The following is a 230,686-nucleotide window of genomic DNA, read 5'->3' on the forward strand; positions in this document are numbered from 1 at the left end:
CAGCAAACAGACGAACCTGCACCTGAGCAAAACCGCGAAGAATCGCAACCAGCAGAAGACGATCCGAAGAAAGCGGCCGTCGCTGCGGCGATTGCTCGTGCCAAAGCGCGTAAAGCTCAACAAGCAGAACAAAAACAAAATACTGAGGAGAACGAGTAATGTCGTTTTTTATTGCGAGCTCACCACACGCCCACAGTCGCAAAAGCACCCCAGATTTAATGAAATGGGTAGCACTATGTGCGTTACCCGGATTGTTGGCGCAAACCTACTTTTTTGGTTGGGGCACATTAGTTCAACTCATTTTGGCAATCACCATCGCGTTATCTTTAGAAGCACTCGTGATGCTATTAAGAAAACGTCCACCAATGCGAGCGCTACGCGATCATAGTGCTCTGGTCACCGCTTGGTTACTGGCCGTCGCCATCCCCCCAATGGCCCCTTGGTGGATCATCACAATTGGCCTTTTGTTTGCGATCGTGATTGCAAAGCATCTCTATGGTGGTCTAGGGCAAAACCCGTTCAACCCTGCCATGATAGCTTATGTGGTACTGCTGATTTCCTTCCCAGTGCAAATGACCAGTTGGAGTGCTCCTCTACCTCTGATTGAAGCAGGACACGAAGTGGCCAAAGATCCAGTGACATTCGGAGATCTTCTTTCCCTGATCTTTACCGGACTCACTATCGATGGTTCTTCTCTGCAACAAGTTCGTGCAGGCATCGATGGCATTACCACGGCAACGCCGCTTGATGCTTTCAAAACTGGTCTGCACAGCGGAGCGACATCGTCAGAAATTCTCAGCCAACCTATTTTTGAAGGTTTTGCCGGTGTGGGCTGGCAATGGGTTAACCTTGCCTACTTGGCGGGTGGTCTGATTTTGCTCAAGCAACGCGTTATCCAATGGCATATTCCTGTCGGATTTTTAGGTGCGTTGCTTGTGATGAGCAGCTTTTTCTCCCTGTTCTTCCCTGGTGAAACGGCATCACCACTGTTTCATCTCCTTTCCGGTGCGACGATGCTTGGCGCATTCTTTATTGCAACGGATCCCGTATCCGCTTCAACAACAATAAAGGGGCGTATCCTCTTTGGGGCGATCATCGGTACTCTCGTCTTTATCATACGTAGCTGGGGAGGCTTCCCAGACGGTGTGGCATTTGCAGTGTTATTGGCCAACATGTGTGTACCTTTGATCGATTACTACACCAAACCAAGAACTTACGGGCACTAAAAGGCAGGAAATGAAATGTTAAACGCAATACGAAAGAACGGTTTAACACTAGCAATATTTGCCTGTGCTACCACAGGGCTAGTGGCCATGACGCAATATTTAACTAAGGACCAAATCACACTTCAGGAGCAAAAGCAGCTCTCTTCGGTCCTTAATCAAGTCATCCCGGAAAGTGCACATGACAACTTATTGTTTGAATCTTGTACATTGGTGAGCGATTCCGCGCTAGGCTCCGATAAGGCGATGACAGCCTATATTGCTACACGTAATGGCCAAGCCACCGCCATTGCTATTGAGTCCATAGCACCAGATGGCTACAACGGTGCCATTAAGATCATTACGGGTATCGATACCAGCGGTACCGTGCTTGGCACGCGCGTACTTAGCCACCAAGAAACTCCAGGGTTAGGCGACAAGATTGACCTTAGAGTGACAGATTGGATCACCAGTTTCACCGGAAAACAGTTAAATGATGGCAACTATAACAGTTGGAAAGTGCGTAAAGATGGTGGAGAATTTGACCAGTTTACCGGCGCGACCATTACACCTCGTGCGGTTGTTAAAGCGGTGCGCAACACCGTTGAGTTCGTCAATACCCATCGTGAACAGATTCTGAATCAACCACTTAACTGTGGAGGCCACTATGAGTGAGCATAAAAAATTACTTAAAAATGGCATGTGGGACAACAACCCTGCACTGGTCCAGCTACTTGGTCTGTGTCCGCTACTGGCGGTATCGTCAACCGTCACCAACGCACTTGGTCTCGGCATAGCAACATTATTGGTTCTCGTTGGCTCCAACGTCACTGTTTCTCTGATTCGTAACTACGTACCAAAAGAAATTCGTATTCCGGTATTCGTTATGATCATTGCCTCACTGGTCACGTGCGTTCAATTACTGATGAACGCCTACGCCTATGGCTTATACCTATCATTGGGCATTTTCATTCCTTTGATTGTGACCAACTGCATCATCATCGGCCGTGCTGAAGCGTACGCATCAAAAAATGATCCTTTGCCTGCGGCATTAGATGGCTTTTGGATGGGCATGGGTATGACCACCGTGCTTGTCGTTTTGGGCGCAATGCGCGAAATCATCGGCAACGGAACCCTTTTCGATGGCGCAGATCTTCTGCTGGGTGAATGGGCGAGCGCACTGCGGATTCAGGTATTCCAATTTGACAGTAGCTTCCTACTGGCACTGTTACCGCCCGGGGCATTTATTGGTGTCGGCCTGCTCATCGCGTTGAAAAATGTCATCGATACACAGTTGAAAGCTCGCCAACCTAAACAGGAAAAACCCGCGATTGAACGCGCACGCGTGACTAACGCGTAAGTCACTGTCTAGGCTCATCAAAATATGCACCGCTAGAGTGCCCATGAGCCTAGAACAACTGGAAGTCAGCAATGAATAAAGACAAACGCATACAAATTCTCGAACGATTACGAGAAAACAACCCCAACCCACAAACCGAACTCAATTGGAACTCCCCTTTTGAGCTGCTGATAGCGGTTTTGTTATCAGCACAAGCAACGGACGTCAGTGTCAATAAAGCCACCGACAAACTGTTCCCAGTCGCCAACACCCCTCAAGCGATGTTGGATCTTGGGGTGGAAGGTCTGAAAGAGTACATTAAGACCATTGGCCTGTTTAATTCCAAAGCGGAAAACACCATCAAAACGTGTCGCATTCTGCTCGAAAAACACAACGGTGAAGTCCCTGAAGACCGAGACGCTCTTGAAGCACTGCCCGGGGTTGGGCGCAAAACCGCCAATGTAGTGCTCAACACCGCCTTTGGCTGGCCAACCATCGCTGTCGATACCCATATTTACCGCGTTTCCAATCGCACAAAGTTTGCCCCAGGCAAAAACGTGGATGAAGTCGAGCAAAAGTTACTTAAAGTGGTACCAAAAGAGTTTAAACTCGATGTCCACCACTGGTTGATTTTGCATGGACGCTACACCTGTATTGCACGCAAGCCTCGCTGTGGCAGTTGCATCATTGAAGACCTGTGCGAATTTAAAGAAAAAGTCTACCCAGAGAATTAATCTCTATCTGTAAGGAGCATAACAATGTCAAATGGTCGCATTCTTCACACTATGTTGCGTGTGGGTAATTTAGATAAATCGATTCAGTTCTACACCGAAGTTATGGGCATGCAATTGCTTCGTACCAATGAAAACAAAGAGTATGAATATACTTTGGCGTTTCTAGGTTACGGTGACGAATCACAAGGCGCAGTCATCGAGTTAACTTACAACTGGGGAAAAACGGAGTACGACCTCGGCAGTGCATTTGGTCACATCGCGATTGGCGTCGACGACATTTATGTCACTTGCGATGCCATTAAAGCTGCTGGCGGCAACGTCACTCGCGAACCTGGCCCAGTAAAAGGCGGCACGACCCACATAGCTTTTGTGAAAGATCCTGATGGCTATATGATTGAGTTGATCCAAAACAAACAAGCATCAGCAGGTTTAGAAGGCTAATCGCCACGTCAATATGGCGGAATAGCAACGAGGAGGCTAAAGCCTCCTCTTTTGATCTTAATCATGAAACTTTACATGATAATAATTTTCATTTAGATTAATCTCAATTTTGCTAACTGGGATAAGCACATGATCAGTGAATGGGAAAAACACACGTTGCTCGCCGATACCGCGCTGCAACTTGACGATCCAATTCGTAGTATTTTGCACTATCAACAAGCCTACAATTTGAGCGAAGACATCATTGCTTCCTCAACGGTAGAAGCCGACGACAAATTACTGATATCCGTGATCTCGTGCCACAACTTGGCACAATTTTGGCGTTGGGCGGGTGACACCGACTATGAGCTAAAATATCTGCAACTGGCCTCGGAAAAGGTGCTGACCTTAATTCCTCAGTGCCCTCACCACCAATGTGAAAGTTTTATCGAGTCTATTGGCTGCTGCAAAAAAGCGTTGTTCGATTTTTTAAAGCGCCACCCAAACCCAAAGATCGCGCAACTGGTAGAGAAGATTGACACGGCTACCCATTGCGAAATCATCGCAAAGTTCAAACTCAACTAAACTTCACTTCGCCCCAGTGAAATGACAACGCGGCGGTTTTTATCTTTACCAATAGGCGTTGCGTTGTCTGCAATTGGGCGGCGTTTACCATAACCTTGAACTTGGATGCGATCTTCCGTCAATCCTAGTGCTTTGAAATAATCTCTCAACGATTCCGCTCTACGTTCTGATAAGTTTTGGCTCACGCTAGTACCATCAGTGGAATCGGTGTAAGTCGAAACCAACACCAAATCAATATCAGAGTTGTAGCGCACGTATTCAGCAATCTGCGACAAGCGCTTTTGCGATGCCTTGGTGAGTTTATCCCCATTGCGTTCATAATGCAGAATAGTGAACGAAATATCTTCAAAGCTGTAAGGCAACAGATTGGCGACACAATCGCTAAATACGTTGTATTTTTGCTGGAACAGAACGGCAGATAGCGCAACTTCAATTCTTTGGTCACGGCTTTGCCAATCTTGATAACTAAACGTCGGATAACGTCCTTTCTCTAACTCAGACAGAATGCCCCATGCCGTTTGTCCACCAACATAACCATTAAACTGTTGAAAGAACTTAATATTAGTAATGCGGTCGGCATTTTCTCCTGGTCGCCATGGAGGCGGCATCGAAATCAAACTCACATTGCGCGTTTCGCCCATAGGTCGACGCATTTTTAGCTCAAAATCCAACACAATTTTTTTACTTGCGCGTGAAGAGAATTCCGCATCACCGTAGTTAGGGATCGGATGCACCAAACGGCATTCCAGCGGTGAATTCATCACCATTTCCCATTGTGATTGCTGCGGGGTGGCAATATAACGCTTCGTCATCGCTGCCGATGGCAATGATGCAAAGGTAGTTAGTACTAAACCACTGGTTATTAGCCACTTTTTCATTATCACTACTTCTCTTACTCGCTCACGGTTGCGTGGCAGACATTTGCCACTACCGGATGAATTCTATCTGACTTACACATTTATGCAAAAACCTCGCCAAATAGGAGCAAAACTTTTGCGGTTTTCTCCTTTTGTAACGTTTTTTTCATAAGGATAATCTGTAATAATGCAGCCTTTGTCACACAAAAATATAGAAACATGACTGTAGAAAACACAGCACTGACCCTGAAAAAACGCTTTCGCGGCTATTTTCCTGTTGTCGTCGATGTTGAAACCGCCGGGTTCAATGCCCAAACGGATGCCCTCTTAGAAATTTGCGCCGTCACACTATCCATGGATGAAAACGGTGATCTTCACCCGGCATCGACCATTCACTTTCATGTTGAGCCCTTTGAGGGGGCAAATCTCGAAAAAGAAGCACTTGAGTTCAACGGCATTCGTGACCCGTTTAGCCCATTACGCGGCGCCGTGACGGAACAAGAAGCGCTAAAAGAGATCTATAAACTCATCCGTAGAGAACAAAAAGCCGCTGATTGTAGCCGCGCCATTATGGTGGCACACAACGCAGCGTTTGACTTAAGTTTCGTTAACGCCGCTAATGAGCGTTGCAAACTTAAACGAGTCCCGTTTCATCCCTTTGCCACTTTCGATACCGCAACGCTCAGTGGCTTAGCTTATGGCCAAACTGTACTGGCGAAAGCGTGTAAAACCGCAGGGATGGAATTTGACAATCGTGAGGCCCACTCGGCGCTTTACGATACCGAAAAAACCGCAGAGCTGTTCTGTGGCATCGTCAATAAATGGAAAGCGCTTGGAGGCTGGCCATTAATTGAAGATGAAAACGAAAAATAATAAGTAAACACAACTACCTGAGAAAACTATGAATCCTGTCGTTATATCTGTTTGCGTCATGCTAATTTTAGCCTTGATGCGAGTGAACGTGGTGGTCGCCCTCACGTTCAGTGCCATCGTTGGTGGCCTTGTTGCTGGAATGGGCCTAGGCGATACCATCGCTGCTTTTGAAAGTGGCCTTGGTGGCGGTGCAACCATCGCACTGAGCTACGCCATGTTGGGTACCTTCGCGGTTGCTATTTCAAAATCGGGCATTACTGACCTACTTGCCAGAAGCGTTATTAAGCGCCTTAACGGCAAAGAAAGTGACGCTTCAACCACCGGCTTAAAATACGCTGTTTTGGTCGCGCTCGTACTGGTGACCATGTCATCCCAAAACGTCATTCCTGTCCATATCGCCTTTATTCCCATTTTAATTCCACCTCTATTGGGCGTATTTGCAAAACTCAAACTCGATCGTCGATTGGTTGCGTGTGTGCTGACATTTGGCCTGATTACGCCATACATGGTCTTGCCTGTCGGCTTTGGCGGTATTTTCCTCAATAACATCCTATTGAAGAACCTGCACGATAACGGTTTAGAAAGCGTTGTCGCCAGCCAAGTACCGACCGCAATGCTCCTACCAGGTGCGGGTATGGTGTTTGGTCTTTTGACTGCTATTTTCTTTAGCTACCGCAAACCTCGCGAATACCGTGAAACCGAGCTGACCGTGGTGCATGAAGAAAGCGAAGGCATCAACAAAAAGCACATTCTGGTTGCAGCCCTAGGTATCATCGCAGCTCTTAGTGTTCAGCTATACACGGGTTCAATGATCATTGGTGCACTGGCTGGCTTTATGGTCTTCACCTTTGGTGGTGTCATTGCTTGGAAAGAGACTCATGATGTGTTCACTAAAGGTGTTCATATGATGGCAATGATCGGCTTCATCATGATCGCCGCCGCTGGTTTTGCTGCGGTAATGAAACAAACGGGTGGCGTTGAAACACTGGTAGAATCGCTGTCAACCAGCATCGGTGACAACAAAGGCCTCGCTGCTCTTCTTATGCTTGTGGTCGGTCTGCTTGTTACGATGGGGATTGGTTCTTCTTTCTCTACCATTCCAATCTTAGCAACCATCTACGTTCCGCTTTCCATCGCTTTTGGTTTTTCACCGATGGCAACCATCGCTCTTGTGGGTACCGCTGCAGCGCTTGGTGACGCAGGTTCACCCGCTTCTGATTCAACGTTAGGCCCAACTTCTGGTTTGAATGCCGACGGGCAACACGAGCACATTTGGGAAACGGTTGTTCCAACCTTTATCCACTACAATATCCCGCTCATTATTTTTGGTTGGATCGCAGCTATGGTGCTGTAAGCGCTTTAATACGTTGTACGATCGACAATCATAAAGAAGCCGCTCTGTTGAGCGGCTTTCTCTTTCAATAAAAATAGGTTGGTCTTTTTCAGCGTGTCTCGCTGGCCTATTTCATCGCGTTATTTTCATCACACTATTGAGCGGGCATATTCTCGACAATGCGCTCACGGATCAACTTTAACGTCGGTTCGGTGGAGAGGTAATCGATCTCGATTGGAAAATACGCATCGTTAATTTGCAATACTAAACTTGGGTAAGCGTTGACGCCTAAGCTTCGAGCTAAACTCAGTTGATCTTCAAAGACACCTTCCAATAAACGCCCCGTCACATCGTTTTCAAACTGTTGAACATTGAGTCCAATTTCTTGCGCAAGCTGGCGATGTGTCGCTTCATCATGTGGTGGCATGGCGCGCAAATAATACGCGTGTTGGATAGCCTCTAGCATTTGCTCATAAGAATCTTGAAAACCTGCGGCAATCACCGCACGACACGCCTGATAGGTACTACGAACTGGTGTACAACGTGTCCAAAACTCATAATTAAATTGAGTACCTAGACGCTGTTCAATTTGATGCCAAATGCTTTCAATTTTTTGCTGCATTTCAGGTGGCATCGGCAATGTTGAATCTGGCGCTAAGCCGCCAACCACATACTCAAACTGAATGACTCCAGGTAACTGTTGCTTCAATTTTTCCAAGGTAGGTTTGTATCCCCAGCACCAGCTGCACATAGGATCATGGACGTAATATAGTTTGATTTTCATGGTAGTAACTCAAAAACAAAAAGGAGCCAAACAGCTCCTTCGTATTCTATCTTCGTTTGACGATAACCACTACCGAAACTCTTTCAAGCTCCATAGTGGTTGGCCAAATTATTCCGCGTCGCTGCCCGCTGCGCGTGCTGCCGCTTCTTTGATCAATGGTTGAAGTTCGCCTTTTTGGAACATCTCAATCACGATATCACAACCGCCAATCAACTCACCTTCAACCCATAGTTGTGGGAAAGTAGGCCACTCCGCGTATTTTGGCAACTCAGCACGAATATCTGGGTTTTGTAAGATGTCTACATAAGCAAATTTTTCACCACATGCCATCAATGCTTGAGCTGCTTGAGAAGAAAAACCACAGCTTGGTAGCTTTGGAGAACCTTTCATGTAGAGAAGGATTGGGTTTTCTGCGATTTGTTGTTTGATTTTGTCGATAGTTTCCATTGCTTCCTCGTTCACGGAATGACTGCAAATTTTTCGCACATTCTACCTTATTAGTGCAGAATAAAAAGCACATAAAATTAAGGGCTATTGTCCGTACTAGATCCGCATTAGAATGACAAAGAAATTTCATATCAAAAAGCGGATTTTTCCTTTTAATAAAGTAAAAACTTGCTAAACTATAGCGCAAGTCAGTCATATTGACAGTCGATTCGTTGATGAATAATCAAACGGATTGATTTAATTATAAATTCACTGGAAGCAACCGAAGGTAATCCCTTCATATAAATGGAGAATCGAGCAATGGCATTTGAACTACCAGCTCTTCCTTACGCAAAAGACGCGCTTGAGCCACACATCTCTGCAGAAACTCTTGAGTTCCACCACGGCAAACACCACAACACTTACGTTGTGAAACTGAACGGCCTAATTCCTGGTACTGAATTCGAAGGTAAAACCCTAGAAGAGATCATCAAGACTTCTACTGGCGGTATCTTCAACAACGCAGCGCAAGTGTGGAACCACACTTTCTACTGGCACTGTCTTGCTCCAAATGCAGGCGGCGAGCCAACAGGTGCAGTTGCAGAAGCGATCAACGCAGCATTCGGTTCATTCGAAGAGTTCAAAGCAAAATTCACCGATTCAGCAATCAACAACTTTGGTTCATCTTGGACTTGGTTGGTGAAGAAAGCAGACGGTTCTCTAGCAATCGTTAACACTTCAAATGCGGCAACACCAATCACTGAAGAAGGCGTAACTCCACTACTGACTGTAGACCTATGGGAACACGCTTACTACATCGATTACCGCAACCTACGTCCTGACTACATGAACGGTTTCTGGGCACTGGTTAACTGGGATTTCGTTGCAGAGAACCTAGCGAAATAATTTTCGCCCCTTAAGTTCCAATTTAGTCATACTTGAAAGCCCGCATTCGCGGGCTTTTTGTTTATTTTCCCTAAAGTTATCTGCCGACGTGCCGCTAATAAAGCATCACACGGAGAGCCGCATGCAGATACACACATTAGACAAAGCAAGCATCATTAACGAGCTGAGCTTCGGTAATGGCATTAGCCAAGCCGTTCAGCAAGGACGTCGTGCCGACTTTGCACTGCTGCTTTCGATGTTTTCTGAAGACGCTCGTCACATCACCCCCGTAGAACAAATTGAAACGCAGGAAATGACGGATGCCGTGTTGCGTAAGCAATTTGGTTTGTCTGAACCTCAAAAATTGAGAAGCGATCAATCAAGTTACGCGATTTCTGCAGAACAAGCGAAACAGTTCCACAATGCAGGGCTTCCTTCTGCCAAACTGAGTCACTATCTCAACGCAGAGCCATTAGCTTATATGCCAGAAGAGACGTTTGATCTACCAGAAGAGGTTTATCAAAACCTTTCTGGGCACGAGCGAACAAAACTCGCAACCCCTGAAGTTAAATTGCTACCAGAAGCCGGGTTGTACAACCACCTATCCACTGCACTGGTCAAAGCGAAATTTGCCACCTACGCGTAACACGCTGTTTATCGTTGTATTTACTGGCATGGCACGGATCAACTTTGCTAGACGCTATGCGACAATTTTTCATCCCTCAGAACACCAAACTGTGACTGTTTACAAATATCTCATCATCTCTTTTGCACGATTAACCGTTGTTTGAAGTTATTCACACAGCGTACCCAATTTCTCACCCAAGATGAAAGTACGGTCTGAATGCTTGAGGGAGAGCAACGAGATGGATATCAAGAACGCTTTGATTTTAGTGACGAGTGCGGGCTCATTATTGGGCAGAACAGTGGCAGCGCACTTTGCGCGTCTCGGTGCCATTGTTATTCTCTGCGACCAAGACCAAGCTGCATTGAGTGATACACACAAAGAGCTCTATGCCATCACTCAAGATGTTTATCCGATCACTTTGCAAGACTACAGCCAATCTTCCATTCAATCCTTGTTTGACCACATTCAGGCACAATTTAACCGCGTCCCCAATGTACTCGTGAACTGTTGGACCAGCTCTCCTCTGCCACTTTTGAATACTGAAGCAACCTCAGAAGGCTTCATAGAAAAACTATCAAGTACCGCAGGCGCACTATACGGCTATGTGCAAGTGTGCGCGGAACGAATGCGACGCACAGAAACGAAAGGCGTGATCGTCAATGTTATTTCGCACGATGATCATCTAAATTTTACCGGTGTTGAGAGTGTGACTTCCCTCGTTTCGGGTTTTACTCACAGTTGGGCAAAAGAGCTCACCCCTTTTAATATTCGCGTTGGTGGTGTGATTCCATCGGTATCACACCATCACGGACAGATAGACGCGACACATTGGGCTCAAGTACAGGATGAACTCATTCGCAACGCTGAGTACATCGTGGCGAATGAGTATTTCAGTGGCAGAGTGGTGACCACCGAAATCTAACCGAACTCAAAAAATCAAACTGATAAAAAAAGCCCCGGTCTTTCGACTGGGGCTTTGATCTTTTTCCCGATTTTTTTAGGTTTCGTGCTAGCGAAAACCTACCTCATTCCTGAGTCTTACTTCTTGCTGACACTTAGTGACTAAGTATCAGACTTATTTTTTCGCTTTTGGCGCTACTTGGTCTGCTTTCTTCTTGATTACAGTCGTACCTTCGAAAGTTTCACCTTCAACGAAAGCTTTACCGTAGTAAGAAGCCAGTAGAACTTCTTTTAGCTCAGCGATTAGTGGGTAGCGTGGGTTCGCACCAGTACACTGGTCATCGAACGCTTCTACTGCTAGTTCATCAACTTTCGCTAGGAAGTCAGCTTCAGCAACACCTGCCGCTTGGATAGACATTGGGATGTCTAGGTTACCTTTTAGCTCATCCAACCATGCTAGTAGACGTTCAATCTTCTGAGCAGTGCGGTCACCAGCTTGGCTTAGGCCTAGGTGGTCAGCAACTTCAGCGTAACGACGACGTGCTTGTGGACGGTCGTATTGAGAGAACGCAGTTTGCTTAGTTGGGTTATCGTTCGCGTTGTAACGTACCACGTTAGAGATAAGTAGAGCGTTCGCCAAACCGTGTGGTAGGTGGAACTCTGCACCGATCTTGTGCGCCATAGAGTGACATACACCTAGGAACGCGTTCGCGAATGCGATACCAGCGATGGTCGCTGCGTTGTGTACTTTCTCACGAGCGATTGGGTCTTTTGCACCGTTCGCGTAGCTTGAAGGTAGGTACTCTTTTAGCATCTTAAGTGCTTGTAGAGCCTGACCATCTGAGTATTCGTTCGCAAGAACAGATACGTAAGCTTCTAGAGCGTGAGTCACTGCATCGTAACCACCGAATGCGGTTAGAGACTTAGGCATGTTCATCACTAGGTTCGCATCTACGATTGCCATTTGAGGAGTCAATTCGTAGTCTGCTAGTGGGTACTTAGCACCAGTTTTGTCGTCAGTAACAACCGCGAATGGTGTTACTTCTGAACCTGTACCTGAAGTGGTAGTGATACATACAAGCTCAGCTTTTTGACCCATTTTAGGGAACTTGTAGATACGTTTACGGATATCCATAAAGCGCATTGCAAGTTCTTCGAAGTGAGTTTCTGGGTGCTCGTACATTACCCACATGATCTTCGCAGCATCCATTGGTGAACCACCACCTAGTGCTAGAATCACATCAGGTTGGAAGCTTTGCATTGCTGCTGCGCCTTTCTGTACTACTGATAGCGTTGGGTCAGCTTCAACATCAAAGAATGTTTGAACTTCCATGCCTTGAGCTTTAAGCAGTTGTACTACGTCATCTGCGTAACCGTTGTTGAATAGGAAACGGTCAGTTACTAGGAATGCGCGTTTCTTACCTTCTAGGTCGCTTAGTGCGATTGGAAGGCTACCACGACGGAAGTAGATTGACTTAGGTAGTTTGTGCCACAACATGTTTTCAGCTCGCTTCGCAACAGTTTTCTTGTTGATTAGGTGCTTAGGACCTACGTTCTCAGAGATAGAGTTACCACCCCATGAACCACAACCAAGAGTTAGAGATGGTGCAACGTTAAAGTTGTAAAGGTCACCGATACCACCGTGAGTAGTTGGGATGTTTACAAGGATACGTGCAGTCTTCAGTTTGTCACCGAAGTAACGGATACGGTCTGCATTTACGTCTTGGTTAGTGTATAGACCAGATGTGTGACCGATACCGCCGATTTCAACCATGGTTACTGCTTGTGCAACTGCGTCTTCGAAGTTGTCTGCGCGGAATAGACCTAGAGTTGGAGATAGCTTCTCGTGAGCAAATGCATCGTCGTAAGACACTTTGCCTAGGCCTTCACCAACAAGAACTTTAGTATCAGCAGGAACTTTAACGCCTGCCATTTCAGCGATCGCTGCAGCTGGTTGACCAACGATTTTCGCGTTTAGTGCGCCATCGATGAGCAGTACTTTACGAACTTTGTCTGCTTCAGCTTTGCTTAGTACGTACGCTTTGTGAGAAGCAAAACGCTCTTTCACTTCGTCGTATACAGCATCAACAACGATTGCAGCTTGCTCAGAAGCACATACTACGCCGTTATCGAACGTCTTAGACATTAGGATAGATGCAACTGCACGTTTGATGTCCGCTGTTTCATCGATAACAACAGGAACGTTACCTGCACCTACACCGATTGCTGGCTTACCAGAAGAGTAAGCGGCTTTAACCATGCCTGGACCACCAGTTGCAAGGATAAGTGCGATGTCATCGTGCTTCATCAGCGCGTTAGAAAGCTCAACCGATGGCTGGTCGATCCAACCGATGATGTCTTTTGGCGCACCAGCTGCTACTGCAGCTTCTAGAACCAGTTTCGCTGCATCGTTAGTCGAGTTTTTCGCACGTGGGTGTGGCGAGAAGATGATACCGTTACGAGTCTTCAAAGAGATAAGAGATTTGAAGATTGCAGTAGATGTTGGGTTAGTGGTTGGAACGATACCGCAGATGATACCTACTGGCTCAGCAATAGTCATCGTACCTAGGTTGTCATCCTCTTCAAGGATGCCACATGTTTTTTCGTCCTTGTATTTGTTGTAGATGAACTCAGACGCAAAGTGGTTCTTGATTACTTTATCTTCAACAATACCCATACCAGATTCTTCAACCGCCATTTGTGCTAGCGGGATACGAGCTTGGTTAGCCGCTAGAGAAGCTGCACGGAAGATTTTGTCTACTTGCTCTTGAGAGTAAGTAGCGAACTCTTCTTGCGCTTTCTTAACGCGTGCAACCATCGCATCTAGTTCAGCCATATTAGTAACAGGCATAGGGAATCTCCTAAAATTAACAAATATTAAAAACTTTTTAGTAAGGCTGTTTGTCTATCACTCTTACTGTGAATCAGTAAGTTACTTAGCAACCGACTTAGTAAATCGCTTTCAGGGCTGAGTATAATATTTCAGAGTATGAAAAAAATTGACTTGGATCAGATCCAACACTCTAAATACCCCAAAAGTGGTGCATGAACGCAATAATTTCACTCAAATCATTGATAAATAGATAAATAAATTTTCAATTTATATCGAACAAAAAGCATGCAAACAAACAAATCGTACAAATAAGCAACGCAACCTTGTAAAAAAGTTTCATTATAAATCTACAAAATTACATAAAATTACATGTAGACGTGAAACTTTGTGCTACTGAGAGTATATCCAATTCCCCCTCCTCCTAAAGACGACGACTCAGTTTTTATCAAAAATGTGCGAATGTTAACGTTTATGTAAACTTATTGAATGAGCAAGGCAAATTATACGCAACAAAGTATGACAAATTACTTCACACGCATTTCAATAATTAGTTTTTCTCAACAATCAAACACACCACACGTTAGTTTTTTTCATTCGTGAACTATGCTTTTTTCGACTATATTTCGCGGTCAAGCCGTTCACCTAATTTCCATGTGGTTTCTCTGATGCAAACGTTCGAAGTCGCTATCTTTCTGCAGTTTTTTCTTGGCCTTGTCGCCGCAGTAAACCCCGTCGGTATCATGCCGGTATTTGTGTCACTCACTGGCCACATGACACCGGAAGAAAAACACAAAACCGCCCTTACCGCCAATGTGGCGGTGGCGATTATTCTGACCGTTTCATTACTAGCTGGTCAGATGCTACTCGACATGTTTAGCATTTCTCTCGACTCCTTCCGTGTTGCCGGTGGTTTGCTACTACTTAGCATCGCCTTTTCGATGATGAGCGGTAAGTTGGGTGAAGATAAACAAAACAAACAAGAGCAATCGGAATACGTGAGCCGCGAGCAAATTGGTGTTGTGCCTTTGGCAATGCCTTTGATGGCAGGCCCTGGTGCGATTAGCTCGACCATCGTTTATGGCTCTCGCTACCCAAGCATGTTCGATACCATGGGTATTGTGATCACCATTGCTGCCTTTAGTTTTTGTTCATGGCTGCTCTTTCGCTCAGCGCCAATTATCGTTCGCTTTTTAGGACAAACCGGCATCAACGTGATCACCCGTATTATGGGTCTGATCTTGGGTGCACTCGGCATAGAGTTCATCGCCAATGGTCTACGCAATCTCTTCCCCGGATTAGCCTGATTCCAGAATTAAAGGTATGATGTTGCAACGTTTCAACTATGTCGCAACATCATGTCACGCCAGTCACTCAAGCATCATCTTTACGTTATCATTTTCGGTACGCACACGCCTGCAGGCAGAGCCTTTGACATTGGCTTGATCGTCGCGATTTTTACCTCGCTGCTGGTGCTTTTACTCGAATCTATCCCGTCGATTCGCGCTCAGTGGGCAAGCGAACTCAAATACCTTGAGTACGGTTTTACCGCCCTATTTACGCTCGAGTATTTGCTACGTTTATATTGCTCACCAAAACCTACCGCCTACGCACGGAGTTTTTATGGTGTGGTGGACTTACTGGCGATACTGCCGACCTACCTTGCTTTCTTATTCCCATCAGCGGCTTTTATGGGCGTCATTCGACTGCTGCGTGTGATGCGTATCTTCCGCATTCTGAAACTCGTTCGTTATTTGCAAGACTCAAATTTGTTGATGCGCTCCTTGCTGATGGCTCGAAGAAAAATACTGATATTTTTCAGCGCGGTGGCTATTTTGGTGACCATATTTGGCGCCCTGATCTACGTAATTGAGGGTCCACACAATGGCTTTACCAGTATTCCCAAAAGTATCTACTGGGCCATTGTGACCATTACGACCGTAGGCTATGGTGACCTCGTGCCACAAACCGATCTAGGCAAAGCCATCGCATCTCTGACAATGTTACTCGGTTACTCAATTTTGGCGGTGCCGACGGGGATCATTACCGCCGAACTCAATCAAGAGATGAACTCACACCGACAATTGGTCAAGTGCCCTAACTGCTCACGTGCTGGACATGAATCCGATGCACTCTTTTGCAAACACTGCGGCAGTGAACTGGCGGATCCCGATAAACGAGTGGTCGCAGTACAAAGCACAGAAGCCGACAAAAAATAAGCGCTCGTATGAGCGCTTGATTGCCTTGTTGCATGAGCCGTAGCAGCTTCAACATCCGTCTGTGATGGTTTCCACTGCAAAGTCCGCACCCGGTTCCATCGCGGCGGTATATTTGACGTAGCAACGGCTCTCTTCGATGGCTTTATTGAAATCCACAATGTTGTCATCGGCCAACCATTGTGACTGCGTAATGATCCACCAATCGGGATCTGAGACTGAACCATTATTGTGTGCAGCCCAAACCCATTCACGTTCTAAATCATGGTAGCCCGTGTCAATTTGTAAGAAGCTTTCCATTCCACCACGCGAGACACTCGGATAACCATATTGCACAGCCCCGTAGTTTGGCACGTGGTAGAATTCAAGTGCTTCCATCCCTTCCACAGCGGCTTTTCCATACGCCATCTCCGCCGCATTCGTTACGGCGCCAGCTAAACCTTCAACGACGGAACGCCGTGCATCGGATTGTAAATTCAGGAATCTTGGCGCAGCGACCACCGCTAACACGGCAACAAGCACAATCACTACGATCAATTCTATTAGCGTAAAACCTCGAAATTTCTTATACATACAGCACACCACTCTCAAAACCCACGCTAAATTAGGTCATCAATGTCAACGAACTGTCATTGAAAAAATAAAAAAGCGCCTTTTAGGCGCTTTTTAGAATGATGTCTCATATTTGAGTTATTGCTTCTCAGCAAGGATGATTCTTAGCGTACGACGCAAAGGTTCTGCCGCGCCCCAAAGAAGTTGGTCACCCACGGTAAATGCGTTAAGGAAATCATCACCCATCGACATTTTGCGTAAACGGCCAACAGGAATTGAAAGCGTTCCTGTCACTTTAGCTGGCGTTAGCTCTTGCGCGGTAATGTCACGCTCGTTTGGAATCACTTTAACCCACTCGTTGTCGCTCGCAATGATCTCTTCAATTTCATCAAGAGGGACATTTTGCTTAAGCTTGATAGTCAGCGCTTGTGAATGACAACGCATTGCACCGATACGAACACAAGTTCCATCGATAGGAATTGGAGAATTTTGTAAACCAAGGATCTTGTTCGCTTCTACGCCACCTTTCCATTCTTCTTTACTTTGACCGTTTTCGCGTTTCACGTCGATCCATGGAATCAATGAGCCAGCCAGAGGCGCGCCAAAGTTGTCAACTGGGAACGAGCTGCTGCGCATCGTTTCCGCAACCTTACGATCGATATCAAGAATAGAGCTTGATGGGTTGGCCAATTCTGAGCTTACGGCATCATTGATCACGCCCATTTGAGAAATCAGTTCACGCATATTCTGCGCGCCTGCACCAGAAGCGGCTTGGTAAGTCATTGCACTCATCCACTCAACCATACCTTGTTTGTATAGTCCACCTAACGCCATCAGCATTAGCGAAACGGTACAGTTACCACCAACAAAGGTGTTTGTGCCACTATGGATGCCTTGTTGAATCTGAGCTAAGTTCACAGGATCAAGAGTGATAATCGAATCTGGAGCCATACGCAGTGTAGAAGCTGCATCAATCCAGTAGCCTTTCCAACCCGCTTCACGCAGTGCTGGGTATACCTTTTCTGTATAACCACCACCTTGACAAGTGATGACTGCGTCGAGCTGTTTCAACGCATCAATATTGAATGCATCTTGTAGTAAACCAGCATCTTTACCAAAATTTGGCGCTGGAATACCAATTTGAGAGGTACTGAAAAAGACTGGTTCAATCAGATCAAAGTCTTTTTCTTCAACCATGCGCTGCATCAGCACCGAGCCAACCATGCCACGCCAACCAACTAAACCCACTCTCATCACATTAACTCTCCGTGTATTCAAATAACAAAATAAATTTGCATTAATAGTTCTATTTTCTAGGCAAAATCTCAAGCACTAATTGACGAAAACGTCCAACTTTTTCGTTTTGATTTGTTAAGGTCGCAAAACTTCATGATTTAGCTTTGGTAAGAGCTCTGACCGAGCAGGATTTCCTACCCGGCCGCCACGTTCACATATGAAGCACATTTATTTCACATTACACAACACTTAAAACTAATTATTTTAAACTTTAGTAGTTTATTATTTCACAAAATACGTATTACACCGATCCAAATCAAAACAAACGACTAAATAAATCGAATTATCCACTACGTTAATGTAATGTAAGCATCCTAAACATACGGGGGCGTAATCCCTCTAACGCTCCGACATTTATCAGAGGAATATATGAAGCAGGAAATTACTCGCTTACCAAGTCTTCCCCAAGTGCTCATTTCACTGGGATTGTTTTTACTTTTGGCTTTTTCGTTTACCGCGAAATTAGATCTACCTATTCAGCTAGCACTTTATATCGGCTGGTTCATTATTATGGTGTTGGGCTTACGTCTAGGTCATCAGTATAAAGACCTGGAAAAAGCGGCATTAAACGGAATTTCGAATGGTTTAGGCGCTGTTCTTATTCTATTAGCCGTTGGCGCATTGGTTGGTACCTGGATCTCCGGCGGTATCGTACCCACTATTATTTACTATGGTCTGAAGGCAATACATCCTTCTATCTTCCTTTTAGCCACTATGATCATTTGCTCCCTAACAGCACTTGCAACAGGCACCTCTTGGGGCGCAGCAGGTACCGCAGGTATCGCAATGATGGGGATTGGCCAAGGCCTTGGCGTACCAGCACCGATCACAGCAGGTGCGGTACTATCAGGCTGTTACTTCGGTGACAAAATGTCTCCGCTTTCAGATTCTGTGATCCTTGCTTCTTCAATGTCGAACGTTGAGGTTATGGAGCACATTAAAGGCATGCTGCCTATCGCTCTGATCAGCTACATCATTACCGGCATTATGTTCACAGCATTTGGCTTCCATTACGCAGGTAATGTTGACATGAGCCAAGTGGAATCGGTGATTAAAGCGATGGATCAGCAGTTCTACATCACGCCTTACTCGTTTGTTCCTGTCATTATCGTATTGGCACTGCTTGCCATGCGCATGCCTTCATTCCCAGTCATCAGCTTTGGTTCTCTACTGGGTATTATTTGGGCCGTGATGATCCAAGATGTGGATTTCCTAACCGCGTTCAATACTGCTTGGGCACCGTTTGCGATTTCTTCAGGCGTTGATTTCATTGATTCCATCCTAAACCGTGGTGGTATGTCCTCCATGTTGGGCTCGGTGGCCGTGATCGTGTTTGGTCTTGGTTTTGGTGGTCTACTGGATAAAGTTGGCGTGCTAGAAACCATCGCGAAACTGTTTGAACGTCGCGTGCAAAATGCGGGCTCTCTCGCAACCAGCACGATTGGTACAGCGTTTATGGGTAACGTGTTCGGTTCAGCGATGTACGTTTCACTGATTCTGACACCAAAGATTTGTGCGAAAAACTACGACCGCCTAGGTTACAAACGTAAGAATCTATCACGAAATGCCGAGTTTGGCGGCACGCTAACATCCGGTATGGTGCCTTGGAGTGATAACGGCATTTACATGGCGAGTATTCTTGGTGTCGCTACCCTGTCGTATGCACCGTTTATGTGGTTGAGCTTTGTTTGTATCGCAGTGACGATTTTCACCTCCTACATGGGTTGGTTTGTCGACAAGTGCGAGCCTACCGCCGAAGTCAGTGACAAAGAGCAAGGCGTCACGGTACAAAAAATGGCTTAGTCGTCTAGTTCAAAAAGCGTCCTCGAGACGCTTTTTGTCTACTGTTTTAAAGGAAGTACTTTTAGTGGGCCCACACTTCTTTAAAAAATAATCTTTCAACTAAGATGCATTAGCCTTACTCTGTTACGCTTTCTATCGTTAACTGTAACGTGATCGCCCAAATGAATTTAGCATGATACACCCTAAGATCTTCTGCTTATTGGCACTCTCAACTCATTGTGCCTTTGCTTCGATAAAGTCAACCACAGCCTTTAGCTTGGACAACGATGGAATTTTTGGCGTAGACCAAGACTACACCAATGGTATTTTCTTCGCTTATGCGTCACCCGCTTTAAGTTCAGAGCACCAAATCCGTCGTCTAAGTTTGGCGGATAAACTGGGCGGTTCTGTTGATAAATGGGAATTTTCAATAGGCCACAAAATGTGGACGCCTGCTGATATTTCCCAGACGACTCCCGTTTTGAATGATCGTCCTTATGCGGGCTACTTTCACGCCGAGCTCAACTACCTTTCTCTCCACCCACAGCAAGCTGTGCGTTATAACCTAACGCTAGGTACCACGGGCGAAAATGCGCTATCCGAAAAAGCACAAAAGCTGGTGCACAGCATTACTGGCTCGACGGATCCCAATGGTTGGGAATATCAAGTGGATGACTATGTTGCTGGTAGTATTGGTTACCAACGCCATGACCTGCTGATACGTTCCGCAAATCTCACTGAGTCAAATTGGGAAATGAGCCATATTTTTGAAGCCAATGCAGGCAATTTCCGCAGTGATGTCGCATCTGGTGTGATGTTTCGCTACGGTTCAGATTTGGCCAATACACTTGGCGCAGCGAGTATTTCAACCGAAAATCCTTTTCACGCAAGCATGATGGGAAATTCCTCATACGGATGGTTTGTTTACAGTGGGCTTTCAAACCGTTATCGCTTTAATGACATCACATTGGAAGGTGAGCGCTCCGGATTACCAGAGCCATCTGACTTATATGATGTGACCCTACAGAACTGGCAAAGTACCGCTGTCGCGGGTGTGGCGCTGTATAATCGTCGTATTGGCATGAGCTTCGCGCTGTCGGCTAAAACCCCTGAATACAAAGAAGCACCAGAACGAATCTACGGTAATGGCGCACTTTCTCTGTACGCCTTTTTCTAACGGCAGGCTTTTCAACGCCAAAAGTTCTAGTGAAAAAAGCGGGATCATTGAGTTATCCCGCTTTTGCTTTTCAAAATCAGATCAAATCGTGAATTTTTGACATTCGTTACTCAACTGACGAGAACTGTCATCAACAAGCTGGCTGACGTCTCGTAACTCACCATTGTTACTTTCCAGTTCTCGCATCGCTTGAGAGATTTGCGTCATGCTATCAGCCATGGATTGACTGGTGGTGGCCAGTTCTTTGATCGATGAGAGAATAATCTCTGTTTGATGGTTAGCTTCATCCGCTTTGGCAGTAATGTGTTTGAGCGCATCCATCGCTTCATGCCCTTTTTGTTGCCCTTTTTCAATCGTTTGACCCGAGCTACTGATGTATTGAATCACCTCGGCACTTTCATTTTTCATGGTTTGAATGGTGCCAGTGATTTCACTCACCGCATCGACAGTGCGGACCGCGAGGCTACGAACTTCATCGGCCACAACAGCAAAACCACGTCCTTGCTCCCCAGCGCGGGCCGCTTCTATGGCTGCGTTGAGTGCCAGTAGGTTGGTCTGTTCGGCGATGCCGTTGATAATGTCCATCACCGAGTCAATTTTTGAGGACGCTTCTTCTAATTGACTGATGTGCCCAGCCGCCGAGTTGAGAATTTGTGCGACCTGCTCAAGTGAGCCGATCGCTTCTGAAATGATTTTGCCGCCATCTTCTGCTGCTTGGTTTGATGCGCGACTAATTTGGGTCACGAATTCCAGTGAATTAGACACCTCTTGCGTTGTTACACTCACCTCTTCAGTTGCCGAGGCAAGCAATTGGGTTTGGCCAAGGATCTCGCCTTGGTGATGAGCGAATTTGTCAAGCCCGACTCGCAGTTCTCCTGCATGCCCAGCCAGTGAATGACTGCTTTCTTGTACTTCAGAAACAAGCTTACCAAGATTTTCACAGCTTTCATTGACCGACTGAGACAACTGATTGAACTCATCATTGGCGTTGTCGCTTAGTGTCAAACGGCAAGACAAGTCACCATTAGAAATCGCTTTAATCACTTGGCTGATACGGTCAAGCGAGCGGGTCAACGACACACTGATGCTCAAAAAAATCACAATAGTGAACACGGCCAGTGCCGCTAATGCAATCAATACTGACCACTGTGTTTTACCCGCTGAAGATGCGGCTCGCTGTTGCTGATCATCCGCGACTGCATTCAACTGCTCTGAAGCTTGCTGAATTAAGTTGATCGCTTCACGTTGGTTGTTTTTCAACTGCTGTTCAAGCGCGCCCAATTGCTGAGAGAGCTCACTGACTCGAACAAACGTTTGTTTAAACTGTTCGATCTCTTTCTCATAAATATCCAACATGCCATAGCTGTTTGAGACGTTAACAAACATCGTCATCGCACGATTAAACAGTTTCATGTTCTGTTCATTTGGCAGCAACAAGTAGTTTTGCTGGGTTTTGATCATGGCTTGAAAATCGGAGTTAATCGTCACCATGCCCGTTTCTTCGATCTTTTGTTCAATGACCTTCGCCAGATCTTTTAACTGACCTAATTTGCCTTCATCAACATTAAAACCAAGTTCTGATTTAACGCTGAGCCACGGAGCCAACGATTTTGCAAGCGCGTCAACCGCTTGCTGCATGCTGTCGGCTTGTGTAGTGAGGTCAAACTGAACGAGAGTTTCACCCGCTTGACGAACGTTTTGCTCTAAATGCGTAACGTCCGCTTTAACGGCATTCACATTAGCAGCGGTCAGTTGGCCTAGTTTTCCCGTTAACTGCAACAGCTCGACTTGGGTTTGAGCGATCTGCCCTGCTCCAGTCGATACTCGACTACTTTGCGAATACTGTTCAGTCAATGAGGTGAGTTGGTTCGAGGTGTAAGCGGCAAGTGCAACAAAACCCAAAGTCAAAATACTCAAAAACAGCTGAATTTTACGTTTCTGAGAAAGCGCAAGCATATCCATGGTCTAATTCCCTACAGCACATTTTCTTATTGTAATAATTAACGTTATGTTTACATTTATAACAATAATCACAATCAACACAAATGTCATTAGCCTGCTATTAGGTTTTTCTCATCATGCGGAGTCAGTTTTCTCGCTTAGAGACTCATTCCAGTGTTTTGCATACTGTTTTAACCCCAGTTTTTGTAATAAAATAACAGCCGAAATTTGATAAGAATTGAGAGCTAGACATGACAACAACGGGTCGTATTCACTCTTTTGAATCCTGCGGAACGGTTGACGGACCAGGTATTCGTTTTATTGTTTTTATGCAGGGCTGTCTAATGCGTTGTATGTATTGCCACAATCGCGATACATGGGACACGCACGACGGTAAAGAGGTCACCGTCGAAGAGATCATCAAGGAAGCGAAATCTTATCGTCATTTTATGAACGCCTCTGGTGGTGGTATCACGTGCTCCGGTGGCGAAGCGATGCTGCAACCTGAATTTGTGCGTGATCTGTTCCGTGCAGCAAAAGCAGAAGGCATTCATACCTGCCTAGACACCAATGGTTATATCCGAAAGCACACTGACGTTGTTGACGAAGTATTAGAAGCAACCGATTTGGTGATGCTCGATATCAAGCACATGAAAGATGAAATTCATCATGATTTCATCGGTGTTTCCAACCGTCGTACTCTCGATTTTGCTCGCTACTTGCATAAAATTGGGCAAACAACCTGGATTCGTTACGTGGTCGTTCCTGGGTATACCGATGATCCTGAAGCGGCTCATATGCTTGGTGAGTTCATCAAAGACATGGACAACATCGAGAAGGTCGAACTGCTTCCTTACCACAAGCTTGGCGCTCACAAATGGGAAGCGTTGGGTCTAGAGTATCCACTGGAAGGGGTGAATCCACCACCAAAAGAGACGATGGATAATATTGTTTCTATCCTTTCGCAATACCATAGCAATGTGAAATACTAAGCATCGTATTCGTTATTCAATACCCACTTTACGTGGGTATTGTTTTATCTACAGGTATGAATGACATGGATGTATTTGCCTTTCTTTGCTTAGGCGTTATTTTGCTGGTGATTGGGTTTGGTTGCAAAGATGACTTCCTCAAAACCTTTCTCCCGAAGCTAGTGGCAGACAAGCCTTTCCAACACATGACATTTGCGGTGATGTTGCTGCTATTTTTGCTTTGGAATGCTCAAGCAGGAGTCAAAGAAGGGCTATACATCCATTTTCTGGCACTGACCACGCTCACCATGATGTTTGGCTGGAGAATGGCATTTTTGCTCACACTTCCAGTCTACGCGTTACTCACCGCGTTTGGTGATCTAACGATTCAGCAGTTGCCAAGTACGATTCTCCTCTCTTCCCTCGCCCCGATTCTGTTTTCTTACGCGGTTTTCGTACTCAGCTATCACTATTTGCCGAGAAACATCTTTGTGTTTATTTTCATTGCTGGTTTTTTCAACGCAGGACTGACTGGCAGCGTTCACCTTCTCATTAATGCCCTTTATCATCTCTATGTTGGCCATTACGACTGGCAAACCATATGGCACAACTATTTCATTTTTATGCCTCTGCTCGCCTTTCCTGAAGCGCTACTCAATGGGATGTCTTTGGCTGCGCTCTGCGTCTTTAAACCAGAGTGGCTACGTGTCTTTTCAGACCGTGATTACATTTACAACCACTACCGAAAATAGTGCTCAGATCAACAAACAAATTTTCCATTTTTCCCATTAAAACTGTGTTGAGATCATGTTTCATCGTGTGATGTTCCGCTAACCTAACGTCAACAACACAATTAGAGAATATATAGTGAGGTCACCATGGAAATGTCGAATGCACAACGATTGATCCTATCCAACCAGTACAAGTTGATGTCTCAGCTCGACCCTGAAAATGCCGAAAAATATCAACGTTTTCAGACCATCGTTGAGCGTGGCTATGAGCTGCAAATGCGTGAGTTGAACAAAGATTACGGCTGCATCACTGAAGCACTCTGCAAAGAAATTATCGATGTGATGGAAATGTACCATGCAATGCAAGAGTCTTTCCGCATGCTCGATGCGGATGAATCTACCCAGGTTGATCAGCGTCGCCTTCAGTTCCTTGGTTTTGATATTGCCTCTGAAGCACAATTGGTTCACTACGTTCGATTCTTAACCGAATCTGAAGGTCTCTACCCTCAATTCGATAAAGGTGACCACCACTTCAACAGCCAAATGCCGATGCTGGAAAAATACCGCCGTATGTTGGCGACTTGGCGCAAGTGCCCTCGTCAATACCACTTATGTGCGACAGAACTGCGCCAAATTTTTAATGCCTAGTTTTAGAACGTAGCGTTTCGCAGACGAACAGACAAGATTTCAAATAAAAGGTTGACCAGTGTCAGCCTTTTTTGTTCGTGCAAGACAAAAAAATCCCAATCTACACGACAAAAAACTTCAACATTAATTTAACAATTCCCATTCTTTCAATCATCTAGCTTCCCTTGTCTCACCTTGGTTCGAGCTCTTTAACTGGGAAAAAAACCTGCCAAATCTGCAAGCAACAAACTCTCGCCTATCTTAAATAAATGCATAATTTATTGGGCAAAATTGAAAATCCCCGTCTAGGCTTATCAATGAGAAGGGACGATATTTGCCAACGTTCGTCAGCAGACCGAATAAGAAGGGGAATGTGACATGAGTATTTTTGACCACTATCAAGCGCGCTATGAAGCAGCAAAAGATGAAGAGATGTCGATACAGGACTTTCTTGCACTATGTAAAGATGACAAAAGTGCCTATGCGAATGCCGCTGAACGACTTCTTATGGCCATCGGAGAACCTGAGTTAGTCGATACGTCGATGCATCCACGATTAAGCCGTATTTTCTCTAACCGTGTGATTTCACGCTATAAAACCTTTAAAGATTTCTATGGAATGGAAGAAGCGATTGAACAGATCGTCTCCTACCTAAAACACGCCGCTCAAGGGCTGGAAGAACGCAAGCAGATTCTTTACCTACTGGGCCCTGTGGGCGGTGGTAAATCGTCGCTGGCAGAAAAGCTCAAAGCACTAATGCAACAAATGCCGATTTACGTGCTCACCGCCAACGGGAAACGCAGCCCTGTAAACGACCACCCTTTCTGCTTATTTGACGTCAATGAAGATGGCGAAATATTGCAAAAAGAATATGGCATCGAAAAACGTTATTTACGCTCCATCATGTCACCTTGGGCAGCTAAACGTCTGCATGAGTTTGGTGGGGATATCAGTCAGTTTAAAGTCGTGAAAGTTCGCCCTTCCATACTCGATCAAGTGGGTATCGCAAAAACCGAACCAGGTGATGACAACAACCAAGACATCTCATCACTGGTCGGCAAAGTCGACATCCGCAAACTGGAACATTATTCGCAAGACGATCCCGATGCCTACAGCTACTCTGGTGCGTTATGTAAAGCAAACCAAGGTTTGATGGAGTTTGTAGAGATGTTTAAAGCACCCATCAAGGTGCTCCACCCTCTCTTGACGGCGACTCAAGAAGGCAACTTTAATGGTACTGAGGGACTCTCTGCGATTCCATTTGAAGGCATGATATTGGCTCACTCCAATGAATCCGAGTGGCAGACTTTCCGTAACAACAAAAACAACGAAGCGTTTTTGGATCGCGTCTATATCGTCAAAGTCCCTTACTGCTTACGCGTTTCTGAAGAAGTGAAAATTTACCAGAAATTGCTAGAGCACTCTGAGCTTTCCAAAGCGCCATGTTCACCCAGTACGCTAGAACTGTTGGCTCAGTTCAGTATTCTTTCCCGCCTCAAAGAGCCAGAAAATTCGTCCATTTTCTCTAAAATGCGGGTATACGATGGCGAAACGTTGAAAGATACCGATCCAAAAGCCAAGAGCTATCAAGAATACCGCGATTATGCGGGCGTGGACGAAGGCATGAAGGGGCTATCAACGCGCTTTGCGTTCAAGATTCTTTCTCGTGTGTTTAACTTCGACCAAACTGAAGTGGCCGCTAACCCTGTCCACCTCTTTTATGTCATCGAACAGCAAGTTGAGCGTGAGCAGTTCCCGCAAGAAACGGCTGAACGTTATTTGGAATTCTTGAAAGGTTACTTGGTGCCTCGCTACGTCGAGTTCATCGGTAAAGAAATTCAAACCGCTTATCTTGAGTCTTATTCTGAATATGGTCAGAACATCTTTGATCGCTATGTTACGTACGCAGACTTCTGGATTCAGGATCAAGAATACCGCGATCCAGAAACAGGTCAGTTGTTTGACCGCTCAGCATTAAACGGTGAGTTGGAGAAAATTGAGAAAACAGCGGGCATCTCTAATCCAAAAGATTTCCGTAATGAAATCGTTAACTTTGTGCTTCGTGCGAAAGCCAGCAACAACGGTCAAAACCCTGTGTGGACCAGCTATGAAAAACTTCGCACTGTGATCGAGAAGAAAATGTTCTCCAACACCGAAGATCTTCTTCCTGTTATCTCCTTTAACGCAAAAACCTCTTCTGAAGACCAGAAGAAACACGATGACTTTGTCGCTCGTATGATGGAAAAAGGCTACACCGAGAAACAAGTTCGCTTGCTTTCTGAGTGGTACCTGCGCGTACGTAAATCGTCCTAACCCGGATGTGAGTTAGGTCTGTGGAACATGAGAGGGGAATTTCATGGCGCAATTTATAGACCGTAGGCTCAATGGCAAGAACAAGAGCGCTGTCAACCGACAGCGCTTCATGAGACGCTATAAAGAGCAGATAAAAGAGTCGGTAGCGGACGCGGTGAATCGTCGCTCGATCACCAATACGGAGACGGGTGAGGACGTTGCTATTCCGCACAAAGACATCAAAGAGCCTCTTTTCCATCAAGGCAAAGGGGGGTTACGAGAACGTGTCCATCCTGGCAATGACCAGTTCATTACCGGCGATAAAATTGAAAGACCCAAAGGTGGCCAAGGAGGCGGTGGCGCTGGAGACGGTGATGCCAGTGCTGATGGCGAAGGACAAGACGATTTTGTTTTCCAAATTTCAAAAGATGAGTACTTAGACCTGTTATTTGAGGACTTGGCTTTGCCAAATCTAAAGAAAAACCAGGTGAACAAAATTACCGAGTGGAAGAAACACCGCGCGGGCTATCAAACCGCCGGGATGCCTTCCAACATTTCCATTGTGCGCTCTTTGCAGCAATCCCTTGCGCGTCGGACCGCAATGTCTGCGGGCAAAAAGCGTTTATTGCACGAGCTAGAGCTGGAGCTGGAACGCATCCAGAATCAAGAACCCGCACAAAAGCTGGAGGAAATGAAACTTAAACAAGAAATCGCAGAGCTACGTAAAGCGATTGAAAGCGTGCCGTTTATCGATACGTTTGACTTACGTTTCAAAAACTATGAGCGCAAACCGGTTCCTTCAAGCCAAGCCGTCATGTTTTGTCTGATGGACGTTTCAGGCTCCATGGATCAAGCGACCAAAGACATCGCTAAGCGCTTTTATGTGCTGCTCTATCTGTTCCTTAATCGCACGTATGAAAACGTGGAAGTGGTGTTTATACGTCACCATACGCAAGCAAAAGAGGTCGATGAGCACGAGTTTTTCTACTCACAAGAAACTGGCGGCACCATCGTTTCCAGTGCTCTCAAATTGATGGATGAAATTGTTAAAGCTCGCTATCCCGTTGGTGAATGGAATGTCTATGCAGCACAAGCCTCAGATGGGGATAATTGGGCAGACGATTCCCCTCGCTGTAAAGATCTATTAACCAACAAGTTGTTACCTAACTGCCAATACTACGCCTATATCGAAATTACCCGACGTTCACACCAAACGCTGTGGCATGAATATGAAAAGCTTGAGGAGAGCTTTGATAATTTTGCGATGAAGAACATTCGCAGCGTTGAAGACATCTTCCCGGTATTCAGAGAGCTGTTTCACAAGGAAACGGCATAGGAGGCCTGTATGACAACCAAGACAAAGAAAAAAAGCAAGATGTTGCCAGATGGGCCAGACTGGACCTTTGATCTGTTGGAAAAATACCATACCGAGATCAAACGTGTTGCTGAGCATTACCGCCTAGATACCTATCCTAATCAGATCGAAGTCATTACCTCTGAGCAGATGATGGATGCGTATTCAAGTATCGGTATGCCGATTAACTATAGCCACTGGTCTTTTGGTAAAAAATTCATTCAGACCGAACAAAATTACAAGCATGGTCAAATGGGGCTCGCATACGAAATCGTCATAAACTCCAACCCCTGTATTGCCTACTTAATGGAAGAAAACACCGTGACGATGCAAGCGTTAGTCATTGCTCACGCCTGCTATGGTCACAACTCTTTCTTTAAAGGCAATTATCTGTTTCAAACTTGGACTGATGCCAGCTCGATTATCGACTATTTGCTGTTTGCTAAAAAGTACATTGCTGAATGTGAAACCAAATATGGTGACACAGAGGTAGAGAAGCTACTCGACTCCTGCCATGCACTGATGAACTATGGGGTTGACCGTTATAAACGCCCAGAGAAGATCTCAATCACTGAAGAGAAGGCCCGACAAGAGGAGCGGGAGGCCTATCTGCAATCACAGGTCAATGAGCTTTGGAGAACGGTGCCTAAGGCCAAATCCAAGGAAGAGCAAAGTATTGTCCATTTTCCAAGCGAGCCACAAGAAAACATTCTCTATTTCATTGAGAAGCACGCGCCGCTGCTCGAACCTTGGCAGCGTGAAATCGTGCGTATTGTGCGAAAAATTAGCCAATACTTTTACCCACAAAAGCAGACGCAAGTGATGAACGAAGGATGGGCAACGTTTTGGCACTACACCATTCTCAACCATCTTTATGATGAAGGGATGGTCTCTGACAAATTTATCTTAGAGTTTCTGCACAGCCACACCAGTGTGGTTGCTCAGCCGCCCTATAACAGCCCTTACTTTAGCGGCATCAACCCTTATGCGTTAGGTTTTGCGATGTTCCGTGACATCAAGCGCATCTGTGAAGAACCGACAGATGAAGACAAAGAGTGGTTCCCTGATTTGGCAGGCAGCGATTGGCTCGATGCGGTACATTTCGCCATGCGCAACTTTAAAGATGAGAGTTTTATAAGCCAGTATCTATCCCCAAAACTCATCCGCGATTTTAAACTGTTTGCGATTCAAGATGATGACCGAAGAAACTTCATCGAAGTGAACGCTATTCATGATGATATGGGCTATCGAAAAATTCGGGAAACCTTGGCAGCGCAATACAACCTAGCCAACCTGGAGCCCAATATTCAAGTCTACAAAGTTGATGTGCGTGGCGATCGCTCTTTAACCCTGCAATACGTCCCGCATAACCGCATTCCTCTGGATAAGAGCTACAACGAGGTGATGAAGCACTTATATCGTTTGTGGGGGTTTGACGTTATTTTGGAAGAAGTAAAAGAAACCGGCCACAAAGAAATCTTGGCAACCTGTCCTCAACGAGGCGACTGAGGCAACAAAACAAAAGTTTGATCGAATAAAAAACCGCCGCAAACTCTCAAAGTTTGGGCGGTTTAATTGTCAAGGTCTCAAACATGAACGGAGTGACACTGAGACCAAAGCGCTGTTTAGCCTTGAATACCCACGATCATCCACGGCGCATTTGGCGCTGTTAGATCACGCTCAAGGTGCCAGATATCGGTGATATCTTCTTCAATGCCTTCAACTGCATCGCGGTAACGACCACTGAACTGTAAGCTCAAGTGCGCGGTTGATGCGTCGTAATCAGCACGAACGATTTGTGCATCCACATACATGACATCCGTATGCTGCTCACCGTCGAGTTTCGCTCGCTCCGCTTTTAGGTCTTCCCACAAGCTTGGAGAAACATACTCTTCAATCGTTTCCAGTTGATTATGGTTCCAAGCGCCTTGCAGGATACGGTAGTGTTCACGCGCGCCATTCACAAACGCGACTTGGTCGAAACCTGGAGGGTAGTTGTGTGGTACATCAGATTGCGCGCCAAAGCCAAAACCACCAGTTGGCGTATTTGGTGACTGCTCGAAGTTATGAACATTTGATTGCTCAAACTTAGGTGCTTGGCCGCCAAATGCCGGCTGCTGGCGATGCTGATTCATGCTGCCTTGCTTAGAAGCCAGCAAACCACGCATTAATTTAAAGATCACGAAAGCAATTAAGCCGATGATGAGGATATCCATAAACTGAATACCTTCAAACGCGCCCCCAAAGAACGCAGCAAGCAAACCACCCGCCAACAAGCCACCAAGAATACCGCCCATCAGGCCTTTCTTAGAGCTCTGTTTTGCTGTCTGCTCTTTACCAATATTGTTCGTATTTTGCTGCTGTTGTTTTGGTGCAGGTGCCGTTTTGTAGCTTTTACCAAACGACTTACCACCACCCATTTTTTTCGCTTCGGCGATTGGAGTAGCAATCACAGAAACCATCAGCAGGGCAACAATCGATAATAAACGTTTCATCTTTATCCTTTTGTAGTCTGATTGAAACTTTACTTACTAGTCCCCTTCGTGTGACAAAGCGTTTTGAAGAACACCAGCTAATATGCATCATACAAGCATCCTTTCGTCATTGAAACGGAAACAATAGTTAGACATGTATCAGAATATTGCCGCTGTACTATGCTTAATTTGGATGTCTTGTTGACGTATATAATTGACAAATTTAGAATATTGAACGTTGTTCAATTTGTAGTACGAAAAAATGGCCCGTAGAAACGATCACACCAGAGAAGAACTTATCGCATTAACGCTTGAAACTGTTAAAGAGTTTCTGGCAGATCACTCGTATCACGAGTTAAGTTTGCGTAAGCTGGCAAACATGATCGGTTATGTTCCAAGCACCCTAGTCAATGTGTTTGGCAGTTACAACTTGTTGCTGTTGCACGCCGTCGCGCAAACCTTGGATGAGCTTTCCCAAGAAGCCATGCAAGTGGTCAAAACATCACAAGACAAAAAACAGGCACTATTTAACCTTGCCTATTGCTACCATGACTTTGCCCAGCAACACCCTCACCGCTGGCGCTTAATTTTTGAGCACAACATGAATGGTGCAGAGTTACCAGAATGGCAAGCAAAGCGCATCGACAACATGACCGGTATGCTAGAAGCGCTATTGCAACAACTTGCACCATCTCGCACACCAACCGAAGTGTTGCAAGCGAGCCGCGTGTTGTGGTCTGGCGTACATGGTATTACGCTACTGAGTGTGGATGACAAATTTTTCTCCAGTGAGCCAATTGATGGCAAAGAGTTGATAGACAGTCTTTTGACCAACTATCTGACCAACTGGTAATACAAGGAACTTTCATGGCCGCGAATAGCCAAAGCTCGCTGTTAACACAGCGTAAGTTTCTGCCGTACTTCATTACTCAATTTTTCGGTGCCTTTAACGACAACATATTCAAAAATGTGCTGTTGCTGCTTGTCGCGTTTGCAGGTACTGGTGCCCTGTCAATCTCCAGTGATCTTTTCATCAACCTTGCCGCAGGCTTATTCATTCTGCCATTTTTCCTTTTTTCCGCGTCAGCGGGTGTGCTGGCAGACAAATACGAAAAGTCTTGGTTTATTCGCAAGGTCAAACTGTTTGAAGTTGCCATTATGTTGCTCGGCGCTATCGGTTTTATTACCGAAAGCTACACCATCTTATTGCTGCTGTTGTTTTTGATGGGCACACAGTCGGCATTTTTTGGTCCAGTCAAATATGCGCTACTTCCGCAGCAACTGAAACAAGAAGAGCTCGTTCCCGGTAACGCTTTGGTTGAAGCGGGGACTTTTATTGCTATTCTAGTGGGCACATTAGGCGCGGGTATTATTGCCTCACACGAGCAAGCAAAATACGTTGCCGCTTTTTGTGTCGTTATCTTCGCTGTATTTGGCTATCTCGCGAGCCGCGCGATTCCTGTCGCGCACGCATGCGCGCCAGAGCTAAAATTTCGCTGGCAACCTTATCGTCAAACGAAACACACAATTGCCATCGCGAAATCGGACCGTGTGGTATATCAATGTATTATGGCGATCAGCTGGTTTTGGTTCCTTGGTGCTGCGTACCTCACTCAATTTCCCAACTTCACCAAGATTTATCTCAATGGCACAGAAAGTGCGGTCTCTTTCTTGTTGGCACTCTTTTCTGTTGGTATCGCGCTCGGTTCACTGGCGTGCAACAAACTGTCTAAAGGCCGCATTGATGTGGGTATCGTCCCAATTGGTGCGTTAGGTATTACGGTATTTGGCTACTTGATGGCCACATCGATACCCAGCGAGCTACCTCGCTTTCATACCTTCGCACAGTTTGTGCAGTATCAGCCATTTTGGCCACTGTTTAGCTACTTACTCATGATCGGCGTTTCAGGTGGATTGTTTATCGTCCCTCTGTATGCCCTGATGCAACATCGTGCCAAGGAAAGTGAACGTGCGCAGGTGATTGCGGGCCTCAATATTTACAACTCACTGTTTATGGTGGGCAGTGCAGTATTGGGCATCGTCTGTCTTGCCGCGATCGGCATATCGATTCCACAATTTTTTGTGCTACTTTCGATACTCAACTTTTTAGTGGCTGCGTATCTCTTTTTGCAAGCACCCATGTTTGTCGTGCGTTTCCTCGTGTGGGTGCTTACTCACACACTCTATCGTGTGACACATAAGAATCTACACCACTTACCGAAAGAAGGTGGTGCGCTTATTGTTTGTAATCACGTGAGTTACATGGATGCCTTACTGCTGAGTGCCGTCTGCCCTCGATTGATTCGTTTTGTCATGGAAGAAGAATACGCAAGGCTGCCGGTTTTGCGTCGCTTCTTACGCACTGCCGGGGTCATTCCTATCTCCGCCAGCAACAGAACCTCTATCCGCCGTGCATTTAACGATGTTGAACAAGCTTTGAGTGAAGGGCATATTGTCTGTATTTTCCCTGAGGGCAGATTAACGGAAAATGGCGACATAAATCCATTTATGCGCGGAATTGACATCATCCTTCGTCGCAGCCCGGTGCCCGTTATCCCAATGGCGCTAAAAGGCTTGTGGGGTAGCTATTTCAGCCGCCACAAAGGCCGAGCCTGTAAAGGGTTACCTAGCCGTTTCTGGTCTCGACTAGAAATTGAAGCAGGGTTGCCTATTGAGCCTAAAGCCGCCTCTGCGGAAGTTATGCAGCAAAAAGTGGCAGAGTTACGAGGCGATTGGCGCTAAGCGTTCAGTTTATCTGAACGCTTGTTCAAATCATTAAGACTTTCTGATCTCATCGACTCAGCTATACTCGCGCTTTCACTTAATAAAACGCAATCACTTTGAATCGTAAGCATCTTCCTTTTATTTTCGCTTTACTGCTCTGTCTGAGTCCTTGGGTCTCTTCCCCCACAGCATTGGTTTTGGGTTTTCTGCTCGCAAGCACGGGGTTGGTGCCATCCCAACTGCCCCTTCCGACTTACACTAAAAAGCTCTTGTCTTACTCTATTATTGGTTTGGGGTTTGGTATCCAATTTCAACAAGCCATTGCTGTAACCTCTGATGGTATCGGCCTGATTGTGGTCACCATCGCTGGTACCCTGCTACTCGGCTTTTTAGTGGCTAAAGTGATTAAGCTCGAAACCACAACCGCCTACCTTATTTCAGCAGGCACTGCGATTTGTGGGGGGAGTGCGATTGCGGCAGTTGCGCCAGCGATCAAAGCCAAAGATCAGCAGATTGCCCTCGCACTGGCGACCGTCTTCGTTCTTAACTCCCTTGCATTGTTTATTTTTCCGGTGATTGGACATGCATTAGCATTGGATCAACAAACTTTTGGGACATGGGCAGCAATCGCCATTCATGACACCTCCTCTGTCGTTGGAGCTGCATCCGCGTACGGTGAGCAAGCACTTACCACCGCGACGACATTAAAACTTGCCCGTGCATTATGGATTATTCCCGTTGCCCTACTCAGTGCAATTCTCTTTGCTCGCGGAAATGGTGAGGAAGGTAAGCGCAAGTTAGTGCTTCCATACTTCATTTTTTGGTATTGCGCGGCCATCGCCTTTAGCGATCTCTTCCCTCAATTTGAGAGCGTCTATCAGGGTATTTTCTCGGTAGCGAAACAGGCACTGGTGGTGTGTTTATTTTTGATTGGTTGCAGTATTTCTGTTGAGAAGCTGAAAAGTGCGGGTGCAAAACCTCTGATCTTTGGCTTAAGCCTATGGGTGGTCATCTCCACCACTTCGCTCAGTTGGTTGTTACTCACACGTTAAACTGACTCAATTAAGCTGAGTGATGGGAATTAGGCAAGGTGGTGGTTGCTTGGCGTCGATAGTCAAAAACGATGGCGACAACAATCAAAAAGGCCGTCAATTCGGCCAAAGAGCGATAGAGGCCATCACTCAGCAAAGCAATACCGAGCTGCAAAACTGCCGTTGCTATTAAGATCCCTCTTACCATCTTCAACCTTATGCCTTTTCTTTGTCATATGATGCGCAATTATGATTGAGGGTTATAAGGTTGAGAAATTCTCTTTTTGACTAATTCATGTCGAAATCAACTAAGTTGATTTTCCAGCCATGCTTTAACGGCTTGCCGCGAGACTTTAATCCCTTCCTTCAGTAACGCCTCAGGCATTAAGTAATAGGCGACTGGCCACTTAAACTTTTGCAGTTTCTCTTTTAAGAGTTGCTCATACTGCGCTCTGTTTGCTAGCAATGGCGCTTGGATGACAGCAACCGGCCGATAGCCAAATTCCGCATCGGGCATGGGAACCACAATACTCTGTTCCACGCCTTCAATCTCGTTTAGCACCGCTTCAATCTCTTCGCAGTGGATGTTTTCCCCGCCAGAGATAAACTGATTGTCCGCACGGCCGATGATCTTAAGTTCCTCACCTTGCCAGACGCCTAAATCTTTACTGTCAAACCACCCATGCTCATCCACCAGTGTCGTTAAGCTACCCTGAAAGAAATAGCCTTCTGCCAAGGTTTCACCACCGATATAAATGCGCTGACCAATCAGTTGCAGTGCTCGATTTTTCAATAGATGCCCAGCGTTGCTCACGCTGTCGATCTGCTTGGCGGTCACGGTTGAAGCGGCCTCTGTCATGCCATAGCCTAGCCAGGTCTCTATTCCTTTACGCTGCGCCGCTCGGACCAAGGCATGCTCCACATGGCTCCCCCCCAGCAAAACATGGCTCAGTTGCAAAGGCGTGTTGTCATCAAGCAGGCGCTTCAACTGAGTCGCGACGAGAGACGCGTGTGTCACTCCTTGAATGTCTTCAGCCAGAGCGCCATGTCCCACTTTCAAACATGCGCCGGCCAACAACCAGCGATAAACAATGGCCATGCCAGAAACATGATACAGCGGCAGGGAGAGCAACCACGTATCCTGCTGAGTAAAACCGAACTCTTCTAACAATCCTTGTGCTGACGCGAAATGCTGCCGATGAGTATGAGCCACCGCTTTGGGATTGCCCGTGGAACCAGAGGTAAAAATGATGGTAGCAAGTTGATCGGCGCGATAATCGCAAACGTAGTTGCTAGGCACCGAGTTAAGATGATCCGAAGCGAGTGAGATTTCTAGCAGCACATTACGACGATCGTGAGAGCAAGCCGAGCGGGTCTGCCCATCAACGTTAGGATCAAGCCAAATAAAGCGCGTTTGCTGCTCACGGTAAAGCGTATCAAGCTTTGCTGAGAACATTGCAATTGATTGCGGCATGGTGATCGCCACCACAGCCCCCAGTTGATACGCAGCGAGCAAGATAAGCACCATATCAACATGGTTTTTACCCAGCAGAGTGATGACATCTCCACGAGTCACCCCTTGCGCGCCAAGAACCTTGGCTAAGCGTTCAATCTCGTCGTTCAGTTGTTGCCAGTTGAATTGATAACGCGATGAATTGAGCGCCATAGAAAATGGGCTCTGCTGAGCCCAATATTTCCACAATGGTTGTTTACTGACCAATGCCGTTTCACCCATTATGAATGCCACACCAATTGCTGTTCTTCTAACGAGGCGATCGGCAGCAAGCATTTCGGCCATCCCACCATTAACTGCGATTGGAACAAACCGATGGTGTCCAAACCCGGCGTCACATCTGGCAACTGCCATTTGGCAAAACGCGCTAACTGGGTAAGCCCTAAACTTGATTCGATACTTGAGCTGATGACCGCTTTGATGCCCAAAGAGTGCGCTTTTTTGATCAGCGCAATACAACGAGGCAACGAACCGATCAACGTTGGTTTGATGACGATCGCTTTCACGCCCGTGAGATCGTCAAGCGCAAAGTCAGGTCGGTGCAGCGCATGTTGTAAGGTTTCATCCCATGCAATCGCAATCCCGGTGTTGATAGCAAAAGAGAGGCTATCTCCGGGCTTTTGGCAGGGCTCTTCGATAAACACGATCCGCTGACGCAAAGAGGGGGTGATGTACTTGGCAAATTGCTGCGCTTTTTCTGGCGTCCAAGCACGATTGGCATCCAGTCTCAGTGTGAGATCTGGGATGCTTTCCAAGAACAAGTTGACCAGCATGCCATCACGAATTGGTTCGTACAAACCCACTTTGACTTTGGCGACTTTCTCACCTTGCATCGCATTCAATACCGGAATGAGTTCATCGGGATCGCCAGTACAAAGTGGCGCAGGCAAATAGTGCCCATCGCGAGGCAACTTCCCTTCCAACTCATACATCGCGGTGGAAAGACCAAACGCAACGGAAGGCAGTAAGGCGTCGTAATCGATGGGATGATCGGTGTTCATCCACAACTCAAGCTGTGCTTGCGCTTCAATGCCCGCTTCTTCTATGGTCTCTAAGCTAAATCCTGGTAATGGTGCAACTTCGCCATACCCTTTTTGACCGTTCATGTTCAGCTCAATAATGTAGCCAACACGCTCCGTCAGTTTCTCATCTCTTAGCACAACACCGCTGTCCATTGGCAAGGTGTAGCGGTACAGTTTGGCTGATTTCATAGCTGTCCCTTAATACTTCATCGACAAATTGCTTTACTGAAAGTCAGACTCTTTATGAATGAGACCGTCAATCGCAAAGAAAAGTCCCTAAACGATGCAGATTCTGTGCCTCTGCATCGCTCTCACATTGGGAAGAAAATTAAGGGTTGCGTGGAAACTTATTGAAGTCTGGACGACGTTTTTCGTTGAACGCATTGCGCCCTTCTTGCCCTTCATCCGTCATATAGAACATCATTGTGGCGTTGCCCGCCAGCTCTTGAAGTCCCGCTTGACCATCGCAATCGGCGTTCAATGCCGCTTTCAAGCAACGTAGTGCCATCGGGCTGTGCTGAAGTACTTCACGACACCAACGTACGGTTTCCTTTTCTAGATCATCAATTGGCACAACGGTGTTTACTAGCCCCATATCCAACGCTTCTTGAGCGTCATAAAAACGACATAGGAACCAAATCTCACGTGCTTTTTTCTGTCCGACAATACGTGCCATGTACGACGCACCCCAACCGCCATCAAACGAGCCCACTTTTGGTCCAGTTTGACCAAATTGCGCGTTTTCAGCCGCGATGGTTAAGTCACACATCATATGAAGAACGTGGCCACCGCCAACAGCCCAACCAGCGACTGACGCAATAACAGGTTTTGGGCAAGTACGAATATCACGTTGGAAATCAAGAACATTCAGGTGATGAACACCAGAGTCATCTTTATAGCCGCCGTAATCGCCGCGGATCTTTTGGTCACCGCCAGAGCAGAACGCGTCTTCGCCGAGACCGGTCAAAATGATCACGCCCACGTTAGAGTCATAGCGAGCATCCGCCAGTGCTTGGATCATTTCTTTGACGGTTTGCGGGCGAAATGCATTACGCACTTGAGGGCGTGCAATGGTGATTTTTGCAATGCCGTCTTCCGACTTGTGGTACTGAATATCTTCATAGGGCGCACTACAGTCATTCCAATTAACTGGTGCGTAAAGTTCTGCTTCAGTGATGCCTACTGTTTTAGCCATGGTGGTTCCCATTGTTCTAATGTGTTTATCGTTGATAAACCGAATGAATAAACGCACGGACGATGTCAGCAAAAGCGTTAGGCTGCTCTTGATGGACATTGTGGCCCGCATTGTCAACTATCGAGCAGGACAAGCCACTCTGCCTCGCTAGTTCTTGAAATTTTGTGTCTTTTTCGCCGCATACATAGTGCAAAGGCACGCTAGAGCGTTGCAACTGAGGCAAAAGATTCGGTTGCTTCGCCAAAGAAGTGGCTAATAGCATCTCCGCGACTGACGCACCAAGATTAGCACTTCGTTTTGCTATCAAGGTTTGTTTTTGCGCATGGTTTAGTGAAGAAAATACCCCTTGCTGATACCAATCGGCTAATACCTGTTCAATGGGCTCTTCACGAAATCGCTTCGCCCAATGGCTATCACTGATCCAGCGTTGCTGCTTTTCTTGCTCACTGACTAAACCAAAATTGCCGCCTTCAATCAAAGCTCCGCGTAGATTCAGTGCGGCAAAGGCGTGCTCAACAAGCCCCTGCATGGTAATTCGGCCTCCCATTGAATAACCAATGAGAATACATGGGCGTTGGGCCAATTGCTGCTCAATCACCGTCGCTACTTGCTCTGCACTCTCCGCAGCACAACTTGGGGCAATGCCAACACTTTGGCCATGCCCTGCAAGGTCAATCGTTAGGGTTGGATACGCTTTGAGTGAACATCGCGTGGCACGCCAATCTTCCGCGCAGCCCAATAATCCGTGCAGAAATACCAACACGGGCGAACGGTCATCACCATTGCCTTGCTGATAATTAAACGAGAGCACGGACATGATCAGCCAATTGTTTTATGTGCTGTGACGCTTGGTTTGGCGGCGTAATCACTTCCACCAACAGTGTCCCACTACCCGACTCAAAGTGAGTATTGACGATAGAATGCAGTGCAGACCAGCTATCAGGTTGCTGGTAAGCAAGTCCAAACTGTTTGGCGGCATATTCAAACTGGTATCCATGCGGCATCTGATAAAGCGCTTGTTTCTGCTGTTCAGGGACAGGTAACAAATCGAAAATCGCGCCACCATCGTTGTTGGTAACAATAATGACGACCGGTGTTGTTAAATGCGTATAGAGTGCTAGAGAATTAAGATCGTAGAGCGCAGAGGTATCGCCAATCGTCAGTAGCATTGGCTTTTTCCTCGCACGTTGCACGCCACAAGCGGTGGCAAACAAACCATCGATACCTGATGCGCCTCGGTTGGAAAAAACTTCAACTTTATGCAACTGGGCCACCATATCGACCAAGCGAACAAAGAGGCTATTGCCCAAAAACAGGTCTGCCGACCCGAGCATTTTCGCGAGTTGGTGAGCAATCGCTAACTCGGAGAGCGACTGCATCGAAATGTCGTTTGCACAAGCCATCACGCCAGAACTAAATCTCGTTAGCTCATCACCCCATCCTGAAAACAAGGATGCCGGGACCCCATCACTTAGTAGCGTGCAAACCCAAAGATCGGCTCGACAAACATAGTGTCGCTGAGGCAAATGCGCTTGGTTGTTGCGATCTCGTTGTTCAGAGACATACCAATAGTCACACTCAGGCGAAATTTGTTTCTCTAGCCAATGGTTCAAGCGTTTGGAAACAATTCTGCTACCAAATTGCACCACCAAATCGGTTTGCGATAACCATGACGCCGCGCTGGCATTCTGTAGCCAAATATCGAAACCACTCCATGAGGATGTCAGCCCCGATTGAGGGTCACAAAGCACTGGCCATCCCATTAACTGAGCAAATCGATAGGCGTGTAGAGCTTGATCGCGTGGCACACTACCAATAATCACAAGCCCTTTGCGATTTTCCACTTCTTGCGCAGCAATTGTTACCGCGCTTGGCATCGTCACTTGTTGGCAGTAGGTTTCTTCGTTCATTCTCCACGCTGCAACAGTATCCAGATACGATTGGTAAATCGATTTCTCCTGTGAAGAATAGAGTGGCTCAGGGAACGGACAATTAATGTGCACAGCGTGACCGGAACTCGCCTGCTGCTGCATCAATTGATCCACCGAGGTGAGTAGCCAGCTCAAAGGTGTTTGCAACGTTGGGCTTGGGAGGTTTAACGAACCACTCACGTGTGACGAAAAAATACCTTGTTGTGCGATAGCTTGATTGGCCCCGCATCCCACACGTTCTATCGGTCGGTCTGCGGTGAGCAGCACCAGTTTCTCTCCCGTCAAACCCGCCTCGGCAACGGCAGGTAACAAGTTTGCGACAGCAGTGCCAGAAGTCACCACCACCGCGACTGGACGTTCACTGGCTTTCGCTAAACCCAACGCCAGAAAACCGAGCCCTCTTTCGTCAAAATGTGTATGCAGTTTGAGATCAGGATGCGCATTGGCCTCTAAGGTTAATGGGGTGGAACGCGAACCCGGCGCAACACACACATCTCGAACACCGTGACGATAGAGCTCCTCAAGCAGTGTTTCACACCAAATCCGATTTAATACGGCTTGATCGTGACTCATGAAGCCACTCCTAATGGCGGGTTTTCCGAAATGAGGGAGAGTAAAGTCGACATCTTTTTATCTAACTCACTCCACTCGTGTTCTGCAATCGAGCCCGGCACAATACCGGCGCCAGCAAAGAGCTGAAGGGAATCATCAACAATCAAAGCGCTGCGAATAGCGACACAAAACTCCGCTTTTTCATGACTGATGTAACCCACAGAGCCTGCGTACCAGCCGCGCGCAAACGGTTCATTGTCAACAATAAACTGCATGGACTCTTGACGAGGCAATCCTGCAACCGCCGCGGTTGGTTGTAAAGCCGAGAGCAGTTGAACGCCATTGACTCCCGCCTTCAACTGAGCATGAATATTGCGCTTCAGATGCTGAACTTTACGCAGGCGCACTAAACGCGCTTCAGACTCAACCTCTACACTCGCAGCATGAGGTGTAAGGCGATCAACGATATCGTCAACCACATACTGGTTTTCATTCAGATTTTTGACATCCTGTGAAAGCCAACTGGCCAGTTCCATATCTTGCGTAGCGTTGTGGCCACGACCAATGGTGCCCGCCAATGCTTCGGTATACAACTCTTGCCCTTGACGCAAGTAAAGTCTCTCTGGTGTTGAGCCGATGAAACTGTGTTTACTGTCGAGACTCAGCATAAAGTGAAAACTGTGGTGATTTTGCAGATAACTTGCCTTAAGCAACTGCGCCGCGCACAGCGCAGAGTCTAAATGCACCGTTGTTTTACGTGCCAGAACCACTTTTTTAAATGCGTCCGACTCAATACCTTCAAGCACTTTGCTCACCAAGTCACACCACCCCGCTCGTTCAGGGATGTGCTCGATGCATTGAATATGAGCGGTGAGTGGCACTAACAACTTGGCGTCGGATGTTAGCTTCTTTAAAGAGGCAAGAACTCGAGACTTATCACCCGCGACGTTCACCGCAAGCGACCATTTGTCGTCTAAACGAATCAGTTCCACTTGAGGTAAAAAGAAAAAAGAAGGCATACAGCGACGGTTCTTTTCGCTACTTCCATCAAAGGATCGTCCTCCCCAGACACGCTGTCCTGGGGACAAAATGGCGTAAGCTGGCCCAGGGTCAACAAAAGTGTGCAACTGTCCTAATGCAACAACTTCTTCTCGGGTATCGCGTGATTGCCAATAAAATTTGGGAAAAACCGGCTGGGCTTCAAGCCAGTCAATGAACGCAAATGTAGGTTTTGTAGTTAAAAGCTCGACCAGACGAGTCTCGTCATCCTTGGCATTTTTGACACGTTCAATGAGAGTAGTTATGGCTTGATGGAAATGTGACAAAACAACCTCGAACATTTAGAGGATAAAGAATAACTGCGGTTACTCTATTGATAGACCCAGATCAAATCAAGGTTGTGTGCGATCTTTTGCAGAATCCTGTGATAACAGACGTACCTTACCATCAATAGTTTCACCAATAAGATAGCGACACAGATCTAATTTTGACTTTTGTGTAGATTTTTATTCTAAAAAATGTCAATTTAGTATCCTTAAATAAAGAAATTTACAAATTTTCAGGAATTGTACAATGCAAAATATTGGGATGTCGTCAAAACTCGACAATGTCTGCTATGACATCAGGGGGCCGGTACTCAAACATGCTAAGCGCATGGAGGAAGAGGGGCATAAAATCCTTAAGCTAAATATTGGAAACCCCGCCCCATTTGGCTTTGACGCCCCTGATGAAATTTTGGTCGATGTGATTCGCAACCTGCCTACGTCGCAAGGTTACTGTGATTCTAAAGGCATCTATTCAGCGCGTAAGGCCGTTGTTCAGCATTATCAGCGCAAAGGGATTCGCTCTCTCGATGTGGAAGACGTTTACATTGGTAACGGTGTTTCTGAACTGATCGTAATGGCCATGCAAGCATTGCTTAACAACGGTGACGAGATGCTGGTCCCAGCACCAGACTATCCACTATGGACAGCTGCCGTCGCACTTTCTGGTGGTAAGGCAGTACATTATTTATGTGACGAACAAGCAGACTGGTATCCTGACCTTGACGACATGCGCAAGAAGATCACGCCCAAAACTCGTGGTATTGTGCTTATCAACCCAAACAACCCAACGGGTGCCGTCTACAGCCGCGATTTTCTACTGGAAGTAATCGAGATCGCGCGTCAACACAAGCTGATGATTTTCGCCGATGAAATCTACGACAAGGTGTTGTACGACGGAGCGGTTCACACCTCAGTCGCGACCTTAACGGATGATGTGCTGGTGATGACCTTTAATGGCCTCTCAAAAGCCTATCGTGTTTGTGGTTTCCGCGGTGGTTGGATGTTTATGACCGGACCAAAACATTTAGCGCAAGGCTATGTTAACGGTTTGGACATGTTGGCTTCGATGCGCCTGTGCGCTAACGTACCAATGCAACACGCGATTCAAACTGCCTTGGGGGGCTATCAGAGCATCAATGAATTGATCTTACCTGGCGGTCGTTTATTGGAGCAACGTGATCGCGCTTGGGAGCTGATCAACCAAGTCCCTGGCGTTTCATGTGTGAAACCGAAAGGCGCAATGTATCTTTTCCCTAAGATCGACGCGAAAAAATACAACATTAAAGATGACCAAAAGATGGTTTACGATTTTCTGGTTCAAGAAAAAGTGCTCCTTGTACAAGGCACTGGCTTTAACTGGCCAAAACCAGATCACTTCCGCATTGTCACTCTACCACACATCGAAGATCTCGAAACCGCGATTGGGCGCTTTGAACGTTTCTTACATGGCTATAGCCAGTAGTAATTATTGTTAAACTTTCATATGCTTAAAGGTGTTCCATTGGAACACCTTTTTTCTAACTGCGTTTTGAGGTGACTATCGTGCAAGAAAGCCATTTTTTCGCTCATTTGGCTCGTATGAAGCTAATTCAACGCTGGCCATTAATGCGCTCTGTCTCCAGTGAGAACGTCTCTGAGCACAGTTTGCAGGTCGCCTTTGTTGCCCATGCTTTAGCGCTGATCAAAAACAAGAAGTTTGGTGGTCACATTAATGCAGAGCGGGTGGCCGTGTTGGCCATGTATCACGATAGTAGTGAGGTTTTGACGGGGGATTTGCCCACACCAGTAAAATATTACAACCCTGAAATCGCAAAGGAGTATAAGAAAATCGAAGCTGCCGCCGAGCAAAAACTGCTCTCCATGCTACCTGAAGAGTTTCAGGAAGACTTTCGTCCATTTGTCATCTCACAACAAACTTCGGAAGAAGAAGCTCAAATCGTCAAACAAGCTGATTCCATTTGTGCCTATCTTAAATGTCTCGAAGAGCTCAGTGCAGGCAACCACGAGTTTGCACTGGCAAAAAAACGCCTCGACATCACTTTGGCTGAGCGAAAAACACCAGAAATGGAGTATTTTCTCCATACCTTTGCCCCCAGTTTTGAGCTCTCGTTGGACGAAATCAGTTAACGACTTTGGAGAAGTATTGTGTCATTAACCATTAGCCCTCAGTGGCTTGAACGCCATGATGACGAACATAAGATTCGTCGAGATGATCACCGAAGCCCATTTCAACGAGATCGCGCCAGAATTCTTCATTCCGCGGCTTTTCGCCGTCTGCAAGCTAAAACGCAAGTGCATGGCAATAGCTTAGAGGACTTCCATCGCACACGTTTGACGCACTCTCTAGAAGCTGCGCAGCTCGGCACAGGTATCGTCGCTCAAATAAAGAAAAAACAGCCTATTTTTCGCGATCTATTGCCGAGTGATAGCCTCATTGATGCACTATGCCTAGCACATGATATCGGCCATCCACCTTATGGCCATGGCGGTGAAATTGCGCTCAATTATATGATGCGCAACCATGGCGGCTTTGAAGGCAACGCTCAAACGTTTCGTATCGTGACGCAATTAGAGCCTTACACTGAACATTTCGGGATGAACTTATCGAGAAGAACGCTGCTGGGTTTAATCAAATACCCCGCCCTGATCAGCCAAACTCGAGCACCTCAGCAACCTGCAGCAGCGGTCCATCAACGTCAAATCAAAGCCAAGCAGTGGAGCCCCGCAAAAGGCATATACGATTGTGATAAGGCGCTGTTTGATTGGGTGCTCGAACCACTCGATGAAGAGGACAAAATCAAGCTTAGCGCCATGCGTGAGCAAGAAACGCGTGCGCCACTTGAACATCGTAAAACGCGTTTCAAGTCGCTTGACTGCTCTATTATGGAGTTAGCCGACGATATCGCTTACGGGGTGCATGATCTCGAAGACGCGATTGTTCTTGGACTCGTGACGCGACACCAGTGGCAGGAGGGTGCGGCAAGCCAACTGGCTGACTGTGGTGACGCTTGGTTCGAAAAACACATCACCTCTATCGGTGATATGCTTTTCAGTGGCCAACATCATCAACGAAAAGACGCCATTGGCGGCATGGTTAACGCACTACTCACCAGCATCGACGTTAAGCCCGTCGACGGTGAATTTGAAAGTCCACTGTTGGCCTTTAATGCCTATCTCGATATCGGCATGGAGAAAGCACTGTCGATTTTGAAGCACTTTGTCAGCCAGTATGTAATTCAAATTCCTCAGGTTCAAATTGTCGAGTATAAGGGACAACAGATCATTATGGATTTGTTTGAAGCGCTCAGTGCAGATCCACAACGACTATTGCCCATAACCACGCGTGCAACATGGGAAGCGGTCAGCGATGAAACATCCAAAATGCGTGTCATCGCCGATTACATTTCTTCAATGACCGATGGCCATGCACAGCGTTTACATCAACAACTTTTCTCGTCACACCACTAGGATTTGTCGAGATAATTCTGTTCAAACACACCTGGCGGCATTTGTGCAATTTGAAATTCAATCATTTTGTCGAATGCCGTAATTAAAGCGCTGAAGTCACCCTGAGGCTGCAGATAGCGCAGAATATGAAAGCCGGCTTCGACTGTGGATAGGGCATTCTCACTCGGAGACTTACGAATCCGATAATTGCCACTCAACCCCTGGGGCAACTTCACGCAGGGCAAACCTTGTAAGTTCTCAGAAACTTGCCACATTTTGTACGCTTTCTTCCATGTTCCATCAAGTAAAATGATCCGTGGAACTTTGCCGTTCGCCGTTAGTGAACGCGCCACTTCTTCAACCTCTACTGCCTGCTCACTAGGAAACAACAACCAGTGTTGATAACGATCATCCGCAAGCAGTTGGTTAAGTAGTGAATGCGTGGAAAAATCTTCACCGATTAACAGCTGGCAGCTCTCCAGCGACAAATCGAGAATTCTCGCGGTACCAAGCGGTCTCAGCTCTTCACTCGGATGCTGTAGAATGATAAGTTCCACATCTGAGGCAAGAGATTCTATCCACTGACAAATACACGCTTTTTTCGCTTTACCACATTGAGAACAATATCGAGACATAATGTGAACCTTACGCTAGTCCTGACAATAACCAGTGTCATTTGCTTGCTGCTCCAACAGCCACTTCTGTCTGAGTGGACGGAGTGGCATCGACAAGCCATAAATGAGGGAGAATGGTGGCGGATCCTATCAGGAAACTTTACGCACACCAACTACCCTCACCTATTAATGAACCTCGCTGGGCTTTGGGTCATTACCCACTTATTCAAACCCGCTTGGAACATAGTATTGTTGCTGCTAATCGCCGTCAGCATCCTTGTTGGTCTCGCAAATCTCTCAACTGACATGCAGATTTATCTTGGCCTTTCTGGAACATTACACGGTTTATTCGCTTACTTCGCACTAACGGAAGCAGTGAATGGCCGAAGGAGCAGTTGGCTCCTAGTTGTGGGCGTGATAGGAAAAGTCGCTTGGGAACATTGGATGGGTGCATCAAGCAGTACCAGCGAGTTGATCGGTGCGAGAGTCGCCATCGAAGCACACCTTAGTGGCATGATCGCAGGACTGCTACTGGCAATATTCAGCCCGCTCTACCAGCTCGTCGCGCTAAAGTGGAAAGCCATAAAATGAACAAAGCTGACAGAGTCAGCTTTGTTCATTGATACCGAGCTCACGTATATTACGCTACAACGGCTCGTCTTGGGGTAAATGAGCGTCTCTACAACTTAATTCGCGAGTGATTCTTCTCAATCGTCGACTTGCCAATTCCTTTGACCAACGCCAGCTCATCAATCGCTTTGAACGGTCCATTTGCCTCGCGATACTCGACGATCTGCTGCGCTTTTTTGACACCAATACCTTTTAGCATAGTGGCTATCTCTTCTGCACTTGCAGTATTGATGTTCACCGTGATTTCGATACCTTCATATTGTTCAGCCGATTTCGATGTTCCCTCAGCCAGTGCTACCGATGGGCAGGCAAAAGCCAAAACCAGGACGAAAAGAGTTATTACACGTTTCATAGTCGTTTCCTTGTGATGTGTTCAAGGATTTATACCTAAGACAACCAAGGCTAAAAAGCGAGCACTTACAAAAATAAAACAGGCCGCTGATGCGGCCTGTTTAACGTGACATATCAATTTCATATTGAATTGATTAGTTACTCACAACAAAGTACTCAATATCGGTATTAGCACGAAGAACTGACACCACCGCACTTAGGTCACGTTGGGCAGAAACACGTTGCAGCTGTACTGAGATCTGTGAAGCGAGTGTCGGTTCTAGGCTCTCTTCAACGTTCTCTAGCGCGACAACTACGATATTGCCCACCATGTCTTTGCTTTGAGCGTAAACCGCTGCACCCTGCTCAGGTTTCGCCATCGCAAAGACGGTTTGAGCAAGCGGTGAACGACGGTCAATCTTCTCAAGATCGCCAAATGATAAGCCTTTTTCTACCAAGATTGCATTGTTGCCGTTTTGCAGAGCTTTAACCACTTCAGTCGCCGTTTCAAGCGCCTGTTGCTCACCTTTTACGCGAGATAACTCGGCAGCCACTTGAGCCTGAACCTCGACCAAAGGAAGCACGGTTTCATCACGAGCGTCATCTACGCGAACGACGATGATGTGCTCTGGTGCAACTTCAATCGCTTCCGAGTTCAATCCATCAAGCTTCACTTCTGGGCTCACAATCGCTTGTGCTACCGCTGGTGTACGCAATAATTCAGGTGCATCGACTTGAGAAATAAAGTCTGTATGCTTCACTTCTTGACCAATGACTTTTGAAGCTTGATCAAGTGAGTCAGGATACTCAAACGCCACTTTCTCTAGCTCACTTTGTAAGTCATAGAACATGTCGATCGCTTTTTGATCCACCATTTCTTGCTTAATTTGAGCCGACACTGCATCGAACGGTTTCACAACAGGTTCTTTTAGCTCTTCGAGTTTGATGATGTGGTAGCCGAAGTCAGACTTCACCAAGCCTGTTACATCACCAACATTTTTTAGCGCAAACGCCGCTTCTTCAAACGCAGGATCCATCACATCACGTTCAACCCAACCCAGTTCACCACCGTTATCAGCACTGCCAAAATCGTCTGATTTCTCTTGAGCTAGTGCCGCGAAATCCGCACCGGCGTTCAACTCGTCTAAAATCGCTTGCGCTTTAACTTGGTCATCACCCTCAATGAGGATATGAGCCACTCGACGCTGCTCTTCTGAAGAGTATTTATCCAGATGCTCTTGGTAGTACTGTTTCACTTCTTCATCAGAGACCGCAACTTGTTTTTTCAGAGATTCTGCAGCCAGTTCAATGTAAGAGACTTTCACCTGCTCTGGGCGAGTAAAACGAGCCTTGTTCGCATCGTAATACTGCTGAATGTCTTCTTCGTTGAGCTCAGCTTTGTCCGCGAACTCATCGATATTCAGGACGATTGAACGTACATCGCGGGTTTGCGTAAATAGTTTGCCTTCTGAATCTACTTCGCCAGGTAGTATGAACTCGCTGGTCTGCAATGCATCTAAGAGTTGAGAGCGAATTAGCTGACGGCGCATATATTCCGCAAACGAATCTGGAGAATATCCTGCTCGACGCAATGTTGCTTGGTAGATATCTTGATTGAACTTGCCATCTTGCTGGAACTCTGGCATCGCAAGAATCAAGGTTCTTACTTGCGCGTCACTAATACGCAAACCTAATGACTCTGCATGCTGATCCAACAAAACATCGTTGATCATTTGGTCAAGAACAGATTTACGGAAAGACTCTACGTAAGCAGGGTCAGCAAGGAGTTGAGAAAAGTAATCTCCTAGTTGCGACTGCATACGATTACGCTCGTTTTGGTAAGCCATTTCAAACTCACCACGACCAATTTCCATATTGCCAACTTTGGCAGCTGTGTTGCTACTACCACCCACGATATAGCTACCAACACCAGCAAAAACAAACGATAGGATGATCAATCCTAGGATAATTTTAACCGCGATGCTATTCACGCCTTCGCGCAATCGATCCATCATAACTAAACTGCTCTCCACTCATGAAGCCAATGCTTCTCTTGAAATGTAATCACGCGATAATACCAGAAAAAAGAAATGCGCATCAGTAGGATGCGCATAATTTAAAAAAGTTCGGCTTTCACATCGCAAAATCGTGTTCAAACGGGTTTGATTGAACAAAATTCACGCTATTGCGATTAGTTACAAGCGTCTTTAAGAGCTTTACCTGCTTTGAAAGATGGTACTTTCGCTTCTGCGATTTGGATCTCTTCACCAGTCTTAGGGTTACGGCCTGTACGAGCTGCGCGAGTGCGCACGCTGAAAGTACCGAAACCAACTAGAGCAACTTGGTCACCAGACTGAAGAGTATCGCTCACGGCTTCAATCAATGCATCAAGTGCACGACCAGCTGACGCCTTAGAAATGTCCGCTTTTGCAGCGATTGATTCTACTAGTTGAGTTTTGTTCACTGTCATTCCCCTTTGTGCCATCTGTGATTATTTTTTTAGATGACTTTCGTTCCATTAATACTAAAAATTAGCGCCAAGCCTTATCTTAAAAGGGCTGGCAGCCATCGAGCTCTAACTTAGCGCCCAAAAAAAACGCTGACAAGCCTTTTCGAACCTATCAGCGTAAACTTTTACTTATTTTTGCTACACATCACTATTTTTTAGCGTCAAACTCTACCCCAGTCGGGTCTCGCTCAAGTGCAACTTTCAAAACTTCATCAATCCATTGAACTGGAATGACTTTCAAATCAGCGATAACGTTGTCTGGAATTTCTTCTAGGTCACGCTCATTGTCCTTCGGAATAAGTACCGTCGTTATACCACCACGATGTGCAGCCAACAACTTCTCTTTTAGACCGCCGATTGGTAACACTTCACCACGTAGTGTGATTTCACCTGTCATGGCGACCTCTGCTTTGACAGGATTACCCGTTAAGCTAGAGACTAACGCCGTGCACATCGCAATACCGGCACTTGGGCCATCTTTTGGTGTTGCCCCTTCAGGCACATGGACATGGATGTCTTTCTTCTCATAGAAGTCAGAATTGATGCCCAGCTTTTCTGCACGAGAACGTACAACCGTCATGGCCGCTTGAATCGACTCCTGCATCACGTCACCCAGTGAGCCAGTTTGGGTCAGTTTACCTTTACCCGGCATCGCCTCAGTCTCAATCGTCAGCAAATCGCCACCGACTTCCGTCCACGCAAGACCTGTCACTTGACCTACTCGGTTGCTGTCATCCGCTTTACCATAGTCAAAACGTTGAACACCTAGATACTCTTTCAAGTTTTCGATGTTTACCGTCACTGACTTAAGCTCTGGCTTCAGCAGAATGTTCTTCACTGCTTTACGACAGATTTTCGAAATCTCACGCTCAAGGCTACGCACACCTGCTTCACGTGTGTAGAAGCGGATGATGCCCGTGATGGCAGAATCTTCAATAACGATTTCATGTGGTTTTAGACCATTACGCTCTACCTGCTTCGCCACAAGGTGACGTTTAGCAATATTGAGCTTTTCATCTTCTGTGTAACCAGAAAGACGGATCACTTCCATACGATCCAATAGAGGTCCAGGAATGTTCATTGAGTTAGACGTTGCAACAAACATCACATCAGATAGATCGTAATCCACTTCTAAGTAGTGATCGTTGAACGAGTTGTTCTGTTCTGGGTCGAGAACCTCAAGCAAAGCAGACGCAGGATCGCCACGCATATCAGAAGACATTTTGTCAATTTCATCTAACAAAAATAGTGGGTTCTTCACGCCAACTTTGGCCATTTTTTGGATCAACTTACCAGGTAATGAACCGATGTAAGTGCGGCGATGACCACGGATCTCGGCTTCATCACGTACGCCACCAAGCGCCATACGCACATATTGACGACCTGTTGCTGCGGCAATTGAACGACCTAATGAGGTTTTACCAACACCAGGAGGTCCAACAAGGCACAGGATCGGGCCTTTTAGCTTGTTGATACGATTTTGCACCGCCAAGTATTCAAGAATGCGGTCTTTGACACGTTCCAAACCATAGTGATCTTCGTTAAGGATCTCTTCCGCTTTAGCGAGGTCCTTTTTCACTTTTGAACGCTTGTGCCAAGGTACATTGACCATCCAATCAATGTAGCTGCGCACGACTGTCGCTTCCGCTGACATCGGTGACATCATCTTCAGCTTTTGCAGTTCTTGTTCGGTTTTTTCTCGCGCTTCTTTCGGCATTTTAGCCGAATCAATCTTTTGTTTGAGCGCTTCAAACTCATCTACGCCATCTTCAGATTCGCCAAGCTCTTTCTGAATCGCTTTCATTTGCTCATTCAGATAGTACTCGCGCTGAGATTTTTCCATCTGCTTTTTAACGCGATTACGGATACGCTTTTCAACCTGCAGAATGTCAATTTCTGATTCCATTTGTCCCATTAGGAACTCTAGACGCTCGGTAATATCTACAGTTTCAAGGACTTGCTGCTTATCCGCTAACTTCAGTGGCATATGGGCAGCAATGGTATCTGCAAGGCGTGCCGCTTCATCAATACCACCAAGGGAAGTCAGCACTTCTGGTGGGATCTTCTTATTGAGTTTGATGAAGCCTTCGAATTGGCTAATGGCGCTACGAACAATAACTTCTTGCTCGCGTTCATCCAGCTCAGGAGTGACGATAAACTCCGCTTCCGCTAAAAAGAAGTCACTCTCTTTGAATTGGGTAATTTTGGCGCGCTGTTGACCTTCAACCAGTACTTTCACCGTACCATCTGGCAGTTTAAGCAATTGCAGAATCGTGGCTACCGTGCCTACTTCAAACAAGTCGTTGACTGTGGGTTCATCTGTATCTGCTTGTTTTTGCGCGACAAGCAACACTTGCTTGTTAGCCTCCATTGCCGATTCTAAGCAACTGATCGACTTTTCACGGCCAACAAACAACGGAATAACCATATGTGGGTAAACCACCACATCTCGTAGAGGTAGTACGGGGATCTCGATACGCTCGGAACGTTCCAAGTTCATATAATTCTCTCTTCCACTTACTATTATGAGCAGTATATGGGGGCTAATTATTTGGATTCAATAAAAGAAAATAAAAAAGGAGGTAATTCCTTACCTCCTTTCATTGCCATCATAAAATTTACTCAGCGCAAGCTGCTTGACTGTCGCTGTTGGTGTAAATCAGCAGCGGTTCTGATTCACCATTAATCACCGATTCATCAATGACAACTTTGCTCACGTCGTCCATCGATGGCAGTTCATACATGGTTTCTAGTAGTACGCCTTCCAAAATCGAACGCAAGCCACGAGCACCTGTTTTACGCTCCATCGCTTTTTTCGCGATCGCTTTTAGCGCATCTTCTCTGAACTCAAGATCCGCACCTTCCAGTTCAAACAGTGCTGCATATTGCTTTGTTAGCGCATTTTTTGGTTGGCAAAGAATCTGAATTAATGCTTCTTCGTCCAACTCGGTCAACGAAGCGGTCACTGGTAGACGACCAATAAACTCAGGAATCAAACCATATTTCACAAGATCTTCTGGCTCTACCTGAGTGAACAGTTCGCCCACTGTTTTGCTTTCGTCTTTAGAGCGGACTTCCGCACCAAAACCAATGCCTGTACCTGTTGCAACGCGTTGTTCGATCACTTTATCTAGACCGGCAAATGCACCACCACAGATAAAGAGGATCTTTGACGTATCCACTTGCAAAAACTCTTGCTGCGGATGCTTACGACCACCTTGAGGTGGTACAGAAGCAATCGTACCTTCAACCAGTTTAAGCAACGCTTGCTGAACGCCTTCACCAGAAACGTCACGAGTAATAGAGGGGTTTTCTGCTTTACGAGAAATCTTGTCGATTTCATCGATATACACAATACCACGCTCTGCTTTCGCTACGTCGTAATCACATTTTTGCAGCAGTTTTTGAATGATGTTTTCAACATCTTCGCCCACATAACCCGCTTCTGTCAGCGTGGTTGCGTCTGCCATGGTGAAGGGTACGTCAAGAAAACGTGCCAAGGTTTCAGCCAATAACGTTTTACCGCTACCAGTTGGACCAATCAGCAAGATATTACTCTTACCAAGTTCAACACCATCGCTGGTTGTATCACCATTACGTAAACGCTTGTAGTGGTTATATACCGCAACCGCGAGCACTTTCTTCGCATGGTCTTGACCGATTACATAGTCATCAAGATGTGCACGAATCTCACGAGGCGTTGGCAACGCTTCAGATTCACGTTTTGGTAGCACATCTTTGATCTCTTCACGGATGATGTCGTTGCATAAGTCGACACATTCATCACAGATGTAAACGGATGGACCAGCGATTAGCTTGCGAACTTCGTGCTGGCTTTTGCCGCAGAAAGAGCAGTAAAGCAACTTACCGCTACCACTCTCTTTGCTTTTGTCTGTCATTCGCTAACCTCTTAGCCTTTACTCTTTATGTTTGAGTGTATAACAATTTGAATCAGTTTGCGCAGGCTAATTAAGCATTGCGATGAGTCAAAACTGCGTCCACCAAACCGTATTCTACAGCCTGATCTGCCGACATAAAGTTATCTCGGTCAGTATCACGCTCAATCACTTCCAATGGTTGGCCAGTGTGCTCCGCCAACAACTTGTTCAGTTTTGTCTTGATAGTAAGAATTTCCTGAGCATGAATTTGAATGTCGGAAGCTTGGCCTTGGAAGCCACCTAATGGCTGGTGAATCATCACACGTGAGTTCGGCAAAACATATCGCTTGCCTGGCGCACCACCTGCCAATAGGAACGCACCCATTGAGCATGCTTGACCCATACACACCGTACTCACGTTTGGTTTGATGAACTGCATGGTGTCATAGATTGACATACCTGCTGTCACGCTGCCACCTGGTGAGTTGATATATAAGAAAATATCTTTGTCTGGATTCTCAGATTCTAGGAAAAGTAGCTGAGCCACGACAAGGTTTGCCATGTGGTCTTCAACTTGACCCGTTAGGAAAATCACTCGCTCTTTAAGCAAACGCGAATAAATATCGTAAGAACGTTCACCACGGGAAGTTTGTTCAACCACCATTGGTACTAGTGCGTCGATAATTGGCGACATTGCATTTTTTTCTTGGTAGCTCATATTCTTATGTCCCTAAAATAAATGGCCCGGATGATAAATATCATACGGACCATTGTTAGCAGAATAGTTAACGTTTAGTCAACCTTCTACGCAAGATATTGCTTATTAAGCTGGTTGGTTCATTAGCTCGTTGAAGCTAACTTCTTTTTCAGAAACCTGAGCTTTAGCAATGATCGCGTCGATAGCTTGTTCTTCTAGAGCAACGTTACGCATGTTATTCATTAGCTGTTCGTTTTGCTCGTAGTAAGTCACAACTTCCGTTGGATCTTCGTAAGCAGTCGCCATTTCAGTGATGATAGCTTTCACTTTCTCTTCATCAACTTTTAGCTCGTGAGCTTTGATCACTTCACCTAGAAGTAGACCAACGACTACACGGCGTTTCGCTTGCTCTTCAAACAGTTCACGAGGAAGTTGCATTGCTGCTTCAACGTTACCACCGAAGCGTTGTGCTGCTTGCTGACGTAGAACATTGATTTCTTGGTCGATAAGCGCAGCTGGCACGTCGATTTCGTTCTCTTTTACAAGACCGTCGATCGCTTGCTCTTTGATACGGTTTTTAACCGCTTGCTTAAGCTCACGTTCCATGTTTTTACGAACTTCCGCTTTAAGTGCGTCGATGCCGCCTTCTACTACGCCAAACTTAGCAACGAACTCGTCGTTTAGTTCTGGTAGTTGACGTGCTTCCACTTTGTTCACTTTGATAGCGAATTTCGCTGCTTTACCTTTTAGGTTTTCAGCGTGGTAATCTTCTGGGAATGTTACGTCGATTTCGAATTCCATGCCCTTAGTTTTGCCTTCGATACCATCTTCGAAGCCAGGGATCATGCGGCCTGCGCCCATTTCTAGTGGGAAGTTCTCAGCTTTACCGCCTTCAAACTCTTCACCGTCGATAGAGCCAACAAAATCGATGCTTACGCGCTTACCAGCTTCAGCCGCTTCTTCAACTTCAGCCCAAGTCGCTTGTTGCTTACGTAGAGTTTCGATCATCTCTTCAACGTCAGCGTCTTTCACTTCAACTGCTGGTTTTTCAACAGTAATGTTCTCTAGACCTTTTAGTTCAACTTCTGGGTAAACTTCGAAAGTTGCGTTGAATACTAGATCCGTGCCTTCTTTGTTTTCCACAGGAGCGAATGTTGGCGCGCCCGCTGGGTTGATCTTCTCTTTGATGATCGCTTCGATGAAGTGGCGTTGCATCACTTCACCTAGGATGTCTTGACGTACTGCTTTGCCGTACATTTTCGCAACCATCTTCATTGGCACTTTGCCTTTACGGAAACCATCAAAACGACGGTTTTTAGCGATGTTGCGTAGTTCAGCTGTAACTGCATCTTCGATGTTAGCAGCAGGAACAGTAATATTCAGACGGCGCTCTAGGCCCTCTAGCGTTTCAACAGTAACTTGCATTATATATAAACCTCAAAAATGGCTCAGTTTCACTGAGCATATGAGCCTAACGAGTGCCAGAGCAAACGAATACGGCTGCATCCTTGTCTGTGTTCTTTACGAACACCTATTTTAAAATCGAGTTTTGGTTTCAAAGTGAAACCAGACTAATCAGTGATATCTTCGGCGAACACCAAAGGTATCTCCTATTAGTCTCAGGACAAAATTTCAGACGCGACATTCTAACGATCTGATCTAACCCTGTCGAGCCAATCACCACTATGTGCGCAATGTCTGTCCTAAAATCTCGAATTCATGTCGCAATTTGGCGGTTAGCAACTAAGATTGGGACAATAACGAGTTTTTCAAGAGAATCGACAGCTTTTTTTATTGAAAAGCGTAAAAAGAGATCTTGCTCTTGTTTTGCCCCACAGAGTTGAGATCTTTTTCGCCACTCTTTCCTACAAACCGATAACATCATTGAGCCCGTGATGTTTGAATCACCACCGCTTCAATGTTTGTGTTGTTTGGGTTTGCACTTGCTAGCTAGGAGAAATGGGATGTCTCAACGCACTCGTATTGTGTTGCTGTTTATTGTCTTCTATTTCATTTGTATGGCCGTGAGCGGTCATTTTATTTGGAACAAGAGCTATCAATCGTTGACCCAACAACACCGTTCGCAGCTAGAACGTTTTGCCAGCCACATTCAAAATAAACTCGACAAGTTTGCCCATATCCCTCAGCTCATCGCTAAAGATGCACCGCTGATAGAAGCGCTGTTGCACCCTCAAAACAGTGCGCAAATTGATATTACCAATCGTTACCTCGAAGAGGTTAATCAGATCATTCAAGCGGCAGACACTTACCTTATTGACGAATACGGAAATACCATTGCCGCAAGCAACTGGAATATTGATCGCTCATTTGTAGGCAGGAACTTTGCTTTTCGACCTTATTTTAAACAGGCGATCATCGGTAAACGCAGCCAGTACTTCGCCCTTGGATCCACATCAGGGCAACGCGGATATTACTACTCTTTCCCCGTCACTTACGCTGGGGCTATTATTGGCGTGGTTGTGGTCAAGATGGAGCTGATATCGATTGAGGATAACTGGCAGGAAAAGCGCAGCATTTTTGTCGCTAACGATGAAAATCAGATCGTATTTATGTCGAGTGAACCATCTTGGCTGTTTAAAAGCCTAACCCCAAAAACTGAGCAGCAGCTTCAGCAGATTCGGAATTCCCAACAATATTTAGACCGGACCATTGATTCGCTCAATTTCGTCGGTGACTTACACTCACCACAAAGCGAAATCAAACAAGGCAGCCCTTACAGTGCGGGGACCATGATTGTTTCTTCGCTCCCACTTCGCAATTTGGACCTCACCATTCGGGTACTTTCTGCAAAACACAACTTGGTTTTTACCACCTTCAGCTTACTTTTGGTTGAAACCTTGGTGTTTGCGGTTATTTTCCTACTCGGCCAACTCTATTACCATCGTCAGCAAAAGCACAAACAGATTGAGCAGTTGCAGCAAGAAGCAAAACAAAAGCTTGAGTTTCAAGTCATGGAGCGTACCGCCGAACTGCAAGCGGAGATCGCTCAACGTACCAAGACCGAGCAAGCTTTACGGCTTACCCAAGATGAGTTAATCCAAGCAGCAAAACTGGCCGTGCTTGGACAGATGTCGGCGAGTATCAGCCACGAGCTCAACAATCCATTGGCGGCTATTCGCAGTTTTGCCGATAACGGAAGACTCTTTTTAGAAAAAGAGAAGTACCTTCGGGTCGATGAGAATCTCAGTCGCATTTCCGCTTTGACCGAAAGAATGGCAAAGATTAGCCAACAACTGCGCTCTTTCGCACGAAAATCCAACGGTGATGAACTGGTCGAAGCAAAACTGATTCCGATTTTAATATCAGCCAACGAACTGATGAAACCCGCTCTAAAATCGGCTCGGGTTCAGCTGAATACGCACTATCCCGAACAAGAAATATTGGTTGTTATTAACGTGATTCAGCTTGAACAGGTTCTCATCAATCTCATCACGAATGCGATTGAAGCGATGGAAGGGTGCGAAGAAAAACGTCTGAACCTAGTGGTGGAGATAGACTCTTCTCAAAACGTCAACATCCACATTGATGATAATGGGCCGGGGATTGAGCCTGCGCAATTTCAACAACTGTGTGAGCCTTTCCATACCACCAAGAAAAATGGCTTAGGGCTCGGTCTTTCCATCTCACAACAAATCCTTACTGGTATGAAAGGGAAGCTGATGGTCAACCACAGTCCATTAGGTGGCGCTCGATTCACCGTCTCACTGCCTACCACAACAAGCGAGGTCTGATATGTGCTTGGTTTATTTTATTGACGACGAATCCGATTTAAGGCTCGCCATTGAGCAGAGTTTTGAACTTGCTGACATTGACACTCGTTTTTTCGCCGATGCAGAAAGCGCGTTACTGGCGATGAAAGAGCAGCAGACACCCGGCGTAGTGATCACCGACATCTGCTTGCCTGGGATCTCAGGAATGGATTTACTCAATACCTTGATTCACAGAGATAAAGAGCTGCCCGTCATTATGATCACCGGTCATGGCGACATCTCGATGGCGGTGAAAGCCCTGCACAGTGGCGCCTACGATTTTATTGAAAAGCCATTTTCTCCGGAACACCTGGTTGAGACCGTGAAAAGGGCCATCGAAAAACGCAAACTGACCAATGAAAACCAGCTTCTGCGACAATCGCTTAAAGCGAGCAAAACCCTTGGGCCGAGAATCATTGGTGAAACGCCCTCCATCCAAGAATTAAGAGCAACCATCAGTCACATCGCTGACACCCAAGCCGATATTCTGCTGTTTGGCGAAACTGGCACTGGCAAAGAGTTGATTGCCCGTTCTATTCATGAACAAAGTGCTCGTCGTGAGAAAAATTTTGTCGCCCTCAATTGCGGGGCTATCCCTGAGAACCTGATTGAAAGTGAACTCTATGGCCACGAAAAAGGCGCGTTCACTGGCGCAGACAGTCAACGCATTGGGAAATTCGAATTTGCTCAGGGGGGAACGCTGTTTCTCGATGAAATTGAATCGATGCCAATGCAAGCACAAATCCGCTTGTTGCGAGTGTTGCAAGAGCGCGTGATTGAACGCATCGGGTCCAATCAGTTGCTGCCTTTGGATGTGCGCATTATTGCCGCCACTAAGGTTGACCTCAAACAAGCGGCAGCCAGCGGTGAGTTTCGTCAGGATCTCTACTATCGTCTAAATGTGGTGACCCTCAACTTGCCGCCTCTTCGGGAACGTAAAGAAGACATCGCCGCCCTCTTTCACCACTTTTTACTGGTGGCGGCGGCTCGTTACGCAAAAACCGTCCCTGCGCTCTCTGCCAGCGATTTACAGCAGCTGTTGGCTCACAATTGGCCAGGCAATGTGCGAGAACTGCGCAATGCGGCTGAGCGATACATCTTGCTTGGCAAGTTGGCGCAGCTCGGTGAGACACCTGCAAGCACAACAGTGCATTATGCGCTCTCTGACCAAGTGGCCGAGTTTGAAAAAAGCGTCATCGAGCAAACGCTGATGGAATGTGGTGGCAGCATCAAAGAGACGATGGATAAGCTGCAAGTGGCGAGAAAAACCCTGTATGACAAAATGCAGCGCTATGGTTTAGATAAAGAAAACTACAAGTCATGATGCTTCGCATCGAGGCCGAAAGACAAAGCCACCCACGCTCTACTTGTGGGTGGCTCAGAGGAAAAACGTTACTTGGTAATGATCTCCGGCCCCATCAGTGTGGTTGGTAACCAAGTGGAAATCCACGGAACGTACGTGACAATAATGAGGAAGAGGAACATCACCGCCACCCAAGGCAATGCGGCTTTGACCACGTTCATCATCGACATTTTTGCCACCCCTGCGGTGACGAATAAATTGAGCCCGACAGGCGGTGTGATCATGCCGATTTCCATGTTCACCACCATGATGATACCCAAGTGAATCGGGTCGATGCCTAACGCAATGGCGATGGGGAAGACTAACGGAGCCACGATAATCAGTAGACCTGATGGTTCCATAAACTGACCGCCAATCAGCAGCAATACGTTAACCACAATCAAGAAGGTGATGGGACCAAGCCCCGCTGACAACATCGATTCTGTGATCATTTGCGGAATGCGCTCTTCCGTCAGCACGTGTTTAAGAATCAATGCGTTGGCAATGATAAACAACAACATGATGGTCAGCTTACCTGCTTCAAAAAGCGTATGTTGGGTGTCTTTATGAAAGAAGGCTTCAAACACTTTCACAAGCGCAGGACGTTGGTTTTGCTTATCGGCAAAAGGCCCCATGTCTTTATAAACGAAGTTAGCGATCAAGAATGAGTAGACGGCAGCCACCGCAGCCGCTTCGGTTGGGGTAAAAATGCCCCCATAGATACCACCAAGGATGATCACCACCAACAGTAATCCCCAACTCGCTTCCTTTGCCGCGTTGATGGCTTCTGACCAACCCACAAAAGGCTGCTTAGGCAGATTTTTTATTCGTGCCGCAATATAAATCGCCACAATCAGCATAAGACCGGCAAGTAGCCCTGGGATCACGCCACCGAGGAACATACGACCGACCGAGACATCGGTGGCCGCAGAGTAAACGACCATCACAATCGACGGCGGGATCAAAATACCCAGTGTCCCGGCATTACAAATCACCCCAGCCGCGAACTCTTTCGAGTAACCGTTTTTGATCATCCCAGCAATAACGATGCTACCAATCGCCACCACGGTAGCCGGTGAAGAACCGGACAGCGCGGCAAACATCATACATGCCACCACCGAGGCCATAGCTAGGCCACCGCGAAACCACCCCACCATAGCAATCGCAAAGCGGATGATGCGCTTGGCTACCCCACCCGTCGACATAAAACTGGATGCCAAGATAAAAAACGGAATCGCCAACAAGGTGTAATGGCCTTCAAAGGCATTAAATAAAGTCTGCGCCACCGACGCCAAAGACGCATCGGAGTGCCACATCAAAAACAGAATGCTCGATAAGCCGAGAGAAACCGCGATAGGCACGCCAATCAGCATAAAGCCAATGACTAACAAAAATAAAAATAGAATATCCATCGCTTACTGCTCCTTACCATCACGACGTGAACCACCCATCAAATCGTCGGCATCACCCATCTCCGCTTTCAATGCTTCAAGATCTTCTTCTGCCTCATGACCCGCGATCATGCGATCTTGTTGATTGGTCAGAATTCGCCATGCGACCTGCAAAAAACGAAACGTCAGCAACGCCATCCCAACGGGAAGTGCCATGTAAGGAATAAAACGGGGGATCTTCTCGTACGCTTCGCCTTCATTGAACCAATCCGACATAAACTGAAAAATCTCAGGCATCGGGATATCGTCGGTTTCATACCAAGCACGCTCAGTCGCAAAGGGGTACCAGTAATTCCAAGAGCCAATCAAAAGTAAAATAGAAAAGGTTAAGCAACAACTGACGGCCACCAAGGCCAGTACTTTGCGTAACGGTGGTGGGGCTTTATCAATCACCACATCCACACCGATGTGGAAGTGTTTCTTCACACCATAAGACGCGCCGACCAACACCATCCACGCGAACATAAATACGGTAAGTTCAAGGGCCCAGAGAATGTTGTCGTTAAAGAGATAGCGCATCACAACATTGACGAAAGTCAGCAGTGTCATGGCACCAAGGAAAAATGCAATCAGCCCTTCTTCTACCCGATCGGTGAAGTGACCAATTTTTGCCAAAAATGATTGTTCCATAATCGATTCGCTCATTATTGTGCTAAAAACTGGGCTCTGACTCGACCGTCAGAGCCCGTTCTTATTTATTGCTTGTTTGACGCCAATGCTGCATCAATCAGATCTGAACCGATGTCTTTCTCAAATTTCTTCCAAACAGGTTTCAACGCTGTTACCCACGCTTCACGTTGCTCTGGCGTCAAGGTGCGCACCACACCCCCCGCTTCAATCACGTACTGCTTGTTGGCTAACTCAACCTTGTTGGACTCAGCGTTACGTTGCTCTGTTACTTCTTTTAGGATGGTCGCGAACTGGTCACGCACATCCGCAGGCAGGCCATCCCACCACTTGCTTGAGGTCACGACTAGGTAATCCAAAATGCCGTGGTTGGTTTCAGTAATACCATCCTGTACTTCAAAGAATTTCTTACCGTAGATGTTAGACCAAGTGTTTTCCTGACCATCAATAACCTTGGTTTGCAGCCCGCCGTACACTTCGGCAAAGGACATTTTTTGCGGGTTCGCACCCAGTTGTTCAAACTGAGCAACGAGCACGTCAGAGGCTTGCACGCGGAATTTCAATCCTTTGGCGTCCGCTGGCGAAATCAGTGGCTTGCTGGCTGAAATTTGCTTCATGCCGTTGTGCCAGAACTCTAACCCACGCACACCACGACGATTCATGGCATTTTTCAACTTCACGCCCGCGTCTGAGTTTTGGAAACGGTCAACCGCGTCGACGTCTTCAAACAGGAATGGCAGGTCAAAGATGCGATATTTCTTGGTGAATTTTTCAAACTTGGAAAGAGAAGGGGCCGCCAATTGAACATCGCCGTTTAGCATGGCTTCTAACACTTTGTCGTCATCGTACAGTGTTGAGTTTGGGTAAACCTGCATACACGCTTTGCCGTTCATCTCTTCGTTCACGCGTTTTTCCAGTAGTGATGCCGCGATCCCTTTCGGGTGCTTATCGGTATTGGTGACGTGGCTGAACTTGATGACGATCTCGCCTGGGTCACAGTTGGCCGCCGCATTGAAACTGGTGACAGCAAGTACGGAAGCAGCAAGTAGGGTTAGAGGCTTTAACATTATTCTTCTCCTTGTTAATCGAACCGCCCCATCTTTGGGTGCGATACTTCTGTTAGAGCAATAACCGGACCAATAAAAAAACTAAATAATATTCAAATAGATAAGCAAACAAACCATGAGCAACACCCCGTTACGGCGTTTAAAATGGGTGGGAAATGACACATCTATTAAGAACAAAAGGGTGGAAAGTGACACATGGGAACTAAACGCTCTGGGTATGCCTCCCCGTCTGTAAAACGGGAATGGCAGGGAAGAAAAACGGATGACTGGAAAGCTGATAGCAGGAACACCAATTACAAGAAAGCGTCTCTGATAGAATAAAAATGGTTCGACACCGATGAGCGTAGAAAAGAAGTCATAAGGAAGGCGTGCCCTCACATCAAACCGCAAGCTTGGTTTGATCATTCTCCCCCGATCATGCCGTAGCGACACCGTGATAATGTGCATCGCCACGATAGAGGACACGCAAATAATGGACTAACGCGCCCTACACGCTTCGCCCTTGTGGGTTTCACCCTACCTCATCAGTGAAACTCTATTCGTTGTTGTGATTCGGCATCAAAATAGACCGCTTTGGACAAGTCGAAGTAGAGCGATGCACTTTCCCCCGCCTTCGCTTGCAGTTCAGGAGAGAGGCGACACGCCACTTCTTGCTGATTCACTTTAATCATCGCAATCGTGTCTGGCCCTGTCGGTTCCAACACTTCCAGTTTCAAATCCAAACACGTCGACGCGCTCTGATCATCGCTTGGCTTGTCGGAAATGTGCTCTGGACGCAAACCAATCACCACGCGTTTGCCATCTTGCTCACGCATGGAGGCAGGCAGTTTGATGTGATGCTCCTGACCACACTCACCACTCACCTTAATCACTGGATGATCTTCACTGTTGAGATCGACCATAGTGGAAATAAAGTTCATCGACGGCGACCCCATGAAGCCCGCAACAAACATGTTCGCTGGTTGGTTGTAGATCTCCTGTGGTGTGCCGAGCTGCTGCAAGATGCCATCTTTCATCACCGCGATACGGTCTGCCAGCGTCATCGCCTCGATCTGATCGTGGGTTACGTAAACGATGGTGGTATTGAGCTTTTGGTGCAGCCGTTTGATTTGATGGCGCATTTCCACACGCAATTTGGCATCCAGGTTTGAAAGCGGCTCATCAAACAGATAGAGCTTAGGACGACGCGCTAATGCACGCCCCATCGCCACACGCTGGCGCTGACCACCAGATAGCTGAGACGGTTTGCGATCCAAAAGGTGGTCAATTTGCAGCATTTCGGCCACACGTTGCACTTCCGCATCAATCTCGCTTTGCGGCATTTTGCGGATCTTCAAACCAAATTCGATGTTGCCGCGCACCGTCATATTGGGATACAGCGCGTAAGACTGAAACACCATCGCGATGTCGCGATCTTTCGGTTCCACTTGCGCCACATCGACACCATCAATCACAATTTCACCGGAAGAGATGTTTTCTAACCCCGCAATGGTGTTCATCAAGGTGGACTTACCACACCCTGACGGACCCACCAGGATGAGAAACTCACCAGAGTCGATGCTGATATCAATGCCTTTTAAGGTTTCTTGGTCCGCTTTTGGGTAGGTTTTGCGGATCTGTTTGAGTTCTAGAGTTGCCATGTTACTTATCCTTTTACTGATCCCGCAGTTAACCCGCGTACAAAATATTTACCCGCCAACACATACACCAACAGCGTTGGTAACGCCGCAATGATCGCCGCTGCCATGTCCACGTTGTACTCTTTCACCCCAGTACTGGTGTTGACCAAGTTGTTCAGCGCCACCGTGATCGGTTGGGTTTCTGAGCCGGAATACACCACGCCAAACAGGAAGTCATTCCAAATCGCAGTAAACTGCCAAATCACCGTCACCATAATGATAGGGGTTGAAATAGGCAGAAGGATTTTGAAGAAGATGGTAAAAAATCCTGCGCCATCGAGCTTGGCAGCTTTGATCAACTCATCCGGTACACTGATGTAAAAGTTACGGAAAAACAGTGTGGTAAACGCCATGCCGTAGATAACATGCACCAGTACCAAGCCAGTGGTGGTATTGGCTAAACCGAGCTTGCCAAGCACCGCGGCCATCGGCAGCAAGATCACTTGGAAAGGAATGAAGCAGCCAAACAGCAACAAGCTGAAAAACAGGTTAGAGCCACGAAACTGCCATTTGGTAACGACATAGCCATTGAACGCCCCAAGCAAAGTCGAAATGGCCACGGCAGGGATCACCATTTGAAACGAGTTCCAAAAGTAGCCCTTTACCCCTTCACATTTCACCCCAGTACAGGCGCCATTCCACGCTTTGTACCAAGCGTCAAACACCCACTCTTGTGGCAAGCTCATTAAGTTACCGGCCTTAATATCTGGCAAGGTTTTAAACGAGGTGATCACCATGACAAACAGCGGCATCAAATAGACCAAGCAGAAAAAGACCAATGCGCCGTAAATAAACCATCGGGCCATGTTCACTGAAGAGTTCATGCGCGCTTCTCCCTAAGCTCGGAATAAAGATACGGCACCAAGATGGCCAGAATGCCCCCTAACATCATCATCGCACTGGCGGCACCTAAGCCGATTTGCCCACGAGTAAACGAATGAGCGTACATAAAGAGTGCAGGTAAATCCGATGAATAGCCCGGTCCACCAGCGGTCATCGCAGTGACTAAGTCGAAACTCTTAATCGCGATGTGCGAGGTGATGATCACCGCGCTAAAGAACACCGGACGCAAACACGGCAGAATGATTTTCCAATAGATGGTCGGTAGGCTCGCGCCATCAATTTGCGCTGCTTTGATGATCGAGGAATCAATACCACGCAAACCCGCGAGAAACATCGCCATAACAAAACCGGACGATTGCCAAACCGCAGCAATCACTAAGGTGTAAACCGACATCTCCGAGTTCACCAACCAGTCAAATTTAAAGGTTGTCCATCCCCAATCGTTCAACAGTTTTTCTATCCCCAATCCTGGGTTCAAAATCCATTTCCACGCGGTACCGGTCACAATGAACGACAGCGCCATGGGATAGAGGTAAATGGTGCGAATTGCCCCTTCCTGACGGATGTTTTGATCCAACAAAATCGCCAGACCGACACCCAAAACGATGGCAATCGCAATGAAAAGAACGCCAAAAATACCTAGGTTAGTAATCGACGTTACCCAGCGGTCGTTTTCCATCAATTTGGCATATTGGTCAAAACCAACAAACTTAAAACTGGGTAGAAAACGGGAGTTAGTCATGGAAAGCGCCGCTGTCCAAAAAATAAATCCGTAGATACACACCACCGTCACTAGCATGGTCGGCGCTAACACCAGTTTTGGTAACCAGTGTTGCAAGCGATCAGCTAGCGAAGGTTTTGGTGCGATTTTGCTCGTTGGCCCACTCAAAATATGCTCCATAACGGTTCCTTGTAGCGAAAAACACTTCCTACCGAGCAAACGCTCAGAGTGAGAAGATCAGCTGAGATAGGCAGACAGGCAAAGCGCACCTGCCCGCCTAGGGGGTTAGATCGCTGCTTTCACGGCTTTCGCCAGTTTCTGTGCAGCTTCTTTTGGATCCGCCTTGCTGTCGTTAAAGAAGTTGGTCACCACATCGTAGATCGCACCTTGTGCGTAACTGGTGGTAGAGAGGCCATGCGCCATACTTGGCACGAGATCACCCGACGTCGCGCTGGCTTTGAAGGTCGCCATCGAGTCAAGCGCACATTGATCAAACTTACTCATGTCCATGTCCAAGCGAACTGGAATCGAGCCTTTATTGAGGTTGAACACTTCTTGGAACTCTTTGGTCAAGATGGTGCGAGCCAAATCTTGCTGGGCTTTTTGATTGGCTTTGTCGCTCAGTTCAAAGAAAGCAAAGCTGTCGATGTTGAAGGTAAACTGGCCAGCCGTTCCCGGCGCTGGGGCACAAATGTAGTCTTTGCCCGGTACTTTGCCCGCGGCGCTAAACTCACCTTTTGCCCAGTCACCCATGATTTGCATCGCCGCTTCACCATTGATGACCATGGAGGTCGCCACGTTCCAATCACGTCCCGGAGCGTTGCTGTCGATGTAGTCGCGCATTTTTTTGAACTTAGTGAACACTTCCACCATCTTGTCACCAGACAAGACGTTCATGTCCAGATCGACAAACGCTTTGTTGTAATCTTCGCTGCCTAACACATCCAGTGCCACCGCTTCAAACACGGTCGCGTCTTGCCAAGGTTGGCCACCGTGAGCAAGAGGAATAAAGCCCGCCGCTTTGATTTTGTCCGCAGCGACAAAGAACTCATCCAAGGTGGTTGGTAAGCTCACGCCCGATTTTTTCAATACATCAGGGTTTGCCCATAGCCAGTTAACACGGTGAACGTTGACAGGCACAGCCACGTATTCACCATCAAATTTCATCACCTTAGTGACAACGGAAGGCAAGATGCCATCCCAGTTTTCTTGTTTCGCTGTCGCATCGAGAGAAGTGAGGAAACCTAACCCACCCCATTCCTGAATATCGTGTCCTTTAATTTGAGCCGCAGACGGCGGGTTGCCTGAAACCGCACGGGTTTTCAGTACCGTCATGGCAGATTCGCCACCACCGCCGGCAACCGCAAAATCTTTCCAAGTGTGACCTTGCTGTTCAAGCATTTGTTTGAGCACGGCAGCGGATTTCGCCTCGCCACCTGCCGTCCACCAGTGCAGCACTTCTACTTCGCCTGCTTGTGCAAAAGAGGCAGCAGAAATAAGAGAGAGGGTAAGTAGGGTTTTCTTCATTTTCATTGTTATCTTCCATGTATCGGATTAGACAGATCAGGTCATGCCTGATATTGAGCAGTCTATCCATAACTGGAGATAAGCATTGCAACAAACCGTAACCACAAAGTAACACCTTTGTTACATTACACTTCCAGCCCTTTAGGAATCAGCACTTGCGCACGTAAACCACCCTGCGGCAGATTGCTAATAATGAGATCTCCACCATGTCCGTGTAAGATGTTTCGGCAGATACCTAAGCCTAATCCATGCCCTTCACTGTCCTTTGCTAAGCGGAAATAGGGTTCAAACACGGCCTCTAATTGCGCTTCCGCAATTCCCGGTCCTTGGTCATCAATGGTGACGTAAATCCACTCGTCACTGTGTTCGAGTGTCACCACCGCTTGTTCACCATATTTCACCGCGTTGTCGATCAAATTGGTGAGCACTCGCTTTATCGCCAGAGGCTTGGCCACCATAGGCTCCATGATGATGGGACGAAAATGGACCTTAGTATCGTGCTGATTATAGGTATCAATCACATGCTCGATCATCGCGTTGAGATCGATGTAGTCGTTGTTCTCATGCAAATCGGTATCGCGCACACACTGCAGCGCCCCTTTGACCATCATCTCCAAATCATCGAGATCGCGATTGAACTTGCTGCGCTTGGTGTCATCTTCGAGCAACTCGGCTCGGATGCGCAAACGGGTGATCGGCGTTTTGAGATCGTGAGAAATGGCGGAAAAAAGATGCTCTCGGTCTGCCACGTAACGACGAATACGCTGCTGCATGCGATTAAACGCACGCGTGGCTGTCACCAGCTCACTCGCCCCTTCTTCTTGCAACGGTGGCTGCTCGATATTGATGCTCATTTCATTGGCCGCCTTGGCTAAGCGCTTGAGCGGCTTCACCTGGCGACGGATCATGGTGTAAGTCAACACTAACAATAGCGTGGTTGAGAAGAAGAGAAACAAGATCTGCTCACGCCCTAAAATAGTGTCATCTAAGGTCAAATAAGGTGCGGGAAGCAGCGCGGCAATGTAGATCCACTCGTGACTTTCTAACTCAATTTGCACCACCAACACGGGGGGATTGATCGGCTCCAAAGTAAGCGTGTGGTGCGCCCACGATTTGGGTAGGTCATGCAGATAGATGTCGTCTTTCAGCAAACGTAAATTTTGCGGATGCGAGAAGTCAACGGAGATTGAGGCAACCTTGGTGAGTTTTTGCTGCAGCACGCTTTCGACAGCCAGCACCGAAGCCAGTTTTAACGGTGTATCGGCAATCGGCTCAACAGTCAGCTTCTGTTTATTGAAAGAGACGAAAAAGCGCGTGCCACCCATATTGCGGATCTGATCCAGCACGATATGACGATAACGCACGGGTAAGGATTGGAAAAAGGTCACCGTCGAGGCAAACATGCCCGCCATGCTTTCCGACGCCGAGCGAATACCTTGCAGCTCTTTCTGTTTGGACTCGCTATACCAGATAGCGGTGGCGATCCCTTGAGCTATCACCACCGCGAGCAAGGTAAGCAACAGCGTTCTGGCAACCAAGGAGTTGGGGCGAAACCTCTTCATCTCCAATCACCTCAATGTTCGTAGCTAACAGGCACCGATAAAATATAGCCATTACCGCGCATGGTTTTGATGTAGTGTGGGTAGCGCGCACTGTCGCCCAAGCGTTGACGCAAACGTGATAGTTGAACATCAATACCGCGCTCAAAAGGCAACGACTCACGCCCCTTAGTGGCATAAGAAATGGTGTCACGATCGAGGATTTCATCGGGATGGGTCAAAAACAGCATCAGCAAAGCGAAATCACTGCCTGACAATTCGTGTTGTTGACCATTTTCTTGATGAACAATACGGTGTGCTAACGTATCCAAACGCCAATCACCAAAAACAATCTGCTTTGGCAGCGTGTCACTTGGCTTCTCCTGTGTGACGTGCACGCGGCGTAAAACCGCTTTTATGCGCGCCACCAAATGGCGTGGGTTAAAGGGCTTGGCAATGTAATCATCGGCACCGATCTCCAAACCGATGATTTGGTCTGTCTCTTCCGAGACCGCCGTGAGCATGATGATCGGCACAGTCGATTCACGGCGCATAAATTGGCATAGGCTGAAGCCGTCTTCACCGGGAAGCATGATGTCGAGCAGGACTAATTCTGGATAGCCGTTTTCTGCAAGGTAGTGCTTTAACTGATGCCCATCCGCCACCGTCGCCACTTGGTATCCGTTGCGGCTCAAATACTCATGCAGCAGTTCGCGAATTTCGCTATCGTCGTCCACCACTAAAATTCGAGTTACATCCTGCATCTGAGCTTATCCAAAAAATTACAACTTATTTACATAGTGTATCGATTTCAACGCGAACCACTGACGAAAGTTTTAATAATTTTTGAAGCTGATCTGGAGCTAGCTCACAACTTATACCCAAACAACTTGAAGTTGCAGGTAGGCGGCAAATGAGTGAATCCCCATGAGCATAGATACGCTATGTGATTGGGCCGGGCTGGCGTGCCAGTGAACGAATGCAGCCAACACCGCTGCAGCTTCAAGTAGGAAGGGTATAGCAGGCATAACTTAAGAAGAGCAACTGATGACCATCTTCTTACCCCATTCTGGAGGAAGGTGAGCATACGCTTCCATTTCGGCTTGCTCGTCATAGGGATTTTTCAGCAGCTTGGCTAGGGTATGCACCTCCGAAAAATCGCCCTGCTGCGCTTTGTCGATCGCCTGTTGCGCCAGATAATTGCGCAAAATGTACTTAGGATTGACGGCGCGCATTTGCTCACAACGTTGCTGGGCGGATTTCGCCTCTCCAGAGGCGGTTTGCTCCAGCGCCACCCGTTCAAGGTAACGGCTTAGCCAACCATGCGCGGCGTCTCGGTCAATAAACAGGTCGATCACCGTTTGTGCATCCTCCCTATCGAGTTGAGAAAGGGTACGAAAGAAGCGCGTGTAGTCGGTGTGATTCTCCGCCAACAAAGCAAACATGGCATTAAATAGCTCGCTGTCGCCCTCTTGCTGGCTAAGCAAACCGAGCTTTTGCCTCATCAATTGACTAAACACCTTACCGAGTGTCGGTTCGTACTGAGCCAAGGCCAGTTCCAAGTCGTCACGGTCAATTAAGGGTGATAAGGCATGCGCCAGTGCAGAGAGATTCCACAGTGCCACACGAGGCTGTTGGTCAAACGCGTAACGGCCTTGATAATCGGAATGGTTACAGATGTAACCTGGCTCGTAATCATCGAGAAAACCGAACGGACCGTAATCGAAGGTTTGACCCAAAATCGACATGTTGTCGGTGTTCATCACCCCATGAGCAAACCCCACCGCCTGCCACTGGGCAATCATGGTCGCTGTGCGCGCCACCACTTGTTCAAACATCGCCAAATACGGTTTGTCGTGTGCGGTGCACTCAGGCATGTACCATTCGATGACATTGTCAGCGAGAAGGCGCAACTCATCATATTGTTCGGTATAGAAAAAATGCTCGAAATGACCAAAGCGGATGTGCGTTTGGGCAAGACGAATCAAACAAGCGCCCTGCTCGACTTGCTCACGATAGACGGGCGTGTCGCTCACCGTCATGCCCAACGCGCGCGTTGTCTCGATGCCAAGAGCGGCCATCGCTTCGCTGCAGAGGTATTCACGAATTGTTGAGCGCAGCACCGCTCGGCCATCTCCCATGCGAGAAAAAGGTGTCAGCCCTGCGCCTTTAAGATGAATATCGAACCACTGCCCTTGCTGGTTTTGCATTTCGCCCAGCAGTAAGCCTCTCCCATCGCCTAAATCTGGGTTGTAAACTCCAAACTGATGGCCGGCGTATTTCATCGCTAAAGGCTTGAAGGAAGAAAACGGCTCCGCACCGGAGAAAACAGCGAGCAATTGAGGATCGTCAGCGTTCTTGGGTAACGCAAACCCTTGGGCAAGCTCACCATTCCAAATGACCCAACGGCTATTGTCGAGCGGTTGAGGGATCACCAAACGATAAAATACCGTGGGGAGTTGAGCGTAGCGTTGAGCAAATTTCACCGACGACCAAAGAGACATAGCGCATTCTTCCTGATGAGTTTTTCGCTACGCTACCACAGACTTCTCTCAACAAACACCGAGAGAAATCAGGGGCTCTAAACTTTGAACTGCGCGACCAAGTCGTCCAATGTTTCGCACTGCCCTGCCAACGATAGACAAGCATTTTCTGCACTGCTGACCATTTCCACCATGTGATGACTGTTTTCCAAAATGTGCATTACATTGTTGTTAACCTCATCGCTGACACTGGTTTGCTCGCTGGCGGCGGTCGCAATTTGCGAGTTCATTTGGCTCATCAACGAAATCGAACTGATGATTTCTGCCAGCGAATCACTGGCTTTACCTGCATTATCAATCGTATCGTGGCCCCGCTCTTTACTCGCTTGCATCACCGCAACCGCTTCTCGCGCACCGTGTTGCAGTTTTTCGATCATCGATTGAATTTCACCCGTGCTTTCTTGAGTACGGCTAGCGAGCGAACGCACTTCATCGGCCACCACGGCAAAGCCACGACCTTGTTCCCCCGCACGAGCCGCTTCTATGGCTGCATTGAGCGCCAGCAGATTGGTTTGATCGGCAATGCCTCGAATCACATCAAGAATAGAGGCAATGTTCGCTACATCGAGATCCAGGTTGTGAATGACTTGGCTCGCGTTATCCACTTCCCCGGCAAGACTTTGAATAGAGCTAACGGTGGTCTTCAAAATGGCGTTGGTGTTGTCCGCTTCGCTGTTGGCTTTATGACTGGCCGACGCCGCTTCATTGGCATTCTCGGCAACCGACTGGCTGGTCATCTGCATTTCGTTAACCGCAGTGGCCACCATCTCACTTTCTTGCTGCTGCTGGCCTGAGAACTCGGCCACCGTTTGCGTCAGCGTTTTGATGTTCTCCATTTCAGCGCGCACCGCGTTGGAGGAAATAATCACCTGCTCGACTGTGGAGTGGATCCGAGAAACAAATTGATTAAATGCGCCTGCCAGTAGTCCGAGTTCGTCGTCACTGGTCGCCACCATGCGTTTTGAGAGATCGCCATCCCCTGACGCGATTTCCGCCATGGCGTGACTAATGCCTTCTATGGGTTTAAGAATTAATTGCTTGGCCATGACGAAAGAGAGCAGCACCAATGCGATGGAGATAACCGCCCCAGCTTCAATCACATACACACTGTAATCAATCGAACGTTCAACCTCTTCTCTTAGTTGCCCTTGCACTTGCTCGATTAAGCTGCGAATGGAAACCAGTTGCTGGCGCAATACGGCAAATTGCTGCTCAAACTGGCGACGGTTATCTTGGTAGTAACCCGCCGCATTTTTTGGCTGGGCAAACATCGGCTCATAAAGCGCTAACCACGCTTTTGCGGCACTCGTTAGATTCGTCAGTTGCTGACGCTCCGATTCTGGCAACAAACCGGCATTAAACAGCTCTCGGACTTTGCCAACTCTCGGTTCGACGTTGTAGGCATTATCTTTAAACTCACCAATGTGATAATCCACCTCGCTTTGTGACTGCGCCAGTAATATTCCTTGAGCCGCTGTGATCACTTGGTAAATGTCTCGATAACCATCTTCTAAGCTATCCATCACCGGCTGCACTTGAGTATTGAGCATTGAATTAAGCTCAGCTTGTTTATTGGCTTGCAGCACATTGATCAGTGTCGTCGCAACGATCACCAATGTCAGTAAGCCAATCGGCAGCATCAGCTTCTGTTTAATTGAGAGTCGATTGAACATAAATGGCCTTATTCATCGCTGATTGTTCGCCCATTCTCAATGACACTCTAGCGCCTTGGCTGGAGGTTTTGAGAACAAGGCTTACTTGGGGTATGAATTAACTATAGAGCAAAATCAGCCTGTTGCTTGGCGTGGTTTGATCCCGCTTTCTTGGATAGATTTTGCTGTTGGCCATCAAGATGCACATAAAAAAGCGCACTCTAGGTGCGCTCAAAAGTAGAGAGGACATAGCGTTACGCTTTGCTTTTTCGGCGTCTACAACCAAATAACCAAGTCATTAACACAAGCGCCCAAATATTCACGCCACCACCTGACGAACCACTACCACTGCTTGATGATGAGGCCGCACTTGGCACAGGTGTGACGGTGACGACCAGCTGCGCCTGCGCCGTTTTGCCTTCTGTATCCGTTATGACGTAATTGATCACCACCTCAGTCTCTCTCTCAACGTGGCTAGGTGCTTGGTAACGGATCTGATTATCAAACAACGCTACGCTGCCAATACTCGGTTGTGACAATGATGATATTTGCAATACTTGATCATCGTGATCACTATCGTTTGCCAGTGGTGTAGCATCAATACTCGTTCCGGCTTTGACTGAGAGAAAGTCATCGCGAGCGATAGGGGGAGAATTTTCCACCACCAAACGGACATGACTCATATGGCTTAGACCACTCGGATCGTTGGCTTGCAATGCAAACATCAACACGTCACCCATTTTTACGCTTTCTGGGAGTGTGAACCGGAGACTCACTGTATCACTTCGTTGCAAACTGATCGCAGGGCCAAAGGTTTTACGCCATTGATAAACCAGTGGGTCACCATCGGGATCCTGAGTTGCCGAACCGTCTAGTACTACGGCATCCCCTGGAAGCAATGAGGTTGCTTGAACGGAAACTTGAACTTGAGGAGCGGCATTCGGCCCCACAACATTGACGGTCACATTACCCACTTTCGATACCGTTCGACCATCAAGAGTGCGAAGTTGGTAGGTAAATGGGTCCGCACCAACAAAATGAGGCTTCGCAGTATAAAGCAAGCCATCCAGTGTGCCGTATTTCGGCGCGCTAACAATATCAATGCTCAGATTGCCGAGCAGTGCCGCATCGATGACATCATTGCTGATTAGAGGCAACTGTAACTGACCGTTTTTGTTTACCTCGAGAATGTCATCAATCGGTAATAACAGCCCACTGAAATCTTGATCCAGCAATGCAGCAAAAGGAATCACCAGATGAGGGGGCAGTTTCGCCATGCCGTCACTGTTACTGGTTTGAGCGTTGCCGAGCCAAGTGGTATCACGCTCTTGTGGCTCCATATTTCGCAACTCACTAAACAGGTAGTTTTGCTCTAGCTCGGCATTCTTGAGTTCAACAACCAAGGTATATGCTCCAGCGTCCATCTTGGCTGGTGTATCGAACAAGATACGTTCATTGCCAACACGATGAATCGAGCCTTGTGCCAAAACTTTGCGCTCCGATGGATTCAACTTCAATGCAGCAAAATTGGCATTTGAAGCAGGATAACTCGCAATGACATAATCGACGGGTTGGAGAACATTAAGCTTTTGATAATAGAGTTGCACCCCCTCTAAAAGCGAATCAGAGGCGAGCACGAGCGAGAATGCCGCACTGTCTTTGTCGCTTTCGCTAAAGACATAGGAACGACGTAGACTGGTCAACCATGCAGACTCTCCCCCCTCAACCGGAAGGCTCAATAAAAAGGAAGCGGAATCGGGAGAACTCACAATATCATCTAGACGGATGTTTGTCTCAAAGCCAGTCACCGATGTTAGCGAAGGGGACGAGGTATCGCTGATTTGACTATTTTGACTAAGGCCTGGGTAGAGATCCCCAAAGTCAGTCCACCCACCCGTTTCAAGCTCACTTAAGCCATCCGCCTGCATAATTTGCACTTGCATCGGACCACGGTCATTGAACGCATTATTGATATTGACCGAAGTCACCAACACGCCTTCCGCTTCAAGCGCTCGATCATAGTCCACTTTTCGGCGATTCTCGACATACAAACGGGGGCCAAACTGTTGTAAATAGGGGTCGAGATTGACAATCGCTGCTTGCTGATTAGCCACCACCACTTGGCTATCTGAACTTTTGAGTATCTTTGGATCAATAAAGCCAGCCGCATGTCGACTCCAAGCACTCATATTGACTGGGGTATCACCCGCGTGAAGATCACCTTCCTTCTTCGTCCACGAGCCCCCGCCCATGACTCCCCAAGAACCAACCGAACCTTTGTGCTCATAAGAATAGAGATCCGGCAACCCTAACATTAGGTGGCCAAGCTCATGCACAATCACTCCCAACGTAGACTGGTTGTTGACTTGAAAGTCGGCAAATAAACAGTAAGCGGAAATACCCTTTCCATCGACAACCATGGTGTCGTGAGAAAACATATGCGGCCAAATAGCGGGCTTGTTCAGCACACCAGTAGAACGATCGCCACCTGCAAAAACAAACATCACCGACAGCTCTGTGGGATCGATCGTGCCATTCCCATTGAGATCATAAGGTGCAAAGTCAACAAACTTGTTCACTTCACGATACGCTTCGCTAAAGACCGCGTTCAAACGACTGGTACAGAGCGAGCCATTGTGACAATTGGGGTGCGGCTGCAAAACAGCAACATCAATCACCCCATCATTGACTGTACCAGACGTTTCTTCAGCGGGTACTACACGATATTGACCAAACGAGTTTTTATCGTAGTAATCCACCACACTTTGGTTAACTTGGCTAAAAACCAAATCGGTAAAATCGTGCTCCATCTGAATGTCACTGAATGACACTTGCACCACCAACAAGGGTTGTTTGAACGGTGTAGCTTGAGAGGTAAAAGCAGCGCGTGACGCATAGTTGCTACGCGGCATAGAGCGAGTACGTTCAATCACAGGCAACGAACCGAACTTTGCCCTACTTTGAGGAACGAGTAAGGCAGAACGATCTTGGGCAACGCTTGGGGCAAAAGAGTTGGCGAACTTCTCTTCGCCACTGGACATCAAGTAGGGTTCAATACCATCATTTTTTATCTCAGCAAAAAACCATCGTTCTTGCTGCTCAATCAGTGCATTTCCTTGTTCGTCTTCATACCAATGAAAGTCCGCGCTCCCGGTTAAACGAACCTTAGTGACGGAACCGTCACTCAAAACCACATCATGCCAAAACGGCGCAGGTGGCACTATCGCAAAGGATGCACTTGAAAGCAGCATCGCAACGGTTGCAGTCAGCCATTTTTTCATGGTCAATCTTAACTCCTTTTAAGATTTTGTTCGGATTAGTCATTCAACTCAGACTCGCCAATCTAGTTAGTCACACCGATAAAGCAATTCAATTCTATAAAATACGTGAATCATTCCCCAAAACCACGTTCCTTCAGTTAATTGAAACGTAATAAAATGTAATTACAGAAAAATGTCATTGATATATAAGAAAAAACTAACTTACTCTTTCTTGTGGTATATACGCTTGGCCGAGTGATTGACGCAAGATCTACGACTAAATTCGGGCCAAAACACCATGATGGGGCGGTTTCACGATGACAGCCCAAAAATCACCGTATAAAAAACACACAAACCGCTCAATCTGCAATCAAGGTTTTATTGTTGATAAACAAAGTGTTGACGAGTCACCTCCTTACCATTACAGTAACTGCCATCGGACTGTAGCGCAGCTTGGTAGCGCACCGTCATGGGGTGTCGGGGGTCGGAGGTTCAAATCCTCTCAGTCCGACCATACACCTAAAAAAAGAGAGCTTCGGCTCTCTTTTTTGCTATTTGGCGCAACAACGTGCCACTTGTTCCCCCATCGGTTTGAAAACGACGAAATCGCCAAAAAGAAAAAGGCAGAGAAAATCCTCTGCCTTTTTCTTATTTATCAAAACGATAGCGAATAAAAACAAATAATGACAGTACGATGCTTCACTTTGTCCAGAAGCGCGTAAGCATCGACTGCCATCTGTTTTCTTATCGCTTACAGGCTTAAAATCACGCCCGCAATCGATGCGCTCATCAAGTTCGCCAAGACACCTGCGGTAATTGCACGGAAGCCGTATTTCGAGATGAACGAGCGTTTTTCAGGCACCAAGCTACCCAAACCACCGATCAACATCGCCATTGTGGAAATGTTAGCAAAACCACACAAAGCAAAAGTCACGATCGCTTGCGAGTGTGCACTCAGATCTTGTTTCACTTGCATGAGCTGAATAAACGCGACGAATTCGTTCACCACAATTTTATTGCCGATCAGAGAACCCGCGGTAATGGCTTCATGCCATGGAATACCCAACAACCAAGCGACTGGCGCAAATAGATAGCCCAAAATCAACTCAAAGCTAAGAGAGATGCCAAACCCACTGCCGACCCAACCCAACAGGCCATTCAGCAGTGCAATCACGCTGACAAACGCCAGTAAGGTTGCCCCTACCGCTACCGCGATACGCAAGCCCGACATCGCACCGTCTGCCATCGCTTCCACCACGTTGGTCGCTTTTGGCATCTCAACGTTTTCCATCTGCACATCTTCCGCCTGAGCTTCAGTTTCAGGCATCAAAATTTTGGCCATCAAAAGACCAGCAGGTGCCGACATAAATGCCGCAGCAATCAGGTAGTTCAGTTCGACCCCCAAAGAGGCGTAACCGACTAAGGTACCGCCTGCTACCGAAGCAAGGCCACAGGTCATGACGGCAAAGAATTGCGAGTCACTCATGTGCTTTAAGTAAGGTTTCACCACCAACGGAGCTTCAATCATGCCAACGAAGATGTTGGCGGTTGCAGAAAGCGATTCAGCACGGCCAGTCCCTAACAACTTTTGTAGGGCGCCACCAATCAAGTTGATTACTTTCGGCATCAATCCAACATGGTAAAGGCCTGAGATCAAGGCAGAGAAGAAGATGATGATGCCAAGAACGTTAATCGCGAAAGTAAAACCGCCGGTTGCCAAACCGCCGAACAGAAAAGCGATACCTTCCTGCCCATAGTTAATCAAATTGGAAACCGCGCCCGTCACGCCATTTAGCGCATTTTTACCCGCAGGCACATACAGTACCAACAACGCAAAGGCCACTTGCAATGCAAACGCCAATCCCACCGTTTTAAGACGGATATTTTTTCTATTGGTAGAAAGCAGCCAAGCAAAAAGCAAAATGGCTACGACACCCAAGAGTGAGTTCATAGTGATTATTTCCAGAGAGGGGGAACAAGGAAGGCGCGGATTGTATTACCAGTGTCGTAAGATGCAAGTCGAGAATGTTAACAAGGTGGTTCATTAGAAAAACGCAATAAAACCACAAGACTTAACTTATTGAATAAAAACAAGATAAACGTTTGCTTTGTTTTATTGTTTCCATATGGAAAATATGTTTCTGGAAATAGAAAATATTTGTGACTCAAATCACTCTAATCAGGGAGGCTGACATAGGGCTCCAGCTGTTTGTCCCAATGACACGGCGTACCGATTTTTTGTTTAATGAAATCGATGACAGCAGAGGTTTTTTTCGGCATATGCTGGCGGCTAGGATACACCGCATAAAATGGCATTTCCTGATTCGCGCGCCAATCTGGCAACAGTTGAATCAGTTTCCCAGTTCTAAACTCATCACCAAGCAAGTAGGTCGCCAGATAGCCAATCCCCCACCCTGAGATCGCCGCATCCCGAACCGCCTCAGCCAGATCGACCGAATAATTACCCGATACCTTAACGCTAAGGTGCTCCCCTTGGCGACGAAACGCCCAACTGGTGTAGTCACGCTCCCAGCTTCGGTAAATCAGGCAGTTGTGATTGGCGAGATCGTTAGGCTCTTTCGGTGCATCATGCTGCAACAAATAGTCCGGAGACGCCGCGACAACGAACTGACAATCCGCTAAACGCTGAGCAATGTAGCCTTCTGGTAAATGCTCATGGTTGGTGATCCACAAGTCTAACCCTTCTTGCAGCATGTCGACTTTGTAATCAAACAAGTGCATTTCCACTTGCAGTAGCGGGTATTTCTGGCGCAGTTCATCAATGGCAGGGAGAATATGCAAAGTACCAAAGGATTGCGACAAGCCAATTCGTACTAAACCGGCAATTTCATCGCGCTGGCTCTCCATTTCATATTGCGCATTGTTCACCGCCTGCACCACTTGCTGGCAATGGTGATAGAAGGCCAATCCTGCTTCAGTCGGTGTAAAGCTGCGCGTGGTGCGTTGGATCAACTTGATCCCCAACGATGCTTCGAGTTGTGCCAGTTGCTTACTGACATGAGAAACCGACACCGCTAAGCTCTTAGCGGCAGAAGTGAAGTTTTGATGTTTGACGAGGGCGGCAAAAACCACCATTTGTGCTGCGCGTTCAGATAACATGTTTATCGCTGTTGGCTTGTGGCTAACACCACAAGCCGAATTGAATTAATTTTTGATGCGGTCAGCCAAATGACTCACTGCCAGTGCAAAGTAATGCGAGCGATTCCACTTCATCAACACATTGTAGTTGTTGTAGACCAGATAAGCGCGGCCATTCTCATCATCAGGCATCACTAACCAAGCTTTAATGTCTTCGTTTAGCTTAGGTAATGAGCGTCCATTGATGCTGGTAATACCCAGTTTTTTCCATTCCTGCAGGTATTTGCCTTTCGCCTCTTCTCGCCCTTCTAGCTCAAGATCAAACCCTTTCGGCACGCGCACTTGGCGACCCCAAGTGTATTTGTCATCCCAACCAGATTGGCTGAGGTAACTGGCAGTTGAAGCAAACACATCGGCTTTGGTATTCCAGATGTCTTTCTTGCCATCACCGTTGCCGTCTGCTGCATAGGCAAGGAAAGAGCTTGGCATAAACTGACACTGCCCCATCGCACCTGCCCAAGAGCCTTTGAAGTTTTCAAACTCAATATGCCCTTGGTCTAAGATTTTCAGCGCAGCCATGGTTTCTGCACGAAAGAAAGCTTCACGACGCCCTTCATAGGCCATGGTTGATAAAGCATCGACCACAGGGAAATTGCCGGTGAACTTACCAAAGTTACTTTCGACGCCCCACAACGCAACAATAAAGCGCGCTTGTACACCATAGCGATCCGCAATCTGGCTCAATTCAACGTAATGCTTTTCATAGAGATCTTTGGCTTGTTTCACTTTCCAATCCGGCACCGCACGAGGAAGATATTCATCCAGCGTTTGCTTTTTCTCCGGTTGATTGCGATCGGCTTTTACCGCTCGTGGTTTAAATTGCACATCGCGAAAGGCTTGCTCTATGGTTTGAGCCGAAATGCCTTCTTCCGCCGCTTGGGCTTTTAAACGCTCAAGATACTGCTCAAAACTTTCGGTGTTCGCCCACGCCGATGAACAAAGTCCGATGCTGAGTATCGCGGTTACCAATTTTTTCAAATAGCCCTCCTTGAGCAATCGAGCTGGCCTACTTCCCAAGGCGTTTAAGCCTTAGTCTTCTTTCTGCTGCGCTTTACGCTCTTTATGTTGTTGTAAGAGATTTTCTGGCGGAGGTGGCAGTTGCAAGAAAAAGCCCTCGTTGTTGAGCGATTCTTTTACTTTTTCAATGTTCACTAATGCCAAACTACGCCCTTCAAGATTCACCGTCATCACATGAGAAGGCTTACCGAACATCTGCATTAATGTGTCAGGAACCTGTGAAAAATTATCTTTTTTTGGAATATAAAGATATGTGCCTTCTTTCTTAGAACTTTTATAGATAGAACAAAGCATGACAAGCCTTTTGTGCTGATTTTCGCGTTTGACGCGCGAAATTTAATTTAAACCTAATTTTTTAGACAAAATCACTTATTTGACAGCAAGAGAACTTGCTGCGTATTGGGATGAAATATAACATGACAGCCTTAGTAAAAGACAACGCTCTTTCAACAAAGGCAAGAAGTATCTAATGTCTCACTCTCCAGACCTAAAAGGTAGCAGCTTTACGTTATCGGTTCTGCACCTTTGCAACAACTCGGTCGACACGGCTATCGAATTCGTCCAAGAAAAAGTTGAGCAAGCGCCCGCTTTTTTCGCGGCTGCGCCTGTAGTGATCAATATCGCCAACGTTAAAGGCGACCTCGATTTCGTCGCGCTCAAGCAAGGTATTTCCGAAGCCGGATTCATTCCCGTTGGCATTACTGGAGCTAAAGATAAACGCACGCAGAATCTTGCGTCAGAGGCCGGGTTTGCCATCATGTCGGCCAGCAAATCCCCCGCTCAGGCGCCAGCGAAAATCACACCGACAAAAATCATTCGCACCCCGATTCGCTCTGGTCAGCAAATCTACGCCAAAGATGGTGATTTGGTGATCCTAAACCACGTCAGCGCGGGAGCCGAAGTGATTGCTGACGGTTCAATCCATATTCATGGCACCTTGCGAGGTCGTGCAATTGCTGGTGCAAGTGGCCAAAAAGAAGCTCGTATTATTTGCCAAGATTTGCAGGCCGAGTTGATCTCAATTGCCGGCAACTATTGGCTCAGTGACCAAATTGAACGCCAATTTTGGCAGCAAAAAGTGATGTTGAGCTTGGTGGACGATACGCTCCATCTTGAAGCGCTCACTCAGTAAAGAATTAAAAAGGAAATCACACAATGGCACGCATTATTGTTGTTACTTCGGGTAAAGGTGGGGTTGGCAAAACCACGTCCAGCGCCGCGATTGCTTCAGGCCTTGCGCTGAAAGGAAAAAAGACAGCGGTTATCGATTTTGATATCGGCCTACGTAACCTAGATTTGATCATGGGTTGTGAGCGTCGTGTGGTCTATGACTTTGTTAACGTGATTAATGGCGAAGCAACCCTGAATCAGGCGATGATCAAAGACAAACGCGTCGATAACCTATTCATTCTTCCTGCATCACAGACCCGTGACAAAGATGCGCTCACCAAAGAAGGGGTCAAACGTGTGTTGGACGAACTCGATACTATGGGGTTTGACTTTGTTATCTGCGATTCACCGGCGGGTATCGAGCAAGGAGCGTTAATGGCGCTATACTTTGCAGATGAAGCGATTGTCACCACCAACCCAGAAGTCTCTTCTGTGCGAGATTCAGACCGTATCTTGGGAATTTTGGATTCGAAATCTCTGCGTGCAGAACAAGGGCTTGAGCCGGTCAAGCAACATCTTTTGTTGACCCGTTATAATCCTGCTCGCGTGAATCTTGGCGAAATGCTGAGCGTTGAAGATGTCGAGGAAATTCTGCACATTTCACTACTCGGTGTGATTCCTGAGAGCCAAGCGGTACTGAATGCCTCGAACAAAGGCGTGCCCGTGATTTTTGATGAAAACACCGATGCAGGCATGGCCTATTCAGACACGGTTGAGCGCCTACTGGGTAATCAAGTGGATTTTCGTTTCCTTACTGAGGAGAAGAAAGGACTGTTTAAACGACTGTTTGGAGGCTAGATATGTCACTGCTTGAGTTTTTCCGCCCACAAAAAAAGACCTCTGCAAGCCTCGCTAAAGAGCGTTTGCAGATCATCGTCGCAGAGCGCCGCAGCCAAAATGACCCCGCGCCATCTTATTTGCCGCAGTTGAAAGAAGACATTCTTAAGGTGATCAGCAAATACGTTGCGATTGATCCTTCGATGGTCGATCTCACCTTTGAACATAAAGACGATGATATTTCCGTCTTGGAATTGAATGTGAAACTGCCAGACGAAGAGAAATAGCGCTTCATCCATCGGATAGAAAAACAGACGGCTTAGACCGTCTGTTTTTATTTATCCATACAGCAAATGCTCCAAGCGTGCTCTAAATTAGCTTGTTCATTTTTTCGCCCAGAATGTCTAAGCGCCAACCTTGCATCAAATCTGGCAGGCGATTTTGATCGCGCTGATGTTTCCATACCCAACTGATCAAGTGATTAGTCTGCTTCTTCGACGCTAAAAACTCGCTCGCTAAACCTGTCGCTTTTGACGCGCGAGTGACTTCATCTTTTAGTTTTTTGAACAACTGTTTATAGCCCGGCAAATCCATCAAGCGTTCAATTGGCGCTGGATAGTCTTCAGGATCGGTCTCACGCGCCGACTTCACCATCGCCGCAATGCGATTGCCATGACGCTGTACTGAGCGAACATCCATCCCCTCTTCTTCCATGCGCTTAAAACTGGTTAACCCTAAACGTGCCACCGTGAGTAAGTCGTGTTCTTTGAAAACAAAGTTCAACGCTAAGTCACGACGAATCGCCTCTTGCATACGCCAAGTCGCAAGCGGTTTGAGTATTGCAAGCTCTCTTGGCTTAAGCTGCCAAGCCCCTTTGATATCGAGGTACGCCTCTTCGGCATTCGGCGTTTTTACGCGCTTGCTTGCTTGCAGTTCACTCTCTTGTTGAGCCGCTTGCCACCAGCCCGCTGCCATCACTTTTTCCAACAAGATGTCGTACAGCGGCAGCAAGTAGTGAACGTCTGCCGCGGCGTACTCAAGCTGTTTGTCACTCAGAGGGCGAGCCAACCAGTCGGTGCGCGACTCACTCTTATCCAGTTCCACGTTAAGGTACTGCTCGACCAAGGCAGCAAAGCCCGTCGATAGACCGTGGCCCAAAAACGCGGCCATGATTTGCGTATCCACCATCGGTACCGGTATCGCACCAAACGCATTGTGGAACACTTCCAAATCCTCACCGCACGCGTGAAGCACTTTCATTACCGAGGCATCGTTAAGCAACTCAGTAAACGCACTCATATCAGTCAGCACCGTTGGATCAATCAGCGAGAGGGTGTCACCATCAAAAAGCTGAATTAAGCCCAATTGTGGGTAATACGTTCGGGTGCGGACAAACTCGGTATCCAACATCACAACGTCTGCTTCGCGCGCTTTACTGCATACCCTAACTAGGTCTTGGTTTTCGGTAATAATTTGGTAATTCACTCGTCTCTCGCTATCGCTTTGAAAATAAAAATGCCAGCCTTGGAATTCGGCTGGCATTTTAACACTCTTCGTGACACTTTGCGCGGCTTACGCTGCCTCATTCTCTTTGGCAAGCTTAGCATCATTTTCATCGCGTAATACGCGACGCAAAATCTTACCGACGTTGGTTTTCGGCAGATCTTCACGGAACTCAATCAACTTCGGCACTTTATAGCCTGTCAGGTGCTGACGACAGTGATTGATGATCTCTTCTTTGGTCAGGCTTGGATCACGCTTAACCACATAAATCTTCACGACTTCGCCAGAGACTTCGTGCGGCTGACCGATGGCCGCCACTTCAAGCACCTTGCCGTGCAGCGCAACCACATCTTCGATTTCATTTGGATAAACGTTAAAACCGGACACCAAAATCATGTCTTTCTTACGATCAACAATGTGCAAGAAGCCATCTTCATCAAATTTGACGATGTCACCAGTCGATAGCCAACCGTCATTGTTGATCACTTCTTTGGTCGCTTCTGGGCGCTGCCAGTAACCTTGCATCACCTGTGGGCCACGCACTTGCAACTCACCCGTTTCACTATTAGCGAGGGGTTCACCTTCATCGTTCACAATGCGAACTTCTGTTGATGGAACGGGCAGACCAATGGAACCGTTGTAATCCACAAGATCGTGCGGATACGCGGCAACCAGTGGTGAACACTCGGTTAAACCGTAGCCTTCGAGCAGGTAACAGCCTGTGGTTTTCTTCCACTTCTCCGCCACCGCGCGCTGAACGGCCATGCCACCACCAACAGCCAGTTTCAGATGGCTGAAGTTCAGTTCATGGAAATCTTCATTATTGACCAGCGCGTTAAACAGCGTGTTTACCCCAGTAATGGCGGTGAACGGGTATTTCTGTAGCTCTTTAACAAACCCTGGAATATCGCGTGGGTTGGTGATCAACAGGTTGCGGCCACCCATTTCGATGAACAGCAAGCAGTTCACCGTTAAAGCAAATACGTGATACAACGGCAGCGCGGTCACCACAAGCTCACGGCCAGGCTGAAGAACCGGACCATACATGCCTTTAGCTTGCATTACGTTAGCAATCATATTGCGGTGAGTAAGGATTGCGCCTTTCGCCACCCCAGTGGTACCGCCGGTGTATTGCAAGAAGGCAATATCATCGCCAGTCATAAAAGGTTTGACGTACTGAAGACGACGGCCTTTGTGCAAGGCTTTGCGCATCGAGATGGCCCCTGGCAGATCGTATTTTGGTACCATGCCTTTGACATATTTCACAACAAAATCAACGATGGTGCCTTTCGCACGTGGTAACATTTGGCCAAGGCTGGTTAGAACCACGTGTTTAACTGGCGTGTTCTCAACGATCTGCTCTAGCGTATTGGCAAAGTTCGACACGATCACAATCGCGGTGGCACCAGAGTCGTTGAGCTGATGTTCCAGTTCACGTGGGGTATACAACGGGTTTACGTTCACAGCAATGCAGCCAGCACGTAGCACACCAAACAGTGCCACAGGATATTGCAGCAGGTTTGGCATCATTAATGCCACGCGATCGCCTTTTTTCAGTTTCAACTCGTTTTGTAGATACGCAGCAAACGCACGGCTGCGCTCTTCTAACTTGCGGAAAGTCATCACCGAACCCATGTTCATAAACGCAGGTTGGTCGGCGTATTTCTGCACTGATTGCTCAAACATTTCGACCAGTGACTCGTACTGATCTGGGTTAATGGTTTCCGGTACGTCAGATGGATAACGTGAAAGCCATGGTTTTTCCACGATGTTACTCCTCGTTTAAAGCTGGCCTACGCAAGAGAAGCTTGCGAGATAGCGTCCTTTTTATTTGTTCACTATTACAGCACAGCAGGCATGCTTGAGCACGAAACTCTCAAACACTTGTTTAAATTTTGTTAACTACTCCAAGAATTCGCATTGCGACCTCGAGTGATTGCTCTAAGTGACAGTGATGACCGCCTTGCACTGTCTCAATTTGGGCTGGATTTTTCGCATTTAAGTGACTGATATCCTTAAGCTCACGAAATCCATTTTCGCCTAATATGATCAGATGAAAACAGGAAATTTGGTCTAAAATCGTTTCGGCATGTTTCTGCGAGAGTCGATACAACGAATCACATTTCAGTTTTGCATCATGACGCCATTGCCAAATGCCATGGCGATGTTCAACACCACGTTCGACGATGGGTCGCAATGCATCCGCAGAAAGCTGATTGGCAGCGACGCGAAGCATGAGCGCTTCATCAAAACTACTGAGATTACGGGAGGGTTTCGCACGCAAACGATTACGGCTGAGTACCCCTTGCCTGAGCCTTTCAACCGCCTTTTGCGGGGCTTCAGCCAAAGGCCCGTAACCTTCTATCTGAACCAGAGCTGTCACCTGTTCAGGAAAGGCCGCACTATAACAACTTGCAATCAAAGCACCAAGTGAATGGCCTACTAGTAGCAGTTTATTTGGCGATAAAACACGCAAAAACTGATAAACGTCATCGATATAATCATGAAATGGATAAAAATTATCCAATGACTTGTGCGAAGAGAGACCATGACCGGGAAGATCAATGGCGCATAGGTGAAGCTTAGGGTTTTGCTGATGCAGCTCTGCCATGACGCTATGAAAGCTGGCGGCGTTATCCAGCCAGCCATGAAGAAAAACGACTGATAAATCAGCCGTTTTTACATCACCATACTCGATTGCTGCCAGCGTTCCACTAGCGATAACATAACGCGTCTCACGCATTATTTAACATCTTGAATGATTTTACCGTCACGCGGGAAGTCGCGCATTTGTCGGCAAGTAATCGAATAACACGGGTAGAGGTAGCTTGAAGTGTCATACACTCTCACTCTTTCTTCGATGGTCCAAAGGCGATAACCGTAGCTCTTCACCACTGGAAAAACATAATCATACTCGCCGATTTTGCCTTGCTCTTCCCCTGCAGCAGTGCCGACTACGGTAATCAAACGTCCTTGACTAAACGCAACGGGCTCTAAATAGCCATCAAGGTAGGCAACAAAACGTCCATTGGGTTCTTGGCTAATGTCGGGCTTGCCGTTTTTATCGATCGGCAAGTTAACAATTTCAATGCGCGTTTTGTCTTTGAGATTGTCCACTTTAGCAATCACGCCACCCAAACGAACATCTTGCGTCACCATGCCTTGGCTTTCAGCAAAGATTTGATAGTCCGTTAACACATCTTGATTTTGTGCCGTCAGTTCTTGCGGTAAAGAGCTGCATGCGGCCAAACCGAGCAAAGCGATCATTGCGAAAAGAGAGCGAACCGTTTTCTTCATTATTTACCTGCCTGTCTTAATTCATCAAAGCAACAAAAGGGTCAAATGTAGATATCGACACCGAGCAACTGGGCGAGTTCCTCTCTTTTGGCTTGATTCATTACGTCCATGTATTCTTGCATTGCACGTCGAGCTTGACCTTCGGGAAGATCATACTGAATTTGCGCTTTATGAATGTCAGATTCTTTGACATTTTGGATGCTATGGGCAACAGCATTGGCTACCTTGGACGTTTGACCAACCGCTTGTTGCTGTTGGTTTTTCGCCACCTTACGCTTGTTGCTGCTTTTATTCGTTCGTTGCGTCCCGGGAATAATCGCAGGAGGTAAACCGTTAATTGAAGCCATCGCGTTCCATCACTTTAAGTGGGCGTTATTCACGCCCTGGTAGTTTTTTCCAAGCCACGTTATCGCGCAGATAAACTGGGCTAGACTCTTCCACGGCGACCGTATTGCCCGCCGCAAGCTCATACTTAGCAAGGACAACAATGTCTTGAGCATCAGGGTAAAGAACCTCACCCGCTTCGATGTTCAACGGCAAATTGGCTAAGCTTTCAGCGTAGGCATCCCATCCTGTACCCGCGCTTGTCCAGCTCTGTTGATCGGCCGTGATATTTTGTGCTAATTGCGCCGGAGGAATGACGCATTCTGCGTCCACGGCAACCCAACTGCCATCTTGCTGACGCTGGTAGCGTCCCCAATAGACCTCATCCATGCGCGCATCAATCGCAGCCACCACCGAGGTCGCGCGGTGTACACGGTAGGAACCTTGCGCCATCGCTGCCAGTGTTGAAATGCCAATCATTGGCAAATCCGCACCGAATGCTAAACCTTGTGCAATACCGATGCCAATTCGCACGCCAGTAAAACTGCCTGGGCCACGGCCAAAAGCGAGCGCATCTAAATCGGTCAGTGTCAATCCAGCTTGTTGCAACACCTCTTCCACCATAGGTAGGACTTTTTTGGTGTGGTCACGCGGGGCCACTTCGCTACGTGAGAAGACTTGTTCGCCGACTAAAAGGGCGACTGAACAGTTTTCGGTTGCAGTGTCGATAGCAAGAATTTTAGCGCTCATTCAGTTCTCTGTTTGTTCTGTTAGAAATTGTTGAATCAAATCCAAATCACGGGTTCTCGGGATCGGAGGTAAGCTGGCAAGAAAAATGCCGCCGTACTCTCTTGTGACCAAGCGGTTGTCACAGATGATTAAAGCCCCGCGATCTTTTTGATCTCGAATCAGACGCCCTACCCCTTGTTTGAGCGTAATGACTGCATCAGGCAGTTGTACTTGCTCAAACGGCTCTCCGCCTCGTAATCGACAATCTTCGATACGAGCTTTAAGTAGCGGGTCATCTGGTGATGTAAAAGGAAGTTTGTCGATGATAACACAGCTTAAGGCGTCACCTCTAACATCGATTCCTTCCCAAAAAGCGCCAGTGGCCACCAGCAACGCATTCCCCAACTCCATAAATTCCGCTAGCGTGCGCTGTTTGCTCATCTCGCCTTGCAATAAAACAGGCAAGCCTAAAACCTCGCGAAAACGCTCGCCCAATTCACGCATCATCGAATGTGAAGTACAGAGGAAGAAACAGCGCCCTTGGTTGGATTCAATCACCGGTGCCAACATGCTCACCAGTTTTTGCGCCAAACCTGGGCTATTGGGCTCTGGTAGATAGCGAGGGACGCACAATCGCGCCTGCTCGGCATAATCAAATGGGCTTGGCAATGAGAATTGTTTTCGCGGCTTTAAGCCTAAGCGGTCGGTAAAATGACTAAAATCGTCCCCCACTGCCAACGTGGCCGAGGTGAAGATCCACGCACCCTGCTTGATCTCTATTTGCTCATGAAATTTGTCGGCAACAGAGAGCGGCGTGATGTGCAATGTAAAATGGCGCGGCGAGGTATCAAACCAGTATGAATAGCCCGTTATGCTGGTATCACACACTCGTTCTAAACGACCTTTGATAAGGTTAGCGCGCTCAAACGCCACATCAAGCAATTGGCAGCGACCTAACGCGAGCTTGAGTACATCGATGGTCAAATCCAACGCATCCACCAACCGATCCACTTCGCGCTTGATGGATGACGACTGTAAGGCATCACGCCAATTGCCACGAAAGCCGGGCTCACCCAGCACAATGCGCATATCCATTGCGGTTTGGGCTAATTTATCCCCCACTTTTTGCAACTGACGCATGTCTTTCACTTCCGTGCGATAGGCAATTTCAATGTCTTTGGCCAAATCGAGAATCTGGCGGCTGGAGAGTGACTGACCAAAATATTCGCTCGCAATATCAGGCAGTTGGTGCGCTTCATCGAAAATAAACACATCCGCTTCGGGGATCAGCTCACCAAAACCGGTTTCTTTGATCGCCAGGTCGGCAAGAAAAAGGTGATGGTTCACCACCACCACATCGGCATCCAGCGCTTTCTTTCGCGCTTTTAACACAAAGCAATCTTGGTAACTTGGGCAATCTTTACCTAAGCAGTTGTCATTGGTTGACGTGATGGTGGGTATGATCATGCTGTCTTCTGGCAACTCTTCACAATCACCCAAATCGCCCGTTTTGGTTTCCGAAGACCAACTGCGCACTTTGACCAATTGGCTTAATGACGTGGAATCCGATTCATTGTGATGCACTTCGACCATTTGTCGGCTTAAACGCTCTAAACACAAATAGTTGGAGCGGCCTTTCAATAACGCGACTTGTCCAAAAAAGCCCAACGCATCGGTCATGAGCGGCAAATCACGATGAAAAAGTTGTTCTTGCAAGTTTTTCGAACCGGTAGAAATAATGACCTTTTTGCCACTTAGCAGAGCTGGCACCAGATAAGCGAAGGTTTTGCCGGTTCCGGTCCCCGCTTCAACCACAAGCTGTGTTTGCTGTTGGATCGCCTCGGCGACCGCTTCGGCCATATCGACCTGAGGTTGACGAGCTTGAAAGCCGGGAATGGCCTTGCCTAAAGCACCTTTGGAAGAAAACGTTTTTGCTATCATTCTGTGTTCTGCTGAGGGGTCAGTGGCACAGATTATGTCAGGTTTGTCTTTTTGAGGCGAATCCGAATTGTCTTCGCCTCGGCAGGTATTTGGTCGGTTATTTGCGGTTTAAATAGCGTGCAAGCCACGCTGGGCCGGTGAATTGATCCTCTTCCCCTAAGATGGCCTTGGCCGCTTCGGCTGGAGAAGCTCGATTTTCCCAAAGTTCAGTAATGCGATCCTCATCTATTTCATGGTTACCGAGCAGAGAGCTCACTCTCTCTACATACAGTTTTCGAGCCAGTAGATCTTTGTCCATATACACCACCTCTATGATTCTTATGAAGGCTCAATTCAGACAACGTCTTCAGCCAAACGTTTTGCTGGAGAATTTGTTTGAAACCATCTTAATAATAGATTATCTATTAGGCCTGTATTGCGGTTTAGTTCACCGTTCGACGCCCAAACAATTATTCGTACCATAAAAAAAATAAATCACGGAAGTATCTCTAATATGGAAAAGAAAACACTACTGACTCATTGCTCAGACGCGCCGGGTCTGATCTCTAAAATCACCAACATTTGTTACAAGCATCAACTGAATATTATTCACAACAATGAGTTTGTAGATAATTCCAGCGGTCACTTTTTTATGCGAACCGAGCTGGAGGGATACTTTAACGACCACACTTTTCTTGCCGATCTCGACCAAGCGCTGCCACAAGGGGCAAAACGTAAACTCGTCAGTTCTGAGCGCAAACGCATTGTGATTTTGGTTACCAAAGAAGCGCACTGCTTAGGTGATATTCTGATGAAGAATTACGACGGTAGCTTGGATGTTGACATTGCTGCGGTGGTAGGTAACTACGACAAACTGCAAAGCCTCACGGAAAAATTCGACATCCCTTATCACCATGTTTGTCATGAAGGACTCGATCGTGAAAGTCACGAGCAGAAGATGCTTGAAGTGATTGGTCAATATCAGCCCGATTATTTGGTGCTAGCGAAATACATGCGTGTGCTCACGCCAGGTTTTGTTGAGAAATATCATCATAAGATCATCAACATTCACCACAGCTTCTTGCCTGCCTTTATTGGCGCGAAACCTTATCAACAAGCTTTTGATCGCGGTGTAAAAATCATCGGTGCTACGGCACACTTCGTCACCAATGATTTAGATGAAGGCCCAATCATCAAACAAGACGTGATTCCGGTTGATCACAACTTCAGCGCGCAAGACATGGCGCAAGCGGGTCGAGATGTTGAGAAGAATGTGTTGAGCAAGGCGCTTAATAAGGTACTGAATGACCACGTTTTTGTGTATGGCAACAAAACCGTCATTCTTTAAGCATGGAATACGGCGAACTAAAAGGGTTGCAATAATTGCAACCCTTTGTTTTTCTGCGCAGCTAGGCTTGCTCAGACTCAACAATACGTTTTAATGAATGTGGGTGCAGCTTGATGCAAATGCCTTGGTACTTGAACGCAACCGTCGGATTGTTCAACCGCTCACCTTCCCCCTTTGGACTCGACAACTTCACCTTAACCCCCAGTTCCTCGAGTTTGCTAAACTGAGCGCCAAACGCTGGATAAGTGTGTTTCAAATCCGCCAAATAGTCTTCGGCCGTTTGAGCATGAGATGGGACGACAAACTCTACATGTTCCCAACCTTCTTGGGGATACGCTTTTCCTTCTGCCGGATAAGGCAGCTCTAAGCATTCGATTTTCCAACCGCGACTGACCAGTGGCGCATCAAACTCGATCACAATGATCGGACGACCATTGATGTTCGCCTGTGAGATCACTTTGCCTTGTTCACTCCACATTTGCTGCGACAACTGAGCGGTTTGATTCTCGTTTACGCGTAGCGCAATATGATCCGCTTGAGCAAAACTCAAATCCAGTTGCAACAAATCGGCCAGCGACTCGATTTTCTGCATGAAACCGGGTAAATCCTCTAGCATCTGTTGGGGTGTCAGGCGTTTTTCTGCCAGCAAATTACTCATTTTCGTTCTCTTCACACTTTTTATTTCTGGGCGTCATAGTAACAACTTCAGGCAAAATTGGCAGTCCTGCGAGTACTTTAATAAAAAGTCAAAATTTCACTAAATCGGCTCTGTATGAAAGGCAATATAATTGCTATCATTAGCCCCATTTTTGTGAACTCAAACAAAACCCGGCCTCTCTATTTCCGGGTTTTTCGTCCTTGAATTGAAGGAAACGCGTGTGAATATCCAAGCACTTATTAACGACAAAGTATCTCAGGCTCTTGAAGCTGCTGGCGCTCCTGCAGGCAGCCCTGCAGCGGTTCGCCAATCCGCTAAGCCACAATTTGGTGACTACCAAGCAAACGGCGTAATGGGCGTAGCAAAACAGTTGGGTACTAACCCTCGAGAATTTGCGCAAAAAGTATTGGATGTTCTAGACCTAGACGGCATCGCAAGCAAAACCGAAATCGCAGGTCCTGGTTTCATCAATATTTTCCTAAGCGAAGAGTTCCTCGCGAAGCAAGCTGAAGCGGCACTGGCGGATCCTCGTCTTGGCGTCGCCTCAGAAGAAGCACAAACTATCGTTGCTGACTACTCTGCGCCAAACGTGGCAAAAGAGATGCACGTTGGTCACCTACGTTCAACCATCATTGGTGATGCGGTGGTACGTACCCTTGAGTTCCTAGGTCACAAAGTGATCCGTGCGAACCACATCGGTGACTGGGGTACTCAGTTCGGTATGCTTATCGCCAACCTTGAGCGCGTGCAGCAAGAGTCTGGCGAAGTTTCTATGGAACTGGCTGACCTTGAAGGTTTCTACCGCGAATCGAAAAAACTCTACGACGAAGATGAAGAGTTTGCAGTAAAAGCTCGCGGCTACGTCGTTAAACTGCAAAGCGGCGACGAGTTCTGTGCAGAGATGTGGAAGAAGCTGGTTGACGTCACCATGATCCAAAACCAACGCAACTACGATCGTCTCAACGTCTCTCTATCTCGTGATGACGTCATGGGCGAGAGCATGTACAACGACATGCTACCTAAGATCGTAGCCGACCTGAAAGCTCAAGGTCTTGCGGTTGAAGATGACGGCGCGCAAGTTGTGTTCCTTGAAGAATTCAAGAACAAAGACGGCGAGCCTATGGGCGTTATAGTACAAAAACGTGACGGTGGCTTCCTCTACACCACAACGGACATCGCGTGTGCGAAATACCGTTACGAAGAGCTAGGCGCAGATCGTGTGCTTTACTTCATCGACTCTCGTCAGCACCAGCACCTAATGCAAGCTTGGACGATCGTTCGCAAAGCGGGTTACGTGCCTGAATCTGTCTCTCTTGAGCACCACGCGTTCGGTATGATGCTAGGTAAAGACGGTAAGCCATTCAAAACTCGTGCGGGTGGTACGGTTCGTCTTGCTGATCTTCTAGATGAAGCAGAAGTTCGTGCAGCGCAACTGATCGAATCTAAGAACCCAGAACTAGCTGAAGACGAGAAGAAAGCGATCGCGAACACGGTTGCAATGGCAGCGGTGAAATACGCCGACCTTTCTAAGCACCGTACCACAGACTACGTGTTCGATTGGGACAACATGCTAGCGTTTGAAGGTAACACAGCACCGTACATGCAATACGCTTACACTCGCGTAGCATCTGTATTCGCTAAAGCTGGCGTTTCTATGGATGATCTGCAAGGTGAAATCAAAATCACTGACGAGAAAGAGAAAGCACTTATCGCTAAACTGATGCAGTTCGAAGAAGCGGTTCAATCTGTTGCTCGCGAAGGTCAGCCACACATCATGTGTAGCTACCTATTCGAACTCGCAGGCCAGTTCTCTAGCTTCTACGAAGCATGCCCTATCCTCGTTGCTGAAGACGAAGCAGTGAAACAAAGCCGTCTGAAACTCGCTGCGCTAACAGCGAAGACCATCAAGCAAGGTCTGTCTCTACTTGGTATCGATACGCTAGAACGTATGTAAGAGGTTCGAGGTTCGAGGTTCGAGGTTCGAGGTTCGAGACAATAAAGAAAGGTTGACGTGAAAGCGTCAACCTTTTGTTTTATCTGACGTATACTGTTGTCATTCAATTCAAACCGGACAACAACAATGAGTTTTGAACTGCATCCTCAACTGGCCAAAGACACCACGGTGATTGGCCACTTCCCACTGTGTGTGGCATTGCTGCATAAAGACAATGCCGTGCCGTGGGTGATTTTGGTACCGAAACGTGCAAACCTAAAAGAACTACATCACTTGCCAATGCAAGAGCAACAACAGTTTTTGCTCGAGTCTCAAGCAGTAAGCCAAGCACTGGAAGCGACATTCCGCCCAGACAAACTCAACCTTGGCGCATTAGGTAACATGGTGCCACAACTGCACATTCACCACATCGCGCGCTTTAAAGACGACGTGGCGTGGCCAGGACCCGTTTGGGGCAATACCAACGGAGAGTTCCGCACCGAAGAAGAACAAAACGAACTGCTTGTTCGCATCAAAAACGTCCTATCACTGAGCTCAATCTTCCAAAAAGCCTAAATCAAATCGCTTGTTGATAGCGGGACTGAAAGAGTACCAGGGCGCGATAGAAAAGCCGCATCATTACTGATGCGGCTTTGTCGTTTTTATCCCATTTGGCGTCTGAGACTACATGGTTACGGTCAGCGATAAACCATCTTGTTTGGTCACTGCGTAGCGAACGCGAGTGACACTATGAGCTTTATTGGTGTCGACTAAGCGGCTAATTTTACCTTTCTTGATCCACACGCTTAACATCGCATCAGCGCCATCTTCACTCATCCCAAACTGCTTAGCCAGATCTGACTGGGAGACGGTTCCTTTGTCTGCAATATATTGATAAAGCTCTTTTAATATCATGCTACCTGCGCCTCAAATACTCCTCGTTGCTTGTCACCTACGCGCTTAAACACACGATACGTGGCAAAGAAAATGGCGACAATCGCTGCGATCCAAACACCACTGCTGACAGGGCTATCCACAAAGTGTGTCAACTGGTTGTAGAAGGTCGCACAAAGGTAGGCCAGAGCCATCGTCCACACGGCAATAAAGCGTGCAAACTTATGACCGAACTCGCGAACGTATGCCCCCATCGCGGCCACACATGGGGTGTACAACAAAATAAAGATTAAGTAGGCAAAAGCCGCATGACCAGACGCAAACTGCGCTTTAAGGTTACCAAAGATCGAAGCATCGACATCTTGTTCCTCTGCCACAGCATCTGAATCCGTTAGATCTCCCACCTCGATACCCAATGGATCTGAATAGCTCAAACCCGCTAAGTTTTCAGGGATACTCATCACGGCTTCTTCTAGGCTGGCCATCAGATCAAACTCTGCTTCTTCTCCATCACTTGGTGTGGTGTATAGACTATTAAGCGTACCCACTACCGCCTCTTTGGCGAAGATACCTGTGATGATACCGACTGTCGCTGGCCAGTTGTCTTTCTCGATGCCAATCGGAGCAAACACGGGCGTTACCACTTGTGCGGCTTTTGACAGAACCGAGTTTTCGCTGTCTTCGTTGCCGAAGCTGCCATCGGTACCAAGCGAGTTTAAGAAACTTAGGATCGCAACCACAACAACGATGGTTTTGCCTGCTCCCAAAACGAAACGCTTCAGTTTTTGCCATGTTTTGATCACCACGTTTTGCAGTGTTGGCAGTTCGTAATCGGGCATCTCCATCACTAAACTGTCACTGCTACCCGGGTACAGTGTGTGCTTAAGGAAGAGACCCGTGAAAATCGCCGCGACGATACCAAGTAGGTAAAGCGCAAACACAATATTTTGCCCAGCACCTGGGAAAAAGGCGGCAGCAAATAGCGCATACACAGGCAAGCGAGCACCACAAGACATAAATGGCGCCATTGATGCTGCCAGTTTACGTTCACGCTCTTGGTCTAGTGTACGCGTGGCCATAATGGATGGCACGTTACAGCCGAAACCTAAAACCAGTGGTACAAAAGCTTTACCCGGCAGGCCGATCTTCTGCATCACTTTATCAAGCACAAAGGCGGCACGAGCCATGTAGCCTGAGCTTTCAAGCACTGCGAGGAAAAGGTACAAACAGGCGATAACCGGAATGAAAGTCGCCACCGTCTGGATACCACCACCGAGTCCATCTGCCAGTACCGTCACCAACCACACCGGCAAGTGTCCGTCTAACAAGTGGTGGCCTCCATCAACTAATAGAGCACCGACACCGATATCAAAGAAGTCAATAAAGGCACTACCAATGTTGATAGAGAACATGAACATGAGGTACATCACAACGAAGAAGAACGGAATACCGACCCATTTGTTGAGAATAAATTGGTCCAGCTTTTCAGTGACACTGCGGCTTAACTTACCTTCGCTACGACGGACCTTTTTGCACTCCTGATGAAGATGCGTATATTTGACGTCAGCAACGTGTAAGTCCACATCCAGATTTAATTCCGTCACGACTTCTTCAACACGGAGGCGATCCACATCAGACATACTGTTTAGTACCAGAGCGTCTTTCTCGAGAGCACGAACGGCGAGTGCTCGATGGGAAACCGTTTGATCGTTAAATAGCGTTGAAATGCTATCAATCGCCGCTTCCATCGCCGGACCATAGTTCAAAGCAATCTCTTTTAGTGCCACACCTTGAACCACAGATTTGTGCAGTTTCTCTTTAAACTCCGCGACTTGTGCTTTGTTCGTTGCGGATAAACTGATCACCGGGCAACCGAGGCTTTTTTCTAACTCAGCCACATTGATGATCTGACGCTCACGTTTAAGCGCATCCATTTTATTCAACACAACAATCATCGGACGGCCAAGTTCGCGCAATTGCAGTGTCATGTATAAGCTGCGCTCAAGGCTCGTTGCGTCCACCACATTGATGATCATATCGGCTGGGTGAGTTAAGACCGCGCGGGAAGCAATGGATTCATCAATACTGTTGCTGTCGTTACCACTATCCAGCGAGTAGATACCCGGAAGATCTGTCAGTAAAAACTCATCACCAGCGTGATGGTAACGACCGGTTTTCTTTTCTACCGTGACGCCAGCCCAGTTGCCCACTTGCTGTTTCGCGCCAGTCAAACCGTTAAATAACGTCGTTTTTCCGCTGTTAGGATTACCGACCGTCAGAATTTGATACTGCATTATTGGCACTCCACTTCGATGGCTTCCGCAATTTTTTCTCGCACCGCTAACGATACACCACGAGCTTCTATTTGTAGTGGATCACCCATTGGAGCTCGACGAATAAGTCGTACAGACGTGTTTGGCAAAATACCCATCACCATGAGTTTCTTTCTCACGTCGCTAGTGAGTCCATGAATAGCCACAACCGTCGCGCTCTGGCCTTGTTTTAATTCTGATAATTTCATACTTGCCCGAAAAGAAAGTGTAAATGAGAAATATTTTTATTAATGATTCAATAATATGCCTGAAACTATCACTTTTTATTGTCTGAAATCAAAGATTGCCTTTTTGATGTCGTAACTTTCGTTAATTTCAATCTCGTTATTTTCGTCAAAACTAACGATTGAACTCTAATTTTTAATTAACACATTTACTACATAACAAGACGTAAATCGCGAAAAAAGACTAAATATCAACAGATTACATTTACAAAAAATCACTGTCGCTTTTATAAGGTATTAATGGCGTTATTTTTATAAGGAAAATAAGTCAGCTCAAGTATAGTTACTTCATCGAGAGGAGTTCTCCTCTTCGGAATTCCAGAGGTGACGTGATTACATCACGTCACTCCGGCAGCAAGCGAAGGTGTCATTGACACCCGTGGTATAGTCCCCCGGCTATACCACGTTATTTTTTTCTTGATGTTCCCCCCCCCCCCGATTAACACTGCATCAATTTTATTCTTTTGGTGATTATCCAACTAACCTCTTCATCTCAAAGCATTCAACAAACTCTTCGATTGTACTGAGTTGAGCGTGTACGATGAGGGACTTTCTTCGCGACAACATAAAAATGCAAACAGCTGCTGTAAATGTTATCTATGGTGTTTAGGCTAGCACCAAGGGGAAACGTGATGCAGGAAAGGCAACCGTTGAATGGCTGGGGTAGTAAATACTTAACTTATGTTACGATTCTGTCTCGTGCGCGTCGTTGACAAATTTAGACGGTGATATACCAAAGTACAACTTAAAGCGTTGGCTAAAATAAGAAGGGTCATTAAAACCTGTGGCAAAGGCGACATCAATGACCTTATGACCTGCGAGAAGGCTTTCACACGCTTTTTCCAATCGGACTTCAGTAAGGAACTCAGTAAAGGTACGGGAGCTGACCGATTTGAAACGCCTTTGTAAACTGCGTTCCGAAACAAACAGCATTTTTGCAGCCATCGCTGTCCCAAAGTCTGGATTGGTATAATGTTGCTGTACTAATGATTCTACTTTCAGCAGCCAACTTTGCTCTGGAGAAAGTACATCGAGCGATTCAACGTTGTTTATTGAGTTATCTCGTTGCTTTAGCGGCATAATTTGACTGAGATTATCCAGTGCTTTAGGCCACAAAATTTCTATCTTGTTTCTCTCTTCACCGCTGAACAGGCTGACGTGTCCACCACTTTCTTCAACTAAGAAGGGTAATTTTTCAACATCACTATCCATCATCGCCCACTCTTTACTATCGGGAGCTTTGCTGCCGATACAAGCAGTACATGACTGACCGAAGTCGATGAATGATACCTCTATAAACTCACTTTGTTCGCTCAGGATAATAATTAACTCTTGACCACGATAAGATCGCTTGAGAACACTAGCAAAAATGGTATTAAAAATGATATCAAGATTGAACCTTTCGAGCGCAATCCGATGTTCTTGTTCAAATCCGGTCAGTCTCACTTGAATACTGAGTTTTTTGAAGTCATCTTGCCATGCATCTATGACCGATTTAACAACTTGATTCACATTGTAATTTTGTGATTGCCCTTCAACCACATGTTCAGGAGAGCCATCAAGCTCATCTAGTTGCATAGTAATCTTGGTCTGACATTGATGGCTTTCCATATCTAGGGGCTGTGGTAACTGCCGAAATAAGAAGTTAATACTTTGACGCAAAGATGAAGCTGCGTTATCAACGAGCAAATTACGCACCTCAATCTGTTTGCGGAGCTGTTGATTGCTAGTCAGTAAAATCCGGCTTTGATGACGCAGTTGATTTGTTTTCAGAGCGACTAAAGCCATTAACTCTTTATTTTGTTTACTAACGTAACGAGAACGCCAATAAACAATCAATGTTCCGACGGCGATAAAAAGCAGAGCAAAAACAATCATAGCTAAAGTGGTTTGATACCAAGGATGCTTCACTGAAAAAGCAATTTTGGTTGTCTTTTCATCTTCAACTCCAGCTTTCACACTGAGTACATAATCTCCAGCAGCTAAGTGTTCAAAAGAGATTTGTCCTGCTTCAGCGACGACCCAGCGTTCTTGATTTAATCGATAATGCAAGATTTGCCCGTAAGCATTGGGCATGACACCGACTACAAAAGTAATAGAAGAACTGTAGTCAATTGGCTCCAAATCCCATGATGGCTGCCCAACTTTTGTAATTTGATCATCAACGCTCACCATACTCACCACAACTTTCGGTTCAGGAAGCTTTGAGACCATCAAATCGTTACGATTCGCGAAGACCAACCCAAACTTAGACCCCAAAACCAATATAGAGTCCTTTAAGTCAAGCGCAGCAGAGGAAGTGCAAGCACCTTCGATAAACTCATTGCTCATAATGCCAGAACGTAAACCAAAGTGTTTACGTAGCTCGCCAGCAACATTGTAAAAGCTCAAACCGATGGAACTCACCATCCACATTCCATCTACATCAGAGATCAAACAAATTGGCTTGACATTCTCTTGTGGCAAAGCCAATTCGCCCAATGCCTTATCTGATGGAGACTTGCGGTAAATACCGTGCGTGCCCGCAAACCATAAGGCACCGTCTTTGGCTTCAGCAATATCAATACTCTCTCCCAACGCTTTTGTATTCCGCTCGAAACGAATTTTATCGTCCTGCAAGACATAAGCCCCGTGATCAGTTCTAATAATCAAAGGTACCGTTTGATCAACTTCTAATCCTAATACACGAGCGGGTAGGTTGTGACTAACTATCCATTTATCACCATAATCACGAAATTCGTCCTTCGGAACATCAATAGAGAAGAGCCGATAGCCAGAACTTAGCCACACCTTTCCTCCCTCGCCTACAGATACATAATCAATCTGTTTTCCTTTGAGGTAACTTGGTAAGTCGTACGCACTGAGCTTAAATTGGTTACTGTCATACAAATAGATCCCATTATCGGAAGCTATCCAGATAGTTTGTGAAGAGATCGCGAAGTCTAGGACGTTGATGGGTAAACGGACGCGCGTAAAAGTATTTTCGCCATTAACGACACGGTAGAGATTTTCTGAATCTATGAACCAAAGCGTACCGTCGGCGTCATAAGCCATCTTTTTTATACCACCGTTTAGGCGATTTGCCTGCTTGTTGACGTTACTCATCCGTTCAAACTTTCGGCTAAATATCGAGTAGTACAAAATACCGCGATTGGTTGCTATCCAGATGCCACCTCGTTCATCATTGACCAGTGAATAGATTTTTCTATTTTCGAGATTGAGATCTTGAGGGCCACTAGAGCGGACTTTCACTATTTTTCCGGTCAAAAACGAATAGCTATACAAACCATGTTCAGTACCAATCCAATACTCTTGATCGGTTTCAACCATCGACAAAACATGTGAATCACCAATGACAACATTTTCCTGACCGGGTTTTAAGATATCTATCAAGACTGCGCCATTCAAAGAACCTACTAACAGCTCTCTTCGTGTCGGAGAAAAGTAGAGCTTAGATACAAAATGTTTTGATGAAGCTTTGATATGAGTAAATTGATCGCCTTGAGAAAGATAAGCGCCTGCTGTGGTGCCCAAAATCCATTTACTCACAACACGCTTAGCATCGTTAATATAGACGTAACTACTTTGGTTATTCTGATAGAGAGAAAGTAAAGAGATGGTCTCCATATCTTTGCGTTCAATATCGAAAGAATAGAAGTTAACCCCATCACTCACCCAAATATAGCCATCAGAACTGCCTATGCGTCGAATCTCTGAACCAGGATTCAAACTAAATGCAAGTTGACGGGGTTGGTTAGGGAACGTTTGGAAGACTTCATTTTCAACAAAAGTCCAGAAACTGCCTTGATAGAAAGCAACTTGTTCGGAAGGAAACTCTAATAAACTGCCTCTCTTGGGTAGAATCGTATTGCCGTCAAAATACTGCACTTTTCCGTGAACATCATGGATCCAAAGGCCACCATCACTGCCGACAAAGAGATTTTTTGCAGCCACAAACGTCCCCTGCTCTTGTCCAGGCAGTGGATAAAATATGGCAGAGTCACCATCCAACGCCCAAGCTTTGAATGGAGGTAAAAGCCCTAACAAAATGATAAGGGCTAGGATGCGCAGCAAGTTAAATATCCTTTCTATCAATAATGACCCGAGAATTTTATTTGGTGCTTACTTGAGCAATATTTTGGGCCGCTAAATATCATAGCTAAATTGGTGTATGATAAAAATATCAACTTGCTGGCGGTTGCAAATTTTATTGCTAGATCACGTTAAGCAATAATTTTTACACATTATTTGACCGATAAACATTGAAAAAAACTATCTCCCATTCCTAACAGAAATTCAAAATAGCTTCCGGGCGCTAGACTTATTTCGCTACCAATAGGATCAAGCAATCCTTTCTTCACATCGCTGCCTCTTAGCACACTTTCAATAACAGCTGGGGTAAATTGTGGTTCAGCAAAAACACACTTAACATCGCCTTGAGCAAGTCTGTTTCTTATTTGAATCAATGTTTTTGCTCCAGGCTTTCGTTCTGGGCTCACGGTAAAGTAGCCTAAATTATTCAATTGGTAGTGCTGCTCAAAGTAGCCATAAGCATCATGAAAGACGAAATATCCTGCGCTCTTCACTGACGACAAACGGGTTCTAAGTTGTTCATCCGTCACAGTCAGTCGCTGAAGGAAGCTGGCTAAATTGGCTTGATACTGTTGTGTGTTCGCTGCATCGATCTCAATCAAACGTTGAGTGATTTGTGGTGCTATCTGCTCAACAATATTAATCCCCATCCAAAAGTGCGGATCGAAACTGCCGTGGTCGTGTCCATCGTGGGCATGACCCGCCTCATACTCACGTAGTGGCAAATCCTGAATATCGCTGATCGTCAGTACATTGGGTTGCGTTTCTACCAACTTAGTCAAAAAAGGTTCTAAATCTTGACCAAACCAAATAACCAAATCAGCTTGTCTGATTTTCTTAACGTCTGAGGGTTTCAAAGCGTAATCATGTGGTGATGCGTTACTCGATACCAAAAGCAAAGGCTCATCGACGCCTAGCATCAGTTCATTGACCATTAGCTGAAGCGGTTTGATACTAGTAAGTACTTCAATAGCCATTGCACGGAATGGCAACATCAGCATCAAGCTGATCAATAAAAAACGAATCATAGTTCTCCGAGATGAGTAGTAGCGTTCAACAGGATAAAATGTTACATTATAACACTCATCAATTGCAAATGAGTTCCATTCATGTCAGCGTTAATCAGCCTAAAAAATCTTTCCGTCAATTTTGATGACAAGAAAGTTTTAGACGCTATTAGCTTGGATTTGCACAAAGGCAAAATCACCACCCTAATTGGCCCAAATGGTGCCGGAAAATCTACCTTAGTGAAAGTTTTGATCGGATTACTTAAGCCAAGCTCAGGGGACGTCATCCGTCGCCCAAAACTTACCATTGGTTATGTACCTCAAAAACTGAAGCTTAATGACACGCTGCCACTTAATGTTATCCGTTTTCTCAATCTATCTGGTAAATATAGCCAGCAAGAAACCATGGAAGCACTCCGACTTGTTGGTGCCGAGCACCTATATAAATCCAACATGCACAAACTCTCTGGCGGTGAGACTCAGCGCGTGCTGTTGGCTCGCGCGCTTTTGCAACGGCCAGACTTACTTGTACTTGATGAACCCGCTCAAGGCGTCGACATTCAAGGACAAATTGATCTCTACGATCTAATTGAAAGCATCCGACATCGTTTTGAATGCGCTGTATTTATGGTGTCGCATGACTTGCATTTGGTGATGGCAAAAACTGATGATGTGATTTGTCTTCAGCACCACATTTGTTGCTCTGGTACGCCTGAGGATATTACAAAGCACCCCTCTTATATTGCGATGTTTGGTAGTGCAGCGCGTGATTCGCTCGCTATTTATCACCATCAGCACGATCAACATCACCATGATTTGGCAGGTCTACCTGTCTCTGGTGATGCAACGCAGTGTAGCCATCATCATCACGGACATCATCATGATTGAGTTTCTATTGCCTTCTATTTTAGCGGGTCTGGGCATTGCGATTATCGCGGGTCCACTTGGCTCGTTCGTTGTTTGGCGTAAAATGGCCTATTTTGGCGACACTTTGGCGCATGCCTCTTTGATGGGACTTGCGCTTGGTTTCTTACTTGACGTCAATTTGTATTTAGCTTTGATTGTTTGCTGTCTCGCACTGGCAGTAATTCTTGTTACATTGCAAAAGCAGCAGCTTGTCGCTGCCGATACCTTGCTTGGCATCTTAGCACACAGCTCATTGTCTATTGGTTTAGTCGCGGTTAGCTTTTTGGACAACGTACGCGTTGATTTAATGAGCTACCTTTTTGGTGATTTGCTTGCCGTTTCATTACAAGATTTGATGTTTATTTACGCTGGAGTCGCGGCCGTTGCTTTGACGCTTTACCTATTTTGGCGTCCGCTACTATCATCGACAGTGAACGAAGAGCTGGCTGCGGTTGAGGGTATTAACATTGACTTGATTCGTTTAATACTGATGCTGATGGTAGGGATTGTTATTGCTGTCGGTATGAAGTTTGTTGGGGCTCTTATCATGACTTCATTGCTGATTATTCCCGCTGCCGCTGCTCGACGTTTTGCACATTCACCAGAACAGATGGCACTCTTTGCCTCTATCATTGGTGCCATCGCAGTGCTCTCCGGCCTAACGCTTTCATGGCATTTAGATACCCCGGCAGGCCCCTCAGTGGTCATTAGCGCAACCGCTATCTTTATGCTGGCTCAACTAAAGCCGCAAACAAGCTAAAGTGACAGAACAAGTAAACTACAATGAAAAAGCCGAGCATTGATTGCTCGGCTTTTACTTGGACGGATGACGCTGTTGTCTATTACCAACCCGTCACTTCCCGAAGTGCTTGACCAATGTCAGCCAAAGACTTAACGGTTTTCACACCAGCAGATTCAAGTGCTGCAAACTTCTCATCCGCAGTCCCTTTACCACCAGAAATGATAGCACCAGCATGGCCCATACGTTTACCCGGAGGCGCAGTTACACCAGCGATGTAAGAGACCACTGGCTTAGTCACGTTATCTTTAATGAACGCTGCCGCTTCTTCTTCTGCCGTACCGCCTATTTCACCGATCATCACGATCGCTTCCGTTTCAGGGTCTTCTTGGAACAATTTTAGAATATCGATGAAGTTAGAGCCTGGGATTGGGTCGCCACCGATACCAACACACGTAGACTGACCGAAACCTTCATCCGTGGTTTGTTTAACGGCTTCGTACGTTAAAGTACCTGAGCGTGAAACGATACCCACTTTACCCTTCTTATGTATATGACCTGGCATGATGCCGATCTTACACTCATCAGGAGTGATAACGCCTGGACAGTTTGGACCAATCATACGAACGCCAGTCTGCTCAAGTTTCACTTTCACATCGATCATATCCGTCGTCGGAATGCCCTCTGTGATGGTTACAATAAGTTCGATACCCGCATCGATTGCTTCCAAAATGGCATCTTTACAGAAAGGCGCTGGAACGTAGATAACTGTTGCTGTTGCGCCGGTTGCTTCTACCGCTTCGCGAACAGTGTTGAACACGGGTAGGCCTAAATGTGTTTGACCACCTTTACCAGGAGAAACACCACCAACCATTTGCGTGCCATAAGCCAGCGCTTGCTCTGAGTGGAAAGTACCTTGACCGCCTGTGAAACCCTGACAGATTACTTTGGTGTCTTTGTTAATTAATACAGACATTATTTGCCCTCCGCCGCAGCAACTACTTTCTGAGCAGCATCTGTTAGTGATTCTGCTGCAATGATATCCAAACCTGACTCTGCCAGTACTTTGCGGCCAAGATCCGCGTTAGTACCTTCAAGGCGTACAACAACGGGTACGCTTACACCAACTTCTTTTACCGCGCCGATGATACCTTCTGCGATCATGTCACAACGAACAATACCACCAAAGATGTTCACCAAAACGGCTTTTACATTGTCATCAGAAAGGATGATCTTGAATGCCTCTGCTACACGCTCTTTTGTCGCGCCGCCACCTACATCCAAGAAGTTGGCTGGTTTGCCACCGTGTAGGTTTACGATGTCCATAGTACCCATTGCAAGGCCTGCACCGTTCACCATACAGCCGACGTTACCATCAAGTGCTACGTAGTTCAGTTCCCACTGCGCCGCATGAGCTTCACGCTTATCTTCTTGCGAAGGATCGTGCATTTCACGCAGTTTAGGTTGGCGGTAAAGCGCATTTGAGTCGATGTTGATCTTACCATCTAGACAAAGTAGGTTGCCTTCACCAGTAATCACAAGTGGGTTGATTTCAAGAAGAGCGAGATCGTATTGAGTGAACATGTCACCCAAACCCATGAAGATTTTCACAAACTGCTTAATTTGATCGCCTTGTAGACCAAGTTTAAATGCAAGCTCACGACCTTGATAAGCCTGAGGGCCGACCAGTGGATCAATAGCCGCTTTGTGAATCAGTTCAGGTGTTTCTTCTGCAACTTTTTCGATTTCCACACCGCCTTCCGTTGAGGCCATGAAAACGACTTTACGTGTTGCACGGTCAACGACAGCACCCAAGTATAGCTCGTTGGCGATATTGGACGCTTCTTCAACCAAAATTTTTGTTACTGGCTGACCATTCGCATCTGTCTGATAAGTAACCAGATTTTTGCCAAGCCATTTTTGTGCAAACTCTTTCACACCTTCTTTCGTATCATGAAGCTCTACGCCGCCCGCTTTACCGCGGCCACCTGCGTGAACCTGACATTTTACAACTTTCTTAGCGGTGCTAATGCGGCCAGCAGCTTCAAATGCTTCTTGAGGTGTATCACAAGCATAACCTTCTGGTACCGGCAAACCGAATTCTGCAAACAGCTGTTTGGCTTGGTATTCATGCAAATTCATTTTGATATTCCGTTTGTTCTTCCCTTAAGGGATTTATTATTTCCATAACGTCACGATTAACAGTGCGACGCCTGTAGGGTCTTCTCAAATAAACTGCTAACAGTTCAAGTGAAGGCCAGACGCTGAGCCAGTCTAGCCTTAGGGATTTTTAACGTCTAGCCATCAACGACAACTAGACGTTTTAGCGATATTAAACGTCTAACAACAGACGTGCTGGATCTTCCAGTAACTCTTTCACGGTCACTAGGAAGCCAACCGACTCGCGACCATCAATCAAGCGGTGGTCGTAAGACAGTGCTAGGTACATCATTGGCAGAATTTCAACTTTGCCATCTACCGCCATCGGACGATCTTGAATCTTATGCATACCCAAAATCGCAGATTGTGGTGGGTTGATGATTGGAGTCGACATCAATGAACCAAATACGCCACCATTCGTGATGGTAAAGTTGCCGCCAATTAGCTCGTCAACGGTTAGTTTTCCGTCACGACCTTTGATTGCGAGCTCTTTGATGCCCTTTTCAACATCCGCAAAACCTAGCGTGTCGCAGTCTTTTAGGACTGGAGTCACTAGACCACGTGGCGTAGAAACCGCCATACTGATGTCAAAATAGTTGTGGTAAACAATGTCATCACCATCGATCGATGCGTTGATTTCAGGATAACGCTTCAGTGCTTCAGTCACCGCTTTCACGTAGAAAGACATGAAGCCTAGACGAATACCATGACGCGCTTCAAACTGATCACCATACTGCTTACGAAGATCCATGATTGGCTTCATGTTGACTTCGTTAAACGTCGTCAACATCGCCGTGCTGTTTTTCGCTTCTAGCAAACGGTTAGCCACGGTTTTGCGTAGACGCGTCATTGGAACGCGTTTTTCACTGCGTGCAACAACAGGAGCAACGGTGGCCGGAGCTTCCGCAACAGCAGGGGATTTCTTAGCTGCCGCAAGGTGCGCGTCGATATCTTCGCGAGTAATGCGACCACCAACACCCGTGCCCTTCACTTGGCTTGCCTCTAAACCATGCTCTGCAAGGAGACGGCGTACTGCTGGGCTTAATGCATCGTTGCTCTCTTCAGACAGACTCGCGGTGTGACGTTTGTCAGGAGAAGGCTCAGATTCAGCTGTTGTATCTGTGGTTGGTTCACCAGCCACAGCCGCTAACTTAATGCGACCGATAAGTTGCTTAGAAAGAACTGTCGCGCCTTCTCCTTCAACGATCGCTTCTAAAACACCCGCTTCAGAAGCAGGCACTTCTAACACTACTTTGTCCGTTTCGATGTCGACAAGGACTTCGTCACGCTCAACTCTGTCACCTGGTTTTTTGTGCCATGTTGCAACTGTTGCATCAGCCACTGATTCAGGTAAATCTGGAACCAGAATTTCAATTGTCATATCTGTTTCTTCCTTTTACTTCTAGTTCTTAATCCGAAGTTTTTTCGTTTACATTCAGCGCATCATCAACCAGCGCCTTTTGCTGTTTCAAGTGTACCGACATATAGCCAACCGCAGGAGAAGCAGATGCTGGACGTCCAGCGTATTTCAGGTCTGCTCCTGCTGGAATTGCTGCGCGGAAGTTATGTTGGCTACAGTACCAAGCACCTTGGTTTTGAGGCTCTTCCTGACACCAAACAAAATCTTCAACGTTGCTATATGGTGCGATTGCCGCTCTAACCTCTTCCATTGGGAATGGGTAAAGCTGTTCAATACGTACAATCGCAACATCATCCTGCTCGTTATTGCGACGCTGCTCTAGTAGGTCAAAATAAACCTTACCGGAACAGAAAACGACACGCTTAACTTTCGCAGCATCAAGTGTATCTACTTCAGGAATCGCTGGCATAAAGGTACCTTCTGCCAAATCATCAAGCGTTGAAGTACACAATGGATGGCGAAGCAAAGACTTCGGAGACATCACAATCAAAGGACGACGCATTGGGCGAACCACTTGGCGACGAATCATGTGATAAACCTGCGCTGGGGTTGAAGGTACAACAACTTGCATATTCTGCTCAGCACACAGTTGTAGGTATCGCTCTAGACGCGCTGACGAATGCTCTGGGCCTTGACCTTCATAACCGTGAGGCAACAACATGGTTAACCCACATAGTCGCGCCCACTTCTGCTCACCAGAAGAGATGAACTGGTCAATAACCACTTGCGCACCGTTGGCAAAGTCACCAAATTGCGCCTCCCAAAGCGTTAAACCACTCGGCTCTGCCGTTGCGTAGCCATATTCGAAGGCAAGTACCGCTTCTTCGGAAAGAACCGAATCGAAGACCTCAAAAGGACCTTGCTTATCATGAATATTGGCCAGAGGAACGTAAGTACTCGCATCATTTTGGTTGTGCAATACAGCATGGCGATGGAAGAAGGTACCACGACCAGAATCCTGACCAGAGATGCGAATGCGCTTACCATCATCGAGTAGCGTTGCGTACGCTAATGTCTCTGCCATCCCCCAATCGAGCTCTTTTTCACCGTCGGTCATCGCCGTACGGTCATTATAAAGTTTGCTCACTCGGCTATGTAGCATGTGACTTTCAGGGTATTGACACAAACGCTTACCCAACTCGACCAAGCGAGTTTTGTCGAATTTATTGTCCCACTGAATGTCCCATTCATGACCCAAATACGGAGACCAATCAACAGAATGGAGTGCCATTGGACGCCACTCTTTTACAACGACTTCACCATGGTCTAATGCATCGCGGTACTCGTTGACCATCTGTGTCGCTGTTTCGATGTCGCATTCATTTTTATCGATCAACACATCAGCATACAGCTTACGTGGTGTAGGGTGTTTCTTGATCTTCTGATACATCAACGGCTGAGTTGCATTTGGCTCATCCGCTTCATTGTGGCCATGGCGACGGTAACAAACCAAGTCAATCACCACGTCACGTTTGAACTCATTACGGTAGTCCAACGCAATGCGAGTAACGAACGCAACCGCTTCTGGGTCATCTGCGTTGACGTGGAAAATCGGTGCCTGAACCATCTTCGCGATATCAGTACAGTACATCGTTGAGCGAGTGTCACGTGGGTTAGACGTCGTAAAACCAACTTGGTTATTGACGACAACGCGTACCGTACCACCGACGCAGAAGCCACGAGCCTGAGACATGTTGAAGGTTTCTGCAACAACGCCTTGGCCTGCAATTGCAGAGTCACCATGGATGGTGATAGGTAATACTTTGCTGCCGTCATCGTCACCCAAGCGATCTTGACGCGCACGCACCGACCCCATAACCACTGGGTTAACAATCTCTAAGTGAGATGGGTTAAACGCAAGGGCTAGGTGAACGTCACCACCTGGTGTTGCAAAGTCCGCAGAGAAACCTTGGTGATATTTCACGTCACCGGTACCCCAGCTTTCGCCATGTTTGCCAGCAAATTCGTCGAACAGATCTTGCGGCTTTTTACCCAAGACGTTAACCAGCATGTTGAGACGGCCACGGTGCGCCATGCCGATAACTACTTCGCGCATCCCGCTACGACCCGCGTGACGAATTAACTCTTTCATCATCGGGATCATTGCGTCACCACCTTCTAGTGAAAATCGCTTCGCACCTGGGAATTTTGCGCCTAAGTAGCGCTCAAGACCTTCTGCTGCGGTCAATTCTTCAAGAAATGTACGCTTTTCATCTTTATCAAAGGAAGGTTGACCAACCACAGATTCTAAACGCTGTTGAATCCAACGCTTCTGCTCTGTGTCTGTCATGTGCATGTATTCTGCACCAATCGAACCACAATAGGTTTTCTTAAGTGCGGTGTAGATATCTTTAAGTTGCATGGTCTCTTGACCAACAGCAAAAGAACCTACGTTGAATGTTTCTTCGAAGTCATCTTCGGTGAGATTGTGGAATGCTGGGTCTAGCTCAGCCACAACAGGGCGTTGCCATAGACCGAGTGGATCCAATTCAGCTGCTTCGTGACCGCGGAAGCGGTACGCGTTGATCAGCTGTAGTACCTTAACTTGCTTAGCATCGACATCAGGATCACTTACCTGGACACTATAATGCTTTGTTTCTTGAGCTAGTCGTCGGAAGTAGTCACGGACGCGTGAATGTGGCTGTTCTACCACTTCTTTTGTTGGCTTCGGCAAGCCTTCAAAAACACGTTTCCACTCCTCACTTACCAGATCGGGGTCACTTAGATACAGTTCGTAGAGATCTTCTACGTAAGTTGCATTGGCGCCAGCCAAGTGTGAAGACTCGAGCCATGCCTTCATCACGCCGTTGTGCATATTTTCCCTTAACCAGTAGTTTTCACGTTTGCTGCGGTCTTCGCCGAGCTACTATAGAGCCGGTAGGTTGGTTAAAACATACCGGCAATTTGTTGTTAATTACACCGAACGATTGACCAGCATTGACTTAATGTGGCCGATGGCTTTGGTAGGATTTAATCCCTTAGGACAAACACTTACACAATTCATAATGCCGTGGCAACGAAAAACGCTAAATGCATCATCAAGATTAGACAGACGTTCATCCGTCGCGGTATCACGGCTATCAATTAACCAGCGATACGCGGCAAGAAGGCCGGCTGGACCAATAAACTTGTCCGGGTTCCACCAGAATGATGGGCACGAGGTCGTACAACATGCACACATAATACATTCGTACAAACCATCTAGGTGTGCACGATCATCTGGCGACTGTAAATTTTCTCGTGACGGTGGCAATGTGCCATCAGAAATCAAGAAAGGCTTAACTTTTGCATAGTTATCGTAGAACTGAGTCATGTCAACGATAAGATCGCGAACAACTGGTAAGCCTGGTAATGGACGAATAACAATCTTGTCTGCTTTTAAAGCAGAAAGCGGTGTTATACACGCCAAACCATTTTTGCCATTCATGTTTAGGCCATCTGATCCACACACACCTTCACGACAGGAACGACGGAAAGAGATCGTAGCATCTTGCTCTTTGAGTAGAATCAGTGCATCCAACACCATCATGTCAGAGCCATCTTCCACTTCCAGCACATAGTCTTTCATGTATGGTTTGGTATCTACATCCGGATTGTAACGATATACAGAGAAGTTCAGTTTCATAGTTCAGTCCTCCCTTAGTATGTACGTACTTTTGGTGGGAACGCATCACGATGAACAGGCGTCATATTGACATCACGCTTGCTCATTTGCTCCGTTTCCGGGTTGTAGATAGAGTGGCATAGCCAGTTTTCATCGTCACGTTCTGGGAAGTCAAAGCGGGCGTGAGCACCGCGACTTTCCGTGCGATAGTTCGCTGCCACAGCAGTTGAAAATGCTGTTTCCATCAAGTTGTCTAGCTCTAGACACTCGATGCGTTGAGTATTGAACTCGGTTGATTTGTCAGAAAGATGTGCATCTTTCAGGCGCTCACGAATCACTTTCAGCTCTTCTAGACCTGTTGCCATGGCGTCACCTTCACGGAATACCGAGAAGCTGTTCTGCATGCAACGCTGTAGATCTTTACGAATTTGAACTGGGTCCTCACCACCTTTGCTATTTTCCCAGCGCATGTAGCGAGAAAGTGATGCTTCAATGTCCGAGGCTGACGCATCACGCGCTTCTGCCTGTGCTGCAAGTGTCTCACCAAGGTGAAGACCTGTTGCACGACCGAATACCACGAGGTCAAGCAGTGAGTTACCACCAAGGCGGTTTGCACCATGAACTGATACAGACGCAATTTCACCACAAGCAAACAGACCTTGAACTTCGACGTCTTTGCCATCGGCAGTTTGTTTGATCGCTTGACCAGAAACTTGCGTTGGTACACCACCCATCATGTAGTGACAAGTTGGGATAACTGGGATTGGCTCTTTCACTGGATCCACGTGTGCAAAGGTGCGCGACAACTCACAGATACCTGGTAGACGCGATTCCAGCACATCTTTACCAAGGTGATCCAACTTAAGTTTAATGTGTGGACCCCAAGGGCCATCGCAACCACGACCTTCACGGATTTCGATCATCATTGAACGAGCAACAACGTCACGACCAGCCAAATCTTTCGCATTAGGAGCATAACGCTCCATGAAACGCTCACCATCTTTGTTGAGAAGGTAACCGCCCTCACCACGACAACCTTCCGTCACAAGAACACCAGCACCAGCGATACCCGTTGGGTGGAACTGCCACATTTCCATGTCTTGCATTGGGACGCCAGCGCGCAGTGCCATACCGACACCATCACCCGTATTGATGTGGGCGTTGGTTGTTGAAGCGTAAATACGACCAGCACCACCGGTTGCCAAAATGGTGGCTTTCGACTTGAAGTAGCAAATTTCACCCGTTTCCATGCATACCGCTGTACAACCCACAACCGCACCATCTTGGTTTTTCACTAGGTCAAGTGCATACCATTCAGAGAAGATCATGGTTTTGTGTTTTACGTTCTGCTGATACAAAGTGTGGAGCAGTGCGTGACCAGTACGGTCAGCCGCTGCAGCGGTACGCGCTGCTTGCTCGCCACCGAACTCTTTTGACTGACCACCAAATGGACGCTGGTAGATACTGCCGTTATCAAAACGAGAGAAAGGAAGACCCATTTTCTCAAGCTCGATCACTGACTCAGGACCATTCTTACACATGTACTCAATGGCATTTTGGTCACCAATGTAGTCAGAACCTTTTACGGTGTCATACATATGCCACTGCCAATCGTCTTTGTGCGAGTTGCCTAGCGCAACGGTAATACCACCTTGAGCCGATACAGTGTGTGAGCGTGTTGGAAATACTTTAGATAGCAATGCACAAGAAAGGCCTTGCTCAGAAATTTGTAGTGCAGCACGCATGCCTGCACCACCAGCGCCGATTACTACGGCATCAAATTCGCGAACTGGAATAGACACTTATGCACCCCACAATACAAACAGACCAGAGAAGAAATACCCGAACAGCAGTGCGATCACGCCAAGTTGTAAACCGCCACGCAATTTGGCGCACTTGATGTAGTCAGTCAGCACTTGCCATAATCCAATCCAGGCATGAATCAGGACAGAAGCGAGAGCAAGCATGGTGAAGACTTTAGTAAAAGTGCCACCAAAAAACTGAGTCCAGGATGCATAGTTGATATCTGTGAACGCACAGAAGCTAACAAGATAAATGGTGTAAAGAGTCATGATGATGGCCGTTGCACGAATCAACAAGAAATCGTGCACACCGTTACGACCAACAGAGGAAACGTGTTTTACCATACCAAAATCCCCGCCAATAGTGATAAGACAGCGGTGGCAGCAAATGCAACTTTGGCACTCATTGCGCCAGACTCAAGCTCTTCAAAATGGCCTAAGTCCATCATCAGGTGACGAATACCACCAGCGATGTGGTATGCCAACGCAGTTAAAATGCCCCATAGAATAAACTTCACAAAGAAGCTATCGACGATGTCGCTCGCTTCCATAAAGCCTACTGGGGATGACAGAGAAATGGATAGTAACCAAAGCAAAATTCCCACCGCAACAAACGTAATCACACCTGACACACGGTGCAGGATGGACGCGATTGCTGTGATAGGAAAGCGAATGGTCTGTAAATCTAAATTAATAGGTCTTGACTTTCTTTCTTTCACGGGCTTGCTCACTCAGCTCCATTGAGCATTTATTGTTATAAACGAATTTTGGTTCCCAACCCCAAAAAGTTAACATTTAATTAACAAAATACCGGCAAATACTTCCATTAAATTGTAAAAAACTTGTTAACATAAAGACTAGAAAAAACACCTCACTATTGTTTCTAGCCCCGAATTTATAAGGAGTTAACCAAAAATTTCTGCGCCACTATACGACTGGCAACATTCTAATACAATTGGTGTAACAAATTATGCTACACAGAACAGATTTTTAACGATTTTAATGCAAAAAATAATAACAAGTGCACACAAAAAGGGAGAAGAATTGACTTTAATCTTTAACACCAGTACAAAAAAGGCACATAAACATCCTGGACGGATTAAATAATAAACAAAGGAGATTGTTATGGCAGATAAGAAAGCGACCCTTCACGTTGAAGGTAAGGCGCCGATCGAACTGCCAATTATGGAAGGTACATTAGGTACTCCCGTAATTGACGTTCGTAAGCTAGGAGCTAACGGCTACTTCACTTTTGACCCAGGTTTTCTTGCCACTGCATCTTGTGAATCGCAAATAACATACATCGACGGCGGAAAAGGCATCCTTCTTCACCGTGGGTACCCTATTGATCAGCTTGCAAACAATGCCGATTATTTAGAGGTTTGTTATATTCTACTTTACGGTGAAGCCCCTACTCGTGAGCAATACGAGAAGTTCAAAACAACAGTTACTCGCCACACTATGGTGCACGAACAGATTGCCAGCTTTTTCCATGGTTTCCGTCGTGACGCGCACCCAATGGCCGTTATGTGTGGTGTGGTCGGCGCATTAGCAGCGTTTTACCATGACTCTTTAGACATCAACAACGATGTGCATCGTGAGATCACCGCCTATCGTCTGTTGTCTAAAATGCCAACGCTAGCGTCTATGTGTTACAAATACTCAACAGGTCAGCCATTTATTTATCCTCGCAACGACCTTAGCTACGCAGAAAACTTCCTGCACATGATGTTTGCTACGCCATGTGAAGAGTACGAAGTTAACCCTGTCGTTGCACGTGCGATGGACAAAATCTTCACCCTGCACGCAGACCACGAACAAAATGCGTCAACCTCAACAGTACGTTTGGCTGGCTCATCAGGTGCAAACCCATTTGCTTGTATTGCAGCAGGTATTGCATCGCTTTGGGGTCCTGCTCATGGCGGCGCAAATGAAGCGTGCCTGAAGATGTTGGAAGAGATTGGTTCAGTCGATAACATTCCTGAGTATGTGGATCGTGCGAAAGACAAGGATGACCCATTCCGTCTAATGGGCTTTGGTCACCGTGTTTACAAGAACTACGATCCACGCGCAACCGTCATGCGTGAAACCTGTCATGAAGTGCTTAAAGAGCTCAACATTCAAGATCCACTGCTTGATGTTGCAATGGAACTTGAGCGCATTGCTCTTTCAGACGAGTACTTTGTATCGAAGAAACTGTACCCGAACGTTGATTTCTACTCAGGCATCATTCTGAAAGCAATCGGTATTCCGGTGTCAATGTTTACCGTTATTTTCGCGATTTCGCGCACTATCGGTTGGATTGCACACTGGAACGAAATGCACAGTGACCCATTGAACCGTATCGGTCGCCCTCGTCAGTTGTACACAGGGGAAGTTCAACGCGATTTCCAACCTATGCACGAACGCGAGTAATACGTACACTGTTAAAATTGAAAAGGGTTGAGACATGGTCTCAACCCTTTTTATTTGTGGCTTTATGGTATTGGGCCTATACCGGATTATCGATATCAATAAATTCAACATCCAATTGGTGTTGTTGTGCCAACCATTCACCAAGCGCCTTAATTCCGTAACGCTCAGTAGCATGATGACCAGCGGCATAGTAATGAATATCTAACTCTCGGGCACTGTAAGTGGTTCGCTCTGAAATTTCGCCAGAGATAAAAGCATCTAGGCCATGCTGTGCAGCAAGCTCAATGTAATCTTGTCCACCACCAGTACACCAACCTACCGTTTCAATCATTTTATGGCGATTTTCTGGGGCAATGTGCAAAGGTTCGCGGTTAAGGACAGATGTCAGTTTTTGGGTAAGTTCAGCCCCTGTAAGCGGTTGTTTGAGGCGTCCAAACATAGCTACGGATTGAGGATGCCCTTCTAAACCACCCTCGACTTCTATCTCAAGCAAACGTGCCAGTTCAGCGTTGTTTCCGAACTCTGGGTGAATGTCGAGAGGCAAGTGATAGGCAAATAAGTTGAGATCATTTTTGATCAGAGTACGGACACGCTTTCCTTTCATGCCACGGATAGGCTCAGCTTCACCTTTCCAAAAATAGCCATGGTGCACAAGCAGCGCATCGGCATTGAGCTCAACCGCTTTATCGATTAACGCTTGAGAGGCGGTCACACCGGTGATGATTTTTTTTATCGTCTCACTGCCTTCGATTTGCAGGCCATTTGGGCAGTAATCTTTAATCAACTGGGGGGCCAGTTTCTCATTTAAGATTTTTTCTAGTTCGAGGTTGTTCATCTTAGATTCCAGACTTAAGTTACCCGCAAAGTGTATACTCAAGCTTGTCGGCAATACAATATCGGATCCAACCTCGAGCACAATGATGGAATCACAGCAGCGCTTTCTACACTGGATATTACATTCACCCTCTCTGTTTGAACTGAAACCACCTTTTGCTCAGTTACAGCCTCTCGATGTCTCCCTGCCATCAGCCTTACCACCCTATCAAGGTAACAAGAGATTGGGCTTCTTATATCAACACCTATGTAGCACCCTATTTCAAAACACCAAGACGATTGATTTCGTTGAAGAAGAATTGCAGCTAAAAGATCACCAGCGCACACTCGGCGCCATCGATTTTATGTTGCGTAATACCGCGGAGTCGAGTTACCAGCACTGGGAGGTGGCGATCAAGTTCTACTTATTGCACGACGGCTTGTGGTACGGCCCTAATGCGAAAGATCGCCTCGACAAAAAGTTGAACCATATGCTCAATCACCAGTTGAAGATGAGCTCAAACGAGGCATTCTTAGCATCGTATCCACAATACCGTCATTGTAGTAAACACCTTCTCATGCAAGGGCGGCTCTACATCAATCCCTTTTTAGATCAAATCATCCCTCAAGAGTGCTTGGGGTATCGCCTCAATCCGCAGGTGATAACTGGGTATTGGTGTTTTGCCCATCAATGGCCTCTGATACACGAACCACTCTATGCGTTGGAGAAACACCATTGGGCCGTGGGAGAAATTGAATTTTTAACTCAGCTTGATGTACCACAAGATCGATTTGTGCATGCGCAGAGTAAAACCGGACAATTTTGGTTTATCGTACCCAACGATTGGCCAAATAATAGTTGAAGGATCATGGTTACAAATCGGATGGTATTTACGTTGCTAATAATTCAAAGCAAAAAGGGGCATTTTCTGCCCCTTCGTTTGATGCTCTCAATAACGTTTACTTCGTACCGAAAATCTTATCACCAGCATCACCAAGACCAGGGACGATGTAGCCCTTGTCATTTAGTTTTTCATCAATAGCTGCACAGTACAGTTCAACATCTGGGTGCGCTTTCTCCAGCGCTTCAATACCTTCTGGTGCTGCAACCAACACCAATACTTTGATTTGCTGACAACCTTTCTCTTTAATTAGATCGATCGTTGCGATCATAGAGCCGCCAGTTGCAAGCATTGGATCAACCACCAATGCAATACGCTCTTCCATGTTCGAAGCCAGCTTATTGAAGTATGGGATTGGCTCTAATGTTTCTTCATCACGGTAGATACCTACCACACTGATACGCGCACTTGGCATGTGCTCAAGCACGCCATCCATCATGCCTAAACCAGCACGTAGGATTGGCACAACCGTTACTTTTTTGCCCTTGATTTGATCCACTTCAACTGGGCCATTCCAACCTTCAATGGTCACTTTTTCCGTTTCAAAATCTGAAGTTGCTTCGTAAGTTAAAAGACTACCAACTTCAGTGGCTAGCTCACGAAAACGCTTAGTGCTGATATCACCTTCTCTCATCAAACCAATTTTGTGTTTTACAAGAGGGTGTTTTACTTCAACAACTTTCATGTCCATCTCCGGCAATATAGATAAAATTTACATAAACTTGCCGATTATAAACGATTTCGTAGAGAATTTCTCGTTACATTGCACAACAAAAAAACTTGCGCAAACGTTTGCTCTTTATATTCCAGCCCTGATAGAATAGCGCCGTTTTCATATCCAACTTCAAACCGAGGACTTCCCCGTGAGTGGTAACAACTCTTCTCTTAGCTATAAAGACGCTGGTGTAGATATCGATGCAGGCAACGCGCTCGTTGAGCGTATTAAAGGCTCTGTAAAACGTACACGTCGCCCTGAAGTAATGGGTGGCATTGGCGGCTTTGGTGCACTCTGTGAATTGCCAACGAAATACAAACAGCCTGTTCTAGTTTCTGGTACAGATGGCGTGGGCACGAAACTGCGCTTAGCTCTGGATATGAACAAGCATGACACCATTGGTATTGATCTCGTTGCTATGTGTGTAAACGATTTGATCGTACAAGGTGCTGAGCCTTTATTTTTCCTAGACTACTACGCAACGGGCAAGCTGGATGTTGATGTGGCTGCGGATGTTATTTCCGGCATTGCCGAAGGTTGTATCCAAGCTGGTTGCGCGCTAATCGGCGGTGAAACCGCAGAAATGCCAGGGATGTACGACGGTGAAGACTACGACGTTGCAGGCTTCTGTGTCGGTGTGGTAGAGAAAGAAGACATTATCGACGGTACTAAAGTCGCGGTAGGCGATGCATTGATCGCTGTCGGTTCAAGTGGCCCACATTCAAACGGTTACTCATTAGTGCGTAAAATCCTCGAAGTGTCTGGCGCAGACAAAAATGAGGAGCTTGCAGGCCGCACTATTGGTGAGCACCTACTTGAGCCAACCAAAATTTACATCAAGTCTGCACTCAAAATGATTGAACAACATGACATTCACGCGATTTCGCACATCACTGGCGGCGGTTTCTGGGAAAACATCCCACGCGTATTGCCAGAAGGTACCAAAGCGGTGATCGATGGAAAGAGCTGGGAATGGCCGGTCATTTTCCAGTGGCTACAGGAAAAAGGAAATGTGGCTACGCGTGAAATGTATCGTACATTCAACTGTGGTGTTGGTTTGATTGTGGCACTACCTCAAGATCAAGCAGAAGCTGCAGTGGCACTTCTCCAGCAAGAAGGTGAGAACGCTTGGATGATCGGTTCTGTCGCCAGTGCTGAAGTGGGTGAGCAACAAGTTGAAATCAACTAAGCGCCAACGCCTAAAATAACTTCATCAGAATGAGGACGCTATGTCCTCATTCTGCTATTTGGCACACTGAAAACCCTGCAAAAAGCAGGTATTTTTGCAAGACATTGATCTTAAGAACCAGCAGTAAATGGACAGTGGTTATGAAAAAAATTGTGGTACTGATTTCCGGCAGCGGCAGTAACCTGCAAGCCATTCTTGAAGCATGCGAGTGTGATACAAGCCGAGCCAAAGTGTGTGCGGTTTTCTCAAACAAAGCCGACGCTTACGGTCTTGAACGAGCCAAACAGTTTTCGGTACCCGCTCATTACATCGATCCCAAAGCGTTTACCGATAGAGAAAGTTTTGATCGTGAATTGATGAAAGTGATGGACGAATACCAACCCGACATCGTCGTACTGGCTGGTTACATGCGCATTCTGAGTGGTGAATTTGTACGTCACTATTTAGGAAAAATGGTCAATATACACCCTTCCCTCTTGCCTAAATACCCCGGCCTTCATACCCACCAGCGCGCTATCGATGCAGGGGACAGTGAACACGGCACCAGTGTGCATTTTGTCACGGAAGAATTAGATGGTGGCCCAGTGATCTTACAGGCGAAAGTACCTATTTTCGCAGAAGATGACGCACAAAGCCTAGCGGAGCGTGTGTTAACGCAAGAGCACAGCATCTATCCCTTAGTGGTGAAGTGGATGGCAGAAGAGCGGCTTGTCATGCAACAAGGTGTGGCCTATCTCGATGGCCAACCACTTGGCAGCGCCGGTTACGCTGCAGAGTAAGGCGATTCATTGTCGCCACTCGACATCGAAAGAAAAAATGGGTTGCTTATCGCAACCCATTTTCAATACAAACTCGCAATACCGTTTTATTCCAGTGGTTCCGTTGGCGCTTGGCAGCTTGGTTTTGCTGCTGCAAACGGGACATCAAGTAATAAATTGGCGTTACTGCTGACTCGCTCACCAAAGTGAAACAGACCATACTCCCCTGGCTTCATTCTCTGCCAAGTTTCATTACCAGTAAGAGGCTGGGTCGCAATCACAGAGACCACGTCGTTGGGGGTGGTCTCTTCTTGAAAGTTAATCTCAACATCTTCATCCAGCAACGCTGCGTTGCCAAAAGGTGCTCGACGCGTGATCCAGTAAAGGTGGTTGGTACAATACGTCATCACATATTCGCCATCACTGAGCAGCATGTTGAACACCCCTTTATCTCGCAAGGTTTCACAGCAAGAGGCAAGGTAAGCAAACACCTGTTCCATATCCTGAGGAATATCAGGATAGCGCTGTTCCAATTGATTTATTAGCCAGCAAAACGCTTTTTCACTGTCCGTTTGCCCAACGGGACGATGTCGCCCGGTATCCAACGATTGATAGTCAGTGAGTTGGCCATTGTGTGCAAATGTCCAATATCGCCCCCAAAGCTCACGAGTGAATGGGTGGGTATTTTCTAAAGAAACACCACCTCGATTCGCTTGGCGAATATGGCTGATCACCGAACAACTTTTAATCGGATAACTTTGCACCAACTCCGCAATCTTCGATTCACAACTTGGATTTGGGTCTTTGAAGGTTCTAAATCCCTTTCCTTCATAGAAAGTGATGCCCCAACCATCTCTATGTGGTCCGGTTTTACCGCCTCGTTGCATCAAGCCAGTAAAACTAAAACAGATGTCTGTTGGCACATTGGCGCTCATGCCGAGCAATTCACACATCGAACAAAACTCCCTGAACAAATCGATACGGGCTGCCCCGACCAGATTACTCCATCTCTTTCTCAATCAATTGGATGATGATATGGATAATTTTAATATGCACTTCTTGAATACGGTCTGCGTAACCAAAGTGTGGTACTCGTATTTCAACATCCGCAAGACCCGCCATTTTACCGCCATCTTTACCCGTCAGCGCAATGGTTTTCATGCCCTTGGCTTTCGCCGCTTCAATCGCTTTCAGAATGTTGCCTGAATTGCCAGACGTTGATAGACCAAACAGCACATCGCCTTTACGACCGACCGCTTCAACGTAGCGAGAAAATACATAGTCATAACCAAAGTCGTTACTGACACAAGAAAGATGGCTTGGATCTGAAATCGCAATACCCGCGTAACCAGGGCGATTTTCACGGTAACGGCCCGTTAGTTCTTCGGCAAAATGCATCGCATCACAATGTGAACCACCGTTACCACAAGACAGTACTTTGCCATCTTGTTTAAAAGATTCGGCAATCATTTTCGCTGCAGCTTCAATTTGCGCAATGTTGTGATCGTCGCTTAGGAATTTATTTAGTACGTCAGCAGCTTCAGTTAACTCATTTCTAATCAGATCTTGGTACATACGATGTTCTCTTTATCTTGGTTTATCACGTTATACGTCGATGTTTGCTGAGCGACAGCCTAGCTAACATAGCAATACGCTGAGTTTACCCATAAACAGGAAATAGTGTCGACACCGAAGCCTTAGATTTCGCGGATTTGTAAAGTGAATCGCCCGAAGCTGCTTAGGAAATCACCATGGAAATCTCAATTTTAGAATTTTCACTCTACTCAGATCACTTTTTACTCAGAATTGTGTTTTACATTTCTTTAATATTTTGATTACACTTAAGCCAACTGGTTTGACCTCTTACCAAAACACAGACGTATAACACAACGAATTGTCTGAAAAGGAACCTACATATGGACATCTTGCTCTCCCTACTCGCGATGACCTTGATATTGGGCGTGACGCTCTATCATCGAATGTCATTAGTCAAATCCGTCACCTTGTTGACCGCCACGATGCTGCTGTTAACTTTCTCCGGTTACGTCGGCTCAATCGGTTGGCTAAGCTACTTCTTAGCGCTAGCCGTTTTCGCGATGCCCTCTGTACGCCAATCGCTCATCAGTGCAAAAGCGCTCGGCTTGTTTAAGCAAGTGCTTCCAGCCATGTCTCAGACAGAAAAAGAAGCGTTGGATGCGGGTACCGTTTGGTGGGAAGCGGAGCTTTTTAAAGGCAAGCCAGAATGGAAAAAGCTGCACGCCATTCCAGCACCAAAACTCTCTGCTGAAGAGCAAGCCTTCCTCGATGGCCCTGTAAATGAAGTGTGTGCCATGGTAAGCGATTACCAAGTGACGCATGAGCTGGCCGATCTGCCTCCTGAAGTTTGGCAATATCTCAAAGATCACAAATTCTTCGCCATGATCATTAAGAAGAAATACGGTGGCCTTGAGTTTTCTGCTTACGCGCAATCTTTGGTGCTGCAAAAACTGACTGGTGTCTCTGGTGTTCTTTCTTCGACCGTTGGCGTACCAAACTCTTTGGGTCCTGGTGAGCTTTTGCAACATTACGGTACAGAAGAGCAAAAAAATTACTATCTCCCTCGCCTTGCAGAAGGTAAAGAGATCCCCTGTTTTGCCCTCACCAGCCCTGAAGCGGGTTCGGATGCGGGTTCTATTCCAGATGACGGTGTGGTGTGTAAAGGCGAATGGGAAGGCAAAGAAGTCTTGGGCATGCGCCTAACATGGAACAAGCGCTACATTACCCTTGCCCCTGTAGCAACGGTTTTGGGCCTTGCTTTCAAACTTCGCGATCCTGAAGGCTTACTCGGCGAGCAAGAAGATCTTGGTATTACTTGTGCGCTTATCCCAACAGACATTAAAGGGGTTGAAATCGGCAACCGTCATTTCCCTCTCAATGTCCCCTTCCAGAATGGCCCAACGCGTGGCCAAGATATTTTCGTACCGATCGATTTCATTATTGGTGGCCAAAAAATGGCAGGCCAAGGCTGGCGCATGCTGGTTGAATGTCTCTCTGTTGGTCGCGGTATTACCCTGCCTTCAAATGCCACTGGTGGCATCAAAACCGCCGCTTTGGCAACCGGTGCTTATTCGCGCATTCGTCGCCAATTTAAACAACCTATCGGCCATCTCGAAGGCGTAGAAGAAGCGCTGGCACGCTTGGGCGGTAACGCGTATGTGATGGATGCGGCAAGCAACCTTACCGTTGCCGGTATCGACCTTGGTGAGAAACCATCGGTCATCTCCGCGATTGTGAAGTACCATTGTACTCACCGTGGCCAACGCAGCATCATCGATGCAATGGATATCGTCGGTGGTAAAGGCATTTGCCTTGGCCCCTCCAACTTCCTTGCTCGTGGCTACCAAGGTTCACCCATCGCCGTCACGGTGGAAGGGGCAAACATCCTCACTCGTTCAATGATCATCTATGGTCAAGGCGCCATTCGTTGCCATCCCTATGTACTAAAAGAGATGGAAGCCGCCTACTCGGACAAATCGGATGCGGTAGAACAGTTCGATGCCGCCTTGGCTGGCCACGTCAGCTTTACCATGAGCAACCTTGTGCGCAGCATTTGGTTTGGTTTGACCGATGGTTTTGGCTCGAACGCCCCAACGCACGACGCCACCAAACGTTACTACCAGAAGCTCAATCGCTATAGCGCCAACATGGCATTATTGTCAGACATTTCAATGGCCGTGCTGGGTGGCTCATTGAAGCGTCGTGAGCGTCTATCAGCCCGCTTAGGCGATATCCTCAGTCAGCTTTACTTGAGCTCAGCGACCTTAAAACGCTTTGAACAAGATGGCCGCCCTGTAGAAGACCTGCCTTTGGTTCACTGGGGCTTGCAAGACAGCTTGAAGCAAACGGAAGTGGCCATTGATGAGTTTCTTGCCAACTTCCCGAACCCCATTATCGGTAAAGCCTTGCGCGTCTTGATCATGCCATTTGGCCGTGTGCGCAAAGCACCAAGCGACAAAATCGATAGTCAAGTTGCACGCATACTACAAACCCCAAGCGCGACACGTAGCCGCATTGGTCGCAATCAGTATTTGCAACCAACAGAGCACAACGCAGCAGGCAAGATTGAGCTAGCACTGTCTGTGATTTTGCAAGCAGAACCTGTGTTTGACAAAGTGTGTAAAGCACAAGGTAAACGCCGCCCATTCTTACGTTTGGATGCCATTGCAGAAGAGGGCCTAGCACAAGGCATTATTTCTCAAGATGAAGCCGATTTGCTTAAAGAAGCGGAGCAACATCGTTTGTACACCATCAATGTTGATGACTTTGAGCCAGAGCATCTGGCGGCAAAAAAGTCTCATACCGATGTGATGGATAACGTTGCGTAAGACAGTTAAGTTCATCAAAAACGCCTCGTTTTTAACGAGGCGTTTTTATATCCACATTTTTGATAGCAACTGCAGTTAAGCTTGCGCTTGAAGTTGCTGCCATAAATCGTTAACGATAAGACGATCCGCAGGCGCAAGCTCTGCACGCGCGTTTTCTAAACTCTGCTCGATACGCGATTTGAGTTCCTCAATATCGTCTACACCATCTTCTTCACATGACGCCGCTGACAAAGAAATATGACCGCGCAGATAACCACCAGCAAACAGTTCATCCTCTGATGCACTGTCAATTCCTACATCAATCAGCTCTAACAGTTTTTCTTCAAATTCAATAATCATGGGTATTCTCGTGGTTACTTAACGATAAAATCACTTACTTCAAGCGTTTTCACTTGGTAAAAATCGCGCAATGCATCTGAAAGCATTTTAACGCGAGGTGGTAGACCAGCCTCTAAAATGGCCGTGACTTCTTGGTGTACTTTACGCATAAAGCCCAAGCGGTCTGGCTCGAAATCGCCGTGTAGGTTGTCACAACTCACAGAGAAAGGAAAGCCTGCACTCTGCGCCAAAATCCACTCGTAGGCTTGAGGACGAACTTCGACTTTTTCAAACTCCGCTTGAACTTCAGCCGTCCGACCATCTGGCTCGTACCAATACCCAAAATCCTCCAACAAGCGACGTTCAGGACCTGCGACACACCAATGAGCGATTTCGTGAAGCCCAGAAGCGTAAAAGCCACGCGCAAAAATAATGCGGTGATATGGGGTTGATGCATCCGCTGGCAGGTAAATGGGCTCATCCCCACCCAGCTCTAATTTTGTATTCAATGACTCAAAAAAAGTTTGATTAAAAATAGTCACTAAATCTTGGTATTCGTGGGTCATTCTTCTATCTATATTTCGTTTTTACTAGCGGTGCGCATTGTCGCTTTTTTTTCCAACAAGGTAAACGCTGAACCCTCGAAGAACGGCTTTGAATTAGCTAGGCTTATTTGAAACTTCACTTTTCCCTACATTTTCTCATTCGCCAAGCCTATCATTTGTGACTAAACTCACACCTCATTTTGTTATTCCACCCTTTGTATATAAAGCAAAGGCAGTATTACTAGAGCGTTTCAAGATGTTGTTAAGTGTTTTGTACGTCATCGGCATCACGGCTGAAGCGATGACAGGTGCGCTAAGCGCAGGACGCAGAAAAATGGATTGGTTTGGCGTTATGTTGGTTGCAAGTGCCACCGCGATTGGTGGTGGTACCGTGCGTGATATTCTTCTTGGTCATTATCCACTCGGTTGGGTTAAAAATCCTGAGTACCTTGCCATTACTTGCATTGCGGGCATCTTGACCACAGGCCTCGCCAAATGGGTCATCAAACTCAAAGGGTTATTCATCCGTTTAGATGCACTCGGCCTGATCGTATTTAGCATTATTGGGACTAAAATTGCGCTTCAAATGGGGCTGCATCCTGGCATCTGTATGGTTTCAGCGTTGGTGACAGGTGTCTTTGGTGGTTTACTGCGTGATTTGATTTGCCGTCAAACTCCCCTTGTACTGCACCAAGAGTTGTACGCCTCGATCGCTTTGATCGCCTCAGGTCTCTACCTTGCTCTCTTGGAATTTGCGGTACCAGATGTCACCGCTACCATAGTGACGCTCGTGGTTGGTTATATTCTTAGGATGGCAGCGGTAAGATTTAAGTGGCGCTTACCTTCATTCCAGCTGGACTCAGAAGAAGCGATTCATTAAAAAACAGCCATCTAGCGAACTTCTGTTTAAAAAACACACTCAAACTTAATTTTATTCACCTAGACGATACTTTTATTAAATTAAATTTAATCATATAGAGATTCATTTACTTTTATTTTCGAAGAGTGTTGCTTTTTTTGTTCAGACTGGCAAATTGAGGCCATACCGTTTAAAAGTAATTTAATGAAAAGGATGTTGTATGTGTTCAGTATTTGGCATTTTAGACATTAAAAGCGACGCAGCGGCGCTTCGCCCTATCGCTTTAGAGATGTCGAAAAAACTTCGTCACCGCGGCCCAGACTGGTCAGGAATCTATGCTTCTGAGCGCGCAATTCTCGCGCATGAGCGTCTTGCGATCGTAGGCCTTAATAGCGGTGCGCAACCTCTTTATAGCCCAGACAAAAAACTCATCCTTGCAGTAAACGGTGAAATTTATAACCACAAAGAGATTCGTGCTCGTTACGAAGGCAAATATGACTTTCAGACAGATTCTGACTGTGAAGTAATTCTTGCTCTCTATCAAGAGATGGGGGCCGACCTCCTCGAAGAATTAAACGGTATCTTTGCTTTTGTCCTCTACGATGAAGAGAAAGATCAATACCTCGTTGGACGTGACCACATTGGTATCATCCCGCTTTACCAAGGTTATGATGAGCATGGCAACTACTATGTTGCATCAGAAATGAAAGCGTTGGTTCCAGTTTGCAAAACCATCAGTGAGTTTCCTCCAGGTAGCTACTACAGCTCAACCGACTCTGGCCCTCAACGTTACTATGTTCGTGACTGGAATGAATACGCAGCGGTACAGGGAAACAGCAGCAGCAAAGAAGAACTAACCGCAGCGCTTGAAGCGGCGGTGAAACGTCAGTTGATGACCGACGTGCCTTACGGTGTATTGCTGTCAGGTGGTTTGGATTCTTCTATTACCTCTGCAATTGCCAAGCGTTATGCGGCAATGCGTATCGAAGACGACGAACAAACTGAGGCATGGTGGCCGCAACTTCACTCATTCGCTATCGGTCTTGAAGGCGCACCAGATCTCAAAGCAGCGCGTGAAGTAGCCGCGAAAATTGGCACGGTACACCATGAGATGACTTACACCATTCAAGAAGGACTGGATGCAATTCGTGATGTGATTTACCACATCGAAACATACGATGTCACGACCATCCGCGCGTCAACTCCAATGTACTTGATGGGACGTAAGATCAAAGCTATGGGTATCAAGATGGTACTCTCTGGTGAAGGCGCTGACGAGATTTTTGGTGGCTACCTCTACTTCCACAAAGCGCCTAACGCACAAGAGTTCCATGAAGAGACGGTACGCAAACTGCTCGCGCTCAACATGTTTGACTGCGCTCGTGCAAACAAATCACTGGCGGCTTGGGGTGTTGAAGGTCGAGTGCCATTCTTGGATAAAGAGTTTATCGATGTCGCAATGCGCCTAAACCCTGCGGATAAAATGTGTGGCAACGGAAAAATGGAGAAACACATTCTTCGTGAGTGTTTTGAGCACTACCTACCAGACTCTATTGCTTGGCGTCAAAAAGAGCAGTTCTCTGATGGCGTTGGTTATGGCTGGATCGACACACTCAAAGCCGTTGCACAAGAGAAAGTAACCGATCAACAGATGGAAACCGCAAAATTCCGCTTCCCATACAACACGCCAACAACAAAAGAAGGCTATGTATACCGCGAAATTTTCGAAGAGTTGTTCCCACTGCCATCGGCTGCAGAATGCGTCCCTGGTGGTCCATCCGTGGCTTGTTCATCAGCCAAAGCGATTGAATGGGATGAGTCGTTTAAAAACTGTATTGACCCATCAGGTCGTGCGGTGAAAGCGGTACACAACGAAGCGTACTAAGAAAACGTTTCATAAAGAAGGCACCTAATGGTGCCTTCTTTGCATTGGAGAATACAGATTATGGTATTAGTTAAGCTCTAAATCACTATTCTCAATACTCACAGGGATAACTTGCGAGATCATTTTAACCAACATAATTGAACGAGTTTCACCATCTTGTTCTTGGAAAATCGCTTCAATGCCAGCAAACTGCCCACTTTTCACTTTGATGGAATCACCCGGTTTCGGCAAATTACTCCCCTGCAACGCACTTTGATGTCCCTCTTGTTCAAGAAGTTTGAGCTCGTAAATTAAATCACCTTCAAGTTCTTTGGGTTGAGCACCAAACTTCACAAAGTCCACCACGCCTCTGGTCGAGCGAACCGTTGTAAACGTCGGGCCTGTTTCAAAATCGAAGCGAACAAAAATGTAGGAGGGAAATAAAGGTTCACTCTTTACTTGACGTTTACCACGAAGAATTTTTTCAACGTCTATAGTGGGATAAAAGCACTCAACACCCTGATTTTCTAAATGTTGCTTCGCTCGGAGCTGCTCTCCTCGCTTGCAATACAGCAAATACCACTTTTTCATTTATTACTAGCCATCTATTTTTTGCTTATCCTAGCATCTAGCCAGATTATAGGAAATCACGCGTGTTGCAATCATACAAACCGATACACTTTGTTTTCTGAGTGTTAGTTTGCAATACCAAAAATGGAATATTAGTTTCTAACACGCAGAAACCACCAACGCAAAACATCAGAAAACCTTTTATAACAAAAGGTTAAATATAAACCGAACAATCCGCTACCAATTAAAACTATTTGAGTATTTAAACGACGAGGAGTATACGTATTCGCCTATAAAAAATTTCATAACTAGAATTAGTCAAACTTATGTCAAACCAACATCACTATTTTGGCCATCCTCGAGGCCTTTTCCTTTTGTTCGGTACTGAACTTTGGGAACGTTTTTCCTATTACGCAATGCGCGCAATTTTGGTGTTATACCTCACCGACACCACCCTTAATGGCGGTTTGGGTTGGACCACCAAAGATGCGCTCGATCTCTATGGCACCTACACTGGATTGGTTTACATTACGCCACTTATTGGCGGCTATCTCGCAGACAACTACTTAGGCCAGCGTCGTTCGATCCTGATTGGTGGTGCGCTAATGGCCATTGGCCAGTTTACTCTTGCACTGCCTGCGGATGCGCTTGGTTTAGGTTCGCTTCACACCTTCTATTTAGGCCTTGCACTCCTCATCGCTGGTAACGGCTTATTTAAGCCAAACATCTCCACTATGGTGGGTGACCTATACCAAGAAGGTGACAACCGTCGAGATGGCGCATTCACCATTTTCTACATGGGTATCAACTTAGGTGCGTTGATCGCCGGTGTCGTGTCAGGTTCTGTGACCACCGAATTCGGATGGAAAGCGGGGTTTGTCGCTGCCGGTATTGGCATGTTAATCAGCTTAGTGATGCAAATGAGCCTAGCGCAATCATGGCTGGGTGATATTGGCCGTGAACCAGCAGCGAAACGCGAGCTAGCCGGAAAAGCATCCACTCATAAGGCTCCGCTGAGCAAAGAAGAAGTGGATCGCATCAAAGTCATTCTCGTGATGAGCTTGTTCACCATCGTATTTTGGGCTGGTTTCGAACAAGCGGGCGGCCTTATGAACATTTATACTCAGCAATACACCGATCGTATGATTGGTGGTTTTGAGGTGCCTGCCGCGTGGTTCCAATCACTAAACCCGTTCTTTATCATTACACTTGCTCCTTTGCTGGCTGTGCTTTGGGTTAAGCTTGGTAAACGCGAACCTAACTCGCCTGTCAAGTTTGCTCTGGCTATGTTTTTCCTCGCGCTAGGCTTCCTCTGTATGGTTGGAGCGGTGATTGAGCAAGGTGGTGATACATCGGTGAAAACTTCAATGTTGTGGTTAGTGGGCGCCTTCTTCTTCCATACTCTGGGAGAATTGTGCCTATCACCAATTGGGCTTTCTCTGGTGACCAAACTTGCACCACTTCGTTTAGCTTCACTTATGATGGGGGCTTGGTTTGGTTGTAACGCGATCGCAAACTATGTCGCAGGTTATGTCGGCTCTCACGTAGGGGAGTTAGGTGCAATGGCGATCTTCAGCGGCATCGCTGTCACTGCAACCGTATCGGGTTTCATTCTACTGCTGTTCTCAAACCAGCTTGTTCGCTGGATGCATGGCGCAGAAAGTGTCAGTTCAACCGCAGAACAAATTGAAGAACAACAAGCTTTCGTTTCTTAATGTGTGTCTAAAGTGCAAAAGACAAAAGCGCGCCGACGATTGGCGCGCTTTTTTTGTAAAAACTTGGTTCGTTTACACTTTGAACTGTTGTAGTAGACGATTCACTTGCTCTCCTAACTGTTTCATCGCTTGAGCGGATTCTGTGGTTTCAGAAGATTGAACCAACGTCTTCTCAGAAATATCGGACATGTTATTCACATTGACGCTGACCTCATCCGACGCTATTGCCTGCTGATTTGCCGCTGTAGAGATTTGCCCAATCGAATCGTTAATCTGGGTAATATAGCCCGCGATCGAGGTTAGCGCGGATTCCGCAGAATGCACCTGCTCTGCGGTTTGCTCAGCACTTTGTCGGCTCTGGTGCATCGCTTTGTTTGCCAATTCAGCTCTCTGCTGCAAACTTCCAATGATGGTTTGTATCTCTTCGGTTGATTCTTGGGTGCGCGATGCTAAAGAACGGACTTCATCGGCCACCACCGCAAACCCTCTCCCTTGCTCCCCTGCCCTTGCCGCTTCAATCGCCGCATTCAGCGCGAGCAAGTTGGTTTGTTCAGCAATGCTGCGAATGACATCCAGCACCGTGCCTATTTGCTCACTGTCTGCTCGAAGTTGTTCAACTGTATCGCCAGCGCTGGCAATCTGCTCGTTGAGTTTTTGCATGGATTGGGTGGCTTCCCTCACCACCATCGAGCCTTGTGTTGCCGAATCCGAGGTGGATTGTGAAAGGTCCGCCGCTTGCTGGGCACTGACACTCACCTCTTGGGCACTGGCGGACATCTCCGTCATTGCAGACGCTGCGACCTGAGCTTGAGATTGCTGTTCTCTGACTTCGCTTTGTGTATCTCGCGCTTTTAACGCTAAGGTTTCTGCAGCTTGAAGCATTTGAGCAGCGGCATCGCTCATTTGACGAATAGTATGCTGGAGCTTGCCAGCAAAGGTGTTGTAATGCCCAGCCAACACGTCAAGTTCATCGTTACCAGTGGTAGGTACACGTATGGTGAGGTCACCTTCGCCTTGCGCGATATCTTGCAACACATTGGTCGTTCTTTGCACTTTCGCTACAAGGGAACGAGTAATGACAAAAGAGAACAACAAACCAATAACGATGGCAATCGCTGCGATTCCATACAGCACGGTAATCGATTGGTCTGCGTTCTCATTGGCCTGTTCAGCAGCCTGTTCCATGGACGTTGCAATCGAATCTCTCAGTAAACCAATGTTTTTCGCCACTTGCGGCCCGATCGTATCCAGCGTTTCAATCCCCTCGTTACGCGCGAATATCAAGCTCGTTACCGTATTGGCCGATTTTTCATATCGCTTGAACAATGTTTCCGCTTCATTGGTCAGTTGACGTCGCTGCGGGTTTTCTAAGGTCGACAGTAAACTGGCAATTTCACTGTGTACCGCGCTGAACTCCTGATTGAAGCGCTCTACCTCTGCCTGTTGGTTCTCCACCAAGAACTTGGCGACATAGAGTCGCGCCAATAACAGTGCTCTGAGCGCACGCCCTGCATGGTAAGCGGCAACGACATCACCATCGGTTTTGGCGCTTTCCATAACACTAGTTAGTCTATTTTCTATTTGTGGGCCATCGACATTGAGTACGCCATTCACTTGCTCATTACGCATCTCCATGTTCTTCACCACCACTTGACTAAATGTAGTGAGATACTGAGCTTTTAGGCCATCAACCTGTTTCAGAATCTGTACACGCTGTGGGTTTTGAATTTCGTTATACGCACGATCCATCAGCTGACTCCACTTTGTGGAGTTCTCTTGGAATCGCGCAACAAACTGCTTATCACCCGTTTTGATGTAGTTTTTAACGGTTAATCGCAAACCATAAACACTATCTGTCATGTCTGCCGCCAGTTCAGTGTCCGGCGCAAGATCAAAGGCGATTTTGTTCATGTCGGAGGAGAGTGAACTGAGTAACTTGGCACTGACTATCACGATCACCAATATAATTAGAATAAGAATCAGTGGTGAGAAGTAGAGTTTTTTACTAAGAGAAATATTGTCGAGTCCCATTATAGAGTCCCCTAATTGATTAAATAATCACAAATGACACTCTTAAAAGTTAGCATACGAGTGAGAGATATCACGAAGACAAGCAAAAATAGTAATAATAATATTAATAAGACAAGGCGATGGACTGGCGATAAACAGCAGTAAGGGAAAGAAAAACGCCGCAAGTTCAGCGGCGTTAATAATGGAAGTCCGATTGCAACAGCGCTTTACCGTTCTGTAACGAGCGTAGCCATCATATCAATGTGGCTTGGACTGTCGTTTAAACAAGGAATAAAACGATATTGCTCACCGCCCGCATGCAGAAAGCTTTCTTGGCCTTGCTCTGAGATCTCTTCTAACGTCTCTAAACAATCAACCGAAAACGCAGGGGTTATCACATCAAGAGACTTGATGCCCTTCGCGGGCAACGATTCCAACGTTTTATCCGTATAGGGTTGCAGCCATTCTTCTCGACCAAAACGAGATTGATAGGTGGTGCCAATTTGGGATTTGTCCAAGCCTAGTTCGAGACGCAGCAACTCGGTTGTCATTTCGCAATGCAGAGGATAGATATCGCCATTATCCGCGTAACGTTGGGGAATGCCGTGATAGGAGCAAAGCAGGTAATCCCCTTTGCCTTGATCTTGCCATGATTGGCGTACCGATTCAGCCAATGCTTTGATGTAAAGGGGATGATCATGATAATCACGAACAAACTGAACATTTGGCACAACGGCAACTTTACGCAGCGCCTGCGCAAGTGCATCGTACGCCGCTCCCGTTGTGGTGCCTGAATACTGGGGGTACAGGGGTAAAACGCAAATCTCATCCACACCTAGAGCTTGAAGCTTGTTCACCCCATCAAGTACGCTGGGTGTGCCATAGGTCATACCAATTTCCACTGGGCAATTGAGTTTTGCATGCAATGCTAGTCTTTGTCTTTGGGTATAGACCATCAATGGAGACCCCTCTTCCATCCAAACGGTTTGATAAAGCTTAGCCACTTTGGGTGAACGAAGAGGCAAAATGATCCCATGAAGAACTGGGCACCATAGCCAACGCGTCATGTCCACTACACGCTGATCATGCAAAAACTGGCTTAAAAATCGTTTTACGGCTGGGGCCGTTGCTTCTTCGGGAGTTCCGAGATTGACTAAAAGCACTCCGCGTTTTTTTGTGTTGTTCATACTTTCTCTACGATAGTGGCTGAAGGTGGTTTTACGAAAAGGTGACGACATCGATCAGTTGTGCAACGTCATTTGAGTCATTGCGAATAATGACAAAACTAAACTGCTGATGGTCATAATAAAAAAGCGACCTTAAGGTCGCTTCACTATAACAAAATTCTGAAAACGGTTGATAATAGGTATTACCTATTATGCTAATGCCTTCTCGATATCAGCACTCACCTGTGCAACTTGCTTAGTACCATCAAATTTTAGGTACTTCGTGTTGCCTTCTGCCGCTTCTTTACCGTAGTACTCGATAAGTGGTGCCGTTTGTGAGTGGTAAACACCTAAACGAGCGCGCACGGTTTCTTCTTTGTCGTCATCACGAACAACAAGATCTTCACCTGTTACGTCGTCTTTACCTTCCACTTTAGGTGGGTTGTACACAACGTGGTAAGTACGACCAGAAGGCAGGTGCGCACGACGACCAGCCATACGCTCAACGATCACATCGTCAGCAACGTCAAACTCAATAACGTAATCAACTGCCACACCCATCTCTTTAAGACCGTCAGCTTGTGGGATCGTACGTGGGAAACCATCCAATAGGAAACCTTTCGCACAATCTTCTTGAGCAATACGCTCTTTGATTAGACCAAGAATGATTTCATCAGAAACTAGCTGACCAGCGTCGATAACAGCTTTTGCTTGTTTACCAAGCTCAGTACCTGCTTTGATAGCAGCACGTAGCATGTCACCAGTAGAGATTTGTGGAATACCATACTTCTCCATGATGAATTGAGCCTGTGTGCCTTTACCTGCACCTGGAGCACCTAGAAGAATGATGCGCATGTTGAATCCTCTTTCGATTATGATGATTTATACCGAAGCTCACTGCCTACTGGGCTATGCCCCACGGTAAGTTTCGGTATAAGTGTTCTTCAAATTGACAATAAAACAGGCGTGCACATTACACGCCCGATGATTTTGTTTCAAGTCGGCATTCTAACACACTATTTCTCGTTCTAGAGTCAGTTAAGACTAAAGAATGTTCAAGCTCTCACAAATCGCTTTGGAAACCATCATTTTTTTGCATGTTGAATGCCGATACATACAAAAAGCCCGCAAATGCGAGCTTTTTGGTGATTTTAGCCTTATTAGCCCTTAGTCAAAAGCGAGTTAATGGCCGTTAAGAACTGGCTAGGATCTTCCATTGAGCCACGCTCTGCAAGCATTGCTTGACCCAGCAATACCTCTACCCAGCGGCCAAACGCTTCTTCATCCGTCTCATCCGCCATTTGCTTAACAAGCGTATGATTTGGGTTGATCTCAAAAATGTACTTCACTTCAGGAACAGCCTGCCCCGCTGCCGCCAGTAGCTTCGCCATCTGTGTGCCCATTTCGAAATCATCGGTCACCACCACCGCTGGGGTATTCGCTAGCTTAAAGGTGGTACGCACCTCTTTCACACGATCACCCAAGTAGCTCTTGGTGCGCTCAACCACGGACTGGAACTCTTGTTCCGTTTCTTTCTGCTTCTCTTTCTCTTGCTCATCTTCAAATTGGCTAAGATCAAGGCCCGCTTTCGTGATTGACTGGAACTGCTTACCATCAAACTCTGTTAGGTAGTTCATCAACCATTCGTCAATACGGTCAAACATTAAGATAACTTCAAGACCTTTGGCTTTAAACTGCTCTAAGTGAGGGCTGTTTTTCGCTGCTGCATAGCTGTCTGCTGTGAGGTAGTAGATCTTGTCTTGGCCTTCTTTCATGCGCTCAACATAAGACTCAAGAGAAACGGTCTGCTCTGCAGAGTCCACTTCTGTCGAGGCAAAGCGTAACAACGACGCCACTTTCTCGCGGTTGGCGTAATCTTCGGCTGGCCCCTCCTTCATCACCAAACCAAATTCTTTCCAGAAAGTTTGGTATTTATCTGTGTCATTTTTCGCCAAGCGCTCGAGCATGGTTAAAACTCGTTTAGTGCACGCACCGCGTAGCGATTGAGTCACCTTGTTGTCTTGCAAGATCTCGCGAGAGACGTTGAGCGGCAGATCGTTGGAGTCAATCAAACCGCGGACAAAACGCAAGTAAGATGGCATAAATTGCTCAGCGTCATCCATGATGAAAACGCGCTGAACATAGAGTTTAAGACCAGATTTATGGTCACGGTTCATCATATCCCAAGGCGCTTTCGATGGAATATAAAGGAGGCTGGTATAGTCGTTTTTGCCTTCTACTCGGTTGTGACTCCAAAGTAATGGGTCAGCAAAATCGTGAGAGACATGCTTGTAAAACTCTTGATACTCTTCGTCTGAGATATCGGATTTATTGCGCGTCCAAAGTGCTTGGGCTTTATTGATTTGCTCCCACTTCACTTCTTCTGTTTCTTTGCCTTCTTCATCGCGAACACGGGTTTGAATAGAAACAGGAATGCCAATGTGATCGGAATACTTACCAATCACATCACGTAAACGCCATTCGTTGAGGAACTCTTTGCCGTCTTCACGCATGTGCAGAATAATATCAGTACCACGTGATTCTTTGGTAATGTCTTCAACGGTGTATTCACCTTCACCTGCAGAATGCCAAAGTACCGCTTGGTCTGCGCTAAGACCCGCCGCTCGAGTTCGTACCGTCACTGCATCAGCCACAATGAAGGCTGAATAGAAACCAACACCAAACTGACCAATCAGCTGAGAATCTTTTGATTGCTCTTGAGATAGTTTAGAGAAAAACTCCGCCGTACCAGATTTGGCAATGGTGCCCAAATGCGAAATCACCTCTTCGCGGCTCATACCAATCCCGTTATCGGAAATCGTCAGCGTGTTATGTTCTTCGTTAAAAGAAAGCTTCACGCCCAATTCTGCATCATTTTCATAAAGAGCAGGATTGGACAACGCTTGAAAACGCAGTTTATCGGCTGCGTCGGAGGCGTTGGAGATCAACTCACGTAGGAAGATTTCTTTATTGGAATACAGTGAGTGGATCATCAGATGGAGAAGTTGTTTTACCTCTGACTGAAAGCCACGAGTTTCTTTGTTATTTGCTACTGTCTCGTTCATTTTCACTCCAAAGTTCTCTAATTGGGTGGGAAATCAATCGCTTGTTACGTAACATATGGCTGACAAATGTAAATTCAAGGTCAATTGTGGTAAAAACGCTGTTTTTTTAGATAAATTTAATTATCCTATTGAGCTAAATACATCTAAAGAAGCATAAGAGATGTTGGTCTAAGCGCTTGTTGCGCAAATAAGCACCAAAAAACGCTGAATCATCGATATAAAGAAGAACCTCATGAGTAATATCGGCACTAAGTTTGTAATCGCACAGCGATTTGTTTTCGATCCTAACAGCAACACATTACTTGATCAGGCTGTCAACAATGAAGTGACTCGATTAGGTAGCAATGAAAGTCGAATTTTACTTCTGTTATCAGAAAAACCTAACGAGGTATTAACTCGTAACGAGTTGCATGAGTTTGTTTGGCGTGAACAAGGTTTCGAAGTCGATGATTCCAGTCTAACTCAAGCGATTTCTACCTTACGCAAAATGCTCAAAGATTCCACAAAATCCCCTGAGTTTGTGAAAACGGTGCCAAAACGTGGTTATCAGTTGATCTGTTCGGTTGAGCGCATTAATCCGCTCCTGTCAGATTCAACCAACAACGTGAATGACGCAGCTTCTGAAGCCTTAGATCAAGAAGAATTAGACAACGAAATCAGTACTGACGCGGTTCAAACGCCCTCGTCAGAAATTGGTAGAGATGTCGTGCATAATGCTGGCACGTCAACAAAAATGGCCGCGTCACAAAGAAATTGGCTAATCAAAGGGCTATTCTTGTTAGCCGCACTGTTGCCACTTTGCGTTGTCTTACTCACCAATCCGTCGGAGTCTAAGTTCCGTTTGCTAGAAAATGTGAATGGTGTGGAAGTGCTTACTCCACTGAATCATCCACCATTACAAGCTTGGATGCCTTCTATTAGGCAGTGTGTTAATAAGTATGCAGAAACGCATACTGGCGATTCTGCTCCAGTAAAAGTGATCGCGACAGGTGGCCAGGGTAATCAGTTGATCCTCAATTACATCCACACACTTCCACATTCAAACGAGAACGTGACGCTGAGAATTTTCTCAGAACAAAACGATCTTGGCTCTATCTGTAAATAAATGAGGTGCACAATGAAACTTCGAATTGCTTCTGTTGTTTTGGCTGCATCGGCTGTGTTTAGTGGGTGGCTTTATTGGGGTAGCGACCTCAAAGTTGAGCAGGTTTTGACTTCCAAAGAGTGGCAGTCCTATATGGTGACGGTCATCACGGATGATCTGCAAAATGAAGGTTCCGTCGGACCGCTGCGCAAAGTCACTTTAACGTCGAACGTTAAGTATCTGCCCAATGGCAATTACGTGCGCGTTTCGGTGTTGAAGCTTTACTCAAATGAGTCCTCTCAAGAGGTGGTGATCAACATTTCTGAATCAGGCACTTGGGACGTCAGCGACAATTATCTGCTGGTGACGGCAAAAGAGTTTAAAGACATCTCTTCTTCGCAATCAAAAGATTTCAGTGATGCCCAACTCAAACTCATCACGAAAGTGTTCAAAATGGATGCACAACAAAGCCGTCGCATCGACATCGTCAATGACCAAACATTATTGCTGACCAGCCTGAACCACGGCTCATCAGTACTGTTTTCTAACTGATGCTCGTTTAGTCATCAAATAAGGGAGCGGGATGCTCCCTTTGGTGTATATATGGATTGGATTTCAACACTGTTTCTCTTCTTCGGCTCTCTGATTGCCAACACACTCGCCTCTCTTGCTGGCGGAGGTGCAGGGTTGCTGCAATTTCCCCTGCTCATTTTTCTTGGCTTGCCTTTTGGTGTGGCACTGGCAACTCACAAACTGGCCAGTGTGGCTCTCGGTCTTGGTGCCGCATACACGCATTTAAAATCGGGAAAAATCAAACTTACCACCGCTTTCTATCTTATTCTGACTGGCAGTATTGGCGTGATTATTGGGGCAAATATCGTTTTGATGATCCCAAGTGACATCGCGGAATTTATGCTCGGGATAATGATATTACTGCTTGGCGTTTACTCACGATTCAAAAAACAACTCGGCCAAGAAGAAAAACCTCGAAACAGGGATCTTTCTGGCTGGTTGCTGGGTGGTGTTGGGCTACTATTGATCGGTATCATTAACGGTTCTCTCACTGCGGGCTCTGGCTTATTAGTGACCTTGTTTTTGGTCCGTTGGTTTGGTTACGATTACAAGCAAGCCGTTGCTCTTACGCTAATATGCGTCGGTTTCTTTTGGAATGGTATTGGTGGTATTGCAGTAGTGCAAGCTGGCGCACCTGTTCATTGGCCTTGGCTACCCATTCTTCTCGCAAGCTCTTTTTTGGGTGGCGCACTTGGCGCATGGATGACGAATCGCTACAGTAATCGAACGGTAAAAATTGCCTTTGAATTGCTGACTTTTGCCGTTGGGCTTAAATTGTTATTTTAAGGATTGACGATGCTCAAAGCGAAAATTGAGATCTATTACTGCCGCCAGTGTAACTGGATGCTTCGCTCGACTTGGTTGAGCCAAGAGTTATTGCATACATTCAGTGAGGAAATTGCTTCTATTACCCTCTATCCCGATACTGGTGGGCGCTTTGAGATCCACTGTAATGATGTGCTGATTTGGGAGAGAAAGCGAGATGGTGGTTTTCCAGAAGCCAAAGAGCTAAAACAGAGGGTGAGAGACATTATCGCACCCGAACGAGATCTAGGGCATTCGGACAAAAAATAAGGCAGCCTAGCTGCCTTATATCGTCAATCGTCATTGCATTTTTAGCCGTCGATTCGGCACGTATGCAAAAGTTCACCTTGCAACGAAATCACCGACAGTTGACCATCTTGATAGAGACCATAACTTGCTGGTTGGTTTTCTCGAGGAAAGGTTACGGAACCAGGGTTGAACACAAAAACGTTTTGCTGTTTTTCTGCCAACGCGATGTGGCTATGGCCGTGAACAAGGATATCACCCGCTTTCAGTGCTGGCATTTTACTCGCGTTATACAAATGCCCGTGGGTCAAAAACAGCCTTTGCCCCGACTCTAGTAACACCCAGTGGTGATCCATCATCATCGAAAACGACAACAACATTTGGTCAACTTCACTATCGCAGTTTCCTCTCACCGCAATAATGTGCTCGGCATGCTGGTTTAATTTTTCTGCCACTTGAGGTGGATTATAAGCCTCAGGAACTGGGTTCCGAGGGCCATGGTTAAGAACATCCCCTAGCAATACCAGATGCCCAGCACCTGACTGCTCAAATAGATCCAATGTTTTTTCTGTTGCGGCCAAGCAGCCATGCAGATCTGAAGCAAAAAACAGTTTCAAAACAACTTCCCCTTACGTAACGAAGGGACATTCTAACGCTCAGACTGTTCATCGTCATCACAAGCCATCGCATTCATTACAATATTGTTGTAACTCACCATGCCAATCACTTCACCATTTTCAATCACAGGAGCGCGACTAATGCCAAATCGCTCAAAGAGACGTGCACAATATTTCACATTCATATCAGGCGATACACACAACGCAGGTTTGGTCATAATTTCATAAATGTTGGTGCGATTAGGTGAGCGATTTTTGGCTAACACTTTCTTGGCAATATCGTTCATAAGTACAATGCCAAACTCATCATCTTCATGGCGTTTATTAACGACTAAAGCTTTGACCTGATGCTCTCTCGCCAATTTAATACCTTGATGCACGGTGGTAAGGCCATCGACAACGACAAAACTGTTGGCCATCACGTCTCTGACACGGATTTTCTCATGACTGTTCATATTTCATCCTCAACCACTTTGGTTAGTTTGGCTACTTGGTGGGCGACACCCACCGCATCTTCTATGTCGATTTGCACGGCAATCCCTTGGCCGGATTCGGTATCAAATTCCCCCACTTCACTGATTCGTTCCAAAATATGACGTGAGAGGTGCTCTTCGACCACAAAAAGCAACACATCCTTCTGCACCTCTAAGGTTAAACCAAAGAAGGTGCGTTTTTGATTGAGCCCTTGCCCTCTAGCATTGTTGATCACTGTCGCTCCCGTTGCCCCCGCTTCACGGGCAGCATCCAGCACCACATCGGTTTTGCTATCTTCAACAAAAGCGAGAATTAATTTAAAGCGCATTATTATCCTCCTGCGACGCCTGACGGCGATTAACCCATTGCGTTATTTGCGCATAACCCATCACCGATATCATCGGGAAAAGACTGGCGAAAGCGATTAAGCCAAACCCATCTATTAACGGGCTTCTGCCAGGAACGGTTGAAGCAAGCCCCAGCCCTAGCGCTGCCACCAATGGCACCGTCACGGTGGACGTTGTCACGCCACCGGAATCATAAGCTAAGGGGATAATCATTCTTGGGGCAAAATAGGTTTGTACAACCACAATCAGGTAGCCAACAATGATGTAATAGTGAATCGGATCGCCCACCACAATGCGATAACTTCCAAGGGCGATACCAAAAGCTACCCCTATGGCAACAGCCACGCGCAACCCCGTTACGCCGATACTGCCGCCTGAGACTTGGTTCGCTTTAATTGCCACAGCAATCAATGAGGGTTCGGCAATGGTGGTGCTAAAACCGATAAAAAATGCGAACAAGTAAACCCAGTAGTAATCCACCCACTCCAGTTTTTGCCCCAAACTTATGCGTGCCAACTGCAGAAATTCGGGTTCGGTCAACTGGATTGCCATGGTCTCCCCTAAAGGAAACAGTGCCATTTCCAACCCAAGTAAAAAGAGCGTTAGCCCAATGAGGACATAAGCGAAACCCAGCAAGACTTGCACAGGATTCATGATGGGTTTACGTAAAATGGCAAACTGAAAGCCAAAGATAATTACCGCAATAGGGACAACATCCAACACGGTGCTGGCAAACGTTTCGAGCACTTTCTCAAGAGAGATCATGTCACCACCATGCCGTAAACCATGACAAACATCATGGGTAATAGAGAGGCAAACGCAATCAAACCAAAACCATCAATCATGGGATTTCGGCCTTTGATGGAAGAAGCTAGCCCAACCCCCAAAGCGGTAACTAAAGGCACGGTAATCGTTGAGGTCGTCACTCCACCAGAGTCATAGGCAATACCAATAATGCTCTCTGGTGCGAACCCAGTTAATAGAACAACACCAACATAGCCTCCGATAATCATGTAGTGAATCGGCCAACCTTTGAGAATTCTCAGAACCCCAAGAACAATCGCTACCCCAACCGAGAGCGCGACGGTAAGCCTCAAGCCATTAGCATAACTCCCCATTGCTTGTTCGCTATCGGCGATCATTCCACCTTCTGCCGCCACTTCTGCCGCTTCATTGGCAACAGCCGTCAAAGCAGGTTCCGCAATGGTCGTACCAAAGCCAAGACAAAACGAGAAAACAAACAACCAAAGTACGCTGCCTTTGCGAGCAAATGCCTGTGCCATGCTTTCGCCAATAGGAAATAGCCCCATTTCAAGGCCAAAAATGAAAAAGGTCAGTCCCAAGATCACTAAAATCAGGCCAAAGCCAATTTCGAGTAGGTTAGGCAACGGCTCTTTTAAAACCACCAGTTGAAAAAAAACGATCACCACCACGATCGGAAGTAAATCCCGAGCACTCGCTGCAAATGCCTTGAGCAGTGAAATGATGGCGTTCATTCAAGTTCCTTTTTGATTAAATGCTTTTAAATCATTGCAGAGATTCCACCGCTTTGGTGTGATGACGGTGAAATGCGTAGTAATAAATAGTTACATTTTGGTAAGAATGTGAAGCTACGCAAAAACATGCGCTGACGAACAGTTGAACTATCATAGGGTTGGCTGCGTAAACGAGTGTGCCATATACTAAAAGCAGCAAGGGAGGCAGACATGAAGATACTACTCACCGGTGGCACCGGTTTTATTGGCTCAGAGTTACTCAAAGCGCTCTCTTCTCATCATGTGGTGCTACTGACAAGAGATGTAGATCTCGCCAAGCAAAAGCTCCAGTCCACCGATCTCGGCAACATTCGATACATTGCTGATTTATCTGCATTTCGTGATTTCAACGATTTTGATGCAGTGATCAACCTTGCTGGTGAACCCATTGCTGATAAGCGTTGGACAGAGAGTCAAAAGCAAAGAATCTGCGATAGCCGCTGGCAAATCACCGAACAAATCGTCGCTCTTATTCATGCCAGTGCAAAACCACCGAGTGTTTTTATCAGCGGTTCTGCTGTTGGCTATTACGGTGATCAACAAGATCACCCTTTTGATGAATGCCTCCACGTTCACAGCGCGGGTTTTACACACACCGTGTGCGCCCACTGGGAACAAATCGCCAAGCGCGCACAGTCAGAATCAACTCGGGTCTGTCTATTGCGAACTGGGGTAGTGTTGGGCCTAAATGGCGGTGCTCTGAAAAAAATGCTCCCTCCATATCGCTTTGGACTTGGGGGACCTCTAGGCAGCGGCAAACAATTCCTTCCCTGGATCCATTTGCAGGATATGGTGAGAGCCATCGTCTTTTTACTTGAAACACCACATGCACAAGGGGTGTACAACTTATGTGCTCCGCACCCTGTTAGCAACAGAGAGTTCAGCCAAACATTGGCCAAAACATTGAAACGCCCTCATTTATTGTCGACACCCAAGTGGCTGATGACACTCGCCATGGGGGAATCCTCATGCTTACTGTTTGATAGCATTCGCGCAAAGCCAAAACGTTTGACCGAAATAGGATTTACGTTTTTGTTCTCACGCGTTGAACCCGCTTTGAAAAACATACTCAAAGAGAACAACTAGCGGCTTAATGCCGAACTGCTGACCATCGCTTATCAAAGGAACTATCATGACCAAATGGGTCTTAATCACTGGCTGTTCCAGTGGTATCGGCTATGTTTGTGCCCACGCCTTACAAAAAGAGGGTTTTCAAGTCATCGCTTCGTGTCGACAACTTGCGGATGTAGAAAGACTAAAACAAGAAGGACTAACCTGTATTCATCTCGATCTCTCAGATGGCGATAGTATTTCACGCGGAGTAGAAGAAGCGCTAAGCCTTTCACAGGGTAAACTGTACGGCTTATTTAATAATGGCGCCTATGGCCAACCAGGCGCACTCGAAGATCTTCCAACGGAAGCGCTTAGAGAACAGTTTGAAACTAACTTTTTTGGGTGGCACCAACTCGTTAGAGAAGTATTACCCGTGATGCGCCGCAATAAAGAAGGACGCATTGTGCAAAACAGCTCGGTACTGGGGTTTGCTGCGATGAAATATCGTGGTGCTTACAACGCCTCTAAGTTTGCTATTGAAGGTTGGAGTGACACATTACGTTTGGAGCTTGACGGGTCCAATATTCACATTTCCTTGCTCGAACCCGGCCCTATCGAAACGCGTTTCCGATACAACGCGCTGCAAGCCTTTTTGCAATGGATTGATATTGAAAACAGCCCTCACCGAGAGAACTACTTGGCGCAAAAAGACCGCCTAGAGAATACCAACTCGAAGAGCAGTTTCGTCTTACCTGCAGAGTCTTGTATTAAGCCGGTGTTGCACGCTCTAACCAGTCATAAACCAAAAATACGTTACCGAGTCACCACGCCAACTAAACTCTTTGCCGTACTCAAACGTATTCTGCCAACGCGCTGGCTGGATGAAATATTAAAGCGAGCCGCATAAGTCGCTGTTGATAATGTAATCAATTCGTCATAAATGGATGATAATTTAATCACCACCACTAGGGTAACATCATTTTTCACTCCAACCGAAACGAGCACTGAGTTCATGTCATTAAATCAATTAAACTGGCTAAGTGTGGGCGTGGTGCTGACAATATTCATTCTTATTTAGGCACTTTCGCTTGCCATCCAATGAAACGCTGCATCTCGCAGCGTTTTTTATGCTTGAAAATAATGGATCGCTACCCAATATCAACGTTAGATAACACTCTCTGATAAGGACCCTAAAATGCAATCCCCTTATATTGTTGATATTAACGAGCAGAATTTTCGTGAAATCATCGAGCGTTCCACACAGACACCAATCTTGATTCATTTTTGGGCCAATGCTTATCCAGAAAGTACGGAACATATCCCGGCGCTTCGCCAACTCTGTCAGCAATATAATGGTGCCTTTACTTTGGCGTTACTTGATTGCGAGCAACAGGGCGCTATCGCCTCTCAATTTGGTATTCAAGTGCTACCAACCACAGCGTTGTTTATCAATGGTCAGGCAGTAGATGGCTTGGGTGGCCCCCACCCGTTGGAAAAAATTGTCGCGATGCTGGAAAAACATCTGCCATCACAAGATGAACTGCTTTTAAAAGAGATCAGTGAACTCATCCAGCAAACACAGCATGCTGAAGCACTCAGTAAAATCTCGTTACTATCAGAGGCCGCAGCGCAACGTGGCGATGTCAAACTCGCCCAAGCCGACTGCTTATTAGAGCTTCACCAACTTGAACTCGCCGAGCAACTGCTGACTCATATTCCACTGGAGTACCAAGACAACTACTACAAGGGGCTACTCGCTAAACTCGATTTACAGAAACAAGCATCTAACAGCCCTGAGATTCAAAAGCTGGAACAGCAACATCAAACGAATCCCGATGATCATGTCGTCACCTGCGAACTCGCCGTTCAGTATCATCAAGTCGGTCGAGACGAAGAAGCATTGGAACTCCTATGGTCCCAGTTGAAAACCAATTTGAGCGTTGGAGAGGGCGAAGTTCGTAAAACGTTTATGGATATTCTGTCTGCACTTGGCCAAGGTCACACTATCGCCTCGCGTTATCGTCGCCAGCTATACTCCATCCTTTACTAAATTAGCAGTAACTTACTCAGCAAATCAATAGCTTAAGGCCGGCTCATTCCGGCCTATATACTGTCAAAAACACGTGCTGATTCGCATTTATCGCGTTGTGTTCGCGACCGTTCTGCGCAAGAATAAATCAATTGCATATCATTAATTATTCAGAAGGATTGAACTATGCCAATTGATTCATTGGTCACCATCGCGGTACTGGTTTTTGTTGCCGTTACCTTTATTGCTTCAGCCGTTAAAACGGTGCCACAAGGCCATAACTGGACAGTGGAACGTTTTGGTCGCTACACCATAACGCTAAAGCCTGGCCTTAACCTGATCGTCCCATTCATCGATCGTATCGGCCACAAAATCAATATGATGGAGCAGGTTCTCGATATCCCAGCTCAAGAAGTCATTTCCAAAGATAACGCTAACGTAGTGATCGATGCTGTCTGCTTTGTCCAAGTCATTGATGCAGCCAAAGCCGCATACGAAGTCAGCGAACTGCAGCACGCTATCCGTAACCTCACCTTGACCAACATGCGTACGGTGCTTGGCTCGATGGAGCTGGACGAGATGCTTAGCCAGCGCGATATGATCAACACGAAATTGCTTTCAATCGTCGACCAAGCCACCAACCCTTGGGGTGTGAAAGTGACTCGTATCGAAATTAAAGATGTGCAACCACCAGCGGATCTCACCGCGGCAATGAACGCGCAAATGAAAGCCGAGCGTAACAAACGTGCCGAAGTTCTCGAAGCAGAAGGGGTTCGCCAAGCACAAATTCTACGCGCAGAAGGCCAAAAGCAATCTGAAATATTAAAAGCGGAAGGTGAAAAACAAGCTGCCATCTTGCAAGCAGAAGCACGTGAACGCGCAGCAGAAGCAGAAGCAAAAGCGACAGCAATGGTTTCAGAAGCCATCGCGAAAGGCGACATGCAGGCGGTGAACTACTTCATTGCACAAGGCTATACTGAAGCATTGAAGACCATTGGCCAAGCAGAAAATGGCAAAATTATTATGCTGCCACTTGAGGCTTCTGGCCTAATGGGTTCCATTGCTGGTATTGCTGAAATGTTCAAACAAAGTGGCGAATCTAACAAATAAGGAGGCGCTGTGATTGAGTTATTAGATGGCATCAATCACTGGCATTGGCTAGCTCTTGGGCTCGCCTTATTGGCAGTAGAACTATTAGGAACCGCCGGTTACTTTCTTTGGCTTGGTTTATCCGCGCTCATCGTGGGTCTGCTGCTATCACTCATACCTATGAGTTGGCAGTTGCAATGCAGTGCCTTTGTCGTCTTCTCATTGATGACCACATGGCTTTGGTGGCGTAAGCAGCTTTCTAAAGACAAACAAGATGACTCCTCACGCGACCTCAACCAAAAACAAAAACAGTTGATAGGCCAAGAGATCATACTGAAAGAAGATATCCACGCCGGCATGAACCGACTTCATGTTGGCGATACCACATGGTCTGCGCATTCCGATGTGGATATTGCTGCGGGTTGCAAGATTAAAGTAATTGCTGTGGAAGGAATTGTGTTGAAAATCGTCATTTCTGAGCCCAACTCTTAGCGTTTGTCCTCAACACTGACAAAAAAGATACCCATTGCAAGCACAATGGGTATCTTTACACTTAGGAAATATTCAGATCTTACTTGAAAGTGATGTCATCTGAATGATTTAGCTCTTGCAGATCGTCTGCGTAATCTTTGGGTGGTGGTGTCCAACCACGCTCGGAGCGAGAAAGATTGGTATGGCGATCCTTTTGCATTTCCAACATCATTTTTTCTTCAAGCTGCATAAACAACTTTCTGTAGTTGTTATCAAAACGCTCACCTTCTGAATCGTCTAACCAAGCGCTGTACAAGGAATCTGACTTGCGATTTTCAACGCGCTTGTATCTCATCTTTTGTTGCTCAACAAAAAACGGATGAACCCCCAATAATTTCATGGTTTGCCCGCCCACTTCTAATGCCGAATGATAAGTTTCTGACTCAATCACATCCGCCCCGGCTTGGCGCAGACGATAACCGTGTCCACGGTCAAATGCTCTGGCGATGACTTTCACACTAGGGTAAGCGTGCTTAACCTGTTTGACTAACTCCACACTGGCATCGCGATTATCAATAGCAACCACAATCGCCGCCGCTTCTTCAATTCCAGCAGTGTGCAAAATATCGGGGCGAGTCACATCACCAAAGTAAGCTTGAGTGCCAATCTGTCGCATCACATCTACCTGATTCGCTTGGTAATCAAGTGCCACGGTTTTAATTCCGTTAGACAACAATAAGCGATTGACTATTTGTCCAAAGCGCCCAATACCGGCGATGATCACTGTGCCTTTTTCATCAATGTCATCATCGGCTCTTTCATTAAACTTAGTGGCAAACTTCGGCAAAATAACTCGATCAAAGAGGATAAACAGGCCCGGAGTGAGAAACATGGAGATCGCCACCACCAGCGAGAGTTGCTGGGAGAGAGACGTCGATATCACGTGGTTTTGTACTGAGAAACTCAGCAGCACAAAACCAAATTCACCCGCCTGCGCCAAGCTCAATGCAAACAACCAACGATCACTGCCTTTAATGCGGAAAATTAACGACAACGTCAGTAACACTAAGGCTTTAAGGAGCATCACCGCCAACGTCAAACCGATGATAGTGCCGAACTTGTTGAAGAGAATGGTAAAATCGATGCCCGCTCCGACCGTAATGAAAAACAGGCCCAAAAGCAGCCCTTTGAAAGGCTCAATGTTCGATTCGAGCTCATGACGAAACTCACTGTTTGCCAGCATGACGCCCGCCAAAAATGTGCCTAAAGCAGGAGACAGTCCAACTAAACTCATCAACGCCGCAATACCAATCACCAGCATCAAGGCCGCTGCGGTAAAAATTTCTCTTAAGCCGGAATTGGCCACGTAACGAAAGATCGGGCGACTAAGGTAATGCCCACCGACGATCACCACGCCAATGGACAGTGTAATGACGATACCATAGGCCCAGCCAGGTAAGCCGGCAACCAGGCTCAACTGTTCATGATGCTCCGCGGCCGATTGGATGGATTGCTGAGCTTGCTCGACCAATTCAGGCAGGGCGAGCAGTGGGATGAAAGCCAGCATCGGAATGACCGCGATGTCTTGGAACAACAACACAGAAAACGCGTTTTTACCCCCTTCTGTCTTGCTTAATCGCTTCTCGTTAAAGGTTTGCAACACGATCGCCGTTGATGATAAGGCGAAAATCAATCCAATCGCCAAGGCCGTGGTCCACACTTGGCCAAAATAGACAGCAATCGCCACAATAATCCCAGTGGTACCCGCCACTTGTAAGCCACCTAGCCCCAATAAGCGGTTACGCATTGCCCAGAGCATTTTAGGTTCAAGCTCCAAACCGACCAAAAATAGCATCATCACCACGCCAAACTCGGCGAAATGCTGAATGGTGGTGGTTTCTTCCCCGACCAAACCAACGATGGGGCCAATCACTACGCCAGCGATAAGATATCCAAGCACAGAACCTAGGCCGAAGCGTTTTGCTAATGGCACGGCAATCACTGCGGCAATGAGGTAGATAAAGGCTTGTAAAAATATTTGTGTCATCAGGCCTCCTTGATAATTTGAGGTAGGGCATGAGTGATTTTGTTCAAATGATTGGCAGCGTGGATATTGACTCGATCTTCCACTAAGGCACGCAGCAGAGTGAGGTAGCCCTCGACATGCTGGTCAATACGATTTTCCTCTAACGCCGTACGCGCACCGAATATCGCAAATGGGGGCAAATAATGCATATGCGTCAGCGCGGCCATTTGTTCAATCGGTGCCAGCAATTGGCGAATGGTAAAGTGGTTATACCCCTCCGCTTTGTAAGCTTCTTCTTTGCCTCCGGCAGAAACCACACAGAGCATCAGTTTGTCTTTCAAAGCGGTTCCATCTGTCCCATAAGCAAAGCCGTATTCCAGCACCAAGTCTTGCCACTCTTTCAGCAATGCAGGGGTGGAATACCAGTACAGCGGGAATTGAAACACGATCACATCATGTTCCAGCAGCCGCGCTTGTTCTTTGTCGATGTTGATGTCGAACTGAGGATACTCTGCATAAAGATCGACACATGTGACGCCTTCAATCGCGTGCGCTGCATGAAAGAGAGGCGCGTTGACTTCTGATCGATGCTGTGAGGGATGAGCATACAGCACTAATACTTTTTTCTTCATTCACTACCATCCGTTTATCAGCATTTATAGGTCTTGACTCATTAAAAATACCGTTTTCGCTGCGCTAAACTGCTAAGTTAATGTCATTTTTTCTTTGGCACTTCTAGCTGCATCTCGGGAATGGCTTGACGTTTCACTCGTAACTTACCCCAGACAAACCACACCACTAGCCCAAGCAAGATGACCACAACGTTACCAATTCCTATCATCATGATCGCTTGTTTACGGTCTGCCTCACGCTGTGCCAAAAGTCGTTGTTCTTCTTCAACACGGCGCTGCTCTGCCAACGCGGCTTCTTTGGCTTTGCGCGCTGCTTCGATATCGACTTCTTTGACCACGCTAAACGTATGTTGCGCAATGTGGAACATTAACGGGCGTTGTGTCGCCGCATCGGTGGCAAAAATATCCCCTTTCCAGCCATAAATGCCGATCATTTGGCTACTATCAAGCGACAAAGATACCTTCAAACTCTCTTTCTCTGCCTGCCCTTGTACATAATTAACAAAGTTGTCTGGTGCACTTTGCTCAATGTGAACCGCCAAAGATCCCGGTTGTATCATCCCCTGCTCACCAGAAACCACCAAGTTGTGTGGAGTGCCCTCTGCACGAGATTGAATAAACGTCGGGTTCACAGGACGCGGATAGACCAGCACTTCCTGTTCCTTGGCACGCAAGAATACTCCGTTGCCCGATGTGATACGTGCTCGATATTTACCTGGTTCCACATCGATGGGTAACTGAACGGTGAAGACACCATCGCCCGCTCTTTCATCTAAACCCGTGCCATCATCGCTAAAGTCACCAATCACAACGGGTACTGGGCGGGCTTCCTTAATCAAATCTTGCTCGTTCTCAACATACTTAGTGAAAGTCACTTTTAGATTGACGCGGTCAAGGAAATCTCTCAGAACTAACGGCTTATCATCCGATGCGAGCCTTGCGGTGAACTTCATCACTTCGCCATGATACAAACGACTGGGGAAGACATCCGTTGAAAGCGTCAGGTGAGAAATCAGCCGAATGTTGTTTTTCGGGCTGACTTTCCCCACCGCTTGCCAAGGGCCCGGCATCGGGTTGTCGATAGAGATGATGTCCATGGCTGGCTCTTGATACCAGCGGACGTTGGGGTAGCTTTTGAAGGCGTAGTATTTTCGCCCATCTGGTCGCACTAGCACCACTGGCTGAGAGGGATTTTCGCGATAAATCAAGAAAGTGATTTGATCGATGGTTGGATCCACTCGAAAGCGGTTATCCAGCAAGGACATGGTCGACTCTGTCGCAGCATGGCTTACACTACTAACCAATAACAATAATACGACTGACAATGTCCTCAACATAGATTCTCCTATTGACGCCAGAGGCAAGTTCCGCTTTTTTCTACAATATCCAATCTAGATTGGTGCGCTTCTAATTCATCGGCCGTTGCACGCAAAACCTTAAGAGATTTTCGCCCCGCCACTCGGCGAATGTCTTCACCACCGCCTTCTTGCGAGTTGGCGTTGAACTCCAAACTGGTTTGCCCACCGGTCATCAGCAGGTAAACATCAGCCAGAATCTCCGCATCGAGCAATGCTCCGTGTAGTGTTCGGTGTGAGTTATCAATGCCGTAGCGTTCACACAAAACGTCTAGATTGTTACGCTTGCCAGGGAAGATTTTCTTCGCCATCGCCAGCGTGTCGGTCACCTTGCAGTAGTCATCGGTTTTGCCGATGGCAGCGTCGAGTTTACCGAACTCATAATCCATAAAGCCCACGTCGAAGGGCGCGTTATGAGCCACCAGCTCAGCCCCTTTAATGAACTCTAGGAACTCTTGGTGAACTTGACGATATTCCGGTTTATCGACTAGGAACTGATCGGTAATACCGTGAACATCAATCGCATCGGGTTGAATTTCACGGTCTGGCTTAAGGTAAACATGGAAATGTCGCCCGGTCAGCTTGCGGTTGATGATCTCCACCGCCCCGATTTCGATGATTCTGTGCCCCATGTAGTGTGGACCACCTTCACGGTTCATACCCGTGGTTTCCGTATCGAGCACAACGATACGATCGTATTCAGAATTGTTACTGGTATTCATAATGATATGTGTGTCAGACTATGCAGAACGTATGCTTTAAACATGGCTTTCGCTAATAGTACCAAAACATGACAAAACAAGTTGAAATTTTCACTGATGGTTCTTGCCTCGGTAATCCTGGACCAGGTGGTTACGGTGTCGTCTTGCGTTACAAACAGGTCGAAAAAACCTTAGCACAAGGCTATAGACTCACCACCAACAACCGAATGGAAATGATGGCCACCATCGTTGCTCTTCAAGCCTTGAAAGAACCTTGCAATGTGATTCTCACAACCGACAGCCAATATGTTCGACAAGGTATTACTCAGTGGATCCACAATTGGAAAAAGCGCGGTTGGAAAACCGCCGATAAAAAACCGGTCAAAAATGCCGATCTTTGGCAAGCGCTTGATAAAGAAACCACTCGCCATACGATTGACTGGCGCTGGGTCAAAGGACACGCTGGTCATCGTGAAAACGAAATGTGTGACGAGTTGGCACGTGCCGCGGCCGAAAACCCAACCCTAGACGACACTGGTTATCAACCAGCCGAGTAGACTACTCTCTTCCTCTGCAAGCGCAGCTTTTGCGCTTGCTCAACAAATCACGCTGACAGTTCATCACCCCGAGCGGAGATAAGCGACGCTTTAACTGCCAATGCGGTTTGATGGGTTTGAGTGGATACGTGCGTTTTCTTGCGACAATAAAATAGAGACTGCCCGCGGGAGATGCCCAGTCACCAAGGCTGTTTTCAAGCCAAGTCCACATGGTTCGGTATTTCTTCATCGGAAACAATGCGTAGCGATCGCAGTGCACGACTTGATAATTCAACACTCCCAGCCAATCATTAATTCGATTGGTGGTGAACATTCGCCCACTCCAAGGCAAGTTGTTTTTTCGCCAAGGCATTAAACTGGCCAGCCCGGTGAAGCTCACCGGATTAAACCCTGTGATCACCAGATAGCCGTCGTCCATCATCACTCGATCCACTTCGCGCAGCAATCGGTGGGGATCACTGGCATAATCCAACTGATGCGCCAAGATCACCGCATCAAAGCTTTTTTCGAGAAAGGGCAATTCGTAACCATCTGCGATGACATTGTGCAAAGGGTTCTGGATATCTAAGTTAACTTGGTGTTGAATGTTACATATTGCACTGGTTAACTCGCAGCTCAGCCCACCCAGTTTCAGCAAATGGTAACCAAACAGTTTCGGGCACCATTCGTCTAAACGGGTTTGAATCGATTCACGAACCCATTGTCCGTTGTTCATTTCTTCCCATGTATAGGGATGCTGGATAACTTTACTGCTTAGTGCTGGCTTCATTAACCACCTGACTAGTTCGAACGAGCGGAGAATCCATCGTGTTAGAGATCAAAAGCATACCTGCATTCAACGACAATTACATCTGGTTGATTCAAAATAGCGATCAGCGTTGTGCTGTGGTCGACCCAGGCGACGCCAAGCCTGTCCTTCACTACATCGAGCAACATCAGCTAACTTTAGAAGCGATTCTTATCACCCACCACCACAATGATCACATTGGCGGCGTGGCCGATTTGGTGCGCGCTTTTCCTAACGTTAACGTTGTAGGACCGAAAGCAGAACCAATTCCAACGCTCACCCACCCCGTGGAGGATGGCGACCGACTTGAGTTATTCGATGAAACCTTCTTAGTGTTAGGTTTAGGTGGCCATACCTTGGGTCATATTGGTTATGTTGGAGACGGCAAACTGTTTTGTGGCGATGTGCTCTTCTCTGCTGGCTGTGGCCGTATTTTTGAAGGTACCGCGCAACAAATGTTTGACTCACTCAACAAGCTCCTCGCCCTTCCTCAGGAGACGGAAGTATTCTGCGCTCATGAATATACCGCCAGCAATGTTGCTTTCGCCTTAGCCGTAGAACCGGATAACGAGTTACTTCACCAATACCGTGATACCGTCAATCGACTGCGTGCGCAAAATCTGCCTACCATTCCAACCACATTAAGACAAGAAAAATGGATCAATCCATTTCTTCGATATCTGCAACCCAGTGTTATTCACTCGGTTTCTAGCAGAACGAAAAATAGCGATCCACTCTCGGTTTTTACAGCATTACGTGAGTGGAAGAACGAATTTTAACTTTTTGATGCTTGTCTCCTGACCAAGGAGGCAAGTATTATCAGCAGCCCAAAGTTAAACAGGCTGAAACCATGCGTTTTAAGTTTAGTTGGGTGTTTGCACTACTATTGCTTTCTGGCTGTCAAAGTTTACAAACAGAGAGCAATACCAGTGCCGCGCCTGAGACCAATGCCTCGCAAGCAAAATCGCCGCAGCAAACTGCGAAAAAAGTAAAACCAAGTGACAAAACGCTTGAGAACGTTGCCCCAGAGCAACCTGTCGTCACACCTCAAACTCAGGAAGACGTTTGGCAACGCATCGCCATGCAACTTTCTCTGGAAGTCCCCGATCATGAAAAGGTCGATTATTACCGCACTTGGTATCTCAAGCACCCAAATCATCTTAAAACCGTTTCTGAACGAGCAACGCCTTTTCTTTATTTGATCACAGAGAAAATTGAAGCTCGTGAACTGCCTCTTGAACTGGCACTTTTACCTGTTGTGGAAAGCTCATTTGACCCATTTGCCTATTCTCATGGCAGTGCCGCTGGCCTATGGCAGTTTGTCCCAGGCACGGGGAAAATGTACGGTTTAGAGCAAAATTTTTGGTATGACGGTCGCCGAGATGTGGCAGCAGCGACGGATGCGGCTCTGGACTATTTGACCTACCTCAATAAGCGTTTTGACGGCAACTGGAATCACGCAATCGCAGCGTATAACAGTGGCGGTGGTCGTGTATCAAGCGCAATCCGAAAGAACAACAAACTGGGTAAACCTATCGATTTCTTCTCACTAGATTTGCCCAAAGAGACCAGTGGCTATGTGCCAAAACTGCTCGCACTCGCCGATATTGTTGCTAATCAAGAGAAATATGGAATCAACATTCCCGCTATTCCTAACCAGCCAGTCTTAACCTTGGTAGACCCACAAGAGCAGCTTGATCTGGCTATCGCTGCCCAATATGCTGGGCTAAATGTGAAAGAGCTACAAAACTACAACCCAGCTTACAATCAATGGTCGACGGCCCCAGAAGGCCCGTTCCAATTACTTATCCCCGTTGATAAAGCTGAAGAATTTCTTGCTAAGGTCGAAGAGAACCGAGGCAAAGGCATGAAAATGGTACGCTATAAAGTGCAATCAGGCGATACCGTGAGTGTTTTGGCATCGAAGTACAACACCACCAGCGAGGTGATTCGTACAGCTAATGGTCTTAACAACAATACCATTCGTGTCGGCCAGTATCTGCTTATCCCGACCTCTCAGAAAGACGCCAGTGCGTATACCCTTTCTGCCGCCAACCGTCTTGCCAAGACTCAAGCAACCGTACGTGGAAAGTACAAGCTCACGCATACCGTTCAATCGGGGGAAAGTTTGTGGAGCATTGCCAAAGCCAATAAAGTGGATCACCAAGCATTAGCGAAATGGAATGGCATGGGGCCACGTGACACGTTGCGCGTTGGGCAAGATCTGGTGATTTGGAAAGAGAGCTCTGAAGGCGCCATTATCCGTACCGTGTTCTACAAAGTACGTTCGGGTGACACCATCAGTGGCATCGCGACCAAGTTTAAAGTCAAAAGCAACGACATCGTGAAATGGAACGCGCTAAAAAATCAAAAGTACCTGAAACCAGGGCAACAATTAAAACTCTACGTGGATGTAACTAAGGTAAGTGTATGACCCCTTCCAGTAACCCGTTTGTCATGATGCTTGACATATTTCGCTCTCCAACCTCATGCTTTCTTGCGCTTTATCAGCGTGGGGCTTGGGGCTGGCAGCCGTACATCGTTCTCATTCTAACCCCATTCCTGTTTTGGGGAGCGTATTTTTCTAATGTGGATTTTCAGTGGTTGAGCCAAATTTTAACCCCGCAATTTCAACAAATTAATCCAGAACAATTAAAATTCTTGGACGATCCAAACACCTTGATGGCGAGTGAGATCATTAGCGATGTGTTTGGACGAACCTTGACGATTTTGATGTTGGCGTTTTGGTTCACTCTGGCAACCAAGCCCAGCCAGCATAAACACGGGTTTTGGAAATGGTTTGCCGCTGCCGCGGTGATCACCTTCCCAGCGGTGTTGGGCGACTTCGCTAGCTATGCGAGTTTAATATTGAAGCATGGTCAAGTGGTGATTTACGCCGCCGATCTTAATAGTCTCAATGGGTTGATCAAGCTGCCATTGACAAACGAATGGTCTCAGTTTGCCAGTTCAATGCCTTTGCTACTTCCTTGGTACATTGTGCTTGGTTATGCAGCCGTGCTGACATGGACAGAATTTGAACGTGGACAAGCTTTGGTGATCGCTGCCCTTCCTTGGGTGGGATACTACTTGATTTGGGCTATTTATCTGTTGGTAATGTAAAGCTGACCAACAGCGGATTATGATCAGAGGCGTCCGTTTGAGACGCCTCTGCTTTTTGTACCACTAAGCCTTTGTAAAACACATGATCAAGCGGCAAACCGGTAATAAAACGAGTACGCTGATCGGGTGAGAACGCCACTTCGATAAGCCCAGCGTTTTCCAATCGTTCCGTGACCGCTTGCAAACGTTTTTCGCTCCACGAATTAAAATCGCCCGCGACAATTGCTGGCCCTGAGTGTTCTGTTAGCGTGGCAATCAGATCGTTGACTTGTTGCTGATATTCTTGCACACCCCAAGTAAAATTGACGGCATGCAGGTTAACCACGATCAACACTTGGCCATCGGAGAGCGGGTACTCAGAATACAATCCAGATTTAGGCAAGCGAATCCACGGCTCCAATTGGGTGTAGCCACACGCCAAGCGGGGCTTACGCCAGCCTAACGTCAAGACGCCAGCCGCTTTATCAAACGCTTTAAACGCGTTCACTTGTTCACCGCTCCACCCACCTGAACCAATCCACCGTTTTAAATCGTCATTGAGCATAGCTTCTTGAAATAACAACAGTTGCTTATTATCGCTAAACTCACTAAGCGCTCGTTGCCAGTGATTGCGGTTTTGTTTGTAGATATTCCACACAAGAAGATTCAGCTCTCCATTGTGATCAATCGCAGCGCGGCTTTTACTTTCGAAACAGTGTAATTGTTGATTGAACGCACCATCACTAATCGTCGTAATTTCAGTTTGAGCTGGAATGGTGAATATCGAATGGAAAGCCAACAGTCCTCCACCCGCTAAAAGGAGAGGTAAAGCAAGCCAATAGCGCTTCTTCATAGTGTAATGTCTACTTGTTGTAACCAAGAACTTGTGCAAAAAAAAGGAGCCTTAGGCTCCCTTTTTGCGTGATTAAATCGCGTCTTCGTCTTCTTCACCGGTACGGATACGAACCACGCGTTCGACGTTTGTGACGAAAATCTTACCATCACCAATTTTGCCAGTTTGCGCCGTTTCGACAATGGTTTCAACGCACTTATCCGCCACATCTTCTGTTACGACAATTTCCAGTTTCACTTTTGGCAAAAAGTCGACCATGTACTCCGCACCACGGTAAAGCTCTGTATGACCTTTTTGACGGCCAAACCCTTTCACCTCGGAAACGGTCATTCCCGTAATGCCGACTTCAGCTAGCGCTTCACGAACATCGTCAAGCTTAAACGGCTTGATAATTGCTTCAATTTTTTTCATGTTCATCCCTTAAACTTCAACTTGTTAACCTATTATCGGTGAGCGCTCGACAACATTCAATCACAAAAAAATCCATTCACTGTGATGAAAACGAAAAAGCCAGAGTGCTACTCTGGCTTGTATCACCATTCGTCGATATATCAAACTGGTCTTACTTCAAACTTGAATAATAAGCAGCAAGGTTTGCAATATCAGCGTCATTGAGCATAGATGCTTGAGCTTGCATCACCATCGCCAATCCACCGTTACGTTCCTTGTTTTTGTATGCCTTGATTGAGGTAATGAGATACTGCTCATTTTGACCTTTTAAATTGGGGTAACCTGGAATGGTTGCGATACCATTTGCGCCGTGACACGCAGCGCAGACAGCTGCTTTTGCTTGCCCTGCAGCAACATCACCAGCAGCTAGAACACTTCCACTCATCAGGCCTAATCCTAGAGCCAAACCAATAGCGACTTTCTTCATTGCTTTTCCTTTTTTATATCCATGATGGTTATTATATCCATACGATTTTTACATGAATTTGGATTACTTGCGCCAAAACAGCTCACAATCTTGACCAATAAACTGGCGATCCACAAACAATCCCGCCACCGCCACAACCTGTTGGTGATACATCAAAATTGGCGTGCGACGGCGCAACCAACTTGGTACTTGGTATTCTTGAAACAGCTTTTTCAACTTCCGACTGTGGCCTCGCTCCGCCGGATGGGCACTTAGCCCCTCTGGGTTAAAGCTTATCCACAACGCCTCGCTTTGCTCTGGAAGCGCGATTTGACCAAAACCACGGCTTAGCGTTAACTCAATAGTCCCTAAACCGTCCGGCAAAGCAAGCGGTGTATTGAGCGTGATCGGCGCATGCCAAGCAGAGAGATCTTGGTTGTCTGCAACCAAATAAAGACGCTGATTGAAACGGCGCACTTGCCCTTGGCTCAGTTGCAATATTGGATTGGCATCTGCTTGAGAAAGGGCGACTTGCTGCCAAATGAGTGACAACTGATGGCGCGTTAGCATAGGATGCCCAAGCTTTGCCAACCACATTCTGAGCAACTTGAAACGAGCCAGCTCACTTTGCTGTGACAACTGCGTGATAGCTAAGCTCTGGTCTTCGCCAAACAGTTGCTCAAATACCGGCAACAGCAGCTCATCCAGTAACGCTTCTTGCTCCGCACAGAGAGTGGCACTGCGTTGAACAGACGCCGCAAAACTTGGCCATCGTTCAGACAACGCGGGAAGGATTTGTTGGCGAAGAAAATTACGGTCATACCGCGTGTCTTGATTGCTCTCATCTTCCACCCAATGTAAACCGATGTCATGCGCACATCGTTCAATCTCTTGGCGTCGAACGTCGAGCAGTGGACGAATCAACCGTCCTTGAGAAAAGGGCATTTGTTGCGCCATGGACGACAGTCCCTTGGGGCCACTGCCTCGTTTTAGCGCCAGCAGAAAGGTTTCCACCTGATCATCCGCGTGCTGACCGGTGAGAAGAAGATCATCGGCGTTAATATGCGCACGTAAAGCTTGGTATCGTGCGTTACGCGCTTCTTCCTCGAGGCTGTTCCCTTGGGTCAAATCCAATTGAACTCGCTCCACTGTCAGTGGAATATTTTTTTCTTGGCACCAAGCTGCGCAGCTTTGGGCCCATTGATCTGCGTTGTAGCTCAAACCATGATGCACATGAACCGCACAGCACGGCAACAGGTGCTCTTGAGCGTAACGATGAGCCAACTCGAGCAGCACCCTTGAATCTACTCCTCCACTAAAGGCAACCACTAAGCGAGTGTTCGCTTTACGTTGTTGTTCCAAGACTTGAGAGAAGTGAGAATAGAGAGCGTCCATAGTGACTCCAAATTAAAAAAGGGGCTGAACACACGGTTCAGCCCCTTATTGTATACGATGCGTCTTGTAACCTAAAACAACGGTTTAGCAGTATCCGTAGTTCATTAGGCGTTGGTAACGACGCTCAAGCAACACGTCTTGAGGGAACTGTTCTAGCTCCGCTAATTGACGTAGTAGTGTTGCTTTCATATTCGCTGCCATTTGTACATGGTTACGATGCGCGCCACCAAGTGGCTCTTCGATGATTTCATCAATCAGTTCAAGCTCTTTTAGGCGAGGTGCCACCAGGCCCATCGCTTCCGCAGCCTGTGGGGCTTTATCAGAATCACGCCACAAAATAGAAGCACAACCTTCTGGTGAAATAACAGAGTAAGTCGAGTATTGAAGCATGTTCACGTAGTCGCCCACGCCAATGGCTAATGCGCCACCAGAACCACCTTCACCAACCACGTTACAGATCACTGGCACGGTTAAACCCGCCATCTCTTTTAGGTTGGTGGCGATCGCTTCTGACTGACCACGCTCTTCCGCACCGACGCCAGGGTATGCGCCAGCAGTGTCAATAAAAGTGATGATTGGCATTTGGAAACGCTCTGCCATTTTCATTAGGCGAAGTGCTTTACGGTAGCCTTCTGGCTTTGGCATACCAAAGTTACGCTTCACTTTTTCACGAGTCTCACGACCTTTTTGGTGGCCAATGATCATCACAGGGCGACCTTCTAAACGGGCAATACCTGCAACGATCGCTTTGTCATCGGCATAAGCACGATCACCCGCTAGTTCATCAAACTCTTCAAATACGTGTTTGATGTAGTCGAGCGTATAAGGGCGTTGAGGATGGCGAGCTAACTGCGCCGTTTCCCATGCGCCTAGATCGCTGAAGATTTTCTTTTTCAGCTCTAGGCTTTTCTTTTCAAGCTGTTCAATCTCTTTGCCAAGGTCAATGGCTGAATCACCACCATGACGAGAAACATCACGCAGGGCTTCAATTTTTGCTTCTAGTTCTGCAATCGGCTTTTCAAATTCTAGAAAGTTCAGGCTCATCTGTGAATCCTTGTTGATTCGGCTCGGTTAGCCAAATTTAGTTAAATTCGAGTTCTACCTGGTCTTTACCAAGCAACATTTTTAATTCATCAAGTAATGTATCACTAGGCGTTACTCGCCATTCCGTGCCCAATGTTAACCGCGCTCTGGCGTCGGCACGCTGGTAGTATACATTGACAGGAATTGTTCCGGCTTTATGCGGTTCTAAGATCCGACTAAAGCGCTCAAAAAACTGGTCATCAATCTGTGAGGCAGCAATCGAAACAGACACCCCTCTGGCGTATTTTTCACGCGCAGAACCGAGGTCCATAACTTCGCGAGCCGTCATTTTAAGGCCACCATTGAAGTCATCAAAGCTGACCTGTCCAGAAACCACCAAGATTTTATCTTTTTCCAGTAGATCTGCATACCGTTCTAACGCATCTGAGAACAACATTACTTCCATACGACCGCTGCGATCATCCAATGTCATGATACCGATGCGTGTACCACGCTTGGTGGTCATCACACGGGCGGCGATCACTAAGCCAGCCAGTGTCAGTGACTGATCACGACGCGTTGGGGTGGCGTCTTTTAATCGACAACTGGTGTACTTATTGAGTTCCGTGAGATACGCATTAACTGGGTGCCCTGTCAAATAAAGGCCCAGCGTTTCACGTTCCCCTTCAAGCCACACTTTTTCTGGCCAAGGTTCCACTTGAATGTATTTGTGTTCCACCTCTTCAGGTGCATCGGTCAAAACACCAAACATATCGGCTTGGCCAAACGCTTCCGCTTGATGGTGTTGGCTCGCCGCTTTCACCGCGTCATCCAATGACGCCATTAATGCAGCACGATGCGGGCCAAGTCGGTCTAATGCCCCTGCATAAATCAGCTTTTCAATCACGCGCTTGTTGACTTTCTTCAAGTCAATGCGTGCACAGAAGTCAAACAAGTCTTTGAAGTGCCCACCTTTGTTGCGCGCTTCCAAAATAACGTCAATCGGGCCTTCACCAACCCCTTTGATCGCACCGATACCGTAAACAATTGCGCCATTTTCGTCCACGTTGAAACGGTACAGACCTGAGTTAATATCCGGTGGTAGTACCGTGAGTTTCATGCGAAAACATTCGTCCACCAAGCCAACCACTTTTTCAGTGTTGTCCATATCGGCGGTCATTACCGCGGCCATGAACTCGGCTGGATAATGAGTTTTCAGCCAAAGGGTTTGATATGACACCAAAGCGTAGGCAGCAGAGTGCGATTTGTTGAAACCGTAGCCCGCAAATTTCTCTACCAAGTCGAAGATTTTCATCGCCAACTCGCCATCGACGCCATTTTTCACCGCGCCTTCTTCGAAGGTAGCGCGCTGCTTGGCCATCTCTTCTGGTTTTTTCTTACCCATAGCACGGCGCAGCATGTCCGCACCACCAAGGGTATACCCAGAGAGTACCTGAGCGATTTGCATAACCTGTTCTTGATACAGGATGATGCCGTAGGTTGGGTCAAGAATCTCTTTTAACGACTCATGTTGCCACTTCTCATCCGGGTAAGAGATGGCTTCTCGGCCATGTTTACGGTCGATAAAGTTATCTACCATGCCCGATTGCAACGGCCCCGGACGGAACAGCGCCACCAGTGCGATGATGTCTTCAAAACAGTCCGGCTGAAGGCGTTTGATCAGCTCTTTCATGCCGCGCGATTCAAGCTGAAATACCGCTGTCGTTTCCGAGTTTTGCAATATACGGAACGATGCCGGATCGTCGAGCGGGATGGACTCAATGCGAACTGGCGCTTTGCCTTCACGTCCTAAGCGCGGGTTAATCAGCCCCAAAGCCCAGTCGATAATGGTTAAAGTGCGCAGTCCCAAGAAGTCAAACTTGACCAAACCGGCGGTTTCAACGTCGTTTTTATCAAACTGAGTAACGGGGAAATTACCTTCCGCATCGGCGTAAATCGGCGCAAAATCGGTGATCGTGGTTGGGGAGATCACCACCCCACCCGCGTGCTTACCGGCATTTCGTGTACAGCCTTCCAAAATGCGGCACATGTCGATGAGCTCTTTCACTTCCTCATCAGCTTCATACAGCTCAGGTAATGCCGGTTCCGCCTTAAAGGCTTTTTCCAGCGTCATACCTGGATCGGGCGGCACCAATTTTGAAATGCGATCAACAAAACCAAACGGGTGGCCAAGTACTCGGCCCACATCGCGAATAACAGCTTTGGCTGCCATGGTCCCGAAGGTGATGATCTGTGATACCGCATCTCGGCCATACATTTCGGCCACGTGATCAATCACTTGGTCACGCTTATCCATACAGAAGTCGACGTCGAAATCGGGCATGGATACACGTTCTGGGTTCAAGAAACGTTCGAACAGCAGATCATATTCCAACGGATCAAGGTCGGTGATTTTCAATGCGTATGCCACCAACGAACCCGCACCCGAACCACGGCCAGGACCAACAGGTATGGCGTTGTCTTTCGACCACTGGATGAACTCCATTACGATCAGGAAGTAACCAGGGAAGCCCATTTGGTTAATCACATCGAGTTCAATTTGTAGGCGTTCATCGTATTCTGGGCGACGTTTAGCGCGCACTTCTGGGTCTGGAAACAAGAACTCAAGACGCTCTTCCAAACCTTCTCTGGATTTCATCACCAAGAAATCGGTTTCCGGCATTCCTTCGGTCGGAAATGCTGGAAGGAAGTATTCCCAAAGACGCACAGTGACGTTGCAGCGCTTGGCGATCTCAACACTGTTTTCAAGCGCTTCAGGAATATCGGCAAACAGCTCGCACATCTCTTCTTCGGTGCGTAAATATTGCTGAGGGCTGTAATTTTTAGGACGACGTGGATCTTCTAACGTATAGCCATCATGAATCGCAACGCGAATTTCGTGAGCGTCGAACAGCTCTTGTCCAATAAAGACCACTTCGTTAGTGGCCACCACAGGGAGATCGTATTGCTCTGCCAGTTCGATGGCAAAATGAAGGTAGGTTTCTTCATCTGAACGGCCCGTTCGGATCAACTCTAGGTAGAAACGGTCGGCAAAGTGTTGCTGGTAAAACGCCACACAGCTTTCGACCAATTTTTGATTGCCTTTCAGCAGTGCCTTACCTATTTCACCGTTACGAGCACCTGAAAGGATGATTAATCCTTCTGATAACTCAATCAACCACTCTTTATCGATAACAGGTTGATGTTGAACATGACCTCGCAAGTAGGCTTTGGAAATCAGCAGGGTCAGGTTTTTGTAGCCGGTATTATCGGCAGCCAAGACCGTTAGCTGGGTAAGTTCGTCACCCAATTCGGGCGATTGCATTTTGAAATCAGCGCCAATGATTGGCTTGACTCCGTTGCCATGGGCCGCGCCATAAAATTTCACCAAGCCACATAGGTTGGTAAAGTCTGTCAATGCCATTGCTGGCATACCCAGCGCCGCCACCTGTTTGACCAGAGCCGGAACTTTATTGATGCCATCCACCATCGAAAAATCGCTGTGTATTCGCAAGTGGACAAATTTAGGGTCAGACATGACGTGATACCATTTTAAACTTCTATTTGCTGGTGATTTTACCCCAATAAAAGGGGCAAGTGACACCCTTAACTCTTGGGAAAACGTGTAGTTTGGACGACTGGTAAGCGCTTACTCTTCAATACCCAAGGCTTTTTTGACTGGCTTAAAGCTCTTACGATGCTGATCAATCACACCATGCTTTTCTATCGCTTCAAAATGCGCTTTGGTTGGGTAGCCTTTGTGCTGAGCAAAACCAAATTGTGGGTACTGCTTGTCGAGTTCTTCCATCTCTTGGTCACGTACTACTTTGGCGATGATCGAAGCCGCACTGATTTGAGCTACGCGTAAGTCACCTTTGACCACAGCTTGGCTGTCCATTGGTAAAGCTGGGCAACGGTTGCCGTCAATAAGCACCAGATCAGGCTTAACAGCCAGTCCTTCAACCGCGCGTTGCATCGCCACCATGGTTGCTTGCAAGATGTTCAACTGGTCGATTTCTTCTGGCGAACAGCGGCCAACAGCCCACGCCAGCGCTTTCTCTTGAATTTCTGGCAACAAGGCTAAGCGTTTTTTTTCGCTCAGTTTTTTTGAATCGTTCAACCCTTCTATCGGATTGTTCGGATCTAAAATCACCGCAGCGGTGACGACATCCCCCACCAGTGGACCTCGCCCCACTTCATCCACCCCCGCAATGCAGTAATAGCCCTGAGGATATTCAAAAGGAGGTAACTCTTTGGTTTCTTTTGCTGCCATCTTCTATTTCTCAATTAACTTTAACACTGCATTAGCCGCTTGTTGGTCGGCATCTTTGCGGATCCAATGATGCATCTCGGTGAACTTATCCAACATTTGGTGGTTGTCACCTTCTAACAAGCGAGATACCTCGCCAAACAAATTGTCTGGCGTGCAGTCATCTTGAAGATATTCTTTTACCAACTCAGTGTCGGCCAGAATGTTTGGCAACGAGACGTATTGGGTTTTAAGCAAGCGCTTAGCGAGGAAAGCCGTCACAGCATTGACACGATAGCCCACCACCATTGGACGCTTAAGTAACATGCATTCGAGTGCCACGGTACCTGAGGCCAGCATGACCGCATCTGAGGCAGTAATAACATTTCGCGCGGTATCATCCACCAGTTTGAAATCCAACTCTGGCGCGTATTCTTTCCACGCTTGTTCAAACTGCTCGCGGCGTTTTTGGTTGACTAGCGCGACAACAAATCCCAGTTCTGGGAATGCCTGCTGCAGTTTCTTACACGTTTCAATGAATGGCTGCGACAGCATTTTCAACTCACTACCGCGGCTGCCTGGCAGCACTGCCAGCCATTGCTTATCTTGTTCCAACCCGAGCAACTCACGAGCTGGCGCTTTGTCTGATTCCAACGGAATAGCATCGGCGAGAGTATGGCCAATAAACTCACAAGGGACATTAAATTTGTCGTAAAACGCTTTTTCGAAGGGCAGAAATGCCAATACCAAATGGGTGGCTTTCGCAATTTTGAAAATGCGTTTTTGACGCCAAGCCCAAACCGAAGGACTCACATAATGCACCGTTTTAATTCCGGCGTTTTTCAGATCTAACTCAAGGCGTAAGTTAAAGTCTGGCGCGTCAATACCGACAAATACATCAGGGGGATTTTCGGTAAAGTAACGCACCAGTTCCGCTTTCACTTTCAGTAAGCGAGGTAAGCGCCCCAAGACTTCCACCAGCCCCATCACCGCCAACTCTTCCATATCAAACAGCGACTGGCAGCCTTGAGCGATCATCTTTGGCCCACCGATACCGACAAATTCTGCATCAGGATGAACGGCTTTGATTGCTTTAATAAAGCCTTCACCTAGCGTATCACCAGAGAGCTCTCCAGCGACAATTCCAATACGCAATGGCTTGTTGCTCATGGTTTACAGACCTTTTTTGTTCCACGCTAAAAACACAAAAAGACCGCCATCAGAGACGGCGATCTTTTGTACAGTATGTCAAATCCGAGCGACTAGCGAATAATGCCACGCTGTGATTTTTCCAAAAACTCCAAAAACAGCTTAACCGCAGGAAACGCTTCCGTCTCTTTCGCGATTTCTTCTTTTGCCGCTTCTAGGGTTAAACCACTGCGGTAAAGCGTTTTGTATGCACGGCGAATAGCAAGAATTTCTTTCTTCTCGAAGCCGCGGCGCTTCAAACCTTCCACATTGATGCCAAACGGTGCGCAGTGATTGCCTTGTGCCATCACATATGGCGGCACATCTTGAACGACAATAGAACCACCACCCAGCATACAGTGATCACCGATATGACAGAACTGATGGATCGCGGACATACCACCAACAATCGCTTGGTTACCGACTTTGACGTGCCCAGCTAAGGTAGCGTTGTTGGCAAAAATACAGCGGTCGCCAATCACACAATCATGGGCAACGTGCGCATTGATCATGAATAGGTTATCACTACCAACGATGGTAATGCCTTTGTCTTGAACCGTACCACGGTGCATGGTGACACTTTCACGAATGGTATTGCGATCACCAATCACGAGCTGCGTATCTTCACCCGCAAATTTGAGGTCCTGACACGCTTCACCAATTGATGCAAACTGAAAAATGCGATTCTCTTTACCAATTTTAGTCGGTCCCTTGACGACGACATGAGAAAGCAGCTCCGTGCCTTCACCAATTTCTACTTTGCTATCCACATAGCAAAAAGGACCTATTTTTACATTGGCACCAATCACAGCGCCTTCTTCTACCACCGCGGTTGGGTGAATTTGCGCAGTTGCATCAATCATATTAAAACTCTCTACGAGCACATTTTAGTTCAGCAGAACAGACTACATCGCCATCCACTTTCGCCACACCAGTGAAAGCAGCAATACCACGACGCTCTTTAATAAACTCAACTTCGATGACCAGTTGGTCACCTGGCACTACGGGTTTACGGAACTTAGCACCATCCACACTAGCGAAGTAGTACAGCTCGTTCTCAGACGGTGCACCGAATGATTTAAACGCCAGTAATCCCGTAGCTTGAGCCATCGCTTCAAGAATCAGTACGCCCGGAAAAACCGGAAGTTGTGGGAAATGACCTGTAAACTGAGGTTCGTTAACCGACACATTTTTAATCGCATGAAGATATTTTTCTTCTTGGAAATCTACAACACGGTCGATCATCAAGAATGGGTAGCGATGAGGTAATAACTCTTGAATTTCAGAGATGTTCATCGTTTTCTTTTCAGTAGTCAAAGTCTTATTCCTATATTAATTCTTGGAAATATAGCGCGTCATTATAGAAGAAAAAGACTCGCTTTTGGCGAGCCTTTTGCAAGAAATTGGAATTAATCTTCCTTTTTCTGCTCTACGATTTTCTCAACCGCCTTCAAACGCTTATTCATTTCTTCAATGCGATGGACTCGAGCGGCGGTTTTACGCCACTCTTTGTTGGTTTGCAACGGAATGCCCGAAGAATAGACACCTTTTTCTTCGATACTACGCATCACCATGCCCATGCCAGTGATATTGACACCATCAGCAATGGTAATATGACCGTTGATCACCGATGCACCACCAATCGCACAATACTTACCAATTTTGGTACTGCCGGCAACTACTGTACCACCAGGCATCACGGTACCATATCCGATGTGCACGTTGTGCGCGATTTGCAGTTGGTTATCCAACACCACATTGTCTTCGATGATCGTATCATCAAGCGCACCACGGTCGATGGTGGTACATGCGCCAATTTCCACACGGTTACCGATACGCACGGAACCCAACTGCGGAATCTTAATCCACTCGCCACGGTCGTTCGCATAACCAAAACCATCCGAACCGATCACGGTGCCAGATTGAACTAGGCAGTCAGTACCAATTTGAACTTGATGATAGATAGTGACATTAGCCCACAACTTGGTATTTTGACCTATTGTGGCATTTTTACCGATAAAGCAACCCGCACCGATGACAACATTATCACCAAGCGTCACCCCTGTTTCGATCACTGCATTTGCACCAATCGAAACGTTCTGTCCCAATATCGCATCAGAGGCGATCACTGCGGATGGCGCAATGCCATCAGCGGGTTTTGGGGTGGTATCCAGAGCTTGTGCTACTTTTGCAAAAGCAACATAAGGATCGCCGACCACGAGAACATGACCAGAGCAATGCTTACGTTGATCCGCCTTCAGCATCACAACCGTCGCCTTGCACTCGGCTAGATGTACTGCGTATTTTGGATTGGAAAGAAACGTGACGTCTCCTTCACCCGCTTTATCCATTGGAGCCACACGCGAAACGCAAACCGTTTCATCTCCGTGCAACTCTCCCCCGGTAATTTTTGCTAATTCAGCTAATGTCAGTGTCATCATAAGAATAATTATTTAATGGATTTAATCACTTTCTCAGAAATATTGTACTCAGGCTTGCCATATTGCAGTGCAGTGATGTCGATGACCATGTCGTAGCCTTCTTTTTCCGCAACCACTTTGACTGCGTCCTGAATCACCTTAAACAGTTTTTGCTTCTCTTCCGCTTCGCGGCGCGCGCTCGCTTGCTCTAGTGCTTGGGCTTTGATCTTGTATTTGCTGTCTAGCTGACCAATCTCAATACGTAGTTTCTCAACTTCTTCTTGCCCTAAAAGCTCGCCATCGCGCTTTAGCTTTTCAATTTTAGTCTTTGCTTCCGCTTGAATCGCTTGCAGTTCAGCGGCCTTGTCTTTGAACTCTTCCTGCATTTTCTGCAACACTACTTCACGCTGGGGTAGTGCTTGGAAAACTTGCGCGGTGTTGATGTAAGCAACTTTCTGAGCAGCTTCAGCTGCCGTTGCAAACATAGAAGAACTTAGTACTAGAAGGCCAACACCAGCCGCTTTGATCATTTTGTTCAAAATCATTTCCTCTGTTTTTAGAAGGTTCTGCCGATTGTGAAAGTGAAGAATTCTTCGTCGTCACCTTCGTAAATATTAATAGGTTTCGCTAGCGAGAAGACCAAAGGTCCCATCGGCGACATCCATTGCAACGCTACACCGTAAGATGAACGGTAATTGGTGGGGTCGGAGTAGTCATGATAGTACTGATTGCCATAATCGGCACCAGAACTGCGGTAGTCAAACTCCGTATCCCAAACACTCGCCATGTCGTAGAAAACACTGGTACGAATTTGACTGCGCGCTTCCTCAGAAGCAAACGGTGTTGGGACAATCAGCTCAATACTGGCTAATGCCACCGCATTACCACCGACAGAATCGTCAGTCGCAGTATCCGAACCGTTGTTTGAACCACTGTACTCACGATACACCGCTTTCGGACCCGCAGAGTTGGAACCGAAACCACGTAAGGTGGTAAAGCCGCCGGCGTAGTAGTTTTCGTAGAATGGGAACAAGTTATCATTGCCATCCGTTTGACCATAACCATTACCGTAACCCAAGCGACCACGGAATAACAAAGTGAACTCATGTTTCTTCGTTAACGGAACATACTGTCTCACATCGTACTGCATTTTGAAGTACTGAACGTCAGAGCCAGGTACGGTCATCTTGTAAAATGCGCGCTGATGGTTACCTGCAGTTGGGAAGTAACCACGGTTCAGGTTGTTACGTGTCCACGACAGTGTGACATCAAAGTCATTGGTATTTAAAGCCCCATCGGAGTCAATATTCGACGCTTGTGCTTGTAGGAACTGTTCTACTTGCAAGTAAGGTGACAAGTTACCAATCTTGTTGTGAGTATAACCCACACCAATTTCAAAACGATTCAACTCATCAAAGGGGAAACCCCACGTCAAGTTGGCTCCATAGCTTTCGTTGGTATAGTCAACAATACCCGCTTCAGATGCTTCAAACTCGTTATAGAAGATCTTACCACCTAGACTCACGCCATCGAGGTTCCAGTATGGGTCTCGATAATCTAAGCTCACGTTCTTTTGGTAGTCGTTCATCATCGCGCTGATACCAACGCGGTTACCACTGCCAATGAAGTTATCTTGCTGTAAACCGATTTGGAAACTCACGCCTGATTCAGTACCGTAACCAACACCAAAGTTTACGCTGCCTGAGTTCGCCTCTTTGACGTTGTAAACCAAGTCCACTTGATCGTCGCTACCTGGTACACGAACCGTTTGAACATCCACCGTTTCAAAGAAACCAAGACGATTCAAACGCGTTTTACCTGTATCAATCGCTTTTGAGTTCAGCCAGCTGCCTTCCATTTGGCGCATTTCGCGGCGAAGAACCTCATCGCGCGTTGAGTTGTTGCCGGTAAAACGGATGTCACGAACATAGATTCGATTTCCAGCCTCGACATGCACAAGCAGCGATACTTGTTTGTTCTCATCGTCGAACTCTGGAATCGTACCTACTTTCGGATAGGCATAACCCGCTTCTCCAAGCACACGTTTGATGTTTTCTTCAAGCGTGGTGACGGCAGAACCGTTATACGTTTCACCCGTTTCGAAAGGCACGAGAGCCTTAAACTCTTCCTCTTTACCAATCAGTTCACCACGGAAGTTAACATCCTTGACGCTATAAGGTTCGCCCTCATCCAGCACAAGAGTGATGTAGACGCCTTTTTTATCGGGTGAAATAGCAACTTGGGTTGATTCAACATTGAACTTCAAATAGCCGCGGTCAAGGTAGAAAGAGCGTAACGCTTCGATATCACCAGACAACACTTGTTTCTGGTATTTCTCATCAGCAAGAAAGTTCCACCACGGCACATCCACGTTCAAGTTGAAACGCGACAACAGCTCTTCATCGGAATACACGGTATTGCCGATAAAGTTAATTTGTTGGATCTTAGCGGACACACCTTCGGTGAAAACGAACTTTAAATCAGCGCGATTACGAGGAAGTGGTGTCACAACCGCTTTTACTGTCGCATTGTATTTACCAACACTGTAATAAAAGTCTTCTAGACCTTTCTCAATATTGCTGATCGTGGTGCGATCGAGTGATTCACCTTCACGAATACCCGATGCCTCGAGGTTCTGCTGAAGTTGCTCCTCTTTGATCGCTTTGTTGCCAGAAAACGAAATGCTCGCAATCGTTGGACGCTCTTTCACTTGCACGATGAGCACATCACCATCACGAAGCACTTTAACGTCTTCAAAGTTCCCTGAAGCGTACAGTGCTTTAATAATGGCAGAAACATCTTTTTGCTCGACCGTATCGCCCACGCGCACAGGCATTTTCAGCAATGCAGCACCGAGTGCTACACGCTGCAAACCTTCAATTTTAATGTCTTGTACAACAAAGTCTTGGGCTCCGTTTGCGGACACGCTGGTTGCCAATAATGTTGCGAACAGAATCTGCTTGATCGCCATAATTGTTTTAATTATTCCTTGCTACTGCTCTATCGTCTCTGAACCATCACAGACGTGTAAAATCATTAAATAATGCCAGCGCCATCAGTGAGAAAATAACGGCACCGCCAATGCGGTATCCCATTTCCTGAATCTTCTCTGGCACAGGGCGTCGAATGACTGCCTCAATGGCAAAAAACAACAAGTGCCCACCATCTAACATAGGCAAAGGCACTAAGTTAATAATTCCTAGGTTAATGCTGATTAAAGCCAAAAAACCAAGGAAATAGACTAAACCATAATCTGCGGTAGCGCCTGCCCCTTTAGCAATTGAGATAGGTCCGCTAAGGTTATTCAAACCCACATCACCCGTTACCAGTTTTTTCAACATGCTAACAGTGAGGTCTATGACCTGCCCCGTTTTCTCTACCGCTTTACCTACTGATTCGAATACACCAAATTGGAGATCGAAGCGATAACTTTCAGGCCATTCTGCGACTTCAGGAGCAATACCTGCAAATCCGATCACACTCCCATCTGAAAGGGTTCTGCTGTCTGGCGTAAGAGTTAGTTCAATCCTTTCTCCCGCACGCTCTACCGTGATAGACAACGGTGTATCTGGGTTGGAACGAATCCACTCGACGACATTTTCCCAATGCTCAATCGCCTGAGCATTAATTGAGAGTAATTTATCGCCAACTTCAAGGCCTGAACGTTCGCCTGCTCCACCTTGTGAGACATTGACCAAACGAGTATAAATCTCAGGTGAATAGGGTCTGAAACCTAGCGACAGCATGGCTGACTCGTTTTCCGGATCAAACTTCCAATCACGAATATCTAGTGCAACGGTACGCTCAAAACCAATTTCATCGGCTGGTGCCACGGTAACTGTCATCTGATCATCACCTATATGAGAGATGAGTTGCATGTTGACAGATTCCCAGTTCGAAGTTTTGATACCTGAAATGGCTTTTAGTTCCATTCCCGTTTCAATTCCCGCCTTTGCAACAATCGAGTGCGGTGTCACTTGCCCTATAACAGGCTTAACGGCAGGCACACCGATAATAAAGACCAACCAGTAGGCAAAAATCGCAAACAAGAAGTTAAATATCGGCCCAGCAGCTACGATGGAAGTGCGTTTCCATAACGGTTTGCTATCAAAAGCATATTGACGGTCATCGTCATTGAGTTCATCAACGCGTCCATCCAGCATTTTGACGTAGCCCCCTAAAGGAATCACGGAAATACTGTACTCGGTGCCGTCTTGGCCAACCTTACTCCAAATGGATTTACCGAAGCCAATTGAAAACTTCTCTACTCTCACGCCACAGCGACGCGCGACCCAAAAATGACCAAACTCGTGCACGGCCACCAAAATGCCCAGTGCAACGATGAAAGAAACTAGATTCCATAAAATATCTGTCATTGTGTACGCTCTCTAATGACTTGATTGGCCAACATTCTTGCCATTCTATCGAGCTCTAGAAGGCTTTCCAAGTTATCCAGGCCTGCTGTAAACGTCTGCTTACTGACTTGGTTTAAAACTGAGCAGTTCACTCGCGCGATATCGGTGAATTTCATTTGACGTTCAAGAAATGCCGCCACCGCAACTTCGTTGGCCGCATTCAATGCAGTGGTGGCATGTTGCCCCATGTAACACGCTTCTATAGCTAACTCTAAACATGGGTAACGCGCAAAGTCTGGTTGCAAAAATGTCAACTCACCGACCTGTGTAAAATCAAGTGGTTTAACACCTGCACGCACACGCTCTGGATAAGACATCGTTAATGCAATGGGTGTGGCCATATCTGGTTCACCCAATTGTGCCAGTACAGAGCCATCGATATATTGCACCATTGAGTGGATCACCGACTGTGGATGAACAATAACTTTGAGCTGCTCTCTCTGCGCGTTAAACAACCACTTCGCTTCGATGTATTCCAGCCCTTTGTTCATCATCGTCGCCGAATCAACGGAAATTTTCGGTCCCATCGACCAGTTTGGATGAGCAACCGCTTGCTCTGGTGTGACAAGCTCTAACTGTTCCACTTCAGTGTAGCGAAATGGACCACCCGATCCTGTCAATAAGATATGATTGATACCATGTTCAGACAGATCGCAGCGACCGAGCTGCATTTGAACCGCTTCCGGCAAACACTGAAATATCGCATTGTGTTCACTGTCAACAGGCAGTAGTTGCGCACCTGATTTGGCCACTTCATCAATAAACAATTGCCCTGACATCACCAACGCTTCCTTGTTGGCGAGCAGAATGCGCTTACCCGCTTTCACCGCAGCCATGGTTGGAACCAAGCCAGCAGCACCAACAATTGCTGCCATTACGCTGTCGACATTTGATAACGTCGCCACATAACTGAGCCCATCTTCTCCACCAAGTACTTTGGTGTGTATCGCCGAACTGGCTAATACTCGTTCAAGACGTAAAGCAGCGTCCTTATTCGCCATCACTGCGTATTCAGGTTGCCATTTTCCACAAAGCTGCTGCATTTTTTCCACGTTAGAATCTGCGGCTAAGGCAACCACAGAAAACTTATCAGGGTTTTGTTCAACTACTTTTAACGTGCTGGCACCAATTGAGCCTGTTGCACCAAGAATCGTGAGCTTTTGCATAACTGATGACCGAATAAAGAAACAAGGGGAAATGGTGACACTTCCCCTTGTTATTGTCAGAACAAGAAATAAAGAAGAGCAAAAATTGGGAATGCAGCGGTAAGGCTATCAATGCGATCGAGAATACCACCGTGCCCCGGAATAATGTTGCTGCTGTCCTTAATTCCAGACTCTCGCTTAAACATACTTTCCACTAAGTCGCCTAACACTGATATTACAACCGTAGCAAGTGTGATCAAAACCATATGCAGTGGGCTGGAAAACGGTATATCAAACCAACCAGAAAACGCCCAACCTACGATGACCGCGGTGATGACTCCGCCAATTAAGCCTTCGATGGTTTTATTTGGACTCACTTTGGGTGCCATTTTACGTTTGCCTAAGCTCTTGCCAGCAAAGTATGCTCCACTGTCTGCCGCCCAAACCAAGAGGCACACAAACATCACCAGTTTTGCACCAAAATAAGGGGCATTTTCCACGTCAACCGCACGCAATAAAATCACGCTCCACATAAAAGGGATAAGGGTAAGCAAGCCAAAAAGGTGACGAAGAGGTTTGTGGCCTTGCCAACTCTGTGTTGATTTGGGGTAAGTAATAGCCAAAGCACTGGCATAGAGCCACCAGGCTGTACCCGCAGCTAGCATCAAATAGTGCGGCAAGCCAATTTGATTCTGGCTGGCTGAATCGCCATCAATCCAGAATAGGCTGCCGATAGTGACGACAACCGCTGGCACCATGGCTTTAATACGTGACTGTGTGTCAACAAACTGAGTCCACTCCCAAAAACCTAATAAGGTCACCGCGACCAATGCGGTAATGAATAGGGAAAGTGGCAACTCAAAAATTCCAAGCACTACCAGAGGCGCAAGAATTAGTGCAGTAATTATTCTTTGTTTCAAACTATTGGTTCCTTATTGAGCACTCATCAGGGCTTTTATTTGCTCACCCGTGCAACCAAAACGTCGCTCTCGATTCACAAACCAAGTGATCGCCTCAATCAGGCTATCTTCACCAAAATCAGGCCAAAATACGGGCGTAAAGTACATTTCAGCGTAGGCCATCTGCCATAACATGAAGTTACTAATACGGCATTCGCCACTGGTGCGAATCAGCAAGTCCACTTCTGGCAGATCGGACATGGTCAGATGTTTAGCAATCTCATCTTCTGTAATGGCATCAGCCAACAGTGCCCCTGCTTCAACTTGCTTAGCTACTTTTTGTACCGCCTGGGTGATGTCCCACTTACCACCATAGTTGGCAGCAACATTAATCACCATTCCAGTATTACTCGCCGTTAACTCTTGGGCTTCTGATATTTTCTTCTGAAGGCGCTCACTAAAGCGTGTGGTGTCGCCGATGATTCGCAAACGCAGATTGTTCTTATGTAGCTTCTTTACTTCGCTAGAAAGCACGGTAATGAAAAGTTCCATCAACAATCCGACCTCTTCTTCAGGACGGCGCCAGTTTTCACTACTAAAAGCAAATAAAGTGATTGCTTGAATATTGAGTTTGGAAGCCGCAACGATGGTTTTACGAACCGCATTGACGCCTTTCTTATGCCCAAAAACGCGAGGTTTACCTTTGGATTTTGCCCATCGACCATTGCCGTCCATAATAATGGCAATGTGCTTGGGAAGAGATTCTGAGAAGAGTTGAGAATTTTGCATAAAGAGTTAACTGAGTTCCATCAGTTGGGTAGAGTAACACAAAAAAGCGCTGTGCTGCGAACACAGCGCTTTCCAACAGTGATATCAATAGAAATATTAAACTTCCATTAACTCTTTTTCTTTCGCAGCAAGAACATCATCGATCTTCTTCACTGCAGCATCTGTTAATTTTTGAATTTCGTCTTGCGCTTTACGATCTTCATCTTCAGAAATTTCTTTGTCTTTCAGTAGAGCTTTAAGATCGCTGTTTGCGTCACGACGGATGTTACGTACGGCTACTCGAGCACCTTCAGCTTCACCACGAACGATTTTAACAAGATCCTTACGGCGCTCTTCCGTTAATGGTGGAAGTGGAACACGAATGACTGTACCAGCTGACATTGGGTTTAGACCAAGATCAGACATCATGATTGCTTTTTCAACTTTCTGAGTCAGCTCTTTATCAAATACAGTGATAGCCAGTGTACGCGCATCTTCCGCTATTACGTTCGCTACTTGGGTTAATGGCGTTGCTGCACCGTAGTAATCTACAGAGATGCCAGACAGCAGGCTTGGGTGCGCACGACCAGTACGAACTTTAGACAGGCCGTTTTTAAGCGCTTCAACACTCTTTTCCATGCGCTCTTGCGCGTCTTTTTTAATATCGTTAATCACGGTTTCACCTTAAAAATGTCGTCTTTCTACTAGAAAGCTTGTTCGGGGTTCGCTTACGCCATTGTGTTGCCAGCAATGGCGTAGTATCAGCTTAAGCGGTAATTAGCGTGCCTTCTGCTTCACCCATTACCACACGGCGCAAAGCCCCCGGCTTGTTCATATTAAATACGCGGATTGGCATTTTGTGGTCACGAGCCAAAGTAAATGCTGCCAAATCCATCACTTTCAGTTCTTTTTCAAGAACATCGGCGTAAGAAAGCTTATCATACAGCTCTGCGTCTGGGTTGGCTACCGGGTCAGCCGTAAATACACCATCCACTTTGGTCGCTTTTAGCACTACATCCGCTTCAATTTCAATACCGCGTAAACAAGCTGCAGAATCGGTGGTGAAGAATGGGTTGCCAGTACCTGCGGCGAAAATAACCACACGACCTTGACGAAGTTCGCGGATAGCATCGGCCCAGTTGTAGTCATCACACACACCATTTAGAGGTATAGCAGACATCACGCGCGCGTTTACGTAAGCACGGTGCAATGCATCACGCATCGCTAGGCCATTCATTACTGTTGCTAGCATACCCATGTGGTCACCCACTACACGGTTCATTCCGGCTTGCGCCAAACCTGCACCACGGAACAAGTTACCGCCGCCGATAACCACACCCACTTGCACACCCAGCTCTACCAGTTCTTTTACTTCCTGAGCCATACGGTCAAGTACAGTAGGATCAATGCCAAAGCCTTCTGAGCCTTGCAGAGCTTCGCCACTCAGTTTTAACAGAATACGCTGATACGCAGGTTTAGGGTTAGTCGTCATGGAGTATACCTTACAAAAGAGAGTTGTTGATTAACAGTCATGGATTGAGACTTGTGCTTTGCAACCAATCTCAACTCATGACGGCTAAAAATAAATTTACCGCTTATTCGTAAAAAGACCGTAGCCTTGGCTACGGTCTAATCTTTGCACAATCTCTAGGGATTAACCTTTTTGAGCCAGTGCAACTTCTTCTGCGAAGCTTAGGCCTTCAGCTTTCTCGATACCTTCACCAACTTCTAGGCGAACGAAAGTAACAACAGAAGCGCCACGCTCTTTAAGGATTTCACCAACAGATTTCTTAGGTTCCATAACGAATGGCTGACCAGTCAGAGAAACTTCGCCAGTGAATTTCTTCATGCGGCCTTCAACCATTTTCTCTGCGATTTCTTTTGGCTTACCTTCGTTCATAGCGATTTCTACTTGAACTTCACGCTCTTTCGCTACAACGTCAGCTGGTACGTCTTCTGGGTTCACGTAATCTGGGCGAGAAGCCGCTACGTGCATCGCAACGTGTTTTAGAGTTTCAGCTTCACCGTCACCAGCAACAACAACACCAATCTTCTCACCGTGACGGTAAGACGCTAGAACAGCACCTTCAACGTACTGAACGCGACGAATGTTGATGTTTTCACCGATCTTAGCAACTAGAGCAACACGCTCTTCTTCGAATTTCGCTTGTAGCTCTTCGATAGATGCTTTAGATGCAAGAGCATCAGCTGCAACTTTGCCAGCGAATGCAGTGAAGTTACCGTCTTTAGCAACGAAGTCAGTTTGACAGTTTACTTCAAGAAGAACTGCAACACCGTTTTCTTCTTTGATGAAGATACCGCCTTCAGCTGCAACGTTACCAGCTTTCTTAGCTGCTTTCGCTGCGCCAGACTTACGCATGTTTTCAATTGCCAGTTCGATGTCGCCGTTAGTTTCAACAAGCGCCTTCTTACATTCCATCATACCTGCGCCAGTACGTTCGCGCAGTTCTTTTACTAGAGCAGCAGTAACAGCCATTCTCTATTCCTCAGTTAATTCTGGATACGGTAAAAATCAGGGGCCAGTATTTCGGCCCCTGATGCTAACTATAACTTAGTTTATGCGACAACTAGGTTGCACATCGACTAAGTGTGACACAGAGCCGCGATTATTCAGCTTCTACGAAACCGTCTTTCTCAGCTACAGCTGCAACGTCTTTGTTACGGCCTTCAGCAAGAGATGCTGCCACAGCGTTCAGGTATAGTTGAACTGCACGGATAGCGTCATCGTTACCTGGGATGATGTAATCAACGCCGTCTGGGTTAGAGTTTGTATCAACTACTGCGAATACTGGAATGCCCAGGTTGTTCGCTTCTTTGATAGCAATGTGCTCGTGATCAGCATCGATTACGAATAGAGCGTCTGGAAGACCACCCATATCTTTGATACCACCAAGAGACTTCTCTAGCTTCTCCATTTCGCGAGTGCGCATTAGAGCTTCTTTCTTAGTAAGCTTGTCGAAAGTACCGTCAGTAGACTGAACTTCAAGCTCTTTTAGACGTTTGATTGACTGACGAACAGTTTTGTAGTTAGTCAGCATACCACCCAACCAACGGTTGTTTACGTAGTACTGGTTGCTTGCGATTGCAGCTTCTTTAACAGCTTCAGATGCAGCGCGCTTAGTACCTACGAAAAGAACTTTACCTTTCTTCTCGCCAACTTTAACTAGCTCAGCAAGAGCTTCGTTGAACATTGGTACAGTTTTTTCTAGGTTGATGATGTGAACGCGGTTACGAGCGCCAAAAATGAATGGCTTCATTTTTGGGTTCCAGTAACGAGTTTGGTGACCGAAGTGTACACCCGCTTTCAGCATATCGCGCATTGATACAGTTGCCATTTTAAAATCCTCTATGGGGTTAGGCCTCCACATCCCCCATGTATCCGACCCTAGCCTAATCGCTGGGCACCCCGGAACATGTGTCGGAATGTGTGTGATTTAAAGAAAAAGTATGTTTGGAAGAAGCTTGCTTCGCCATTAAGGGAACCTTAACGAAGAGAACAGTCCTCATTTCCGGCGCGCTTTATACCATATTTTGCCTATTGAAGGCAAAAAAAAATGCATTTAGCAACGAAGCCAAATGAACCCATCCCCTAAAAATTGGCCCTAGGTATGCTCTCGTTTTTCAGACAAATACACATTCTCATTTCTTCCTGTTAGAATGCCGCATCAGCACACCCTGATGTGCCCCCGAATTTAAGTAGAGAAAGCCAATGTCAATTAAGATTAAAACCGCTCAACAAATCGAGCGTATGAGAATGGCGGGTAAGCTAGCCGCTGAAATCCTGGAAATGATTGAGCCATACATCAAGGAAGGGGTGACAACGGACGAGCTGAACCAAATCTGTCACGACTACGCCCTAGAGAAAGGTGCTTATTCTGCTCCGCTGGATTATCACGGTTTTCCAAAGTCGATCTGTACGTCTATCAACCATATTGTTTGCCACGGCATTCCAGCATCGAAAGATGAAGTCGGCAGCAATGGTCAAATGAAACCTGCCGTACTGAAAAATGGTGATATCGTAAACGTTGATATCACCGTCATTGTGCCTGACGATGAAAAAGCCGATTTGTCTGTGCGTCCTCAAGGTTTCCACGGCGATACATCAAAAATGTTTTTGGTTGGTGATGTTTCTCCAGCCAACAAACGCCTATGCATGGTGGCGCAAGAAGCCCTGTATATCGGTATGCGTCAAGTCAAACCGGGTGCGACCGTGGGTGATATTGGTACCGCGATCGAGAAATACATCAAGGACAACAACAAAAACAACCCACGTAATAAGTTCTCTATTGTGAAAGATTTCTGTGGTCACGGCATCGGTGATGAGTTCCATGAAGAACCTCAAGTCGTTCATTACCGCAATAGCGACCGCAGTGTATTAAAAGAAGGTATGTGTTTCACTATCGAACCGATGATAAACGCAGGCAAGTTTGGTTGTACCGTTGATGCTGAAGATGATTGGACGGTATACACTGGTGACGGCAAAAACTCAGCACAGTGGGAACACACTATTCTCGTCACTAAAGACGGTTGTGAAGTGCTCACTCTGCGCAGTGAAGAGTCCATTCCTCGCTTGATGAAGAATATCTAATCTTCACTGAGTTAAATCATTTTTCCCATCCCCGCTCATGCGGGGATATTTTTTATCAGTCGCAACTCTGTTACATTCTTACGCAGATAACGATTGCACGGATAGCAAAATCATGGCTTTTCAATCCCCTTTAACTTTCACGGAAGAACAACTGTCGGTTACCCAACTGAAAGCAGGGCTCGATCTCTTCGCTAGTGAACAAAAACAAGCGTTTCTTAATCACCATCCGGTGACCGATTTGGTCCTCGCTCGTGCAGAATACATGGATTTGCTTCTAACGAGGCTATGGAGACACTTTGGTTTCAACGACATTCACAATATCGCGCTGGTTGCCGTAGGTGGGTATGGTCGTGGTGAGCTCCATCCGCTGTCAGATATTGATATCTTAGTGCTGTCGAAACATAAGCTGCCAACCTCACTGGAGCCAAAAGTAAGTGAGTTCATTACACTGCTATGGGACTTACGTTTAGAGGTTGGTCATGCCGTACGCACGGTTGAAGAGTGCGCTGCAATAGGTCGTGAAGATTTGACCGTTGCCACCAATTTGCAGGAAGCTCGATTGTTGTGTGGCAGTGAAAACACCTTCCAAGATTTAAAAAAAGTGGTGCTCTCTGACTCCTTTTGGCCCAGTGAGACCTTCTACCGTGCCAAGATTCAAGAACAGCGCGATCGCCATGCACGTTATCACGATACCACTTATAATCTGGAGCCCGACATTAAATCCACACCTGGCGGACTTCGTGACATTCACACGTTAAGTTGGGTGGCTCGACGTCATTTCGGCGCAACCTCACTGTTAGAAATGAGCCGCTACGGCTTTTTGACCGATGCCGAGTATCGCGAACTGGTGGAATGCCAAGATTTTCTGTGGCGAGTTCGCTTTGCCCTACATATTGAGCTAAAACGTTACGACAATCGATTGACCTTCGCTCATCAGTTGCAGGTCGCTGAGCATCTAGGCTTTAAAGGTGAAGGCAACCGCGGTATTGAAATGATGATGAAGGAGTTCTATCGCACGCTACGCCGTGTCGCAGAACTCAATAAAATGCTGCTCAAGCTGTTTGATCAAGCGATTATTAATGGTGGGGAAACCGAGCCAGCGGTCATCATCAATGAAGATTTTCAACGCCGAGGCCGTTTAATCGAGGCGCGTAAACCTGCGTTGTTCCAAGCGCGCCCAGAAACGATCCTTGATATGTTTTTGCACATTGCCAATGACTCCACGATTGAGAGTGTTAGCCCTCCGACACTGCGTCAATTGCGTACCGCTCGCCGACGTTTGAACAAATTTCTTCATACCATTCCGGAAGCGCGTGAAAAATTTATGGAGCTGGTTCGCCACCCCAATGCGCTTCATCGAGCCTTTAGCTTAATGCATAAACTTGGAGTCTTAGCCGCCTACCTTCCCCAATGGAGCCAAATTGTTGGACAGATGCAGTTTGATCTTTTCCACGTCTATACCGTGGATGAACACAGTGTACGACTGCTCAATCACATCAATACCTTCGGTTACGCGAAAAACCACGATAAACACCCCATCTGTTGTGAGCTCTATCCGAGACTGCAAAAGAAAGAGTTATTGATTCTAGCAGCGATTTTTCACGATATTGGCAAAGGACGTGGCGGCGATCACTCAGAGATCGGTGAAAAAGAAGCATACGATTTCTGTATTGAACACGGCCTCTCCAAGCCCGAAGCCAAACTGGTTTCTTGGCTAGTACGACACCATCTTCTGATGTCGGTCACCGCTCAGCGCCGAGATATCTATGACCCAGAGGTGATCACTGAGTTCGCCAAACAAGTACGCGATGAAGAACGTTTGGAATATTTGGTCTGCCTGACCGTTGCGGATATTTGTGCAACCAATCCAGAACTTTGGAACAGTTGGAAACGCACCTTACTAGCGGAACTGTTTTACTCCACCCAAAGAGCCTTACGACGCGGATTAGAAAATCCGGTCGATGCGCGCGAGCGTATTCGCCACAACCAGCAATTGGCTTCCGCTTTGCTGCGCAAAGAAGGTTTTACCGCGCGTGAAATCGAAGTGTTGTGGCAACGCTTTAAAGCAGATTATTTTCTCCGTCACACCCACAAACAGATCGCCTGGCATTGCGAACATATTCTGCGCATGGATGATCCTGAGCAGCCTTTAGTGCTGATGAGTAAAAAGGCCACTCGTGGCGGTACAGAAGTTTTTGTCTACACCAAAGACCAACATGCACTCTTTGCCACCGTGGTGGCAGAGCTAGACCGTCGTAATTTTAACGTACACGACGCGCAAATCATGAGCAGTAAAGATGGCTATGTTCTTGATACTTTTATGGTACTTGACCAACACGGCCAAGCGATCGATGTCGACAGCCATAGGGCTGTCATTAAACATCTGGTGCATGTGTTATCCGATGGCAGACCGACAAAAGTCAAAACGCGCCGTACGCCTCATAAACTGCAGCACTTTAAAGTTAAGACCAAAGTGGATTTCCTACCCACGAAGAGTAAAAAACGCACCTTGATGGAATTGGTGGCGCTCGATACACCGGGGCTACTTGCGATTACAGGCGCGACCTTCGCTGATATGGGATTTAACTTGCATGGGGCAAAAATCACCACCATAGGTGAGCGAGCGGAAGACTTATTTATTCTGACAAGTGAGAATGGCGGACGACTCAGTGAAGAGCAAGAACTTCAGCTACGTGAAAAACTGATTCACAACATCGCCGAACTCGCCCCTTAACCTCATCATAAAATTCTGCTTTTGATAAATCCCTCAGCATGCTCTGCTGAGGGATTTTTTCACCAAGGATACCGAGCGCGATCTCGTGCACAACTTAGTCAATTGGTCGGATGATCAGCTATCTACCACATGATTTGACTGCTACATTGAAGCTTAACAGTCATACCTAAATAGAGGTCGCTTATGTATCCACACCTCACTGGACTGGGTATTCATGATCCTAGCCAGATTGAACGCTATTCACTACGTCAGGAAGCGCACAAAGACGTATTAAAAATCTATTTCCACAAGCAAAAAGGCGAGTTTTTTGCCAAAAGCGTGAAATTCAAGTATCCACGACAAGTCAAAAATGTCTTGGTTGATAGCGGTAGTCATCAATATAAAGAAGTCACGGAAATTAATCGCAACCTCACTTTAGTCATTGATGAACTAAATAAAATTACCAAGCCACCCAAACAAGAAGATGTGGATATCAAACAAAAGATCCTTACTGATCTGAAGCATCTTGAGAAAGTGGTGGCGAGCAAAATTGCCGAAATTGAAGCGGATCTCGAAAAACTCAAATAAGCGAAGCTCGCCTCATTGGTTTAAAACTGCCTAAATGGCAAAGGGTTGATATGACATCAACCCTTTTTACTGTGATCACCCTAGTATGAGTGCATTAGTGACTTGCGGTAAGCAAAGTGCTCGGCCACTCAAAACGTTCAAACAACTGTTGCCAAACTTTATCAACCTCTGCTCGAATCACAACTTCTTGCTGTGTATACGGATGGACAAATCTGAGTTCAGAGGCGTGCAGCAGCAATCTCGGCGCGTCAAACTCTTCACGGAACAGCTTATTGTGTTTGCCATCACCATGGGTGGTATCCCCCACGATCGGATGACGAAGATGCGCCATATGGCGGCGAAGTTGATGCTTACGACCGGTTTTCGGCTTGAGCTCCATTAACCCATAGCGGGTCGTTGGGAACTTGCCCGTTGAATAAGGCACTTCCACTTTGGCCAGTGGTTTGTAGAGCGTAATCGCGTCTTGTGCTTCCTTCTCTTGCGAAGCAAACTTATCCGCAATCTTATCCAGTTCAACCTTCAACGCGTAGTCTAGCTCCCCTTCTTCCTCTATCCAGCCACGCACAATCGCATGGTAGGTTTTGCTCATCTCCTGTCCGGCAAACATGGGCATAACCTGAGATGCGACTTCAGAGGACAGTGCAAAAACCAACACCCCGGAGGTTGGACGATCCAGGCGATGAAGCGGAAAAACATGCTGACCAATTTGATCACGCAATGTCTGCATTACAAACTGCGTTTCATGTTTATCCAACCAACTGCGATGCACAAGCATGCCCGCCGGTTTATTCACGGCCACAAAATATTCATCCTGATACACAATCTCCAGCATTACTGGCTTACCTCATCAATCGTACGCAAAATACTCAACAACGTTTGTGTATCACGCTGTTCTTTCCAAGCTTCTTCAAAATAAGGGGTGAGCAGAAACCCCTTAGGCAGTGACGCCCCTTGTGCCATCATCTGCTGTATGCGAGCGATGAAGATCCACTGCAACCATTGTTGTGGCGCTAACGTGTCGACCGCAAAAGGCATTTCGCTTTGCAACAATGCAGGCTCTGGGGGTATTTCATCCCACCAGCCTAAACGTTTCAGCTCCAGCTCAAGTTGTCGCAATAATCCCGTCAAAGTTGAGGTGTTTGTCATTAATCTTTACATTCCGAACCTTGAATTAGCCGCGAATGATACCATTTATTGAAGAAATAAAGTTAGGACAACATGCTTCATGGATACCATACACACTCTCAGTCAACTCCTTACCGCCAGCGACTGCCAATACGCCATTTATGATTTGGGCCGCCGTATCAATCCAATCAGCCAAACGCAATTTGCCGAGATAGAAAAAGGCTCAGCGCCTTATCCTTACCCTCTGCAACGGAAAGCCAATTTGGCGATTGTGTATTGGAATGAGCAAAAGCAACCATGGATTTGTTTTTTGAAATTTGAACTCGACGAGCGTGGTCTATTGAAGCAAGCCGACATCGGCAACTTCATTAAATTTGTCGTAGAAGCGATGGGAACGCGTTTATCGCAAGAAATGAGTGAAGAACAGCAACAGAAGTTGGCGAACAATCCTTATACGTTTAAGCCTTCTGAAGACAAAATGGCGGTGTTTCATAGCTTGGTGCGCGCGCAATTGCAGTTACCGACCAGCCAATATTACGAACACGCCCAAATCTATTTCCAAGGAAAATTGGGGTGGGAAAACTGGCAAACCGTTGGCTTGCAGGGCATTACCGACATCTGTGCTCGATTGGATCAAGAGCAAAATGGCGTGCTAATACGCAAGGCACTGGCGCACCTTCCTTCAACCCCATTGTATGCTCTGCTTGGTGCGTTAGAGCATGTCACCTTGCCTGAAAAGCTAACAGCCCGCTTAATCGAGCTCACTGAAGGCGAAATCGCCAAGCCACACCCTGATCTGTTTTTGCTCTCAGCGCTAATTCGTGCGCTGTCAGGCGCAGAGCAAGCACAAGTGAAGCCCCTGCTGAACACACTGCTCGCCAGCCCTAGATTGAGCCATCAGGAAGTGTTGATTGGTATTGCGGGTCGCGCTTGGCATTGGTTAGCTGAAACGGAGGTCGCACAGCTCTTTTTGGTTCGTTTGGCACAAACGGGTAATCAAAACCTGTTCAATCAACTGTTTGCCGACTTAGTGATGGTTCCACAGCTCAGAATGGTGCTACTGCCTCTGCTGCACTCCAGCCCATCACCAGAGCTGGCCAATGCACTTTTAAATCTACAACAGGCTACAAAAGGATAAACCATGGTCGGTGATTTGTTTGCCATCTTAGGATTGTGTTTCTTCTGTTTTCTCTTTTGGCAACAACGTCGCCAATCGGAACTGGCCAAGGCTGCGATAGCACGCAAATGCGACCAACTGGAGTTACAACTCATTAGTGTTGCGTTTGGCGGGCACAAATTAAAAACGCCAGAGGGAAGCTGGCGTTGGCATACTGTTTATTTATTTGAGTTTTCAGCGCTCGGTGACGACTGCTATCAAGGGCAACTGATGATGACAGGATTCAGGCCGCTGAACTTTTTCCTGCCACCTCATCGGATGTAAAACGCATTGTCACGAGCGCATTGCACTGACTAAGCTGGGAAACATCATAAAAGCCCAGCTTGGTGAGTACTTTGATTGCAGCGATGTTCTGAGGTTTGATGTGTGCCGTTAAGCTCTCCAACTGCAATTCATGCATCGCTTTGGGCACAAACGCCTTCAATGTTTCGCTGGCGATCCCTTTCCCCCAGTACGATTTATCAAACATGAACTCCAGTTCAGGTTGACTATCTAAATGCGCGATATAGACATGCCCCATGTATTCGCGATTGTAGTTATCCAATACAGCTCTGGCATGGATCGTTTTATCATTCAATACTTTATCAAACAGAAGCTTGGCATTGGCAACCGTGTATGGACCATTGAGCTGCGCACGATTCTTCGCGCAGCAATTTAGCATCACGAATTCGAGCTTTAATGATTCATTGTAAGGAAGGAGTAATGTCCTTCGAGTTACTATGGTCACATTCTATCCTTGATATGGCGGTACCGATTTAGCGCGTTGCAAATCCGTTACGCCCAATTGAGAAGCCGAAAAATTAAACCAACTTGAACAAAGAGTTATTGATCCAGATTGTTTTTTAACGTTGTTTATAAAATACTTATATCGATCTGACGGTAGAGAGTGTGAAGAGATGCCGATAAGAAAAGCCCCGACACTTTCGTATCGGGGCTATGGTCTTACTCGCAGCAGTCCGGCTACTAATAATGCTCCCTGCATCATCCTTAATAGTGGCTGAATCCTTCAGCGAATCCGTACATCGCCTTCCTAGCGGTGTCCTAAATCTTCCTGATAGCTAACTATTCCTGTTAGCGCACATCACTTGTTCCTTGAGCGGTGTCCTTGGTATCGTCCTGATACTGTCCTTGCCTCAATCCTCGAGGTGTCCACGTCATTCCTTTGTCATCAACATCCTATTGATGATTGTTTCCTTACAAGGTCCTTCGCTCCTTGCTTGATTCCTCATCCTGAGCAACCAAATCGTCTTCCTGACGATAACCAAATCCTTGGCGTTTCCTGTTCCGTGTCAGCATCCTTCCGACAAGGTTTAATTTACTCTTTTTCTTGAACGGAGCAATCCACCGGCAAAGAAAAACGCTTATGCAAACCATTACATCGAATTAACATTCCTTATTAATCATTAAGTTAGGTTGTTTTGACAACCATTCCTCTTACGATGAATTAGCTTTCTCGCACAAGCTGTGTAAGAGATCTCTCACACGCGATTACCGAAATTGCTATTCGCCAAAAACCTTAGTGCCACGTATCATGATAAACATATCGTTATCAGGAAGAAAAAATGTTAACTCAAGATGTCACCAAAGAGCTGGAAGCGGTGCTTGAACAGCTTCAGCAACAAGGAAAAGAGCCGTCTGTCGCGCTTGTGAAGGCACGATTAAAAACATCGGTCCCCATGCCTGCGATCATTGCCGCGATCAAAAGCTGGAAGAGCGCCCAGCGAGTACCGAAGATCGAAGTGGCAAGTCAAACCAATCAAGATGCGGAACGCATTGCCCAACTCGAAGCGACCGTCCTGAAGCTGGCAACTCGTATCGATGCATTAGAAGCACAACTAAAAGAGAAAAACCAATGAAGATATGGGTTGATGCCGACGCCTGTCCAAAAGTGATTCGAGAAACTATTGTCCGCGCAGCAGAGCGAACCGGTGTCGAATGCACCTTTGTCGCCAATCACGTTGTACCAGTACCAAGAAGGCCCAACATCCACAGTTTGCAAGTGCCTGCCGGCTTTGACATTGCGGATAACGAGATCGTCAAACGTGTGGAACCAAACGATTTGGTGATTACTTCTGATATTCCGCTCGCCGATGAAGTGATCACCAAAGGCGCACTCGCCTTAAGCTCACGTGGTGAGTTGTATACTAAAGACACCATCAAAGCGCGCCTTAACATTCGTGACTTTATGGAAACCATGCGCTCAAGTGGAATCCAAACTGGCGGCCCTGCGGCTCTCTCACAAACCGAACGCCGCGAATTCGCCAATCATTTGGATCGCATTTTGGCTAAATTTAAGAAATAAAGCTCTCACCTTTTAAATTGAGCCAGTTGATCAACATCTGGCTCACTAGTGAATATTTGTACCCAGCCTTGCATACAAAGCGTGTTATCGCTCCCATTCGCATTCTCTCACTTACCTTTTTCACCCTCTTGATATAGATCCAATATGCAACTTGAATTATTTTGAACGGCGTTTTTAATGACTTTGTAGAAAATAATGGGCTTTAATATCCTTTCCAGTGGAAGCTATCTGCCAGTCAATCAGTGGTCAGATCGGGAGATGGATCGCTTCCTAAAATTACCCTCAGGAACTTGTCGAAACAAATTCGACGTTGAATATCGTCATGTAGCCGACACGAAAGAAACCGCTGTATATATGGCAATGCAAGCGATAACGCAATGTCTCGCTAACACACACGCGCTAAGTTCTGTTGACCTCCTTATTTATGCCAGTGGCACACATCATCAGTCTTTACCTTATGATGCATCGGCAGTCTTAGCGGCATTAGACGCCCCGACATCGCTAGAAAGTTTTGATTTAAACAGTACGTGTTTGTCTTTTCTCTCCGCTCTCAATCTTGCTCAGAACCTTTTTTTAGCAAAACGCTACCAACGTATTCTTATTGTCACCAGTGAGCTCGCTACGGGCATCACATTGAATCGCAGCTTCACACTCAAACCTGAAGTTGCAACCTTATTCGCCGACGGTGCAGCAGCGTTTTTACTCGAGCAAACAGAGAATAAAGGGCTGCTCACAAGCCACTTTGAAACGCATCACGCTGGGTATTCATTCTGTCAAATAAAGGGGGGAGGCAGTCATATCAACCCGCATACTTCAGAGCATCAAGCCTATTTGAAAAACTGCCAATTTGAAATGGAAGGCAAAGCACTGTTTAAACATGTGCGCAAAACTTTGCCTGCGTTTCTTGAAAAAGGCTTTTGCTCCTCTCCAGTTACCCTTCGCGATATTGACTACTTTCTTCCACACCAAGCGAGCGCTCACGGTTTAAAGAAATTGCCCTCACTCGTCGGTTTACCGAAAGAGAAAATCGTTAATCACTTTTCCACCTTGGGTAACCAAGTCGCTGCGTCATTGCCGATAAACTTGCACTGGCTACGCAACCAACCAGGCACACAAGGGAAACATGTTTTATTGGCGGGCACTGCTGCTGGGCTCTCGTTGGGGATGGGAGTCCTTAAACTATGAAAATATTAGTCACAGGTGGCAGTGGTATGCTGGGTAGTGCGATTCTACGGATGTTTCACCAGCAACATGAACTGCACTTTACTGCGCGAAATACTGTCATCGCAAAACAACTCACCGACCAATTCAATGTCACACCGCATTTACTCAATTTAGAGGATAAATCAGCGGTTTATGATGTATGCCAAGGTATGGATGGAATCATCCATTGCGCTGCGCTCTCAAGCCCTTGGGGAAAGTGGGAAGCGTTTTATCAATCCAATGTAGACACCACAAAAAACCTAATCTGCGCAACGAATGCCCATCAGGTATCACGTTTTATCCATATTTCCTCCACCAGCGTCTATTTTGACCACAAAGACCGGTGGAATATTCGAGAAACAGACGATATTGCTTCGCGTTGGTGTAATGATTACGCGCACACAAAATACTTATCTGAACTTGAAGCCATACAGGGGCAAAGCAAAACGATCATTTTAAGACCTCGTGGTATTTTCGGTCCTAACGATCGCGCGATTATCCCAAGGGTACTTAAAGCGATAAAAAACGACACACTACTTCTGCCATCTGGGCGAAATCCGGTTGTTGATCTGACTTATGTCGATAATGTTGCCCATGCTGCCATGCTTGCTTGTACTCAAGCGGAACAACTTCAACATGGTGACATATTCAATATATCCAACAACGAGCCAATGCCGATTGAGACCGTGCTAAGAGCTTTGTGTGAGGCATTGAACATAAACGTTAAATTAATATCACTCCCATACCGCTTGGTGTTGCCGTTATTAAAACTCAGTGAGCAAATACGGATGCGCTTACCGTACCAACCGGAGCCAAAGCTCACTTCATACAGCGCAGGGTTATTTAACTACCACCAAACTCTAGATATCAGTAAGGCGCAGCAAAAGCTGAATTACCAACCGCTTTTTTCAGTTCAAGAAGGAATCCAACAGTATGCAGACTGGTCTAAAAATAAAAATCTTTGAGGCTGGGCACTGCGTACACCCTAGTTTTGTCGTCAAACCCGGCTCTGGGTTAAAGCCAAGATCGTTCCCAGCGGCTGTCGCGTTAATTCGACACCCAACTAAAGGTAACATTCTGTTTGATACTGGGTATCACGAGCATTTTTTCCGTGCCACTCGTCCCTTCCCTGAACGCTTTTATGCTTGGACAACACCATGTCACTATCAAAAAGATCGCGGAATTGTGGCTCAGTTAGCAAAAGAAAAAATCGGACCTCATGAGATTGAACACTTGGTCCTTTCTCACTTTCATGCCGACCACATCGCTGCCGTGTCTGAGTTTGCGCACTCTCAACTACATTGCCAACAAAAAGGAGTGGACGCCCTGACTAAGAGTGGGCGAATGAGGGGCGTGAGAAAAGGATACCTAAAAGCACTACTCCCTCGACAACTCGAGTCGAACTTGGTCATGCACCGTGATTTTTCCATACCCATTGGTGAAATCCTTCCCCATTGCCAAGGCGTTGATCTGCTTTGTAAAGATATGTTCAAAGACGGCTTAATTTACATGGTGAGTTTACCCGGACATGCTGCTGGTCAAGTAGGGCTTTTAGCGAAGAGAGAGCAAGGTTGGCTGTTCTTGTTAGCAGATGCCTGTTGGTTAATCGAGAGCTTGAGTGAAAACATCGATCAACATTGGCTCGCGAACCTGCTTTGCGATGATACCCAAGCCTACAAGCAAACACTCTCTGAGTTGAGAAATTGCTACCAGCATACCCATCATTTTGTGCGCTTTGTGCCTTCTCATTGCCAAACGACAATCCAACAGTTAATCACAGAAGGATGGATAATGTGAGAACGCTTCTCTCTGAGTTTTGGCGTACGCGCTACCGCCCTTTTAGCTCAAGAACACATGTTGAAAAGTGGCAACAAGAACAGGTAACACAACATCTGGATTGGGTGTGTCGTCATTCTCCTTATTATCATTCATTTCAAGGAGCGTCACTCCGTGATTTCCCAATCATGAATAAGCAAACCATGATGGAAAATCTCTCTGAGTTAAACACAAAAGGTTTGGATGCAAACTCATTAATGCTACAAGCATTAGAGGCAGAAAAATCACGCAATTTTGCAGCATCAAAAGTTGGCAATGTAACTGTTGGACTGTCTTCGGGCACCTCTGGTATGCGTGGATTGTTCCTCGCGGATAAACAAGAGACACAACTCTGGGCTGGCAACATTTTGGGTCGCCTCTTGCCCAGCTTGTGGGGAAAACATCGAATTGCTCTTGCCCTGCGAGCCAACAGCCCGTTGTATAAATCCGTAGCAAAAGGCCCCGTTACGTTCTTTTATGCTGATTTAAACAAACCTTACCAAGAGTGGATAAAGGAACTAGATGAGTTTCAACCCACGCTTTTGGTTGGTAGCGCTCAAGCCCTTCAACTCTGTGCTCAATTCAGTGGTCAATTTGGTCAGCCAGCGATCCAGCCGAAACGGATCATTTCTGGAGCAGAGGTGCTAACCGAGAGCGACCGTCACTATATTTCTCAAAAATTCGATAGCGAATTGCATGAAGTCTATCAATGTACTGAAGGTTTTCTTGCGTGTACGGACCAACAAGGACAAATGCGATGGAATCAAGATATTGTCTATATTGAAAAACATTGGCTAAACGCTGAACGCACTCATTACAGCCCTATCATCACTGATTTTCGTCGTAAAACTCAGCCAATTATTCGCTACCAGCTTGACGATATCATTGAGAGCAAACAGGACAACGGCGTATTTGAACCGCTCGGAGCCATTGCCGGTCGATGTGGCGACTGCCTAACATTGAACGCAAGCCAAGTAGCCGTGTCGGTGCTACCTGATCTTATTTACCGATCCATCACTTTAGAAATTCAACATCGTGTCGATTACCGAATCACCCAAACCGGAGCTCAGGCTATTCAAATCGAGGCGGATGTTCACCACCACCCGAGCATTTATCGAGCCCTAGTAAAACTGTTTGATCAACTAAGGCTTGATCCCGTCACATTCAATTATCGCCCTGCTCCGATTTGGACTCCGATAAACAAACAACGACGAGTGGTGAACACATGCGGATTTTAATCACGGGCGCCCGGGCACCCGTCGCATTAGAGTGGGCAGCGATGTGTATAAAGCATGGACACGATGTTATTCTCACTGATTCATTAGCACAACCTCTGGGGGCGTTTTTACGAGGCATTGAGCATTACGTAAAAACGGCTTCACCTCGATTTTCGTTTCCTACTTACCAGCAACAGATCCTCAATTTACTCACTCAGCAGCGCATTGATATGGTGATACCGACTTGTGAAGAAGTGTACTATTTGGCACACATCGCCCAACAGTGTCCGAGAGTCCATTTTTTTCTACCCAATTCGACATTACTTCGCTCACTGCACAACAAGTTTACCGTCTTTGACCAACTTCAAGATTTACCCGAGATTTCCCTACCTAAAACTCGTTTGGTTACCGATAAACATGACATCGAGATTGACGCAGGCTCAGTACTCAAACCGGTTTACTCTCGATTCGGCGGTGAAGTAATACGAGATATTACCCGTCAGTCTATTTCCACTCTCACGATGTCGACTCAACATCCTTGGGTACAGCAAGAAAAAATCCATGGAGCACCTATTTGCAACTACGCGATTTTTGAACATGGTCAAATGAGAGCACACCAAGCTTATCTTCCCAAAAACTGTGTAAATGGCTCTGCCGCCAGTGCGTTTCAACCGATAGTTAATGATCGATTAGAGGCATTTATGACGGCTTTTGGACATCGACATCACTATCATGGTCAAGTTTCATTTGATTTTATCCAGACAAACGATGAGCTATATATAATCGAGTGTAACCCAAGAGCCACTAGTGGTTTACACCTACTCTCACCTCAATGTACTCAGTTATTTCCCGAACTTGCGTTCTCTTTTCCTACAAAACCGCAGTTACACCATTTAGGAGCGCTTTCGCTCATCGCACGAGGCGGATTATCCTTTTTTAAAGCAAACACTTGGCAAGATTGGCTATCAGGCGTCAACGTAATGCGGCAACACGACTTACCGATCAGGTATCAAATGTTGAGCGTTTTTGAGCTACTTCAAATCGCAAGGAAGAACAAAGTGAAATTGGCTGCGGCTTCGACCGTTGATATAGAGTGGAATGGTGAAGAAATGCCTTGATAATGCCTTTCCATAGAAACAGCTAATCAAGTGCTGAAATTGTTTCACCGGTTCAAATTAAGAAGTGAGACAAACTCTTTATATCCTTTTGCAGAGTTATAAATAGACAGAAGCCTGCGATATTCGCAGGCTTTTGTTTCGAGTCGAGATGTCGAGTTAAGGCTTATGGCGTGTAGTACGTTGCCGCGCCTGGGCCGACTGGCAAACCAAACACAAATACCCATACGTAGAACAACAAGCTCCAACCCACCATAAAGACGATAGAGTATGGCAGCATCACAGAGATCAGTGTACCGATACCCATGTTCTTCATGTAGCGAGTGGCAACCGCGAGGATCAGACCGAAGTAGCTCATCATCGGCGTGATGATGTTCGTCACGGAATCACCGATACGGTATGCCGCTTGAATCGTTTCAGGCGCGTAACCCACCAGCATCAACATTGGAACAAAGATCGGTGCAGTGACCGCCCACTGAGCAGAGGCCGAACCAATCATTAAGTTGATGAAGCCACACATAAGGATGAAGGCAAAGAACAGCATCGGGCCAGTAAGACCAATGGTCTGTAGGAAATCGGCACCCGCCACCGCGAAAACTTGACCGAAGTTAGTCCACTTAAAGAAAGCAACAAACTGAGCAGCAAAGAACACCAACACAATGTACATACCCATTGAAGACATGGATTTTGACATCGCATCAATCACATCGCGATCATTCTTCATCGTGCCAACGACTTTGCCGTAAACAAAACCAGGGACAGCAAAGAAGACAAAGATAAACGCCACGATACTCTTAAGGAATGGTGAACCCGCTACCGTACCTGCGTCAGAGCGCAACACACCGTCAGCTGGAACAATCGTCCAAGCAAGTAATGCTGATACTACTAGTACCGCAACACCCGCCAGTTTCAGACCTTTTTTCTCAACGTCAGTGAGACGGCCCATCTTATCGTTTGAAAGATCTTCTGCAGCTTCCTCAACGTTGTATTTGCCCAGTTTAGGCTCAACGATTTTTTCGGTAACAAACGCACCCAAACCTGCAATAACAAAGGTCGAAGCAAACATGAAGTACCAGTTCACTTCAGGGCCAACCGTGTATGTAGGGTCGATCATTTTTGCTGCCGTTTCAGTAATACCTGAAAGCAGTGGATCCACCGTACCGATCAACAAGTTTGCCGAGTAACCACCAGACACACCCGCAAACGCAGCAGCCAAGCCAGCAAGAGGGTGACGACCGAGTGAGTGGAACAACATCGCCGCAAGCGGAATCAGAACCACATAACCAAGCTCAGATGCGGTGTTCGAAATGATACCTGCAAAGACCACAGTGACGGTCACCATGCGCTTAGACGCACCCATCACCATGCCACGCATGGCTGCAGAAAGTAGACCTGAGTGTTCTGCAATTGCAACACCCAACATGGCTACCAGCACTGTGCCTAAAGGAGCAAAGCCGACAAAGTTTTTAACGAGATTGGTCACGATCAGCTCTAGTCCGTCTGCGTTCAGTAAGCTCACAACGTGAATCATACCGTCAGCAGCGCGGCCCTTGGCACCCTCAGGGCGAGGATCGACAACGGAGACTTCAAAATAGCCCGCGATGCCTGAAGAAACTAAAATTGCCAAACAGAAAATGGCAAAAAGTGTGATTGGGTGGGGCAACAAGTTCCCCAAATATTCCACCGTATCTAGAAAGCGCGTAAAGAGCGGTTTCTTCGGTGAAGTTTGCTTAATTGAATCAGATGAACTCATCTGTTCCCTCCTTGTAGTTTTTCCTGTGCATTTGTGACAAAAATGTCAAAAGCGAGCGCAGGTTACTCGACAAGAGAGGGAAAATGAAATTACAAATGTTACAAAACTTTTCCGATAGCAATATTATCAACCAACTAACGTTTAAAATTTAGCCTTATAAGCCAGTTTGTTGTTATTAACTGGAATTATAAATAACCCACCAAACCAACACCATACGATATAGGAATCATCGTTTTCTCACGTTTTTACTGCCAATGTAATTATTTTTGCACCGCTTTAAAACGTGGATTACTTTTGCAAATAACGTATAAACGACCACGTCGTCTGACGATCTGGCAATCTGGATGACGCGTTTTTGCGCTCTTGAGCGACTTGAGTACTTTCATTTCTTAACCTTCTTTTGAACCAAACTGAGCAAAACGACGATTGAAGTTCGCCACTCGACCCTCTTTTTGCACCACTCTTTGTTTACCGGTGTAAAACGGATGCGATTCCGAGGAGACTTCAATGGTGAAGTAAGGATAGGTTTGGCCATCTTCCCATTCGATGGTGCGGTCAGTTTGCAAGGTCGAACCAACCATAAAATAGTGATCGACACTGGTATCGTGGAACACGACGTTGCGATATTCAGGATGGATTCCCGGTTTCATTTTCTCCCTCCAACAATTGTTATGTTATAACATATTAATTAATAATTATTATCAACAAGAAATGCAAGAGAAAACTGTGATATTTTTCAGTCCATCTGTTGTTTTTTTATTTGACTCACTATGCACTCCATTGATCCTATTGGCTTTATTGAGAGCCCCTATAAAGAGAAGTTTGCGGTCCCCAGACAACCTCGCTTGGTCCCTGCCGCGACGGCACGGGTAAAACTGGTTGGCAGTGCCAACACGCCCGAATCAGTAAGAGGTTTGGAGCAATTTTCCCACGTTTGGTTGCTGTTTTTGTTTGATCAAAACTTGGCCGCGGGTTGGAAACCGACCGTTCGCCCTCCTCGCCTAGGTGGCAATGAGCGCATGGGTGTATTTGCCACCCGTTCAACGTTTCGCCCCAACGGCATTGGTATGTCAGCGGTGGAAATGAAAGGGATAACTAAACAAGGCGATCAGGTCTATCTCGATCTTGGCAGTGTGGATTTGGTGGATGGTACCCCCATCATTGATATCAAGCCTTACATCCCCTATTCCGACGCAATTTCCGATGCCGTCGGTGGCTACGCAGAGTCAGAACCCGAGCGCTCACTCGTGATCTTCTCCAGTGAAGCGGATGCGCTATTGGCGACACGACCCAATGGGACGCTAGAGAAACAGGTCATCGCGCAAGTCTTGGCACAAGATCCTCGCCCTGCCTATAAGAAAAACAAACCGGATGAGAAAGAATATGCGGTAAATTTGTTCGATTTGAACGTCAAATTCATTATCCAAGATAAGATAGTGACGGTTAGCCGCATCGAACGCTTTTGACAATCACAAATGGCTGATATCATAGTCAGCTTAATTTTGTTCCCTCACTTTTGAGGGGTTATTCAAACCATGATGAAACGGATACCATAGAATGCGTACCAGTAAATATCTTCTTTCTACTCTGAAGGAGACTCCAAACGACGCAGAAGTAGTGAGCCATCAGCTCATGCTACGTGCAGGTATGATCCGTAAGCTGGCTTCAGGTCTTTACACCTGGCTGCCTACTGGTCTACGTGTGCTGCGTAAAGTCGAAAACATCGTTCGTCAAGAGATCGACAATGCAGGTGCAATCGAAACCTTGATGCCCGTTGTGCAGCCGTTTGAACTATGGGAAGAGACTGGCCGCTCTGAAAAAATGGGCCCGGAACTTCTTCGCTTTACTGACCGCCATGTTCGTCCGTTCGTACTCAGCCCTACAGCAGAAGAAGTGATCACCGCGTTAGTTCGTAACGAAGTGAGCTCATACAAGCAACTTCCGCTGAACCTATACCAAATCCAAACTAAATTCCGCGATGAGCGTCGTCCACGTTTTGGCGTGATGCGTGCACGTGAATTTTGCATGATGGATGCGTACAGCTTCGATATCGACAAAGCTGGCCTAGAAAAATCTTACCAAGCGATGCACGATGCTTACTGTAAAGCATTCGACCGTATGGGTCTTGAGTACCGTCCTGTACTCGCAGACTCAGGTGCGATCGGTGGTAACGGCTCTCAAGAGTTCCACGTACTGGCTGAAAGTGGTGAAGACCTGATCGCTTTCTCAACTGAGTCCGATTACGCCGCCAACATCGAGAAAGCAGAAGCCGTTGCTCCTGCGGTTGAGCGTGCAGCGCCAACTCAAGAGATGACGCTGGTTGATACGCCAAACGCCAAAACCATTGCTGAACTGGTTGAACAATTCGATCTACCTATCGAAAAAACCGTTAAAACGTTGTTCGTGAAAGCGTCGGATGAAATTGAAGCGCCAATCGTTGCACTGATCATCCGTGGTGACCACGAACTCAACGAAATCAAGGCAGAAAACCTTGTTGAAGTTGCAGCACCTTTAGAGATGGCAACAGAAGAAGAGATGCGCGAGTTCATCGGCGCAGGTGCAGGTTCTCTTGGCCCTGTCGGCCTTAAACTACCATTTATCGTTGACCACTCGGTTGCTGTCATGAGCGATTTCGGGGCGGGCGCAAACATCGATGGCAAACACTACTTCGGTATCAACTGGGGTCGTGATGTGGAGCTTGGCCAAGTTGCTGACCTACGTAACGTCGTCGAAGGCGATCCAAGCCCATGTGGAAAAGGCACATTGATGCTGAAACGTGGTATCGAAGTGGGTCACATCTTCCAACTAGGCAATGTTTACTCTGAAGCGATGAACTGTGGCGTTCTCGATTCAAACGGTAAAAACGTGATCCTAGAGATGGGCTGTTACGGTATCGGTGTTTCTCGTGTGGTTGCAGCGGCAATCGAACAGAACAACGACAAATACGGCATCATTTGGCCAGATGCACTCGCGCCTTTCCAAGTGGCTATCGTACCAATGAACATGCACAAATCTGAGCGCGTTCAAGAAGCCGCAGAGAAACTATACGCTGAGCTGACAGCGATGGGTATCGAAGTGCTGTTCGATGACCGTAAAGAGCGCCCAGGCGTCATGTTCTCTGATATGGAACTGATCGGTATCCCTCACACTATCGTGATTGGCGATCGCAGCATGGACGAAGGCCACTTTGAGTACAAGAACCGTCGTTCTGGTGAAAAAACACCTGTCGCGATGGCGGATATCGTTGAGCACATCAAAGCACAACTGAAATAACACCGAGTTCAGTGTTATAACAACAGTTAAAAGGGATTGGTCAAGGCCAATCCCTTTTCTATTAATCTTTGGTTCAGATTTCTCTCGCTATGCTTGTTTTGTGTTTAGTCAGGAGAGTCGTCATGGATCTAAAAAGCCTTCTCAATCAAGCCCTCAACTCTGATCTTTTAAAACAAGGTTCAGAGGCATTGAACAAACAGACCCAAAACCTCAAAAGCAACACCAACGCTAGCCAACTCAAAACACTCGGTGCTGGCGCATTGGGTGGCGGCCTCATCGGCATGCTGATGGGTTCGAAAAAAAGCGCAAAGATGGCCAAGAAACTCGGCAAGAATGCGCTCAAAATTGGTGGCGCCGCGGCCTTAGGTGCGTTGGCTTATAAGGTTTACAACGACTGGCAAGGAACTCAACCAAACACTGGCGTGACGGAAGCTTACGACCCACAAGATAATCACCACTCAGTGCTGATCATCAAAGCGATGATTGCGATGGCCAAAGCAGATGGTCATATTGACCAGCAGGAAATGGCCCAGATTGAGCAAGCACTCAGTGAGATGAACGCCGATGAACAGGTGCGACAACTCGTTCAACAAGAGCTGCAAAAGCCCCTCGATCCCACCGACATTGCCAAGTTAGCGACATCACCACAGCAAGCAAGTGAAATTTACCTAGCCTCGCTGATCATCGCAGACGAACAAAGCTATATGGAAAAAGCGTATTTGCAAGAACTTGCGAAGCAGCTGCAACTGGCGCCTGAAGTCATCGAACAACTTGAACAGCAATTGCGTTGATGAATCTTTGCTCAGAGGGGTAATTAACTTGCGCCAAAACAACTCTGAGCTTTGAGTTTCAAAACCACACTGTGTATATTTGAGAGCAGTTATCATTTGTTTAAGTTCAAGGAAAACGCCATGCAAGTATACGGCTGTTGTGAGTTAGTTCGTGAGCTTTATGCTCAAATTGGTAGTGGTGACCAAGGGTACATTCCACAGGCCATCTCGTGTGCAGTCAAAGCGCTGAATGATATTGCCGCAGATGAATCACTACCTAAAGAAACACGTGAGAAAGCCGCTTTTGCCGCCGCCAACTTGCTCATTTCAGATTTTGAGGACTGATTGATGAACTTGGCAAACTTTGCATCCATGGATCCGATCATGTTGATGAGCATCGTCAACATGAAGCTGCGTGACGATTTTGCCGGTGACCTCGATAAACTCGTGCGTTATTTCGATATTGATCGTGCGGCATTAGAAACCAAATTGGCCACCGCGGGTTTTGAGTTTTTGCCCGATGCTGGGCAGTTTCGATAGGTTCGAGCCTCTAGATCCTAGATCCTAGATCCTAGATCCTAGATCCTAGATCCTAGATCCTAGATCCTAGATCCTAGATCCTATTAACGTAAAAAGCTTGATGCCAACGCATCAAGCTTTTTTATCTACTGCTCTCTGGCTTTAACCAAAGGAAGCCCAAATCACCGTAGCCACCAGCACAGGACAAACGAACTTCACATACGAAGGCCAAACTTTGCCAAACCAACCTAAGGTGAACTCAGGGTTGCCCTGCTCAAGCTCTTTGATTTTGCTGTGACGACTCCACACCCAGCCCCCAAACAAGCAAAACAGCAATGCGGCCGTTGGTTGCAGATATTGTGTCGCGACGGTTGCCACCAGCCCAAACAGCGCACCGAAGTTGTACACAATCACCACACTGAACAGAGCAATTAGCCCACCCAAGACCCAACTCGTGGTACTGCGTTTGGTATTAAAACGTTCACCCACAAGCGCCACAGGGCACTCCAGCATGGAGATGGAAGAAGTGAGTGCGGCAATCGTCAGCAGCAAGAAAAACACCACGGCAAATATCTGACCGAGAAGCCCCAAGCTATCAAACATCAATGGTAGCACGGTAAACACCAGCGTATCTGAGCTCAGTAAAGAGCCATCTTCCGCATAGATTTGCACCCCTTTTTGCATCGCAACAAACATCGCGGGAAGCACAACCAAACCGGCAATAAAGGCCACAGCAGTATCCACCAATGTGACATTCATGGCCATCTTCGGTAAGTTCTCTTTTTTACTGAGGTACGAACCGTAGATCAACATTGAACAGCCACCAATGGTTAACGAGAAGAAACCTTGCCCCATTGCAGCCAGAATCAGTTTTCTATCCCACACCTTGTCGAAATCAGGCACTAGATAGTGTTTTAGCCCTTCCATCGCGCCATTTTGCGTCATGATATAGATAAACAGCACAGCAAAGAGCACAAACAGAGCTGGCATTAAGCGGGTTGACCACTTTTCAATGCCTTGTTTCACGCCACCTTGAACGATCAAAATAGTGAGCACATAAAAAGTCATCGTACCGAAAAGGTTGCGCTCAACACTGAACCCTTTGAACCATGCCGTCGCCGCTTCCATGCCGAGTAGATCTGTGATTGCCCCCAGCATAAAACAGATGATCCAACCGCCAACAATCGAATAAAACGCCAACACGGCACTTGGCACACTCAGGCCAATCCAACCAACCAGCCCACCGACTTTTTTACCAACAGGGTGACTAGTGAGTGCGCGCATACTGTCGACGGGGTTTGCTTGCCCATGACGACCAATCGCCATCTCCACCACAAGCATGGGAAAAGCAACGATCAAAATCATTACTAAATAAACTAAAAGGAAAGCACCGCCACCATTTGAGGCGGCTTGTGTCGGAAAACCCCAAATATTCCCTAAGCCAACAGCCGCACCCGCTGCCGCTAGAATAAAGCCTAATCGAGAACCGAAATGTTCCCTCGGTTGAGAAGTTGTTTGCTGTGACATACGACCTAACTGCACTTATGAACTAGTTACCTAGTACAATACAGAAACATGTTTGGCTTAACAATAATAAATAGGTCAATAACTCGAACATACGACAAGATAATAGATAATCAATCCGTAAATATTTAAATACAGACCAACAATGGGGCATACAAGACCCAAGAGCAGTAGATAAAGTAAAGAGCACCGCAAAGGTGCTCTTTCTGTCGATACTAGATAGTAAACACTGGGTAGTTTTTTAACTCAGGGATCTTTTGCTGCAAATCTTGCTCTTGAACGGCCATATCTTCCAATGAGTCGCAGAACTCTTGAGTTTGCTGCTCAATTTCTTGGCTGTGCTGCTGCAAACGCTCTTGAACTTTTTGCTTCAACTCCGTCATGCTTTCCGACATCGCAGAGAGATTCAAACCGCCTTCTTGCTTCATTTTGCTCGACATGGCATCAAACGCGCTGCTGATAAATTCTTTATTGAAGATATCTTGCGCCCGCTTAAAATCCTCGCTCCAAGAATCTGTCATGGAAGCAAAGCTGTCCGCAGGTAAAATCAAGTCACCATCTTTGTAATAACGCGACTCCACATCCGCGAAAAATTCCTTCACCGCCGTTTTTACATTATCAAATGCGTCCGGAGCATCAAGGCTAACGGCAATATCATCAATGATGTCATTGGCTAACGCTAAGCTCTCTTCCGCAACTTGTTTCGCTCTTGGCAGATAGGCATTAAGGTTTTCGCGATACTCTTCGATGGCCGCTCGCTGGTCATCATTCAACTCAATCTTTTCACCATGAATATAGAGATTATTGCTCGCATCGACGACCGCCTTGTCACCATTGGTTTGATGAATTTCCAATACCTCACCGTCTAGGCGAACTTCATTTTTGATATCGACACGGCACTGCGACGCCTGAGCCGAAGTGGCAACAAACAGTGGAATAAAAATGGCTAGCTTTTTCATGACTTTCCCTTTGGTATTTTTCACCAAACTATAACAGCCGGTGATGTGTGTTTTGTCAGTAAATTGTCACAACGATTTTAAGAAAACCATAACCCATTCCGTCTATTTTCACGCAAACACTGATAGTCTCGTTTTTCAACAGTGCTTGGAGATGAGAAAGAAACCATTTATCGGTATGATGCACATTGATTTCGCCAAACCGAGCTTCTCAATGCATCAGAATGATCCTTACCTAACCCTTCAAAATGTGTTCGGCTTCAACACCCTACGTAATGGGCAGCAACAAGTCGTAGAGGCTATTCTCTCTGGTCAATCGGCGGCTGCAATTTTTCCGACAGGATCTGGGAAATCTCTCTGCTATCAATTATCCGCGTTACATCTGCCTCATTTAACCTTGGTGGTTTCTCCCTTGATTGCCTTGATGAAAGATCAGTTATCCTTTCTTCATAGCAAAGGAATTCCTGCAGCGGCGATTGAATCAGGTCAGAGCAAACAAGAGTCTCAAGCAATCATGAAGGCCGTTAGCAGTGGCGAGCTTAAAATTCTGATGATCTCCGTTGAGCGACTCAAAAACGAACGCTTCCGACAGTTCATCTCACAGGTACCAATTTCACTGCTTGTGGTCGACGAGGCGCACTGTATTTCTGAGTGGGGACACAATTTCCGTCCTGACTATCTAAAGTTGCCCAGCTATCAAACGGCACTAAACATACCGCAAGTGTTGCTTCTTACCGCAACGGCAACAGCAAACGTCATCGAGGACATGCAGCGTAAGTTTGCTATCCAATCACCCAACGTTGTCGTGACTGGTTTTTATCGTGCTAATTTAGACATTACGGTGGCACCCTGTCGAGAATCGGAGAAAGGCGAAGCCCTTACCGCGCTGATCAAACAAAACCCAACCGCTCCCACCATTGTCTACGTCACGTTGCAACACACCGCCAGCCAAGTAGCTGCAATGTTACAAGATGAGGGCATCCGCGCTGCAGCATATCATGCGGGGTTAGAAAGCGACATTCGCCACACAATTCAAAACCAATTTATGCAAAATGAGTTGGACTGTATTGTGGCCACTATCGCCTTTGGTATGGGCGTCGACAAAGCCAATATACGCCGTGTTATTCACTTTGATTTACCCAAGTCCATCGAGAACTACGCCCAAGAAATAGGCCGTGCTGGACGTGATGGTAAACCATCCGATTGTGTATTGCTGGCAAACCAAAATGGGCTAAGTGTGCTGGAAAACTTCATCTATGGCGATACACCCGAGCGCGACGATATCCATTTTGTCATCAAACAGATTATCGACGCAGGAGGCAAATGGGAAACCATCATTACGCGCCTCTCAAACGACGCCAACATTCGCCAACTGCCGCTCAAAACGTTGCTCGTTTACCTAGAGATGTCGGGGTTAATCGAGCCACAATACGCCTACTTTGCCGAATATCGTTTTAAGTTCATTCAACCCGCGAATCAGATTCTTCAACGCTTTGACGGTGAGCGACGACTGTTTTTACAAACGCTATTTGCCTGCTCACCGCAGGCTCGCATTTGGTGCCAAACGGATTTCGAAGCACTGTGGATCACCCATCATGCCGAGCGTTCGCGCTGCGTTGCCGCACTCGAATATCTTCATCAACAAGGTTGGATTGAGCTGGAAAGCAAACAGATGACTGATGTTTATGCGGTGAAAACAGTACATCAGTCTTCCTCTCAACTGGCTGATGCGATGTACCAATTGTTTAAAGAAAAAGAGCACAGTGATGTTCAGCGGGTCCATCAAATGCTGGGCTTCTTTGAATCTGACCGATGTTTGAGTTACCGACTGGCGAGTTATTTTTCTGATCATCAGGCACCATCATCTTGTGGCCATTGTTCAGTGTGTCGTGGCCAAGTGGCATCGCTGCCGAACGAGCGTCTTTTAGCAATCGAGATCCCCCAACTGCAAATTTGGATCGAACAGCTACAACAACAAAGCTCACAACCGCTGACTGCCGCGCTGATCACACGCTTCCTGTGCGGAATTTCGACACCGAAACTGACTCAGTTCAAAGCGAAAAAGCTCAGCGGTTTTGGACGCTTAGAGCAAGCACCATACGGACAAGTCTTTGATCACGTTGCCTCCATTATGGGGCAACGGGAACAATAATACGTTGAACACCAAGGTCAAAAAAAACTCAATTGCCTTGCCTGTTCTTCGGGCTTTAACATCACACTCAGTCCGAGTAGACGAATTTCACGACCTCTCTGGCGCTGTAAAATATCTTGCAGCAAGGTTCGGAAATAGACGAGGTCCAACTCACCATGAACATGTTCTATGGTCGTTAGTTGGAAATCAGCAAACTTCATTTTGATACCCTGCTTAATAATCGCTTTTTCAGGGCTGGCTTTTTCTAAACGCTTCTCTAACTCAGGAAAGAGCTTCTCCTCAATCACCTGCCAGCATTGCTGGTAGGTGGAAATATTCTGGCTAAAGGTTCGCTCCACTCCAACAGATTTCCGTTCCCTCTCTACCACCACCTCCCTTTCATCGATACCATGGCTACGCTTCCATAAGGATGCACCTAAACGTCCAAAGCGCCGCAGCAGCTCACGATAATCGCTGTTTTTTATATCTTCACAACAATAAAAACCAGCTTGATGGAGCTTTTCTAGACTGACTTTGCCTACGCCGGGAATTTTTTCAAGAGGGAGAGTATCGATTACCCCCTGAACTTGCTCTGGTGGAATGACAAACTGCCCATTCGGCTTATTCATATCTGAAGCCACTTTGGCAAGAAATTTAATCGGAGCAACGCCTGCCGACGCGGTGAGTTGCAGTTCATTCCAAATGTCTCGCCGAATCGCTTCTGCAATCAGAGTAGCGGAACCATGATATTGCGTCGCGTGCGTCACATCTAAGTAGGCTTCATCGAGTGAGAGAGGCTCAATAAGGTGGGTATATCGTGAGAAAATGCCTCGAATGTGTTTCGACACCTCTTTGTAAACTTGCATTCGTCCTGGCACCACCAATAAACCTGGACAGAGTTTCAGCGCTTGCGCGGTCGGCATCGCACTTCTCACGCCAAACTTACGCGCTTCATAATTACAGGTACTGATCACCCCACGCTGTTTCTCATGCCCCCCCACAGCTAAAGGACGCCCGCGAAAACTAGGGTTATCACGCATTTCAACCGCGGCATAAAAGCAGTCCATATCAATATGGATAATTTTTCTCGTTTCCGCTGACATACAAGCACGCCAAAACACAACTGGATAAAAAAACAGTATACAGAGATATTCCACTTTCTCAACTGGCGGCTTTCGTGGCAGAGCGATCCGTATGCATGGCGTTATTTTGATAAGCAGCCCAATTTCTAGACAAATTCATCGCTTGTTGGTGGCGTTTTTGTTAGTCCTACTTAATATTTATGTTAGTAGTTAATAGAACTCCGGAGGCTCCTTCTTGAGTAATAAAATACTGGTGGTCGAAGATAGTCGAGCCTTTCGCAATTACCTCCAACAACAGCTTTCACAAGCTGGGTATGAGGTGTTTGCCGTAGAAAGCGTTGCCGAAGCGCAAACACATCTCAATCAGCATCATAACTTCCTATGTGCCGTACTCGATTACTGTTTGCCAGACGGTCAAGATGGTGAGGTCATTGATCTCGCACTGAAAAACAATCAAAAAGTGATTGTTTTGACTGCCATGTTTAGCGAAGAAATTCGCGCAAAAGTGCTCGCCAAAGGGGTGCTCGATTACATATTGAAAGACAGTATGGCATCGGTCTCTTACCTTTTGCCCTTGGTCAAGCGCCTCACTAACAATCGCCAACACAAAGCACTCGTTGTCGATGATTCTAGAGTCGTAAGAAAACACATCACACAGTTATTAGAGCACCAATACATTGATACGATCGAAGCTGAAAACGGTGAAGAAGCGCTAAAAATGCTCGAACTGCACCCAGAAATTACCTTTGTCATTACCGATCACGATATGCCTAAGAAGGACGGCATCACCATGATTCGTGAGATTAGGGTAAGTACGGATAAGAACAAGCTCGCCATTTTGGGGCTTTCCGGCAGTGATGACCGCACGATGACGGCTCGCTTTCTTAAAGCCGGAGCAAACGATTTTCTCTACAAACCGTTCAATCAAGAGGAGTTCTTTTGTCGAGTCCACCAAATTATGGAGATGAAAGAAGCGACCAACGAACTGTATCGCATGGCCAACCAAGATGCACTCACTGGTCTTTGGAATCGGCGCTATCTCTTTGGACAAGAGTGCAAAGGCTGTGATTTCCGCCACATTGCGATGCTAGATATCGACCACTTCAAAAAAGTGAATGATACCTATGGCCATGATGGTGGCGATATCGCCTTAAAGACTGTCGCTAACATTCTAAAAATTTACTTCCCCAATGACGTGGTGGCGCGATTTGGTGGTGAGGAGTTTTGTATCCAATCCTGTCAAAGCTACGACGATTTTGTCACTCGCTTAGAGCAAATGAGGCAGCGAATCGAGAAAACCACTATCACTCACAAAGAGCACAAAATTCACATCACCATCAGTATTGGGGTATCTTCTATGAGTGATGAGCTTGAAAGGCAGATCCGTGAAGCAGATAGTTGCCTGTATCAAGCAAAAGCAAACGGCCGAAACCAACTTGTTAGCCAATAGAAAAACTTCGCAACCTGATTCACTGAATGAGAACTGTGTTTGCGCCTCGGCATTACGCTGAACAACTCCTCGTTCTACTTGTTGATGCTTTTTTATTTGCTTTCCTTATTTCCCTCATTATCCTTGCAGCAAACCTTTTTACTGAGAGTGTTTGGTGAATATCCTCATTTTAGGTCCGGGGGCCGTTGGCTCACTTTGGGCGACAAAACTCAAACTCGCAGGGCACAATGTCGCATTGTGGGGAAGAAGCGATGCATCTGAGCACCCCTTGCAACTTGATGACTCATCAGCCATGACGTTTAAACATCGTCACCTACCCTCTTTGCAAAGCGCTGATCTCATTTTGGTCACAGTGAAAGCATGGCAGGTGATGGCGGCGATTGAGCCTTTATTGCCACACATCCACTCAGATACCATCATCCTGCTGATGCACAACGGCATGGGAACCGCATCTCAGGTTGCAGAAAAACTCGCACACAATCCAATCGTTGTGGCAACCACCACACATGGCGCGTATAAGCCCCATTCGCAGCAGGTCTTGCACACCGGACAAGGCATCACACAGTTGGGTGGCTTTAATGCACAAGGTGCGCAATGTGAGTTCCTGCAAGCGGTGCTCGATCACGCCTTACCGGCTGTCACATGGAATCCCAATATCCAACAAGCGCTATGGACCAAACTGGCCATCAACTGCGCCATCAACCCGTTAACAGCGATTCATCAATGTAAAAATGGCGAGCTGGCCGATGAAAAGTTTCATCAACGACTTAAGCGCATCACTCAAGAGTTGGTCGAGGTTATGGTCGAAGAAGGGATCGAGGTTACTTTCGATACCTTGCAGCAAACCATCATGAACGTGATTCATGCGACGGCGGAAAACTATTCCTCGATGCGACAAGATGTTTTCCATCAACGCCGCACTGAAATCGACTATATCACTGGATATTTGTTGCAAGCGGCGCATAAACACCAGATTGATGTAGCGGAAAACGCTAAACTTTATCAACACATCAAACAGATTGAACAAAGCTGGACAGAACAATGAAGAAAAAAATCTTAGTGCCTATTGCTTGCGGTACCGAGGAGATGGAAGCGGTAACAGTCATCGATATGATGGCTCGTGCTGGCTACGACGTCACGGTCGCCAGTGCCGATTTTGATGGTAAGCTAACCCTAACAGCCTCTCGTGGCGTGATCCTCGGCGCACAATGTCGTTTGGTGGATGTGGCCGACGAACAGTTCGACGTTATTGTTCTCTCAGGCGGTGTCGCGGGAGCGGAAACCTTCCGCGATAGCCCAATTCTGATTGAGATGGTAAAACAGCATATGTATGAAGGAAAACTGGTCGCTGCCATTTGCGCCGCCCCCGCACTGGTTTTGCAACATCACAATCTCTACCCTAAAGCCATCATGACTTGCCATCCAAACTTTATGTCTCATATCGCCGAGCAAAACTGGCGTCCTAAGCGCGTTACTTACGATGTGAACCACAATCTCCTTACCAGCCAAGGGCCCGGCACCGCGCTGGAATTTGCGATGGAAATTATCATCTTACTGTCTGGCAAACAGCACGCGCGCCAAGTAGCAGAGCCTATGGTGACAGTACCTGTACTCAACTACCACAAACTGGGTGAAGAGTAATGTTTGACGTTCAAGCCATTCGCCAACAATTTCCCGCCTTGGCGCAGCAAGTCAATCAAAACGAACTGGTTTATCTAGATAGTGCCGCAACAACACAAAAGCCGCAGTGTGTGATTGACACAATCACCCAGTATTACAGCAGCCAAAATGCAAACGTTCACCGCGGCAGCCACAGTTTGACCGCCAGTGCGACCAGTCAATTTGAAGCCGCACGCGACTGCGTCGCTCATTTTATTGGCGCGCAAAGCAGTAAAGAGATTATTTGGACACGTGGCGCAACCGAAGCGCTCAATTTGATTGCTCAAACTTACGCCCGAAGTACCCTCCAAGTTGGCGATGAAATTCTCGTTGGTGAAATGGAGCATCACGCCAATATTGTACCTTGGCAAATGGTGGCAGAGCAGACGGGCGCCAAAGTGGTCAAAATCCCCATGACCGCCGACTGTCAGTTGGACATGGAATCGTTTAAAACATTGATGAATGAGCGAGTTAAGATTGTTGCGGTCGCTCAAACCACCAACGTCACGGCCACTCGTCAACCCATCGAGTCCATCATTGAGTTGGCCCATCAAAACGGTGCCATTGTGGTGGTGGATGGCGCTCAAGGCATCGTTCACGAACCTGTCGACATGCGCATATTGGACGCCGATTTCTATGTATTCTCCGGCCACAAGATCTATGCGCCGGCAGGAATTGGCGTGCTTTACGGCAAACTGGCGCTGCTCGAAGCCATGCCGCCATGGCATGGGGGCGGTAAGATGGTGGAAAAAGTGTCGTTTGAGAAAACCACCTTTTCGGCTCTACCGGGGAAATTCGAAGCAGGGACACCCAATGTCGCTGGTGCCATTGCGCTTGCTAAAGCAATAGAGTGGTATCAAGGTTTTGCTCGAGACGAAGTGGAATCTCACCTGCACCAATTGCAATCGGCAACATACCGTGCACTGCGCGAGATGGAGGATATCCGTGTGATCGGATATCAAAACAATGCATCGGTGATTACTTTTGTCATGGATGGCGTTCACCATCAAGACATTGCAACGCTGCTCGATCAGCAAGGTATCGCCGTGCGAGCGGGTCATCACTGTGCTCATCCGCTCATGGATGCATTAGGTGTCAAAGGCACCGTCCGAGTCTCTTTCGCCATTTACAACACCATGCAAGACGTCGAGAAATTGATTGCAGCGTTAGAGAAAGCGGTGGATATGCTTTAAGTGCTAAAGGAGGGGGGATGAAACATTTCGTCCCCAACCTATCAGGCGAAGATAGTGTCCTAGTGCGTTAGCTGTCGGATCTGCTCAACAATCGCTTTAAGGCCATTGCCGCGTGATGGACTCAAGTGCGCAATTAAGCCTAACTGCTCAAAGTAAGTTTCAATATCAAAGGCTTGAATCTGCTCTGCCGTTTTACCGTTGTAGGCAGCTAAGACTAAAGCAATTAAACCACGAACGATTCTCGCGTCTGAATCGGCACAAAACGTCCACATTCCGCCGTCTTGTTCTGCCACTAACCAAACTTGGCTTTCACAGCCTGCAACCATAACCTGCTCAGATTTCAACGCATCAGGCATCACTGGCAATTTTTTACCCCATTGAATCACCTGGCGATAGCGGTCTTCCCAGCCTTTGAATTGCTGCATGGTTGCGACGATGTCCGCACTGGTAATCTCGTTACCAAATGGCGAGGCTGGCAAATTCGACATGGCTAGGCTCCTACACAATAGGGATTAAAAGTGATGATGAGTTAAAGCGGCGTCAGAAAACCGCTTGGTATTAGAGGCTGTTAGTTTTTATGCTTTTGGATCAGCTTTTCAACGATACGCGCCACCGCGACAAAACCAAAGGTTGCGGTCACTACTGTCGCGGCACCAAAACCGCTGGCACAATCCATGCGCTTTGGACCTTCTGCCGTTGATTTTACGTTACAAACGGAACCATCCGCTTGTGGGTATTTTAGCTGCTCAGTGGAAAAGACACAGTCAATACCAAACTTTCGTGCAGGATTTTTTGGAAAGTTATGATGACGACGCAAGGTATCCTTGATCTTCTTCGCCAGTGGATCTTGGATAGTTTTGGTCAAATCCGCCACTTGGATTTGTGTCGGGTCCACTTGGCCCCCTGCACCACCGACGGTGATCACTTTGATTTTGTTACTGCGACAGTAAGCCAGTAAAGAAGCTTTTGCTTTGACGCTGTCAATGGCATCTAGCACGTAATCAAACTCTTTACTGAGGTATTCGTGTTGATTGTCAGGTGTGATGAAATCGTCAATCAGATTCACTTTACACTCAGGGTTAATGAGTTTGACGCGCTCTGCCATCACTTCAATCTTGCTTTGGCCGACCGTTCCCGTCATCGCATGAATTTGACGGTTAATATTGGTCACACACACGTCATCCATATCGATGAGCGTCAGTGTGCCGATACCTGTGCGGGCAAGGGCTTCTACCGCCCATGACCCAACACCGCCAATGCCAATCACACAGACATGGGCTGCACGAAGAATCTCGACTTCGCTGTTGCCGTATAGACGGCGCGTACCACCAAAACGTTGGTTGTAGCTATCAGAAGCAGGAGTATCAAGTTCGCGCATAGTGATGATTCCAAAGTCGCCAGAAAAACAAAGAGTGCGATTTATACGCACTCTTCAACAAAATGTCCAGATAGAGAAACGCTATTGTAGCTTTTCTGGTGGCAAAGCCCAAGGCGCTTGCGTTGGAGAGTTTTCCAAGCCCAATTTCCACACACGGCCAAAGTGTTTGTAATGGCCCGCTTCGGTTCCCGCTCGTGGACCCATTCCGTGGTAGAGGTCGAGATGATTCTGTTTTACCGCGCCACCGGTATCGAGCACGATTAACAAACGCAGTTGATGCGCACCACTCCAAGTACCGTCCGCATTCAGCAATGGCACTTCCGCCAAAATCGGCGTCCCCATTGGGAAAATTGTGCGATCGCCTGCCACAGAGGCCATAGGTAATAGCGGGATACCTGCAGAACCTGTCACAGGCGCCGCCGCTCTCGGCTCAAAGAAAACAAAAGAGGGATTTTGCTCGAGCAGTTCTTGAACGGTGGCCTCATCGTTTGCAAGCACCCAATCTTTGATCGCTTTCAACGACATCTTCTCTCTTGCGACTTGATCGCGTTCAATCAACACGCGGCCAATGCTCACATAGGCTTTGTTATTTTTTCCCGCGTAGGCGAAGTATTCCAACGTATCGTCATCTTCAAAATGAACAAAGCCGCTGCCCTGCACTTCCATGATAAACGGGTCAATCATGTTCTCTGCGTAGCCCAGTTCGAGCCCTAAACCATCGAGTGCCCCATCGTAGATCTGAGCTCGCGTCGGGCAATCTTCACTGCAATCGGGTTTCGCGTAAACTGGGTATTTAAAACGTTCATCAGCTTGATGACGCAGCTCCATTACCGGTGAAAAATAGCCAGTAAATAGTACATTACCCTGTTTATCTCCCCCACCTAACTGAGCAGTTTCAATGCCATAAGCACCGAGTTCGCTCGGGTCACCACTTTGCAGTACCCACTCATTTAAACGCTCATAAAGTGGTTGATACAAGTTGGCCAGACTAGGTGAATTGCTGATCACCGCTTCAGATTGACGTTGAAATTCGGTGAAGTCGCGAGGTTTGTCCGAGCTCACAACATCGACTCGATTGAGCACATCACTGAATTCATTGTCGAGATACTGCTGTGCACGATCGGTTGGCTGAGCACAGCCGAACAAAAGAACAGAGGCTAACAGCGGGAAATACGCTTTCATTAGGAATGGTTGTCCATGAATTAGAGTTTGCAGCAGCATGACAAAGTCGAATTTTAAGTGCAAATGAAAAAGGGATGCGATTGCAGTCCCTTACAAAAAAATGACCTAATTTGTATGCAAAACCATCGGTTTGGGAGCCTGGTCACGCAGCTTTTCTGCGCTTATCGAAGCGAAAGGCTCTGTTTGCCTTCCAATTGGAAAACGGGCTGGTAGTGAGCATCATCGTCAAGCTTCATTTCAATGTAGTGCTGACCAACAAAACGGAAGCGACGTGTTTCCCCTCCTGAGCGATACTCAAAGTACTTGCCATCAAAATCGAATGTCGTGGTCACCAAGGAGCCATTAACAGTGACCCCATTCTCGTTCAACAACAAGACTTCTCGGGCATAAGGCGCCACATCCTGTTCAACCCATTTGCCATAAATCATGCTCTTGGGCATTGGCGGATTCACTAAGCGCGTAATTAAATCGCCATACATCAATAAGACAATCACCGTTCCAACAAGGGCGATACTCATGAGAACCCGCTCTAGTAATTTGCGCTTTTTACGACGCAGTTCCTCGATGATCGCCGGGTTGCTGGTCACTGACTTTTTATTGGCAGAAGAAGGCATTTTTTTCTCGTTCATGTTTACAAGCCGCCTATGTTACACCGCTGGTCAAAGCAAACAACTCACTGAGATCAACAGTGATGGAAATAGCTTCGATACAGATTCTTCTTAATTGATGAAAAACCGCTTGCCAACAAAAGAATAAAAAGACAAAATTTCAGCATAAATAATCACAAGGAAGTCAATTGTGAAGATTCGCAGCACTGCATTAGTTAAAGGTTTTAGACAATCCACCCCATACGTGAACGCGCACCGTGGCAAAACCATGGTTATTCTCCTTGGCGGAGAAGCAATCGCTGACAAAAACTTCAGCAATATCATTAATGATATTGCTCTTATGCACAGTTTAGGGGTGAAAATAGTTTTGGTGTATGGTGCCAGACCACAAATCAATCAACTGCTTGATAAGCAGTCGAGTCAAACACCTTACCATAAACATATTCGTGTCACTGACGAAAACTCACTTTCAATAGTTATGCAAGCCGCCGGACAGCTACAACTGGCGATCACCGCCAGCCTCTCCATGAGCTTGAATAATACACCGATGGCAGGAACGCACCTCAATGTGGTCAGTGGAAATTTTGTCATCGCTCAACCATTAGGTATAGATGAAGGTGTCGATTACTGCCACAGTGGTCGCATTCGTCGCATTGATACCGAGGCCATCAATCGCTCCTTGGATCAAGGTTCCATCGTACTACTAGGGCCGATTGCCAGCTCGGTGACTGGTGAATGCTTTAACTTGCTTTCTGAAGAAGTAGCAACACAAGTGGCGATCAAACTCAAAGCCGACAAACTGATTGGCTTTTGTTCTGAGCAAGGCGTGATTGATGAAGAGGGCAATGCCGTCGCCGAGTTGTTTCCAAGCGATGCGGAGAAATTCATTCAAAAGCTCTCGGTCGATGTCGATCCCGATAGCGACTTCCATTCCGGCACACTGCGTTTTCTCAAAGGGGCAGTGGCAGCTTGCCGCGCTGGCGTTCCCCGTAGCCATTTAATCAGTTACAAAATTGATGGGGCTTTAATCCAAGAACTGTTTTCGTTTGACGGTATCGGCACACAAGTGGTCATGGCCAGTGCTGAGCAAGTTCGTCAGGCTTGCATTGATGATATTGGCGGCATTCTTGAACTGATTCGCCCTCTGGAAGAGCAAGGCATTCTAGTAAGGCGCTCTCGCGAGCAACTTGAGCAAGAGGTTGAACGCTTTACCATCATTGAGAAAGATGGCCTGATCATTGGCTGCGCCGCCTTGTACCCTTATATCGATGAGCATATGGCGGAGATGGCGTGTGTGGCCATTCATCCTGATTATCGCGATGGTAACCGTGGCCTGTTGCTGCTCAATTACATGAAGCATCGGTCGAAATCCATCGGCATTGAGCAAATTTTTGTTCTCACCACGCACAGCGTTCATTGGTTTAGAGAGCAAGGTTTCTACGAAATTGGCGTCGACTCACTGCCAATGGCGAAGAAAAGTTTGTACAACTATCAGCGTCGTTCAAAAATTTTGGCACTACCACTTTGACTTAAGATTAGTATTTCCTGCTGATGAACAGGGTTAACACCATATGCAATGCTTTACATCTTGCCTGTTCAAAGTTTGTGCTTTTTTTCGTTCGGTGACTCGTCTATAATCCGCGCAAATCGGGGTTAACCCGAGCCAAGGAACTTGGTGACGAGACACCGCACGGACTGCTCGATTCATTACTTACCCAGTCAGTTGGGATTAAGCAATCAAAGAGCATTACTATGAGAACCATTATTTGTAACTCGCTGCAAAGCTTTTGGGATATGGCCGACAACCAGTTTCTAGAGGGACTTGACGTTCATTGCGTCTTCCCAGTGACAGAAGCGCTAAGAGAGTTCATCTTGAACTACAAAGAGCAATACCACATTCGCAGCATCACTTTTACTCAAGCATTTCAACGCTAGTTCGAATTTCAAAGGCCAGAAGTTTCCACTTCTGGCCTTTTTCCTTATCGACTTAGACTGCTCTCATGATCCTTACTGGCCCAAACGGTGTGGCAGGCCGCTCGCTCGCTGTGTTTTTATCTTCATACCACGTTTCAGGACTTGGAGATCCGCATACAGCGCTAAACGCTTTTTCGCTCGAGTAATGCCCGTGTAGATCAGCTCTCGCGTCAGTATTGGGCTGAAATCGGCAGGCAAAATCATCAAGGTAAAATCAAATTCGCTGCCTTGTGATTTATGTATTGTCATCGCATAGGCTGTTTCATGTTCTGGTACTCGGCTTGGTAATACCGCTTTAACGCTGCCGTCAGCCAACTCAAAATAGACTTTTAGACGCGGGGCTTCGTCACTGTCATCCCACATGCAGATGCCAATGTCGCCGTTGTAAAGCCCAAGCGCGTAATCATTACGCGTCACCATTACAGGCCTGCCGTGATACCAAATCTCGTCCTTCACTTTAATCAAATTCCGCGCAGCTAAGGCTCTTTCAATGCGAAGGTTAAGCCCGGCCACACCAAAATTCCCTTCACGCACGGCGCAAAGTAACCGACAACGATGAAACAAATTCAGTCCCGCTTTGGCTCGATCAGCACTGCTTTCTCTCTCTTTTGGATCAAGATGCTGCAGAGTTAAGGCAATGCGAGCAAGATAATGTGAGTACTCACTTACAAGCGTTTGCAACATATGGTTGTAGTGGCTGGCATCCAATGGATGATGTGCGATATCGCTAAACTCTCGCTGCCATACACTCTCTAACGCCGCCACGGAACCTGCATTGATCGCTTTTGCCAATTGGCCAATCCCTGAGCGAGCGTCAAAACGATAGCTCTTTTGCAACATACACAAGCTATCAGCGACTGGCGCTAAACGGCTGGCACTCTTTGGCAGCGCTTGATAACCCGTTAACTTCGCGAGCGTTGCCGCTTGCTCAGCGCTGTATCCGGAAGCAGAAAATGCGCAGATATCCCCTAGCACCGCCCCCGCTTCAACGGAGGCCAACTGATCTTTATCACCGAGTAAAATCAAACGAGCATGTTTAGGTAGCGCGTCAATCACTTTATACATCATCGAAAGATCGACCATTGAAGCTTCGTCCACCACCAGCACATCCAAATGCAGCGGGTTTTGACTGTGATGACGAAACTCGGCACTGCCGGGGATCGCGCCTAACAAGCGATGTAACGTTGAGGCTTCAGTGGGAATCAACGCCTTTAAACTCGGCTCTACAGCCAAAGATTGCACCGCTTTGCCGATGGATTCGGTCAAACGCGCCGCCGCTTTACCCGTTGGCGCCACCAAACGAATGGTGGGCGTTTGCGCTCCAGCTTGCTCAATCAGCGCCGCCAACAATTTCGTGACGGTGGTGGTTTTGCCTGTTCCCGGCCCCCCAGAGATCACGGCAAAACGACGCGTCAACGCCACCGCGGCAGCTACCTTTTGCCAATTAATGCAGGCCGCATGAGGCACAAGATGATCCAGCGCGTTGAGATCTGAGACTTTGCTTACTTGGCTCAGCACTTGTTCAATCGCCGTCCAATCCAAACGGTGCTCTTCAACCACGTCGAGAAAATCACACACCCATTGCTGTCGCTGCACTTGGGTACTGCCGCTCGCTTGCGCGGCAATCAGCGTTTCGAACAAAAAGTGGTAATCTCGCGCGAACAATCGATCCAGCAGTGCGGACAACGATGCCGCTGAGCTGGCGTTAAGTTCAATACCGTGACTCAATTGATTAAGTTTTTGCGCCAAAACGACTTCATAGTGCCAATAGCGATGCAGATAAACTCGTTCACCATCGAACATCAAGGGCACCGCTTCCCCTTGCGTGCCGACCAAGCGACTCGTTTGCAGCAACGCTCGCCAGTCGATCAGCTGAAACTGGGCGTTCAGCTCTGTGGCCGCCTCACCAAACAAACCAATTTTACTGGCCAATTCACAGACTTGGCCAAGTTCATCAAACAAAGGCAAGCAAATATGCCCTTTGCCTAACTCGGCACTGACCGCAGCGGCCAACAGAGCCAATCCGCTGTGCTGACTCTGCTCACCAATAAAGCGCGCAAATTGATAATCCAATAAGCGCAGGTAGCCTTGTTGGGCTTGCTGTTCCAGCATCGACAGCGTCGCTTGGAGTGACCCATTCAACATCATAGTAACTCCATCTGACCACCTTGGGTCGATCTAGGTTGAGGCTCAAGACCGTCAATCAAACGATCCATTTCCGTTAATAAATCCAACGAGGGCTTGGCAGAAAAGATACCGTGTTCACTTTCGCCATCCATACCACGAAGGAACAGATAATAGACGCCACCAAAATGATGCTGGTAATCATAGTTGGCCAAACGGCTGCGTAGAAAACGGTGTAGCGCCAACGCATAGATTTGGTATTGCAAATCGTAGCGATGATCCACCATCGCCCCTTGCAATGCGGCACCGTGATAGAAATGTACAGCATCCCCTAGATGGTTGGATTTCCAGTCCAATACGTAATATTTGCCTTGGTGTTCAAACACCAAATCAATAAAGCCTTTGAGCATGCCTTGCACCGTTTGGAAACCGAGATCCCCCGCGCGAGCCGAGAGGGGATCATGGCGCTGAATGACTTGGTTTAAACTGGCGGCGCTGAGCACTTCTATCGGCAATAAGAACTCCATTTCCACCAAACGCTGTGAAGGCGTTTTCTGGTTAAGGTACAGATGTTTGCCATCAAGTGGCGTCGACAACACGGTATCCACCAGCTGCTGCAAAACGGGCAACCATTCTAAGTCGATCAAGTTTTTTTCCATCAGCTCGCTGATCACTTGGCGATTCTGTTCAGAGTCCGCCGCTTGAGTAAACTCCACTTCTTCAAACAGCGAGTGCAAAAACGTACCGGCGCTGGCACCACGGGGGAAGGTAAAAATCGACTTCTCCACTTCTTGAACTGGCGCTTGCGGATCTTCGGCGGAAGAGTCGATATCAAACCCCACCACCTCTAAACTGGCATCGTAGTCGCTTTGATGGCTCCCTTGCTTGACCAAGCCGGAGTAACTGGTGATGCGCCATAAACGATCGATCGGCGTGGCCAGCTCTTGCGCAGAGAGCGACAACGCGGGCGTTGCGATAGGTTGATATCGCTCATCCGGCAAGGTTGGCGGTGAGATAACGACAATGCTGTCTGACTGCGTTTGCTGTCCTGCCAACGCTTGTTGCAGCGTGGCAATTCCCCCTTCTTGACCATTTTGCACCAAATACCCCATGGCACTGCGATGCACGCCCGTGGGCTCTTTCGTGGAGCGACCGTTGCGCAGTGGCGCCGCGCCAATGAAACAGCCATAAACGGCGCGAGTAAGCGCCACATAAATAAGGCGTAAGTCTTCGGCTAATCGTTCTTTGTCTGCTTGTTGCAGCGCGGCATCACTGGCGGTGATATCTAACACGGTGCGATCGGTTTGCGCGTCGTAAAACTTCGCTTCGCTGGCTTCGCGATGAGCAAAGACAAACGGGAGAAAAACCAGATCGTACTCAAGCCCTTTTGATTTGTGGATGGTGACGATCTGCACCAAGTTCCGTTCCGATTCGAGACGTTGGATCTGCTCATCGCTGCCGCCAATACCATTGTGTGCATCACTGATTGATTGGGCAAACCAACGCAACAAACCGTGGTCGCTGTCGATCTCATTGCTTGCTTGCTGCAGCAGTTCCGCCAAATGCATCAGGTCAGTGAGTGTGCGCTCACCTTCTTGCTGAGTCAGCAGTCGCTCCGCAATATGGCGTTTGGCCATCACCGCTCGCAGCATCGGCATCACACCACGAGAAAGCCACAGCTTGCGGTATTCTTTAAACTCACTGAGCGCTTTTTCCCACGCATTTTCATCGTTATTCAATTTATCCAGACTGGCGGCATCAAGGGCAAACAGCTCACAAGCCAACGCTGCCCGCAATGCGCGATCGTCTTCACTGGTGAGCACCGCTTGCAATATGCGCTGAACATCTTGCGCGACGGGGCTGAGAAAAACGCTATCGCGGTTCGAAAGATAAACACTGGCGATGCCTTGCTTAGCAAGAGTTTGCTTGATCAGTCGGCCTTCGCTGCCGGTTCGTACCAACACCGCAATGTCACCCGCTTGAATAGCGTGCTGTTGCTCACCTTGCTGGAATGACGTCTGACCTTGCTGCGAAAGCGTCAGAATCCGCTGAATCTGACTCGCGGTCGCGTCGGCCATCACTTGCTGATACTCCCCTTTCGCCACGGGTTTTTCTTCGCACTCTTGTAACCAGTAAGTCAGAGCGGGCTGCTTTTGGCCTGCTATGTTCCAAATGCGTTGCTCCGCTTTGGGGCTAGCGTTGACAGGCAAGAAAGGGATGTCTTGATCATAAATAAACGGACTATCAGGCTGCTGAAATATCTGGTTCACCGCTGCAACCATTTCAGCACTGGAGCGCCAGTTTGTTCCCAAGGTGTAGTGGGCACTCACTTGGTTACGCGCTTTGATGTAAGTGAAGATGTCCGCCCCACGGAAGCCGTAAATCGCCTGCTTCGGGTCGCCGATCATAAATAGCCCAGTTTGTGGGTGATCCAAATAAATACGGCTAAAGATGCTGTATTGCAAAGGGTCGGTATCTTGGAATTCGTCAATCATGGCAACGGGGTAAAGCGTACGAATTCGACTTGCCAATAACTGCGCTTCATCTTGATCGATTGCCGCGGATAAACGCGTTAACAAATCGTCAAACGACAAACGCTGTTTCTGCTCTTTGGCTTTCGCCAGCCATACGCGACATTGCTCAATCGCGTGTGCCAACAATGGGGCTTTTAAGCTAGCCGGATTGGCCAAAAACGCGTCAATTTGCTCAAATAGCGGATGCGTTGGCGCAGTACCTTTGACTGTTTTAGCCAGCAGTTCGCTTTGTGCAAATTTGGCCAGCTTATCTGGGTAGTGGTAATCAAAGGTTTCGCTTTCCGCCCATCGACTCACCGTCTCTAACCACTCTGGTAGTGACTTTTTGGTGTAACTGCGTTTGTTGATATCGGATTGTTCTATGAGCGTTTGCAATTCAGGCTGCGCCGCTCGCCAAGCACTTTTTAGTTGCGTAATTTTTTGCAGGTTGTCTTGATGCAACGCCGCGAGATCGCCACTCATCGCGTTGACGCTCAGCGCCAATGGCGCACCAGTGAGATAGCGGCCAATGTCGCTCAACAACGCGGCGGGTGAGCCCCAAATCTGGCGCACCTCACCTGCCAATGCGGTGGGCAAGGGATAGAAATTGCGTCGCCAATAATCGGCCACCACTTGCGCTTTTAACTGACTTTCATCGGTGACAAATTCATTGTTAAAACGGCTGCCGGATTCAAACGCATTTTGCGTGAGCATCCGTTGGCAAAAACCGTGAATGGTGAACACCGCCGCTTCGTCCATCTGTCTTTCGGCTTGCAGCAAAATGGCGGCGGCCTGCTTGTGATCGGGAAAGTCACGCAGCAGCGGCTCAATGACGGGATCTTGGCTGTGTCCTCGAGCAAACGCCAAACGCGCATCGTGAATACGCGCACGAATGCGATCACGCAACTCACCTGTTGCGGCTTCGGTAAAGGTCACGACCAAGATTTGATCCACCGTCAGTGGGACTTGATGACGCGTCTCTTCACTGCCATGCCCAAGCAGTAAGCGTAAATACAATCCAGCAATGGTGAAAGTTTTACCTGTCCCCGCCGACGCTTCAATTAACCTTGCGCCATGCAATGGAAAGGTCATGGTTTGTAACGGGGTTGGCTCGGGCTTGTGCGTCATCTTGCTCAATTTCTCCGGATCATCTGCTGTTTGAACTGTGATCAAACATCAAAAACGCTATCAATTTGTCTAAAGTGTTTAAATATTAGGATGTTGTGGGATCTGACTCACGGAACATCCTCGCCGCACTGGGTAGTATGCGCCTCACGAGTTCAAAGGGTTCGACACGAACCACTCAACCGAATCATGGTCCCTCTGACCTTGTGGCCGTACAGCAAACGCCCTACACGATAATGATTTTCTGGCGGCCACCCTACTTCCTCTCCATTGCAGCGCTTTTTTTATCCCATTGTTGACTTTGAAGGGCATCGTTTATGCTTCCTCTGACGCATCCACGACGGACAATCTTGCCCCTTGCAGCACCAAACTACTCATCAAACGTACTTGATGGGCCAGTTGTTCATTCCATTTTGGCCAAATACGACTAATGTAGCTGTCAGCGCCTTCCCCTGCGCCCAAGAATCCATCATTGAAGGTGTCCGCCATTTTTTTCAACGCTTTCTCTTCGTCATCATTCCATTGCCCGCGGCTTATGCCAGCTTCGATGGCCGCCAATGCGGTTTTGGGGAAATACGCCAAAGGCTGGGTCATACCTTCGATATACAGGCGGATCAATTCGTTAAGCAACGATTTGGCTTGGCCAGCATCCGCCATCGCCGGGTATTTGAGGTGCACAACCCCCTCTTTCTTGTCGTAGCCAATCAAATGCGTCACTTTGGCAACGCCCATAGCCGACATCGAAAGGTGATCAATCCAACCCGCTAAGTAATCTTGAGAGCGAATTTTGCCACTACGATAACGTAATAGACCCGATTGATAGTGCTGCGTTAACCAACCGCTCAAATGAATCGTTTTGCCTTCGCCAAATGGCGTAAAAGTCAGATCCACTTCGAGATCATCCAAAGCAGCGTGAGATAGTCCGGTTAGTTTTTCTATTAATGCTTCAGCTTGCACGCGGTTGGTGTCAAATTCCAACTCACCAAAGGCGCCGATCGGCAACTTGCCCTGTGCACGCATTTCACTGCGTACACCCTCAATCAGCGGCTGTACCATGTCAGGCGTGCAGTTTTCATCCGATAAGAGACGATGCAACAACTGTTCACGCAATTGGAAGCTGTTGAGCCCATCCAACACAAACGGCTCTTCATCTGCCATCACGGCCATTGGTGGCTCGAAAACGACTTTCAAACGGCGATTGAAGAAGTACTGTACTGGCAGTCGCCAGAAACGTTGCAGTTCAACCAAATCCAGTTCAAGCGGGAACGTGGCACCCAGTAAATAATCGTCAAGGGCTTGATAAAATGGCGCACTTGGCTGCGATGGCACTTGGCCTTCGCTCTGCTGCTGGGCCGCTGGAATCCACTCTTTGGCATAGCTTTTCGCGTTGCTCAGAGGTTCACCTAAAAAAGCTTTGGGGCTAAATGGCACCATGGGATGCTCGCAGGTGATCGCCTTTAATAGGTGTGCACCGGATTCATCCACACCCAGATGCTCATCCCCCACTAAACAGTAGTTTTGCTGACAATACTCCATCAATTCAGCCACCAGCACCGACGGCACTTTCTCGGTGTTGTCTTGCACGGAACGTCCGACATAGCTGATGTAAACACTTTGCTGCGCAGACAACAGAGCTTCAAGGAACAAGTAGCGGTCATCGTCGCGGCGAGAGCGGTCACCCGCTCTGGCGCGGCCATGAATTAAATCGAATCCTTCCGGTGCCACACTGCGTGGATAGACGCCATCGTTCATCCCTAATAAACAGACGGTGCGAAATGGAATCGAACGCATCGGCATCAAGGTACAAAAATTCACTTGTCCGGCAAGAAAACGCTGGCTTACACGGCTACCGGACAGTTTATTGAGCAGATATTGACGAATCACACTCGGTGACAATTCCGCCTCAAATGCCGCATCACTCAACTGTTCTTTTAACTGACCCAACGTATCGCGAATCGATTTCAACGCCACTTCGCCTTCTAAGTCGACGGCGAAGAAATCCGCCAAGACACCGTGTAATTGTTGTCGCCATGAGTCAATGTTTTGCGCTTGAGCTAAGGCGTGGCGATAGCAGCGCACCTTTTCAATGAAGTAGCTCAGTTTGCCCGCCAGCTCCGCTCCCATTCCCTGAACTTCGTTGTAAGGAGCAAGCCATTCATCACCGCTTTGGAACAAGCCAGCCGATTCTGGCATGGCGTAGCCAAGTAACATGCGTTGAATACCAAACTGCCAGGTGTTTTGTCTTGTCTGAGGTAGGTCAAACTCACATCCAGTTTGCTCATCGAGCCCCCAACGGATACCTGACGCTTCCACCCATTGTTTTGCTTGCAGGAACTCCGTTTCACTCAAGGAGAATTTCTGCAAAATCGCGGGGGTTTCTAGCAGTTCTAACAGCTCTGACGCCAAACAGCGCATTTGTGGTAGATTCACCAACGTCAAAAACGCGTTGAGAATCGGGCTTTCTTGATCGGCGGTTCGATCTGAAATGGAATAGGGGATGAATCGTTCACCCGGCGCATTACCAAACACCGCTTGAATCGCTGGGCTGTAGGCATTGATGTCCGCCACCATCACGATAATATCGCGCGGTTTGAGGGTTGGGTCGGCATCGAACATCGCCAGCAATTGATCGTGCAGCACTTCCACTTCACGCATTGGGCTGTGGCAGACGTGCAGGCTCAAAGAGCGATCATTCGCCTCGATGAGCGATTTATGATGGCTGCTCTCGATGTGGTCGTCATCTTGGTGCTCTTCCAAGTTGAGGATGTCTGCTTGCAGTTGATGCAATAGCGAGTCAGGTTCGATATCGACAAACGCTTCAATCTCATGCGATTCCAATTGTGACAACAAGTACATGTTGTCACGGCCAAGTTTGCCCATCGAAGCCAGCAAGCTGTTGCCCACCACCTCGGTGTGCAGTTCATCGGCAAGATTGTCTTCAATACTGCCTTTCAATTGCTCACTTTGGCCCTGAAGCTGCGAATGATCTTGTTGCCACACAAGGTGCTGACGCTGCTTTGCCGCCAAACGAGCAAGAAATTTTCGATCGCGTACTTCACCCCAATAGTATCGACACGGGTTGGTAAACATCAGATGCACGTCAATATGCTGACCGAGCGCTTTAAGCGCGTCCATATAACGTGGAGGCAGTGAGGTGATACCGAAAACAAACAAGCGCTGCGGCAAGTGTTCAAACTGGCCAGTGTAGTTTTCTAAGCTATCAATGAAGTGTTCGTATAGGTTGGCGCGATGGTACGGCGATTGCCCAAGCGCGACGGTATGGTCATACAGTGCTTGCCACAACATGGGCTGCCAAGGATGCTCATCACCAATCTCAGCCACAGCCTTCCCCGCTTCCCAATCACGTATCCATTCAGGGCGATACACCAAATAACCATCAAAAATATCGGCAATTTTTTCCGACAGTTGGTAAAGCTTGGCGCCTTCTTCATCGTCTTGAAGATAGCGAGCTAAAGGCGAGAACTCCGCCAGTGCAAGTTGCTGCGGCAACAAATGCATCAGCTTCCACGTCATCGCTTCTTTGTTAAAAGCACTGCGTTTTGGCACATCCGCCAAAACGTGGGTAAACATATCCCAGATAAATGTCGCGGGTAGCGGAAATTCGATGTTTGCTGCCACGCCAAACTCTTTCGCCAGTTCCATTTTCAACCATTGAGACATGCCTGGGCTTTGCACCAAGATCTGCTCTTTGTCGAAGGGATTTTGCAAAGGATTGAGGCGAATCAGTTCCACCAACAGAGATTTGAGCACATCCACTTGATTGGAGTGATAGACAGTAAACACGAGTTAGCTTCCGGAAAGACAATCACTAAGCGTTAGCTTAGCACAGCTCGCTGAGTGGCCACATAGTTCTAACTCACTGATTTCCAGAAAGGTTATATCGGTAGCGATTCTTGGTCAGTTTGTCAGCAAACGACATTGTCAGGGCAAAATTACACTTCCGTACCAAACGTGACACGCCTCACACCTTTAAAGTTAAAAAACACTGTTTTATAATTCCACCCGTTTTCATCAATTGTATTTATAACTCGCTATGGAATTCAGAAAGATGTTGCGAAAACTCTCCTCCAATAGCGCGTGGCTGATTGCTTTTTTTGCTTGCTTCACGGTTTATCTGTCCATCGCCTGTTACCCATTTGTACTTTCGTCCGATCCCTCTCAAGATCTGTCGGGACTACAAAGCTTCTATCTTATTGCAACCCAGTTGGGCTGGCTCGGTTTACTCAGCTTACCCATCATGCTGCTCAGTCTTCCGCTGACGCTGTTGCCAACTCGACTGTTCAAAGGCATCGTCATCACACTTGCCGCTCTGTTAGTGATTGCGCTGAAGATCGATATCACGGTTTTCCAACACTACAAATTTCATATCAATGGCTTGCTGATCCGCATGTTTTTTGATGGCGGGAACGAAGTCTTCAATATCTCTTGGCTGAGTTGGTTGATTTTCATCTCGGAGATTGCGGTGATGTTCATTGGCCTCGCCATCGCGGTATGGCTCAGCAAGCTTCTAGCCAACAGCAAACTTAAATTCGCTTTTGTCGCATTATGGTTTGTGATGTTGCTGAGCAGCCAAATGGTGCATGCGTATAAAAATGCGTTGTACGATAATGAAGTCAGCCAATTTACCAATAACTGGCCGCTTTATTACCCACTCACCGCCCGCTCTTTCATGTATAAAAACGGCTTTGTCGATGAAAAGATTGCGGCGCAAAATCGCGTTGAGTTGAAAAACGTCGAGGACAGTCAACTGGACTACCCACTTGAGCCCGTCAGCTTACCGACACAAACAAAACAACCCAACGTGCTGTTTATCTTAGTGGACGCTTGGCGACACAGTGACGCTACGGCAGAAATCATGCCCAATGTCAGCCAATTTGCACAAAAGACGGCCAACTTTTCGCAGCACATGAGTGGCGGCAACTCCACCCAAGCGGGCATGTTTAGCCTGTTCTACAGCCTGCCAGCCACCTATTGGAGTAGCTTTTACGCCAGTCAAACCGCTCCAGTGTTTATGGATAGCCTGCAAAGCGCCGGATATCGCATGGGGATCTTCGGTTCAGCGTCGCTGACCAGCCCTCCTTTGTCACGCACTGTCTTTAAAAACGTCAAAGATCTGCGCTTGAAGACGCCAGGAACAACGCAAGTTGAACGTGACGCGCGCATTACTGAAGATTTTATCGCCTTTGAAGCGCAGCCAAGTGATCAGCCCTATTTCGGTTTTCTGTTCTACGACTCTGCCCATGGCACCGAATTTCCTGAACCAGAAGGTGCGAAATTCACACCGTATTGGGAACGCGTGGATCATATCTTGCTCAACAACGATTTTGATGCCGAGCTGTACCATAATCGCTATAAGAATTCGCTCTACTACATTGATGGCTTAATCGGCAAAGTACTGAGCAAGATTGATTTGGAGAACACCATCGTGGTTATCACCTCGGATCATGGTGAAGAGTTTAACGATAATCGCATGAACTATTGGGGGCATTCTGGCAATTACAGCCAAGCGCAAATCCACGTGCCGTTGTACATCTATGCACCTGGCCAAACCGCCAAGACTTACGATTATCGCACCACCCACTTTGATGTGGTGCCCACGCTGATGGAAATGCTCTTTGATAATAAAATTAATACTGCAGATTTCAGCGTCGGCGACAACTTGTTCGACGCGACCCAATCTCGAGATTGGTTTATCGCGGGGAGCTACTACAACTATGCACTCGTCGGCCAAGAGATGATGATGGTGGTTAACCCAGCTGGGAACTCAAAACAGCTCAACAACCAATTGAGAATTGTTAAAGACCACAAAGTGCCTGTTAATGTGATTCAGCAGTCACTGGAACTGATGTCGCGCTTCTATCACAAGGGCTAACGACCGTTTTTCTCGCCGCTAAACAAAAACGCCTCGCATGATGAACTGCGAGGCGTTTTTTCTCTTCAACACCATTCGACACTAGGCGAATTTTCCAAGCACGTTGCGTTTTGGCAACACCACTAAATTGTAGAAGTATTGCACCGCGACGTATCCCACCACAACCGTAGCCACCAATAGCTCGACGCCAGCCAGCATTCTCACTTGTTCAACATAGTGGCTGCCCAAACCTGCGTGTTGCATCCAGTTGGCCATTTTAAACAGCGCAGTGGCACCAATTACCATAGGGAAAGTAAACGCCGCATAGCCAGGGCTAAAAGGCAAACGAAGCAACTTAACAAACGCGAGGTAAATAATCGCCGTCATCAGCACGGCAATACCAAATAGCAACGCAATAATCACTGGCGAAGGTTGCGCCGTCACAGTTAAATAACCGGCCAATGAAAGGCTTGCTGGTGCGGCCATGATCGCCATCGTTGGTTTAGCCGCATCAGGCACTTCATGCGTAAACATAAAGCGGTAGATCATGATCGGTAACATCACCGCGTAGGCGACCATACCAAACACCAAAGCACCGTGCGCTACGGGAGCAAGCACTGGGTTGCCTGAGAAAGAAACGTCAGCAACGATAATACCGACCGGGGGCACAAACCAACTTGGCACCATGTGATGAAGTTCGAAATCTTTCGCACGGTGATAGACAAAGCTAAGTAAAAATACGATGTGCAATGCCACTGCCACTGACCAGATCGTATCCCCCAACAACGTGGAAAAGTGGCCAATCGAATTGGAAACCACCATGGTCGCCATGGCGAATGTCGGCACCACACTGCCCACCACAGGATGGGCTAAATCTTGTCTCAATAAGTGGTGATGAAAGAGAAATTTCACCGCCAAGATAACCAGCAAACCGCTGGCAATTGCCGCACTTATCCACTGTCCATAGCCATTTAATGTTGCCAAATTTTCCCAACTCCAGCCTAAGCTCGCAATACCAAGCGCCAAACCTGCCATCGGTGTTGGAGCGCCCATTACTTTTGCTTTTGTTCTTTGAATCATCACGACCTCAACAAGGCTATCTTTGTATGGCGCTATTTTATGCTTGCTTAATGTTTGAAGATATCTAATTATTTAGAACCGACGTTCAAGATTATTTAACGAGAGAGCATGGCAAGTCACATTTCTCTGAAACAACTCAAAGTGTTTACCACCATCACTCAGCACAACACGCTCACCGCCGCTTCGGAAAGTCTCTTTCTTTCCAAAGCGGCAGTGAGCATGGCGCTGTCCGAGTTGGAGAAGCAAATTGGTCATCATCTGTTTGATCGCGTTAATAACCGTTTGATTCTCAATCAAGAAGGGCAAAAACTGTTGCCATTGGCCGATGAGCTGTTGAGCCGAGCCAGCGCGATTGAGTCGCTGTTTGATCAAGATATGACACTGTCAGGCCAACTTCGCATTGGCGCCAGCGACACCATCGGCAACCAAGTTGCGCCTTATTTACTCAGCGATTTTCGCCGCCACACCCAGCATCAAGCACAGAGCCTGTTCATTTCTAATTCGGCGCAGATCTGCGATATGTTGGTGGATTACGAGCTTGATATCGCCCTGATTGAAGGCAAAACACTGCATCCCGAGCTCAATGCGACCCAGTTTAGCGAGGACGAAATGTGTGTCATTTGTCCGCCCGATTTTCCCCTTGAACTGAATGGCTCAATCTCACTCACTGAGCTGGAGAACAGTCAGTGGATTTTGCGCGAAGCAGGCTCTGGCTCGCGTGAGTTTTTCCATCGAGTCATCGCGCCACGCATTGAACATTGGCATGAAGCCTTCCAGCTCAACACCACCGAAGCGTTGATCAATTCGGTTTCCGCAGGACTTGGGCTTGGCTGCTTATCCCGCCTCTCGGCCGACCATGCCGTGCGAGATGGTCGCGTCAAAATGATCCCGATGCCGCTCGATATGAAGCGACGCTTTTGGCTGCTGGTGCACAAAGAAAAGTATCAAAGTCCGTTACTTAAAGCCTTTATCGATTTTTGCCATCATTGGCATCCCGAACGATAGCGGAATTCAGCTCTCATTTTGACGCGAGTCAATGGACATTACTGATGAAAAGCTGTATAAACACACAGTACAAATTCTGGACTATTTAACTTAGAGGATTAACCATGGCTGTTATCGTCAAGTACGTGGTAGAACGCAACGGAGAAGAGAAAATGACTTTTACCTCTAAAGCGGAAGCTGACGCATACGACAAAATGCTGGATATGGCAGATGAGCTTTTCGACTTACTAGGTAAAAGCGATCTTCTTGAAGATGAAGGCAAACAAGAAGACTTGGCGATGTTCCTCGCTCAGAACAAAGAAGAGCTTCTTTACGCGCTAGGCGCAAAACGCCGCCCAACGCCGAAGAAAGAAAAGAAACTAGCAGCGGTTGCGGATAACGCAGCCGACGAAGACGAATCAGAAGAAGACGCCGCTTAATCTTCGCAACCCATGTCGAATAAAACCGTCGCCCTGTGCGGCGGTTTTGATTTTGGCGACAAAATACAAAATAGCCAAACGAAGAAACATATCGTTAAAAAGACAAAGGGTATCCATCTACAGACTTTCTCCCTTTGAGGGGTTTAAAGTCTTTTTTTGTCTCTTTATGATGGCTATAACTTAATTCCAGCGCTTGCCAGTGAATGGCGCGTGACAAAGACTCAACACATGGAGATCAACTATGGCTTTCTTTTCTCTCGCCTTTGGTACGGCAACCAAAAACCGCGACGGCAAAATCATCGAAGCGTTTTTTCCAAACCCTGTTCTTAACCCAAGCGAGGCGCTAGTCAACGCTCTAGCAGCCGTTGTGGGCTACGAGCAAGGCAACCAAGCTATCGAGATCTCTGCGGCGCAAAGTGCAAAACTGGCAGCAGCGTTTGAAGCAAATGGTGATGCAGCAAACGCCTCTTTCGCAGCAAAAGCGGCAGAGTCAGCACAACCACTGGTACTGGTTATTCTTGCTACTGACGAGCAGCCACAAAGCGTTGCTGAAGGTTTCCTAAAACTGCAACTCATCTCTAACCGCCTAGTTCAACCACACGGTACCGTACTAGACGGCATTTTCGGTCTACTGCACAACATCGCATGGACCAACGAAGGTCCAATCGATCTGCCTGAACTGGCAGAACGCCAAATCGAAGCGCGTTTAGCTGGCCGTGTACTCACTGTCGATTGCGTCGACAAGTTCCCTAAAATGGTGGATTACGTGGTACCAACAGGCGTGCGCATCGCGGACACTTCTCGCGTGCGTCTTGGCGCTCACGTTGGTGAAGGCACAACGGTCATGCACGAAGGCTTCATTAACTTCAATGCGGGCACCACAGGTGTAAGCATGGTTGAAGGCCGAATCTCTGCGGGCGTTGTTGTCGGTAACGGCTCTGACATTGGTGGCGGCGCGTCGATCATGGGTACCCTATCTGGCGGTGGTAAAGTGGTTGTGTCTATTGGTGAAAACTCACTGCTTGGCGCAAACGCAGGCCTTGGTTTCCCACTGGGTGATCGCTGTACAGTAGAATCTGGCCTTTACGTCACCGCGGGCTCTAAAGTACGCATGCTTGATTCCACAGGCCAAGAAGTTGAAATGGTTAAAGCGCGCGATTTAGCAGGCGTATCCGACCTACTGTTCCGTCGCAACTCAGTGACTGGCCAAATTGAATGCTTGGCGAACAAAACTGCGGTAGAGCTCAACAGCGAGCTGCACAAAAACAACTAATCTCGTGCATTCTGAGATAGTGTTAGTTCGAGCCCTTCATCAATGAAGGGCTTTTTTTTGTCGGCACTTTGTCCATCACGTTTGCCAATAAGCCAATAATTTCATTCAATAAGCGCTACGGAATTTACTAAAATAAAGATAACGAAACATAAGGAGCGGATCATGATTGAGCAGAAGTACGTCGTTGCACTGGACCAAGGCACCACCAGCTCTCGTGCTGTGGTTTTAGATCACGACGCGAACATCGTTTCTGTCTCCCAGCGCGAGTTCACTCAGATTTACCCACAAGCAGGCTGGGTAGAACATGATCCCATGGAAATTTACGCCACTCAAAGCTCTACACTCGTTGAAGCTCTGG

208 protein-coding genes and 1 tRNA gene (1 of these 209 cut by a window edge) are annotated in these 230,686 nt (G+C 46.9%); 89 read left to right on the top strand and 120 right to left on the bottom strand.

Features of this window, described 5'->3' with window-relative positions; translation table 11 throughout:
* The first annotated feature begins 158 nt into the window (after nt 1-158).
* The 6 genes from rsxD to LZU85_RS06355 all read left to right on the top strand — a co-directional run bounded on the left by rsxD (nt 159) and on the right by LZU85_RS06355 (nt 4,280).
* Nucleotides 159-1,226, top strand: a complete 1,068-nt coding sequence (gene rsxD / locus LZU85_RS06330; protein WP_131069960.1) for an electron transport complex subunit RsxD — start codon at nt 159-161, stop codon at nt 1,224-1,226.
* Between the two features lie 15 nt (nt 1,227-1,241).
* Nucleotides 1,242-1,877: an electron transport complex subunit RsxG gene (gene rsxG, locus LZU85_RS06335; protein WP_176297523.1), complete on the top strand. Its 636-nt coding sequence runs from the start codon at nt 1,242-1,244 to the stop codon at nt 1,875-1,877.
* Nucleotides 1,870-2,562, top strand: coding sequence for an electron transport complex subunit E (locus tag LZU85_RS06340; RefSeq protein ID WP_011080900.1), 693 nt, complete (start codon nt 1,870-1,872; stop codon nt 2,560-2,562). The genes rsxG and LZU85_RS06340 overlap by 8 nt, the downstream gene beginning before the upstream one ends.
* Before the next feature lie 71 nt (nt 2,563-2,633).
* Entirely contained in the window at nt 2,634-3,275 is a 642-nt protein-coding gene (nth, locus tag LZU85_RS06345; protein WP_011080901.1) for an endonuclease III, read from the top strand.
* Between the two features lie 24 nt (nt 3,276-3,299).
* The gene (gene gloA / locus LZU85_RS06350) at nt 3,300-3,716 is read left to right on the top strand and encodes a lactoylglutathione lyase (protein WP_011080902.1); all 417 of its coding nucleotides are present in this window, start codon (nt 3,300-3,302) and stop codon (nt 3,714-3,716) included.
* Nucleotides 3,717-3,845: 129 nt separating this feature from the next.
* Nucleotides 3,846-4,280: a DUF2753 domain-containing protein gene (locus LZU85_RS06355; RefSeq protein WP_011080903.1), complete on the top strand. Its 435-nt coding sequence runs from the start codon at nt 3,846-3,848 to the stop codon at nt 4,278-4,280.
* Here the strand turns inward: LZU85_RS06355 and motY are convergent.
* Nucleotides 4,277-5,158, bottom strand: coding sequence for a flagellar protein MotY (gene motY / locus LZU85_RS06360; RefSeq protein WP_011080904.1), 882 nt, complete (start codon nt 5,156-5,158; stop codon nt 4,277-4,279). The two genes, LZU85_RS06355 and motY, sit on opposite strands and share 4 nt — an antisense overlap.
* A 198-nt stretch (nt 5,159-5,356) precedes the next feature.
* On the opposite strand from motY, the gene rnt reads away from it, so the two are divergent.
* Entirely contained in the window at nt 5,357-6,010 is a 654-nt protein-coding gene (gene rnt, locus LZU85_RS06365) for a ribonuclease T (protein ID WP_011149902.1), read from the top strand.
* 28 nt (nt 6,011-6,038) lie between these two features.
* Complete coding sequence (locus LZU85_RS06370) at nt 6,039-7,364, top strand: Na+/H+ antiporter family protein (RefSeq protein ID WP_011080906.1); 1,326 nt, start codon at nt 6,039-6,041, stop codon at nt 7,362-7,364.
* A 133-nt stretch (nt 7,365-7,497) separates the two neighbouring features.
* Here the strand turns inward: LZU85_RS06370 and LZU85_RS06375 are convergent, their stop codons facing one another.
* Together LZU85_RS06375 and LZU85_RS06380 are read right to left on the bottom strand one after the other, a co-directional pair.
* The gene (locus tag LZU85_RS06375; RefSeq protein WP_038939703.1) at nt 7,498-8,127 is read right to left on the bottom strand and encodes a DsbA family protein; all 630 of its coding nucleotides are present in this window, start codon (nt 8,125-8,127) and stop codon (nt 7,498-7,500) included.
* Nucleotides 8,128-8,235: 108 nt separating this feature from the next.
* Nucleotides 8,236-8,574 (bottom strand): Grx4 family monothiol glutaredoxin, encoded by a 339-nt coding sequence (locus LZU85_RS06380; RefSeq protein ID WP_011080908.1) that lies wholly within the window; start codon nt 8,572-8,574, stop codon nt 8,236-8,238.
* A 300-nt stretch (nt 8,575-8,874) separates the two neighbouring features.
* Between LZU85_RS06380 and sodB the strand changes: the two genes are divergently transcribed.
* The 3 genes from sodB to LZU85_RS06395 all read left to right on the top strand — a co-directional run bounded on the left by sodB (nt 8,875) and on the right by LZU85_RS06395 (nt 10,988).
* Nucleotides 8,875-9,459 carry a superoxide dismutase [Fe] gene (gene sodB / locus LZU85_RS06385; protein WP_013572124.1) on the top strand — a complete coding sequence of 195 codons (585 nt, stop codon included), beginning with the start codon at nt 8,875-8,877 and terminating at the stop codon, nt 9,457-9,459.
* Nucleotides 9,460-9,580: 121 nt separating this feature from the next.
* Nucleotides 9,581-10,084: a VC2046/SO_2500 family protein gene (locus LZU85_RS06390; protein WP_176297521.1), complete on the top strand. Its 504-nt coding sequence runs from the start codon at nt 9,581-9,583 to the stop codon at nt 10,082-10,084.
* Between the two features lie 220 nt (nt 10,085-10,304).
* Nucleotides 10,305-10,988: an SDR family oxidoreductase gene (locus LZU85_RS06395; protein ID WP_176297520.1), complete on the top strand. Its 684-nt coding sequence runs from the start codon at nt 10,305-10,307 to the stop codon at nt 10,986-10,988.
* Nucleotides 10,989-11,141: 153 nt separating this feature from the next.
* Here the strand turns inward: LZU85_RS06395 and adhE are convergent, their stop codons facing one another.
* On the bottom strand, nt 11,142-13,817 hold the full coding sequence (gene adhE / locus LZU85_RS06400; protein ID WP_176297519.1) for a bifunctional acetaldehyde-CoA/alcohol dehydrogenase: 2,676 nt from the start codon (nt 13,815-13,817) through the stop codon (nt 11,142-11,144).
* 647 nt (nt 13,818-14,464) lie between these two features.
* Here adhE and LZU85_RS06405 point away from each other — a divergent pair.
* On the top strand, nt 14,465-15,103 hold the full coding sequence (locus tag LZU85_RS06405; RefSeq protein WP_176297518.1) for a YchE family NAAT transporter: 639 nt from the start codon (nt 14,465-14,467) through the stop codon (nt 15,101-15,103).
* Nucleotides 15,104-15,154: 51 nt separating this feature from the next.
* A complete protein-coding gene (locus LZU85_RS06410) occupies nt 15,155-16,015 on the top strand; it encodes an ion transporter (RefSeq protein WP_176297517.1) in 861 nt (286 codons plus the stop codon).
* A gap of 48 nt (nt 16,016-16,063) precedes the next feature.
* Here the strand turns inward: LZU85_RS06410 and LZU85_RS06415 are convergent, their stop codons facing one another.
* On the bottom strand, nt 16,064-16,585 hold the full coding sequence (locus tag LZU85_RS06415; RefSeq protein WP_237286718.1) for a prepilin-type N-terminal cleavage/methylation domain-containing protein: 522 nt from the start codon (nt 16,583-16,585) through the stop codon (nt 16,064-16,066).
* Between the two features lie 117 nt (nt 16,586-16,702).
* Nucleotides 16,703-17,818, bottom strand: coding sequence for an aspartate-semialdehyde dehydrogenase (gene asd, locus LZU85_RS06420; RefSeq protein ID WP_026050792.1), 1,116 nt, complete (start codon nt 17,816-17,818; stop codon nt 16,703-16,705).
* Nucleotides 17,819-18,229: 411 nt separating this feature from the next.
* Between asd and nhaC the strand changes: the two genes are divergently transcribed.
* Both nhaC and LZU85_RS06430 read left to right on the top strand, forming a co-directional pair.
* Complete coding sequence (gene nhaC, locus LZU85_RS06425; protein WP_176297515.1) at nt 18,230-19,663, top strand: Na+/H+ antiporter NhaC; 1,434 nt, start codon at nt 18,230-18,232, stop codon at nt 19,661-19,663.
* A gap of 172 nt (nt 19,664-19,835) precedes the next feature.
* A complete protein-coding gene (locus LZU85_RS06430) occupies nt 19,836-20,819 on the top strand; it encodes a lipid A deacylase LpxR family protein (protein ID WP_176297514.1) in 984 nt (327 codons plus the stop codon).
* Between the two features lie 81 nt (nt 20,820-20,900).
* Here the strand turns inward: LZU85_RS06430 and LZU85_RS06435 are convergent, their stop codons facing one another.
* A complete protein-coding gene (locus LZU85_RS06435) occupies nt 20,901-22,781 on the bottom strand; it encodes a methyl-accepting chemotaxis protein (RefSeq protein ID WP_176297513.1) in 1,881 nt (626 codons plus the stop codon).
* Nucleotides 22,782-23,011: 230 nt separating this feature from the next.
* Here LZU85_RS06435 and pflA point away from each other — a divergent pair, with 230 nt between their 5' ends.
* From pflA to LZU85_RS06465, 6 genes are all read left to right on the top strand, one after another.
* Nucleotides 23,012-23,752 carry a pyruvate formate lyase 1-activating protein gene (gene pflA / locus LZU85_RS06440; RefSeq protein WP_176297512.1) on the top strand — a complete coding sequence of 247 codons (741 nt, stop codon included), beginning with the start codon at nt 23,012-23,014 and terminating at the stop codon, nt 23,750-23,752.
* Between the two features lie 65 nt (nt 23,753-23,817).
* Nucleotides 23,818-24,483, top strand: a complete 666-nt coding sequence (locus LZU85_RS06445; protein ID WP_237286719.1) for an energy-coupling factor ABC transporter permease — start codon at nt 23,818-23,820, stop codon at nt 24,481-24,483.
* Nucleotides 24,484-24,609: 126 nt separating this feature from the next.
* A complete protein-coding gene (locus LZU85_RS06450) occupies nt 24,610-25,110 on the top strand; it encodes a YfbU family protein (RefSeq protein WP_011079979.1) in 501 nt (166 codons plus the stop codon).
* Between the two features lie 357 nt (nt 25,111-25,467).
* Nucleotides 25,468-27,402 (top strand): PrkA family serine protein kinase, encoded by a 1,935-nt coding sequence (locus LZU85_RS06455; RefSeq protein WP_080536463.1) that lies wholly within the window; start codon nt 25,468-25,470, stop codon nt 27,400-27,402.
* 43 nt (nt 27,403-27,445) lie between these two features.
* Nucleotides 27,446-28,717, top strand: a complete 1,272-nt coding sequence (locus tag LZU85_RS06460) for a YeaH/YhbH family protein (RefSeq protein WP_237286720.1) — start codon at nt 27,446-27,448, stop codon at nt 28,715-28,717.
* A 9-nt stretch (nt 28,718-28,726) separates the two neighbouring features.
* Nucleotides 28,727-30,244, top strand: coding sequence for a SpoVR family protein (locus LZU85_RS06465; protein ID WP_176297508.1), 1,518 nt, complete (start codon nt 28,727-28,729; stop codon nt 30,242-30,244).
* A 116-nt stretch (nt 30,245-30,360) separates the two neighbouring features.
* On the opposite strand, the gene LZU85_RS06470 is transcribed toward LZU85_RS06465, so the two are convergent.
* Nucleotides 30,361-31,230, bottom strand: coding sequence for a Tim44 domain-containing protein (locus LZU85_RS06470; protein ID WP_176297507.1), 870 nt, complete (start codon nt 31,228-31,230; stop codon nt 30,361-30,363).
* A 241-nt stretch (nt 31,231-31,471) separates the two neighbouring features.
* Between LZU85_RS06470 and LZU85_RS06475 the strand changes: the two genes are divergently transcribed.
* The 3 genes from LZU85_RS06475 (at nt 31,472) to LZU85_RS06485 (ending at nt 34,985) form a co-directional block, all read left to right on the top strand.
* Nucleotides 31,472-32,062, top strand: coding sequence for a TetR/AcrR family transcriptional regulator (locus LZU85_RS06475; RefSeq protein ID WP_011080957.1), 591 nt, complete (start codon nt 31,472-31,474; stop codon nt 32,060-32,062).
* 14 nt (nt 32,063-32,076) lie between these two features.
* Nucleotides 32,077-33,951 carry an MFS transporter gene (locus LZU85_RS06480; RefSeq protein WP_237286721.1) on the top strand — a complete coding sequence of 625 codons (1,875 nt, stop codon included), beginning with the start codon at nt 32,077-32,079 and terminating at the stop codon, nt 33,949-33,951.
* Between the two features lie 98 nt (nt 33,952-34,049).
* Nucleotides 34,050-34,985, top strand: a complete 936-nt coding sequence (locus LZU85_RS06485; protein WP_237286722.1) for a YeiH family protein — start codon at nt 34,050-34,052, stop codon at nt 34,983-34,985.
* Between the two features lie 10 nt (nt 34,986-34,995).
* On the opposite strand, the gene LZU85_RS06490 is transcribed toward LZU85_RS06485, so the two are convergent.
* The 7 genes from LZU85_RS06490 to LZU85_RS06520 form a co-directional block, all read right to left on the bottom strand.
* The gene (locus tag LZU85_RS06490) at nt 34,996-35,172 is read right to left on the bottom strand and encodes a hypothetical protein (RefSeq protein ID WP_045595807.1); all 177 of its coding nucleotides are present in this window, start codon (nt 35,170-35,172) and stop codon (nt 34,996-34,998) included.
* Between the two features lie 96 nt (nt 35,173-35,268).
* The gene (gene menE / locus LZU85_RS06495; RefSeq protein ID WP_419795960.1) at nt 35,269-36,762 is read right to left on the bottom strand and encodes an o-succinylbenzoate--CoA ligase; all 1,494 of its coding nucleotides are present in this window, start codon (nt 36,760-36,762) and stop codon (nt 35,269-35,271) included.
* Nucleotides 36,699-37,688 carry an o-succinylbenzoate synthase gene (gene menC / locus LZU85_RS06500; RefSeq protein ID WP_237286723.1) on the bottom strand — a complete coding sequence of 330 codons (990 nt, stop codon included), beginning with the start codon at nt 37,686-37,688 and terminating at the stop codon, nt 36,699-36,701. Before menC ends, menE begins: the two co-directional genes overlap by 64 nt.
* A 139-nt stretch (nt 37,689-37,827) precedes the next feature.
* A complete protein-coding gene (menB, locus tag LZU85_RS06505; RefSeq protein ID WP_011149851.1) occupies nt 37,828-38,694 on the bottom strand; it encodes a 1,4-dihydroxy-2-naphthoyl-CoA synthase in 867 nt (288 codons plus the stop codon).
* Between the two features lie 25 nt (nt 38,695-38,719).
* Nucleotides 38,720-39,511 (bottom strand): 2-succinyl-6-hydroxy-2,4-cyclohexadiene-1-carboxylate synthase, encoded by a 792-nt coding sequence (gene menH / locus LZU85_RS06510; RefSeq protein ID WP_237286724.1) that lies wholly within the window; start codon nt 39,509-39,511, stop codon nt 38,720-38,722.
* Entirely contained in the window at nt 39,492-41,198 is a 1,707-nt protein-coding gene (menD, locus tag LZU85_RS06515; protein WP_237286725.1) for a 2-succinyl-5-enolpyruvyl-6-hydroxy-3-cyclohexene-1-carboxylic-acid synthase, read from the bottom strand. The genes menH and menD overlap by 20 nt, the downstream gene beginning before the upstream one ends.
* The gene (locus tag LZU85_RS06520) at nt 41,195-42,517 is read right to left on the bottom strand and encodes an isochorismate synthase (protein WP_176297500.1); all 1,323 of its coding nucleotides are present in this window, start codon (nt 42,515-42,517) and stop codon (nt 41,195-41,197) included. The genes menD and LZU85_RS06520 overlap by 4 nt, the downstream gene beginning before the upstream one ends.
* A gap of 232 nt (nt 42,518-42,749) precedes the next feature.
* Here LZU85_RS06520 and LZU85_RS06525 point away from each other — a divergent pair, with 232 nt between their 5' ends.
* From LZU85_RS06525 to LZU85_RS06535, 3 genes are all read left to right on the top strand, one after another.
* Entirely contained in the window at nt 42,750-43,964 is a 1,215-nt protein-coding gene (locus LZU85_RS06525; RefSeq protein WP_237286726.1) for a pyridoxal phosphate-dependent aminotransferase, read from the top strand.
* A gap of 80 nt (nt 43,965-44,044) precedes the next feature.
* The gene (yfbR, locus tag LZU85_RS06530) at nt 44,045-44,629 is read left to right on the top strand and encodes a 5'-deoxynucleotidase (protein WP_237286727.1); all 585 of its coding nucleotides are present in this window, start codon (nt 44,045-44,047) and stop codon (nt 44,627-44,629) included.
* 18 nt (nt 44,630-44,647) lie between these two features.
* Nucleotides 44,648-45,970, top strand: a complete 1,323-nt coding sequence (locus tag LZU85_RS06535; RefSeq protein WP_237286728.1) for an anti-phage deoxyguanosine triphosphatase — start codon at nt 44,648-44,650, stop codon at nt 45,968-45,970.
* Here the strand turns inward: LZU85_RS06535 and LZU85_RS06540 are convergent.
* A complete protein-coding gene (locus LZU85_RS06540) occupies nt 45,967-46,584 on the bottom strand; it encodes a tRNA-uridine aminocarboxypropyltransferase (protein ID WP_176297496.1) in 618 nt (205 codons plus the stop codon). The two genes, LZU85_RS06535 and LZU85_RS06540, sit on opposite strands and share 4 nt — an antisense overlap.
* A 3-nt stretch (nt 46,585-46,587) precedes the next feature.
* Between LZU85_RS06540 and rrtA the strand changes: the two genes are divergently transcribed.
* A complete protein-coding gene (gene rrtA / locus LZU85_RS06545; protein WP_176297495.1) occupies nt 46,588-47,154 on the top strand; it encodes a rhombosortase in 567 nt (188 codons plus the stop codon).
* Between the two features lie 88 nt (nt 47,155-47,242).
* Here rrtA and LZU85_RS06550 read toward each other — a convergent pair whose 3' ends face one another.
* From LZU85_RS06550 to tig, 7 genes are all read right to left on the bottom strand, one after another.
* On the bottom strand, nt 47,243-47,545 hold the full coding sequence (locus tag LZU85_RS06550) for a ComEA family DNA-binding protein (protein WP_176297494.1): 303 nt from the start codon (nt 47,543-47,545) through the stop codon (nt 47,243-47,245).
* A 133-nt stretch (nt 47,546-47,678) separates the two neighbouring features.
* Complete coding sequence (gene ppiD / locus LZU85_RS06555) at nt 47,679-49,538, bottom strand: peptidylprolyl isomerase (protein ID WP_176297493.1); 1,860 nt, start codon at nt 49,536-49,538, stop codon at nt 47,679-47,681.
* A 176-nt stretch (nt 49,539-49,714) separates the two neighbouring features.
* On the bottom strand, nt 49,715-49,993 hold the full coding sequence (locus LZU85_RS06560) for an HU family DNA-binding protein (protein ID WP_474001638.1): 279 nt from the start codon (nt 49,991-49,993) through the stop codon (nt 49,715-49,717).
* Between the two features lie 187 nt (nt 49,994-50,180).
* On the bottom strand, nt 50,181-52,532 hold the full coding sequence (lon, locus tag LZU85_RS06565; protein ID WP_176297491.1) for an endopeptidase La: 2,352 nt from the start codon (nt 52,530-52,532) through the stop codon (nt 50,181-50,183).
* Nucleotides 52,533-52,650: 118 nt separating this feature from the next.
* The gene (gene clpX, locus LZU85_RS06570) at nt 52,651-53,931 is read right to left on the bottom strand and encodes an ATP-dependent protease ATP-binding subunit ClpX (RefSeq protein ID WP_176297490.1); all 1,281 of its coding nucleotides are present in this window, start codon (nt 53,929-53,931) and stop codon (nt 52,651-52,653) included.
* A gap of 70 nt (nt 53,932-54,001) precedes the next feature.
* Nucleotides 54,002-54,628, bottom strand: a complete 627-nt coding sequence (gene clpP, locus LZU85_RS06575) for an ATP-dependent Clp endopeptidase proteolytic subunit ClpP (RefSeq protein WP_038939456.1) — start codon at nt 54,626-54,628, stop codon at nt 54,002-54,004.
* A 105-nt stretch (nt 54,629-54,733) separates the two neighbouring features.
* The gene (gene tig, locus LZU85_RS06580) at nt 54,734-56,032 is read right to left on the bottom strand and encodes a trigger factor (protein WP_237286729.1); all 1,299 of its coding nucleotides are present in this window, start codon (nt 56,030-56,032) and stop codon (nt 54,734-54,736) included.
* Between the two features lie 539 nt (nt 56,033-56,571).
* Here tig and LZU85_RS06585 point away from each other — a divergent pair.
* A complete protein-coding gene (locus LZU85_RS06585) occupies nt 56,572-58,359 on the top strand; it encodes a sensor histidine kinase (RefSeq protein ID WP_237286730.1) in 1,788 nt (595 codons plus the stop codon).
* A gap of 1 nt (nt 58,360) precedes the next feature.
* Entirely contained in the window at nt 58,361-59,701 is a 1,341-nt protein-coding gene (locus LZU85_RS06590; protein WP_237286731.1) for a sigma-54-dependent transcriptional regulator, read from the top strand.
* Between the two features lie 68 nt (nt 59,702-59,769).
* Here LZU85_RS06590 and LZU85_RS06595 read toward each other — a convergent pair whose 3' ends face one another.
* The 12 genes from LZU85_RS06595 to LZU85_RS06650 all read right to left on the bottom strand — a co-directional run bounded on the left by LZU85_RS06595 (nt 59,770) and on the right by LZU85_RS06650 (nt 76,648).
* The gene (locus tag LZU85_RS06595) at nt 59,770-61,131 is read right to left on the bottom strand and encodes a TRAP transporter large permease (RefSeq protein WP_237286732.1); all 1,362 of its coding nucleotides are present in this window, start codon (nt 61,129-61,131) and stop codon (nt 59,770-59,772) included.
* Between the two features lie 3 nt (nt 61,132-61,134).
* The gene (locus tag LZU85_RS06600; RefSeq protein WP_237286733.1) at nt 61,135-61,800 is read right to left on the bottom strand and encodes a TRAP transporter small permease; all 666 of its coding nucleotides are present in this window, start codon (nt 61,798-61,800) and stop codon (nt 61,135-61,137) included.
* 65 nt (nt 61,801-61,865) lie between these two features.
* Entirely contained in the window at nt 61,866-62,864 is a 999-nt protein-coding gene (locus LZU85_RS06605; RefSeq protein WP_011078156.1) for a TRAP transporter substrate-binding protein, read from the bottom strand.
* A gap of 524 nt (nt 62,865-63,388) precedes the next feature.
* Nucleotides 63,389-64,504, bottom strand: coding sequence for an ABC transporter ATP-binding protein (locus LZU85_RS06610; protein ID WP_013572186.1), 1,116 nt, complete (start codon nt 64,502-64,504; stop codon nt 63,389-63,391).
* A 5-nt stretch (nt 64,505-64,509) separates the two neighbouring features.
* A complete protein-coding gene (locus tag LZU85_RS06615) occupies nt 64,510-65,367 on the bottom strand; it encodes a carbohydrate ABC transporter permease (RefSeq protein WP_011078158.1) in 858 nt (285 codons plus the stop codon).
* A complete protein-coding gene (locus LZU85_RS06620; RefSeq protein WP_011078159.1) occupies nt 65,364-66,287 on the bottom strand; it encodes a carbohydrate ABC transporter permease in 924 nt (307 codons plus the stop codon). Before LZU85_RS06620 ends, LZU85_RS06615 begins: the two co-directional genes overlap by 4 nt.
* 105 nt (nt 66,288-66,392) lie before the next feature.
* The gene (locus tag LZU85_RS06625) at nt 66,393-67,640 is read right to left on the bottom strand and encodes an ABC transporter substrate-binding protein (RefSeq protein ID WP_237286734.1); all 1,248 of its coding nucleotides are present in this window, start codon (nt 67,638-67,640) and stop codon (nt 66,393-66,395) included.
* A 119-nt stretch (nt 67,641-67,759) separates the two neighbouring features.
* On the bottom strand, nt 67,760-69,196 hold the full coding sequence (locus LZU85_RS06630) for an ATP-binding protein (RefSeq protein WP_237286735.1): 1,437 nt from the start codon (nt 69,194-69,196) through the stop codon (nt 67,760-67,762).
* A gap of 11 nt (nt 69,197-69,207) precedes the next feature.
* Nucleotides 69,208-69,936: a response regulator gene (locus LZU85_RS06635; RefSeq protein ID WP_237286736.1), complete on the bottom strand. Its 729-nt coding sequence runs from the start codon at nt 69,934-69,936 to the stop codon at nt 69,208-69,210.
* Between the two features lie 267 nt (nt 69,937-70,203).
* A complete protein-coding gene (locus tag LZU85_RS06640) occupies nt 70,204-71,676 on the bottom strand; it encodes a protein adenylyltransferase SelO (RefSeq protein ID WP_237286737.1) in 1,473 nt (490 codons plus the stop codon).
* Between the two features lie 77 nt (nt 71,677-71,753).
* The gene (locus tag LZU85_RS06645; RefSeq protein WP_237286738.1) at nt 71,754-73,388 is read right to left on the bottom strand and encodes a methyl-accepting chemotaxis protein; all 1,635 of its coding nucleotides are present in this window, start codon (nt 73,386-73,388) and stop codon (nt 71,754-71,756) included.
* A 233-nt stretch (nt 73,389-73,621) separates the two neighbouring features.
* Complete coding sequence (locus tag LZU85_RS06650) at nt 73,622-76,648, bottom strand: M6 family metalloprotease domain-containing protein (RefSeq protein WP_237286739.1); 3,027 nt, start codon at nt 76,646-76,648, stop codon at nt 73,622-73,624.
* Nucleotides 76,649-77,064: 416 nt separating this feature from the next.
* Between LZU85_RS06650 and LZU85_RS06655 the strand changes: the two genes are divergently transcribed.
* Nucleotides 77,065-77,141 (top strand) — tRNA-Pro (locus tag LZU85_RS06655).
* A gap of 237 nt (nt 77,142-77,378) precedes the next feature.
* On the opposite strand, the gene LZU85_RS06660 is transcribed toward LZU85_RS06655, so the two are convergent.
* The 4 genes from LZU85_RS06660 to LZU85_RS06675 form a co-directional block, all read right to left on the bottom strand.
* Nucleotides 77,379-78,578, bottom strand: coding sequence for a NupC/NupG family nucleoside CNT transporter (locus tag LZU85_RS06660; protein WP_237286740.1), 1,200 nt, complete (start codon nt 78,576-78,578; stop codon nt 77,379-77,381).
* Nucleotides 78,579-78,802: 224 nt separating this feature from the next.
* Entirely contained in the window at nt 78,803-79,747 is a 945-nt protein-coding gene (locus LZU85_RS06665; RefSeq protein WP_237286741.1) for a LysR family transcriptional regulator, read from the bottom strand.
* 45 nt (nt 79,748-79,792) lie between these two features.
* Complete coding sequence (locus tag LZU85_RS06670; RefSeq protein WP_237286742.1) at nt 79,793-80,764, bottom strand: lytic murein transglycosylase; 972 nt, start codon at nt 80,762-80,764, stop codon at nt 79,793-79,795.
* A gap of 51 nt (nt 80,765-80,815) precedes the next feature.
* Nucleotides 80,816-81,097, bottom strand: a complete 282-nt coding sequence (locus LZU85_RS06675) for a YcgL domain-containing protein (RefSeq protein WP_176297478.1) — start codon at nt 81,095-81,097, stop codon at nt 80,816-80,818.
* A 175-nt stretch (nt 81,098-81,272) separates the two neighbouring features.
* Here LZU85_RS06675 and minC point away from each other — a divergent pair, with 175 nt between their 5' ends.
* From minC to minE, 3 genes are read left to right on the top strand one after another with little or no spacing between them, the layout of a single operon-like run.
* Nucleotides 81,273-81,935 (top strand): septum site-determining protein MinC, encoded by a 663-nt coding sequence (minC, locus tag LZU85_RS06680; RefSeq protein WP_176297477.1) that lies wholly within the window; start codon nt 81,273-81,275, stop codon nt 81,933-81,935.
* A 23-nt stretch (nt 81,936-81,958) separates the two neighbouring features.
* Nucleotides 81,959-82,771, top strand: coding sequence for a septum site-determining protein MinD (gene minD / locus LZU85_RS06685; protein WP_176297476.1), 813 nt, complete (start codon nt 81,959-81,961; stop codon nt 82,769-82,771).
* A 2-nt stretch (nt 82,772-82,773) separates the two neighbouring features.
* The gene (gene minE, locus LZU85_RS06690) at nt 82,774-83,037 is read left to right on the top strand and encodes a cell division topological specificity factor MinE (RefSeq protein WP_017420993.1); all 264 of its coding nucleotides are present in this window, start codon (nt 82,774-82,776) and stop codon (nt 83,035-83,037) included.
* A gap of 82 nt (nt 83,038-83,119) precedes the next feature.
* Here minE and rnd read toward each other — a convergent pair whose 3' ends face one another.
* The 8 genes from rnd to LZU85_RS06730 form a co-directional block, all read right to left on the bottom strand.
* Nucleotides 83,120-84,235 (bottom strand): ribonuclease D, encoded by a 1,116-nt coding sequence (gene rnd, locus LZU85_RS06695; RefSeq protein WP_176297621.1) that lies wholly within the window; start codon nt 84,233-84,235, stop codon nt 83,120-83,122.
* Between the two features lie 87 nt (nt 84,236-84,322).
* Complete coding sequence (fadD, locus tag LZU85_RS06700; protein WP_045623991.1) at nt 84,323-86,020, bottom strand: long-chain-fatty-acid--CoA ligase FadD; 1,698 nt, start codon at nt 86,018-86,020, stop codon at nt 84,323-84,325.
* A 121-nt stretch (nt 86,021-86,141) separates the two neighbouring features.
* Nucleotides 86,142-86,996 (bottom strand): alpha/beta fold hydrolase, encoded by an 855-nt coding sequence (locus LZU85_RS06705; protein WP_013572211.1) that lies wholly within the window; start codon nt 86,994-86,996, stop codon nt 86,142-86,144.
* Nucleotides 86,996-87,550 carry a Slp family lipoprotein gene (locus LZU85_RS06710; RefSeq protein ID WP_072602797.1) on the bottom strand — a complete coding sequence of 185 codons (555 nt, stop codon included), beginning with the start codon at nt 87,548-87,550 and terminating at the stop codon, nt 86,996-86,998. The genes LZU85_RS06705 and LZU85_RS06710 overlap by 1 nt, the downstream gene beginning before the upstream one ends.
* Before the next feature lie 41 nt (nt 87,551-87,591).
* Nucleotides 87,592-87,897 carry a hypothetical protein gene (locus LZU85_RS06715; RefSeq protein ID WP_011078256.1) on the bottom strand — a complete coding sequence of 102 codons (306 nt, stop codon included), beginning with the start codon at nt 87,895-87,897 and terminating at the stop codon, nt 87,592-87,594.
* Nucleotides 87,898-87,922: 25 nt separating this feature from the next.
* Nucleotides 87,923-88,624, bottom strand: a complete 702-nt coding sequence (gene tsaB / locus LZU85_RS06720) for a tRNA (adenosine(37)-N6)-threonylcarbamoyltransferase complex dimerization subunit type 1 TsaB (protein ID WP_237286743.1) — start codon at nt 88,622-88,624, stop codon at nt 87,923-87,925.
* Nucleotides 88,625-90,544, bottom strand: coding sequence for a DNA repair helicase YoaA (locus LZU85_RS06725; protein ID WP_237286744.1), 1,920 nt, complete (start codon nt 90,542-90,544; stop codon nt 88,625-88,627).
* A 97-nt stretch (nt 90,545-90,641) separates the two neighbouring features.
* The gene (locus LZU85_RS06730) at nt 90,642-90,842 is read right to left on the bottom strand and encodes a hypothetical protein (protein ID WP_011078259.1); all 201 of its coding nucleotides are present in this window, start codon (nt 90,840-90,842) and stop codon (nt 90,642-90,644) included.
* Between the two features lie 195 nt (nt 90,843-91,037).
* Here LZU85_RS06730 and purU point away from each other — a divergent pair, with 195 nt between their 5' ends.
* On the top strand, nt 91,038-91,871 hold the full coding sequence (purU, locus tag LZU85_RS06735) for a formyltetrahydrofolate deformylase (protein ID WP_011078260.1): 834 nt from the start codon (nt 91,038-91,040) through the stop codon (nt 91,869-91,871).
* A gap of 61 nt (nt 91,872-91,932) precedes the next feature.
* On the opposite strand, the gene LZU85_RS06740 is transcribed toward purU, so the two are convergent.
* Entirely contained in the window at nt 91,933-92,529 is a 597-nt protein-coding gene (locus LZU85_RS06740) for a VOC family protein (protein ID WP_237286745.1), read from the bottom strand.
* Nucleotides 92,530-92,749: 220 nt separating this feature from the next.
* Here LZU85_RS06740 and argS point away from each other — a divergent pair, with 220 nt between their 5' ends.
* Both argS and LZU85_RS06750 read left to right on the top strand, forming a co-directional pair.
* Nucleotides 92,750-94,483, top strand: a complete 1,734-nt coding sequence (gene argS / locus LZU85_RS06745; protein ID WP_011078262.1) for an arginine--tRNA ligase — start codon at nt 92,750-92,752, stop codon at nt 94,481-94,483.
* Nucleotides 94,484-94,609: 126 nt separating this feature from the next.
* Nucleotides 94,610-95,038: an HIT family protein gene (locus LZU85_RS06750; RefSeq protein ID WP_011078263.1), complete on the top strand. Its 429-nt coding sequence runs from the start codon at nt 94,610-94,612 to the stop codon at nt 95,036-95,038.
* Nucleotides 95,039-95,146: 108 nt separating this feature from the next.
* On the opposite strand, the gene LZU85_RS06755 is transcribed toward LZU85_RS06750, so the two are convergent.
* The 5 genes from LZU85_RS06755 to znuA form a co-directional block, all read right to left on the bottom strand.
* On the bottom strand, nt 95,147-95,377 hold the full coding sequence (locus LZU85_RS06755; RefSeq protein ID WP_011149800.1) for a FeoC-like transcriptional regulator: 231 nt from the start codon (nt 95,375-95,377) through the stop codon (nt 95,147-95,149).
* Nucleotides 95,374-97,650, bottom strand: coding sequence for a Fe(2+) transporter permease subunit FeoB (feoB, locus tag LZU85_RS06760; protein WP_237286746.1), 2,277 nt, complete (start codon nt 97,648-97,650; stop codon nt 95,374-95,376). The genes LZU85_RS06755 and feoB overlap by 4 nt, the downstream gene beginning before the upstream one ends.
* On the bottom strand, nt 97,650-97,877 hold the full coding sequence (locus LZU85_RS06765) for a FeoA family protein (RefSeq protein WP_011149798.1): 228 nt from the start codon (nt 97,875-97,877) through the stop codon (nt 97,650-97,652). Before LZU85_RS06765 ends, feoB begins: the two co-directional genes overlap by 1 nt.
* A gap of 720 nt (nt 97,878-98,597) precedes the next feature.
* Nucleotides 98,598-101,987: a helix-turn-helix domain-containing protein gene (locus LZU85_RS06770; RefSeq protein ID WP_237286747.1), complete on the bottom strand. Its 3,390-nt coding sequence runs from the start codon at nt 101,985-101,987 to the stop codon at nt 98,598-98,600.
* A 170-nt stretch (nt 101,988-102,157) separates the two neighbouring features.
* Nucleotides 102,158-103,033, bottom strand: coding sequence for a zinc ABC transporter substrate-binding protein ZnuA (znuA, locus tag LZU85_RS06775; RefSeq protein WP_237286748.1), 876 nt, complete (start codon nt 103,031-103,033; stop codon nt 102,158-102,160).
* A gap of 81 nt (nt 103,034-103,114) precedes the next feature.
* Here znuA and znuC point away from each other — a divergent pair, with 81 nt between their 5' ends.
* A complete protein-coding gene (gene znuC, locus LZU85_RS06780) occupies nt 103,115-103,900 on the top strand; it encodes a zinc ABC transporter ATP-binding protein ZnuC (RefSeq protein WP_237286749.1) in 786 nt (261 codons plus the stop codon).
* Complete coding sequence (gene znuB / locus LZU85_RS06785; protein WP_237286865.1) at nt 103,893-104,678, top strand: zinc ABC transporter permease subunit ZnuB; 786 nt, start codon at nt 103,893-103,895, stop codon at nt 104,676-104,678. Before znuC ends, znuB begins: the two co-directional genes overlap by 8 nt.
* Nucleotides 104,679-104,760: 82 nt before the next feature.
* Here the strand turns inward: znuB and sucD are convergent, their stop codons facing one another.
* The 8 genes from sucD to sdhC all read right to left on the bottom strand — a co-directional run bounded on the left by sucD (nt 104,761) and on the right by sdhC (nt 114,374).
* On the bottom strand, nt 104,761-105,633 hold the full coding sequence (sucD, locus tag LZU85_RS06790; RefSeq protein ID WP_176297468.1) for a succinate--CoA ligase subunit alpha: 873 nt from the start codon (nt 105,631-105,633) through the stop codon (nt 104,761-104,763).
* Nucleotides 105,633-106,799, bottom strand: a complete 1,167-nt coding sequence (gene sucC / locus LZU85_RS06795) for an ADP-forming succinate--CoA ligase subunit beta (RefSeq protein WP_176297467.1) — start codon at nt 106,797-106,799, stop codon at nt 105,633-105,635. The genes sucD and sucC overlap by 1 nt, the downstream gene beginning before the upstream one ends.
* A gap of 190 nt (nt 106,800-106,989) precedes the next feature.
* Nucleotides 106,990-108,198 (bottom strand): 2-oxoglutarate dehydrogenase complex dihydrolipoyllysine-residue succinyltransferase, encoded by a 1,209-nt coding sequence (gene odhB / locus LZU85_RS06800; protein WP_176297466.1) that lies wholly within the window; start codon nt 108,196-108,198, stop codon nt 106,990-106,992.
* A 28-nt stretch (nt 108,199-108,226) separates the two neighbouring features.
* Nucleotides 108,227-111,052 carry a 2-oxoglutarate dehydrogenase E1 component gene (sucA, locus tag LZU85_RS06805; RefSeq protein ID WP_176297465.1) on the bottom strand — a complete coding sequence of 942 codons (2,826 nt, stop codon included), beginning with the start codon at nt 111,050-111,052 and terminating at the stop codon, nt 108,227-108,229.
* 99 nt (nt 111,053-111,151) lie between these two features.
* Nucleotides 111,152-111,862, bottom strand: coding sequence for a succinate dehydrogenase iron-sulfur subunit (locus LZU85_RS06810; protein ID WP_176297464.1), 711 nt, complete (start codon nt 111,860-111,862; stop codon nt 111,152-111,154).
* A gap of 14 nt (nt 111,863-111,876) precedes the next feature.
* Complete coding sequence (gene sdhA / locus LZU85_RS06815) at nt 111,877-113,643, bottom strand: succinate dehydrogenase flavoprotein subunit (protein WP_080540478.1); 1,767 nt, start codon at nt 113,641-113,643, stop codon at nt 111,877-111,879.
* Nucleotides 113,644-113,988 (bottom strand): succinate dehydrogenase, hydrophobic membrane anchor protein, encoded by a 345-nt coding sequence (sdhD, locus tag LZU85_RS06820; protein WP_011078277.1) that lies wholly within the window; start codon nt 113,986-113,988, stop codon nt 113,644-113,646.
* Nucleotides 113,982-114,374, bottom strand: a complete 393-nt coding sequence (gene sdhC / locus LZU85_RS06825) for a succinate dehydrogenase cytochrome b556 subunit (protein WP_130309082.1) — start codon at nt 114,372-114,374, stop codon at nt 113,982-113,984. The genes sdhD and sdhC overlap by 7 nt, the downstream gene beginning before the upstream one ends.
* 394 nt (nt 114,375-114,768) lie before the next feature.
* Between sdhC and LZU85_RS06830 the strand changes: the two genes are divergently transcribed.
* Nucleotides 114,769-116,058, top strand: coding sequence for a citrate synthase (locus LZU85_RS06830; protein WP_130309083.1), 1,290 nt, complete (start codon nt 114,769-114,771; stop codon nt 116,056-116,058).
* A gap of 76 nt (nt 116,059-116,134) precedes the next feature.
* On the opposite strand, the gene LZU85_RS06835 is transcribed toward LZU85_RS06830, so the two are convergent.
* Nucleotides 116,135-116,893: a Nif3-like dinuclear metal center hexameric protein gene (locus tag LZU85_RS06835; protein WP_237286750.1), complete on the bottom strand. Its 759-nt coding sequence runs from the start codon at nt 116,891-116,893 to the stop codon at nt 116,135-116,137.
* 82 nt (nt 116,894-116,975) lie between these two features.
* On the opposite strand from LZU85_RS06835, the gene LZU85_RS06840 reads away from it, so the two are divergent.
* Nucleotides 116,976-117,734 (top strand): DUF1853 family protein, encoded by a 759-nt coding sequence (locus tag LZU85_RS06840; protein ID WP_237286751.1) that lies wholly within the window; start codon nt 116,976-116,978, stop codon nt 117,732-117,734.
* Between the two features lie 97 nt (nt 117,735-117,831).
* Here LZU85_RS06840 and upp read toward each other — a convergent pair whose 3' ends face one another.
* Complete coding sequence (gene upp / locus LZU85_RS06845) at nt 117,832-118,458, bottom strand: uracil phosphoribosyltransferase (RefSeq protein ID WP_038941276.1); 627 nt, start codon at nt 118,456-118,458, stop codon at nt 117,832-117,834.
* 178 nt (nt 118,459-118,636) lie between these two features.
* Between upp and purM the strand changes: the two genes are divergently transcribed.
* Both purM and purN read left to right on the top strand, forming a co-directional pair.
* A complete protein-coding gene (purM, locus tag LZU85_RS06850; RefSeq protein ID WP_176297461.1) occupies nt 118,637-119,677 on the top strand; it encodes a phosphoribosylformylglycinamidine cyclo-ligase in 1,041 nt (346 codons plus the stop codon).
* A 140-nt stretch (nt 119,678-119,817) separates the two neighbouring features.
* Complete coding sequence (purN, locus tag LZU85_RS06855; RefSeq protein ID WP_237286752.1) at nt 119,818-120,456, top strand: phosphoribosylglycinamide formyltransferase; 639 nt, start codon at nt 119,818-119,820, stop codon at nt 120,454-120,456.
* 86 nt (nt 120,457-120,542) lie between these two features.
* On the opposite strand, the gene LZU85_RS06860 is transcribed toward purN, so the two are convergent.
* Both LZU85_RS06860 and lpcA read right to left on the bottom strand, forming a co-directional pair.
* Nucleotides 120,543-121,388: a class II glutamine amidotransferase gene (locus LZU85_RS06860; protein ID WP_237286753.1), complete on the bottom strand. Its 846-nt coding sequence runs from the start codon at nt 121,386-121,388 to the stop codon at nt 120,543-120,545.
* A gap of 46 nt (nt 121,389-121,434) precedes the next feature.
* Complete coding sequence (gene lpcA / locus LZU85_RS06865) at nt 121,435-122,010, bottom strand: D-sedoheptulose 7-phosphate isomerase (RefSeq protein ID WP_011079797.1); 576 nt, start codon at nt 122,008-122,010, stop codon at nt 121,435-121,437.
* A gap of 341 nt (nt 122,011-122,351) precedes the next feature.
* On the opposite strand from lpcA, the gene fadE reads away from it, so the two are divergent.
* A complete protein-coding gene (fadE, locus tag LZU85_RS06870; protein ID WP_237286754.1) occupies nt 122,352-124,799 on the top strand; it encodes an acyl-CoA dehydrogenase FadE in 2,448 nt (815 codons plus the stop codon).
* Nucleotides 124,800-124,874: 75 nt separating this feature from the next.
* On the opposite strand, the gene LZU85_RS06875 is transcribed toward fadE, so the two are convergent.
* Together LZU85_RS06875 and LZU85_RS06880 are read right to left on the bottom strand one after the other, a co-directional pair.
* Nucleotides 124,875-125,138 carry a YfcL family protein gene (locus LZU85_RS06875; RefSeq protein ID WP_176297457.1) on the bottom strand — a complete coding sequence of 88 codons (264 nt, stop codon included), beginning with the start codon at nt 125,136-125,138 and terminating at the stop codon, nt 124,875-124,877.
* A gap of 14 nt (nt 125,139-125,152) precedes the next feature.
* Nucleotides 125,153-125,683 carry an elongation factor P hydroxylase gene (locus LZU85_RS06880; RefSeq protein WP_176297456.1) on the bottom strand — a complete coding sequence of 177 codons (531 nt, stop codon included), beginning with the start codon at nt 125,681-125,683 and terminating at the stop codon, nt 125,153-125,155.
* Nucleotides 125,684-125,918: 235 nt separating this feature from the next.
* Here LZU85_RS06880 and LZU85_RS06885 point away from each other — a divergent pair, with 235 nt between their 5' ends.
* Nucleotides 125,919-126,542, top strand: coding sequence for a trimeric intracellular cation channel family protein (locus tag LZU85_RS06885; RefSeq protein WP_176297455.1), 624 nt, complete (start codon nt 125,919-125,921; stop codon nt 126,540-126,542).
* Between the two features lie 199 nt (nt 126,543-126,741).
* Nucleotides 126,742-128,406 carry an asparagine synthase B gene (asnB, locus tag LZU85_RS06890; RefSeq protein ID WP_237286755.1) on the top strand — a complete coding sequence of 555 codons (1,665 nt, stop codon included), beginning with the start codon at nt 126,742-126,744 and terminating at the stop codon, nt 128,404-128,406.
* 66 nt (nt 128,407-128,472) lie between these two features.
* On the opposite strand, the gene rfaH is transcribed toward asnB, so the two are convergent.
* Nucleotides 128,473-128,976 (bottom strand): transcription/translation regulatory transformer protein RfaH, encoded by a 504-nt coding sequence (gene rfaH, locus LZU85_RS06895; protein ID WP_237286756.1) that lies wholly within the window; start codon nt 128,974-128,976, stop codon nt 128,473-128,475.
* 305 nt (nt 128,977-129,281) lie between these two features.
* Here rfaH and LZU85_RS06900 point away from each other — a divergent pair, with 305 nt between their 5' ends.
* Nucleotides 129,282-130,670 (top strand): peptide MFS transporter, encoded by a 1,389-nt coding sequence (locus LZU85_RS06900; protein WP_237286757.1) that lies wholly within the window; start codon nt 129,282-129,284, stop codon nt 130,668-130,670.
* 72 nt (nt 130,671-130,742) lie between these two features.
* Here LZU85_RS06900 and LZU85_RS06905 read toward each other — a convergent pair whose 3' ends face one another.
* From LZU85_RS06905 to htpG, 4 genes are all read right to left on the bottom strand, one after another.
* The gene (locus LZU85_RS06905; RefSeq protein WP_237286758.1) at nt 130,743-132,701 is read right to left on the bottom strand and encodes a methyl-accepting chemotaxis protein; all 1,959 of its coding nucleotides are present in this window, start codon (nt 132,699-132,701) and stop codon (nt 130,743-130,745) included.
* A 206-nt stretch (nt 132,702-132,907) separates the two neighbouring features.
* Entirely contained in the window at nt 132,908-133,918 is a 1,011-nt protein-coding gene (gene hemH, locus LZU85_RS06910) for a ferrochelatase (RefSeq protein WP_419795961.1), read from the bottom strand.
* Nucleotides 133,919-134,056: 138 nt separating this feature from the next.
* On the bottom strand, nt 134,057-134,701 hold the full coding sequence (gene adk / locus LZU85_RS06915; protein WP_011078303.1) for an adenylate kinase: 645 nt from the start codon (nt 134,699-134,701) through the stop codon (nt 134,057-134,059).
* A gap of 305 nt (nt 134,702-135,006) precedes the next feature.
* Nucleotides 135,007-136,911 (bottom strand): molecular chaperone HtpG, encoded by a 1,905-nt coding sequence (gene htpG, locus LZU85_RS06920; protein WP_011078304.1) that lies wholly within the window; start codon nt 136,909-136,911, stop codon nt 135,007-135,009.
* Nucleotides 136,912-137,143: 232 nt separating this feature from the next.
* Here htpG and LZU85_RS06925 point away from each other — a divergent pair, with 232 nt between their 5' ends.
* The 4 genes from LZU85_RS06925 to LZU85_RS06940 are packed head-to-tail and all read left to right on the top strand — an operon-like array spanning nt 137,144 to nt 139,642.
* Nucleotides 137,144-138,016, top strand: coding sequence for a winged helix-turn-helix domain-containing protein (locus LZU85_RS06925; protein ID WP_045597673.1), 873 nt, complete (start codon nt 137,144-137,146; stop codon nt 138,014-138,016).
* Nucleotides 138,017-138,547, top strand: a complete 531-nt coding sequence (locus tag LZU85_RS06930; protein ID WP_011078306.1) for a regulatory protein ToxS — start codon at nt 138,017-138,019, stop codon at nt 138,545-138,547.
* A gap of 51 nt (nt 138,548-138,598) precedes the next feature.
* Nucleotides 138,599-139,354: a sulfite exporter TauE/SafE family protein gene (locus tag LZU85_RS06935; protein WP_013572241.1), complete on the top strand. Its 756-nt coding sequence runs from the start codon at nt 138,599-138,601 to the stop codon at nt 139,352-139,354.
* Between the two features lie 9 nt (nt 139,355-139,363).
* Nucleotides 139,364-139,642 (top strand): Rdx family protein, encoded by a 279-nt coding sequence (locus LZU85_RS06940; RefSeq protein WP_176297445.1) that lies wholly within the window; start codon nt 139,364-139,366, stop codon nt 139,640-139,642.
* A gap of 41 nt (nt 139,643-139,683) precedes the next feature.
* Here the strand turns inward: LZU85_RS06940 and yfcE are convergent, their stop codons facing one another.
* The 5 genes from yfcE to LZU85_RS06965 are packed head-to-tail and all read right to left on the bottom strand — an operon-like array spanning nt 139,684 to nt 142,552.
* Nucleotides 139,684-140,235, bottom strand: a complete 552-nt coding sequence (gene yfcE / locus LZU85_RS06945; RefSeq protein WP_176297444.1) for a phosphodiesterase — start codon at nt 140,233-140,235, stop codon at nt 139,684-139,686.
* 32 nt (nt 140,236-140,267) lie between these two features.
* Nucleotides 140,268-140,690, bottom strand: a complete 423-nt coding sequence (locus tag LZU85_RS06950; RefSeq protein ID WP_176297443.1) for a CBS domain-containing protein — start codon at nt 140,688-140,690, stop codon at nt 140,268-140,270.
* Nucleotides 140,687-141,037 carry a P-II family nitrogen regulator gene (locus LZU85_RS06955; protein WP_176297442.1) on the bottom strand — a complete coding sequence of 117 codons (351 nt, stop codon included), beginning with the start codon at nt 141,035-141,037 and terminating at the stop codon, nt 140,687-140,689. The genes LZU85_RS06950 and LZU85_RS06955 overlap by 4 nt, the downstream gene beginning before the upstream one ends.
* Nucleotides 141,027-141,821 (bottom strand): DUF1538 domain-containing protein, encoded by a 795-nt coding sequence (locus LZU85_RS06960; RefSeq protein ID WP_237286760.1) that lies wholly within the window; start codon nt 141,819-141,821, stop codon nt 141,027-141,029. The genes LZU85_RS06955 and LZU85_RS06960 overlap by 11 nt, the downstream gene beginning before the upstream one ends.
* Complete coding sequence (locus tag LZU85_RS06965; protein WP_176297440.1) at nt 141,818-142,552, bottom strand: DUF1538 domain-containing protein; 735 nt, start codon at nt 142,550-142,552, stop codon at nt 141,818-141,820. Before LZU85_RS06965 ends, LZU85_RS06960 begins: the two co-directional genes overlap by 4 nt.
* Before the next feature lie 210 nt (nt 142,553-142,762).
* Between LZU85_RS06965 and LZU85_RS06970 the strand changes: the two genes are divergently transcribed.
* From LZU85_RS06970 to LZU85_RS06990, 5 genes are all read left to right on the top strand, one after another.
* The gene (locus LZU85_RS06970) at nt 142,763-143,677 is read left to right on the top strand and encodes a TIGR01777 family oxidoreductase (protein ID WP_237286761.1); all 915 of its coding nucleotides are present in this window, start codon (nt 142,763-142,765) and stop codon (nt 143,675-143,677) included.
* Nucleotides 143,678-143,723: 46 nt separating this feature from the next.
* Nucleotides 143,724-144,551 (top strand): SDR family oxidoreductase, encoded by an 828-nt coding sequence (locus LZU85_RS06975; RefSeq protein ID WP_176297438.1) that lies wholly within the window; start codon nt 143,724-143,726, stop codon nt 144,549-144,551.
* 288 nt (nt 144,552-144,839) lie between these two features.
* Entirely contained in the window at nt 144,840-145,694 is an 855-nt protein-coding gene (locus LZU85_RS06980; RefSeq protein ID WP_237286762.1) for a co-chaperone YbbN, read from the top strand.
* Between the two features lie 165 nt (nt 145,695-145,859).
* Nucleotides 145,860-146,783 carry an SPFH domain-containing protein gene (locus LZU85_RS06985; protein ID WP_176297436.1) on the top strand — a complete coding sequence of 308 codons (924 nt, stop codon included), beginning with the start codon at nt 145,860-145,862 and terminating at the stop codon, nt 146,781-146,783.
* 9 nt (nt 146,784-146,792) lie between these two features.
* Nucleotides 146,793-147,254, top strand: a complete 462-nt coding sequence (locus tag LZU85_RS06990) for an NfeD family protein (protein WP_176297435.1) — start codon at nt 146,793-146,795, stop codon at nt 147,252-147,254.
* A gap of 79 nt (nt 147,255-147,333) precedes the next feature.
* Here LZU85_RS06990 and LZU85_RS06995 read toward each other — a convergent pair whose 3' ends face one another.
* The 4 genes from LZU85_RS06995 to dnaQ form a co-directional block, all read right to left on the bottom strand.
* Nucleotides 147,334-149,280 (bottom strand): monovalent cation:proton antiporter-2 (CPA2) family protein, encoded by a 1,947-nt coding sequence (locus LZU85_RS06995; RefSeq protein WP_237286763.1) that lies wholly within the window; start codon nt 149,278-149,280, stop codon nt 147,334-147,336.
* The gene (locus LZU85_RS07000) at nt 149,280-149,891 is read right to left on the bottom strand and encodes an NAD(P)H-dependent oxidoreductase (protein ID WP_176297433.1); all 612 of its coding nucleotides are present in this window, start codon (nt 149,889-149,891) and stop codon (nt 149,280-149,282) included. Before LZU85_RS07000 ends, LZU85_RS06995 begins: the two co-directional genes overlap by 1 nt.
* A gap of 83 nt (nt 149,892-149,974) precedes the next feature.
* Nucleotides 149,975-151,228 (bottom strand): TIGR03503 family protein, encoded by a 1,254-nt coding sequence (locus LZU85_RS07005; protein WP_237286764.1) that lies wholly within the window; start codon nt 151,226-151,228, stop codon nt 149,975-149,977.
* Nucleotides 151,229-151,236: 8 nt separating this feature from the next.
* Nucleotides 151,237-151,968, bottom strand: coding sequence for a DNA polymerase III subunit epsilon (gene dnaQ / locus LZU85_RS07010; protein ID WP_011079788.1), 732 nt, complete (start codon nt 151,966-151,968; stop codon nt 151,237-151,239).
* A gap of 68 nt (nt 151,969-152,036) precedes the next feature.
* Between dnaQ and rnhA the strand changes: the two genes are divergently transcribed.
* Nucleotides 152,037-152,504, top strand: a complete 468-nt coding sequence (rnhA, locus tag LZU85_RS07015) for a ribonuclease HI (protein WP_011079787.1) — start codon at nt 152,037-152,039, stop codon at nt 152,502-152,504.
* 1 nt (nt 152,505) lies between these two features.
* Here the strand turns inward: rnhA and LZU85_RS07020 are convergent, their stop codons facing one another.
* Entirely contained in the window at nt 152,506-153,273 is a 768-nt protein-coding gene (locus LZU85_RS07020; RefSeq protein WP_072615481.1) for a class I SAM-dependent methyltransferase, read from the bottom strand.
* A gap of 38 nt (nt 153,274-153,311) precedes the next feature.
* Between LZU85_RS07020 and gloB the strand changes: the two genes are divergently transcribed.
* The 3 genes from gloB (at nt 153,312) to LZU85_RS07035 (ending at nt 156,411) form a co-directional block, all read left to right on the top strand.
* Nucleotides 153,312-154,070 (top strand): hydroxyacylglutathione hydrolase, encoded by a 759-nt coding sequence (gloB, locus tag LZU85_RS07025; RefSeq protein WP_176297431.1) that lies wholly within the window; start codon nt 153,312-153,314, stop codon nt 154,068-154,070.
* A 71-nt stretch (nt 154,071-154,141) separates the two neighbouring features.
* Nucleotides 154,142-155,725, top strand: a complete 1,584-nt coding sequence (locus LZU85_RS07030) for a LysM peptidoglycan-binding domain-containing protein (protein ID WP_237286765.1) — start codon at nt 154,142-154,144, stop codon at nt 155,723-155,725.
* A complete protein-coding gene (locus LZU85_RS07035; RefSeq protein WP_072609127.1) occupies nt 155,722-156,411 on the top strand; it encodes a YIP1 family protein in 690 nt (229 codons plus the stop codon). Before LZU85_RS07030 ends, LZU85_RS07035 begins: the two co-directional genes overlap by 4 nt.
* Here the strand turns inward: LZU85_RS07035 and LZU85_RS07040 are convergent.
* The 21 genes from LZU85_RS07040 to rpsB form a co-directional block, all read right to left on the bottom strand.
* The gene (locus LZU85_RS07040) at nt 156,389-157,243 is read right to left on the bottom strand and encodes an endonuclease/exonuclease/phosphatase family protein (protein WP_237286766.1); all 855 of its coding nucleotides are present in this window, start codon (nt 157,241-157,243) and stop codon (nt 156,389-156,391) included. The two genes, LZU85_RS07035 and LZU85_RS07040, sit on opposite strands and share 23 nt — an antisense overlap.
* Nucleotides 157,244-157,315: 72 nt before the next feature.
* Nucleotides 157,316-157,654 carry a nitrogen regulatory protein P-II gene (gene glnB / locus LZU85_RS07045; RefSeq protein ID WP_176297428.1) on the bottom strand — a complete coding sequence of 113 codons (339 nt, stop codon included), beginning with the start codon at nt 157,652-157,654 and terminating at the stop codon, nt 157,316-157,318.
* Between the two features lie 151 nt (nt 157,655-157,805).
* Nucleotides 157,806-158,120, bottom strand: coding sequence for a c-type cytochrome (locus tag LZU85_RS07050; RefSeq protein WP_237286767.1), 315 nt, complete (start codon nt 158,118-158,120; stop codon nt 157,806-157,808).
* Nucleotides 158,121-158,183: 63 nt separating this feature from the next.
* Nucleotides 158,184-159,494, bottom strand: coding sequence for a tRNA lysidine(34) synthetase TilS (gene tilS / locus LZU85_RS07055; protein ID WP_237286768.1), 1,311 nt, complete (start codon nt 159,492-159,494; stop codon nt 158,184-158,186).
* Between the two features lie 84 nt (nt 159,495-159,578).
* Nucleotides 159,579-160,538, bottom strand: a complete 960-nt coding sequence (gene accA / locus LZU85_RS07060; RefSeq protein WP_176297425.1) for an acetyl-CoA carboxylase carboxyl transferase subunit alpha — start codon at nt 160,536-160,538, stop codon at nt 159,579-159,581.
* Nucleotides 160,539-160,575: 37 nt separating this feature from the next.
* Nucleotides 160,576-164,055, bottom strand: a complete 3,480-nt coding sequence (gene dnaE, locus LZU85_RS07065; protein WP_237286769.1) for a DNA polymerase III subunit alpha — start codon at nt 164,053-164,055, stop codon at nt 160,576-160,578.
* 111 nt (nt 164,056-164,166) lie between these two features.
* On the bottom strand, nt 164,167-164,790 hold the full coding sequence (gene rnhB, locus LZU85_RS07070; protein ID WP_158105026.1) for a ribonuclease HII: 624 nt from the start codon (nt 164,788-164,790) through the stop codon (nt 164,167-164,169).
* Nucleotides 164,791-164,793: 3 nt separating this feature from the next.
* Entirely contained in the window at nt 164,794-165,936 is a 1,143-nt protein-coding gene (gene lpxB / locus LZU85_RS07075; protein ID WP_017790041.1) for a lipid-A-disaccharide synthase, read from the bottom strand.
* 92 nt (nt 165,937-166,028) lie between these two features.
* The gene (gene lpxA, locus LZU85_RS07080; RefSeq protein WP_176297423.1) at nt 166,029-166,817 is read right to left on the bottom strand and encodes an acyl-ACP--UDP-N-acetylglucosamine O-acyltransferase; all 789 of its coding nucleotides are present in this window, start codon (nt 166,815-166,817) and stop codon (nt 166,029-166,031) included.
* Nucleotide 166,818: 1 nt separating this feature from the next.
* Nucleotides 166,819-167,271, bottom strand: a complete 453-nt coding sequence (gene fabZ, locus LZU85_RS07085; protein ID WP_176297422.1) for a 3-hydroxyacyl-ACP dehydratase FabZ — start codon at nt 167,269-167,271, stop codon at nt 166,819-166,821.
* Nucleotides 167,272-167,363: 92 nt separating this feature from the next.
* Entirely contained in the window at nt 167,364-168,395 is a 1,032-nt protein-coding gene (gene lpxD, locus LZU85_RS07090) for a UDP-3-O-(3-hydroxymyristoyl)glucosamine N-acyltransferase (protein WP_176297421.1), read from the bottom strand.
* 8 nt (nt 168,396-168,403) lie between these two features.
* Nucleotides 168,404-168,904 carry an OmpH family outer membrane protein gene (locus LZU85_RS07095; RefSeq protein ID WP_011079771.1) on the bottom strand — a complete coding sequence of 167 codons (501 nt, stop codon included), beginning with the start codon at nt 168,902-168,904 and terminating at the stop codon, nt 168,404-168,406.
* A 26-nt stretch (nt 168,905-168,930) separates the two neighbouring features.
* Nucleotides 168,931-171,345 carry an outer membrane protein assembly factor BamA gene (gene bamA, locus LZU85_RS07100; RefSeq protein ID WP_176297420.1) on the bottom strand — a complete coding sequence of 805 codons (2,415 nt, stop codon included), beginning with the start codon at nt 171,343-171,345 and terminating at the stop codon, nt 168,931-168,933.
* 46 nt (nt 171,346-171,391) lie between these two features.
* A complete protein-coding gene (rseP, locus tag LZU85_RS07105) occupies nt 171,392-172,750 on the bottom strand; it encodes a sigma E protease regulator RseP (protein ID WP_237286770.1) in 1,359 nt (452 codons plus the stop codon).
* A complete protein-coding gene (gene ispC, locus LZU85_RS07110; protein ID WP_237286771.1) occupies nt 172,747-173,955 on the bottom strand; it encodes a 1-deoxy-D-xylulose-5-phosphate reductoisomerase in 1,209 nt (402 codons plus the stop codon). Before ispC ends, rseP begins: the two co-directional genes overlap by 4 nt.
* A gap of 56 nt (nt 173,956-174,011) precedes the next feature.
* Entirely contained in the window at nt 174,012-174,854 is an 843-nt protein-coding gene (locus LZU85_RS07115; protein ID WP_176297417.1) for a phosphatidate cytidylyltransferase, read from the bottom strand.
* Between the two features lie 12 nt (nt 174,855-174,866).
* On the bottom strand, nt 174,867-175,622 hold the full coding sequence (locus tag LZU85_RS07120; protein ID WP_176297416.1) for an isoprenyl transferase: 756 nt from the start codon (nt 175,620-175,622) through the stop codon (nt 174,867-174,869).
* Between the two features lie 96 nt (nt 175,623-175,718).
* Nucleotides 175,719-176,276, bottom strand: coding sequence for a ribosome recycling factor (gene frr / locus LZU85_RS07125; RefSeq protein ID WP_176297415.1), 558 nt, complete (start codon nt 176,274-176,276; stop codon nt 175,719-175,721).
* A 91-nt stretch (nt 176,277-176,367) separates the two neighbouring features.
* Entirely contained in the window at nt 176,368-177,093 is a 726-nt protein-coding gene (gene pyrH / locus LZU85_RS07130; RefSeq protein ID WP_176297414.1) for a UMP kinase, read from the bottom strand.
* 162 nt (nt 177,094-177,255) lie between these two features.
* Nucleotides 177,256-178,098 carry a translation elongation factor Ts gene (gene tsf, locus LZU85_RS07135; protein WP_176297413.1) on the bottom strand — a complete coding sequence of 281 codons (843 nt, stop codon included), beginning with the start codon at nt 178,096-178,098 and terminating at the stop codon, nt 177,256-177,258.
* 130 nt (nt 178,099-178,228) lie between these two features.
* Nucleotides 178,229-178,957, bottom strand: coding sequence for a 30S ribosomal protein S2 (gene rpsB / locus LZU85_RS07140; RefSeq protein ID WP_176297412.1), 729 nt, complete (start codon nt 178,955-178,957; stop codon nt 178,229-178,231).
* A 374-nt stretch (nt 178,958-179,331) separates the two neighbouring features.
* On the opposite strand from rpsB, the gene map reads away from it, so the two are divergent.
* The 3 genes from map to LZU85_RS07155 all read left to right on the top strand — a co-directional run bounded on the left by map (nt 179,332) and on the right by LZU85_RS07155 (nt 183,511).
* Nucleotides 179,332-180,210: a type I methionyl aminopeptidase gene (map, locus tag LZU85_RS07145; RefSeq protein WP_237286772.1), complete on the top strand. Its 879-nt coding sequence runs from the start codon at nt 179,332-179,334 to the stop codon at nt 180,208-180,210.
* Between the two features lie 112 nt (nt 180,211-180,322).
* On the top strand, nt 180,323-182,944 hold the full coding sequence (glnD, locus tag LZU85_RS07150; protein WP_176297410.1) for a bifunctional uridylyltransferase/uridylyl-removing protein GlnD: 2,622 nt from the start codon (nt 180,323-180,325) through the stop codon (nt 182,942-182,944).
* Between the two features lie 183 nt (nt 182,945-183,127).
* A complete protein-coding gene (locus tag LZU85_RS07155) occupies nt 183,128-183,511 on the top strand; it encodes a DUF3461 family protein (protein ID WP_011079759.1) in 384 nt (127 codons plus the stop codon).
* 94 nt (nt 183,512-183,605) lie between these two features.
* Here LZU85_RS07155 and truC read toward each other — a convergent pair whose 3' ends face one another.
* Complete coding sequence (truC, locus tag LZU85_RS07160) at nt 183,606-184,343, bottom strand: tRNA pseudouridine(65) synthase TruC (protein WP_038969632.1); 738 nt, start codon at nt 184,341-184,343, stop codon at nt 183,606-183,608.
* Complete coding sequence (locus LZU85_RS07165; protein ID WP_011079757.1) at nt 184,343-184,657, bottom strand: YqcC family protein; 315 nt, start codon at nt 184,655-184,657, stop codon at nt 184,343-184,345. Before LZU85_RS07165 ends, truC begins: the two co-directional genes overlap by 1 nt.
* Nucleotides 184,658-184,736: 79 nt before the next feature.
* On the opposite strand from LZU85_RS07165, the gene LZU85_RS07170 reads away from it, so the two are divergent.
* The gene (locus tag LZU85_RS07170; protein ID WP_237286773.1) at nt 184,737-185,774 is read left to right on the top strand and encodes a DUF3549 family protein; all 1,038 of its coding nucleotides are present in this window, start codon (nt 184,737-184,739) and stop codon (nt 185,772-185,774) included.
* 3 nt (nt 185,775-185,777) lie between these two features.
* On the top strand, nt 185,778-186,077 hold the full coding sequence (locus tag LZU85_RS07175) for a DUF3301 domain-containing protein (protein WP_017420206.1): 300 nt from the start codon (nt 185,778-185,780) through the stop codon (nt 186,075-186,077).
* On the opposite strand, the gene LZU85_RS07180 is transcribed toward LZU85_RS07175, so the two are convergent.
* A complete protein-coding gene (locus tag LZU85_RS07180; RefSeq protein WP_011079755.1) occupies nt 186,037-186,540 on the bottom strand; it encodes a GNAT family N-acetyltransferase in 504 nt (167 codons plus the stop codon). The two genes, LZU85_RS07175 and LZU85_RS07180, sit on opposite strands and share 41 nt — an antisense overlap.
* A gap of 835 nt (nt 186,541-187,375) precedes the next feature.
* Here LZU85_RS07180 and LZU85_RS07185 point away from each other — a divergent pair.
* From LZU85_RS07185 to LZU85_RS07215, 7 genes are all read left to right on the top strand, one after another.
* Entirely contained in the window at nt 187,376-187,669 is a 294-nt protein-coding gene (locus LZU85_RS07185; RefSeq protein WP_237286774.1) for a hypothetical protein, read from the top strand.
* Nucleotides 187,666-188,115, top strand: a complete 450-nt coding sequence (locus LZU85_RS07190) for a YaiI/YqxD family protein (protein WP_011079753.1) — start codon at nt 187,666-187,668, stop codon at nt 188,113-188,115. The genes LZU85_RS07185 and LZU85_RS07190 overlap by 4 nt, the downstream gene beginning before the upstream one ends.
* Before the next feature lie 195 nt (nt 188,116-188,310).
* On the top strand, nt 188,311-189,300 hold the full coding sequence (locus tag LZU85_RS07195; protein ID WP_237286775.1) for a ketoacyl-ACP synthase III: 990 nt from the start codon (nt 188,311-188,313) through the stop codon (nt 189,298-189,300).
* Nucleotides 189,297-190,283, top strand: a complete 987-nt coding sequence (locus LZU85_RS07200; protein WP_237286776.1) for an NAD-dependent epimerase/dehydratase family protein — start codon at nt 189,297-189,299, stop codon at nt 190,281-190,283. Before LZU85_RS07195 ends, LZU85_RS07200 begins: the two co-directional genes overlap by 4 nt.
* Nucleotides 190,252-191,115, top strand: coding sequence for an MBL fold metallo-hydrolase (locus tag LZU85_RS07205; protein WP_237286777.1), 864 nt, complete (start codon nt 190,252-190,254; stop codon nt 191,113-191,115). The genes LZU85_RS07200 and LZU85_RS07205 overlap by 32 nt, the downstream gene beginning before the upstream one ends.
* On the top strand, nt 191,103-192,371 hold the full coding sequence (locus LZU85_RS07210) for a F390 synthetase-related protein (protein WP_237286778.1): 1,269 nt from the start codon (nt 191,103-191,105) through the stop codon (nt 192,369-192,371). Before LZU85_RS07205 ends, LZU85_RS07210 begins: the two co-directional genes overlap by 13 nt.
* Nucleotides 192,359-193,468: an ATP-grasp domain-containing protein gene (locus LZU85_RS07215; protein WP_237286779.1), complete on the top strand. Its 1,110-nt coding sequence runs from the start codon at nt 192,359-192,361 to the stop codon at nt 193,466-193,468. The genes LZU85_RS07210 and LZU85_RS07215 overlap by 13 nt, the downstream gene beginning before the upstream one ends.
* 163 nt (nt 193,469-193,631) lie before the next feature.
* Here the strand turns inward: LZU85_RS07215 and LZU85_RS07220 are convergent, their stop codons facing one another.
* From LZU85_RS07220 to LZU85_RS07230, 3 genes are all read right to left on the bottom strand, one after another.
* A complete protein-coding gene (locus LZU85_RS07220; protein ID WP_072603380.1) occupies nt 193,632-195,218 on the bottom strand; it encodes an AbgT family transporter in 1,587 nt (528 codons plus the stop codon).
* 260 nt (nt 195,219-195,478) lie between these two features.
* Entirely contained in the window at nt 195,479-195,604 is a 126-nt protein-coding gene (ykgO, locus tag LZU85_RS07225; RefSeq protein WP_072603378.1) for a type B 50S ribosomal protein L36, read from the bottom strand.
* A gap of 3 nt (nt 195,605-195,607) precedes the next feature.
* Entirely contained in the window at nt 195,608-195,868 is a 261-nt protein-coding gene (locus LZU85_RS07230; protein WP_237286780.1) for a type B 50S ribosomal protein L31, read from the bottom strand.
* 120 nt (nt 195,869-195,988) lie between these two features.
* Here LZU85_RS07230 and tsaA point away from each other — a divergent pair, with 120 nt between their 5' ends.
* From tsaA to LZU85_RS07255, 5 genes are all read left to right on the top strand, one after another.
* Nucleotides 195,989-196,684, top strand: a complete 696-nt coding sequence (gene tsaA / locus LZU85_RS07235; protein WP_065090159.1) for a tRNA (N6-threonylcarbamoyladenosine(37)-N6)-methyltransferase TrmO — start codon at nt 195,989-195,991, stop codon at nt 196,682-196,684.
* 91 nt (nt 196,685-196,775) lie between these two features.
* Nucleotides 196,776-198,491, top strand: coding sequence for a proline--tRNA ligase (locus LZU85_RS07240; protein WP_237286781.1), 1,716 nt, complete (start codon nt 196,776-196,778; stop codon nt 198,489-198,491).
* A gap of 122 nt (nt 198,492-198,613) precedes the next feature.
* A complete protein-coding gene (locus tag LZU85_RS07245; RefSeq protein ID WP_237286782.1) occupies nt 198,614-199,282 on the top strand; it encodes a tellurite resistance TerB family protein in 669 nt (222 codons plus the stop codon).
* A 120-nt stretch (nt 199,283-199,402) separates the two neighbouring features.
* Nucleotides 199,403-199,606: a YaeP family protein gene (locus tag LZU85_RS07250; protein ID WP_011079742.1), complete on the top strand. Its 204-nt coding sequence runs from the start codon at nt 199,403-199,405 to the stop codon at nt 199,604-199,606.
* A gap of 3 nt (nt 199,607-199,609) precedes the next feature.
* The gene (locus LZU85_RS07255) at nt 199,610-199,801 is read left to right on the top strand and encodes a DUF4250 domain-containing protein (RefSeq protein ID WP_013571245.1); all 192 of its coding nucleotides are present in this window, start codon (nt 199,610-199,612) and stop codon (nt 199,799-199,801) included.
* 141 nt (nt 199,802-199,942) lie between these two features.
* Here LZU85_RS07255 and LZU85_RS07260 read toward each other — a convergent pair whose 3' ends face one another.
* The gene (locus LZU85_RS07260; protein WP_045596775.1) at nt 199,943-201,307 is read right to left on the bottom strand and encodes a sodium-dependent transporter; all 1,365 of its coding nucleotides are present in this window, start codon (nt 201,305-201,307) and stop codon (nt 199,943-199,945) included.
* Between the two features lie 212 nt (nt 201,308-201,519).
* The gene (locus tag LZU85_RS07265; RefSeq protein WP_237286783.1) at nt 201,520-202,263 is read right to left on the bottom strand and encodes a YggN family protein; all 744 of its coding nucleotides are present in this window, start codon (nt 202,261-202,263) and stop codon (nt 201,520-201,522) included.
* A gap of 211 nt (nt 202,264-202,474) precedes the next feature.
* Between LZU85_RS07265 and LZU85_RS07270 the strand changes: the two genes are divergently transcribed.
* Nucleotides 202,475-204,412: a RecQ family ATP-dependent DNA helicase gene (locus tag LZU85_RS07270; protein WP_237286866.1), complete on the top strand. Its 1,938-nt coding sequence runs from the start codon at nt 202,475-202,477 to the stop codon at nt 204,410-204,412.
* Between the two features lie 17 nt (nt 204,413-204,429).
* On the opposite strand, the gene dinB is transcribed toward LZU85_RS07270, so the two are convergent.
* Nucleotides 204,430-205,494: a DNA polymerase IV gene (gene dinB / locus LZU85_RS07275; protein WP_176297404.1), complete on the bottom strand. Its 1,065-nt coding sequence runs from the start codon at nt 205,492-205,494 to the stop codon at nt 204,430-204,432.
* A gap of 214 nt (nt 205,495-205,708) precedes the next feature.
* Here dinB and LZU85_RS07280 point away from each other — a divergent pair, with 214 nt between their 5' ends.
* The 4 genes from LZU85_RS07280 to csdA all read left to right on the top strand — a co-directional run bounded on the left by LZU85_RS07280 (nt 205,709) and on the right by csdA (nt 209,775).
* On the top strand, nt 205,709-206,923 hold the full coding sequence (locus LZU85_RS07280; protein ID WP_237286784.1) for a GGDEF domain-containing response regulator: 1,215 nt from the start codon (nt 205,709-205,711) through the stop codon (nt 206,921-206,923).
* Between the two features lie 154 nt (nt 206,924-207,077).
* Nucleotides 207,078-207,968, top strand: a complete 891-nt coding sequence (panE, locus tag LZU85_RS07285) for a 2-dehydropantoate 2-reductase (protein WP_237286785.1) — start codon at nt 207,078-207,080, stop codon at nt 207,966-207,968.
* Entirely contained in the window at nt 207,965-208,564 is a 600-nt protein-coding gene (locus tag LZU85_RS07290) for a DJ-1 family glyoxalase III (protein WP_237286786.1), read from the top strand. Before panE ends, LZU85_RS07290 begins: the two co-directional genes overlap by 4 nt.
* Nucleotides 208,564-209,775 (top strand): cysteine desulfurase CsdA, encoded by a 1,212-nt coding sequence (gene csdA, locus LZU85_RS07295; protein ID WP_237286787.1) that lies wholly within the window; start codon nt 208,564-208,566, stop codon nt 209,773-209,775. The genes LZU85_RS07290 and csdA overlap by 1 nt, the downstream gene beginning before the upstream one ends.
* Nucleotides 209,776-209,834: 59 nt before the next feature.
* On the opposite strand, the gene csdE is transcribed toward csdA, so the two are convergent.
* The 4 genes from csdE to LZU85_RS07315 form a co-directional block, all read right to left on the bottom strand.
* A complete protein-coding gene (gene csdE / locus LZU85_RS07300; RefSeq protein WP_237286788.1) occupies nt 209,835-210,263 on the bottom strand; it encodes a cysteine desulfurase sulfur acceptor subunit CsdE in 429 nt (142 codons plus the stop codon).
* Between the two features lie 80 nt (nt 210,264-210,343).
* On the bottom strand, nt 210,344-211,153 hold the full coding sequence (tcdA, locus tag LZU85_RS07305; RefSeq protein WP_237286789.1) for a tRNA cyclic N6-threonylcarbamoyladenosine(37) synthase TcdA: 810 nt from the start codon (nt 211,151-211,153) through the stop codon (nt 210,344-210,346).
* 81 nt (nt 211,154-211,234) lie between these two features.
* Nucleotides 211,235-212,335, bottom strand: a complete 1,101-nt coding sequence (mltA, locus tag LZU85_RS07310) for a murein transglycosylase A (RefSeq protein WP_237286867.1) — start codon at nt 212,333-212,335, stop codon at nt 211,235-211,237.
* Between the two features lie 161 nt (nt 212,336-212,496).
* Entirely contained in the window at nt 212,497-212,964 is a 468-nt protein-coding gene (locus LZU85_RS07315; protein WP_237286790.1) for a DUF2850 domain-containing protein, read from the bottom strand.
* Between the two features lie 169 nt (nt 212,965-213,133).
* On the opposite strand from LZU85_RS07315, the gene argA reads away from it, so the two are divergent.
* Nucleotides 213,134-214,471: an amino-acid N-acetyltransferase gene (gene argA, locus LZU85_RS07320; RefSeq protein WP_237286791.1), complete on the top strand. Its 1,338-nt coding sequence runs from the start codon at nt 213,134-213,136 to the stop codon at nt 214,469-214,471.
* A 224-nt stretch (nt 214,472-214,695) separates the two neighbouring features.
* Nucleotides 214,696-214,878: a hypothetical protein gene (locus LZU85_RS07325; RefSeq protein ID WP_011079706.1), complete on the top strand. Its 183-nt coding sequence runs from the start codon at nt 214,696-214,698 to the stop codon at nt 214,876-214,878.
* Nucleotides 214,879-214,950: 72 nt separating this feature from the next.
* Here LZU85_RS07325 and recD read toward each other — a convergent pair whose 3' ends face one another.
* The 3 genes from recD to recC all read right to left on the bottom strand — a co-directional run bounded on the left by recD (nt 214,951) and on the right by recC (nt 224,483).
* Nucleotides 214,951-217,065, bottom strand: coding sequence for an exodeoxyribonuclease V subunit alpha (recD, locus tag LZU85_RS07330; RefSeq protein ID WP_237286792.1), 2,115 nt, complete (start codon nt 217,063-217,065; stop codon nt 214,951-214,953).
* Nucleotides 217,062-220,682, bottom strand: coding sequence for an exodeoxyribonuclease V subunit beta (gene recB / locus LZU85_RS07335; RefSeq protein WP_237286793.1), 3,621 nt, complete (start codon nt 220,680-220,682; stop codon nt 217,062-217,064). The genes recD and recB overlap by 4 nt, the downstream gene beginning before the upstream one ends.
* Nucleotides 220,683-220,994: 312 nt before the next feature.
* Nucleotides 220,995-224,483, bottom strand: coding sequence for an exodeoxyribonuclease V subunit gamma (recC, locus tag LZU85_RS07340; protein WP_237286794.1), 3,489 nt, complete (start codon nt 224,481-224,483; stop codon nt 220,995-220,997).
* 265 nt (nt 224,484-224,748) lie between these two features.
* On the opposite strand from recC, the gene LZU85_RS07345 reads away from it, so the two are divergent.
* Nucleotides 224,749-226,572 carry a DUF3413 domain-containing protein gene (locus LZU85_RS07345; RefSeq protein WP_237286795.1) on the top strand — a complete coding sequence of 608 codons (1,824 nt, stop codon included), beginning with the start codon at nt 224,749-224,751 and terminating at the stop codon, nt 226,570-226,572.
* Between the two features lie 81 nt (nt 226,573-226,653).
* Here the strand turns inward: LZU85_RS07345 and LZU85_RS07350 are convergent, their stop codons facing one another.
* Nucleotides 226,654-227,631 carry a TDT family transporter gene (locus LZU85_RS07350; protein WP_237286796.1) on the bottom strand — a complete coding sequence of 326 codons (978 nt, stop codon included), beginning with the start codon at nt 227,629-227,631 and terminating at the stop codon, nt 226,654-226,656.
* 108 nt (nt 227,632-227,739) lie between these two features.
* On the opposite strand from LZU85_RS07350, the gene LZU85_RS07355 reads away from it, so the two are divergent.
* The 4 genes from LZU85_RS07355 to glpK form a co-directional block, all read left to right on the top strand.
* A complete protein-coding gene (locus LZU85_RS07355; protein WP_011079700.1) occupies nt 227,740-228,636 on the top strand; it encodes a LysR substrate-binding domain-containing protein in 897 nt (298 codons plus the stop codon).
* 104 nt (nt 228,637-228,740) lie between these two features.
* Nucleotides 228,741-229,055 carry a YebG family protein gene (locus tag LZU85_RS07360; protein ID WP_237286797.1) on the top strand — a complete coding sequence of 105 codons (315 nt, stop codon included), beginning with the start codon at nt 228,741-228,743 and terminating at the stop codon, nt 229,053-229,055.
* Nucleotides 229,056-229,296: 241 nt separating this feature from the next.
* A complete protein-coding gene (gene dapD / locus LZU85_RS07365; RefSeq protein ID WP_237286798.1) occupies nt 229,297-230,328 on the top strand; it encodes a 2,3,4,5-tetrahydropyridine-2,6-dicarboxylate N-succinyltransferase in 1,032 nt (343 codons plus the stop codon).
* A gap of 162 nt (nt 230,329-230,490) precedes the next feature.
* Nucleotides 230,491-230,686, top strand: partial view of a glycerol kinase GlpK gene (gene glpK / locus LZU85_RS07370; protein ID WP_237286799.1) — the 5' end (the start) only. The gene runs 1,322 nt beyond the window's last position; the window shows 196 of its 1,518 coding nt (coding positions 1-196); it begins with the start codon at nt 230,491-230,493; the stop codon falls past the right edge of the window.

The sequence above is a fragment of the Vibrio floridensis genome (genome assembly GCF_021852965.1).
GTDB classification, from domain to species: domain Bacteria; phylum Pseudomonadota; class Gammaproteobacteria; order Enterobacterales; family Vibrionaceae; genus Vibrio; species Vibrio floridensis.

Coding starts and splice junctions, on each gene's coding strand:
- rsxD (WP_131069960.1), top strand. CDS start 159: ATGTCGTTTTTTATTGCGAGCTCACCACACGCCCACAGTCGCAAAAGC.
- rsxG (WP_176297523.1), top strand. CDS start 1,242: ATGTTAAACGCAATACGAAAGAACGGTTTAACACTAGCAATATTTGCC.
- LZU85_RS06340 (WP_011080900.1), top strand. CDS start 1,870: ATGAGTGAGCATAAAAAATTACTTAAAAATGGCATGTGGGACAACAAC.
- nth (WP_011080901.1), top strand. CDS start 2,634: ATGAATAAAGACAAACGCATACAAATTCTCGAACGATTACGAGAAAAC.
- gloA (WP_011080902.1), top strand. CDS start 3,300: ATGTCAAATGGTCGCATTCTTCACACTATGTTGCGTGTGGGTAATTTA.
- LZU85_RS06355 (WP_011080903.1), top strand. CDS start 3,846: ATGATCAGTGAATGGGAAAAACACACGTTGCTCGCCGATACCGCGCTG.
- motY (WP_011080904.1), bottom strand. CDS start 5,158: ATGAAAAAGTGGCTAATAACCAGTGGTTTAGTACTAACTACCTTTGCA.
- rnt (WP_011149902.1), top strand. CDS start 5,357: ATGACTGTAGAAAACACAGCACTGACCCTGAAAAAACGCTTTCGCGGC.
- LZU85_RS06370 (WP_011080906.1), top strand. CDS start 6,039: ATGAATCCTGTCGTTATATCTGTTTGCGTCATGCTAATTTTAGCCTTG.
- LZU85_RS06375 (WP_038939703.1), bottom strand. CDS start 8,127: ATGAAAATCAAACTATATTACGTCCATGATCCTATGTGCAGCTGGTGC.
- LZU85_RS06380 (WP_011080908.1), bottom strand. CDS start 8,574: ATGGAAACTATCGACAAAATCAAACAACAAATCGCAGAAAACCCAATC.
- sodB (WP_013572124.1), top strand. CDS start 8,875: ATGGCATTTGAACTACCAGCTCTTCCTTACGCAAAAGACGCGCTTGAG.
- LZU85_RS06390 (WP_176297521.1), top strand. CDS start 9,581: ATGCAGATACACACATTAGACAAAGCAAGCATCATTAACGAGCTGAGC.
- LZU85_RS06395 (WP_176297520.1), top strand. CDS start 10,305: ATGGATATCAAGAACGCTTTGATTTTAGTGACGAGTGCGGGCTCATTA.
- adhE (WP_176297519.1), bottom strand. CDS start 13,817: ATGCCTGTTACTAATATGGCTGAACTAGATGCGATGGTTGCACGCGTT.
- LZU85_RS06405 (WP_176297518.1), top strand. CDS start 14,465: ATGCAAACGTTCGAAGTCGCTATCTTTCTGCAGTTTTTTCTTGGCCTT.
- LZU85_RS06410 (WP_176297517.1), top strand. CDS start 15,155: ATGTCACGCCAGTCACTCAAGCATCATCTTTACGTTATCATTTTCGGT.
- LZU85_RS06415 (WP_237286718.1), bottom strand. CDS start 16,585: ATGTATAAGAAATTTCGAGGTTTTACGCTAATAGAATTGATCGTAGTG.
- asd (WP_026050792.1), bottom strand. CDS start 17,818: ATGAGAGTGGGTTTAGTTGGTTGGCGTGGCATGGTTGGCTCGGTGCTG.
- nhaC (WP_176297515.1), top strand. CDS start 18,230: ATGAAGCAGGAAATTACTCGCTTACCAAGTCTTCCCCAAGTGCTCATT.
- LZU85_RS06430 (WP_176297514.1), top strand. CDS start 19,836: ATGATACACCCTAAGATCTTCTGCTTATTGGCACTCTCAACTCATTGT.
- LZU85_RS06435 (WP_176297513.1), bottom strand. CDS start 22,781: ATGGATATGCTTGCGCTTTCTCAGAAACGTAAAATTCAGCTGTTTTTG.
- pflA (WP_176297512.1), top strand. CDS start 23,012: ATGACAACAACGGGTCGTATTCACTCTTTTGAATCCTGCGGAACGGTT.
- LZU85_RS06445 (WP_237286719.1), top strand. CDS start 23,818: ATGGATGTATTTGCCTTTCTTTGCTTAGGCGTTATTTTGCTGGTGATT.
- LZU85_RS06450 (WP_011079979.1), top strand. CDS start 24,610: ATGGAAATGTCGAATGCACAACGATTGATCCTATCCAACCAGTACAAG.
- LZU85_RS06455 (WP_080536463.1), top strand. CDS start 25,468: ATGAGTATTTTTGACCACTATCAAGCGCGCTATGAAGCAGCAAAAGAT.
- LZU85_RS06460 (WP_237286720.1), top strand. CDS start 27,446: ATGGCGCAATTTATAGACCGTAGGCTCAATGGCAAGAACAAGAGCGCT.
- LZU85_RS06465 (WP_176297508.1), top strand. CDS start 28,727: ATGACAACCAAGACAAAGAAAAAAAGCAAGATGTTGCCAGATGGGCCA.
- LZU85_RS06470 (WP_176297507.1), bottom strand. CDS start 31,230: ATGAAACGTTTATTATCGATTGTTGCCCTGCTGATGGTTTCTGTGATT.
- LZU85_RS06475 (WP_011080957.1), top strand. CDS start 31,472: ATGGCCCGTAGAAACGATCACACCAGAGAAGAACTTATCGCATTAACG.
- LZU85_RS06480 (WP_237286721.1), top strand. CDS start 32,077: ATGGCCGCGAATAGCCAAAGCTCGCTGTTAACACAGCGTAAGTTTCTG.
- LZU85_RS06490 (WP_045595807.1), bottom strand. CDS start 35,172: ATGGTAAGAGGGATCTTAATAGCAACGGCAGTTTTGCAGCTCGGTATT.
- menE (WP_419795960.1), bottom strand. CDS start 36,762: ATGGCCGAAATGCTTGCTGCCGATCGCCTCGTTAGAAGAACAGCAATT.
- menC (WP_237286723.1), bottom strand. CDS start 37,688: ATGAAATCAGCCAAACTGTACCGCTACACCTTGCCAATGGACAGCGGT.
- menB (WP_011149851.1), bottom strand. CDS start 38,694: ATGGCTAAAACAGTAGGCATCACTGAAGCAGAACTTTACGCACCAGTT.
- menH (WP_237286724.1), bottom strand. CDS start 39,511: ATGTCCGTGCTCTCGTTTAATTATCAGCAAGGCAATGGTGATGACCGT.
- menD (WP_237286725.1), bottom strand. CDS start 41,198: ATGAGTCACGATCAAGCCGTATTAAATCGGATTTGGTGTGAAACACTG.
- LZU85_RS06520 (WP_176297500.1), bottom strand. CDS start 42,517: ATGTTCGAGGTTGTTTTGTCACATTTCCATCAAGCCATAACTACTCTC.
- LZU85_RS06525 (WP_237286726.1), top strand. CDS start 42,750: ATGCAAAATATTGGGATGTCGTCAAAACTCGACAATGTCTGCTATGAC.
- LZU85_RS06540 (WP_176297496.1), bottom strand. CDS start 46,584: ATGTCTCGATATTGTTCTCAATGTGGTAAAGCGAAAAAAGCGTGTATT.
- LZU85_RS06550 (WP_176297494.1), bottom strand. CDS start 47,545: ATGAAACGTGTAATAACTCTTTTCGTCCTGGTTTTGGCTTTTGCCTGC.
- ppiD (WP_176297493.1), bottom strand. CDS start 49,538: ATGATGGATCGATTGCGCGAAGGCGTGAATAGCATCGCGGTTAAAATT.
- LZU85_RS06560 (WP_474001638.1), bottom strand. CDS start 49,993: ATGACAGTGAACAAAACTCAACTAGTAGAATCAATCGCTGCAAAAGCG.
- lon (WP_176297491.1), bottom strand. CDS start 52,532: ATGAACTTGGAACGTTCCGAGCGTATCGAGATCCCCGTACTACCTCTA.
- clpX (WP_176297490.1), bottom strand. CDS start 53,931: ATGACAGACAAAAGCAAAGAGAGTGGTAGCGGTAAGTTGCTTTACTGC.
- clpP (WP_038939456.1), bottom strand. CDS start 54,628: ATGAGCTACCAAGAAAAAAATGCAATGTCGCCAATTATCGACGCACTA.
- tig (WP_237286729.1), bottom strand. CDS start 56,032: ATGCAAGTTACTGTTGAAACGCTAGAGGGCCTAGAGCGCCGTCTGAAT.
- LZU85_RS06585 (WP_237286730.1), top strand. CDS start 56,572: ATGTCTCAACGCACTCGTATTGTGTTGCTGTTTATTGTCTTCTATTTC.
- LZU85_RS06590 (WP_237286731.1), top strand. CDS start 58,361: ATGTGCTTGGTTTATTTTATTGACGACGAATCCGATTTAAGGCTCGCC.
- LZU85_RS06595 (WP_237286732.1), bottom strand. CDS start 61,131: ATGGATATTCTATTTTTATTTTTGTTAGTCATTGGCTTTATGCTGATT.
- LZU85_RS06600 (WP_237286733.1), bottom strand. CDS start 61,800: ATGGAACAATCATTTTTGGCAAAAATTGGTCACTTCACCGATCGGGTA.
- LZU85_RS06605 (WP_011078156.1), bottom strand. CDS start 62,864: ATGTTAAAGCCTCTAACCCTACTTGCTGCTTCCGTACTTGCTGTCACC.
- LZU85_RS06610 (WP_013572186.1), bottom strand. CDS start 64,504: ATGGCAACTCTAGAACTCAAACAGATCCGCAAAACCTACCCAAAAGCG.
- LZU85_RS06615 (WP_011078158.1), bottom strand. CDS start 65,367: ATGAACTCTTCAGTGAACATGGCCCGATGGTTTATTTACGGCGCATTG.
- LZU85_RS06620 (WP_011078159.1), bottom strand. CDS start 66,287: ATGGAGCATATTTTGAGTGGGCCAACGAGCAAAATCGCACCAAAACCT.
- LZU85_RS06625 (WP_237286734.1), bottom strand. CDS start 67,640: ATGAAAATGAAGAAAACCCTACTTACCCTCTCTCTTATTTCTGCTGCC.
- LZU85_RS06630 (WP_237286735.1), bottom strand. CDS start 69,196: ATGAAGAGGTTTCGCCCCAACTCCTTGGTTGCCAGAACGCTGTTGCTT.
- LZU85_RS06635 (WP_237286736.1), bottom strand. CDS start 69,936: ATGCAGGATGTAACTCGAATTTTAGTGGTGGACGACGATAGCGAAATT.
- LZU85_RS06640 (WP_237286737.1), bottom strand. CDS start 71,676: ATGTCTCTTTGGTCGTCGGTGAAATTTGCTCAACGCTACGCTCAACTC.
- LZU85_RS06645 (WP_237286738.1), bottom strand. CDS start 73,388: ATGTTCAATCGACTCTCAATTAAACAGAAGCTGATGCTGCCGATTGGC.
- LZU85_RS06650 (WP_237286739.1), bottom strand. CDS start 76,648: ATGAAAAAATGGCTGACTGCAACCGTTGCGATGCTGCTTTCAAGTGCA.
- LZU85_RS06660 (WP_237286740.1), bottom strand. CDS start 78,578: ATGAACTCACTCTTGGGTGTCGTAGCCATTTTGCTTTTTGCTTGGCTG.
- LZU85_RS06665 (WP_237286741.1), bottom strand. CDS start 79,747: ATGTTATCTGAACGCGCAGCACAAATGGTGGTTTTTGCCGCCCTCGTC.
- LZU85_RS06675 (WP_176297478.1), bottom strand. CDS start 81,097: ATGCTTTGTTCTATCTATAAAAGTTCTAAGAAAGAAGGCACATATCTT.
- minC (WP_176297477.1), top strand. CDS start 81,273: ATGTCTCACTCTCCAGACCTAAAAGGTAGCAGCTTTACGTTATCGGTT.
- minD (WP_176297476.1), top strand. CDS start 81,959: ATGGCACGCATTATTGTTGTTACTTCGGGTAAAGGTGGGGTTGGCAAA.
- minE (WP_017420993.1), top strand. CDS start 82,774: ATGTCACTGCTTGAGTTTTTCCGCCCACAAAAAAAGACCTCTGCAAGC.
- LZU85_RS06705 (WP_013572211.1), bottom strand. CDS start 86,996: ATGCGTGAGACGCGTTATGTTATCGCTAGTGGAACGCTGGCAGCAATC.
- LZU85_RS06710 (WP_072602797.1), bottom strand. CDS start 87,550: ATGAAGAAAACGGTTCGCTCTCTTTTCGCAATGATCGCTTTGCTCGGT.
- LZU85_RS06715 (WP_011078256.1), bottom strand. CDS start 87,897: ATGGCTTCAATTAACGGTTTACCTCCTGCGATTATTCCCGGGACGCAA.
- tsaB (WP_237286743.1), bottom strand. CDS start 88,624: ATGAGCGCTAAAATTCTTGCTATCGACACTGCAACCGAAAACTGTTCA.
- LZU85_RS06725 (WP_237286744.1), bottom strand. CDS start 90,544: ATGATAGCAAAAACGTTTTCTTCCAAAGGTGCTTTAGGCAAGGCCATT.
- LZU85_RS06730 (WP_011078259.1), bottom strand. CDS start 90,842: ATGGACAAAGATCTACTGGCTCGAAAACTGTATGTAGAGAGAGTGAGC.
- purU (WP_011078260.1), top strand. CDS start 91,038: ATGGAAAAGAAAACACTACTGACTCATTGCTCAGACGCGCCGGGTCTG.
- LZU85_RS06740 (WP_237286745.1), bottom strand. CDS start 92,529: ATGAGTAATTTGCTGGCAGAAAAACGCCTGACACCCCAACAGATGCTA.
- LZU85_RS06750 (WP_011078263.1), top strand. CDS start 94,610: ATGAGTTTTGAACTGCATCCTCAACTGGCCAAAGACACCACGGTGATT.
- LZU85_RS06755 (WP_011149800.1), bottom strand. CDS start 95,377: ATGATATTAAAAGAGCTTTATCAATATATTGCAGACAAAGGAACCGTC.
- feoB (WP_237286746.1), bottom strand. CDS start 97,650: ATGCAGTATCAAATTCTGACGGTCGGTAATCCTAACAGCGGAAAAACG.
- LZU85_RS06765 (WP_011149798.1), bottom strand. CDS start 97,877: ATGAAATTATCAGAATTAAAACAAGGCCAGAGCGCGACGGTTGTGGCT.
- znuA (WP_237286748.1), bottom strand. CDS start 103,033: ATGATTCGTTTTTTATTGATCAGCTTGATGCTGATGTTGCCATTCCGT.
- znuC (WP_237286749.1), top strand. CDS start 103,115: ATGTCAGCGTTAATCAGCCTAAAAAATCTTTCCGTCAATTTTGATGAC.
- znuB (WP_237286865.1), top strand. CDS start 103,893: ATGATTGAGTTTCTATTGCCTTCTATTTTAGCGGGTCTGGGCATTGCG.
- sucD (WP_176297468.1), bottom strand. CDS start 105,633: ATGTCTGTATTAATTAACAAAGACACCAAAGTAATCTGTCAGGGTTTC.
- sucC (WP_176297467.1), bottom strand. CDS start 106,799: ATGAATTTGCATGAATACCAAGCCAAACAGCTGTTTGCAGAATTCGGT.
- odhB (WP_176297466.1), bottom strand. CDS start 108,198: ATGACAATTGAAATTCTGGTTCCAGATTTACCTGAATCAGTGGCTGAT.
- sucA (WP_176297465.1), bottom strand. CDS start 111,052: ATGCACAACGGCGTGATGAAGGCATGGCTCGAGTCTTCACACTTGGCT.
- LZU85_RS06810 (WP_176297464.1), bottom strand. CDS start 111,862: ATGAAACTGAACTTCTCTGTATATCGTTACAATCCGGATGTAGATACC.
- sdhD (WP_011078277.1), bottom strand. CDS start 113,988: ATGGTAAAACACGTTTCCTCTGTTGGTCGTAACGGTGTGCACGATTTC.
- LZU85_RS06830 (WP_130309083.1), top strand. CDS start 114,769: ATGGCAGATAAGAAAGCGACCCTTCACGTTGAAGGTAAGGCGCCGATC.
- LZU85_RS06835 (WP_237286750.1), bottom strand. CDS start 116,893: ATGAACAACCTCGAACTAGAAAAAATCTTAAATGAGAAACTGGCCCCC.
- LZU85_RS06840 (WP_237286751.1), top strand. CDS start 116,976: ATGATGGAATCACAGCAGCGCTTTCTACACTGGATATTACATTCACCC.
- upp (WP_038941276.1), bottom strand. CDS start 118,458: ATGAAAGTTGTTGAAGTAAAACACCCTCTTGTAAAACACAAAATTGGT.
- purN (WP_237286752.1), top strand. CDS start 119,818: ATGAAAAAAATTGTGGTACTGATTTCCGGCAGCGGCAGTAACCTGCAA.
- LZU85_RS06860 (WP_237286753.1), bottom strand. CDS start 121,388: ATGTGTGAATTGCTCGGCATGAGCGCCAATGTGCCAACAGACATCTGT.
- lpcA (WP_011079797.1), bottom strand. CDS start 122,010: ATGTACCAAGATCTGATTAGAAATGAGTTAACTGAAGCTGCTGACGTA.
- fadE (WP_237286754.1), top strand. CDS start 122,352: ATGGACATCTTGCTCTCCCTACTCGCGATGACCTTGATATTGGGCGTG.
- LZU85_RS06875 (WP_176297457.1), bottom strand. CDS start 125,138: ATGATTATTGAATTTGAAGAAAAACTGTTAGAGCTGATTGATGTAGGA.
- LZU85_RS06880 (WP_176297456.1), bottom strand. CDS start 125,683: ATGACCCACGAATACCAAGATTTAGTGACTATTTTTAATCAAACTTTT.
- LZU85_RS06885 (WP_176297455.1), top strand. CDS start 125,919: ATGTTGTTAAGTGTTTTGTACGTCATCGGCATCACGGCTGAAGCGATG.
- asnB (WP_237286755.1), top strand. CDS start 126,742: ATGTGTTCAGTATTTGGCATTTTAGACATTAAAAGCGACGCAGCGGCG.
- rfaH (WP_237286756.1), bottom strand. CDS start 128,976: ATGAAAAAGTGGTATTTGCTGTATTGCAAGCGAGGAGAGCAGCTCCGA.
- LZU85_RS06900 (WP_237286757.1), top strand. CDS start 129,282: ATGTCAAACCAACATCACTATTTTGGCCATCCTCGAGGCCTTTTCCTT.
- LZU85_RS06905 (WP_237286758.1), bottom strand. CDS start 132,701: ATGGGACTCGACAATATTTCTCTTAGTAAAAAACTCTACTTCTCACCA.
- hemH (WP_419795961.1), bottom strand. CDS start 133,918: ATGTCGTCACCTTTTCGTAAAACCACCTTCAGCCACTATCGTAGAGAA.
- adk (WP_011078303.1), bottom strand. CDS start 134,701: ATGCGCATCATTCTTCTAGGTGCTCCAGGTGCAGGTAAAGGCACACAG.
- htpG (WP_011078304.1), bottom strand. CDS start 136,911: ATGAACGAGACAGTAGCAAATAACAAAGAAACTCGTGGCTTTCAGTCA.
- LZU85_RS06925 (WP_045597673.1), top strand. CDS start 137,144: ATGAGTAATATCGGCACTAAGTTTGTAATCGCACAGCGATTTGTTTTC.
- LZU85_RS06930 (WP_011078306.1), top strand. CDS start 138,017: ATGAGGTGCACAATGAAACTTCGAATTGCTTCTGTTGTTTTGGCTGCA.
- LZU85_RS06935 (WP_013572241.1), top strand. CDS start 138,599: ATGGATTGGATTTCAACACTGTTTCTCTTCTTCGGCTCTCTGATTGCC.
- LZU85_RS06940 (WP_176297445.1), top strand. CDS start 139,364: ATGCTCAAAGCGAAAATTGAGATCTATTACTGCCGCCAGTGTAACTGG.
- LZU85_RS06950 (WP_176297443.1), bottom strand. CDS start 140,690: ATGAACAGTCATGAGAAAATCCGTGTCAGAGACGTGATGGCCAACAGT.
- LZU85_RS06955 (WP_176297442.1), bottom strand. CDS start 141,037: ATGCGCTTTAAATTAATTCTCGCTTTTGTTGAAGATAGCAAAACCGAT.
- LZU85_RS06960 (WP_237286760.1), bottom strand. CDS start 141,821: ATGATCTCTCTTGAGAAAGTGCTCGAAACGTTTGCCAGCACCGTGTTG.
- LZU85_RS06965 (WP_176297440.1), bottom strand. CDS start 142,552: ATGAACGCCATCATTTCACTGCTCAAGGCATTTGCAGCGAGTGCTCGG.
- LZU85_RS06970 (WP_237286761.1), top strand. CDS start 142,763: ATGAAGATACTACTCACCGGTGGCACCGGTTTTATTGGCTCAGAGTTA.
- LZU85_RS06975 (WP_176297438.1), top strand. CDS start 143,724: ATGACCAAATGGGTCTTAATCACTGGCTGTTCCAGTGGTATCGGCTAT.
- LZU85_RS06980 (WP_237286762.1), top strand. CDS start 144,840: ATGCAATCCCCTTATATTGTTGATATTAACGAGCAGAATTTTCGTGAA.
- LZU85_RS06985 (WP_176297436.1), top strand. CDS start 145,860: ATGCCAATTGATTCATTGGTCACCATCGCGGTACTGGTTTTTGTTGCC.
- LZU85_RS06995 (WP_237286763.1), bottom strand. CDS start 149,280: ATGACACAAATATTTTTACAAGCCTTTATCTACCTCATTGCCGCAGTG.
- LZU85_RS07000 (WP_176297433.1), bottom strand. CDS start 149,891: ATGAAGAAAAAAGTATTAGTGCTGTATGCTCATCCCTCACAGCATCGA.
- LZU85_RS07005 (WP_237286764.1), bottom strand. CDS start 151,228: ATGTTGAGGACATTGTCAGTCGTATTATTGTTATTGGTTAGTAGTGTA.
- dnaQ (WP_011079788.1), bottom strand. CDS start 151,968: ATGAATACCAGTAACAATTCTGAATACGATCGTATCGTTGTGCTCGAT.
- rnhA (WP_011079787.1), top strand. CDS start 152,037: ATGACAAAACAAGTTGAAATTTTCACTGATGGTTCTTGCCTCGGTAAT.
- LZU85_RS07020 (WP_072615481.1), bottom strand. CDS start 153,273: ATGAAGCCAGCACTAAGCAGTAAAGTTATCCAGCATCCCTATACATGG.
- LZU85_RS07030 (WP_237286765.1), top strand. CDS start 154,142: ATGCGTTTTAAGTTTAGTTGGGTGTTTGCACTACTATTGCTTTCTGGC.
- LZU85_RS07035 (WP_072609127.1), top strand. CDS start 155,722: ATGACCCCTTCCAGTAACCCGTTTGTCATGATGCTTGACATATTTCGC.
- LZU85_RS07040 (WP_237286766.1), bottom strand. CDS start 157,243: ATGAAGAAGCGCTATTGGCTTGCTTTACCTCTCCTTTTAGCGGGTGGA.
- glnB (WP_176297428.1), bottom strand. CDS start 157,654: ATGAAAAAAATTGAAGCAATTATCAAGCCGTTTAAGCTTGACGATGTT.
- LZU85_RS07050 (WP_237286767.1), bottom strand. CDS start 158,120: ATGAAGAAAGTCGCTATTGGTTTGGCTCTAGGATTAGGCCTGATGAGT.
- tilS (WP_237286768.1), bottom strand. CDS start 159,494: ATGGACGCTCTCTATTCTCACTTCTCTCAAGTCTTGGAACAACAACGT.
- accA (WP_176297425.1), bottom strand. CDS start 160,538: ATGAGCCTGAACTTTCTAGAATTTGAAAAGCCGATTGCAGAACTAGAA.
- dnaE (WP_237286769.1), bottom strand. CDS start 164,055: ATGTCTGACCCTAAATTTGTCCACTTGCGAATACACAGCGATTTTTCG.
- rnhB (WP_158105026.1), bottom strand. CDS start 164,790: ATGGCAGCAAAAGAAACCAAAGAGTTACCTCCTTTTGAATATCCTCAG.
- lpxB (WP_017790041.1), bottom strand. CDS start 165,936: ATGAGCAACAAGCCATTGCGTATTGGAATTGTCGCTGGAGAGCTCTCT.
- lpxA (WP_176297423.1), bottom strand. CDS start 166,817: ATGATTGATGCAACTGCGCAAATTCACCCAACCGCGGTGGTAGAAGAA.
- lpxD (WP_176297421.1), bottom strand. CDS start 168,395: ATGATGACACTGACATTAGCTGAATTAGCAAAAATTACCGGGGGAGAG.
- LZU85_RS07095 (WP_011079771.1), bottom strand. CDS start 168,904: ATGATCAAAGCGGCTGGTGTTGGCCTTCTAGTACTAAGTTCTTCTATG.
- bamA (WP_176297420.1), bottom strand. CDS start 171,345: ATGGCGATCAAGCAGATTCTGTTCGCAACATTATTGGCAACCAGCGTG.
- rseP (WP_237286770.1), bottom strand. CDS start 172,750: ATGACAGATATTTTATGGAATCTAGTTTCTTTCATCGTTGCACTGGGC.
- ispC (WP_237286771.1), bottom strand. CDS start 173,955: ATGCAAAAGCTCACGATTCTTGGTGCAACAGGCTCAATTGGTGCCAGC.
- LZU85_RS07120 (WP_176297416.1), bottom strand. CDS start 175,622: ATGCAAAATTCTCAACTCTTCTCAGAATCTCTTCCCAAGCACATTGCC.
- pyrH (WP_176297414.1), bottom strand. CDS start 177,093: ATGACGACTAACCCTAAACCTGCGTATCAGCGTATTCTGTTAAAACTG.
- tsf (WP_176297413.1), bottom strand. CDS start 178,098: ATGGCTGTTACTGCTGCTCTAGTAAAAGAACTGCGCGAACGTACTGGC.
- rpsB (WP_176297412.1), bottom strand. CDS start 178,957: ATGGCAACTGTATCAATGCGCGATATGCTGAAAGCGGGTGTACACTTC.
- map (WP_237286772.1), top strand. CDS start 179,332: ATGTCAATTAAGATTAAAACCGCTCAACAAATCGAGCGTATGAGAATG.
- glnD (WP_176297410.1), top strand. CDS start 180,323: ATGGCTTTTCAATCCCCTTTAACTTTCACGGAAGAACAACTGTCGGTT.
- LZU85_RS07155 (WP_011079759.1), top strand. CDS start 183,128: ATGTATCCACACCTCACTGGACTGGGTATTCATGATCCTAGCCAGATT.
- truC (WP_038969632.1), bottom strand. CDS start 184,343: ATGCTGGAGATTGTGTATCAGGATGAATATTTTGTGGCCGTGAATAAA.
- LZU85_RS07165 (WP_011079757.1), bottom strand. CDS start 184,657: ATGACAAACACCTCAACTTTGACGGGATTATTGCGACAACTTGAGCTG.
- LZU85_RS07170 (WP_237286773.1), top strand. CDS start 184,737: ATGGATACCATACACACTCTCAGTCAACTCCTTACCGCCAGCGACTGC.
- LZU85_RS07175 (WP_017420206.1), top strand. CDS start 185,778: ATGGTCGGTGATTTGTTTGCCATCTTAGGATTGTGTTTCTTCTGTTTT.
- LZU85_RS07185 (WP_237286774.1), top strand. CDS start 187,376: ATGTTAACTCAAGATGTCACCAAAGAGCTGGAAGCGGTGCTTGAACAG.
- LZU85_RS07190 (WP_011079753.1), top strand. CDS start 187,666: ATGAAGATATGGGTTGATGCCGACGCCTGTCCAAAAGTGATTCGAGAA.
- LZU85_RS07195 (WP_237286775.1), top strand. CDS start 188,311: ATGGGCTTTAATATCCTTTCCAGTGGAAGCTATCTGCCAGTCAATCAG.
- LZU85_RS07200 (WP_237286776.1), top strand. CDS start 189,297: ATGAAAATATTAGTCACAGGTGGCAGTGGTATGCTGGGTAGTGCGATT.
- LZU85_RS07205 (WP_237286777.1), top strand. CDS start 190,252: ATGCAGACTGGTCTAAAAATAAAAATCTTTGAGGCTGGGCACTGCGTA.
- LZU85_RS07210 (WP_237286778.1), top strand. CDS start 191,103: ATGGATAATGTGAGAACGCTTCTCTCTGAGTTTTGGCGTACGCGCTAC.
- LZU85_RS07215 (WP_237286779.1), top strand. CDS start 192,359: ATGCGGATTTTAATCACGGGCGCCCGGGCACCCGTCGCATTAGAGTGG.
- LZU85_RS07220 (WP_072603380.1), bottom strand. CDS start 195,218: ATGAGTTCATCTGATTCAATTAAGCAAACTTCACCGAAGAAACCGCTC.
- ykgO (WP_072603378.1), bottom strand. CDS start 195,604: ATGAAAGTACTCAAGTCGCTCAAGAGCGCAAAAACGCGTCATCCAGAT.
- LZU85_RS07230 (WP_237286780.1), bottom strand. CDS start 195,868: ATGAAACCGGGAATCCATCCTGAATATCGCAACGTCGTGTTCCACGAT.
- tsaA (WP_065090159.1), top strand. CDS start 195,989: ATGCACTCCATTGATCCTATTGGCTTTATTGAGAGCCCCTATAAAGAG.
- LZU85_RS07240 (WP_237286781.1), top strand. CDS start 196,776: ATGCGTACCAGTAAATATCTTCTTTCTACTCTGAAGGAGACTCCAAAC.
- LZU85_RS07245 (WP_237286782.1), top strand. CDS start 198,614: ATGGATCTAAAAAGCCTTCTCAATCAAGCCCTCAACTCTGATCTTTTA.
- LZU85_RS07250 (WP_011079742.1), top strand. CDS start 199,403: ATGCAAGTATACGGCTGTTGTGAGTTAGTTCGTGAGCTTTATGCTCAA.
- LZU85_RS07255 (WP_013571245.1), top strand. CDS start 199,610: ATGAACTTGGCAAACTTTGCATCCATGGATCCGATCATGTTGATGAGC.
- LZU85_RS07260 (WP_045596775.1), bottom strand. CDS start 201,307: ATGTCACAGCAAACAACTTCTCAACCGAGGGAACATTTCGGTTCTCGA.
- LZU85_RS07265 (WP_237286783.1), bottom strand. CDS start 202,263: ATGAAAAAGCTAGCCATTTTTATTCCACTGTTTGTTGCCACTTCGGCT.
- LZU85_RS07270 (WP_237286866.1), top strand. CDS start 202,475: ATGCATCAGAATGATCCTTACCTAACCCTTCAAAATGTGTTCGGCTTC.
- dinB (WP_176297404.1), bottom strand. CDS start 205,494: ATGTCAGCGGAAACGAGAAAAATTATCCATATTGATATGGACTGCTTT.
- LZU85_RS07290 (WP_237286786.1), top strand. CDS start 207,965: ATGAAGAAAAAAATCTTAGTGCCTATTGCTTGCGGTACCGAGGAGATG.
- csdA (WP_237286787.1), top strand. CDS start 208,564: ATGTTTGACGTTCAAGCCATTCGCCAACAATTTCCCGCCTTGGCGCAG.
- csdE (WP_237286788.1), bottom strand. CDS start 210,263: ATGTCGAATTTGCCAGCCTCGCCATTTGGTAACGAGATTACCAGTGCG.
- tcdA (WP_237286789.1), bottom strand. CDS start 211,153: ATGCGCGAACTTGATACTCCTGCTTCTGATAGCTACAACCAACGTTTT.
- mltA (WP_237286867.1), bottom strand. CDS start 212,335: ATGAAAGCGTATTTCCCGCTGTTAGCCTCTGTTCTTTTGTTCGGCTGT.
- LZU85_RS07315 (WP_237286790.1), bottom strand. CDS start 212,964: ATGAACGAGAAAAAAATGCCTTCTTCTGCCAATAAAAAGTCAGTGACC.
- LZU85_RS07325 (WP_011079706.1), top strand. CDS start 214,696: ATGAGAACCATTATTTGTAACTCGCTGCAAAGCTTTTGGGATATGGCC.
- recD (WP_237286792.1), bottom strand. CDS start 217,065: ATGATGTTGAATGGGTCACTCCAAGCGACGCTGTCGATGCTGGAACAG.
- recB (WP_237286793.1), bottom strand. CDS start 220,682: ATGACGCACAAGCCCGAGCCAACCCCGTTACAAACCATGACCTTTCCA.
- LZU85_RS07345 (WP_237286795.1), top strand. CDS start 224,749: ATGTTGCGAAAACTCTCCTCCAATAGCGCGTGGCTGATTGCTTTTTTT.
- LZU85_RS07350 (WP_237286796.1), bottom strand. CDS start 227,631: ATGATTCAAAGAACAAAAGCAAAAGTAATGGGCGCTCCAACACCGATG.
- LZU85_RS07355 (WP_011079700.1), top strand. CDS start 227,740: ATGGCAAGTCACATTTCTCTGAAACAACTCAAAGTGTTTACCACCATC.
- LZU85_RS07360 (WP_237286797.1), top strand. CDS start 228,741: ATGGCTGTTATCGTCAAGTACGTGGTAGAACGCAACGGAGAAGAGAAA.
- dapD (WP_237286798.1), top strand. CDS start 229,297: ATGGCTTTCTTTTCTCTCGCCTTTGGTACGGCAACCAAAAACCGCGAC.